General features: G+C 62.4%; 187 protein-coding genes, 15 pseudogenes and 1 riboswitch (2 of these 203 only partly in view). Of the genes and pseudogenes, 88 read left to right on the top strand and 114 right to left on the bottom strand.

Translation table 11 applies throughout. From position 1 onward, the window contains the following. The 3 genes in view from BLW71_RS35915 to cbiE are tightly spaced (each overlapping or abutting the next) and all read right to left on the bottom strand, a layout consistent with a single transcriptional unit that may run on beyond the window. Window positions 1-211, bottom strand: the 5' end (the start) of a protein-coding gene (locus BLW71_RS35915) for a cobalt-precorrin-6A reductase (RefSeq protein ID WP_091808172.1). It extends 515 nt beyond the left edge of the window; only the first 211 of its 726 coding nucleotides appear in the window; it begins with the start codon at window positions 209-211; its stop codon lies beyond the left edge, outside the window. After that, window positions 208-1,305 (bottom strand): cobalt-precorrin-5B (C(1))-methyltransferase, encoded by a 1,098-nt coding sequence (locus tag BLW71_RS35910; protein WP_091808170.1) that lies wholly within the window; start codon window positions 1,303-1,305, stop codon window positions 208-210. The genes BLW71_RS35915 and BLW71_RS35910 overlap by 4 nt, the downstream gene beginning before the upstream one ends. After that, window positions 1,305-2,549: a precorrin-6y C5,15-methyltransferase (decarboxylating) subunit CbiE gene (gene cbiE, locus BLW71_RS35905; RefSeq protein WP_091808168.1), complete on the bottom strand. Its 1,245-nt coding sequence runs from the start codon at window positions 2,547-2,549 to the stop codon at window positions 1,305-1,307. Before cbiE ends, BLW71_RS35910 begins: the two co-directional genes overlap by 1 nt. 84 nt (window positions 2,550-2,633) lie before the next feature. Next, window positions 2,634-2,812, top strand: a riboswitch (cobalamin riboswitch). A 53-nt stretch (window positions 2,813-2,865) separates the two neighbouring features. Here cbiE and cobG point away from each other — a divergent pair. From cobG to cobJ, 4 genes are read left to right on the top strand one after another with little or no spacing between them, the layout of a single operon-like run. Next, entirely contained in the window at window positions 2,866-4,377 is a 1,512-nt protein-coding gene (gene cobG / locus BLW71_RS35900; protein WP_286162238.1) for a precorrin-3B synthase, read from the top strand. Further along, window positions 4,370-4,996, top strand: coding sequence for a precorrin-8X methylmutase (locus BLW71_RS35895; RefSeq protein WP_091808165.1), 627 nt, complete (start codon window positions 4,370-4,372; stop codon window positions 4,994-4,996). Before cobG ends, BLW71_RS35895 begins: the two co-directional genes overlap by 8 nt. Then, entirely contained in the window at window positions 4,997-5,728 is a 732-nt protein-coding gene (locus tag BLW71_RS35890; protein WP_091808162.1) for a precorrin-2 C(20)-methyltransferase, read from the top strand. After that, complete coding sequence (gene cobJ / locus BLW71_RS35885; RefSeq protein ID WP_091808160.1) at window positions 5,725-7,470, top strand: precorrin-3B C(17)-methyltransferase; 1,746 nt, start codon at window positions 5,725-5,727, stop codon at window positions 7,468-7,470. The genes BLW71_RS35890 and cobJ overlap by 4 nt, the downstream gene beginning before the upstream one ends. 9 nt (window positions 7,471-7,479) lie before the next feature. Here cobJ and BLW71_RS35880 read toward each other — a convergent pair whose 3' ends face one another. The 5 genes from BLW71_RS35880 to BLW71_RS35860 form a co-directional block, all read right to left on the bottom strand. After that, on the bottom strand, window positions 7,480-7,989 hold the full coding sequence (locus BLW71_RS35880; protein WP_286162200.1) for a hypothetical protein: 510 nt from the start codon (window positions 7,987-7,989) through the stop codon (window positions 7,480-7,482). Between the two features lie 98 nt (window positions 7,990-8,087). Continuing rightward, window positions 8,088-8,567, bottom strand: coding sequence for a DUF2778 domain-containing protein (locus tag BLW71_RS35875; RefSeq protein ID WP_091808156.1), 480 nt, complete (start codon window positions 8,565-8,567; stop codon window positions 8,088-8,090). A 19-nt stretch (window positions 8,568-8,586) separates the two neighbouring features. After that, window positions 8,587-9,063 carry an Hcp family type VI secretion system effector gene (locus BLW71_RS35870; RefSeq protein ID WP_091808154.1) on the bottom strand — a complete coding sequence of 159 codons (477 nt, stop codon included), beginning with the start codon at window positions 9,061-9,063 and terminating at the stop codon, window positions 8,587-8,589. A gap of 259 nt (window positions 9,064-9,322) precedes the next feature. Next, a complete protein-coding gene (locus tag BLW71_RS35865) occupies window positions 9,323-11,947 on the bottom strand; it encodes an AAA family ATPase (RefSeq protein ID WP_091808152.1) in 2,625 nt (874 codons plus the stop codon). After that, complete coding sequence (locus BLW71_RS35860; protein ID WP_091808149.1) at window positions 11,944-13,086, bottom strand: metallophosphoesterase family protein; 1,143 nt, start codon at window positions 13,084-13,086, stop codon at window positions 11,944-11,946. The genes BLW71_RS35865 and BLW71_RS35860 overlap by 4 nt, the downstream gene beginning before the upstream one ends. 204 nt (window positions 13,087-13,290) lie before the next feature. Between BLW71_RS35860 and BLW71_RS35855 the strand changes: the two genes are divergently transcribed. Both BLW71_RS35855 and BLW71_RS35850 read left to right on the top strand, forming a co-directional pair. Beyond that, window positions 13,291-14,571: a DUF445 domain-containing protein gene (locus BLW71_RS35855; protein ID WP_091808146.1), complete on the top strand. Its 1,281-nt coding sequence runs from the start codon at window positions 13,291-13,293 to the stop codon at window positions 14,569-14,571. A gap of 137 nt (window positions 14,572-14,708) precedes the next feature. Further along, window positions 14,709-16,667 (top strand): AI-2E family transporter, encoded by a 1,959-nt coding sequence (locus tag BLW71_RS35850; protein ID WP_091809271.1) that lies wholly within the window; start codon window positions 14,709-14,711, stop codon window positions 16,665-16,667. 151 nt (window positions 16,668-16,818) lie between these two features. Here BLW71_RS35850 and BLW71_RS35845 read toward each other — a convergent pair whose 3' ends face one another. The 4 genes from BLW71_RS35845 to BLW71_RS35830 form a co-directional block, all read right to left on the bottom strand. Beyond that, window positions 16,819-18,279 (bottom strand): efflux transporter outer membrane subunit, encoded by a 1,461-nt coding sequence (locus BLW71_RS35845; protein WP_091808143.1) that lies wholly within the window; start codon window positions 18,277-18,279, stop codon window positions 16,819-16,821. Between the two features lies 1 nt (window position 18,280). Further along, window positions 18,281-21,511 (bottom strand): efflux RND transporter permease subunit, encoded by a 3,231-nt coding sequence (locus BLW71_RS35840; protein WP_091808140.1) that lies wholly within the window; start codon window positions 21,509-21,511, stop codon window positions 18,281-18,283. A gap of 49 nt (window positions 21,512-21,560) precedes the next feature. Next, the gene (locus BLW71_RS35835; protein WP_091808137.1) at window positions 21,561-22,814 is read right to left on the bottom strand and encodes an efflux RND transporter periplasmic adaptor subunit; all 1,254 of its coding nucleotides are present in this window, start codon (window positions 22,812-22,814) and stop codon (window positions 21,561-21,563) included. Between the two features lie 183 nt (window positions 22,815-22,997). Beyond that, window positions 22,998-24,161: a porin gene (locus BLW71_RS35830; RefSeq protein ID WP_091808135.1), complete on the bottom strand. Its 1,164-nt coding sequence runs from the start codon at window positions 24,159-24,161 to the stop codon at window positions 22,998-23,000. A 468-nt stretch (window positions 24,162-24,629) separates the two neighbouring features. Between BLW71_RS35830 and BLW71_RS35825 the strand changes: the two genes are divergently transcribed. From BLW71_RS35825 to BLW71_RS35815, 3 genes are all read left to right on the top strand, one after another. Then, entirely contained in the window at window positions 24,630-25,565 is a 936-nt protein-coding gene (locus tag BLW71_RS35825) for a LysR family transcriptional regulator (protein ID WP_091808132.1), read from the top strand. Between the two features lie 187 nt (window positions 25,566-25,752). Then, the gene (locus BLW71_RS35820) at window positions 25,753-27,498 is read left to right on the top strand and encodes an FAD-dependent oxidoreductase (protein WP_091808130.1); all 1,746 of its coding nucleotides are present in this window, start codon (window positions 25,753-25,755) and stop codon (window positions 27,496-27,498) included. Window positions 27,499-27,516: 18 nt separating this feature from the next. Continuing rightward, complete coding sequence (locus BLW71_RS35815) at window positions 27,517-27,708, top strand: hypothetical protein (RefSeq protein ID WP_091808128.1); 192 nt, start codon at window positions 27,517-27,519, stop codon at window positions 27,706-27,708. Window positions 27,709-27,832: 124 nt separating this feature from the next. Here the strand turns inward: BLW71_RS35815 and BLW71_RS35810 are convergent, their stop codons facing one another. From BLW71_RS35810 to BLW71_RS35800, 3 genes are read right to left on the bottom strand one after another with little or no spacing between them, the layout of a single operon-like run. Then, window positions 27,833-28,816: a 2-dehydropantoate 2-reductase gene (locus tag BLW71_RS35810; RefSeq protein WP_091808126.1), complete on the bottom strand. Its 984-nt coding sequence runs from the start codon at window positions 28,814-28,816 to the stop codon at window positions 27,833-27,835. A gap of 4 nt (window positions 28,817-28,820) precedes the next feature. Continuing rightward, window positions 28,821-29,612: a class II aldolase/adducin family protein gene (locus BLW71_RS35805; RefSeq protein ID WP_091808124.1), complete on the bottom strand. Its 792-nt coding sequence runs from the start codon at window positions 29,610-29,612 to the stop codon at window positions 28,821-28,823. A gap of 44 nt (window positions 29,613-29,656) precedes the next feature. After that, complete coding sequence (locus BLW71_RS35800) at window positions 29,657-30,856, bottom strand: amino acid aminotransferase (protein ID WP_091808121.1); 1,200 nt, start codon at window positions 30,854-30,856, stop codon at window positions 29,657-29,659. Between the two features lie 268 nt (window positions 30,857-31,124). Here BLW71_RS35800 and BLW71_RS35795 point away from each other — a divergent pair, with 268 nt between their 5' ends. Beyond that, a complete protein-coding gene (locus tag BLW71_RS35795) occupies window positions 31,125-32,066 on the top strand; it encodes a LysR family transcriptional regulator (RefSeq protein ID WP_091808118.1) in 942 nt (313 codons plus the stop codon). Between the two features lie 37 nt (window positions 32,067-32,103). Here the strand turns inward: BLW71_RS35795 and BLW71_RS35790 are convergent, their stop codons facing one another. The 5 genes from BLW71_RS35790 to BLW71_RS35770 form a co-directional block, all read right to left on the bottom strand. Then, a complete protein-coding gene (locus BLW71_RS35790) occupies window positions 32,104-32,922 on the bottom strand; it encodes a helix-turn-helix transcriptional regulator (RefSeq protein WP_091808116.1) in 819 nt (272 codons plus the stop codon). A gap of 102 nt (window positions 32,923-33,024) precedes the next feature. After that, window positions 33,025-34,152: a hybrid sensor histidine kinase/response regulator gene (locus BLW71_RS35785; RefSeq protein ID WP_091808113.1), complete on the bottom strand. Its 1,128-nt coding sequence runs from the start codon at window positions 34,150-34,152 to the stop codon at window positions 33,025-33,027. Then, complete coding sequence (locus tag BLW71_RS35780; protein ID WP_091808110.1) at window positions 34,149-34,787, bottom strand: chemotaxis protein CheB; 639 nt, start codon at window positions 34,785-34,787, stop codon at window positions 34,149-34,151. The genes BLW71_RS35785 and BLW71_RS35780 overlap by 4 nt, the downstream gene beginning before the upstream one ends. 10 nt (window positions 34,788-34,797) lie before the next feature. Next, a complete protein-coding gene (locus BLW71_RS35775) occupies window positions 34,798-35,643 on the bottom strand; it encodes a CheR family methyltransferase (RefSeq protein WP_091808107.1) in 846 nt (281 codons plus the stop codon). Window positions 35,644-35,687: 44 nt separating this feature from the next. Further along, a complete protein-coding gene (locus tag BLW71_RS35770) occupies window positions 35,688-39,272 on the bottom strand; it encodes a response regulator (protein ID WP_091808104.1) in 3,585 nt (1,194 codons plus the stop codon). 264 nt (window positions 39,273-39,536) lie between these two features. Between BLW71_RS35770 and treF the strand changes: the two genes are divergently transcribed. Further along, window positions 39,537-41,351: an alpha,alpha-trehalase TreF gene (gene treF, locus BLW71_RS35765; protein WP_091808102.1), complete on the top strand. Its 1,815-nt coding sequence runs from the start codon at window positions 39,537-39,539 to the stop codon at window positions 41,349-41,351. A gap of 59 nt (window positions 41,352-41,410) precedes the next feature. Here the strand turns inward: treF and katE are convergent, their stop codons facing one another. The 3 genes from katE to BLW71_RS35750 form a co-directional block, all read right to left on the bottom strand. Beyond that, the gene (gene katE, locus BLW71_RS35760; protein ID WP_091808099.1) at window positions 41,411-43,534 is read right to left on the bottom strand and encodes a catalase HPII; all 2,124 of its coding nucleotides are present in this window, start codon (window positions 43,532-43,534) and stop codon (window positions 41,411-41,413) included. Window positions 43,535-43,813: 279 nt separating this feature from the next. Beyond that, window positions 43,814-44,710 (bottom strand): MipA/OmpV family protein, encoded by an 897-nt coding sequence (locus tag BLW71_RS35755; protein ID WP_091808097.1) that lies wholly within the window; start codon window positions 44,708-44,710, stop codon window positions 43,814-43,816. Between the two features lie 332 nt (window positions 44,711-45,042). Then, on the bottom strand, window positions 45,043-45,573 hold the full coding sequence (locus BLW71_RS35750; protein ID WP_091808095.1) for an Lrp/AsnC family transcriptional regulator: 531 nt from the start codon (window positions 45,571-45,573) through the stop codon (window positions 45,043-45,045). A gap of 162 nt (window positions 45,574-45,735) precedes the next feature. Here BLW71_RS35750 and BLW71_RS35745 point away from each other — a divergent pair, with 162 nt between their 5' ends. Beyond that, on the top strand, window positions 45,736-46,752 hold the full coding sequence (locus BLW71_RS35745; RefSeq protein ID WP_091808093.1) for a 1-aminocyclopropane-1-carboxylate deaminase: 1,017 nt from the start codon (window positions 45,736-45,738) through the stop codon (window positions 46,750-46,752). A gap of 123 nt (window positions 46,753-46,875) precedes the next feature. Here BLW71_RS35745 and BLW71_RS35740 read toward each other — a convergent pair whose 3' ends face one another. Beyond that, the gene (locus tag BLW71_RS35740; protein WP_091808092.1) at window positions 46,876-47,766 is read right to left on the bottom strand and encodes a LysR family transcriptional regulator; all 891 of its coding nucleotides are present in this window, start codon (window positions 47,764-47,766) and stop codon (window positions 46,876-46,878) included. Between the two features lie 130 nt (window positions 47,767-47,896). Between BLW71_RS35740 and BLW71_RS35735 the strand changes: the two genes are divergently transcribed. Both BLW71_RS35735 and BLW71_RS35730 read left to right on the top strand, forming a co-directional pair. Then, window positions 47,897-48,622, top strand: a complete 726-nt coding sequence (locus BLW71_RS35735) for a pirin family protein (RefSeq protein WP_091808090.1) — start codon at window positions 47,897-47,899, stop codon at window positions 48,620-48,622. A gap of 125 nt (window positions 48,623-48,747) precedes the next feature. Beyond that, complete coding sequence (locus BLW71_RS35730; RefSeq protein WP_091808088.1) at window positions 48,748-49,161, top strand: DoxX family protein; 414 nt, start codon at window positions 48,748-48,750, stop codon at window positions 49,159-49,161. Window positions 49,162-49,245: 84 nt separating this feature from the next. Here the strand turns inward: BLW71_RS35730 and BLW71_RS35725 are convergent, their stop codons facing one another. The 4 genes from BLW71_RS35725 to prpR all read right to left on the bottom strand — a co-directional run bounded on the left by BLW71_RS35725 (window position 49,246) and on the right by prpR (window position 55,201). Then, window positions 49,246-50,400, bottom strand: coding sequence for an alkane 1-monooxygenase (locus BLW71_RS35725; RefSeq protein WP_091808085.1), 1,155 nt, complete (start codon window positions 50,398-50,400; stop codon window positions 49,246-49,248). A gap of 365 nt (window positions 50,401-50,765) precedes the next feature. Beyond that, a complete protein-coding gene (gene ahpF, locus BLW71_RS35720; protein ID WP_091808083.1) occupies window positions 50,766-52,358 on the bottom strand; it encodes an alkyl hydroperoxide reductase subunit F in 1,593 nt (530 codons plus the stop codon). Between the two features lie 152 nt (window positions 52,359-52,510). Further along, complete coding sequence (ahpC, locus tag BLW71_RS35715; protein WP_091808081.1) at window positions 52,511-53,074, bottom strand: alkyl hydroperoxide reductase subunit C; 564 nt, start codon at window positions 53,072-53,074, stop codon at window positions 52,511-52,513. Window positions 53,075-53,200: 126 nt separating this feature from the next. Next, entirely contained in the window at window positions 53,201-55,201 is a 2,001-nt protein-coding gene (gene prpR, locus BLW71_RS35710) for a propionate catabolism operon regulatory protein PrpR (protein ID WP_091809268.1), read from the bottom strand. Between the two features lie 192 nt (window positions 55,202-55,393). Here prpR and BLW71_RS35705 point away from each other — a divergent pair, with 192 nt between their 5' ends. The 3 genes from BLW71_RS35705 (at window position 55,394) to BLW71_RS35695 (ending at window position 58,544) form a co-directional block, all read left to right on the top strand. After that, the gene (locus tag BLW71_RS35705) at window positions 55,394-56,275 is read left to right on the top strand and encodes an isocitrate lyase/PEP mutase family protein (RefSeq protein ID WP_091808079.1); all 882 of its coding nucleotides are present in this window, start codon (window positions 55,394-55,396) and stop codon (window positions 56,273-56,275) included. 357 nt (window positions 56,276-56,632) lie between these two features. Continuing rightward, on the top strand, window positions 56,633-58,072 hold the full coding sequence (locus BLW71_RS35700; RefSeq protein WP_091808077.1) for an MFS transporter: 1,440 nt from the start codon (window positions 56,633-56,635) through the stop codon (window positions 58,070-58,072). 85 nt (window positions 58,073-58,157) lie between these two features. Continuing rightward, on the top strand, window positions 58,158-58,544 hold the full coding sequence (locus BLW71_RS35695) for a GNAT family N-acetyltransferase (RefSeq protein WP_502686867.1): 387 nt from the start codon (window positions 58,158-58,160) through the stop codon (window positions 58,542-58,544). 90 nt (window positions 58,545-58,634) lie between these two features. On the opposite strand, the gene BLW71_RS35690 is transcribed toward BLW71_RS35695, so the two are convergent. Continuing rightward, on the bottom strand, window positions 58,635-59,513 hold the full coding sequence (locus tag BLW71_RS35690; protein WP_091808072.1) for a 2OG-Fe(II) oxygenase: 879 nt from the start codon (window positions 59,511-59,513) through the stop codon (window positions 58,635-58,637). Window positions 59,514-59,605: 92 nt separating this feature from the next. Continuing rightward, window positions 59,606-60,085, bottom strand: a complete 480-nt coding sequence (locus tag BLW71_RS35685; RefSeq protein ID WP_091809265.1) for a nuclear transport factor 2 family protein — start codon at window positions 60,083-60,085, stop codon at window positions 59,606-59,608. Between the two features lie 401 nt (window positions 60,086-60,486). Here BLW71_RS35685 and BLW71_RS41830 point away from each other — a divergent pair, with 401 nt between their 5' ends. Further along, on the top strand, window positions 60,487-60,660 hold the full coding sequence (locus tag BLW71_RS41830; RefSeq protein WP_177205103.1) for a hypothetical protein: 174 nt from the start codon (window positions 60,487-60,489) through the stop codon (window positions 60,658-60,660). Between the two features lie 148 nt (window positions 60,661-60,808). Continuing rightward, entirely contained in the window at window positions 60,809-62,152 is a 1,344-nt protein-coding gene (locus tag BLW71_RS35680; RefSeq protein WP_091808069.1) for a DUF2325 domain-containing protein, read from the top strand. Between the two features lie 23 nt (window positions 62,153-62,175). Here BLW71_RS35680 and BLW71_RS35675 read toward each other — a convergent pair whose 3' ends face one another. Then, entirely contained in the window at window positions 62,176-62,577 is a 402-nt protein-coding gene (locus BLW71_RS35675) for a winged helix-turn-helix domain-containing protein (protein ID WP_286162198.1), read from the bottom strand. A 205-nt stretch (window positions 62,578-62,782) separates the two neighbouring features. Between BLW71_RS35675 and BLW71_RS35670 the strand changes: the two genes are divergently transcribed. Together BLW71_RS35670 and BLW71_RS35665 are read left to right on the top strand one after the other, a co-directional pair. Further along, window positions 62,783-63,673 carry an extracellular solute-binding protein gene (locus tag BLW71_RS35670; protein WP_091808067.1) on the top strand — a complete coding sequence of 297 codons (891 nt, stop codon included), beginning with the start codon at window positions 62,783-62,785 and terminating at the stop codon, window positions 63,671-63,673. A gap of 5 nt (window positions 63,674-63,678) precedes the next feature. Beyond that, on the top strand, window positions 63,679-65,538 hold the full coding sequence (locus BLW71_RS35665; protein WP_091808065.1) for an ABC transporter ATP-binding protein/permease: 1,860 nt from the start codon (window positions 63,679-63,681) through the stop codon (window positions 65,536-65,538). On the opposite strand, the gene BLW71_RS35660 is transcribed toward BLW71_RS35665, so the two are convergent. The 3 genes from BLW71_RS35660 to BLW71_RS35650 form a co-directional block, all read right to left on the bottom strand. Further along, complete coding sequence (locus BLW71_RS35660) at window positions 65,520-66,962, bottom strand: nicotinate phosphoribosyltransferase (protein ID WP_091809260.1); 1,443 nt, start codon at window positions 66,960-66,962, stop codon at window positions 65,520-65,522. The genes BLW71_RS35665 and BLW71_RS35660 overlap by 19 nt on opposite strands. A 153-nt stretch (window positions 66,963-67,115) precedes the next feature. Further along, the gene (locus BLW71_RS35655) at window positions 67,116-68,318 is read right to left on the bottom strand and encodes a CpaE/TadZ family protein (RefSeq protein ID WP_091808063.1); all 1,203 of its coding nucleotides are present in this window, start codon (window positions 68,316-68,318) and stop codon (window positions 67,116-67,118) included. A 67-nt stretch (window positions 68,319-68,385) separates the two neighbouring features. Next, on the bottom strand, window positions 68,386-68,670 hold the full coding sequence (locus tag BLW71_RS35650) for a hypothetical protein (protein WP_091808061.1): 285 nt from the start codon (window positions 68,668-68,670) through the stop codon (window positions 68,386-68,388). Window positions 68,671-70,025: 1,355 nt separating this feature from the next. Between BLW71_RS35650 and BLW71_RS35645 the strand changes: the two genes are divergently transcribed. From BLW71_RS35645 to BLW71_RS35630, 4 genes are all read left to right on the top strand, one after another. Further along, entirely contained in the window at window positions 70,026-71,462 is a 1,437-nt protein-coding gene (locus BLW71_RS35645; protein WP_091808058.1) for a sigma-54-dependent transcriptional regulator, read from the top strand. 184 nt (window positions 71,463-71,646) lie between these two features. Further along, a complete protein-coding gene (locus BLW71_RS35640) occupies window positions 71,647-73,440 on the top strand; it encodes an MFS transporter (RefSeq protein WP_502686849.1) in 1,794 nt (597 codons plus the stop codon). Window positions 73,441-73,602: 162 nt separating this feature from the next. Continuing rightward, window positions 73,603-73,956, top strand: coding sequence for an NIPSNAP family protein (locus BLW71_RS35635; RefSeq protein ID WP_091808054.1), 354 nt, complete (start codon window positions 73,603-73,605; stop codon window positions 73,954-73,956). A gap of 261 nt (window positions 73,957-74,217) precedes the next feature. After that, window positions 74,218-76,872 carry a mechanosensitive ion channel family protein gene (locus tag BLW71_RS35630; protein WP_091808052.1) on the top strand — a complete coding sequence of 885 codons (2,655 nt, stop codon included), beginning with the start codon at window positions 74,218-74,220 and terminating at the stop codon, window positions 76,870-76,872. Between the two features lie 265 nt (window positions 76,873-77,137). Here the strand turns inward: BLW71_RS35630 and BLW71_RS35625 are convergent, their stop codons facing one another. From BLW71_RS35625 to BLW71_RS35565, 13 genes are all read right to left on the bottom strand, one after another. Then, the gene (locus BLW71_RS35625) at window positions 77,138-79,402 is read right to left on the bottom strand and encodes an ATP-dependent DNA helicase (RefSeq protein ID WP_091808050.1); all 2,265 of its coding nucleotides are present in this window, start codon (window positions 79,400-79,402) and stop codon (window positions 77,138-77,140) included. After that, complete coding sequence (locus BLW71_RS35620; protein WP_286162197.1) at window positions 79,399-81,345, bottom strand: VRR-NUC domain-containing protein; 1,947 nt, start codon at window positions 81,343-81,345, stop codon at window positions 79,399-79,401. The genes BLW71_RS35625 and BLW71_RS35620 overlap by 4 nt, the downstream gene beginning before the upstream one ends. A gap of 83 nt (window positions 81,346-81,428) precedes the next feature. Then, a complete protein-coding gene (locus BLW71_RS35615; RefSeq protein WP_091808049.1) occupies window positions 81,429-82,316 on the bottom strand; it encodes an MBL fold metallo-hydrolase in 888 nt (295 codons plus the stop codon). A gap of 153 nt (window positions 82,317-82,469) precedes the next feature. Beyond that, the gene (locus BLW71_RS35610) at window positions 82,470-83,885 is read right to left on the bottom strand and encodes an MFS transporter (RefSeq protein WP_091808047.1); all 1,416 of its coding nucleotides are present in this window, start codon (window positions 83,883-83,885) and stop codon (window positions 82,470-82,472) included. A 58-nt stretch (window positions 83,886-83,943) separates the two neighbouring features. Then, window positions 83,944-84,957, bottom strand: coding sequence for a succinylglutamate desuccinylase/aspartoacylase family protein (locus tag BLW71_RS35605; protein ID WP_091808045.1), 1,014 nt, complete (start codon window positions 84,955-84,957; stop codon window positions 83,944-83,946). A gap of 155 nt (window positions 84,958-85,112) precedes the next feature. Beyond that, complete coding sequence (locus BLW71_RS35600) at window positions 85,113-85,997, bottom strand: LysR family transcriptional regulator (RefSeq protein WP_091808042.1); 885 nt, start codon at window positions 85,995-85,997, stop codon at window positions 85,113-85,115. Between the two features lie 74 nt (window positions 85,998-86,071). Next, window positions 86,072-86,659: a LutC/YkgG family protein gene (locus BLW71_RS35595; RefSeq protein WP_091808039.1), complete on the bottom strand. Its 588-nt coding sequence runs from the start codon at window positions 86,657-86,659 to the stop codon at window positions 86,072-86,074. Next, window positions 86,646-88,040 (bottom strand): lactate utilization protein B, encoded by a 1,395-nt coding sequence (locus tag BLW71_RS35590; protein WP_091808037.1) that lies wholly within the window; start codon window positions 88,038-88,040, stop codon window positions 86,646-86,648. The genes BLW71_RS35595 and BLW71_RS35590 overlap by 14 nt, the downstream gene beginning before the upstream one ends. Further along, window positions 88,037-88,780, bottom strand: a complete 744-nt coding sequence (locus tag BLW71_RS35585) for a (Fe-S)-binding protein (RefSeq protein WP_011492097.1) — start codon at window positions 88,778-88,780, stop codon at window positions 88,037-88,039. Before BLW71_RS35585 ends, BLW71_RS35590 begins: the two co-directional genes overlap by 4 nt. Window positions 88,781-89,057: 277 nt before the next feature. Next, a complete protein-coding gene (locus BLW71_RS35580) occupies window positions 89,058-89,804 on the bottom strand; it encodes a FadR/GntR family transcriptional regulator (protein WP_091809257.1) in 747 nt (248 codons plus the stop codon). Window positions 89,805-89,985: 181 nt separating this feature from the next. Further along, on the bottom strand, window positions 89,986-91,785 hold the full coding sequence (locus BLW71_RS35575; RefSeq protein ID WP_091808035.1) for a S10 family peptidase: 1,800 nt from the start codon (window positions 91,783-91,785) through the stop codon (window positions 89,986-89,988). A gap of 187 nt (window positions 91,786-91,972) precedes the next feature. Beyond that, window positions 91,973-93,151: a pyridoxal phosphate-dependent aminotransferase gene (locus tag BLW71_RS35570; RefSeq protein ID WP_091808033.1), complete on the bottom strand. Its 1,179-nt coding sequence runs from the start codon at window positions 93,149-93,151 to the stop codon at window positions 91,973-91,975. Window positions 93,152-93,285: 134 nt separating this feature from the next. Continuing rightward, window positions 93,286-94,767 carry an RNA polymerase factor sigma-54 gene (locus tag BLW71_RS35565; RefSeq protein ID WP_091808031.1) on the bottom strand — a complete coding sequence of 494 codons (1,482 nt, stop codon included), beginning with the start codon at window positions 94,765-94,767 and terminating at the stop codon, window positions 93,286-93,288. A 499-nt stretch (window positions 94,768-95,266) separates the two neighbouring features. Here BLW71_RS35565 and BLW71_RS35560 point away from each other — a divergent pair, with 499 nt between their 5' ends. Continuing rightward, window positions 95,267-95,605, top strand: a complete 339-nt coding sequence (locus BLW71_RS35560) for a BON domain-containing protein (RefSeq protein ID WP_091808029.1) — start codon at window positions 95,267-95,269, stop codon at window positions 95,603-95,605. A 238-nt stretch (window positions 95,606-95,843) separates the two neighbouring features. On the opposite strand, the gene BLW71_RS35555 is transcribed toward BLW71_RS35560, so the two are convergent. The 6 genes from BLW71_RS35555 to BLW71_RS35525 all read right to left on the bottom strand — a co-directional run bounded on the left by BLW71_RS35555 (window position 95,844) and on the right by BLW71_RS35525 (window position 99,822). Further along, entirely contained in the window at window positions 95,844-96,296 is a 453-nt protein-coding gene (locus tag BLW71_RS35555; protein WP_091808027.1) for a PA2169 family four-helix-bundle protein, read from the bottom strand. 789 nt (window positions 96,297-97,085) lie between these two features. Next, window positions 97,086-97,667 carry a glycine zipper domain-containing protein gene (locus BLW71_RS35545; protein WP_091808021.1) on the bottom strand — a complete coding sequence of 194 codons (582 nt, stop codon included), beginning with the start codon at window positions 97,665-97,667 and terminating at the stop codon, window positions 97,086-97,088. A gap of 94 nt (window positions 97,668-97,761) precedes the next feature. Beyond that, window positions 97,762-98,106: a DUF1488 family protein gene (locus BLW71_RS35540; RefSeq protein WP_091808019.1), complete on the bottom strand. Its 345-nt coding sequence runs from the start codon at window positions 98,104-98,106 to the stop codon at window positions 97,762-97,764. Beyond that, window positions 98,103-98,666 (bottom strand): DUF4142 domain-containing protein, encoded by a 564-nt coding sequence (locus BLW71_RS35535; RefSeq protein ID WP_091808017.1) that lies wholly within the window; start codon window positions 98,664-98,666, stop codon window positions 98,103-98,105. Before BLW71_RS35535 ends, BLW71_RS35540 begins: the two co-directional genes overlap by 4 nt. A 93-nt stretch (window positions 98,667-98,759) precedes the next feature. Beyond that, window positions 98,760-99,311, bottom strand: a complete 552-nt coding sequence (locus BLW71_RS35530) for a type 1 glutamine amidotransferase domain-containing protein (RefSeq protein ID WP_091808015.1) — start codon at window positions 99,309-99,311, stop codon at window positions 98,760-98,762. A 169-nt stretch (window positions 99,312-99,480) separates the two neighbouring features. Next, window positions 99,481-99,822, bottom strand: a complete 342-nt coding sequence (locus BLW71_RS35525; protein ID WP_091808013.1) for a chemotaxis protein — start codon at window positions 99,820-99,822, stop codon at window positions 99,481-99,483. A 183-nt stretch (window positions 99,823-100,005) separates the two neighbouring features. Between BLW71_RS35525 and BLW71_RS35520 the strand changes: the two genes are divergently transcribed. From BLW71_RS35520 to BLW71_RS35500, 5 genes are all read left to right on the top strand, one after another. Next, on the top strand, window positions 100,006-101,259 hold the full coding sequence (locus BLW71_RS35520; RefSeq protein ID WP_091808012.1) for a DNA topoisomerase IB-related protein: 1,254 nt from the start codon (window positions 100,006-100,008) through the stop codon (window positions 101,257-101,259). 261 nt (window positions 101,260-101,520) lie between these two features. After that, a complete protein-coding gene (locus BLW71_RS35515) occupies window positions 101,521-102,048 on the top strand; it encodes a PRC-barrel domain-containing protein (protein ID WP_091808010.1) in 528 nt (175 codons plus the stop codon). Between the two features lie 163 nt (window positions 102,049-102,211). Further along, entirely contained in the window at window positions 102,212-102,598 is a 387-nt protein-coding gene (locus BLW71_RS35510) for a DUF3175 domain-containing protein (protein WP_091808009.1), read from the top strand. Window positions 102,599-102,676: 78 nt separating this feature from the next. Continuing rightward, window positions 102,677-103,996 carry a cation:proton antiporter gene (locus BLW71_RS35505; RefSeq protein WP_091809255.1) on the top strand — a complete coding sequence of 440 codons (1,320 nt, stop codon included), beginning with the start codon at window positions 102,677-102,679 and terminating at the stop codon, window positions 103,994-103,996. A 132-nt stretch (window positions 103,997-104,128) separates the two neighbouring features. Continuing rightward, window positions 104,129-104,698, top strand: a complete 570-nt coding sequence (locus BLW71_RS35500; protein ID WP_091808008.1) for an FUSC family protein — start codon at window positions 104,129-104,131, stop codon at window positions 104,696-104,698. On the opposite strand, the gene BLW71_RS35495 is transcribed toward BLW71_RS35500, so the two are convergent. Continuing rightward, window positions 104,699-105,661 (bottom strand): AraC family transcriptional regulator, encoded by a 963-nt coding sequence (locus tag BLW71_RS35495; protein WP_091808007.1) that lies wholly within the window; start codon window positions 105,659-105,661, stop codon window positions 104,699-104,701. Between the two features lie 115 nt (window positions 105,662-105,776). On the opposite strand from BLW71_RS35495, the gene BLW71_RS35490 reads away from it, so the two are divergent. After that, window positions 105,777-106,133, top strand: coding sequence for a carboxymuconolactone decarboxylase family protein (locus BLW71_RS35490; protein ID WP_091809253.1), 357 nt, complete (start codon window positions 105,777-105,779; stop codon window positions 106,131-106,133). Window positions 106,134-106,260: 127 nt separating this feature from the next. Here the strand turns inward: BLW71_RS35490 and BLW71_RS35485 are convergent, their stop codons facing one another. After that, window positions 106,261-107,310, bottom strand: coding sequence for an aldo/keto reductase (locus tag BLW71_RS35485; RefSeq protein ID WP_091808005.1), 1,050 nt, complete (start codon window positions 107,308-107,310; stop codon window positions 106,261-106,263). Between the two features lie 309 nt (window positions 107,311-107,619). Here BLW71_RS35485 and BLW71_RS35480 point away from each other — a divergent pair, with 309 nt between their 5' ends. Both BLW71_RS35480 and pdeR read left to right on the top strand, forming a co-directional pair. Continuing rightward, window positions 107,620-112,245, top strand: coding sequence for a DEAD/DEAH box helicase (locus BLW71_RS35480; RefSeq protein WP_091808002.1), 4,626 nt, complete (start codon window positions 107,620-107,622; stop codon window positions 112,243-112,245). 206 nt (window positions 112,246-112,451) lie between these two features. After that, the gene (pdeR, locus tag BLW71_RS35475; protein ID WP_091808001.1) at window positions 112,452-114,455 is read left to right on the top strand and encodes a cyclic di-GMP phosphodiesterase; all 2,004 of its coding nucleotides are present in this window, start codon (window positions 112,452-112,454) and stop codon (window positions 114,453-114,455) included. 76 nt (window positions 114,456-114,531) lie between these two features. On the opposite strand, the gene BLW71_RS35470 is transcribed toward pdeR, so the two are convergent. Beyond that, window positions 114,532-115,419 (bottom strand): crotonase/enoyl-CoA hydratase family protein, encoded by an 888-nt coding sequence (locus tag BLW71_RS35470; protein WP_091807999.1) that lies wholly within the window; start codon window positions 115,417-115,419, stop codon window positions 114,532-114,534. Window positions 115,420-115,934: 515 nt separating this feature from the next. After that, complete coding sequence (locus tag BLW71_RS35465) at window positions 115,935-117,398, bottom strand: M20 family metallopeptidase (protein WP_091807996.1); 1,464 nt, start codon at window positions 117,396-117,398, stop codon at window positions 115,935-115,937. Window positions 117,399-117,615: 217 nt separating this feature from the next. Between BLW71_RS35465 and BLW71_RS35460 the strand changes: the two genes are divergently transcribed. Then, window positions 117,616-117,924: a superinfection immunity protein gene (locus BLW71_RS35460; RefSeq protein WP_091807994.1), complete on the top strand. Its 309-nt coding sequence runs from the start codon at window positions 117,616-117,618 to the stop codon at window positions 117,922-117,924. A gap of 99 nt (window positions 117,925-118,023) precedes the next feature. On the opposite strand, the gene BLW71_RS35455 is transcribed toward BLW71_RS35460, so the two are convergent. The 4 genes from BLW71_RS35455 to BLW71_RS35440 form a co-directional block, all read right to left on the bottom strand. Then, the gene (locus BLW71_RS35455) at window positions 118,024-118,296 is read right to left on the bottom strand and encodes a YodC family protein (protein WP_091807992.1); all 273 of its coding nucleotides are present in this window, start codon (window positions 118,294-118,296) and stop codon (window positions 118,024-118,026) included. 492 nt (window positions 118,297-118,788) lie between these two features. After that, the gene (locus BLW71_RS35450; protein ID WP_091807990.1) at window positions 118,789-120,324 is read right to left on the bottom strand and encodes an MFS transporter; all 1,536 of its coding nucleotides are present in this window, start codon (window positions 120,322-120,324) and stop codon (window positions 118,789-118,791) included. A 31-nt stretch (window positions 120,325-120,355) separates the two neighbouring features. Next, on the bottom strand, window positions 120,356-121,006 hold the full coding sequence (locus BLW71_RS35445; RefSeq protein ID WP_091807988.1) for a TetR/AcrR family transcriptional regulator: 651 nt from the start codon (window positions 121,004-121,006) through the stop codon (window positions 120,356-120,358). Between the two features lie 148 nt (window positions 121,007-121,154). Further along, on the bottom strand, window positions 121,155-121,580 hold the full coding sequence (locus tag BLW71_RS35440) for an OsmC family protein (RefSeq protein ID WP_011492126.1): 426 nt from the start codon (window positions 121,578-121,580) through the stop codon (window positions 121,155-121,157). Window positions 121,581-121,929: 349 nt separating this feature from the next. Here BLW71_RS35440 and BLW71_RS35435 point away from each other — a divergent pair, with 349 nt between their 5' ends. Continuing rightward, the gene (locus BLW71_RS35435; RefSeq protein WP_091807986.1) at window positions 121,930-122,235 is read left to right on the top strand and encodes a DUF4148 domain-containing protein; all 306 of its coding nucleotides are present in this window, start codon (window positions 121,930-121,932) and stop codon (window positions 122,233-122,235) included. 136 nt (window positions 122,236-122,371) lie between these two features. Here the strand turns inward: BLW71_RS35435 and BLW71_RS35430 are convergent, their stop codons facing one another. The 6 genes from BLW71_RS35430 to gltA all read right to left on the bottom strand — a co-directional run bounded on the left by BLW71_RS35430 (window position 122,372) and on the right by gltA (window position 130,290). Then, a complete protein-coding gene (locus tag BLW71_RS35430) occupies window positions 122,372-122,926 on the bottom strand; it encodes a carboxymuconolactone decarboxylase family protein (RefSeq protein ID WP_091809251.1) in 555 nt (184 codons plus the stop codon). A gap of 35 nt (window positions 122,927-122,961) precedes the next feature. Beyond that, window positions 122,962-124,290, bottom strand: a complete 1,329-nt coding sequence (locus BLW71_RS35425) for an aspartate aminotransferase family protein (RefSeq protein ID WP_091807983.1) — start codon at window positions 124,288-124,290, stop codon at window positions 122,962-122,964. A gap of 33 nt (window positions 124,291-124,323) precedes the next feature. Beyond that, window positions 124,324-125,391: a C45 family autoproteolytic acyltransferase/hydrolase gene (locus BLW71_RS35420; RefSeq protein ID WP_091807981.1), complete on the bottom strand. Its 1,068-nt coding sequence runs from the start codon at window positions 125,389-125,391 to the stop codon at window positions 124,324-124,326. Between the two features lie 123 nt (window positions 125,392-125,514). Then, window positions 125,515-126,369, bottom strand: a complete 855-nt coding sequence (locus tag BLW71_RS35415) for a MurR/RpiR family transcriptional regulator (RefSeq protein WP_091807979.1) — start codon at window positions 126,367-126,369, stop codon at window positions 125,515-125,517. 128 nt (window positions 126,370-126,497) lie between these two features. Continuing rightward, window positions 126,498-128,771, bottom strand: coding sequence for an amylo-alpha-1,6-glucosidase (locus BLW71_RS35410; protein ID WP_091807977.1), 2,274 nt, complete (start codon window positions 128,769-128,771; stop codon window positions 126,498-126,500). 220 nt (window positions 128,772-128,991) lie between these two features. Then, window positions 128,992-130,290, bottom strand: coding sequence for a citrate synthase (gene gltA, locus BLW71_RS35405; protein WP_091807975.1), 1,299 nt, complete (start codon window positions 130,288-130,290; stop codon window positions 128,992-128,994). A gap of 432 nt (window positions 130,291-130,722) precedes the next feature. On the opposite strand from gltA, the gene BLW71_RS35400 reads away from it, so the two are divergent. Continuing rightward, a complete protein-coding gene (locus BLW71_RS35400) occupies window positions 130,723-131,124 on the top strand; it encodes a hypothetical protein (protein ID WP_091807973.1) in 402 nt (133 codons plus the stop codon). Window positions 131,125-131,265: 141 nt separating this feature from the next. On the opposite strand, the gene BLW71_RS35395 is transcribed toward BLW71_RS35400, so the two are convergent. The 3 genes from BLW71_RS35395 to BLW71_RS35385 form a co-directional block, all read right to left on the bottom strand. After that, window positions 131,266-132,051 (bottom strand): alpha/beta fold hydrolase, encoded by a 786-nt coding sequence (locus tag BLW71_RS35395; protein WP_091809249.1) that lies wholly within the window; start codon window positions 132,049-132,051, stop codon window positions 131,266-131,268. Between the two features lie 281 nt (window positions 132,052-132,332). Next, a complete protein-coding gene (locus tag BLW71_RS35390; protein WP_091807970.1) occupies window positions 132,333-133,385 on the bottom strand; it encodes a rod shape-determining protein in 1,053 nt (350 codons plus the stop codon). Between the two features lie 218 nt (window positions 133,386-133,603). Then, window positions 133,604-134,263, bottom strand: a complete 660-nt coding sequence (locus tag BLW71_RS35385; protein ID WP_091809247.1) for an alpha/beta hydrolase — start codon at window positions 134,261-134,263, stop codon at window positions 133,604-133,606. A 325-nt stretch (window positions 134,264-134,588) separates the two neighbouring features. On the opposite strand from BLW71_RS35385, the gene BLW71_RS35380 reads away from it, so the two are divergent. Further along, window positions 134,589-136,166, top strand: coding sequence for a DHA2 family efflux MFS transporter permease subunit (locus BLW71_RS35380; protein ID WP_091807968.1), 1,578 nt, complete (start codon window positions 134,589-134,591; stop codon window positions 136,164-136,166). 22 nt (window positions 136,167-136,188) lie between these two features. On the opposite strand, the gene BLW71_RS35375 is transcribed toward BLW71_RS35380, so the two are convergent. From BLW71_RS35375 to BLW71_RS35355, 5 genes are all read right to left on the bottom strand, one after another. Next, on the bottom strand, window positions 136,189-136,941 hold the full coding sequence (locus tag BLW71_RS35375) for an AraC family transcriptional regulator (protein ID WP_091807965.1): 753 nt from the start codon (window positions 136,939-136,941) through the stop codon (window positions 136,189-136,191). 302 nt (window positions 136,942-137,243) lie between these two features. Then, window positions 137,244-138,548, bottom strand: coding sequence for an MFS transporter (locus BLW71_RS35370; RefSeq protein ID WP_091807963.1), 1,305 nt, complete (start codon window positions 138,546-138,548; stop codon window positions 137,244-137,246). Between the two features lie 84 nt (window positions 138,549-138,632). Further along, the gene (locus BLW71_RS35365) at window positions 138,633-139,502 is read right to left on the bottom strand and encodes a class II aldolase/adducin family protein (protein ID WP_091807961.1); all 870 of its coding nucleotides are present in this window, start codon (window positions 139,500-139,502) and stop codon (window positions 138,633-138,635) included. Between the two features lie 115 nt (window positions 139,503-139,617). Beyond that, window positions 139,618-140,526, bottom strand: coding sequence for a LysR family transcriptional regulator (locus BLW71_RS35360; protein ID WP_091807959.1), 909 nt, complete (start codon window positions 140,524-140,526; stop codon window positions 139,618-139,620). 153 nt (window positions 140,527-140,679) lie between these two features. Continuing rightward, window positions 140,680-140,961 carry a hypothetical protein gene (locus tag BLW71_RS35355; protein ID WP_091807957.1) on the bottom strand — a complete coding sequence of 94 codons (282 nt, stop codon included), beginning with the start codon at window positions 140,959-140,961 and terminating at the stop codon, window positions 140,680-140,682. A gap of 466 nt (window positions 140,962-141,427) precedes the next feature. On the opposite strand from BLW71_RS35355, the gene BLW71_RS41270 reads away from it, so the two are divergent. Further along, window positions 141,428-141,706 carry a hypothetical protein gene (locus tag BLW71_RS41270; RefSeq protein ID WP_143048422.1) on the top strand — a complete coding sequence of 93 codons (279 nt, stop codon included), beginning with the start codon at window positions 141,428-141,430 and terminating at the stop codon, window positions 141,704-141,706. Window positions 141,707-141,791: 85 nt separating this feature from the next. Here the strand turns inward: BLW71_RS41270 and BLW71_RS35350 are convergent, their stop codons facing one another. The 3 genes from BLW71_RS35350 to BLW71_RS35340 form a co-directional block, all read right to left on the bottom strand. After that, window positions 141,792-143,315 (bottom strand): sensor domain-containing diguanylate cyclase, encoded by a 1,524-nt coding sequence (locus BLW71_RS35350; RefSeq protein WP_502686848.1) that lies wholly within the window; start codon window positions 143,313-143,315, stop codon window positions 141,792-141,794. A 307-nt stretch (window positions 143,316-143,622) separates the two neighbouring features. Then, complete coding sequence (locus BLW71_RS35345) at window positions 143,623-144,222, bottom strand: NADPH-dependent F420 reductase (RefSeq protein ID WP_091807956.1); 600 nt, start codon at window positions 144,220-144,222, stop codon at window positions 143,623-143,625. A gap of 71 nt (window positions 144,223-144,293) precedes the next feature. After that, entirely contained in the window at window positions 144,294-145,028 is a 735-nt protein-coding gene (locus BLW71_RS35340) for an SDR family NAD(P)-dependent oxidoreductase (RefSeq protein WP_091807954.1), read from the bottom strand. Between the two features lie 128 nt (window positions 145,029-145,156). Here BLW71_RS35340 and BLW71_RS35335 point away from each other — a divergent pair, with 128 nt between their 5' ends. Then, complete coding sequence (locus tag BLW71_RS35335; RefSeq protein WP_091807952.1) at window positions 145,157-146,104, top strand: LysR family transcriptional regulator; 948 nt, start codon at window positions 145,157-145,159, stop codon at window positions 146,102-146,104. 334 nt (window positions 146,105-146,438) lie between these two features. Beyond that, complete coding sequence (locus tag BLW71_RS35330; RefSeq protein WP_091807950.1) at window positions 146,439-148,118, top strand: ABC-F family ATP-binding cassette domain-containing protein; 1,680 nt, start codon at window positions 146,439-146,441, stop codon at window positions 148,116-148,118. Window positions 148,119-148,396: 278 nt separating this feature from the next. Here the strand turns inward: BLW71_RS35330 and BLW71_RS35325 are convergent, their stop codons facing one another. Beyond that, window positions 148,397-149,254, bottom strand: a complete 858-nt coding sequence (locus BLW71_RS35325; protein ID WP_502686866.1) for a DMT family transporter — start codon at window positions 149,252-149,254, stop codon at window positions 148,397-148,399. Window positions 149,255-149,592: 338 nt separating this feature from the next. On the opposite strand from BLW71_RS35325, the gene BLW71_RS35320 reads away from it, so the two are divergent. From BLW71_RS35320 to BLW71_RS35295, 6 genes are all read left to right on the top strand, one after another. After that, on the top strand, window positions 149,593-150,564 hold the full coding sequence (locus BLW71_RS35320; protein ID WP_091807945.1) for an AraC family transcriptional regulator: 972 nt from the start codon (window positions 149,593-149,595) through the stop codon (window positions 150,562-150,564). A 445-nt stretch (window positions 150,565-151,009) separates the two neighbouring features. Next, window positions 151,010-151,798: an alpha/beta fold hydrolase gene (locus BLW71_RS35315; RefSeq protein ID WP_091807943.1), complete on the top strand. Its 789-nt coding sequence runs from the start codon at window positions 151,010-151,012 to the stop codon at window positions 151,796-151,798. 223 nt (window positions 151,799-152,021) lie between these two features. After that, the gene (locus BLW71_RS35310; RefSeq protein ID WP_286162196.1) at window positions 152,022-152,237 is read left to right on the top strand and encodes a hypothetical protein; all 216 of its coding nucleotides are present in this window, start codon (window positions 152,022-152,024) and stop codon (window positions 152,235-152,237) included. A gap of 118 nt (window positions 152,238-152,355) precedes the next feature. Next, window positions 152,356-152,811 (top strand): RidA family protein, encoded by a 456-nt coding sequence (locus BLW71_RS35305; protein WP_091807942.1) that lies wholly within the window; start codon window positions 152,356-152,358, stop codon window positions 152,809-152,811. A 375-nt stretch (window positions 152,812-153,186) separates the two neighbouring features. Continuing rightward, on the top strand, window positions 153,187-153,591 hold the full coding sequence (locus BLW71_RS35300) for a Rossmann-fold NAD(P)-binding domain-containing protein (protein ID WP_286162195.1): 405 nt from the start codon (window positions 153,187-153,189) through the stop codon (window positions 153,589-153,591). A 205-nt stretch (window positions 153,592-153,796) separates the two neighbouring features. After that, window positions 153,797-154,051 (top strand): lipase family protein, encoded by a 255-nt coding sequence (locus BLW71_RS35295; RefSeq protein WP_286162194.1) that lies wholly within the window; start codon window positions 153,797-153,799, stop codon window positions 154,049-154,051. Here the strand turns inward: BLW71_RS35295 and BLW71_RS35290 are convergent. Further along, window positions 154,014-155,156 (bottom strand): annotated as a pseudogene (locus tag BLW71_RS35290) (ISKra4-like element ISBusp5 family transposase). The gene BLW71_RS35295 and the pseudogene BLW71_RS35290 overlap by 38 nt on opposite strands. A gap of 273 nt (window positions 155,157-155,429) precedes the next feature. On the opposite strand from BLW71_RS35290, the gene BLW71_RS35285 reads away from it, so the two are divergent. From BLW71_RS35285 to BLW71_RS35250, 8 genes are all read left to right on the top strand, one after another. Next, window positions 155,430-155,675, top strand: coding sequence for an H-NS family nucleoid-associated regulatory protein (locus tag BLW71_RS35285; protein ID WP_091807938.1), 246 nt, complete (start codon window positions 155,430-155,432; stop codon window positions 155,673-155,675). 268 nt (window positions 155,676-155,943) lie between these two features. After that, window positions 155,944-157,203, top strand: a complete 1,260-nt coding sequence (locus BLW71_RS35280; RefSeq protein ID WP_177205167.1) for an MFS transporter — start codon at window positions 155,944-155,946, stop codon at window positions 157,201-157,203. 41 nt (window positions 157,204-157,244) lie between these two features. Next, window positions 157,245-157,943, top strand: coding sequence for a VOC family protein (locus BLW71_RS35275; RefSeq protein ID WP_091807933.1), 699 nt, complete (start codon window positions 157,245-157,247; stop codon window positions 157,941-157,943). A gap of 73 nt (window positions 157,944-158,016) precedes the next feature. Continuing rightward, complete coding sequence (locus BLW71_RS35270; RefSeq protein WP_091807931.1) at window positions 158,017-158,925, top strand: LysR family transcriptional regulator; 909 nt, start codon at window positions 158,017-158,019, stop codon at window positions 158,923-158,925. A gap of 469 nt (window positions 158,926-159,394) precedes the next feature. Continuing rightward, the gene (locus BLW71_RS35265; protein WP_091807930.1) at window positions 159,395-160,525 is read left to right on the top strand and encodes an NADH:flavin oxidoreductase/NADH oxidase; all 1,131 of its coding nucleotides are present in this window, start codon (window positions 159,395-159,397) and stop codon (window positions 160,523-160,525) included. Between the two features lie 134 nt (window positions 160,526-160,659). Beyond that, window positions 160,660-162,216, top strand: coding sequence for a methyl-accepting chemotaxis protein (locus BLW71_RS35260; protein ID WP_091807928.1), 1,557 nt, complete (start codon window positions 160,660-160,662; stop codon window positions 162,214-162,216). A gap of 44 nt (window positions 162,217-162,260) precedes the next feature. Then, on the top strand, window positions 162,261-163,025 hold the full coding sequence (locus BLW71_RS35255; RefSeq protein WP_091807927.1) for a LysR family transcriptional regulator: 765 nt from the start codon (window positions 162,261-162,263) through the stop codon (window positions 163,023-163,025). Window positions 163,026-163,421: 396 nt separating this feature from the next. Beyond that, on the top strand, window positions 163,422-164,537 hold the full coding sequence (locus BLW71_RS35250; protein ID WP_091807926.1) for a porin: 1,116 nt from the start codon (window positions 163,422-163,424) through the stop codon (window positions 164,535-164,537). 227 nt (window positions 164,538-164,764) lie between these two features. On the opposite strand, the pseudogene BLW71_RS42510 reads toward BLW71_RS35250, so the two are convergent. Further along, window positions 164,765-164,895, bottom strand: a pseudogene (locus BLW71_RS42510) (alpha/beta fold hydrolase); the annotation flags it as partial. Window positions 164,896-165,260: 365 nt separating this feature from the next. Between BLW71_RS42510 and BLW71_RS35245 the strand changes: the two are divergent. The 5 genes from BLW71_RS35245 to BLW71_RS35225 all read left to right on the top strand — a co-directional run bounded on the left by BLW71_RS35245 (window position 165,261) and on the right by BLW71_RS35225 (window position 174,865). Next, complete coding sequence (locus BLW71_RS35245; protein ID WP_091807925.1) at window positions 165,261-168,467, top strand: efflux RND transporter permease subunit; 3,207 nt, start codon at window positions 165,261-165,263, stop codon at window positions 168,465-168,467. 25 nt (window positions 168,468-168,492) lie between these two features. Then, window positions 168,493-169,782 carry an efflux RND transporter periplasmic adaptor subunit gene (locus BLW71_RS35240; protein ID WP_091807924.1) on the top strand — a complete coding sequence of 430 codons (1,290 nt, stop codon included), beginning with the start codon at window positions 168,493-168,495 and terminating at the stop codon, window positions 169,780-169,782. 26 nt (window positions 169,783-169,808) lie between these two features. Beyond that, a complete protein-coding gene (locus BLW71_RS35235; protein ID WP_091807923.1) occupies window positions 169,809-171,281 on the top strand; it encodes an efflux transporter outer membrane subunit in 1,473 nt (490 codons plus the stop codon). A gap of 177 nt (window positions 171,282-171,458) precedes the next feature. Further along, a complete protein-coding gene (locus BLW71_RS35230) occupies window positions 171,459-171,980 on the top strand; it encodes a general stress protein (RefSeq protein WP_091807922.1) in 522 nt (173 codons plus the stop codon). A 341-nt stretch (window positions 171,981-172,321) separates the two neighbouring features. After that, entirely contained in the window at window positions 172,322-174,865 is a 2,544-nt protein-coding gene (locus BLW71_RS35225; protein WP_218157142.1) for an ATP-dependent Clp protease ATP-binding subunit, read from the top strand. 37 nt (window positions 174,866-174,902) lie between these two features. Here the strand turns inward: BLW71_RS35225 and BLW71_RS35220 are convergent. The 3 genes and pseudogenes from BLW71_RS35220 to BLW71_RS35210 all read right to left on the bottom strand — a co-directional run. Next, window positions 174,903-175,163: pseudogene (locus BLW71_RS35220) on the bottom strand (chloride channel protein); the annotation flags it as partial. A 111-nt stretch (window positions 175,164-175,274) separates the two neighbouring features. Next, the gene (locus BLW71_RS35215; protein WP_091807921.1) at window positions 175,275-176,588 is read right to left on the bottom strand and encodes an MFS transporter; all 1,314 of its coding nucleotides are present in this window, start codon (window positions 176,586-176,588) and stop codon (window positions 175,275-175,277) included. 58 nt (window positions 176,589-176,646) lie between these two features. Next, the gene (locus BLW71_RS35210) at window positions 176,647-178,077 is read right to left on the bottom strand and encodes a sulfatase family protein (protein ID WP_091807920.1); all 1,431 of its coding nucleotides are present in this window, start codon (window positions 178,075-178,077) and stop codon (window positions 176,647-176,649) included. A gap of 130 nt (window positions 178,078-178,207) precedes the next feature. On the opposite strand from BLW71_RS35210, the gene BLW71_RS35205 reads away from it, so the two are divergent. Then, window positions 178,208-179,158 carry a LysR family transcriptional regulator gene (locus BLW71_RS35205; protein WP_091807919.1) on the top strand — a complete coding sequence of 317 codons (951 nt, stop codon included), beginning with the start codon at window positions 178,208-178,210 and terminating at the stop codon, window positions 179,156-179,158. Window positions 179,159-179,431: 273 nt separating this feature from the next. On the opposite strand, the gene BLW71_RS35200 is transcribed toward BLW71_RS35205, so the two are convergent. Beyond that, window positions 179,432-179,956 (bottom strand): P-loop nucleotide/nucleoside kinase family protein, encoded by a 525-nt coding sequence (locus BLW71_RS35200; RefSeq protein ID WP_091807918.1) that lies wholly within the window; start codon window positions 179,954-179,956, stop codon window positions 179,432-179,434. Between the two features lie 634 nt (window positions 179,957-180,590). Between BLW71_RS35200 and mdcA the strand changes: the two genes are divergently transcribed. Genes mdcA through mdcH form a run of 9 tightly spaced genes read left to right on the top strand, consistent with a single transcriptional unit; the run spans window position 180,591 to window position 187,559 of the window. Next, window positions 180,591-182,252: a malonate decarboxylase subunit alpha gene (gene mdcA, locus BLW71_RS35195; RefSeq protein WP_091807916.1), complete on the top strand. Its 1,662-nt coding sequence runs from the start codon at window positions 180,591-180,593 to the stop codon at window positions 182,250-182,252. Then, a complete protein-coding gene (locus BLW71_RS35190; protein ID WP_091807914.1) occupies window positions 182,252-183,142 on the top strand; it encodes a triphosphoribosyl-dephospho-CoA synthase in 891 nt (296 codons plus the stop codon). The genes mdcA and BLW71_RS35190 overlap by 1 nt, the downstream gene beginning before the upstream one ends. A gap of 8 nt (window positions 183,143-183,150) precedes the next feature. After that, entirely contained in the window at window positions 183,151-183,459 is a 309-nt protein-coding gene (locus tag BLW71_RS35185; RefSeq protein WP_091807913.1) for a malonate decarboxylase subunit delta, read from the top strand. A 5-nt stretch (window positions 183,460-183,464) separates the two neighbouring features. Beyond that, window positions 183,465-184,316 (top strand): biotin-independent malonate decarboxylase subunit beta, encoded by an 852-nt coding sequence (locus BLW71_RS35180; RefSeq protein WP_091809243.1) that lies wholly within the window; start codon window positions 183,465-183,467, stop codon window positions 184,314-184,316. Further along, complete coding sequence (gene mdcE / locus BLW71_RS35175) at window positions 184,313-185,128, top strand: biotin-independent malonate decarboxylase subunit gamma (RefSeq protein ID WP_091807911.1); 816 nt, start codon at window positions 184,313-184,315, stop codon at window positions 185,126-185,128. The genes BLW71_RS35180 and mdcE overlap by 4 nt, the downstream gene beginning before the upstream one ends. 60 nt (window positions 185,129-185,188) lie before the next feature. Beyond that, window positions 185,189-185,584: a malonate transporter subunit MadL gene (gene madL / locus BLW71_RS35170; protein ID WP_091807909.1), complete on the top strand. Its 396-nt coding sequence runs from the start codon at window positions 185,189-185,191 to the stop codon at window positions 185,582-185,584. A gap of 14 nt (window positions 185,585-185,598) precedes the next feature. Then, window positions 185,599-186,366, top strand: coding sequence for a malonate transporter subunit MadM (madM, locus tag BLW71_RS35165; RefSeq protein ID WP_091807907.1), 768 nt, complete (start codon window positions 185,599-185,601; stop codon window positions 186,364-186,366). A gap of 18 nt (window positions 186,367-186,384) precedes the next feature. Beyond that, complete coding sequence (locus tag BLW71_RS35160; RefSeq protein ID WP_286162193.1) at window positions 186,385-186,630, top strand: phosphoribosyl-dephospho-CoA transferase MdcG domain-containing protein; 246 nt, start codon at window positions 186,385-186,387, stop codon at window positions 186,628-186,630. Further along, a complete protein-coding gene (gene mdcH, locus BLW71_RS35155; RefSeq protein WP_091807903.1) occupies window positions 186,627-187,559 on the top strand; it encodes a malonate decarboxylase subunit epsilon in 933 nt (310 codons plus the stop codon). Before BLW71_RS35160 ends, mdcH begins: the two co-directional genes overlap by 4 nt. Window positions 187,560-187,570: 11 nt before the next feature. Here the strand turns inward: mdcH and BLW71_RS35150 are convergent, their stop codons facing one another. Both BLW71_RS35150 and BLW71_RS35145 read right to left on the bottom strand, forming a co-directional pair. Continuing rightward, window positions 187,571-188,485 (bottom strand): LysR family transcriptional regulator, encoded by a 915-nt coding sequence (locus BLW71_RS35150; protein ID WP_091807901.1) that lies wholly within the window; start codon window positions 188,483-188,485, stop codon window positions 187,571-187,573. A 206-nt stretch (window positions 188,486-188,691) separates the two neighbouring features. After that, window positions 188,692-189,150: pseudogene (locus tag BLW71_RS35145) on the bottom strand (AMP-binding enzyme); the annotation flags it as partial. 41 nt (window positions 189,151-189,191) lie between these two features. Here BLW71_RS35145 and BLW71_RS35140 point away from each other — a divergent pair. Further along, complete coding sequence (locus tag BLW71_RS35140) at window positions 189,192-189,926, top strand: IS6 family transposase (protein WP_091807899.1); 735 nt, start codon at window positions 189,192-189,194, stop codon at window positions 189,924-189,926. A gap of 336 nt (window positions 189,927-190,262) precedes the next feature. Continuing rightward, complete coding sequence (locus BLW71_RS35135; RefSeq protein WP_091807897.1) at window positions 190,263-190,961, top strand: response regulator transcription factor; 699 nt, start codon at window positions 190,263-190,265, stop codon at window positions 190,959-190,961. 69 nt (window positions 190,962-191,030) lie between these two features. On the opposite strand, the gene BLW71_RS35130 is transcribed toward BLW71_RS35135, so the two are convergent. Beyond that, the gene (locus BLW71_RS35130) at window positions 191,031-191,369 is read right to left on the bottom strand and encodes a hypothetical protein (RefSeq protein ID WP_091807895.1); all 339 of its coding nucleotides are present in this window, start codon (window positions 191,367-191,369) and stop codon (window positions 191,031-191,033) included. 122 nt (window positions 191,370-191,491) lie between these two features. Continuing rightward, window positions 191,492-191,854 carry a DUF2866 domain-containing protein gene (locus BLW71_RS42815; RefSeq protein WP_143048421.1) on the bottom strand — a complete coding sequence of 121 codons (363 nt, stop codon included), beginning with the start codon at window positions 191,852-191,854 and terminating at the stop codon, window positions 191,492-191,494. A gap of 173 nt (window positions 191,855-192,027) precedes the next feature. On the opposite strand from BLW71_RS42815, the pseudogene BLW71_RS43025 reads away from it, so the two are divergent. The 3 genes and pseudogenes from BLW71_RS43025 to BLW71_RS35115 all read left to right on the top strand — a co-directional run. After that, window positions 192,028-192,315: pseudogene (locus BLW71_RS43025) on the top strand (hypothetical protein); the annotation flags it as partial. Between the two features lie 294 nt (window positions 192,316-192,609). After that, window positions 192,610-193,776, top strand: a pseudogene (locus BLW71_RS35120) (ATP-binding protein); the annotation flags it as partial. Beyond that, window positions 193,773-194,468, top strand: coding sequence for a response regulator (locus BLW71_RS35115; protein WP_091807891.1), 696 nt, complete (start codon window positions 193,773-193,775; stop codon window positions 194,466-194,468). The pseudogene BLW71_RS35120 and the gene BLW71_RS35115, both read left to right, overlap by 4 nt. 175 nt (window positions 194,469-194,643) lie before the next feature. Here the strand turns inward: BLW71_RS35115 and BLW71_RS42500 are convergent. Beyond that, window positions 194,644-194,812: pseudogene (locus BLW71_RS42500) on the bottom strand (IS3-like element ISBvi3 family transposase); the annotation flags it as partial. A gap of 29 nt (window positions 194,813-194,841) precedes the next feature. Further along, a pseudogene (locus tag BLW71_RS35110) lies at window positions 194,842-195,048 on the bottom strand (IS3 family transposase); the annotation flags it as partial. Between the two features lie 70 nt (window positions 195,049-195,118). Here BLW71_RS35110 and BLW71_RS35105 point away from each other — a divergent pair. Further along, window positions 195,119-195,853: an IS6 family transposase gene (locus BLW71_RS35105; RefSeq protein ID WP_502686847.1), complete on the top strand. Its 735-nt coding sequence runs from the start codon at window positions 195,119-195,121 to the stop codon at window positions 195,851-195,853. Window positions 195,854-195,892: 39 nt separating this feature from the next. Here the strand turns inward: BLW71_RS35105 and BLW71_RS35100 are convergent, their stop codons facing one another. Together BLW71_RS35100 and BLW71_RS35095 are read right to left on the bottom strand one after the other, a co-directional pair. Beyond that, complete coding sequence (locus tag BLW71_RS35100) at window positions 195,893-196,159, bottom strand: diguanylate cyclase domain-containing protein (RefSeq protein ID WP_286162192.1); 267 nt, start codon at window positions 196,157-196,159, stop codon at window positions 195,893-195,895. Window positions 196,160-196,196: 37 nt separating this feature from the next. Further along, window positions 196,197-197,759: a methyl-accepting chemotaxis protein gene (locus tag BLW71_RS35095; RefSeq protein WP_502686865.1), complete on the bottom strand. Its 1,563-nt coding sequence runs from the start codon at window positions 197,757-197,759 to the stop codon at window positions 196,197-196,199. Window positions 197,760-197,994: 235 nt separating this feature from the next. On the opposite strand from BLW71_RS35095, the pseudogene BLW71_RS42495 reads away from it, so the two are divergent. Beyond that, window positions 197,995-198,710: pseudogene (locus BLW71_RS42495) on the top strand (IS6 family transposase); the annotation flags it as partial. A 314-nt stretch (window positions 198,711-199,024) separates the two neighbouring features. Here the strand turns inward: BLW71_RS42495 and BLW71_RS35085 are convergent. The 11 genes and pseudogenes from BLW71_RS35085 to BLW71_RS35040 form a co-directional block, all read right to left on the bottom strand. Beyond that, the gene (locus BLW71_RS35085) at window positions 199,025-199,309 is read right to left on the bottom strand and encodes a hypothetical protein (protein ID WP_286162236.1); all 285 of its coding nucleotides are present in this window, start codon (window positions 199,307-199,309) and stop codon (window positions 199,025-199,027) included. A gap of 410 nt (window positions 199,310-199,719) precedes the next feature. Next, a pseudogene (locus BLW71_RS42490) lies at window positions 199,720-199,849 on the bottom strand (IS6 family transposase); the annotation flags it as partial. A gap of 499 nt (window positions 199,850-200,348) precedes the next feature. Further along, window positions 200,349-201,551, bottom strand: coding sequence for an EAL and HDOD domain-containing protein (locus BLW71_RS35080; RefSeq protein ID WP_091807876.1), 1,203 nt, complete (start codon window positions 201,549-201,551; stop codon window positions 200,349-200,351). Window positions 201,552-201,963: 412 nt separating this feature from the next. Continuing rightward, window positions 201,964-203,559, bottom strand: a complete 1,596-nt coding sequence (locus BLW71_RS35075) for a methyl-accepting chemotaxis protein (RefSeq protein ID WP_091807873.1) — start codon at window positions 203,557-203,559, stop codon at window positions 201,964-201,966. Between the two features lie 436 nt (window positions 203,560-203,995). Further along, window positions 203,996-204,406 (bottom strand): annotated as a pseudogene (locus tag BLW71_RS35070) (LuxR C-terminal-related transcriptional regulator); the annotation flags it as partial. Then, the gene (locus tag BLW71_RS35065; RefSeq protein WP_502686864.1) at window positions 204,385-204,840 is read right to left on the bottom strand and encodes a sensor histidine kinase; all 456 of its coding nucleotides are present in this window, start codon (window positions 204,838-204,840) and stop codon (window positions 204,385-204,387) included. The pseudogene BLW71_RS35070 and the gene BLW71_RS35065, both read right to left, overlap by 22 nt. 58 nt (window positions 204,841-204,898) lie before the next feature. Continuing rightward, window positions 204,899-204,982, bottom strand: coding sequence for a hypothetical protein (locus BLW71_RS43020; protein WP_502686863.1), 84 nt, complete (start codon window positions 204,980-204,982; stop codon window positions 204,899-204,901). After that, complete coding sequence (locus BLW71_RS43015; protein ID WP_502686846.1) at window positions 204,949-205,215, bottom strand: FCD domain-containing protein; 267 nt, start codon at window positions 205,213-205,215, stop codon at window positions 204,949-204,951. The genes BLW71_RS43020 and BLW71_RS43015 overlap by 34 nt, the downstream gene beginning before the upstream one ends. A gap of 243 nt (window positions 205,216-205,458) precedes the next feature. Then, window positions 205,459-206,900 (bottom strand): annotated as a pseudogene (locus BLW71_RS42485) (PAS domain-containing sensor histidine kinase). 288 nt (window positions 206,901-207,188) lie between these two features. Next, window positions 207,189-207,464 (bottom strand): annotated as a pseudogene (locus BLW71_RS43010) (hybrid sensor histidine kinase/response regulator); the annotation flags it as partial. A 226-nt stretch (window positions 207,465-207,690) separates the two neighbouring features. Continuing rightward, window positions 207,691-208,626 carry a substrate-binding domain-containing protein gene (locus tag BLW71_RS35040; protein WP_091807863.1) on the bottom strand — a complete coding sequence of 312 codons (936 nt, stop codon included), beginning with the start codon at window positions 208,624-208,626 and terminating at the stop codon, window positions 207,691-207,693. 787 nt (window positions 208,627-209,413) lie between these two features. Here BLW71_RS35040 and BLW71_RS43005 point away from each other — a divergent pair. From BLW71_RS43005 to BLW71_RS35030, 3 genes and pseudogenes are all read left to right on the top strand, one after another. Then, window positions 209,414-209,512 (top strand): annotated as a pseudogene (locus BLW71_RS43005) (aldehyde dehydrogenase family protein); the annotation flags it as partial. Between the two features lie 722 nt (window positions 209,513-210,234). Further along, window positions 210,235-211,104: a PadR family transcriptional regulator gene (locus BLW71_RS35035; protein ID WP_091807861.1), complete on the top strand. Its 870-nt coding sequence runs from the start codon at window positions 210,235-210,237 to the stop codon at window positions 211,102-211,104. Window positions 211,105-211,196: 92 nt separating this feature from the next. Beyond that, window positions 211,197-212,024, top strand: coding sequence for a siderophore-interacting protein (locus tag BLW71_RS35030; RefSeq protein ID WP_502686845.1), 828 nt, complete (start codon window positions 211,197-211,199; stop codon window positions 212,022-212,024). Between the two features lie 5 nt (window positions 212,025-212,029). Here BLW71_RS35030 and BLW71_RS35025 read toward each other — a convergent pair whose 3' ends face one another. From BLW71_RS35025 to BLW71_RS35000, 6 genes are read right to left on the bottom strand one after another with little or no spacing between them, the layout of a single operon-like run. Continuing rightward, window positions 212,030-212,713: an SDR family NAD(P)-dependent oxidoreductase gene (locus BLW71_RS35025; protein WP_091807859.1), complete on the bottom strand. Its 684-nt coding sequence runs from the start codon at window positions 212,711-212,713 to the stop codon at window positions 212,030-212,032. Between the two features lie 24 nt (window positions 212,714-212,737). Beyond that, a complete protein-coding gene (locus BLW71_RS35020; protein ID WP_091807856.1) occupies window positions 212,738-214,075 on the bottom strand; it encodes an NAD(P)/FAD-dependent oxidoreductase in 1,338 nt (445 codons plus the stop codon). A 26-nt stretch (window positions 214,076-214,101) separates the two neighbouring features. Beyond that, window positions 214,102-214,908: an amino acid ABC transporter permease gene (locus BLW71_RS35015; protein WP_286162191.1), complete on the bottom strand. Its 807-nt coding sequence runs from the start codon at window positions 214,906-214,908 to the stop codon at window positions 214,102-214,104. Window positions 214,909-214,961: 53 nt separating this feature from the next. Continuing rightward, a complete protein-coding gene (locus tag BLW71_RS35010; protein WP_091807855.1) occupies window positions 214,962-215,780 on the bottom strand; it encodes a substrate-binding periplasmic protein in 819 nt (272 codons plus the stop codon). 51 nt (window positions 215,781-215,831) lie between these two features. Continuing rightward, window positions 215,832-216,557: an amino acid ABC transporter ATP-binding protein gene (locus BLW71_RS35005; RefSeq protein ID WP_091807853.1), complete on the bottom strand. Its 726-nt coding sequence runs from the start codon at window positions 216,555-216,557 to the stop codon at window positions 215,832-215,834. 56 nt (window positions 216,558-216,613) lie between these two features. Continuing rightward, window positions 216,614-217,936 carry an NAD(P)/FAD-dependent oxidoreductase gene (locus tag BLW71_RS35000; RefSeq protein WP_091807850.1) on the bottom strand — a complete coding sequence of 441 codons (1,323 nt, stop codon included), beginning with the start codon at window positions 217,934-217,936 and terminating at the stop codon, window positions 216,614-216,616. A gap of 139 nt (window positions 217,937-218,075) precedes the next feature. On the opposite strand from BLW71_RS35000, the gene BLW71_RS34995 reads away from it, so the two are divergent. Next, window positions 218,076-218,978 carry a LysR substrate-binding domain-containing protein gene (locus BLW71_RS34995; RefSeq protein WP_091807848.1) on the top strand — a complete coding sequence of 301 codons (903 nt, stop codon included), beginning with the start codon at window positions 218,076-218,078 and terminating at the stop codon, window positions 218,976-218,978. A gap of 150 nt (window positions 218,979-219,128) precedes the next feature. Here BLW71_RS34995 and BLW71_RS34990 read toward each other — a convergent pair whose 3' ends face one another. Then, on the bottom strand, window positions 219,129-220,304 hold the full coding sequence (locus tag BLW71_RS34990) for a GGDEF domain-containing protein (protein ID WP_091807846.1): 1,176 nt from the start codon (window positions 220,302-220,304) through the stop codon (window positions 219,129-219,131). 600 nt (window positions 220,305-220,904) lie between these two features. Here BLW71_RS34990 and sapR point away from each other — a divergent pair. From sapR to BLW71_RS34955, 7 genes are all read left to right on the top strand, one after another. Continuing rightward, on the top strand, window positions 220,905-221,792 hold the full coding sequence (sapR, locus tag BLW71_RS34985) for a sap1 transcriptional regulator SapR (protein WP_091807843.1): 888 nt from the start codon (window positions 220,905-220,907) through the stop codon (window positions 221,790-221,792). Between the two features lie 34 nt (window positions 221,793-221,826). Continuing rightward, window positions 221,827-222,390, top strand: a complete 564-nt coding sequence (gene ddpX, locus BLW71_RS34980) for a D-alanyl-D-alanine dipeptidase (RefSeq protein WP_091807841.1) — start codon at window positions 221,827-221,829, stop codon at window positions 222,388-222,390. Between the two features lie 62 nt (window positions 222,391-222,452). Further along, window positions 222,453-224,060: an ABC transporter substrate-binding protein gene (locus tag BLW71_RS34975; protein WP_091807839.1), complete on the top strand. Its 1,608-nt coding sequence runs from the start codon at window positions 222,453-222,455 to the stop codon at window positions 224,058-224,060. 55 nt (window positions 224,061-224,115) lie between these two features. Then, window positions 224,116-225,186, top strand: a complete 1,071-nt coding sequence (locus BLW71_RS34970) for an ABC transporter permease (RefSeq protein ID WP_091807836.1) — start codon at window positions 224,116-224,118, stop codon at window positions 225,184-225,186. 64 nt (window positions 225,187-225,250) lie between these two features. Continuing rightward, complete coding sequence (nikC, locus tag BLW71_RS34965) at window positions 225,251-226,165, top strand: nickel transporter permease (RefSeq protein WP_091807834.1); 915 nt, start codon at window positions 225,251-225,253, stop codon at window positions 226,163-226,165. Between the two features lies 1 nt (window position 226,166). After that, window positions 226,167-227,045: an ABC transporter ATP-binding protein gene (locus BLW71_RS34960; protein ID WP_091807832.1), complete on the top strand. Its 879-nt coding sequence runs from the start codon at window positions 226,167-226,169 to the stop codon at window positions 227,043-227,045. Further along, window positions 227,042-227,824: an ABC transporter ATP-binding protein gene (locus tag BLW71_RS34955; RefSeq protein ID WP_091807830.1), complete on the top strand. Its 783-nt coding sequence runs from the start codon at window positions 227,042-227,044 to the stop codon at window positions 227,822-227,824. Before BLW71_RS34960 ends, BLW71_RS34955 begins: the two co-directional genes overlap by 4 nt. Before the next feature lie 272 nt (window positions 227,825-228,096). On the opposite strand, the gene BLW71_RS34950 is transcribed toward BLW71_RS34955, so the two are convergent. The 3 genes and pseudogenes from BLW71_RS34950 to BLW71_RS34940 all read right to left on the bottom strand — a co-directional run. After that, entirely contained in the window at window positions 228,097-229,194 is a 1,098-nt protein-coding gene (locus BLW71_RS34950) for an NAD(P)H-dependent flavin oxidoreductase (protein ID WP_091807828.1), read from the bottom strand. Window positions 229,195-229,377: 183 nt separating this feature from the next. Beyond that, window positions 229,378-230,056, bottom strand: a pseudogene (locus BLW71_RS34945) (transketolase-like TK C-terminal-containing protein); the annotation flags it as partial. Window positions 230,057-230,080: 24 nt separating this feature from the next. Further along, window positions 230,081-230,686 (bottom strand): IS3 family transposase gene (locus BLW71_RS34940; RefSeq protein ID WP_286161968.1); it runs 947 nt beyond the window's last position. Within the gene, window positions 230,081-230,686 belong to an annotated coding region that runs on past the window's edge; the region does not span the whole gene.

The raw sequence follows: 230,686 nt of genomic DNA, 5'->3' as shown, positions 1-230,686 counted from the left end.
GCGTCGCGTCGATCACGAGGCCGATGCCTTCACTTTCGATGTAACGCGCCAGGCCCTCGCTGCCGCCGAAACCGCCCACGCGCACCGAGCACGAGAGATCGCCCGGCACCTTGCCAAGGCCGGCGAGACTGTACACGTGGACGGGATCGTTGAGTTCGCGAGCGATCCGCAACGCGTCGCCGGTGCCGCCGAGCAGCAGGATCCGCTTCATTGCGCGGCTCCGATCAGGTTGCCCTGGCGGTCGATCGCGAACATTTCCACGTGGACCTGCGGCGGCACGATATCGCGCGCCACGGCCAGCGCATGCCGGCAGACGATATCGCCGAGCGGCACCTGCTGCTCACGCGCCAATGCAACCGCCTGCTGGCTCGTATTGGCCGCGCGAATCGCCGCCTGAAGCGCGGCGTCGGCGCCGTGTGCGGCCGCCCACTGCGCGAGCCGTTCAAGATCGATGCTCGAATGACGGCTATGCAGATCGAGATGCCCCGCCGCCAGCTTGCTGAGTTTGCCGAAGCCGCCGCACACGCTCAGACGCTCGACCGGCGCGCGCTTCATATGCTTGAGCACCGCACCGACGAAGTCGCCCATTTCGATCAGCGCGATATCCGGCAGACCGTAGTGCGCGCGCATCGCGTCCTCGCTGGCGTTGCCGGTGCAGGCGGCAAGATGCGTGTAGCCGTTGGCGCGCGCGACATCGATGCCCTGATGAATCGACGCAATATACGCCGAGCACGAAAACGGCCGCACGATGCCGGTGGTGCCGAGGATCGACAGACCGCCGAGAATGCCGAGACGCGGGTTCATCGTTTTCAGCGCGAGCGCTTCGCCGCCTTCCACGCCGATCGTCACTTCGAAGCCGCCGCCATAGGCATGCTCCGCCGCGAGTTCGGCCAGATGCTCGGTCATCATTCTGCGTGGCACAGGGTTGATCGCCGGTTCGCCGACCTGCAGCGTCAGTCCCGCACGCGTCACCGTGCCGACGCCCGGCCCCGCGCGAAACGTCACGCCCGGCGTGGCGACGAGGCGCACGCGCGCGAATACGAGCGCACCATGCGTCACGTCGGGATCGTCGCCGGCGTCCTTGATGGTGCCGGCTTCGGCGCCGCCGGCGCCATCGTCGATCAGGCGGCAGAACACCAGCGGCATCGGCACATGCTGGCCCTTGGGCAATACGATCTCCGCGACGTCGCTGGCCACGCCCGCGAGCAGCAGACGCGCCGCCGCCAGCGACGTCGCGGTGGCGCAACTGCCGGTCGTGTAGCCGCTACGCAGCGGCGCGGGTTGTTCGGGCGTTTCTTCGCGCATCAGGGTTCTTGGGGTGAGTCGGGGTTCCTCACAGCACCTCCGGCCGGCTTGGTCACATCCAGCAGCGTGATTGGCAGCGCCTGCCGCCACGTATCGAACCCGCCGAGCGGTTGCGCGTCCGCGAGCGCGATCCGCGTCAACGTGCCGCCGTGCCGCTCGCGCCATGCCGCCAGCGCCGCTTCGCCTTGCAACGTGACCGCGTTGGCGACCAGCCGGCCGCCCTCACGCAGACCGGCCCAGCACGCTTCGAGCACACCCGGCACCGTTGCACCGCCGCCGATGAACACCGCATCCGGCGCCGGCAGCCCTTGCAACGCGGCAGGCGCGCGGCCCGCGACGAGTTGCAAAGTCGGCACGCCCAACGCATCGCGATTATGTTCGATGAAGCGCTGACGCTCCGCATGCCCTTCAATTGCGATCGCCCGGCACGTCGGATGCGCGCGCATCCATTCAATGCCGATCGAGCCGCTGCCCGCGCCCACGTCCCACAGCAATTCGCCGGGCGCCGGCGCGAGACGCGCGAGCGTGATCGCGCGCACATCGCGCTTGGTCAACTGGCCGTCGTGGCGAAAGGCGTCGTCGGGCAAACCGCAGGTCAGCGGCAAACGCGGCGCGCCCTCGGTGGCACGGCAGTCGAGTGCGATCAGATTCAGCGCGGCCACCTCGCCCGCCGGCCATTGATCCGCACGGCCGTTGATGCGCCGCTCCAACTCGCCGCCCAGGTGTTCCAGCACGCTCATACGGGTCGCACCGAAACCGCGCGCGTTGAGCAACTCCGCGAGCGCGGCGGGCGTGCGACCGTCCGCGCTCAGCACGAACACGCGCGCGCCATCGTGCAGATGCGCGTTCAACGTCGCCAGCGGTCGGCCCACCAGCGACACCGTCGCGACGTCCTGCAGGGGCCAGCCGAGCCGCGCAGCGGCCAGCGACAACGATGACGGCGCGGGCAGCACGCGCAACTCTCCTGCCGGCAACTGTCGCGCGAGCGTCGCGCCCACACCGAACAGCATCGGGTCGCCGCTCGCCAGCACGCACACTGCGCCGCCGCGCTCGGCGAGCAAAGGCGCGAGATCGAACGGACGCGGCCAGGCGGCACGGCGTGCGGCGAGCCGCGCGGGCAGCATCGCCAGATGACGTTCGCCGCCGTAGACCACCGACGCTTCCAGCAAAGCACGCCGCGCGGGCCTTCCCAAACCGGCGAAACCGTCGTCGCCTATGCCCACCACCGTCAGCCACGCCGGCATGCACCCATCCTCATTCTGTGTCTTCAAATAGTCCGCTGTACCGCGCCGATCAAAGCGCCCAGCCTCGTTGTGCTGTTCGAAAAAAGGCATAATACAGCCGCCGGTGCCCTTCGGGGCCGAAGAGGGAACACAGTGCCACTGTGGCTGCCCCCGCAACTGTATGCAGCGAGTCCGCCTGCGCTCCACGCCACTGGTTCTACCGGGAAGGCAGCGGCGGACCATGACCTGCCAGCCAGGAGACCTGCCGGCGAGACTGTTCGTGCCAGCCAACATCGGGCGGGGTGTACCGATGCCGCAGCGATGCCCGCTTCACGGCATGCTCGGGCCGTCGCGCGACGCTAAACCGGTGTCCGTCTTGAATCATGCTTCGCCTTCCACCATTGTCTCCAACGCGGCTGCGACGCCGCGGCCCTCGGCGTGTCCGGGGCTGCTGCGCATCGTGGCCGCCCGCGACGGCGGGCTTTGCCGCATCAAACTGCCTGGCGGCGAGTTGAGCGCGGCGCAGGCGCGCGCGATCGCGGCTGCCTGCGCACGCCACGCTGCCGGGGCAATCGAGCTGACCAATCGGGCGAATCTGCAGGTGCGTGGGGTGAAGCCGGGCGAGGAAGCCGCGTTGATCGCGGCGCTCGTGGCTGCCGGGCTCGGGCCCATGCCGTCGAGCGCCGCGGCGAAGGCATCGGACACATCAGCGGCAATCGCCGCCGACGACGTGCGCAACGTGATGATCAGCCCCGCTGCCGGACGCGATCCGTCAGCCCTGTTCGACACGCGCCCGCTGTGCGCCGATCTGCTTTCGATGCTGCAAAGCGAAACGCGTTTCGCGGCGCTGTCGCCGAAATTCGCGCTGCTGCTGGACGGCGGTGAACGGCTCGCGAAAGTGGATCATCCGCACGATGTCTGGCTGGCGGCGTCGCAGGAGCCGGACGGCGTGCGATTCATATTCGGGCTGGCGGGTTGTCCGCCCGCCAGCGCGTCTGCGGGCTCGCCGACGCAATACGACGATACCGGTTCGCCGGACCCGGCTGCACAACCCGGTGCGCACAGCACGGCTGCATTGGCGGCGCTTCTGCCTTCACAGGTCCCCGCTCTGGTGCGCGCGCTGCTGTTCACCTTCCTCGAACTCGCCCCCGCCGACGCCACGCGCATGCGTCACCTGCTAGCCGGCCATTGCGCCGACGCGCTCTTGCATCACGCTCAACGGTACGTCCATTTTCCGCTGACGCGAGACGCGTCGCTGGCCCACTGGCGTCGAGCCGCGCCCGCCGATGCGAGCCTGCGCCTCGGCGTCCACCCTCAACGGGGGCCCGGAGCCTCGCACGTAGGCGGCCAGCCAACGCTCGGACGCCTCGACGCCGGCACCCTGCGCGCCCTCGCCGCGCTGTCCCAGCAGCACGGTAACGGCACACTGCGTTTCACACCCTGGCAAAGCGTGCTGCTGCCCGACATCGCAACGCACGCGGTTCCCGCTGTGCTATCCGGCTTGACCACGCTCGGCCTCGCCACCGATCCCGCGCAAGCCATCACGCGCCTGATTGCCTGCGCCGGATCGAGCGGCTGTGCGAAGAGCCTCGCCGACACCAAGGCCGACGCGCTGCGCCTCGCCGCCCGCCTGCCTGACGGCGTCGACGTGCATCTGAGCGGCTGTTCCCGCTCGTGCGCCGCCGCGCATTGCGCGCCATATACGCTGCTAGCGGCGGCGCCCGGCCTCTACGACCTTTATCGACGCGACGGACGGCCCGGTTTCGGCCAGTGCGTCGCGCGCCAACTGACGATCGACCAGGCCGCCGACATGTTCGAACGCCTGGCCCGGAGTAACACCGATGCTTGATTACATTCGCGACGGTCAGGAGATCTATCGCCAATCCTTCGCGACGATCCGCGCGGAGGCCGACTTGTCGCGCATTCCCGCCGACCTCGAAAAACTCGCGGTGCGTGTGATCCACGCGTGCGGCATGGTCGATGTGATCGACGATCTGGAGTTTTCCGCAGGCGCGGGCACGGCGGGCCGTGCGGCGCTCGCGCAAGGCGCGCCGATCCTGTGCGATGCCGGCATGGTCGCGCAAGGCATCACGCGCGCGCGGTTGCCGGCGAACAACGAAGTCATCTGCACGCTCACGCACTCGGACGTGCCGTCGCTCGCACGCGAACTCGGCAATACGCGCTCCGCGGCCGCGCTCGAATTGTGGCGGCCGCATCTGGCGGGTAGCGTCGTCGTGATCGGCAATGCGCCGACCGCGCTGTTTCATCTGCTCGATATGCTCGACGCGGGCGCGCCCCGGCCTGCCCTGATCCTCGGCTTCCCGGTGGGCTTTGTCGGCGCGGCCGAATCGAAAGCCATGCTCGCGGAAAACAGCCGCGGTGTGCCCTATGTGGTCGTGCACGGCCGTCGCGGCGGCAGCGCCATGGCGGCGGCCGCCGTGAACGCGCTGGCAACGGAGGTCGAATAAATGACCGTGCAAGGACGTTTGTTCGGACTTGGCGTCGGCCCCGGCGACCCGGAACTCATCACGCTGAAAGCACTGCGTTTGCTGAAGGCGGCGCCGGTGGTCGCGTACTTCGTCGCGAAGGGGAAGAAAGGCAACGCGTTCAGCATTATCGAAGCGCATTTACACGACGCGCAGCAGCATCTGCCGCTGGTTTATCCCGTCACCACGGAAGCGCTCGAACCGCCGCTTTCCTACGAAGCGATCATCGCCGATTTCTACGACACCGCCGCCGAAATCGTCGCCGCGCATCTCGACGCGGGTCGTGACGTCGCCGTGATCTGCGAAGGCGATCCGTTCTTCTACGGCTCGTACATGTATTTGCACGACCGGCTCGCGGCGCGCTACGAGAGCGAAGTCGTGCCCGGCGTGTGCTCGATGCTCGGCGGCGCGGCGGTGCTCGGTTCGCCGCTCGTGTACCGCAATCAGAGTTTGTCGGTGCTCTCGGGCGTGCTGCCCGAAGACGAATTGCGCCGGCGTCTGGCCGATGCCGACGCCGCCGTCGTGATGAAACTCGGCCGCAACTTCGACAAGGTGCGGCGCGTGCTGGGCGAACTCGGCCTCGCGGACCGCGCGCTCTACGTCGAACGCGCGACGATGGGCAATCAACGCATCGTTGCGCTCGCCGACGTGGATCCGATGGCGTCGCCGTATTTTTCGCTGCTCGTGGTGCCGGGGGAAAAATGGCAAGGATGAACGCGCCCGCGATCGTGATTCTCGGCGCGGGCGCGTTGGCGACAGCGCGACGCATTCAGGCGCTGTATGCGGATAGCCGGGTGCACGGCTTGCGCGGACGTGTCGAGGCGGACGTGGCTTACAGCGAACTCGGCGCGCATTTGCGGGAACTGTATGCGCGCGGCACGCCGATCGTCGCGTTGTGCGCGGCGGGTATCGTGATTCGCTGCGTCGCGCCGTTGTTGGCGAACAAAGGCGTCGAGCCGCCGGTGCTGGCCGTTGCCGAAGACGGCAGCGCGGTCGTCCCACTGCTCGGCGGTCTCGCCGGCGTCAACGTGATGGCGCGCGAGATGGCCGCGATGTTGGCCGTGCCGCCTGCCATCACGACGAGCGGCGAGTTGCGTTTTGGCACCTGCGTGCTCAATCCGCCTGATGGTTATACGCTCGCCGACGTCGGGCAAGGAAAACGCTTCGTGTCGGATCTGCTGGCTGGCGAAAGCACGCGTATCGAAGGCGACGCGCCGTGGCTCGATGACGCGCAACTGCCCCGCTCCGACTCGGCGCGCCTCGCGATTCGCGTGACGCCGCGTGCGTGGGACGGGCGCGAGGATGAGTTGGTGATTCATCCGCGAAGTGTGGTCGCGGCGGTCATGGGTGCGGGTGCGGACGCGGGTGCGGGTGCGGATGCCAGTGCCAGCGCCAGTGCCGGGATTGTGGCCCGCGTGCAGGAGGCACTCGATACGCACGGTCTCGCGCCGCTGTCCCTCGCGGCGTTACTAGCCTCGTCTGAGTGCATGGGCGATCCGGCGCTGGCCGAGGCCGCGGCGAACCTGAATGTGCCGTTGCGCTTCGCGCTGACGCGTCCCGAAGATGGCGAACCGCCGGGCAACCTGCTGCATGCCGCGCTGCGCATTCCCTACGAAACGCTGCACAACGATTCGACGGCAGGCGTGGCGCTTGCGTTGGCACCGCTCGCCATCGATCCGGACACGATCGGCCGCGTGCGTGGCCGCCTGACCGTGATCGGCCTCGGCCCCGGCAGCGCCGACCTGATGGTGCCCGCCGCGCGCACGGCGCTCAATGAAGCCACCGATATCCTCGGCTACGACACTTACGTGAAAATGGCCGGCCCGTTGCGCGCCGACCAACGCGTGCATGGCACGGACAACCGCGAGGAACTGCAGCGCGCGCGACATGCCTTCGAGTTGGCGAGCGAAGGACGCGCGGTGGTGATGGTGTCCTCGGGCGACCCCGGCGTATTCGCGATGGCCGCGGCGGTGCTAGAAGTGTTAGAGGCCTCGCAGAACACGGACTGGGCGGCGGTCGAGCTATCGATCGTGCCGGGCGTATCGGCGGCGATGGCAACGGCGGCACAAGCCGGTGCGCCGTTGGGCCACGACTTCTGCATGCTGTCGCTGTCCGACAACCTGAAGCCCTGGGCGATCATCGAAAAGCGCCTTAGGCACGCGGCCGAAGCGGATCTGGTGATGGCGTTCTACAACCCGATTTCGCGCGCACGGCCCTGGCAACTGGATAAAGCGCTGGACATCGTGCGGGAATATCGGCGTGCGCAAACGCAGGTAGTGCTGGGCCGGGACATTGGTCGGCCTGGTAGCACGCTGAGGACGATCACGCTGGGCGAACTGCGTTCGTCTGATGTGGATATGCGCACGATGGTAATCGTGGGGTCGTCCACGACGCGCAGGTTCGGCAACGCGGACGAAGGCGGCGAGTGGGTTTATACGCCGCGCTGGTATGAGTGAACGTGTGCGCTATGAGGTTTTTCTGCGCATGAACCGACGTATCGCCAGACAGCAAAGAACGACCGGTACGCCGATGCACAGGGTAGCTATTGCCCAATAAAGGTCCATGACGTACAAAATCAAGTTCTCGTCGAGATCTGACCCGGCGCCTTGGCCTGTGGCTGATAGGTAGAATTTGACTACTGCCTTGACTGGAGCGGGTATATGAAGGGGGTATCTCGTAAGCGGACTCGACAGTTGCCAACCCAGAAAGCTAATAACGACAAGCACGAGTAGGGACGCAGCAAGCGTTACAGGCAAAGGCACTTTGGGAATCGTTTCAGCGCTCTTCCTCGCCATGCTGTAGCGGGAGCCCCATCGTTTGAACCCGATCAGTACTACAGCGGTCAGTAACGTGGCAATCGCCCAGTAGAGAAGCAACGCCAGCATTTCCATATCGTCAGGATTTGCCAGATCATCATTACCGGAAATTGCCAGTGAAAACCGAATGGATCTTTCGACAGAAAGCGGCATTTCCATAGGCAACAACGTGAAAAGACACGTGATATACCATCCGCCAACTACGGAGCCTAAAAGACACGCAACGATGCAAAATGCTGTCAGCGCGTATTTTCTTATCATTTCACTTCGACCGTTCCATAGGCCTTCATTGTCGTTCGAGGGACGGGCAGTGTGCGGCCGCGCGAACGAATGTACTTTTGTAGGCGGTCAAAATCGTTCGGATCCTTGACGGTGATACATCCTTCGCTCAATCGGAGTGACCCCATTGGGTGCAACCTGAAATTGCCGCGTTTAATGCCATCAATGTTAGTCGTGTCTCCAGAGACAGGATTCCATAACATGAACCAGCTCCGCCTGTCGGTGGACCCGCCATACTGATTGAATAAGTCACGCATCGGCCCGATGAATCCGCCTGATTGCCGATCGACCAAGTAATAGACACCCTTGGGTAAAGGGCCGACATTCGGCACGGCAACATCGTCAGGATTGTCCCGGCCCCGACCGTTTCCAGAAAACGCGGCTACCGACACGGTTCCGTCGCAAATGAACGAGGAAGTGACCTCCCTGTTAAGAACAAAAGTACACTTGACCGGCATTTCCTCTGCCCCTGCCCCGTCAATTTGCAGTGTTGTTCTTGATATAAAGCGTCGCGGTTACCGCACCGCCGCTTCCCCCCAGCGCGTTCTGCACGAAGTACTCATGCTTCATTGTCGAAAAGGAAAGATGAACCTCTTCGTGGCATTCGTCGCCACCGCCGATCGGTTCGACCTGGGTAATGACCACGTCGTGCATCGTGATCTTCAGGTATTCGAATGGCAGTCCCCCGGCCTTGCGCACGGTCAACCGCACCTGATTAATATGCTTGCCCGTGAAACAGAACCTGGTCAGATTCGGACTCGCGCGGTCGAGCTTGTGAGTGAACTCCAGGTCTGAAACGGTAGCCTTGCCCGCGCCGCCGCCGGAACCCGACATCATGGTCGAGGCCTGTGAAACCTTCCAGCGCCAACCGATTACGTCGATTTCGTTCAGATGCGACCCGTCCTGCGATTCGCCGTCGATGCCGTCAATCTTGATGAAGGTATCCTGCGCCATGAGCCATCCCCGTGATCCGTGCGACTGTTCAGACGGTCGTCACGCGGACATGCGCACGCATTCGGCACAAGCAGGGTTAACCAATCCTGGCGGAAGGCTCAGACCGCAGCGAAGACTCGATGTGATAGTTTCAGGGGAAACGTCTATCGATGGAGATCGGATCTTTCTGCAAATCTGCGTGAGTTTTCATCGGCCGCATGTGGCAATTCATGCGGCCTTGCGCGGTGATCGCTGACACCGTGCTTGCGTGGCCCGGCAGCTAGGCCGCCACCTTCAGATCATCAATCGCCCGCTGCCTCACGCCGAGATCGTCCCACAGCTCGGGATGACAAGTGAACACCAGAATCTGATGCCGCGTGGCCGCGTCGATCAGCGCGCGCTTGATGGCGTCGCGTCGCGCGGCGTCGGTATGCACGGCCGCGTCGTCGAGCATCAGCAAGGTCGGCCGGCCTGATGCCTTCAGCAAATCCGCATAGGCAAGCCGCGTCAGAATGCCGAGCTGTTCGCGCGTGCCGAAGCTCAGCGCATCGAGCGTGTCCGCACGGCCAAAGCGATCCAGCGTGGCGGGACTCAAATCGTCGCCGAGCGCGATCGTCGACTGCGGGAAAATCCGCTTCAGATAATGCCCGAGCCGTTCGGTCAACGGCGCGCGCAATTGCGCGACTGCGGCGTCGCGTTCGTCCACCAGCACTTCGTCGAGCAGACTCAACGCGCTCGCGCGCAAGCTGAGTTCGTCCCGGCGCCGCGTGGCCTGTTCGACTTTGGCCTTGAGCACCGCCAGACGCTCGCCAAGCCCCGACGCGCCCACGGTCTCCAGTTGGCTGCGCAAGCCCGCGATCCGCACTTGCCGCTCGTTCTGCTCGCTGCGCGCGAGTTCCGCCGACGCGCGATAGCGCTTCGCCTCCGCCGCCGGATCATCGAGGCGCGCGGCTTCCAGCTCGCGCTCACGCCCTTCGCGCTGCTTACGCAACGCCTCGACCTGCACGCGCTGTTCGACGATTTTCGTCTGCCACTGTTCGCGGTTCCGACGGAAAGTTTCGTCGCTCAATTGCGCGTCCTTCCGCTGCAACTGAGCCGCAAGTGATTCCGCATTGGCCACGCCGGTCGATCTTTTTTCGGCCGCCTGCGTCAACACTTTTCGCGCAGCCTCCAACGCGTCGCGTGCGATTTCGGCGTTGCGGCGAGCCTCGTCGAGCGGCGCCGCGGTCGAGACGTCGGGCAGACTCGCCAGCCGCTCATTGGCCGCCTGCATGCGCGCCGCAGCCGTTGCCGCCGCCGCGCGCAGTGCCTCGATGCCCTGCGGCGCGTGCACCTCAAGAATCTTCGCCTGGCTTTTCTGCTGGGCGACCAGCGCCTTCCACTGTTCATGCCGCGATTCGCCCTCGCCGAGCGACGCCACGCCGAGCGCCTGCAACAACTGCGCATGTTGCGCTTCGAGCGACGCGAGTTCGGACAATCGCGCAGGCAGATCGGAGACGCCCGGCACCACCCGCAATTCGCCGAGCGAGCCGAGGCCGATCCGCTTCTCCCCGTCCAGACGTAGCACGCCTTCACCGCTCACCGGTTTATCGTCAACGGTCATCGCGCCGTGCAGGCGGTATTCGATGCGCGTCATCGCGGCTTCGGTGCGCGCGCGCAGCACGGTCAACTCGCTGCCGAGCGCGGCGAGCCGTTTCAGTTTCGCCTCGTCGATTTCGAGCGTGGCCGCGACGCGCGCAGCTTCCAGCATTGCGTCGTTAGCTTTGGCGGCAGCGGCGATCGACGCTTCGAGCCGCTCGCTCTCGGCCCGATAGAGCTCAATCTGGCTGCGCAGATCGGCCACCGTCACTGCCGCATTGGCCAACTCGAGCGCGCGGTTCGCATCGGCAAAAGCCTGCTCGAATTGCGCCACGCTGGCTGCGGCTTGTGCGTGCTCGGCCTGCACCGCCGCCACGCTCGCCCGCAGCGCGTCGAGTTGCTGCCGCTCGCGCGCGACGGCGGCTTCCAGTTCGAGTGCGTTCTGCTCCTGTTGCAACGGCAGCGCCAGTTCGGCCTCACTCGCCTTGAGCGCTTGCGCGAGCCCTTGCAGGTTGCGTTCGAGTTCAGCCGCGGCATCGGCGCGCTGCTGCGCCTGCAAGGCTTTCTGCTCGTGAAGCTCCCAGGGGCGCTTGCGCTGCGTGTCGTCGAAGGCTTCCTGCTGCGCGGCAAGCCGCGCGATGTTCTCCTCGAACTGTTGACGCTGCTGCTCCAGTTCATCGCGCTCTTCGATCACCCGGGCGAGGGTCTGTTCGGCTTCGGCGAGCGGCCCGGTGGACTTCTGCGTGCGCGCGGTAAGCAGTTGCCGAAGCTCGCGCTGCACGGCGGCGATCAGCGCGTCCTCACCGGCGGATTCGCTGCCGCCCGAGAGTTGCGACAGCGCATCGCGCAAATACTGAGCGGCGTGACCGGTGGAATCGCGCACTTCCTGCGTGCCGCCTTGCTGCACCCACAATAAACCAGGAACGCCCGCATTCTCTGCCTTCAGCGGTCCACGCGCGGCGCGCGAAAAACCCAGCAAGGCCGCGAGCTTGTCTTCAGCTTCATCCTCGCCGAACACGCTCTGGCCGATCTTGAGTTCGCAGCGCTGCCGCGTGACGAACTGCTTCGACAGCCGGCATGCCGCGCCGTCCAGCTCGAAACTCACTTCGACCGACGGCTGTCCGCTCGCCTTGCCCCACGGCAGCAGGTCTTTCAGATGCGAGGCCTTGTAGCGCTCCAGAAACACGGCGCGTACGGCTTCGGCAATCGTGCTCTTACCGGCCTCGTTCGGGCCGACGAAAAGATTGAGACCGGGCTGCAGGTCGTCGATGACGAGCCGCCCGGTGAACTGCTTGAATTCCTGGATCGCGATACTTTGCAGCTTCATGCGGACCTCGCTTCGCGCGGCAGTTCACGTTGGAAACGCGCCAGAAGCAGCAATGCTTCCGCCGCGCGCTTGACCGCTTGCGGGTCGGACTGCGGGTCTTCCTGCAAGCCACGCAGACGCGCCACCACCTTGGCGAGATAGCCGCTTTGCGCGCCGAGTTCGGCGAGGTCGTCGGCGGTGGGCAGCACTTGCAGGCCGCTCAGATCGACGCGCAAGGCCCGCACGCGGGCGCGCGCTTCTTCCACCGCGACGTGAAGCGCTTCGGCATCGGCGAGCGCGGCCGTGCCGCCGACTGCAACGCGCAGCACGTCGTGACTGCCCAGGGTGGCGAGGCGTGCCTTTAGCGAATCCACATCGGTCGGCACGGCGATGGTTTCGTCCCAGCGATGCCATTGATATTGTCCGACCCGCACCGGCTCGACCACCGGCGACGCGCCCGGCTCAGCCAGCGTGACGTCGAGCATGAAGCCCGGATCATTGGCGCGGAAGCGGTCCTGCTCGTGTGTGCCGGCATACCACGTGCGCTCGTCGACGCGCAGATGGCCGTGCCAGTCGCCGAGCGCCAGATAGTCCAGACGGGCGCTCGCGGCACGCGTCGGCGCGATCGGATTGGACGAGTCGATGCCCTCCTGCAGAATCCCGCTCACGCTGCCGTGCGCGAGCCCGACGCGGTGATAGCCGGGTGGCGTCTGCGTGGTATCGAAGAAACCGGTGGTGTCGTCGTAGGTGATGCGTTGCGTCAGCGGCGCGCACAGCAACGCGCACCGGCAGTCGTCCAGCAACACCACGCCCGGTTCGAGCACCACGCGCACATTCGGCGCGATGCAGTTCAGGCGCTGGGCACGCGTCCATACGCTCTCGACGAGCGCGGCGTCGTGATTGCCCGGCAACATGATCCACGGTCCGGTGAAGCCTTGCAGCGCGCCGAACAGACGGCGAATCACCGTGTCCGAGACCGTTTGCAGATCGAATACGTCGCCGGCCACGAGCACGGCGTCGACTTTGCGCGCGGCGGCTTCGGCGGCGATCCTGCGCACGGTCTCGAAGCGCGCTTCGGCAAGGTGCGCCGCCTCGTCCGGCTCGAACTGGCCGAATTGCGTGCCTATCTGCCAGTCCGCGGTGTGCAGAAACCTGATCACTGTGCCTCCATTCCATTCAATTGCAATCTGCCTCGCCGGGCGAGCCCGCGCAGCCTAGCCGTAGATGTTACCGTGCCGGCGCGCTAAAGATAGTCCCAGCCGGTTGGTACATGGGCTGGCGGGCGGCGCTACACTCGCGGTTCTGGACGCGCGTGAAGCGCGCCGCGTGATTTCAATCGCCCCGAACCCGCTGCCCTGCCGCCGATGAACAAAGCCATCGAACTGAAAAAAGCCAAGCGCACACCCTTACTCCTGTTGCTCGCGGCCGCCTGCGTTTTCGTGGTCACCGCGTTCATGCCGCGCGGCGTCTGGGTGGACGGCATCAAGGCGATCGCCGAGGCCGCGATGGTCGGCGCGCTCGCCGACTGGTTCGCCGTGGCCGCCCTGTTTCGCCGCGTGCCGATCCCGCTCGTCTCCGCCCATACCGCGATCATTCCGAGGAACAAGCACAAGATCGCCGACAACCTCGCGGTCTTCGTGAAGGACAAGTTTCTGGATGTGCCTTCGCTGGTCGGCCTGATCCAGAAACACGACCCGGCGCAAAGCATTACCGGCTGGCTCACGCAGCCGGCCAACACCGCGCGGTTGGGCGACTACGTCGTCAAACTGACCAGCGGCATTCTGGAATTGACCGACGACGTGCGCATTCAGGTCTTCATCAAGGACGCGCTGCGCGACGTGCTGGCCAAGGTGGACCTGTCGCAGTCGATGGGCGCCATTCTCGACACGCTCACCAAGGACGGCCGCCATCAGGAACTGCTCGACGCCGGCATCGAACAGGTCATCGCGCTGCTGCGCGAGCCGCAGGCGCGCGAGTTCATCGCCGAGCGCATCGTCGATTGGGTGAAGAGCGAATACCCGAAGATGGAGATGATCCTGCCTTCGGCATGGCTCGGCGAGAAAGGCGCGGAAGCGCTTGCCAACGCGGTGAACCGCATGCTCGAACAGATCAGCGAAAACCCGACGCACCAGCTTCGCGAGAAGTTCGATGACGCCGCGCACAAACTGATCGACAAGCTCAAGACCGATCCCGCCTTCCTGCAAAAAGGCGAGGAACTGAAACGCTACCTGGTGGAAGGCGACGCGCTCAGTTCGTATGTAAAAGACATGTGGGGCGAATTGCGTGCGTGGCTCAAGCGCGATCTGCAAAGCAGCGACTCGGCCTTGCATGCGCGCGTGATGGCGATGGGTCAATGGGTCGGACGCGAACTCGCGCACGATCCGGCGTTGCGCCAGTCGCTCAACGACCACCTCGAAGAAGCGGCGCGCACCATGGCGCCGGACTTTGCGCAATTCCTTACGCGGCATATCAGCGATACCGTCAAAAACTGGGACTCGCGCGACATGTCACGGCAGATCGAACTGAACATCGGGAAGGATCTGCAATACATACGGATTAACGGGACGATTGTCGGCGGCTTTATCGGCCTGCTGCTGTATGGGAGCTCGCAACTGTTCGAGCTGCTGCGCCTGCACTTGCGATAGGCGATAGACCCGTGAGGCGTCAAAGCGCCTACAATCCAGGCATATGACTTGCTCCAGCGCATTGCCCGGACGCCATCAGTTTGTCCGCGAGCGATCAGCATAAGAACAACAGCGCTTCTGAATCGGAACGTGTGCTCATGAAAATCTCGTTACCGCCAAATGGGCGGCCGAACCGCGTTTACCCGCCGGGCACGCCCAGCCTGCATGGCCTCGCTTCGGTGATCACCGGCGTGGTGGTGGTGTGCGGGCTGTACTTCGGCCGCGCGGTGTTGATCCCGATTACGCTGTCTGTGCTGCTCAGCTTCTTGCTCGCGCCGCTCGTGCAAATGTTGCGGCGTCTGCACATGGGGCAATTGCCCTCCATTTTCATTGCCGTGCTATTCGCATTGGCGAGCCTGCTCGCGGTCGGCGCGCTGATCGGCGCGCAGCTGGTGCAACTCGCGGGCGACCTGCCGCAGTATCAGGTGGCGATCGAGCAGAAGATTGAAACGGTTCAGGAAAAGACCGTCGGCCGCGCCGATTCGCTGATGAGCCGCGCCGCCGTCGCACTGCAGCGTGTGGCACCTTCCAAACCGAACCCGCCGCGCCCCACCGGACGCGCGGCGCGCAACGCGCCCGCCGTGCCGCAGCCGGTGGAAGTGCATGAGCCTGCGCCCACGCCGATGCAGCTCGCGCAACGCGCGTTGTCGCCGGCCATCGCGCCGATCGAGACGACCTTCATCGTGCTGGTCGTGACGATATTTATCCTGCTGCAGCGCGAGGATCTGCGCGACCGTTTGATCAGCCTGTTCGGCTCGCGCGATCTTCACCGCACCACGACCGCGATCAACGACGCCGCCGTGCGCCTAAGCCGCTACTTCGTCGCGCAACTGGGCGTGAATCTCAGCGCGGGCGGGGTGATCGCCATTGGGCTCGCGATTATCGGCGTGCCGGGTGCGCTCCTGTTCGGTGTAATCGCAGCCTTGCTGCGCTTCGTGCCGTATATCGGCATCTGGATCGCCGCGATTCTCGCGGTCTTCCTTGCTGCCGCGATTCAGCCGCAATGGACCATGGCGGTCTATACGCTGATTCTGTTCATCGTGGTCGACCTGGTGGCCGGGCAGATCGCCGAGCCTCTGCTGTACGGCCACCGCTCCGGGCTGTCGCCGCTCGCGGTGGTGGTCGCGGCGATTTTCTGGAGCTGGCTGTGGGGGCCGATCGGCCTCGTCCTGTCGACCCCGCTCACGTTGTGCGTGGTCACGATGGGGCGCTACGCGGACCGGCTGAACTTCCTCACGGTGCTGCTCGGCGATCAGCCCGCGCTCACACCCGCGCAGAACTTCTATCAGCGTTTGCTGGCGGACGATCCGCACGAGGCCATCGTGCAGGCGGAGCGGTTGCTGCGCGAGATGTCGCTGATCGACTACTACGACACAGTCGTGCTCGAAGGCCTCAAGCTCGCCCGCAATGATGCGATGCGCGGCGTGCTGATGCCGGACCAGTTGCAGCGCGTCAACGACGCGCTGGTGGACATCGTCGAAAACCTGGAGATCGCGGACGGCTTGCCGGACCGCCTGGCGCGCACCGAAGCCGCGGACGCCGCGAGCGCGCTGCACGAGTCGGCCTCGGCTTCGGCCGATCTTTCCGAGCGGCACGGCAGCCCTGTTTCGGCCCATCCGCCAATGCCCCGCGCAGCCGAAAAAACGTCAGTGCTATGCGTGCCCGGTCGCGGTTCATTCGACGAAGTGACAACCGCGATCGCCGTGCAATTGCTCGGCCGCCAGAATCTCGCGCCGATGATGGCCACGCACTCGGGCTACCGGAGCGCGCGCGCCGACGAGCCGAGTTTCAAGGATGCGTCGATCATCTGCATCGTCTCGCTCGACGCGCCGGAATCGCCGCCGTACTTGCGCAATATGCTGCGACGCACGCGGGAATGGCGCCCTCGCGCGACGCTCGTGCTCGGCGTGGGCGGCGCACCGGAGGGCGGCCCCGAGTCGGGCGCGACCGGCGCTTCGCACGCGGCGCCCACCTTCCGCGCGATGATCGAGGAATGCCTCGCGGCGTCCACCTTGCAGCATGCGCGCCACCCTTTGCATGTGGGCGGAGCGGATTGATCGAACGTCGGCAACCACGCGCGCGACCAGCGCGGCCGCGCGGGTACGCGTGCGCGCAAGCCTTAGCTCGTGGTCTGACCGCGGACCTGCCCGGCCAGTCTGCACGTTGTACCCCGCCACCTGCTAGCCACGAACCCGAATCGCTCGACGACTATCTTGTGTCGCCTTGTAGAGCCGCTCGGTCCCGCTCCAATCCGGCAAGCGCGTCAGCGCCCCAACCGCCGCCAAGCGCCTTGTAAAGGGTAACAAGGGAGGTGTACTCATTGCTGCGGGTCTGCGCATAAGCCAGTTGCGCGCTGAACAGACTTCGCTCGGCATCGAGAACTTCCATATAGCTGGTGTAACCGCCTTCATAGCGTTGTCGCGCGAGTCTTGCATAGGCACTCAGCGCGTCCACCTGGCGAGATTGCGCGCTCAGCCTTTCACGTGACTTCTCGACGCCGAGAAGCGCGTCGCTGACCTCCTGGAATGCGGACTGAACAGCCTTCTGGTACGCATACAGCGCCTGTTGCTGACGCGCGTTGGCCTGCTCGACCTGCCCGGCAATGCTGCCGGCGGAGAAAATCGGCTGGGTCAGTGCGCCTGCAAACGCCCACGTGTTCGCCGGCCCGCTAAAGAGCCTGCTCAACTGCGTACTCGACGAGCCCAGCAGCCCGGTGAGCGAAATCTGCGGAAAATAAAGCGCGCGCGCGGCGCCGATCAACGCGTTGGCGGAAATCAGGTTCTGCTCGGCCTGCAACACGTCCGGACGGCGCTCGAGCAGCGCGGATGGCAAGCCTGCCGGCACGTTGGGAGACTGGAGTTCATCGAGCGTACGGCCGCGAAGAATCGGACCGGGGTTGCGGCCGAGCAATACCGAAAGCGCGTCTTCCTGTTGCCCGATCTGCGCCTCGATGGCGGGAATGTCCGCCAGCGACGCCTCGTATTCCGACTGACTCTGGGCCAGTTCGACCTGCGAAATCTGCCCACCGTTGAAGCGCAGTTCGAACACTTTCACCGAACTCTCGCGGCTCGCCGAGGTTGCCTTTGCAATCTCGAGTTGCCGATCCAGGCTGCGCAGATTGATGTAGGACGTGGCAACCGACGCCACCAGCGTGAGCATGGTGGCCCGTTGACCTTCCTCGCTAGCGAGCAGATCCGCGCGCGCGGCTTCGGTCTGACGCCGCACACGGCCGAAAACGTCGATCTCCCATGAGATGGGCAACGTGGCATTGAACGAGTTGTAGGCCGAGCCAAGGCCCGCCGGCAACGAGGCTTGCGCAAGCGGCGAGACATGCTGGCGACCGGCGTTGAAACCGGCGCTGATCTGCGGAAACAGTTGCGAGCGCGTGGTGACGAATTGACCGCGAAATTCGTCGACGCGGGCGGCTGCGATTTTCAGGTCCTTGTTCTGCGCGAGCGCCGTGGCAATGAGTTCGTTCAGCACTGGATCGCCGAACTGCGCCCACCACGCCGTATCGACGATTTTCGCCTGCGCGCCATCCGAAAAGCGGAAGGTGGCCGGCGTGGCGATTGACGGCCGCGCATAGTCGGGGCCCATCACGCACCCGCTCAGACACAGGCAAAGCCCGAGTGCCGATACCCAGGAAACATTTGAACCGGCTGGACGCATGTCAATTACCCCGCTTCGTGCCGGGGTCCACACCGGTCGATCTGTTAGCCAATGAGGGCGAATCGGTCAGGCTCCCTTCACCTTGCCTCTCCGGCATCGCGCCTGCGTTCTTTTTGCCGGCGCGCCGCTCGTTCACCGATTCGAGCAGGAAGAAGAACATTGGAATAAAGAACACGGCGACGCCGGTCGCCCCCAACATGCCGCCGATCACCCCGGTGCCGATGGAATGCCGGCTGTTTTGCGACGCGCCGGTCGCGATAGCAAGCGGAACGCAGCCGAGAATGAAGGCGAACGACGTCATGACGATCGGCCGCAGCCGGTCGCGGGCGGCGGTCACCGCGGCATCGAACGCCGATGCGCCTTGGGCGCGATTCAGCACTGCAAACTCAAAAATGAGGATCGCGTTTTTCGCCGCGAGTGCGACGAGCATGGTGAGACCGATCTGGAAATAGACGTCGTTGTTCAAGCCTCTTATCAGGATGGCCAGCAAAGCGCCGAACAGAGCGAACGGCACCGCCATCAGAACGCCGACGGGCAAGCTCCAGCGTTCGTATTGCGCGGCCAGAATCAGGAACACCATCACCAGACCGAACACGAAAACGAGGCCCGACGTGCTGCCTGACTGGCGGGCCTCATAGGCTTCGCCGCTCCACCCCACGCCATATCCCGCGGGCATGGTTCGCGCAAGCTCCTCCAGCACGGCGATCACCTCGCCGGAGCTGTGGCCCGGTGCTGCATTGGCGGTGATCAGCACGGCGGGGAAATCGTTGAAGCGCGTCATCAGGGACGGTCCGGTCACGTACCGATACATCACGACCGATTTGAGCGGGACCATCGTGCCCGTGGTGCTGCGCACGAATACCTGCTCGAGATCCGCGGGCTTCAACCGGTACGAGGGCTCTGCCTGGAGAATGACCTGCCACAGACGGCTCGACTGATTGAACTGCGAAACGTACAGCGAGCCGAACAGGGTCTGCATCGTGCTGTACACCTCGTCGATCGGCACGCCGAGTGTGGCCGCCCTGTCGCGATCCACATCGACACGCAACTGCTGCGATGAGGCGTTGAAGGTCGACGTGACGCCCGCCAGTTCGGGACGCGCCTTCGCCTTCGCGACAAAATCCTGCACGACCTGCGCGAGTTGCGCCGTAGTCCCGTCGCCTTTGCTCTGAATCCACATTTCGGTGCCGCCCGTCGTGCCGAGCCCGGGAATCGACGGCGGGTTGACCGGCACGACGATACCTTCCTTGATGCGCGACAGCGCCCGGTAAGCGCCGAGCAGCAACGCACGCGCATTCTGCGTGCGAATGTTCGCCCATGCATACCGCTCGTCGAAATCCTTCAGTCCGACAAAGAATGTCGATGCGTTATTCATTGTCTGATTGTCGAGCAGGCTGTAACCGTCGACCACGGTGACGCTGCCCACCCCGGGTTGCTTCGCAAAGTAGTCGGTCACGCGCGACGACACCCGCCCGGTGCGATCGAGACTCGCCGAATCGGGCATGATGACTGCGCCGAGCAGGTAGCCCTGATCTTCAGGCGGCAGGAAAGCGTGCGGAATGGAGCGCATCATCGTGACGGCGAGCAGGAGCATGCCGGCGAATAGCAGCAGCGCAACGCCAAAGCGTCTGATGGTGAGCGACACGGCGCGGCCATAGCCCGCCGTGACCTGAGCGAAGGCGATATCGAACCACCTGAAAAAACGATGTTTTGCATGCGCTTGCGGTTTCAGCAGCACCGCAGCGAGCGCTGGCGACAATGTCAGGGCCACGACGCCGGAAAGGACCACGGAAATCGCAATGGTGATGGCAAACTGCTTGTACATCTGCCCGGTAATGCCGCCCAGAAATGCAACCGGCACGAATACCGCGCACATGACCAGCACGATCGTGACGACCGGGCCCGATACTTCATCCATGGCTCGCTTGGCCGCCGCGTTCGGCGAGAGGCCGGACTTGCGCATGTTGCGCTCGACGTTCTCGATCACGACGATCGCATCGTCCACCACGATGCCGATTGCCAGCACCATGCCGAACATGGTCAGCATGTTGATCGAGAAACCCAGAGCGGCCATGCCCATGAACGTCCCGAGGATCGAGACCGGCACCGCCAGCACCGGAATCAGCGTGGCGCGAAAGCTCTGCAAGAACATGAATACGACGATCACCACCAGCACGACGGCTTCGAAGAAAGTCTTCACCACGTCCGCGATCGACGCTCGCGTGAAGTCGGTGGTATCCATTGCGATGTTGTAGTCGATACCCTCCGGGAACGACCGTTTCATCTCAGCCAGCGTTGCGCGCACCTGCTTCGATACATCCAGCGCATTGGCGCCGGGCTGTTGATAGATCGCGATCACCGTAGCGGGCTTGCCCTGGAACCGGCTGCGTATCGAATAGTCTTTCTGCCCGAGTTCGGCCCGGCCGACGTCTTTTAAACGGACGATCGCCGCGCCGTTGCTCGACGCGCGAATAATGATGTTGTCGAATTCGGCGGGGTTGGCGAGGCGCCCGCTCGTCGTCACCGCGAACGACTGTTCCACTGGCAGGCCCGTCGGCGCCTGGCCGAGACGCCCGACTGCGAACTGCTGATTCTGGTTCGCCACCGCGTTTTGCACGTCGGTAGCCGTAATACCGAGCTGCGCCATGCGATCCGGGCGCAACCAGATACGCATCGCGTAGTCGGGTGTGCCGAAGATGCTGGCCTGGTTCGCGCCCGGAATGCGCTTGAGCGCATCGAGCACGTACACGTTCGCGTAGTTGGCGACGTAAGTCGAATCGAAGCGGTTATCGGGCGAGTACACCGCGACGACCATCATGAACGCGGACGATTTCTTCTGCACCTGCACGCCCTGCGATTGCACGGACTGCGGCAATTGCGGCAACGCGAGGTTGACGCGGTTCTGCACGTCCACCTGAGCCAGATCCGGATTGGTGCCGTTGCGGAAGAACGCGTTGATCGTCAAACTGCCGGTCGACGAACTCGACGAGGTCATGTAGATCATGTTGTCCGCACCGTTGACCTGCTGCTCGATAGGCGCGGCAACGTTGTTCGCCACCACGTCGGCACTGGCGCCCGGGTAGCTGGCGGTAATCGTGATTTGCGGCGGCGTGATGTCCGGGTACTGGGCGACGGGCAAGGCAAACATGGCCAACAGGCCGCCAAGCGCGATGACGATGGAGATGACCGACGCAAAGATCGGCCTGTCGATACAGTAATGGGAGAGCTTCATCCGGTTTGCCGCCTGGAGCGCAGAGTTAGTCCGCACAGTTAACGCGGGATTAACGCGCGGAGTTTTGTTCGGATTGCTGTTGCGCAACGGGCGGCATGACTTTGGCGCGATGCTCCACGGAAGAAGCATTCCCCGTTATGCTGATCGCCGCATTGGGTGACAACCGCAGCGCCCCGTCCACAACGACTCTGTCGCCAGCGCGCAAGCCGTCGTTGATAAAGCAGTCATCGCCCTGCCATTCGCCCATCTCGACGACCCGTTGGCGAGGTTTGTTGTCTTTGTCGACCGTCCATACGAAATGGCTTTTTACGCCCTGCTGCACGGCCCGCTGGGGAAGCAGAACGGCATTCGGCCGCACGGCGCCGGACACCCTCGCGCGCACGAACTGGCCGGGACGCAACGCACCTTTTTCATTGGCGAATACGGCTCGTACGAGGAACGTGCCTGTTTGCGCACTGAACACGGGATTGGCAAAGTCGATACGCCCGCGCGCGGGAAACGTCGAACCGTCAGCCAGCAACAGCGTGATCTCGAACTGGTCGTTAGCGGGAAAGCGCAACTGGCCTTTTGAAATCTGGTCGCGATACCGCAGCATCTCGTTCTCCGAGATGCTGAATTCGACCCACATCGGATCCATCTGGTACACGTACGTCAACAGGCCAGACTGGGCCGGCGTGACATAGCTGCCTTCCTGCTGTCTTGCATAACTCGACAAGCCGGCGAGCGGCGACTTGATCGTGGTGTAGCCGAGGTTCAATCGCGCGGCCTCAACCTGCCCTTTCGCGGCAATGACCGCGGCCGCGGCCTCGCGCTCGCTGCCGGTCGCATCATCGAGATCCTTCTTGCTCAAGGCGTTCTGCGCGGCGAGAGGCACGACGCGCGCGAGATTCGCCTTCGCGACACCGAGCCGTGCCTGCTGCTGGGCCAGCGCGCCCTGTGCCGATTGCAACGCGGCCTCGAATGGCTTGGGATCCATCAGAAAGAGCGTCTGCCCCTGACGAACCATCTCGCCTTCCGTGTAGGCTCGCTTGTCGAGAAAACCATCCACGCGGGCGCGAATTTCCACGGCGCGCGAGCTTTGGGTCTGGGCAACAAACTCGAAGTCCACGGGCGTATCACGTGGCGCCACGGTCGTGACCGTTACGTCGACCGGCTGGGAGGCTTCGGGAGCGGCGGGCTTGCCGCAGGCGGTGAGTAAAGCGAACAGACCCAACATAAGCGCCGGCCGTCCCCGCGTCTCACCGAGCAGGCGTTTCGGTGCGTTCAACGAGCGAATCAGGCAGCGCAACAGCAAAACTGGCATGAACGGTCCGTGAAAAATAGTTCAACAGCCGGGCATGCGCGCCAAAGCAATTGATTGCGTGTGACCGCGCCGCAAGGCGCGGCCGTTAGTTGTGCGCGAATCAATTGCGCTGGCTGGAAACCGCTCACACCCCGAAAGACATGGTCGGTCGCATCAGCCCGGCAAACGGAAACAGCAGTCAGATCAGAACCGGTGACGGATGCCCGTGGTCACGAGGAACTGATTGCTCGCCGTGGACGGCGCCGAGGTGCCGTTGATCTGCACGGTGTTCAGGCCGCGACCGTTGTTCGCGCCAAGCTGCGTGACCGCTTCCGCATAAACGTCGGTACGCCTGGACAGCGAGTAGTCAGCCTGCAGTCCGAACTGATTCCAGTGGGCCGCGCCGGTATTCGTGTCGCTAGTGCCCGGCGCCGCGCGCAATGCCTGCGTGTAGGTGTAGGCGGCGCCCAGACCCAGTTCCGGCGTCAGGTTGTAGCGTGCATTGACCTCGTAGTTGTTATAGCGAACCGAGATATCCGAAAACTTGTCCTGGAAGCGGCTTTGCGTAAATACGGTGCCAAGAATGACCGGACCGAATGCGTAGCTTCCGCCGAGACCCCAGGTGCGTTGATTCTGAACGCCGCTGATGGCGGACGCCGCGAAGGTGCCGCCACTAACCGCGCCATTGCTCTGGTTCAGGTCCATGCCCTGGTACTGGAGATAGGCCGCACCCAGTTGCAAGCCACCGTTGCGGTAACCCGCGCCGACGCTGTACGCCCGGTTGTCGGCGAAGCCCGCATTGTTCGAGAAGCCGTACAGGCCACTCATTGAGAAGCCGCCGTAGTTCGCGCTCTGGAACTTGACCGAGTTGTTGACGCTAATCGAGGAGTTGGCGTTGTCGTTGTCGCCCGGATGCGCGAAATACGTGCCGCCCCAGCTGCCGGCCGCCGTGAGCGGTGCAAGATAGTCGACTACGGAGTCGTACTGGCGGCCGAACGAAACCGTGCCGTAATCGTTGGACAGGCCGACGTACGCCTGACGGTTGAACAGCTTGTTGGACACCGCCTGGTTGCCGTTGGCAATGTTGAAACCGCTCTCCAGGTTGAAGACCGTTTTCAGTCCGCCACCCAGATCTTCGACACCGCGCAGACCCCAGCGGCTCGGCTGGATGTTGCCGCCGGTCATGCCGAACATGGCCTTGCCATTCGTGACGCGCCCGTCGGACGTGACGGTGGAATCCTTGCTGACTTCGTTGCTCACGTACGTCAGACCGGCATCGACAATGCCGTAAAGCGTAACGCTGCTCTGGGCGTGCGCCGCGCACGCAAAAGTGGCGGATACGGCGGTCGCAGTAATGATTTTTTTCATTTGGAATACCTTGGCGTTTTATCTTAAAACTAAGTTGCCGACATAAGAACAAACCTGCCGCAACCAGGATGCACCCATCTCCAATTCATTTGAATTCGCATTGAAGACAGATTCTGCGTGCGATTTGAATTTTAGACGCCCGCCTTTGACGCAACCGCGCAAAACTATGCAAAAGTATTTTCAACTTATATTTGAGATATTCTTGCGAAGGACGGGCGAGGCCCACGCAGCGCAGGATGCGCATCGCTCATGCCCATTGCCGCTCGATACGACGCCAGGATTGACCGTTGCTGAAGACCAACAAAACAAAACCCCGTCTTTTTTTGAGAACGAAATACCGATACCGTAAATCAAAATTAATTCACATTTAACCCGCCTATAAATCGCAGGCCGGGAGACCATTGATTATCTGTTAAAAACTAATATCTCAATTTTTCCGCACCTATCCGTTACAGCGTTGGTGATATCATGAATCAGCTTCAGGCAATGCGCGTATTTATCAACATCGCAGAAACCATGTCATTCGGACAGGCCGCGGCCAATCTCGGCATTTCGAATGCCATGGCCACGCGTTACCTCGAGCAACTCGAAGCTCACCTCAACACACGACTCGTCAATCGCAATACCCGCAGCCTCTCCCTGACCGAAGAGGGAGAGATCTACTCGAAGGGCTGCCGCAACGTTCTCGATGAAATCGAGGAGATCGAAACGGTTGCGATACGCGGCACGATCGAGCCGTCCGGCACCTTGAGAATCGCTGCCGGCGCGTCGTTCTCACTGTCCAGCCTGACACCCCTGCTACAGGAGTATCTGTTGCAGTATCCGAATGTCAGACTCTCGGTCACGCTGCTGCATCAGCACGTCGATTTTGTGAAGGAGGGCTTCGACGTCGGCATCGTGCTGCCCAAGCAGATCAGCGGCACCACGTTGATTAAACGCTCGTTGCTGAGTGTCCGTCCCATTGCCGTCGCGTCCCCCAGCTATCTCGCCGTGAAAGGCGTGCCGTCGCGGCCGGCGGATCTGACCTCCCACACCTTTCTCGCCCTCAGCGCCGCCTCGCATGACGGCAACTGGATCTTCGTTTCGCCGGATCGGCGCGAGAAACGCGTCACGCTCGACGCCGCGCTCGTGGTGAACAACGCCTTGATGCTGCGGCAAGCCGCGCTTGCGGGCATGGGGATCGCGGTCTTGCCTGAGAACCATGTGCTGACCGATTTGCGCAACGGCACACTCATGCAGGTGCTGACAGACTTCCGTATCACGAATGCCGACAAGGAGTTAGCGCTGGTGTATGCGGATCGCCGTCACATTTCCGCAAAAACCCGCTCATTCGTCGACTTTTCGGTCGAGTGGTTTCGTACCAACGCGGACCATTTGACCTCCATGCCGCCCGCTACCAAGTAGTACGGCGCGCCGCCCTTCGGCCGGCCTTTCCGAGCAGGCGGCGCGGCCGCGCCATCCATGTCCGTACCCAAAATGAGGACAGCGCCGCATGCGCCCTCCTTCATACTTCGTTATCGATTCGCACCGCCTGTGAAGAGCTAACCGGCCCCGGCGGGCAATCCCGGCAGCGAAGATTCAGGAGACGCGCATGAACCGCCCCTTCAAACCCTATCCGTTTTCGCCCCGTCGTCACGAGGGCGTAGTGCCGCCGCTGGTCGACGGACGCGACCCGCTCAGGCGGCCCGTGGCAATCGTCGGCGGCGGCCCGGTCGGCATGACGCTGGCGCTCGCGCTGGCTCGCCAGGGCGTGCGCTCGGTACTGATCGAAGCCGACGACAGCGTGTGCACCGGCAGCCGCGCGATCTGCATTTCGCGGCGCAGTCTGGAAATTTTCAAGCGCCTCGGCGTCGTACAAGGCTTCCTGCAAAAAGGCTTGCCGTGGGCCGGCGGCCGCAGCTTCTATCGCGACACCGAAGTGTTTCGCTTCGCCATGCATCATGACGACGAACAATCGCTGCCGCCCATGATCAATATCGCGCAATACCAGATCGAACAGTTGTTGCTCGACGAGGTGGAGCGGCATGCCGACCTGATCGATATGCGTTGGCAGACTCGCGTGACCGGCATCGAGCAGGAACCGGCGCAAGACGGCCGCGGCGAGCCGGACCGTACGGCGGGCGCGACGCTCACGCTGCGCACCGGCGACACCGCGTGGCAGATGCACGCCGACTGGGCGGTCGCCTGCGACGGCGGCCGCAGCACGATTCGCGAGGCACTCGGCCTGAAGCTCACCGGCACCACGTACGAAGGCCGCTATGTGATCGTGGATATCGAGCTAAACAGCAAGCGCGCCACCGAGCGCCTCGCCTATTTTGATCCGCCGTCCAATCCCGGTTCGACGGTGCTGGTCCATAAGCAGCCTGACAACGTCTGGCGTATCGATTACCAGCTTCGCGACGACGCAGACCCGGAAGCCGCCGTCCTGCCCGAGAACGTCTTGCCGCGCGTGCAGAGCGTGCTCGACGCGATGGGCGAGACGGGCGAGTGGTCGCCGATCTGGATCACCGTCTACAAAGCGAACGCGTTGACGCTCGAACGCTACCGGCACGGCTCGGTGCTGTTCGCGGGCGATGCCGCCCATCTCGTACCAATTTTCGGCGTGCGCGGCGCCAATTCCGGTATCGACGACGCGGACAACCTCGGCTGGAAGCTGGCCTGCGTGGTGAACGGCGTGGCTTCGCCGCGGCTCCTCGACAGCTACAGCGCGGAGCGCGTCTTCGCGGCGCGTGAAAACCTGAGCTACGGCATGAAGAGTACGGAGTTCATGGCGCCGCCGTCATTCGCCTTCAATCTGATGCGCGAGGCCGTGCTCGGACTCGCCGAGCGGCACGCCGCCGTGCGTCCGCTGATCAATCCGCGGCAGACGCATGCCATCGCTTATACACAGTCGCCGCTCAACGAGGCCGCCGCGGACGCCGCCGGCTCGTTCAGCCGAGGCCCGGCGCCCGGCACCGTGTTGCCGGAATGCCGGCTCGAACGACTGGACGGCGGCGCGAGCGTCGATATCCATCTCACGGATCTGCTCGAGCCTTGCTTCACCGCGCTGCGCTTCGGCGCGAATGCCGATTCTGTGCAAGAGCATGCGTGGCAGGAATTGCAAGGCACGCTGGCCGAAAAAGGGATTCCGTTCAAAGCCATCACGCTGGCTAAGGACGAAACCGCACAGGCCGCCAACCCGACGATGCTCGATCACACCGGCCGCCTGCACGACATGCTCGACGCCACGCCCGGCACGGTCTATCTGATCCGGCCCGACGGCCATGTACTCGCCCGCTGGCGCAACGGCAGCGCGGCGGCCACGCAGCGCGCCATCAGCGCAGCGCTGACGATTTGATTCACGGAGACTCACATCATGACGGACAGCGACCTCGACCTGGTCTACACGACGCTGTGCAAGACCCTCACTAACGAAGGCGAAGCTCAAGCGCCGTTATATCTGGCGCGCCTCGCGATGCTGTGCCTCACCGAACTCGACGACCCGCAGCGGGCGTTGTCGTTGATCGAAGCGGCACGGCTGCCGGCTTCGACCGCGGTGACCGCATAAAGCGAAAAAAGCCGCCGCGCCCGGTATGGGCGCGGCGGCTTTCCTTCTGCTTTTTCTTCTGCTTTTCCTTCAGGCAGACATCACCGTTCGGCACAGCGCGTGCGGCTCATCCTTCATGCGGGTGTCACTGCTTCGGATACAACCCCAGCGTGCTCGCATGCAGACGCGCGAGGCCGAGCAACGCATCCGTGTACGGCGTGGCAACGCCCGTCAGTTGCCCCAGTTCACGCACCGCCGCCACCAGCGCGTCGAGTTCGACCGCTTTACCCGCCTGCACGTCCTGCAGCATCGAGGTTTTCATCGCGCCGAGTTTGAGCGTGACCTCGTGACGGTCCGCCGGCTCCTGTTCGATCGGAATACCGAAGCGCGCGCCGATCTCCTTGGCCTCCAGCATGATGCTCGTCACGAAGTTGCGCGCCAGTTCGTCGCTGAGAATCCGGTCGGTGGTCGCGCCGGTGATGGCGCTGATCGGATTCATCGTCATGTTGCCCCACAGCTTGTACCAGACGTCGCGCTGAATCTGCGCCGACATCGTCGCCTTGAAGCCGGCCGCCGCGAGCGTGGCCGTGAGCGACGCGACGCGCTCGCTCGTCTGCCCTGACGCCTCGCCGATAATCAGCCCGTTGCCCTGATGATGACGGATCACGCCCGGCACTTCGACGAGGCAACTGGCATGCACCACGCAGCCCACCGTTTGCGCGCTCGGAATCGCGGCGGCGATCGCACCGTCGGGATCGATCGACTTCAGGCGCTTGCCGGCGAAGTCGCGCCCGAGCCCGTCGCAGAACCACCACGGCACCCCGTTCATCGCGGTCAGCACAATGGTCTGCGCGCCGAGCAGCGGCCCGATCTGCCCGGCCACGGACGCCATGGCCGGTCCCTTGACGGCGACCACGACGAGATCCTGCACACCGAGATCCGCGGGATTGTCGCTCGCCTTCACCTTCACAGCATGCGTCACGCCGCCTTCGATCAGACGCAGGCCGTGCTCGCGCAGCGCGGCCAGCGTCTCGCCGCGTGCCACCACGCTCACGTCATGGCCGGCCTGCGCGAGCTTCACTCCCATCCAGCTGCCGATCGCGCCTGCGCCGTAGATAGCTACTTTCATCGTTTCAATCCTTGTAACTGGCGTCGATGCGGTCCACTCGCCGCACCAGCGCATCGAACACATCCTGCCCCGCGCCGTGACGCGGATCGAACTGCAGCGCGTCGCGCGAACAGCGAATCGCGACGTCCTCCGGCACCGGCCGCGCCCGGCCCATCGCAAACGTCGCCATCTGGATTTCGCAGGCGCGGTTCAGCGTCCACAGAATCGCGAAAGTCTGCGGCAACGTGTGGCCCCACGCAAGCAGGCCATGATTGCGCAGGATCACCGCCTGCCGGTTGCCGATATGTTCGAGCAGCCGCGGGCCTTCTTCCGCATGCACGGTGATGCCCTCGAAGTCGTGATACGCAATGCGGTCGTGCAATTGTGCGCTGTAGAAATTGGTTTGCTGCAAACCGTCTTCCAGACAGGCCACGGCGACGCCCGCCGTGGTGTGCGTATGCATTACGCAGTGCGCATCCGGCAAGCCTTCGTGAATCGCCGCATGCACGACGAACCCGGCCGGATTCACCGGATACGGCGAGTGGTCGAGCACGCGTCCGCGTGCATCGATCTTCACGAGGTTGCTTGCCGTCACTTCGCTATAGTGCAGCCCGAACGGATTGATCAGGAACTGGCGTTCGCCACCGCTCACACTGGCGGGAACGCGCAGCGTGATGTGGTTGTAGATCATCTCGGTCCAGCCGAGCAGGTCGAAAATGCGATAGCACGCGGCGAGCTGCACGCGCGCCTGCCATTCGTCCGGATGCATCGCGTGAGCCTTCGGCGCGCTCGGCGCCTGGATGTCGAGAGTGGTCATGTGCAGCTCCATTGTTATCGTTCTATTGATCGAAAGTATCGCGCTTATGCGCCCGACACCACGGCCGCGATCGACGACACCACATAATCCGCGTTGCGTGCGTTCAGTCCGGCCACGCACATGCGCCCGGAGCGCAGCACGTACACCGCGTATTCGCTGCGCAGGCGCTCCACCTGGCTTTCGCTCAAGCCGGTGTAGGTGAACATGCCGCGCTGCGCGAGGTAGCGCGCGCGCATGACTTCATCCACACGGCCGGCGAGGCCGGCGTGGATCGTGCCGCGCATGGCGAGAATCCGCTCGCGCATGGCGGCGAGTTCCGCTTCCCATGAAGCACGCAACGACGCATCGGCCAGCACGTTGGCGACGAGCCGCGCGCCGTGCGTGGGCGGATTGCTGTAGTTCGCGCGCACCGTCGACATCAATTGACCGAGCACGCGGCCCGCCTCTTCCGCGCTCTTGCAGACTACGCTCAACGCGCCGACGCGCTCGCCATACAGCGAAAAGTTCTTCGAGAACGAATTCGCGGCGATCAGCGGAACGCCCGCGTCGGCCAGCAGGCGCACGCAGGCGGCGTCTTCTTCCAGACCCGCGCCGAAACCCTGGTAAGCCATATCCACGAAGGCGATCAGCTTGCGGCGCTGCAGAACAGGCACCAGTTCCGCCCATTGCGCCGGACTCAGATCGACGCCGGTCGGGTTATGGCAGCAGGCGTGCAGCAGCACCACGCTCTGTTCCGGCAAGCGGCTGATCGTGTCGATCATGTCGGCGAAACGCAATCCGCCGGTGAGTTCGTCGTAGTACGGGTAGGTGTTGACCGTCAGCCCCGCGCCTTCGAATACCACGCGATGGTTTTCCCAGCTCGGGTCGCTGATCCAGATCTGCGAGCCCGGGAAATAGCGCTTCAGGAAATCGGCGCCGACCTTCAATGCGCCCGATCCGCCGATGGTTTGCAACGTCGCGATCCGGCCCGCCGCGCGCGCCTCGCTGTTCGCGCCGAATACCAGCGCCTGGGCCGCATCGCGATAGAGCGGCAGGCCGGCCATCGGCAGATACGAGCGCGGGCCGATCGAGTCGAGCAGCGCGGTTTCGGCCCGGCGCACGGCGTCCATGACCGGCAGCTTGCCGGCGTCGTCGAAATAGATGCCGATGCTCAGATTGACCTTGTTCGACCGGGGGTCGAGTTGAAAGTCTTCGTTCAGGCTCAGGATCGGATCGCCTGGATAAGCGGGAATATGGTCGAACATGGTGATTCCTTGAATAGGGCCTCGTGGCGGCCTCGGTTTGGCGCAGTGGCGTACCGCACTGCACTGCACGGCGCATCCCGGTTTGTGCAGCGGCTTGCGTCCCGACTTGTGCAGCGGCGTGCGCGGCGGCTTTGCTCACGACACGGCGAGACGGAAGTCTAAGCGGGTTTGGCTGAGTGCGTCGATTGGGACAAGTCTCCGCGAACCGCACGCGGTACACAATCAATCGATTTTTCACGATTCGTTAGTTTTTCTTTAGAATCGCCAGATGCCACTCACGCGCGTCACCATCCGCCAGTTCGAAGCCTTTCTCGCCATCGTCGATTTGCATAGCATCGGCGCGGCGGCGGAACGGCTCGGGCTGACTTCTTCGGCGGTCAGCCAGTTGCTGGGCGACCTCGAAACGGAACTCGGCTTCCGGCTCTTCGACCGGACCACACGGCGCGTGAATCTGTCGAGCGCGGGCCAGGATTTTCTGTCGTCGGCGGAATCGGTGTTGCGGCATGTGCGCGCCGCCGCGCAATCCGCCGACGATATCCGCAACCGCGCCGCCGGCATCGTGCGGATCGGTGCGCCCCTGGTGCTGGCGGCGACCGCGCTGCCCGCCGCCATCGCCGACTACGCACGCGACAAACCGAAGGTCGTGGTCCGCATTTGCGACACCGTGGTCGAGCAACTGGTGGAGCGCGTGGAAAGCGGCGACGTGGACCTCGCAATCGGCCCCGACCGTCAAAGCGGCGCGCGCGTGCGTTGCGATCCGGCGTTCGCGAGCCCCTGGGTGATGTGGTGCGCGCCGAGCCATCCGTTGAACGCGCGCCGCCGCGTGCAGTGGCCGCATTTGCGCGGCGTGCCGATCATCGCCACCGGCCGCGACCACGAGCGCGCAGTCGGGCAGATGCTGGCTAACCTGCCGGTGGAGGCGCGCATCATTCCCGTAGATGTCGTAGACAATGTGACCACGGCGTTCGGCCTTGCCGCGCAGGGGCTGGCCGTCACGCTCGCGCCCGCCTACGTTGCGCCATTGGCGCGCAGCTTCGGGCTGGTCATGAAGCGCATTGTCGATCCGGAAACGATCCGCGAAGTGTGCGTGTATCGTTCCACCGAGCGCGCGCTGTCGCCGCCCGCCGACGGCTTCGCGGATTTCATCATGCCGTGGTTGAAACGCTGGGATCGCGAGACACAGGCCGACGCGCGATCAAGGCGCGTATGACGCGCAGCAGCAGCGGCAGCAGCGACAGCCCGTCGGCTCAGGCCCGCTCGGGCACCATGCACAACGCGAACAGCTGGCGTTGGCTCGATATCCCGAGGCGCGCGTAGGCGCGCTTCTGGTAGGTGATCACACTGGCAGGCTTGACGCCCATGCGCTGTGCGATTTCAACGGCGCTCGCGCCTTCGAGCGTGCCGCGCAGCACGTCGAGTTCGCGCGGCGTGAGTGCGGGGCAAGCGCGCCTGACACGCGCCAGCATCGCCGCGGCCGAACCCTGCTGATGCTGCCCATTCAACGCGTAATGGCCCTTGGCCGCGTGCGCGAACAGAGGCGCGAAAGTTTCCACGCGCTCCAGTTCACCTGGCTGAAACACGCCATAGGCACGGTCGCGGTACAGGTTGATCGACAGCCAGACGCTTTCCACGGGCTGCACGAGCAACGATAACCGGTCGGACACATTCGGCTGCGCGTAGCAGGCGGCGCGATAGGCCTCGTTTTCGATCTCGTCGCTATGCTGCTGGTGCAGCACCAGCGCGTCGCGAGCCGGTTTTTCATACGACCGGCCGATGATCGCGCGGTTGCCGTCGAGTGCATAGAAATGCGTGGCATAGCGATCCGCGATGTCGCGCAGAAAACGGCCTCCGCGATGATCGGCCGCGGAAACCGTGCGCGGCCGCGCGTCGAATTCGTACGCGAAGATGGTGCACTGCGAAACCGGCAGCGTATCGCCGACCGTTTTCAGTATGCTGGCGGCCAGCGCATCGGCATCCGCATGCGAAATCGACATGACGAGTTCAGTCGCACGCGAGGTGCTGATCTGTTCGCTGCGGTGCGGTGGAGAAATGCGCCAGGAACGCATGATGGATACGGGTTGCCGTGCTGGGTTCGGTCCTGCAAGCGTAGCACAGCGCCACGCGGGAGCCGTCTTTCACTGCCGGTTCAGCACCCCGGATGAGCGCGCTCACTTGCGCGTAAACGACCCGCGTTGGAACGTGACCATTCTCGGCAACTCGATCGTGAAGACCGTGCCCGTGGCTTCGTCTGAATGCACACTGACGTTGCCGCCGTGCATGCGGGCGATCTCCTGCACGATATGAAGGCCGAGCCCCAGCCCTTCACGCGAACGTGCGCCGCTATTGTTCGGCCCGAACGCCTTGAACAGGTGCGGAAACACCTCGGGCGGAATGGTCCCGCGATTGGCGACCTTCAGGCGCACTGAATCGACCGCTTCGCCATCCACTTCGACACCGATATCGCCGCCCGGCACGCCGTGATGCAGCGCATTGCTCACCAGATTCGACACGGCCTGCCAGACGAGGTCGGTGTCCCACGCGCCCGCGGTATTGCCGCGGCTCGCGAACACGATCCGCTTGCCGTTCTCCCGCGACGCGAACTCGTCGATCACCGAGCGGCACAGCGTCGCCAACTCGATCGAGCGCGGCTGCAACGGCAGGCGCCCGCCCTGCAAACGGGCCAGATTGAGCAACTGGTCGACCATGCGCGCCATGCGCAGCGAACTGTTCTTCACGCGCGCGGCGACGGTTGCCGATTGTTCGTCGGCGGCCGTGCGCATCAGGTATTCCGCCGACGCCAGCACGGCACCGAGCGGCGTGCGCAAATCGTGACTCAGCACCGCCATCAGCATCTCGTTGGCTTCCAGCATTTGCCGCGTGGTGACGAGCTGCGCGGCCAGTTGCCGTTTCTGCTGTTCGAGTTGCACGAACACGTCGACCTTCGATTGCAGAATGCGCGGATCGAACGGCTTGTACAGGAAATCGACCGCGCCGGCCTCATAACCGCGGAAGGTGCGCGAAGCATCCTGGGCGGTCGCCGTCAGAAAGATGATCGGCACGTGCGAGGTTCGCGGGCTGCCGCGCATCAGCGCGGCCAGTTCGAAGCCGTTCATGCCGGGCATGTTGACGTCGAGAATCGCCAGCGCGACTTCGTGCTTGAGCAGCAGGTCGAGCGCCGCCGTGCCCGAATCGGCCACCAGCACGGCCAGATCCGGCCGCGCCAGCAAGGCCTCGAGCGCCGTGATGTTGTGGACGATGTCGTCGACGATGAGAATGTTCACGGGTGAATTCGTCATGGCATCGGGTCAAGAGAGGCCGGCAATGCGGCAAGCCGCCGGGCCATGGTTTCAGGAGTGTAAATAAATTGCGCCGCGCCGCGCTCAATCGCGGCACGCGGCATTTCGGGGGAGCCGGCGGTGTCCGGCGCCTGCACCCACGTGGCGCCGCCCAGCGCACGCACCCGCTTCAGGCCTTGCGCGCCGTCGTCGTTGGCGCCGGACAGCAGGATCGCCAGCAGGCGCTCGCCATACACGGCGGCGGCCGACTCGAACAGCACGTCGATCGAGGGGCGCGAAAAGCGCACGGCGGCGTCGGTGGAGAGCGCGACAGTGCGGTCCACTTCCACCAGCATGTGATAGCCAGGCGGTGCAATATGCACGCGGCCCGCCATGATGCGTTCGCCCGCATCGGGCTCGAGCACCGGCAAAGCACAGCGGTGCGCGAACGCGCCCACCAGATAGCTGGGTGAATCAGGCGGCAGGTGCGTGACGATCATGACGGCCGCGGCAAAGTCCACGGGCAGCGCGCCGAGCAGCACGTTCAGCACTTCGATGCCACCCGCCGAGGCGCCGATCACGACGAGCTCGTAGCCGCGTGCCGCTTCGGCACGCGGTTGAGGGTCGGCAGCAGGGTGAACAGATGAGCTTGGCATGGTGAGCGTGCTAGCGCTTCTGATAAATGCGTTCGCTCGGGCGGAACTCGTCGAACGCTTCGTAATGACGGGAAAAACGCAGGCTTTCCTTGCTGCCCAAACCCAGAAAACCACGCCGCACGAGCGCGTTCTCGAACAGACCCAGCGCGCGATCCTGCAAACCACGATCGAAATAGATCAACACGTTGCGGCACGATACCAGATGCGCTTCGAGGAAAACTTCGTCGGTGGAAAGGCTGTGGTCGGCGAACACCACGCGCTCTTTCAGCGAACCGGCAAAGCGCGCGCCGCCATACGCGGCGTGATAGTAGTCGGACAGCGAACGCTTGCCGCCCGCCGCCAGATAGTTCTGCGTGAAGCCCTGAATCCGGTCGAGCGCGTAGATGCCGGACTCGGCGCGCGCCAGCGCGTCCGGACTGATGTCGGTCGCGTAGAACAGTGTGCGCTCGGTCAGACCCTCCTCGTCGAAGAGGATTTTCAGCGACCAGAGTTCCTCGCCCGTGCTGCATCCCGCTACCCACACCTTGATCGACGGATAGGTGCGCAGACGCGGCAGAACATGTTCGCGCAACGCGAGGAAATACGCCGGATCGCGAAACATGTCGCTCACCTGTACCGTGAGGTACTGGAACAGCCGCGAGAACTCGTCGCCGTTGCGCATGATGCGGTCCTGCAACTGCGACAGCGTCTTGAGCCCGAACTCGTCGAGCGCCTGGGACAGGCGGCGCCGCAGCGACGACATCGCATAGTGGCGAAAGTCGTGCTGATACTTGAGATAAATCGCCTCCAGCAGCAGTTTCAACTCGATGTCGAAATCGCTGATGCGTTGCGGCGCGTCAAATTCGGACTGACTCATTGGCACTCGCTCATGCGTACTCGCTCACGTGTTCCCTTCCCCTGCTAGCGTTGCCGCAACCACACGCGGCACAGCGCGACCAGCTTGTCCACGTCGATCGGCTTGGAAACGTAGTCGTCCGCGCCGGCTTCGAGGCAGCGCGTGCGGTCGTTCGCCATCGCCTTCGCGGTCAGCGCGATGATCGGCAGATGAGCGAAACGCGGATTGCGGCGAATCTCGCCCATCGCAGTCAAACCGTCCATCTCCGGCATCATGATATCCATCAGGATCAGATGTACTTCGGGACCGTTTTCCAGCGCTTCGAGCGCTTCGCGGCCGTTGCGCGCAATCTGCAGTTTCGCACCGAGCGGCTCCAGCACATGCGAGAGCGCAAAGATATTGCGCACGTCGTCTTCGGCCAGCAGGATCGTGCGGCCCTCGAACGCATTATCGCGCTGACGTACCGTGCGCAGCATGCGCTGCTGCTCGGGCGCGAGCGACGACTCGACGCTGTGCAGGAACAGCGTGACTTCGTCGAGCAGCCGTTCGGGCGACTTCGCCCCCTTGATGATGATCGATTTCGAATAGCGGCGCAGGCGGTGCTCTTCTTCGTCGGAGAGCATCCGGCCGGTATAAACGATGACGGGCAGCGAGACATGCGCGGTGTTCGTTGCGAGCCGTTCGAGCAGGTCGTAGCCGGTGCCGTCGGGCAGCGCGAGATCGGTCACCACGCAGTCGAACGAGACCTTTGCCAGATACTCCAACGCTTCCGCCAAGGTTGCGACCGCAACGATCTCGGTGTTTTCGCTTTGCAGGAGCGCGCGGATGCTTTCGCGCATCGGCGCGTCGTCCTCGATCACGAGCACGCGTTTGAGGCGCTGCTGCAAACGCGCTTCGAGGCGGCGGATCGCGGCTTCCATCGTGCTGCGCGCGGTCGGCTTAAGCGTATAGCCGATAGCGCCGAGGTGCAGCGCCTTGTCGGCGTGATCGGTGGCGGAGACGATATGGATCGGAATGTGCCGCGTGAGCGGGTCGTTCTTCAGCCACTCCAGCACGGTCAGGCCGGAGCGGTCCGGCAGGCCGACATCGAGCAGCACGGCCGCCGGGCGCATGTCGCGCACCAGTGTGAGGCCGCTCGCGGCGTCGCTCGCGTGGACGAAATCGAAGTCGAGTTCATGCGTCAGCTCGCGCAGGATTTCGGCGAACGCGAGATCGTCTTCCACGGCCACGATCAGACGGCCCGCACGCGTGCGGTTGTCACGGTCGTCGGCAATCGGGCGAATCGGCGTTTCGAGCGTAGTGCCCGTGCCGTGACCGCCAGTGTGGACGTTCATGAGGCCATTGGCGGGCGTGATCACCGTGGGCGGACTGCCGACCGAAGACGTCCGCGCCAGCAGCGGTTCTACCGCCGATCCGGCCGCGGCCTGGGGACCGGCCGGCGCCACGGCCGGTGCAAACACCGGCGCCGGATTGTGCGCGCCTGAGTTCGTGTTCAGGGCCGCTTCCGCATCGATCGGCAGCCACAGCGTGAACACGCTGCCCTTGCCGATCTCGCTCGCAACGGTAATGCGGCCGCCCAGCAAGCGCGAAAACTCACGCGAAATCGACAGACCCAGACCGCTGCCGCCGTATTGACGGCTGGTCGAGCCGTCCGCCTGCTGGAACGCTTCGAAGATCATGTCCAGCTTGTCGGGCGCGATGCCGATGCCGGAGTCACGCACGTCGATCCGCAGCATGCCGCCTTCAGCGGGTGCAACCGAGAGCGCCACCTCGCCGCGTTCGGTGAACTTCACCGCGTTGGAGAGCAGGTTGCGCAGAATCTGCGTGACGCGCTGGCCGTCCGTGATGAACGTATCCGGCGTGCCCGGCAAGCGGTCGAAGCTGAGCTGCAAATGCTTGGCGCCGGCCATTGGCTTGAACATTTCCTCGAGCGCCTGAAGGGTCGCGTCGATCGATACCGTTTCGAGTTCGACCGTGACCTGGCCGGCTTCGACCTTGGAAAGATCCAGAATGTCGTTGATCAGCACCAGCAGGTCGCTATTGGAAGCGTGAATCGTCTCCGCGTAGCGCACCTGTTCTTCGGTCAGATTGCCGGTGCGGTTCTGCTGCAGCAGCTTGGCGAGAATCAGCGAACTGTTCAACGGCGTGCGCAGTTCGTGCGACATGTTGGCGAGGAACTCGGACTTGTAGCGGCTCGACTGTTCGAGGCGCGCCGCGTTGGCCGCGAGGTCGTCCTGCGCGCGCAGCAGATCGGACTTTTGCCGCTCGAGACGCTGCGCGTATTCTTCCAGTTGCACGTTGGTCTGTTCGAGTTCGGCCTGCTGCGCTTCCAGCCGCGTTTGCGACTCCATCAGCGCGCGGCCGCGTTCTTCGAGCCCTTCATTGGAGACGCGCAACTCTTCCTGCTGCACCTGCAACTCTTCATTCAGCTGCTGCGTTTCGGCCAGCGCGTCCTGCAACCGCTCGCGATACAGCGCCGCTTCGACGAAGTCGCCCATGCTGTTCGCGATCAGTTCCATGAACTCCTGGTCGCGCACAGTCAGCTCGCGCACAAAGCCCAGTTCGACGACGCCGTTGACATCGCCGTCGTTTTCGATCGGCATGATGAGCAGATTCTTCGGCACGCTCTTGCCGGTGGCCGACACCACTTGCACGTAATTGGCCGGCACATCGCGCAAGACCAGCGTACGGCGCGCCGAGGCCGCCTGCCCGATCAGCGTCTCGCCTTCTTCGAAATTGCGCGCCGCGGCCTGCTCGCTTTCACGGCTAAACCCATAAGTCGCGATGCGGCGCAGCGTGCCATGCCGTTTGTCGCGCACGTAGAGCGCGGCGACGACGGCGTCGAGATACTGCGCGAGGAAGTCGAGCATCGCGCGGCCCACCAGCGGCGAGGTAGTCTGGCCGACGACCTTTTCGGCAAGCAGACGCTGCCCCGAGCGCAACCACACCTGCTCCTGCAACATCTCCGTCTGGTCAGCCTGCTGCCGCAGCGCGCTGTCATAGGTGGACGACAGGCTCATCAGTTCGCGCCGCCCGATCCACGCGAGCAGACCGCTCACGCTCAGGCTGAAGAGCAGAAACACGCTCACCAGCGTGGTGGTGACGCGGCGCGTCGCTTCCGCGCGTTCCTGGCGCAGGCGCAATTCGACATCCAGAAAATCGCCGAATTCGCGGCGCGTTTCATCGAATTCGATCTTGCCACGGCCGCTCGCCACGGCACTTTCGAAATCCTGATTACGCCGGCGCGCGTCGATCATCTGTTCGGCGAAGTTACTCCAGCGTTGCTGAATCGCAGCGATCTGCTTGAGTTTTTCGACTTGGGGCGGGTTGTCGGAGACCAGCTCCTGCAGGGCCTCGATCTGAGTCTTGAATCGCGGGCCGCCTTCTTCATACGGCGTGAGGAAACTCTCGTCGCCCGTGATCAGGAAACCGCGCATGGAGGATTCGCGATCGACCGCGAGGCGCAGCATTTCATTGGCCTGCCCGATTACGCGCTCGGAGTGCTCGGCCCAGTTCATGGTCGAAACCAGATACGCGATCAGTCCGACGAAGACCGCCATGGTCACCAGGCCGACACCCAGGGGCAACGCAATATTGCGGCGAATGATGCTGCGAAAACGATTCTGGTCGACGGCCTGAGATGCGGTCATTTTTTCTGTCTTCGGCTGGGCGAATCGTGGCGATTCGGAATATTTTTCGGGTATGTCGAGTGATTCATTTTGTCGCGCTACGACGGGCGTAATCATACAGGATGGGTGTTTGTTTTGAGATGCCCGAATGCGGTTTTAGGCTTACTGGGCGGGGCTGTTGCCGGCCGACGCAACTTTGCGCGACGCACGCGGGTCAATCATGCGAGGAATGCAATTTCGCCCCGTTCGATCATTCGTTCGCCGCCCACTTTGATCTGGTAGCCGATGCCTTCTCACGCCTTCATCGCACTCTCCCGCAACCCGTTGCGCACCCTGCTCGCCGCCGCGCTCGTATGGCATGCGTCGGCGAGCGGCGTGGCGCAGGCAGCCACTGCGCCTGCTGCACACGACGGCATCGTGGCCGCCGCCGTGCACGTCGAGCCGCCCACGCAGGCGTCGCCCGTCGTGCCGATTCCACCGTCGGAGCAATACCCCACGCTCTATCGCGATGTGCAGCTCGCGCATCTGTTTCCCGACAGCAAAACTTTCGCGGACATGGTGCCGCTTGCATCGCCTGCTGAGATCGCCGCCGCATACGCCACCGCGAAGCAACAGCGCAACTTCAGCCTCGCCGATTTCGTGAAGCACAACTTCACGTTGCCCACGCGCACGGCGAAAGCGTATGTCTCCGATCCCGATCAGGACGTGGTCGGCCATATCGATACGCTCTGGAATGTGCTGCGCCGCGAGCCCGATGCGACCGCGAGCCCGTGGTCCTCGCTGCTGCCGCTGCCGTATGCGTATATCGTGCCGGGCGACCGCTTCGATGAGATCTACTACTGGGACTCGTACTTCATCATGCTCGGCCTCGAACAGAGCGGCCAGCATGCGCTGGTAGTCGACGAACTGAAGAACTTCGCGACCTTGATCGACCGCTACGGTCATATTCCGAACGGCAATCGCACCTACTATCTGAGCCGCTCGCAACCGCCGTTTTTCGCGCAGATGGTGCGCCTCGTGGCCGAAAAAGACGGCGACGCCGTCTATGCGCAATATCTGCCTGAATTGCAGCGCGAATACGCGTACTGGATGGACGGCAGCGAAGGCCTCGCCGCCGGTCACGCAAACCGGCATGTGGTGCGCCTGCCCAACGGCACGCTGCTCAACCGCTATTGGGACGAACGCGCGACGCCGCGCGACGAGTCGTATCGCGAAGACGTCCTGACCGCGCAGCAGACTCCGCAACGCGATGCCGCCGATCTGTGGCGCAATCTGCGCGCGGGCGGCGAAACCGGCTGGGATTTCAGCTCGCGCTGGTTCGCCGACGGCAAGACGCTCGCCACCGTGGACGTGACCTCTCTCGTGCCCGTCGATCTGAATTGCCTGCTCGCCGATCTCGAGCGCACGCTGGCGAAGGCCTATCGTCTGCGCGGCGACGTCACGCATGCGGAAAATATGGAGCAGCGCGCCGCCACCCGCGCCGACGCGATTCGCCGCGTGTTGTGGGACCCGCAGTTGCAGGCATTCGGCGACTACGACTTCGTGCATCACACGCTGACGCACAGGCTCACCGCCGCGACGGTGTATCCGTTATATACGGGCATAGCCAGCCGTCAGCAGGCGAAGACCGTCGCCGCCACGTTGCAGCGCGAATTGCTGCGCCCCGGCGGTCTCGCCACTACACAGGTGGCGAGCGGCCAGCAATGGGATGCGCCGAACGGCTGGGCGCCGCTGCAATATCTGGCCGTGATCGGCTTGCGGCGCTACAGCGAACCGGCGCTCGCGCAAACCATTGCGACGCGCTGGATCAGAACCAATGTGTCGTACTACCAGCACACGGGCAAGCTCGTCGAGAAATACGATATCGATGCGGCCACACCCGGCGTCTCCGCGGGCGGCGGCGAGTATCCGCTGCAGGACGGCTTCGGCTGGACCAACGGCGTGCTGCGCGCGCTGCTCGTGCTGTATCCGCAAGCGGTGCAGGGCTCGCGTCCCGGCGATATTCCCGAAGGACCGGCGGGTGTGTCGGCGGCCGCCTCTGCTGCTGCTGCCGCGCCGAAGAACACGCACCGGCTGAATGGCGCGCGAGTCGCGCCATAGCATGAAAAAAGCCCTGGCCGGTTCGCACTGGCCAGGGATTCGCACGACTCGCGAGACGCTTACGCCGGCACGGTTTCAGCCTGCTGCGCACGTGACCACACACGATGCTGGCCGGCCGCCTCGATGAAGGCCTTCAGCACGTCGGCGGCCTGTTTGTCATCGCCGGTAGCGACGCCGTCGGCATTGTCCGGCAGGTGCGCGGCGGCGAGCACATCGCGCCCCGCGCCGATCGCCGCAATCGCCTTCAGATGCTTGAACGCCTCGAGCACGAAATGCCGCGCATCGCCCGATTGCGCGAGCGTCTTCGCACCCTGGTCGCCACCTACCACGATGACCGCGTCGAACATGATCGACGGCAATCCGGCAATCGTGGCGTCCGGGGCCATGCCGTCGATCGCGGCAAGCGTGGGCGCGATCAACATGGGCGCCGCGCCCTCGCCTTGCAGCGCCTGCTGAAGCTTCCTGATGGCGGCGCCGTCGGATCCGGGCGCGGCCAGCAACGCAATCTTGCGGGTCTTGATGCCCGGCTTCACCCGGTTGAGCAGGCTCAGCGCCGGTGAGTCCTTGGGACCGGACAGCTTCGCCGTGCCCTTTTTCGGCGCCGGCAAACCCAACCCGGCGGCCACCTGCGCTGCGAGTCCCGCGTCGAAGTTGGCGAGAATTTCGTTGACCACGCGCGCGCGAATCTCGGGTTTCGTCACCTTGCCGAGTTCGAATTGATAAGCCGCGGCGATATGGTCTTTCTCCGGCTGGGACATGCTGTTGTAGAACAGCGCAGCTTGCGAAAAATGATCGGCGAACGATTCGCTGCGCACGCGAATCTTGGTGCCTTCCACGCGCTCCTGATAACTTTCGAAGCCGCCGTCCGACGGCGCCGGATCGGTTTCCTTCGGCCAACCGCCGCTCAGCGAATTCGGCTCATACGAGGCCTGACCGACATTGATCGTCTGGCGGTGCATGGCGTCACGCTGATTGTTGTTGAACGGGCACACAGGACGGTTGATCGGAATCTCATGGAAGTTCGGACCACCCAGACGGCTGATCTGCGTATCCGTGTACGAGAACAAACGCCCTTGCAAAAGCGGATCGTTCGAAAAGTCGATACCCGGCACGACATGACCCGGATGAAACGCGACCTGTTCGGTCTCGGCAAAAAAGTTGTCGGGATTGCGGTTGAGCGTCATCTTGCCGATGATCTTGACCGGCACCAGTTCTTCGGGAATCAGCTTGGTCGGATCGAGCAGGTCGAAATCGAACTTGTGTTCGTCCGCTTCTTCGATAATCTGCACGCCGAGTTCGAACTCCGGGTAGTCGCCTCGTTCGATAGACTCCCACAGATCACGCCGATGGAAATCCGGGTCCTTGCCCGCCAGCTTCTGCGCTTCGTCCCACAGCAGCGAGTACGAGCCCAGCACCGGACGCCAGTGAAATTTGACGAAGCGGCCCTTGCCTTGCGCATTCACGAAACGGAACGTGTGAATCCCGAAGCCCTCCATGGTGCGCAGGCTGCGCGGGATTGCGCGGTCCGACATGGTCCACAGCACCATGTGCGCGGATTCGGGCACCAGCGAGACGAAGTCCCAGAAGGTGTCGTGTGCGGAACCGCCAGTGGGCATTTCGTTCGGCGCTTCCGGTTTCACCGCATGCACGAAGTCGGGAAACTTGATGGCGTCCTGAATGAAGAACACCGGCATGTTGTTGCCGACCAGATCGTAATTGCCTTCCTGCGTGTAGAACTTCACGGCGAAGCCGCGCACGTCGCGCACCGTATCGGCGGAGCCGCGCGGGCCCTGTACCGTGGAAAAACGCACATAAACCGGCGTTTGTGCAGCAGGGTCCTGCAGGAACGCGGCCTTGGTGTATTCCCGCATCGACTCATAGACCTGAAATACACCGTGCGCCGCCGAGCCGCGCGCGTGCACGATACGCTCGGGAATACGCTCATGGTCGAAGTGCGTGATCTTCTCACGCATGATGAAATCTTCCAGCAGCGAAGGGCCGCGCGGTCCCGCGCGCAGGGTGTTCTGGTTGTCGGAGATTTTGACGCCCTGATTGGTTCTCAGCGCTTCGCCTTCCGGACTGACTCGAAACTGTTCGAGATCCTTCGATTTCGCATCCGATTGCGGACCATTCGCCTGCGCACTCTTCGCTGCGGGCTTCTGTGCGTTCGTTTTTCCTGCCATGAGAATCTGCTCCTTGCGTTCGGGGCGTGCCGGCGGGGGGAATCCGGTCTGACGCATTGGAGTGAGGCAGCAAGCGGTGTACCCGCGGGTAGGCACGCGGGCGGCGCGATTGTGAATGCTGATTGCTGTAGAGATTGCTGATGTCGTGGCGTTTGCCTATGCGGTGGCGATTACCTATGCCGTGGCAATTGCCTATACCGTGGCGATTGCCCATTGCCAATAGTTAGCGCTGCAGCGCGCCGCATTTGGGCGCCGCAGCTCAGCCCTGAACGCCCATTATCAGAAGCGGTAGTTGATGGAAATATCGGCTACGCCGTTGGCTTTGCGGTGCGTCACCGGACTATTGCCCGCACTGCCCACCAGTTGTTCGAATGCGCCGTCCGCAGTGGCGAACCAGTGCTTGTCGAACAGCCACACCGCGCTAATGCCGAAGCCCACCGATTTGAAACCCGCGCTCGCGTGATATTGCGAAAACTGCGAATGCGCCGCCTGACTCTGATTCACGCCGAACCAGCTATTCATGTAGGTCGAGTCCGCGAGGGTGACATTTGGACCCGCGAACCAGAAGAACTGCTTGGTGCTGCCCGGCATCGGCATATAAGCGCCGAAATCTCCGGTCCAGCCATTCGAGCCGCCGAAATAGCGTCTGACGTCGGCACGCAGCACCAGCGGGAAATCCTTCGAAACCACATATTCGCCGGCCAGTTTGATACCTGGGGCGGGATTGATGTTACCGAGGCCGTTCAGTTCCTGCGGGTCGTCATGGCCGCGCCGTCCGAGATCGTAGACGGCCGCAAGACTGGCGCGCCAGTTCGGTCCCTGCGCGAAATTCACGCCGAAACCCTCGCCGCTCGATAAGAAGAACAGATCCTTGTAGCGCACGTCGACACTTGGACCGGCCATCAGGTGATACCGGTCGGAGCCCTCGTAGCGCGGCTGGAACGACGTTGCCATGCCGAGCCGCACCTGCCAGTCCGGAATATTCGGCTGCCACATCTTCTGTAGCGGAATGCCGACCGAATATTGCCATTCGCCGAGCGGCGAAGGTGTCTGCGCTGAAACCGAACCCGGTAGCGCGGCGACACCGCCAATGGTCGCGGCGACGAGTGACGTTGCCGCAATGCCTGCCTGTTTATTGCGGAGCCTGCCGCCCCGCTTCTTATGGTTCTTAAACACCAGAGTTCTCCGATCTCGCGACTCGCGAGGATGGTTATGTTTTTGCCCACGGTCCGCAATGGATTAAAAAGCCGTGGGCGGCCGCCGCCTTGCTACGTGCGGCATGTAACTTTTTCAGCGAACGTCACCCGCTACCCGGCAAAACACACGACTCGCACGCGGCCGACACACCGTCAGTCAGGCATTTGTCTAAGCAGACCGGTCCGAAAGATTTGCCGATGGACGCACCATTGCAAAATGCGGGCCCAGCCCGTAGAAGGCGGGTTCGGATCAGGGATGACGAAGATCGGATGCGCGCGGGCAGGCGCGCGCGCCGGGGGATCGAAGCACGATCACAACGGAAATTTCGTGGTCGAGAGAATTTCCTTGAGCACCATGAACGAGCGGATTTGCCGGACTCCCGGCAGATAGAGCAACTGCTCCGCGTGCAGGCGGTTGAAGCTGTCGCTGTCACGCGTGCGGATGGTCATGAAATAGTCGAACTCGCCGGTCACGACGTGGCACTCCATGCATCCGGTCACTTTCTGCGCCGCCTTCTCGAACTCGGCAAACGAATCCGGCGTGGAGCGATCCAGCACCACGCCGATGATCACCAGCATTCCCGCCCCCACCGCCTTCGGGTCGATCAGCGCGACGACCGCGCGGATCAATCCGGATTCCTTGAGTCGCTCGACACGCCGCAAGCACGCCGGTGCGCTCAGCTTGACCTTGGCCGCCAGCGCCACGTTTGAAATCGACGCGTCGATCTGCAGTTGCCGCACGATCGCGCGATCGATGCGGTCGAGCGATTGCAGCGGATCGGCCTGAACGGCGGCAGCGGCAACGGCCCCGTCACGGGTCTTACGAAGTTTTATTGCGCTCATATGCCATTGGATACCGTTTTTGTTAATCGATTTAAGTGAATCTTGTTCTAAAAGTATGCTGTGGATAATTTTTTTGCAAGCACATTTCCAACGGTTTTACCTACCATTTCTCCAACGCGACGAGATGCTGTTCGCGTCAAACTTACCCGCCAAGGAGAGGCCATGAACCTGCAACGTTTCCCTCGTTACCCGCTCACTTTCGGGCCGACGCCGATCCAACCGCTGGCGCGTCTGAGCAAGCACCTCGGCGGCAAAGTGCATCTGTATGCGAAACGTGAAGACTGCAACAGCGGCCTCGCATTTGGTGGCAACAAGACGCGCAAGCTCGAATATCTGATCCCTGAAGCGCTTGCTCAGGGTTGCGACACGCTCGTGTCGATCGGCGGAATTCAGTCGAACCAGACGCGCCAGGTCGCGGCCGTGGCGGCGCACCTGGGCATGAAGTGCGTGCTGGTCCAGGAGAACTGGGTCAACTATTCGGACGCGGTCTACGACCGGGTCGGCAACATCCAGATGTCGCGCATTCTCGGCGCCGACGTGCGGCTCGTGCCCGATGGCTTCGACATCGGTTTTCGCAAGAGCTGGGAAGACGCACTAGAAAGCGTGCGGGCCGCCGGCGGCAAACCGTATGCGATTCCGGCCGGCTGTTCGGACCATCCGCTCGGTGGCCTCGGCTTCGTCGGCTTCGCGGAGGAGGTGCGCGAGCAGGAAGCCGAATTGGGCTTCAAGTTCGACTACATCGTAGTGTGCTCCGTGACCGGCAGCACGCAGGCCGGCATGGTCGTGGGCTTCGCCGATGACGAGCGCGCCGCTCGTGTGATCGGCATCGACGCTTCGGCAAAGCCCGCGCAAACGCGCGAGCAGATCACAAGAATCGCCAGACGGACCGCGGAAAAAGTCGGTTTGGAGCGCGATATCACGAGCGCGGACGTGGTGCTCGACGAGCGCTTCGCGGGTCCGGAATACGGGCTGCCGAATGAAGGCACGCTGGAAGCGATCCGCCTGTGTGCACGCACGGAAGGCATGCTGACCGATCCCGTCTACGAAGGCAAATCGATGCATGGCATGATCGAGATGGTGCGTAACGGCGAATTTCCGGAAGGGTCGCGCGTGCTGTACGCGCACCTGGGCGGCGTGCCGGCGTTGAACGGCTATAGCTTTATTTTCCGCGACGGTTAAACGCCGGGACGGGCGGCGGCAATGACACGCTGCGGCAGGCTCCCGTCAAGCGGGTCGCCGCGTCAATCGTCCGGCTGAACCGGATTGCCGCCCGCATGGAATCCTCGCGCGGCACACACGGCTTTACGCCATCAAACGCGCCTTCAAATGCTCCCTCAAGAATTCCGCGAACGCCCGGATCGTGAGGGAGCTTTGTCTGTGCTGCGGATAAACGGCGTAGACGCTCGTCGCGGTGGGCAGAAAATCTTCGAGCACCGGCACGAGCTGACCGCTCCTTAGCGCGTCTGCGACGATAAAGTCAGGAAGCCGAACAATCCCCAAACCCGCAACGGCCGCATCGCGCACCAGCTCGCCATTGTTGGCGCGCAATGGACCGTGCACTTCGACGCCCTTCGTCACGCCATCGACGACGAACTCCCAGCTCACCGCCCCGCCGTGGCCATACAACAGGCACGAATGACGCGTCAGATCGCCTGGCACCACAGGCGCACCCCGGCGCCGCACGTATCCGGGACTGCAGCACGCCACCACCCTGATGTCCACGAGCTTCTGCGCGATCAGCGTGGAATCGGGCAAGGTGCCGATCCGGATCGCCATGTCGAAGCCCTCGCCCACGACGTCGACGGTACGGTCGCTCAAGTCCATCTCGATGTGCACGTCGCCGTGTTCCCGCAGGAAGGTCGCGACGAGCGGCGACAGATGCGCCATGCCGAACGACATCGGCGCGCTCACGCGTAACAGCCCGCGCGGTCCGGCGCGCCGCAGCGACATGGCCTGCTCCGCGTCTTCGACCTCGCCGAGAATGCGTTTGGCGCGTTCGTAAAACTCCTGTCCCAGATCGGTCACCGCCAGCTTGCGCGTATTGCGGATCAGCAATTGCACGCCCAGCGTCTCTTCCAACCCCATTACCCGCCGGCTGACGAACTGCTTTGACAGCGACAGCCGGTTCGCGGCCGCCGTGAAGCTACGGGCGTCGACCGTGGCGACGAAAATCCGCATGTCGTCGAGCTGCATTGAATTGTCCACTCCATAGTGACAGTGTTTCCGTTTTAAGCTCGATTATAGCCATCCGGATTGACCTACACTGTCGTTCATGGATCGCGGACAAACATCTGGCCGGATCGCACAACCCAGGAGAAAAAAGATGCTTGAAATCAGACACGCCAATCAACGCGGCCGCGCGGAGCACGGCTGGCTTAGTTCGCGTCACACATTTTCCTTCGCGAACTATCATGATCCGAAGCAGAATGGCTTCTCCGACCTGCTCGTCATCAACGACGACCGTGTCGCGCCGGCACAAGGTTTCGGCAAGCATCCGCACCGCGACATGGAAATTTTCTCGTATGTGCTGGAAGGCGCCTTGGAGCACAAGGACACGATGGGCACCGGCTCGGTGATCGTGCCTGGCGACATTCAGTTGATGAGCGCAGGAACCGGCGTCGCGCACAGCGAGTACAACCATTCGAAGAGCGAGCCGGTGCACTTCCTGCAAATCTGGATCGCGCCGGGGCAAAAGGGTACGGCGCCGCGTTATCAGCAGCGCCACTTCGGTGCCGACCAGAAGCGCGGTGTCTTGCGCCTCGTGCTCTCGCCGGATGGCGCGAACGACTCGCTGGTGCTGCAACAGGACGCCCGGGTCTATGCCGGTCTCTTCGACGGCGAAGAAACTGCACGGCTCGAACTGGCCAGCAATCGTTATGCGTATGTTCACGTGGCGCGCGGCAGCGTGAGCGTGAACGGCGTCGAGTTCAAGGCAGGCGACGGTGCGCGTGTGCGCGGCGAAGAAGCGCTAACCTTCACGCAAGGGCATGACGCGGAAGTGTTGGTGTTCGACCTGCGCGACATCGAGATGTCGGAGTTGTGGGCCTAAGCGGCTTGCGTGACTTGACTGGCCTCGCGGCCTGAAGGCCTGAAGGCCCGAGGGTCCAGAATCTGGGCGGGACTCGCCGGAAAACACTGGCGGGCCCCACTCTTCCTATCCTGTGAGAGAAAATCATGCGCTATACGCTATTGGAAAATCAGAAAGACGCGGTCATTCTCGTCGCCCGCATTCTGTTGATGGTGCTGTTCATCATGTTCGGCTGGTCGAAGCTGACCGGCTTTGCCGGCACCGTCGCTTATATGACTTCGAGCGGCGCACCGGTGCCCGAGTTGTCGGCGGTGATCGCCGTGGTGATGGAGTTGGTGGTGGGCATTGCGCTGCTGGTCGGTTTCTTCACCAGGCCGCTTGCCCTGTTGCTGGCGGTGTATACGCTCGGCACCGCGATCATCGGCCACCATTACTGGAATATGACTGGTGCGATGCAGTACGACAATATGATTCACTTCTACAAGAACATCAGCATTATCGGCGGGCTGCTGTTGTTGTGCGTGACAGGCGCAGGGAAATACTCGATCGACCGCCGTTGAATCCGCACGTCGCTGCACAGCACACTGACAAAAAGCCGCCCGGTTGACCCCGGGCGGCTTTTCGTTTGTATCAACCCGTCAGCGCTAGCCCGCAAACTGCGCGAGGACGCGCTCGCGAATGGCCGGGCGGATATTCGACTGCGCCATGTCGCCTCGATAGTGCGCGACCACGCGTGGATTCATGACGCGAAACCAGAGTGGGGGCACGTAGGCGAGCATGATCATCGTGGCGTAGCCGGAAGGCAATTGCGGCGCCCCGTCGAAATGACGCAGCGCCTGAAACGACCGCGTCGGATTCGCATGATGATCGGCGTGACGTTGCAATTGATACAGAAACAGATTGGTCACGATGCGATTGCTGTTCCACGAGTGCTGCGGCTGGCAACGCTCGTAACGGCCGCTCGCAAGCTGCTTGCGGCCGAGTCCGTAGTGCTCCAGATAATTGACCACTTCGAGCAGCGACGCACCATACACCGCCTGAATCAGCAGGAACGGAAGCACCGTTTTGCCGAATAGCGCGATCATCGCCCCCCACAGCACCACGGTCATGGCCCATGAATGCAGGACCTCGTTGCGCCACGTCCACGGCGACTTGCCAAGACGCGCGAGGCGCTGTTTTTCGAGCCGCCACGCGGACGCGATGCTGCCCGACACCGTGCGCGGCAGAAAGGCCCAGAACGATTCGCCGTAGCGCGCGCTGGCGGGATCGGGCGGCGTGGCCACCCGCACATGATGCCCACGATTGTGTTCGACGAAAAAGTGTCCATAAGCGACCGGCGCCAGCGTGATTTTGGCGAGCCATCGCTCGAAGCGATCCGTCTTGTGGCCGAGTTCGTGCGCCGTGTTGATCGACACGCCGGTCGCCGCGCCGAGCGAGAGCGCGAAGCCCAGGTAGTCGTACCATTTCAGCGCATGTGTACCCACGATCCATAACGCGCCGAAAAACGACATGTACTCGATGAACGTGGCGAGATAAACGACACGGCGGTAATAACGCTCTTTTTCGAGTGTGGGGACAATCTCCTCGGGCGGATTACTGGGATCGTCGCCGATCAGATAGTCGAGTACCGGAATGATGCCGAACACGAAAATCGGCCCGAACCACCAGAAGATGTGCCAACCGGTGTGCAGCGCCAGACTTGCGGCGTGCAGCGGCAAGGTGATGGTGAGCGCGCCGAGCAGCCACCAATAGCGCTTGCCGTCGACCCACCGCGCGGACGCCGCTTGCGATGTTGCCATTGTCTCCCTCCTTGTTTTATGTCGCCCGGTGTCCACGCGTGGCGGCAAGGCGCACGCACGGGTCGGCGGGACTTTTCCCGACTCCCAGATTTATATGGCCTGGCGAGCGGGATAGCCAAGGAATTGCGCCAGGTGGGAGTCTCCAAACAGAGGGGGCGCTGAAGAGGCGTGTGGAGTGTGGTTCGAGCGGGGGAATGAAACGGGTGTTTGGCAGGCGGTTCTCCTCGCGCAAGGCGGCTTGACCGTTGTCGGGCGAATCCATATAAGGCGGCCGTTGGTTTTTTTAGGCACGCAACAGCCCTGTACGGCAACCTCAAACAAAAACGGCGGCCCGAAGGCCGCCGTCCACTTTCCCTACCACCACCTCAAGCCGCTACTTCGGCCTCAGCCTCACTAGCCACTTCCACTTCTTCGCTATTGCGGATCAGGTAATCGAATGCCGAGAGCGATGCCTTTGCGCCCTCGCCCACGGCGATCACGATCTGCTTGAACGGCACCGTGGTCACGTCGCCCGCGGCGAACACGCCCGGCACTGAGGTTGCGCCGCGTGCATCGACGACGATCTCGCCGTGCTTCGACAATTCGACCGTACCCTTGAGCCATTCGGTATTCGGCACGAGACCGATCTGTACGAACACGCCTTCCAGTTCGACCTGCTTCACTTCGCCCGAACGCAGATCCTTATAGACCAGACCGTTGACCTTCTTGCCGTCGCCGGTGATTTCCGTGGTCTGTGCCTGCGTGACAATGGTCACGTTCGCGAGACTGCGCAACTTGCGTTGCAGCACTTCGTCGGCACGCAACGTGGCGCCGAACTCGAACAGCGTCACTTCACGCACGATACCCGCGAGGTCGATTGCCGCTTCGACGCCCGAATTGCCGCCACCGATCACCGCAACACGCTTGCCCTTGAACAGCGGACCATCGCAGTGCGGGCAGTACGCCACGCCATGATTGCGGTACTCGCGCTCGCCCGGCACGTTGATTTCGCGCCAACGCGCGCCGGTTGCCAGAATGATCGTCTTCGCCTTCAGCACCGCGCCATTCGCGAGACGCACTTCGTTGATGCGGCCGGGGATCAGCGCTTCAGCGCGCTGCACGTCCATGATGTCGACTTCGTAACTCTTCACGTGCTGTTCGAGCGCCGTGGCGAACTTCGGCCCTTCGGTTTCCGTCACGGAGACGAAGTTTTCAATAGCCAGCGTATCCAGCACCTGGCCGCCGAAGCGCTCCGCCACCACGCCCGTCGCAATACCCTTGCGCGCCGAGTAGATGGCCGCAGCCGCGCCCGCGGGCCCGCCGCCGACGATCAGCGTGTCGAACACCGGCTTCTTTTCCAGTTCCTTCGCGGCACGCGCACCGGCGTTGGTGTCGAGCTTCGCGAGAATTTCCTTCACGCCGCTGCGCCCCTGGCCGAACACTTCGCCGTTCATGAACATGGTCGGTACCGCCATGATCTGGCGCGCTTCGACTTCGTTCTGGAACAGGGCGCCGTCGATCGCCACGTGGCGGATGCGCGGGTTGATCAGCGCCATCACGTTCAGTGCCTGGACGACTTCCGGGCAGTTCTGGCATGACAGCGAAAAATACGTTTCGAATTGATAGTCGCCGTCGAGATTGCGGATCTGTTCGATCACGGCGTCTTCGAGTTTGACCGGATGGCCGCCGACCTGCAACAGCGCGAGGACGAGCGACGTGAATTCATGCCCCATCGGAATACCGGCGAAACGGATGCCCGTTTCCGTGCCCGGCTCGCCGATCGAAAACGACGGCTTGCGTTCGGTGTCGCCACGACGCTCGATCACCGTGACGCGTTCCGACACCGTCGCGATATCGTTCAGCAATGCCAGCAGCTCTTGCGATTTTGCGCTGTCGTCGACCGATGCGACGATCTCGATAGGCCTGCTAACCTTTTCGAGGTACGTTTTCAACTGAGTCTTGAGATTGGCATCAAGCATGGCTATTCGATTCCGTGACGATGGGTGATGGGTTCCCGGCGCCGCACGCATCCGGATAGGACAGGTGCGGTCCCGGGACGCGCGAACCACTGTAAGAAGCGGTCCGCACGATGAGGCGCCGCGAGGCGCCCGGTAACACTGGTCCTGAGACCTTAGATCTTGCCGATCAGGTCGAGCGACGGGGTCAGCGTTTCTGCGCCCGGCGTCCACTTGGCGGGGCACACTTCACCCGGGTGAGCCGCGACGTATTGCGCAGCTTGCACCTTGCGCAGCAGTTCGCCGGCGTCACGGCCAATGCCGTTGTCGTGCACTTCGCTCAGCTTGATCTCGCCTTCCGGGTTGATCACGAACGTGCCGCGCAGTGCCAGGCCTTCTTCTTCGATCAGCACGTCGAAGTTGCGCGAAATTGCGAGCGTCGGGTCAGCCAGCATCGGGTACTTGATCTTCTGGATCGTGTCCGACGTGTCGTGCCATGCCTTGTGCGTGAAGTGCGTATCGGTCGACACGCTGTAGATTTCCACGCCGAGCTTCTGGAATTCGGCGTAGCGATCGGCCAGGTCACCCAGTTCGGTCGGGCAAACAAACGTGAAGTCGGCCGGGTAGAAAACGAAAACCGACCACTTGCCCTTCAGGCTTTCTTCAGTGACGGTCACGAAATCGCCGTTGTGATAAGCCTGTGCCTTGAACGGTTTGACTTGACTATTGATGATCGGCATTTTGCTGAGTCCTCTTTCTGAGTGGTTGGAAAGTGGAGTCAGTATGTCAGACGGCGCTTAATAGGTAAAGCGGATTGTTTTAATGATGGCGATAGTTTGACACTATTTACCATCCCTCGCGGGCTATCACGCCGTGGATTGGTCTTTCATGAGCCGCCAGAGGGTCGTGCGGCCGATTCCTAACGCCCGGCTTGCCGCTGCGCGGTTGCCGCCGGCCTTTTCGAGAGCGTCCAGAACGTCCTCTCGGGTCGGGTTCGAGCGGGCCCGGGCGGCTTCGGCGGTGGTGTTCGAGCCGTTCGGGCCGCTTATGCCTGAGACGCTGATGCTCGCCTTGCCGGCCGTCGCCTGCTCCATGCGTCCGAATTCCGGAAACACCGCCTGCCAATCCTCACCGGCTTCGCCGGCAGCGCCGCCAGGATAGATTGCGGCGCGCGTCAGCAGATTTTCCAGCTCCCGGACGTTGCCGGGCCACGCGTAGCGGGCGAACAGGGGCGCGAGAAACGCCAGCACCCGCTCCACCGCGGCCTCCGACAACCCATATTGGAGCGCGCTGCGGCTTAACAAGTGCCGCGCCAGTTGCGGGACGTCTTCACGACGTTCGCGTAGCGGCGGCAATTCTATCTGAAGCAGATTCAGACGAAAATACAAATCCGCGCGAAATCCGCCCTGCTCGACCAGCGCGTGCAGGTCACGGTGCGTGGCGGCGATGACCCGCACGTCGACCGGCGTGGCGCGTCCCGAACCGAGCTTCATCACCTCGCGCTCCTGCAGAACCCGCAGCAGACGGCTTTGCAGCGCCGCCGGCATTTCGCCGATTTCGTCGAGGAAAATCGTCCCGGTATGGGCGATTTCGAACAGGCCCGGCTTGCCGCCGCGCCGCGCGCCGGTAAACGCGCCTTCCTCATGGCCGAACAGTTCGCTCTCGATCAGCCCTTCGGGCAGCGCCGCGCAATTGAACGCGACGAACGGATTGCCGCGCCGCCGGCTCGCATTATGGATGCCCTGCGCGACCAGTTCCTTGCCGGTTCCGCTTTCGCCGGTGAGGAGCACGGTCGCGTCGTGCGCCGCGCCTGCGCGCGCGAGCCGCCGCACACGGCCGAGCGCCGCCGAGTCGCCGATCAGATCGTCCAGTTGATGCCGCGCCACCAGATGTTTCGGCCGCTGGCTGGTGCGCAGCGAGCGGTCGATCCGCTGCGCGACCAGCGCGTCCTGCAGCGTCACCACGGAACCGGAGCGCACGCCCTGTTCGACGATCGGCACGCAATTGACGATCAGCGCGCGAGCGCCGATCTGCTCGATACGCTCCTCGATGGGAAGGTCATGGTCGAGCGTCTCGCGCAACAGCGGCCCGACGGCGCGCTCCACTTGCGCGGACACGTCCCGCTCGCGGTCGATGCCGAGCAGATCGAGCATGGCCGGGTTGACGGCCTCGACCTGGCCGGCGTCGTCGAAAGCGGCGACGCCGTCGCGCAGATGCGCGACGATCGTATTCAGGCGCACGCGTTTAGATTCCTTCTGACGGCTCACGCGCGCCAGTTCCACGGAGCGCTCGAACGCTTCCTCGACCGCGCCCAGCGAATACAGGAACACGCTCGCGAGGCCGGCCTGCTGGGCTAAATCGCAGGCCATGCCGGGTCCGATGATGACGCTGCAGCCTTCGGCGGCGAGGTTGTCGACCGCGAGCCGCACTTCGTCGATCGAACGGTAGGCTCGCTGTTTCAGGCCGACTTTCAACCACGCGCTCAGGTCGGCCAGTTCGTGCGAGATCGTTTCGTGCAGGACGAGGCCGATCTGCGCGTTGGGCCAGCTGGTCGTGGCGCGGGTGATCGCGCTCAGCACGTCGAAGCCGTTCACCTTGACCATCACCACCGGCACATTCAGGTTATCGCGCAGGTACGCGCCGTTCGAGCCGGCGGCCAGCACGACGTCCACCGAACCCGCGTCCACGTAAGCCTGCAAGGCGGTGACGGCGGCGCCGTAGCCTTCCCGAACCGAAAAGAATTTCGCGCGCCCGGCATAGCGCGGCGCGACGGTCTCGCAAAGCGACTGCAACCGGCTGATACTCACCAATGCAACGCCTGGGCGGCCCGGATCGGCATTCGCGAGGGACGACGGGAAAGTGGACACAGCAGCGCTCCGTTCTTTTCTGAAACGTTCCATGAAACGTTCCACGGAACACGGGCTCCATTGTGCCACCAACCGTCACGCCTCGGCTTTCCAGCTAACCTGTTGATTGTTCGAACCAAATCGCCGAGACGACGAAATGGCACGCTTCCTGCACAACTACGCCCTGCCTTTTCCTTCTGGAGACACACTGTCATGAGCACTTCCGCTACCCGCCGCGCCGCCTTCCGCGCCAAAGTCAACCAACGCCAGGGCCTGCTCGTGCCTGGCGCCTTCAACGCGATGAGCGCGCGCGTGATCGAGGACGCCGGTTTCGAGGCGATCTACATTACGGGCGCGGGGGTCACCAATATGTCGCTCGGCCTGCCCGACCTCGGTTTCATCGGCCTTGCTGAAGTGGCCGACCACACGGCGCGAATTCGCGACGCGGTTGCGCTGCCGCTGATCGTCGACGCCGACACCGGCTTCGGCAACGCGCTGAACGTGCGCCAGACGGTGCGCGTGCTCGAGCGTAGCGGCGCCGACGTGATCCAGTTCGAAGACCAGATCATGCCGAAGAAATGCGGCCACTTCGCCGGCAAGGAAGTGGTGAGCGCAAGCGAGATGGTCGGCAAGATTCGCGCAGCCGTGGATGCCCGCGAAGACGGCAATCTGCAGATCATGGCGCGCACGGACGCGGCCGCGGTCCACGGTATCGAGGACGCAATCGAGCGCGGCCATCGTTTCATCGAAGCCGGCGCCGACATTCTGTTTATCGAAGCGACCGAATCGCTCGCCGACATCGAGCGTCTGCCGGGTCTGTTCGACAAGCCGCAACTGATCAATATCGTGATCGGCGGCAAGACGCCGGTGCAATCGCGCGAGGCGCTCGCCAAGCTCGGCTACGGCATCGTGCTGTACGCGAATGCGGCGCTGCAAGGCGCGGTGCTCGGCATGCAGCGCGCGCTCGGCACGCTGAAGAGCAATGGCCGCCTCGACGAGGACGCCACGCTCGTCGCGCCGTTTAGCGAACGTCAGCGGCTCGTCAACAAGCCGCTGTATGACAAGCTGGACCGCGAGTACGCCGCGAAAGACTGAGCGGTTTATAGAAAGCAGTGTTTCCGGTAGAGGGGCGCAGGCCGGCTTGCAGGCATGCCCCATGCGCCGCCTGCGTGATGCGCGGCGACCGTCCTCACCTTCGGTGTGGCGCCATTTATTGCGTTAGGATTCAGGGCTGGCGCTCGCGTGCCATCCAGGATGGCTGCGCGAGCGCGTCAAACGCGGCTGCGCGCGCGTCGCTCGTCCGCCTCGCGCGGATGCCGGAAACACGTTTTCGAAAGGTAGTCGCAAGAACATGAAGGCCAAACCATCGCGCCCAACGCACCGGCGCGCTCACCGCATCGACGCCCACCGGCGTTCGCACGACACGGCACGCAGCGCGGCGGAGACAGCGCAATGAGCGGCACGGATACGCGCAACGCGCATGTCGGCTGGCTGCCCTATATCGTCGCCGCCACCTTCTTCATGGAGTACCTCGACACCACCGTGATCGCCACTGCGCTGCCGCAGATGGCGCACTCGTTCGGCGTGGGTCCCAACAGTCTCAGTCTCGGCATGACCGCCTACATGCTGGCGCTGGCGATCTTCATTCCGGCAAGCGGCTGGGTCGCCGACCGCTGCGGCTCACGCACGGTGTTCTTCAGCGCGATCGGCATATTCACCGTGGCCTCCGTGTTGTGCGGTCTCTCGCAGAACGTCGTGGAGTTTACCGCCGCGCGTCTGCTGCAAGGCATGGGCGGCGCGATGATGGTGCCGGTGGGCCGCCTGATCGTGGTCCGCAGCACCGAAAAAAGCCGCATGATGCAGGCGATTTCCACCATTACATGGCCGGCAATTGCAGCTCCCGTGGTCGGGCCGCCGATTGGCGGCTTCATCACCACCTACGCGTCGTGGCGCTGGATTTTCCTGCTCAACGTGCCGTTCGGCCTCGCGGCCATGGCGATCGCGCTCGCGCTGGTGCCGAACCTGCGCGGCACCGAACGCAAGCCGCTCGACGTGGTCGGCCTGCTCCTGAGCGGCGCAACGCTGACGGCGATTCTCTATGGCGCGGAACTGGCGAGCCAGCCCGGCGAGAATCCGTGGGTCGCCGGCGCGATCATCCTCGGTGGCCTGCTGATGGGCGTGGTGGCGTTCCAGCACGCGAAACGTCATCCCCATCCGCTCGTCGATGTCTCGACGCTGAAGATCCCGACCTTCTCCGTGACCGTCGTGACGGGGTCGTTCACGCGCATCGGCATCGGCGCGGTGCCTTATCTGATGCCGCTGCTCTTCCAGGTCGGCTTTGGCTTGTCGGCGTTCAAGTCGGGGCTGTTGCTGCTCGCGAGCGCGCTCGGCAATCTCGGCATGAAGGCGCTGACCACGCGCATCCTGCAGCGTTACGGTTTCCGCATGGTGTCGATCGTCGACGTGACGGTGGCCGGTGTGTTCATCATCGCGTGCGGGTTGCTGACGCCGAACGTGCCGCTCGTGCTGGTGCTGTTCGTCGTATTCGTCTACGGCGTGGCGCGTTCGATGCAGTTCTCGACACTCGCCACGCTGGCCTACGCTGACGTCGCCCAACCGCAGATGAGCGCGGCCAGCACGCTATGGAGCGCGGCGGCGCAGATGACGATCGGCCTCGGCATCGCATTCGGCGCCGTGTCGTTGCGCGCGGCGGCCTTCTTCAACGGCGAGACCACGGGCCGCCTGTTCACACTCGACGATTTTCGCCTCGCGTTCCTGTTCGCGGGCGTGGTGACACTGGTATCCGTGACCGGTTACATGGGTCTCGCACGAAATGCCGGCCAGAGCATAGGCGGCGGGTCGCGCGGCAGCGAGGATCCGGCGAAAGGTTGACGGCGGCACGCTTCGACAAAACAGGCGGAGAGACACAGTGCACACACACGAGTCGACGATTTCGAGCAACAAGGCCGATCTCGAGATGGAAACGGTCTACACGTTCCTGTCGCAGGAAACCGCGTGGGCCAAGGGCATGCCGCGCGAAACATTCGAGCGGGCTGTCGCGGGCTCGCTATGTTTCGGCGGCTATATCGACGGCCGGCAGATCGCGTTCGCGCGCCTGATTACGGACGAAGCGACCTTCGCGTATCTGTGCGATGTCTTCGTGCTGCCGGCCTATCGCGGCAAGGGATATGCGTCCGCATTGATGAAGCACGTATTCGCGAGCCCCTCGCTCCAGGCTTTGCGGAGAATCATGCTCGTGACGACGGACGCGCATCACGTCTACGAGCCGCATGGCTTCCGGGCACCGGCGAATCCGGAGCGCTATATGGAGTTGCATAACCCCGACGTCTACAAGACAGCTTGAACACGGCGCGGGCGAACCACACCACAACGAATCAGGCCGGCGAGCAAATCCGCTAGCGCCGCTCAGGCGGCTGCGCGGAGTGCGCGTGCGCTAGCCGTAAGCACGTTCGCGCATCCACTTCGTCATGATCCATTTGTCGCCGGCGAGCACCGGCGCGCCGCCGTGCAAGGTCAACGGATCGAGTTGACGCTGGCCGTTCATATAGCGGAAATACACCGCGCCGCCCTGCTGTGCCGCGACCGACATGCCCGCTTCCGGGAAGATCGTTTCGCCGCCGTCGGGTACGTCGTTCAGATAGATCACCAGCGTGGCCACGCGCTGGCCGCCTTGCGCGGTATGCACCGCGCTGCCGGGTTGATCCGGCGGAAAGTAGTCGAAATGTGGGCGGTATTCGCCGGTCGTGCCGTAATGCAGGATCTGCAACCCTTCGCCGTTTTCGACCGGCCAGTTCATCAGACTCGAAATGCGCCGGTCCATCCGCTCGATAAACGAATCTTCGCCGCGCTGATACCAGATGCCTTCGCTGGTGCGGTTGCGGATCACGTCTTCCTTGCCGGTGTCCGGATTCACAGTGGTGGACCGTTTCAGCCGATGCCGCGAGCGTTCGATCATCTCGGCGCACTCATCCGGCGACAGCACGTCGCCGAACACGATCACCTGTGGCCGCTCGCAGCGCATCAGCACGCGCACGTCACGATCGTACGCCCGGATCACGTTGCCGCGCGCAACGGGCGGATCGTCGTACTGGTACGTTTGCGGCGCGGCCTTGGCTAGCGCCGCCTCGGTCGCGGCGGCCGCGGCAAAGGCGGAATTGGCCGGGTTCAGGCCAAAGGTTTGGTGCACGGCGAGGCGCGCGGCATCTGTGGCGAAACCGGCCTGCACCATGGCGTCGATCATCGAATCCGGACTGCAGCCGCGCGCCACGTTGCTGCTCAGCCACTCTTCCCATGCGGCATCCACTACTGGCATAACGTTCCTCGTTCGTCCGCTTGAAGAAATACAGCATCACGTGGCTGAATGATAGCAAGCGCGCCGCCCTCGGCCTGAAGGCGACGCGCGGCTCACGCGCGCCGTTGCCGCCGCCGGTAAAGGTCGAGCCCCTTTCTCGCCTGGGCGCGGATGGCGCGCTGCACGAGCGGCGACCAGCCGAGCAGCGTTCCCTTGAGGCCCAATGCCTGACGGGTCCAGCTCCACAAATCGAAGCTGTCGCGATGTTCGACGATACGGCCGTCGCGGAACACGAACCGGGCGTCGATGCGGTTGACCACCGCACGACCCGTCTGACTGAAGAGGTAACTGGCCACCCAGTGCGCGCGGCCGTGACGGTCGTCCGCTTCGACGCCTTCGAACGTCAGCGAGAAGTCTTGCGCGCGCGCCACCAGCATGCGCCACATGTCGCGCGCTTCGTCGCCGTGCAACTCGCCGAACGCCGGGTCGCTGAAGACGACGTCGTCGGCATAACAGGCCACCATGGTTTCGGCGTCGCGTTGCTGGAACGCCGTGTAGAAACGCTGGATCAGTTCGGTGTTGGGATGGCTCATTGTTTTGATGTTTTGCGTTGCCCGGTCGTGAATGCGATCCGGAAAGCGGCCCGGCGAAAATTCGGCGACGGACACGCAGCACACGATAACGGAAAACCGGGCCCACGTGGGCGGCCCGGCACGCCTATCCGTTCGACGCCACGCTGCGCGGCAGAGGGCGGTGCCGAACAGAGGGCGGCTGGCGAGAGCAGGCGGACCGGAGTTGGGGTCGCGCGACTCTCCGATCGCGATTCAACCTGGCGTAATGCATCGGGAAACGGCGTCTATTCAACACACTTTTTGCTTTTCGTTATATCCTGCCGAATATCACGGTAAGCTTCGTGGGGCGTGGCGGCGTGTCTTTCATCGCGCCTCCCCGCCGCGCGCGACGAAGCAAAACAAGCAAGCAGGAGCCAGTAGCGGTGCGCAGCCGATCCATTTCATCCGCTCCGGCAGGACGCCTCGGGCGCTTGCCGAACGAGCTTTCGTCGACCATCGTGGCGGTGAAGTCGGCGTCCGAGCGCGGTCGCGCCGAGTCGATCCGCGATGTCGTCGACGCTTCCGCCGAACCCGCCCTCGCCCGCTCGAACGACTGATTCGCCACTGCCACAGATGAACGCTTTCTCTCGTCCACCGCTATATCTTTCTGAATATATCGGTACCCACGCTCGCGCAGCGAAAGTGCGCGACGCGCTCTGCACGCACTTTCAATCCGCCTGACACCAAACCGGATTCGAGATTCCCATGCACACGCCCCCGTTTCGCCTCGCCCAGCCCACGCGTCTGAAACTCTCCGGCGACGAGCTTGCCGTGACCGGCATGCGCGGCACCGATCCGTGCTGCACGCCCGGCAAGGTGTCGCTCCCGAATACCAAACGGCGCGCGCGCCTCGGCGAACTCGACAGCCATCTGCATTGCTCGATCATCGGCACGTGTCTCGGCACGCACGAATTGCGCAAGCTGGTGCCCAAATTCACGGGACTCGATCGCCACGACGCGAGCGATCTGGAGATTCATCACGCGGCGGTCGAACTCGCGATCGAAGGCGGTGCGGCCGCCAAAGCGCTCCACAAGCTGCTCGACGACCACTATGCCGGCGCGATCCGCCGCTTCGACAAGGCCACGAACGACGCGGACCTGCTCGATCGCTGGGATGAAGCGCTGAAAAGCGGCGACATCCCACCGGCCTATTGGGCGTTGATGACGCATCCCCATGCAACCATGCCCGTGCGCCAGAAGGCGTTCGGCGACTTGCACATGCTGTCGCATCTGGTGGGCGCCGCCAATCGCGCGGACATTCGCAGGCTGGTCGCGCTCGAAGAGGAAAACGCCGCCTTGAGAGACAAAATCGAACGGCAGCAGCGCCGCATGCAGGAACTCAGCCTGCAACACGACGCGTCGCTTGCCGCGCTCCATGAGCAGATCGCCCGGCTCACAGCACGGACACCCCGTCAGTTACCAGCCGACACCGCCGGTCTCGAAGCCGAGATACACCGGCTACGCGACAAACTGGCCGATGCCGATCAGCGTGTCGCGCTGCATACGAACCGTCGCGAGGCCGCGGAGCAACGGGTGCTCCAGGAACAGGACGCGGCGCTCGCGCTACGCAAACGCTATGATCAAACGCTGACGCTGCTCAAGCTGGTCCAGAGCGAATGCGACGCCCTCGAGCACGCGACCGCCGACGCAGCGAGCGGACCGGGCGCGCGCGAGGCGAGCCTCGACAGCGTACGCGGCAAACGGATCGTGTATGTGGGCGGAAGGCCAGGCTCCAACGCCGCGCTCAAGCGGCTGGTGGAAGCGGCCGGCGGCGATCTGGTCGTGCACGACGGCGGCGTGGAAGACCGCAAAGGCCTGCTTGCCGCGGCATTGCCGGGAGCGGATCTTGTGGTGTTTCCGGTTGACTGCGTCGATCATGATTCGATGAATACGCTCAAGCGCGTGTGCGAGCGCCACCAGATCGACTATCGCCCGCTACGTACGGCGAGCGTGGCGAGCTTTGTCGAATTGATGGGCCGCCTGAACCCCGAGAATCTCGCGCGACTCGCCAATCCGCCGTCTTCGGCTTTTTGCCTGCGACACGGCTAGCAACGCCTGAAAGACTCAACCGTTCAGGAGCGGATCAACCGGGTCAGCTCGGCAATCTGTTTCGCGCAACTTCGCTGCGCCTCGACTTCGACGTCGCGATACAGGCGAATGATGGTTTCGCCAACGGAAGTCAGCGTGCAGCCGCCGCCGCTTTGCCCGCCCTGCTCCGAATGCGTGGCAGGCGACTTGAGCGAACGGTTCAGCTCGTCGATCAGGAGCCACGCGCGCCGGTACGACATACCGAGACTGCGCGCCGCCGCCGAGATCGAGCCGAATTCGCGCACGGCTTCGAGCAGGTCGACTTTGCCCGGCCCGAGAGCGACCGCGTCTGCGCTGCGAATGCGCATTCTGAAGCGCACTTCGGGGCGCGCCTTCGCGGCTTTTTTTGCCGCGGGTGCGGATTTGGTTTTGGGGGTGTCGGCCATGCGCGAAAGCATACACGAACCGCCTGGTGCTGCCACCTGGCCGGATAGCCGTCAGCGGAGGCCTGGGAAACAGTGTCCGTAGTCTTCACAACCCGGACAACCCGGCGGCGATGCCGCTCAAACCAGGCAATCAGTGGGGGCTGCAAGCCATGCAACGCGCCGACGTCGTAATATAGCGCTCTTTATAACGTTTCGGGGTCGTCGCATGATTCGCAAGCTGTTCGCTTCTCTCGTTGCCCCACTCGTGGCTGTCACCGGCATCGTGGCCGCGACGCCCGCGTTGGCGCAGGACAACACGGTCAACGTGCTGTACGCCGGCTCGCTCGTCAATCTGATGGAGCGCAGCATCGGCCCGGCATTCGAGAAGGCCACCGGCCAGCATTTCCGCGGCTACGCAGCGGGCTCGAACAAGATCGCCAACGAGATCAAGGGCAAGCTGCGTCGCGGCGACGTGTTTATCAGCGCGAGCCCCAAGGTGAATGACAGTCTGATGGGCGCGGCGAATGGCGATCACGTTACGTGGTATGTGAACTTCGCCGAATCGCCGTTGATGATCGGCTATAACCCGCAGAGCCGGTTCGCCGCGCAGTTCAAGACCAAACGCTGGGACCAGGTGCTGCAGGAGCCGGGCATCCGCATCGGCCGGACCGATCCGAAGCTCGACCCCAAAGGCGCATTCACCGTCGAGATGATGAACAGGGCGGCCGAGCTCTACCATCAGCCGGACCTCGTGCAAAAGACGCTGGGCGCAGCGGAGAACCCGGAGCAGGTCTTGCCTGAGGAAACGCTGGTTGGCCGCCTGCAATCCGGCCAGCTCGACACCGGCTTTTTCTATTCCACCGAAACATCCGACCTGAAGATTCCGGCGCTCCGACCGGCGCCCGAATTGCAGGCCAAGGCCAGCTATACGTTGACGATTCTCAGCGACGCGCCGAACCGTGAAGGCGCGAGCAGCTTCGCCGACTTCCTGTTGAGCGCAACAGGACGCGAGTTGCTGAAGCAGCATGGCGTGGACGTCATCAAACCGACCGTGAGCGGCAACCTGCAGGCCATGCCGCCCTCGCTGCAAGCCGTGATCGACGCCGCCACGCGGTAAGCGCGGTGAAACGCACCGCTGCGCGTCCGTTACTATGGCTGGCCGCGCTGCTGGCCATCTATCTGTGCGCTCCGTTTATCGCGAGTGTGCCGCAGCTCGGCGCGGGGGATTGGGCAAACGTCGACTGGCGCGCCACGTGGTCCGCAGTCGGTGTTTCGGCCGCGAGCGCGAGCGTGGCCTCGCTCGCGATTTTGCTCGGCGGCGTGCCGCTCGGCTATTTTCTGGCGCGCTCGAATTCGCGCAAGGTGGCGCTGCTCGGTTTTTTCGTGCAGTTGCCGCTGGCGTTGCCGCCGCTCACCAGCGGCGTGCTGCTGCTGTTTCTGCTCGGCCCGTATAGCTGGGTCGGTCAATTGACTCACGGCATGCTGACCGATTCGTTCGCAGGCATCGTGCTCGCAGAAATTTTCGTCGCCGCGCCGTTCCTGATCATCGCCGCCAAATCCGCGTTCGCCGGCGTCGATCCGGTACTCGACGACGTGGCCGCGACACTTGGCCATCACGCCGCCAGCCGCTTTTTCCGGGTCATGTTGCCGGTGGCCTGGCCGGCGATTCGCGCGGGACTCGCGCTCGCGTGGCTGCGCGCGTTCGGCGAATTCGGCGCGACCGTGATGGTCGCCTATCACCCGTATTCGTTGCCGGTCTATACATATGTCGTATTCGGCGGCCAGGGCCTTCCGGCGATGATGCCCTTGCTGCTGCCCACGCTTGGCATCGCGATCGTCTGCGCGGCATTGTCGATTTACAGCCTTCGGCAGAAGCGCGCACTCCCACAGACCGAAAATGGCGACGACGCGCTCGAACCCGGCACGGACCTGACCGCGAGCCGCGACACCACGGACCTGCGCCTCGCCTTCCATTTGCGGCGCCGCCTCGGCGCGTTCGATCTCGACATTGCATGGACGCCGCTCACGCGGCGTCTCGCGATCATCGGGCCGTCCGGCTCTGGCAAGTCATTGGCGCTGCGGCTGATTGCGGGGCTCGAGTCCAACGCGTCGAGCAATGTGATGCTCGGCACGACGCAATTGGACACGCTGCCGCCCGAGCGTCGGCAGATCGGTTATATGCCGCAAGACTACGGCCTGTTTCCGCATATGACGGTAGCGCGGCAACTGGCCTTCCCCGTCGATGCCGATCCCGCCAGCGCGCGTTACTGGCTCGATCATCTGGGACTCGCGCAACTGGTCGCGCGCCTGCCGCATCAATTGTCGTTCGGCCAGCGGCAGCGGGTCGCGCTTGCGCGCGCGCTGACCCGGCATAGCGAACTGCTGCTGTTCGACGAGCCGTTCGCCGCGCTGGATACGCCTCGGCGGCGCCGCTTGCAGCAGTCGTTGCGCGCCTTGCAGCGCGAGATCGCGGCGGTGACGATCATCGTCACGCACGATCCGGATGAAGCCGCTTTGCTGGCTGACGAAGTGCTGGTCGTCGAACAGGGCCGCGTGTTACAAGCGGGTCCGATCGACGCCGTGTTCGAGCGGCCGGCGTCGATGCGGGTGGCCGCCCTGCTCGGCTTGCACAACGTCGGCGAAGGGGTGATGAGCGCATCGGCACACGTGGAGATCGCTCCGGGCTTCGTGATCGGCACGGGTGACAGCGGGCTCGCGCTCGACGCCGGCGAGCGGGTCATGTGGCGCGTGTCGTCGCACGCCATTCACGTGACGGACGCCGGCATGCATGCCGGCGTGATCGACGCGGTCGAATTGCGGCGCGGTGAGCGTTATGTCCGCGTGAATATTGCCGGTGTCCGGTTCGACATGGCCAATGAAGATACCCGCCTGCGCGAAGGCGCGCCATGCAGGGTGGACTTCCGCGCTTCAGGCGTTGCAGTCTGGCAAGCGAGCGGCTCGCGTCAGGCTTCGTGCGCGTGAGCCCGGCTCCTGATCTCGGCCAGCGACATGTCGATCAGCAACTTGCCGGAATCGAAGACCGTCACCAGCGCCTCTTCCCAATCGCCCTCGACAGTGCCTTCGTTCCACTCAATGGGTAGCGTCGCGGTTCGATACTCGCCGGTATGGCGATTCACCAGCAGGGTGAGCCGCCCTTTCATCGAACGCTTTCCAGCGTCCGTGACTGGGTCCTTGAGCACGTCGTGCCACTCATCGCCTAAACGGATCGCGGAGCATTTCATCGCGAAGCGCTGCGTGTCGCGGTTGATCTGCTGCAACAGCGCGCCGCCCATGCCGAACACGATGTTGTCCGCCGCGAAACCGGCTTCGTCGATGGCGGCGAGGATCGCTTCGATCGAGTCGGGATTCACGCCGTCGCCTTGAATCACGCGCACGTTGTCGAGCACGCGCCGGCCTTTGCCGTTCACCGACGAACCGAACGACGCCTCCAGGGCCTGCATGGTTTGCAGGACGATCGTGCGCGGATCGCCGGAGTCGGGCCGGATCACGAGGATGCCACCGGAGTCGAGCACCGTCTGCTTCAATTCCGTACCCCAGGCATGCAGCGCGGCGAACAGATCGTAGGAATCGGACACCACCGAAACGATCGCGCCTGGCTTGCCGAACTGCGCGATCATGTTGCGAAACGCATCGGTCTCCCGTTCGCGTCCCCATGAGGTGATCGTGCTGTGCTCCGCCGCCGGCACGGAAAACGCCGCCATCGCCTCGTTGTAGTAGTGGTTCGCCGCGACCACGCCGAGCACGGTATCCGAGCCCATGAAACTGACGAGGTGCGCCGCGCCGCCAATCGCCGCCGACTCCGCGCTCGACACGCCGCGCGCACCGAAGTCGTGCAGCTTGAACGGCAATTGCGTGAGGTCGTCACTGCTCCTGAGCAGATAGTCGCGGATTGTCTTACGTAGATGCCAGCTTTGCGTCGCCACCGTAATCGGATACCACACGCGCAGCAGCATGGTTTCCAGATACGAAGCCAGCCAGAACACTTGCGGATCGTCGCACTCGACCGTGACGAGCACGTTGTGCGTCGGCACGACCGAGCCTTCCGGCACCGCGCGAATGCGCACCGGCAGATAGCCGCCGTAGTGTTCGACGATGTGGCGCCAGCCGGCTTCGTTGAACGGCTCGCCGTGCGTCGTGAAGAATGCCTTGGCCTGATCGATCATGGCCGGCGTGACCGGGCGGCACAAGTACTCCTTGATCAGCATCTGCAGGCCGAAGAACAGCGTGCGGTCGTAGCGCCCGCCGCGCGATTCGATGTACGAGAACATCGCCGACGCTTCGGGCGGATATTGCAGGTAATGCGACGCCTTGTACGAATCCGTGTTGAGAATCGGATTGGACAGGATCGACGCGATATCGTTGAGACCGTTGAACTCGTTTTGCATGGTCGATGCGGCGCTCACGGTGGCGCTCTCGAGAGTGATCGGGCGGATCGGGCGGGCCGGACTTTCACCCGGTGCGTCCTTCCACTCAGGATCATGCCACGCGCGTGCGAATTCCCTGCTAACACGTAGCAGATCGCGCTTGACCCGTGGAGTTCAATGCCCCGGCTTGAGCTGCGGCGGCGTATTCGGCCGCGACGCGAACAGCCGGCCGAGCACGCCTTTGCGGCGCTCGGCGCTGGACGGCCAGAGCATGTCCGCCAGCAGGCTGATGCCTTGCGCGAGCGTACTGTCTTTAGCCGACGTCACCAGCGGCACGCCGCGGCTGAGCGCCTCGTTGGCCTGTTTTTCGTCGCGCGGAAGCTGATGCGCCACCTTCGCGCCGAGCGTCTGTTCGAGCTTCGGCAGGTTGATCTGGGCGTTCTTGTCGTATTGATTCACCACGACCCGCACCTTGCTCGCCGGATAACCCAGTTCCCTGAAAATATCGAGCATGCGGCGCCCGCCGTGCAGGTACAGCAGGTTCTGGCGCACCACCATGCAGATCACATCGCTGTGGTCGAGCGCATGGATCGTGAGCGGATTGAGGCTCTGGCCAATGTCGATCAACACCGCGTCGTAACGCTCGCGCACCAGTGCGAGAATCCGCGCCAACTGGGCCGGCAGCAGTTCGGCGGCCTTGAGCGGATCGCCTGCGCCCGCCAGCACATCGAGATTTGCGTGGACATGCATCACGCAAGATTCGAGCAGCGCGGCGTCGAGGCGCTCCACCTGGGAGCAGAGATCGGCAAGCGTGGTGGGCGGCGGTTTGTCGGCCATGAGCAGGCTGGCGTCGCCGAATTGCTGGCTCAGGTCGATCAGCAGCACACGCCGGTTGCTCAGCGCGGCGAGCGAATAGGCGAGATTCACGGCAATCAGCGTCGTGCCGCTGCCGCCTTTGCTCGAAGCCAGCGAGACGACACGTCCGGCGCGCCGTCCGCTCGCGTTTTTTCGCGCCTCGACCTGAATCAGGATGGTGGTGAGCTCGTCGGCGTCGAGCGGCCACGACAGGACGTGCCGCACGCCGACACGCATCGCCACGCCCAGTAATGCCGTGGATGGCGCCGGCGTCATCAGCACGCAATGCAGCGCCGGCGTGCAGGCAAGCGCCTCCTCGATGCCGTCCAGGTCACGCGCGCTCAGATCGACATCGTCGACGATCAGCAGCTCGGCGCTGCGGACCGCACGGGCGTGCGCGCGCACCTGCCGGGCCGAACCGTGAGCGGTGCGCAGCCGGTAGGCCACGCCGCTTGCCTCGAGACGCGCGACGATTTGCGGCGCGCGCTCCATGCTGGATGAAATCAGGAAGATGTCGATCATGCCGGCTCTCCGCCGCTCAGCCGCCGTCCGGTTGCCGTGGCCACCGCGACAACGGTCTATGTTCTGATTATTCGTCGGAATCGGAGGGGCGAATGTCCGCCCCGCGATCGTGGTATCGGTCCGGAGATGCCGGCATCTCATACATCGCGTCGCGCAACGCCTCGCGCTGGATCTCCGCCTGCGCCTTACGCTTGATTGCTTCGGCAATGACCAGCGTCAGCAGATCGGCCGGCGGCGCGGCGAACATGGCGCGCGGCGCGGCCAGGTGGCGTTGATAAACGGCGCCGGCCGAACGCGCGGTGCCTTCATGCGCCGGTTGTGCCGCGCCGGCGCGCTTGAAATGTATGGTCATGACAACCCCCGAAAAATATGTCTTATTTCAAGGCCGTGTCCAGGTGAGCCGTGTCCGCGAACTCGCGGACACGGCGCCCGGTCCACCTCGTAACCTGCGCCTCTCTATGGAGACTCTGGCCGTTCCTCCCCGCCTCGTCGCGCCCGGTTGGTCCTTGACCGCGCGCTGCCCCGTCGCTGCTCTTTCTCTTTTGTGGGCGCTTGTTTTGTGGGCTGTTTTATTGCCCGCCAACCCCTTCCTCACTTGCGCACCGCTCTTAGGCGGAATCTTTTGTTTTTGCGAAGTCGACGTTTTTGCTTCCTCCGCTGGTGGATAACCGGTCAGGTGTACCGATCATTCACCCCGCTCCTGTTTCGACATCTGCTTTTTTTAGTGGCCCCGTCGCACCTTGTAAGACGCATTGGCTTCCCCGGCCGCGCCCACGAAGGCTCTGTATTTGCCGCCGGTCTTTCTTTTTCTTATTTGGCTTCTTATCTGGCTTCCCCGTCGTGCGAACCGGGCGGCAATGCATTCGCTGTGAAGTGCTAATTGCAACGGCTGTGCCAAGCACCTTCAAACCCTTATGCCACCGAGCTTCATGCTGCGGCGCACCCTTGCCGGACACCCTTCATCTCACGCATTGATTCGATTCCGACACGTGTTTATCGGCGCTGCCCGCGCGCTTCGGCAAATCTGAGCCGGCTGATTCTTTGCCAGGCAAACGCGCGTGCCGCATGGGCGGTGGGGTCGCCTCGCATTCCGGTCAAATATGCCGACCGTTCGGAACCCTACCGGTATGCAAAGCAGGCTGCCCGATGTGTCGCAAGCGTGAGACACGCCCAATCCCGAACGACAGTGCGATTTCCCGTCCGTCGCAAAGCGAATTGCAACGCTGTGTTGGACTCCGCGCATAGGAACACTTGACCACCGGTTTTTGAACAGTCAGGACGAGTGACATGATGCAAAAAACCTTCCTTAATCCAGACTTGTTTGTATGGCGTTAGAAAGCGGTTTCGCTTATCGTTAAGCCCATGCGCCGCTAGAGCGCTTGTACCAGGCCAACGAGCTAAGAAATAGCTGGTGTAATTCGGGGAAGAGATCGTCTGGCGGTTACAACGGTGAACACTGTTGCGCCACCCGTCCGATGTGTAGCACCTCGCGGCTCGCGCCGCCTGCTCCATGCCCCCCGAGATTGCCGCTACCGTGAATCCGTCACCGCCCGGCTGCGAACAGCAGAATCCCTCGGCGGCGGCGCAATCCCTAACCGGACCCGTGCAAATGGACCGGTTAGCTCAGTTGGCCGGAAGCCGGCATCGAGCCGGTCTGTCGAGTACGTCGCAGAGCAGTCCTGAGAGCAGCATCAAACCGGGGGTACCATGAATACGACTTGCACGCCTGTCGACACGGAACGCACCGTTCTTTACGTGTCGAATTCGCCGGACCAGAAACTCGCCGCTTTCCTGGCGGCTTCCGGCTGGCAAGCGGTGCATGCCAAGAGCACGGCCGTCGCCGAACGCATGATCGAGCGCGGCAATATCAAAGTCGGCCTCGTCGAACTGCCCGGCGACTGCACATCCCAACATCTGTCCGCGCTCGCGTCCTGCATGCGGCGCGTCGAAACCAACTGGGTCGCCCAGATCGCGCCGGGGCAAGCGGCGAACGAACTGGTCAGCCGTTTCATCCTCGACTATTGCTTCGATTTCGTGACCCGCCCGTGGCTGAACGAGCGGCTCGTGTTCGCGCTAGGCCACGCGCATGGCCTGTCGAGCCTGCGGCATGTGGAAGTCGCGCCGGAGCCGTCGCTCGGCCGCCACGGCATGGTAGGACAATGCGAGGCCATGCAGCAGTTGTACCGGCGCATCGACAAATGCGGCGTGACCGACGCGCCGGTGTTCGTCGCCGGCGAGTCGGGCACCGGCAAGGAGCTGACCGCCCGCGCGATTCATGAACGCTCGCCGCGCGCCGGCCGCACCTTCGTCGCGATCAATTGCGCGGCGATTCCGCCGAGCCTGCTGCAAGCCGAATTGTTCGGCCACGAACGCGGCGCCTTTACCGGCGCGCTCCAGCGCAAGATCGGCCGGATCGAGAGCGCTCATGAAGGCACCCTCTTTCTCGATGAAATCGGCGATATGCCGCATGAATGCCAGGCGGTCCTGTTGCGTTTCCTGCAGGAAGGCACGATCGAACGGCTGGGCGGCAATGGCCCGATCAACGTCGATGTCCGGGTCATTTCGGCGACCCACGTCGATCTGGACAAAGCAGTCGAAGACGGCCGCTTCCGCTCCGACCTGTATCACCGCCTGTGCGTGCTGCGGCTCGTCGAACCGCCGTTGCGCGAGCGCGGCGGCGACATCAAGCTGCTCGCCAACTATGCGCTCAGCATGTACAAGCAGGACGGCGCGCGCAAACTGCGCGGGCTGTCGAGCGACGCGATCGTCGCCATGTCGAACTATCCGTGGCCGGGCAATGTGCGCGAACTGATCAATTGCGTGCGCCGCGCCGTGGTGATGAGCGAGGGCCGCTTCATCACGGCCAGCGATCTGGGCTTGCCGGAAGCCGAAAACGGCCCGGCCGTGACGCTGGCGGAGATCCGCAGCAAGGCCGAGAAAGACGCCATCGAGCACGCTCTGCAACGGCATGGCTACAAGCTGTCCGAAGCCGCGGCCGAACTCGGCATTTCACGGGCCACGTTGTACCGGCTGATGCACGCCAACCGGTTGCATCAGGACGTGGCGGCCGGGCGCGCCGCGAATGCGGGCGGCGGCGCGGATGCCGACGGCGAGGCGGAGCGGAGGGCGCCTTCGCTGGTGTGAGCGTGTGAGATCCGGCCGCCTGGCTTCTGCGCTGGGCGTGCTTCGCTCTGTTCTGCGGGACCGAGTGGCGCCCTCGCCGCGCGCCATGACCCGATCGGCGTGAAATCGCACGGCAGCCTCCGCTCCTTTCGCCGACACGCCGGCGTTGCTATGCTGAATGCCGTTCATCCATCCGGGAGCGGACTTGGCCGACCAGCACGCACCGGCGCTCGAGCGCCGAACCTCGTCCGTCCTGCCGGCTCAGGCCAGCCCGTGCGATGCGCTCGTCATCCGCACACAACCGCTTAGTCTCGTGCACCCTTGCCGGCGGAAAAAACTCGCGCTGGCCGCGACCATTCTCGGCTCGAGCATGGCCTTCATCGACGGTTCCGTGGTCAATGTCGCGTTGCCGTCCATCCAGACCGAACTGCACGCCAGCGTGGCGGCGATCCAGTGGGTCGTGGACGCCTATCTGCTGTTTCTCGGCGCGCTGGTACTGGTAGGTGGTTCGCTCGGCGACAAGCTCGGACGGCGCACCGTGTTCATCGCGGGAATCGGCCTCTTCACGCTGGCGTCGATCGGCTGCGGCCTCGCGCCAAGCGCCGCCGCCCTGATCGCCGCGCGCGCCGTGCAGGGTGTGGGCGCGGCGCTGCTGGTGCCGAGCAGCCTCGCCATCATCGGCGCGGTGTTCGACGACAAGGCGCGCGGCCAGGCGATCGGCACCTGGGCCGGCGTCGGCGCCATCACCTCGGCGCTCGGACCGGTGGCGGGCGGCTGGCTCGTGGATGCGTTTTCGTGGCGGGCCATTTTCTTCCTGAATGTGCCCATTGCCTGCGCGACCGTCGTGCTGGCGGTCATCGCCGTGCCGAACAGCCGGCAAGACGATGAAGATCCGCCCGTACGCGCGTCCGCCGATGCCGCCTCCCTCCCCCATCCCACCTCCAGCCGCGCCGAACACGTATCGGCCCGGCTCGACTGGTCGGGCGCGGCTACGGCCACCGCCGGGCTCGCCGCCTTGACCTACGGCCTGACCCTCGCTTCGGCGCGCGGCTTTGGCGACCGCTGGGTGCTGGCGTCGATACTCGGCGGCCTGCTGGTGCTGATCGCTTTCGTCGCGCTCGAAGCGAGAAGCCGCAATCCGATGGTGCCGCTCGACGTGTTTCGTTCGCGCGACTTCGTCGGCGCTAATCTCGTCACGCTGCTGGTCTACTTCGGATTGGGCGGCGCGCTGTTCTTCCTGCCGTTCACGCTGATCCGCGCCTATGGTTACAGCGCGACCCAGGCGGGCGCAGCGCTGTTGCCAGTGCCGGTGACCATTGGCTTGCTGTCGCGGTTTACCGGCGGCCTGACGAGCCGCTTTGGCGCGCGGGCATTGCTGAGCGCTGGACCGGCCGTCGCCGCCACCGGCTTCGCGATGCTCGCGTTGCCGTGGGTGCGCGGCGAGTACTGGCGCGGCTTTCTTCCCGCGCTGGCCGTGCTTGGGCTCGGCATGACCATCACCGTCGCGCCGCTCACGACAACGGTGATGACCTCGGTGTCCGCCGCGCGCACGGGCGTGGCGTCGGGCATCAACAACGCGGTGGCGCGGGTGGCGAGCCTGCTGGCGATCGCGGTGCTGGGCATCGTGTTCGTGTGGTCGCACGATGCGGCGCTCGAGGCGCAACTCGACGCACTGCATGTGCCGCAGGCGGCGCGCGCGGCAGCAAGCCTGGCGCGAGTGGGGATGGGTGCGGACGCTGCGCCGCCGGCCGCTGGGACCGGTACGCCGGACGGAAAGTCGGACGGGGCACGGGCAGTTGGGACACAGAAGCAAGCCGAAGCCGCTCGCGATGCGGCCCAAAGCCAGCAGGAAGCGGCACGAGTTCAACCGGATCTGGCTCGTGCCCAGGCAGACGCGCTCGGCGCGGCATTACGCGCGGTGGCACTGGTGTCGGCGTTGTGCGCGCTGGCCGGCGCGGCGCTCGCGGCTTTGACGATCAGCCCGCAACGACGGCTTTAGAGGTGCCGCGCCTGATCCACGGCGCATACAAGGCACACGCACGCCACACGCACGGCCAGCCATCCATCGTTCAGCCCGCACTGAAACATCGCTGCACGGCGGCCTCCATACTGCGGTCATGGTGCTTCAAACCACGATCCTCGACCAACCGGGAGCTTGCACATGGCGATAACCTGCTTCATCCGTTATCAGATCGATCCGTTCCAGCGCGATGCCTTCGACGAATACGCCCGCAACTGGGGCCGCATTATTCCGCGTTGCGGCGGCCATCTGGTCGGCTACTTCCTGCCGCACGAAGGCACCAACGACATTGCCTGGGGTTTGATCGCATTCGAGAGCCTCGCGGCCTACGAAGCGTATCGGGCGAGATTGCGCGCCGATGCCGAGGCACGCGAGAATTTCAGGCTGGCCCAAACGAAGCGCTTTATCCTGCGCGAAGAGCGGACTTTTACTGAAGTCGTGGCGGGCACCTTGGGCGTGCCGCCGGTCTACACGGCGGCGGTTGACGCTGCGTGATTGCAGTCACGCAGCGCTTCGCGGCGAGGCGGGAATGCCCGAGCTCCGCGGCCGGGATGCGAGAGGTCGGCGCGGCCTGACAGGCCGGTTTTTTGCTAGCCCAAGGTGCCATCGCGACGGCCTTTCGGAATTTCCTGCATCCTATGCGACGGCTGTCCGAGGAACTTGTAAGACCGGACCCATGTCGGTTCTTGGTCACGCAGCCGATCCCATCCGTCGATATCGGCACAGCCATCCGCATCCGTCCCCCGCTTTCACCTTATGCGCAAACTACTCCAAGCCTGGTTTTTCGTTCTTCTCACGCTCGGCGCTTCACCGGTCTTTGCCGCGGCAGCCTCCGCCGCACCCGCCTCGTCAGCGTCCAGTCCTGGGGTGACGCTGACGCCCGAACAGGCTCGTCAGGCGCTCGCCGTCCTCAATGACCCCAAGCGCCGCGCGCAGGTCGCCGATACGTTGCAGGCGATCGCCGCCGCCGGCGCGTTGAGCGCGCCGCCCGCTTCGGCACCTACGGCCGCGTCGGCACCCGCTGCGGCAAGCGGCGCCGCCGCCCTCGTGCCGGCGGCATTCAAGTCGAACGGACTTGCCTCGCAACTGGCTCGTCAGGGCGCGCATTGGGCCGTCCGCTTCGGCACGTCGGTACGCAGTTCGGTCGGCGCGCTGCTCGATGTCGCCTCGGTGCGTGCGTGGTGGCAGTGGCAATCGACCAACCCGCACGCACGCGCCGTCCTGGGCCAGGTCGCGTGGTCGCTGCTGGCCGCGCTGATCCCCGCGCTCGGACTCGAATGGCTCGCGCGCCGCCTGTTGCGCCGCGCTTACAAGGCGCTGGCGGCGCGCCGTGAACTGGGCGACGCAGACGACGCTCCGCAAGCCGACCTGCCGGTGGACGTTGCGCCCCAACCCGCCGACGCGCCGAACGCCGCGCCGCCGCTGCCCGTTTCGCCGCCCTCGCCGGTGACGGCAGCGCAAGCGAAAGCGGCCGCCGTGCCGGCTGGCACATCCGCGGCCACCGCGGCCAACGGCAAGCTCACGGAAGCCAAAGGCAAGCAGAACGCCAAACATCACTGGACGCTGCTGCAACGCCTGCCGCGCGCGCTCCTCACTCTGGCGCTGCGGCTGTTGCCGCTCGTGGTGTTCGTCAGCGCGGCAAGCGCGCTGATGTCGATCTTCGCCGATGACGGCTCGCCGCAAGACCGCGCCCTCGATTCGTTGATCGATATCTACGTGCTGTGCCGCGTGATCGTGATCGTCGGCGGGTTCTTCCTGCAACCGGCCGCGCCGCGTCTGCGCCTGCTGCGTATGAGTGATGCGTGGGCCGACTTCGTGCAGCGCTGGATCGTGCGGATCGTCAGCGTGGTGGGCGCCGGTTCGGCAATCGCGGAGATTGCCGTGTCGCTCGGTCTGAACGACGCGGCGCATCTCGCGCTGATGAAAGTGGTCGCGCTCGCCGGCCACATCATGGTCTCGATCCTGCTCCTGCAATGCGCGGCGCCGGTCGGCGAACTGATCCGCAAGGGCGTTGCCGCACGCAAATCGCTGGAGATGGCCGGCAACGTCTTCGCCGAAGTCTGGGCCTGGTTCGCGGTATTCGTCGTGATGGCGCTGTGGTTCATCTGGGCACTCGACGTGCAGAACGGCTATCAGACGCTGCTCCATCTCGGCGGCATTTCGCTGGCGGTGCTGGTGGGCGCGCGGGTCGTGTCGATCGTGCTGTTCGGCGCGCTGGCCCGGCTCTTCCATGTGCAGGACGACACGGCCAGGTCGCTCGTGCATCAGCATGCGTACCGCTATTACCCGCTGGTGCGCCGCCTGGTGGCGTGGATCATCGGCATCGTGACCGCGCTTGCGCTGTTGCAGGTGTGGGGCGTGCACGTGGGCGAGCTGTTTCGCGCCGGCACGATCGGGCACCGGCTCGCGTCGGCGATTATCACGATCGGCGTGGCGGCCGTCGTCGCGCTGTTGGTGTGGGAAAGCGTGAACGTGTCGGTCGAACAGCGGCTGGACCGCTGGACCACGAGCGGCGATCTCGTGCGCGCCGCACGCTTGCGCACCCTGCTGCCGATGCTGCGCAGCGCGCTCTTCTGCGCCATCGCGCTGGTGGTGGTGCTCACCGGCCTGAGCGAACTCGGCGTGAATATCGGGCCGCTGCTGGCCGGCGCCAGCATCTTCGGCGTGGCGCTCGGATTCGGCTCGCAGAAGCTGGTGCAGGATTTCATCACGGGCATTTTCCTGTTGATGGAAAACGCGATGCAGGTGGGCGACTGGGTCACGCTCGCGGGCGTGTCGGGCACCGTCGAATATCTGTCGATCCGCACGGTGCGGCTGCGCGGCGGCGACGGCTCGCTCTACACCGTGCCGTTCAGTTCGGTGTCGACGGTGAACAACACCAACCGGGGTATCGGCAACGCCGCGGTGAAGGTCAATATCGTGTTCGGCCAGGATGTGGATCTCGCCATTGGCACGCTGAAGGAAATCGGCGCCGCCTTGCGCGAGGACGACAATTTCAAGGACGGCATCCTGTCGGACTTCAGCTTCTGGGGCGTCGATGCGCTGGACGGCTCGGCCATTACGCTAGCCGGCCAGATTCAGTGCCGCGACAGCGCGCGCTGGGGCGTGCAGCGCGAATTCAACCGCCGCATTCTCGACCAGTTCCGCGAACGCGGCATCGCGATCGCGAACCCGCAGCGCAATCTGTTGACGTGGGATCCGGAAAGCGTGCCGGCGAAGATCGACGCTGACGAAACGCTCGACACGGCACGCAGCGAAGTCGCCAGGGACGAACCGCGCGCCGACGCGCCGTCTTCGGCCGCGGCCCAGCAAGCCGACGCGCCGGTGGAGGACCAGTTGCCCGTCGACCCTAAGCCGGCCGGCGGCCCAGGGACGCCAGCCAATCCTGATTCAAGCTCTCCGCATGAGTGAAGTGGAGGCCGTGGCCGGCGGCTTCGTAGGCACGTAGCGAAGGGCCGGGTATCAGCGGTGCGGTGAGCCGGCCGTTGAGTTCGAGGGGCGCTGCGGTGAGCCGACCGTTAAGTTCGACCGGCGCCGATGCATCACAGTCCCCACGCCACATCGTTGCTGCCACAAGCGTGAATCGTGACGCCATGCCGCCACGGCGCCGGCGGCGCTACGCAGGCCGATTGCCAGGAGGCAAAAAGGCGCACCCAAAAAACTGCCATCTCGGGCGCTATTGCACGTCCCACCAGCGCGGCAGCAACCGCCTCACTTCAGGCCGCCGATACCGGTCGTCGATCAGATGCACCACACCCTGGTCCTGCTCCGTGCGAATCACGCGCCCGGCCGCCTGCACCACCTTCTGCAACCCGGGGTACAGATACATGTAGTCGTATCCGTTGCCGAACTTCGCTTCCATCGTGCGGCGCATCTGCTCGTTGATCTCGTTCATCTGCGGCAAACCGAGGGTGGCGATGAACGCGCCGATCAACTGCTCCCCGACCAGATCGACGCCTTCCGAAAACGCGCCGCCAAGCACCGCGAAGCCCACGCCTTCGTTCATGGTCCGAAAGCGCGCCAGAAATGCGTCGCGCGCCGCTTCGTCCATACCGGGTTCCTGCGCCCACACCGGCAAGCCGGGATGCCGCTCGCGCATCAACGCGACCACGCGCTGCAAATACTCGAAGCTGCTCAGAAAGCCCAGATAATTGCCCGGCTGCGCCGCATATTGCTTTGCAATCAGATCGACGATCGGGATGAGTGAGCGCTCGCGGTCGCGCCAGCGCGTCGACACGTTGCCGGCCACGCGCACCCGCAACTGCTCCGCGCGAAACGGCCCTTCGACATCGAGCCATTGGGTCGCTTCGGGCAGCCCCAGCGTGTCGCGATAAAAATGATGCGGATTGAGCGTGCCGGAAAACATCACCGTACTGCGCGCGGCCGCGTAGCGCGGCGCGAGAAACGGCGCCGGGATCACGTTGCGCACGCAAAGCGTGGCACTGGTCTTGTCGCGCGGCGCGTAACGATCCGTGGCGAGCGTGATGTCGAAAATCGAATGCTCGCCGAACTGCTCGGCGAGCGCGACGAAATGCATGGCGTCGAAGAAAAACCGCAGCGATGCTTCGTCGATGGAAAGCGGCGCTTCCGCCAGTTGATCCGTGACGGCGCCGATCAGATTTTGCGCGGCGCAGAGCAGTTTGCCAGGGACTTCCGTGTAGACCTGATAGCTCGCACTCTGCGCGCGCTTGACGGCGTTCCATTCACGCTGCAGCCGTTCAAGCGGCTTGCGCAATGTGGACGGCGCGGTTTTGCGCGCGAGCCGGAATGCCGCCTGATCGAGCGACGCGGTGTACATGCGGCGGGCACGGTCGAGCAAATTGTGCGCCTCGTCCACCAGCACGCCCACGCGCCACTGGTTGATCTGCGTGAGCGCGTACAGCATGGCGCTGCTGTCGTAGTAGTAGTTGTAGTCGCCGACCACCACGTCGGCCCAGCGCGCGAGTTCCTGCGCCAGATAGTACGGACAGATTTCGTGCGCGAGTGCCGCATCGCGCACCGCCGCGCGCGTGAGGCGCAAGCCTGCCAGCGCCGTGCTGCGGGCCGCGTCGAGCCGGTCGTAGAAGCCGCGCGCGAGCGGACACGAATCGCCGTTGCAGGCTTTGTCGGGATGCTCGCAGACCTTGTCGCGCGCGACGAGTTCGAGGGTTCTCAACGGCAAGTGCCCGGCGCCGCGATGGAGCGTTTCGATCGCGTCCAGCGCGAGCGCGCGGCCTGGCGTCTTGGCGGTCAGAAAAAATACCCGGTCGATCCGGTCCGACGCGCACGCCTTGAGTAGCGGAAATATCGTCGCAAGCGTCTTGCCGATGCCGGTGGGCGCCTGCGCCATCAAAGGCTTGCCGTCGCGTGCCGAGCGATAGACCGACACCGCCAGCTCGCGCTGGCCGCTGCGAAACTGACCGTGCGGAAACTGCAACGCATTGAGCGCGGCATTGCGTGCGGCCCGATGCGCCTCTTCCTGCACGGCCCAATCGAGAAAACGCTCGCATTGCTCGACGAAGAAAATCTCCAGGTCGCGCGCGGTATGCGTTTGCGTCAGCAGCACCTCCTTCTGAGTGCCGATGTCGAAGTACACCAGCGCCACCGTCAGCCCGGCGAGCCCGCGCGCGCGGCATAGCAAATGACCGTAGACGAGCGCCTGCGCCCAATGCAGGGTGCGGTGATTGGCGGGCATGCGTTCGAGGTCGCCGCGATGCGTCTTGATCTCTTCCAGCCGGTTCGCCGCCGGGTCGTAGCCGTCGGCGCGTCCGCGCACGGTCAGGCCGCGATGCGTGGCGGTCAGCGTGATTTCGGTTTCGTAGCCGCTTGCGCGCCGCCCGGCAACCGTCACGTGGCCCGCCATTCCTTCGAGCGAGGTCGGCGCCGGTGTAAAGCGCAGGTCCAGATCGCCGCGCCTCGCGGTGAACTCGCACATTGCCCGCACGGCGACGATGTACGTCATGCGGCGGCCTCGGTTTTGGTGTGGCAGATGGCTTCGGCGTTGACGGTGGTGCTGGCGTTGCCGGTGATCTCGGCGGTGGCCTCGGTGCAGACCGCGGCGGCCACTGCGGCGGTGATCTCGGCGGTGACCGCAGTGGAAACTCCGGTGGCGATCTCCGTGGCGGCCTCGCGATTGACCTCGGCCGCGACCTCTGCGGCCACCCCCGCAGTGCCTGCAGCCGCGTCAGTCTGTACTGCGACGACTTCATCGGCCCAGCGCACGTCGAGCACGCGCACCGGCATGCCGTGCTGCGCGCAGTACGCGAGCCAGCGGATCTGGTTGTCCTGCAAGCGGTCGCCGGGGCCCTTCACTTCGATCAACTCGTAGCGTCGCTCGTCCGGCCAGAAGCGGATCAGATCAGGCAACCCGGAACGATTGCCGCGAATATCTCCCAGCAAGCGCTCGAACCACAGTTTCAGATGCGCGGCGGGCAGACAATCGAGCGCCAGCGCGACGAGTTCCGGCGAGAGCAGCCCCCAGAACACGAACGGCGATTGCAGCCCCGCCTTGCTGTGCAGATGCCGCCAGATCGTCTCGCGATAAACGCCGCTGTCGAGTTGCGCGAGACACGCGGCGAACTGTTCCGCGCGGCGCGCATGGAAATCCGGCGCGTGCAGATCGGCCGGACCGCGCTGGAACGGATGAAAGAACGCGCCAGGGAGCGCCGCAAAGACCGGCTCCCAACACAGCAACCCGAACAGCGAATTGATCAGGGCGTTCTCGACGTAGTGGACCGGCGCGGCCTCGCACGTCAAATGATCGCGGACGACATATTCGACCGCCATTGGCGCCGCGGGCTGCGGCAGCACCAGCGTGCCGCGCTCGACCGGACGCGCCGCGCTCGTGCGCGCAACCGGCACGCCGCGCTTGCGCTGCAAACGCGGCAGCATGCGCGCAATGCGTTGCGCTTCTTCTTCGCTCTCGGGTGCCTGGGCGGCTTGCGAGACCAACGCGTAGGCATCGTCGAAACGCTCGCTGCGTTCGAGCACGCGCATGCGCCGATGGCGCGCGCCGGGCCAGCCGCAACGCTCATAAACGGCGAGCGCGGCCGTCCAGTTCTGCCGACGCTCGCACAGGTGGCCAATGCGGAACAGCAGTTTCGCGCGCCGCGTTTCAAGCCAGGGATTCGAGGTTTCAATTTCGCCGACGGCCGCGACGAGTTCTTCGATAACGGCTGCATCCGCGTCGCCGCCCGGCAGGCATTCGAGCGCTTCGCGGCAGGCGTGCAAGGCGAGATAGACGTCGACGTCCGCGCGCTGCTGGAACGCACGCGACGAAGGCGCGAACGCCACCTTCTCGTACTGGAACACACCGAGGTCGGCCAGCACGAACTCCGACCACTCCTGCTGCAAATTGCCGAAGAACATCAAACGCAGACGTTCGCAAAGCGGCGCGATTGCAACGTGAAGTACGCAATCCGCAGCTTGAGCGTGCCATGCCGCGAGCGGGCGTGCCGCAGCGCTTTCCTCGTCGCGCTCGCCACGATAAAACGGCCGCAGGGTTTCCAGCAGTTCCGGTTTGCGCAAGCTCCTTGCGCCAGGAATCAACGCAATGGTGTCCGCGAAAATCTCCATTAGCCCGGCACGCGTGGTGAGCGCGAACAGATCGTCGAGCGTCAGGCCCGGCTCGGTGTCGACCCAGCCGAGCGCGGCGATCGGCGCCGCTGCCTGCAATGGGCAACCGATCTCTTCGTAAGACAGGCGGCTCGCGCGGAACAGCGTGCCTTTACGCATCAGCATGCGAACCAGCAGCGCGCGCGAAGTCTGCGGCAACGCCGCGAACTCACGCAGAAACGCGTGTTCCTGCGCGTCGAACAGGTCGTCGTAGCGCTGCGCGAGCCACGCGAGGGCGCGCTCGAAGTTCAGCAGATAGTAGAGAGCGTAGGGAGAGGCAGGTGTTGCCACGGGACTTTCACGAAACCTGTATGTTTATACAGTGATGATAGCAAAATCCGTGAAGGCGCCGTCCGGATTGGCTCAATACAACGTCAGGATGCGGCGTGAATGTACTGCCATTCGAATCCGTCCCTGCCCCTTCTCACGCGCCCCACCGATGTCTGCGGAAAATGCGCGGTGAAGAGCATCGCATCGTGATCGGCCGCATAGTTGAGCAGCCAGTGCCGCGAGTTTCGCGCCGACGCCGCATCGAGGCAGAAGGTCGAGTTCCATTCGGGACGGTAGACCTGGACGGGGTTGTGCATCACATCGCCGGTGAAGATCGCTTCCTCGCCGCGCGAGCGGATCGAAATCGACATATGACCGGCGCTATGCCCGGGCGTCGGATGAAACACAATGCCCTCGCGCCACGCACCGCCCTCGGCGGGAATCGTCGCGGCCTGCCCGGATTCGATCACCGGCACGACGCTGTCCTCGAAAACCATGCGGCGGCTATCCCCCGCTGGAGTCGCGAAGAAATCCTGCTCCGCTTGCGGGAACACGTATGTCGCATTCGGGAAGGTCGGCTGCCACCGGCCGTCGATCCACTGCGTATTCCAGCCGACGTGGTCCGCATGCAAATGCGTGAGCAGCACCTCGTCCACCTGCGCCGGCAAGACGCCCACCTCGGCGAGGCGCTCCAGATACGGGTTGTTCAGTCGATGAAACAGCTTGCTGAACGGCCGCTCCTTGAAATTGCCGATACCGGTGTCGATCAGCACGGTCAGGCCGTCCATCTGCACGACCCAGGTGTGCACGCTCAGTTTCACCTCGTTGCGTTCGAGGTCGAGACTCTCCGCCGACACACGCCGGCTCAATTCTTCCGCCGCGGAGGATGCCCAGTCTGGATAAAGCACCGCCGGCGCTAACGGAAAACAGGTTTCGCTGACGCGGGTAATGCGCGCATCCCCTACGCGGTGCGAATGAACCTCAGTTGGCATGGTGTGACTCCGTGAAAGTGCGGCGGCAGCGACCTGAGCGCTTATGTAGCGCCGCCGTGGCCAATGGCTTCACTATCGCAAATCTATCGCATGCCGACCAATGCCGTTTTCTGCGCTTGGCGATGCTTTGCAGGCATCGCCATGAAAACAACGTCACGAGAACGTTTTCGCCGGCGTGCGGCGTGCCGCCACGCCGTACAGCAGCGCGCTGAACGCGGCCGCCATGCCGCCCACGCAAGCCAGCGCCACACCCAAACCCGCGCTGTGCCCGCCAAGCCGCTCGTTGATGAAGCCGACCGCGAACGGTCCCAGCCCGCCGCTGATCGCATTGGTAAGAAACACCAGCAACGCGATCGAGCGTCCGCGCATGCGATTCGGAATCGCGATCTGGATCGGCACAGGCGCCAACGCCATCGCCACACTCGCCGCGAACGCGCACGCGCCATACAGCACCACGGCGACGTGCACGTCGCCAACGAGCGGCATCGCAATAGCGGCCGGCACCAGCAACGCAGCCGCCAACCCGGACAACGCCAGCACTTTGCGCACCGCCGCGGCATCGCTGACGCGGCCGGCGAGCAAACCCGCACTCACCACCCCGAGGATGCCGCCGAACATGTAGGCCGGCGCCGCCATCTGTCCGACGGCACGCGGCGTCAGATGAAAATGACGGATCAGCAGCGTCGGAAACCATGCCGCATGCGAGTAAAACAGCGTGATCAGCGCGACGTACGCGCCGAAGTACGGCAAGCAGAAGCGGTTCTTCACGAACAACTCGCGCAGCACGTCTTTCAGCGGCGGCGTACTGTCGTGAGCGGCTTTGTCCGCGAAGACTTGCGTCGAAGCCTTTGCAGTCGAAACGACGTCGTGCGTGGCCGACCCTTCGGCCGTTGTACGAAGCGTGGAGAACAAGCCGCGCCGTTGTGGTTCCCGCACCGATAACGCGACGATTGCCGCCAGTGCCAGCCCCGGCAAGCCGACCGCGACGAACACCGCCTGCCAACCGTTCAAACCGATACCCGCGAGCCACGCGGCGCCCGCGCCATGTTCGAGCGCACCGAGCAGCATGCCGCCGCCGAACAAGGCCACGCCTCCGCCGATATACGGTCCCAGCATGAACACGCTGCTTGCCCGCGTGACTTTGCGCGGCGGATACAGATCGCTGAAGATCGACAGCGCCGCCGGACTCAAGCCCGCTTCCGCAATCGCCGTCCCCGCACGCGCGGCCAGCAGTTCGGCAAAGTTGTGCGCGAAACCGCACAACGCGGTGGAGACGGCCCAGATCGCCACGCAAACCGCGATCAGACGCACGCGATTGGAACGGTCGATCAGCCGCGCAATGAACACGCCCGCCGTCGCGTAACACAGCGTGAACGAAAACCCTTGCAACAAGCCGATTTGCGTATCGGTGAGCGCCAGCGTTTCCTTGATCGGTTGCACGAGAATGCTCACGATCTGGCGGTCGAGATACGAAAACGCAAAGCAGACAAAGAACAGAACGACGACGTAAGTGTGCCCACGACGCGTGTCGGCGTCGTTCGAATCGGACACGGTGGTGACTGCATTCATGGCGAATCTCCGGCTGGGCACTGCGAAGAAATGGCTTGCTTCCCTTCGACGAAGCGCGTCACTGCCAATGCGCATCCGCAGCCAGCACGGCGAGACAGTCGCCCGCTTCGACGCGCGCAAACGAACGCTTGCATACCACCACGCCGTTGCCGGCAAAGCGGAGTTCCTGTGGTGCGCTCCACGGCGCATACGGATCGAATACCCGCGCGGCCAACTGGTCCTTCTCGACCCGGTCGCCGAGCGCGAACACGGGTTCGGCCACGCCCGCCCGCGAGGCGAACACATAGTGCCGCGCGCCATCCACTTTCAACCAGCGCGTGTCGTGTCGCGGCGCGGGAGGATTATCGTCAGGCGTGACACCGAGCGTGTGCAGCACGCGCCGCAAACCATCCTCGACGATCGCTACGCCATCGGCATTACAGGCCGCATAGCCACCGAATTCACCGCACAGGAACAGCTTGCCGTGCCGCTCGACGGCCGCGCCATACGTGCGGTCCTCGCCGAGCAGATCCATGAGCATGGTGTGCGGCGCGGCGAATGCCTGGACGAGCCGGCGGTATTCGGCGCGACGCGACGGGTCCCCGGGCGGCGCCGCGAGCAACGCCGGCAGATGATCGAACGAAGCACCGCCCGCGTGCAGATCGATCACCACGTCGGCACGCGGAAATAGTTCGGTATCCGCATAATGCGCGATCATCTCGGTGAGGTTGCCGTTGCGTGCGCCCGGAAAAACGCGGTTCAGATTGCCGCGATCGATCGGCGAGGTGCGCGAGCCGTTGATGAACGCCGGGAAATTCAGCGCTGGCACGACGATCAGACGGCCCTTGATCGCCATCGACGGCATGCGCTGAACCAGCTTCATCAGTGCGACGGGACCTTCGTATTCATCGCCGTGATTGCCGCCGGTCAGCAGCACCGTGGGACCGTCACCGCCGTTGAGCACGGTAATCGGCACCGGAATGTGGCCGTATGCGGAGCGGTCGTGCGAATACGGCACGCGTAACGTGCCGTTCTGCAGGCCGGGCCGTTCGTAGTCGATGTCGGTGGAAATCAGCGATGGTGTGGACGGCATGGTTGTCTCCCGATAAGAAAGTAAGCCGGAATACCGTCGTTGGACGACGGCGCGAGGCCATGCAATCAATATCGTCGAGGCAAAAAACCAGCGCCAATGCCGATTTTTAGGGAAGCCGATGCTTTAAAGGCATCGGGGTACGGCGAGTCCGGACGTTACCGTTGCGCCTTGAGCAAGGCGATGAATTGCGCGAGCGCGGGATTGCGGTGCTGCTCGTGATACGCGAAATGCAGCGGCAGCGCGATCGACAGATCGGCCAGGTTGAGGAATTGCACCAGCGCCGGCGGCCGGTCGCGATTGGCCGAGTTGACGATCGCCGCGCCCACGCCGGCGGACACCAGCGAGAGAATCGCGGCTTCCGTCGAAACTTCCTGCACGACGTCGAGCGTCAAACCGGCGCGCTCGCATGCGCCGATCAAGCGGTCGTAGTAAGCGGGATAAACATGCCGTGGAAACGTGATGAAGGGTTTGCCGGCCAGCTGCGCCGCGCGCACCGACTTGCGGCGGCCGAACGACCACGCGGCCGGCGCCGCCAGCACCACGCCGTTTTCGAGCAACGGCAAACTGGTGATCTGCTCGGGCAACGCGCCGAAGTGATAGACGAAACCGCCGTCGAGCGTGCCCTGAGTGATCGCGTCCAGTTGCTCCGGCGTGTTCATCGGCGTGAGTTCGATGCCGACTTGCGGCGCCGCCTGCTGGAACGCTTGCAGCGCGTTCGGCACAAGCCCGCCCCAAACCGCGTTTTCAACGAAGCCGATCCGCACGTGTCCGGACACGCCCGCCGCGATTCGTTGCGCGGCACGCGCCGCCGACTCGACCTGCTGCAGAATGCCGCGCGCTTCACGCAGATAGGCTTCGCCTGCCAGCGTCAGCTTCAGGCCGCGCGGCGTGCGCTCGAACAGCGCGACACCCAACGTTTCTTCGAGATCCTGGATTTGCCGGGAAATCGCCGGCTGGGTGACGTGGAGCTGCTCGGATGCGCCGCGCACGCTCGCGTGCTCGGCAACGGCGACGAAGTATCGGAGATGCCGGAGTTCCATGTCAGCAGAATAGGTGGCTTATCGAATGGGATGCCGGCATTGTGCCATTCGATCACGCCGTGGCGATGGCGTTTTTACCCCGCCGCCAGCCACACCACCGTCAGCGAACGCACGCCTTGCGCGCCGCGAATCAGCACGCCTTCGATATCCGCCGTCGCCGAAGGTCCGGTGACGAGCGCCGCATAACGGGCAGCGCGGAAATCATCGCGCCGGTATACGTCCTGCAAGCCGTCGAGCAATTGCGCCGGGTCGAGCAGCACGACCAGATGCTGCACGATGTAGCCGAGCGCGTTGACCACATACTCGCGTTCGCTAAACCATACCGAGCCGGTTTCGGCGACGCCGAAGCGAGCCCGCACCACGCCAACGTCGATGTCCTGCAGCGAAGCAGGTTCCGTGTCGGCGGTGAGCGTGCGCGTGCCCTGCACTTCCTGGGTTGCCGAGGCGATGGATGCCTCGGCACCGAACCGCTCGCGAATCAGCCCGCCCACGTCGCTCGCCGTCGTGCCGTCGACGCACACGCCGCCCATGGCCTGCAGCGCCGCCGTAAAGCGCGCGCGCAGATCGCCACCCACGGGGTTGAACAGCGGCACGTCGGGCCGCGGCCGCGCCCCCGGCTGCGCCTGCCGCACCTTTGCCAGAAAAGCGTCACGCGTTGTCATGGTCAGCTCCACGATTCTTCTTGTACCAGGCGTGGAAGGTCAGCTTCGGCGCCTCCGGCAACTCGCGTTGCTTGCCCCAGATATTGAGCGGGTTGTACAACACGAAATTCGGCAAGCGCCGCAGCGCGCTGCTCATCGACGACACCGTCGCGCGATACAAGGTCGGACTCGCGAGCAGCCGCCCTGCCATCTTCAACACTTCCTGCTTCACGAACGGCACTTCGTGATGCTCGGCGATCACCGTGCGCCATTTGTAGATCTGCTCGTGAATATTGATCTTCACCGGGCACACGTTGGTGCAACTGCCATTGAGCGTCGAGGCGAACGGCAAGGCGCTGTAACGCTTCAGATCGAAAGTCGGATTGATGATCGCGCCGATCGGCCCCGAGTACGTGCCGCCATACGACAGCCCGCCGCTGCGCCGGTAAACCGGACACGTATTCATGCAGGCGCCGCAGCGAATGCATTTGAGCGAATACCAGAAGTCTTCCATCGCGAGCCGCTCCGAGCGGCCGTGATCGACGAGGATGAAATGCATCTCCGTGCCCGGACGCGGCGCGCGGAAATGCGATGTGTACTGCGTGATCGGCGAGCCGAGCGCGCTGCGCGACAGCATGCGGACAAACACGCCGAGGTCCGACACCTTCGGAATCAGCTTCTCGATACCGATCGACGCGATATGCAACGACGGCACGTTTGCAGAGAGGTCCGCATTGCCTTCGTTCGTGCACACCACCACCGTGCCGGTCTCCGCCACCGCGAAATTGCAGCCGGTCATGCCGGCCGTTTTCTCGCGCACGAAGTACGGCCGCGTGTTCATCCGCTGGCTTTCGGCGAGATAGTGGATATCGCTGTTCTTCGGATCGGTGCCGATGGTGCGGCCGAACAGCTCGGCCACGTCGGCGCGCAATTTGTGGACCGCCGGCACCACCATATGGCTCGGATCCTGATGATCGAGCTGCTGGATCCGTTCGCCCAGATCCGTTTCCATCACCGTGATGCCGCGCGGCTCCAGGTACTCGCGCATCTTGCATTCGTCGGTGAGCATCGACTTGCTTTTAACGAGCGTGGTCATGCCACGCTCCGACATGATCCGGTGCACGAGCGCGTTGTGCTCTTCTGCGGTAGAGGCCCAATGCACTGTTACGCCGTTCGCCTCGGCGGCCGCCGCGAACTGTTCGAGATACGTGGACAGATTGGAGAGCGTGTGTTCCTTGATACCCGATGCCAGTTCGCGCATCGTCTCCCACTCGGCAATGCCGTGCGCCTGCGCATCGCGCTTCTCGCGCAAATCCCACAGGCGTTTGTCGTGAAACGCAACGTGCTCTGTCTTGCTGATGAAAGCGCCCGCCGCTTTCGCGTGATCGATGCGGTTGCTCATGCGCGTGCTCCGTTGAGGACCTGCGCGATATGAATGAAGCGCGCGTCGGCTTTCATGCGTTCCGCGCAGCCTTGCTGGTGCATCAGGCACGACATGTCGCCCGAGACGATGTACTCGGCGCCCGCGTTCAGATGATCGCGCACCTTGTCCTGTCCCATGCGTACCGACACCGGCTCTTCCGTGACGGAGAAGGTGCCACCGAAACCGCAGCATTCGTCTGGCCGCGCCGGCTTGACGAACTCGATGCCCTTCACGCCTTCGAGCAGGGTGCGCGGCTTCGAAAACGGCGTGCCCGCCACTTCCGAAATCGATGCTTCCTTCAGATGCCGCAAGGCACTGCAGCTATTGTGCAGACCCACGCGATGCGGAAACTCGGCCCACGGAAATTCACGTGCGCCGACCACATCGTGCAGAAACTCGACGAGTTCGTAGGCGTTCGCGCGGACCTTTTTCACTTCGTCGGTCTGCTCGAGCGCGGTGAGATGCTCGCGCACGTGATGGATGCAACTCGCCGACGGCCCGACGATGTAGTCGTAGCCGGCGAAGTTGCGCGCGAACACACGCTCGGCGCCGGCTGCCTCGGCATGCGCGCCGCTGTTGGCCATCGGCTGGCCGCAGCAGGTCTGCTCCTGCGGATAGTCGACCTCGATACCGAAACGTTCGAGCAGTTCGAGCGTGGCGATCCCCACTTCGGGATAGAACGCGTCGATGAAGCAGGGGATAAACAGGGCGACTTTCATAAGCTCATTGAAAAGAAAAGCGGCAGCCGGCGAGTTATCTACTCTACTGCGGAATCGTGGCGGCGCACGAGTAAGTCGTCGCGACAGTTTGCGCGGCAAGGAGGCCGACCAGCGGAGATTACGGCGCTTTTGTAAGACTGGTATGGTTGGTCTGACCAAGAATATAAGGAAGTTGACCGAGGGTGTCAATCGCAGGACAAAGGAGGCGCACGCTGCGGCCCGGTCGGGCTCGCCGCGCGGGGCATTCAGGCACTCAGGCACTCAGGCACTCAGGCAATCACGCAACCGTACTCGACGAAGGCTTGGCCGCGTCTTCCTTGTACATCTCGCGCACATAGGCCAGATGACGCTCAGCCGCCTTGCGGGCCTTCTGCGCGTCGCGCGACATGACGGCGTCGTAGATGGCCTGGTGCTGGCTCATCAACTGTTTTTCCATCGCATCGTCGTAATCGATCAGCCGATGGTATTGGCGCATGCCCTCGCGAATCAGCGTATGGATGCCGTGCATCACATGCGCGAGCGCGATGTTGTGCGTGGAGTCGGCAATCGCGAGGTGAAACGCTGCGTCGAGTTCGGCGAGGTTCACACGGTCCTGCGACAGCGAGCCGGCCTTCAATGCCTCGAACGCCGCGCTGATCTTTTTCAGGTCGGCGGCCGTGGCGCGCTGCGCGGCATACACCGTCGAAATCGATTCGAGCCCCTGGCGCAGCTCCAGAATATCGGCACTGGTGCGCGGATTTTGCAGCAGCAACTCGGCAAGCGGCTTGGAGATGATCGGCGCCGTCACGTCGACCACCGTAAAACCGCCCCGCCCCGAGGTTTCGATGTAGCCGTCCGCTTCCAGCCTGATCAGCGCTTCCCGCAACGAAGGCCGCGACACGCCGAGCTGCGTGGCGAGGTCGCGTTCGGCCGGCAGCCGGTCGCCGGGCATTAGCGTGCCGTCCGAAATCAGTTGCTTGATCTGGTCGGACACCACGTCGGATAGCCGTTTGCGCGTGAAGGACTGGATCGGGAGGAATGGCATGGGCAGCGATGAGTGAAGCCGGTTGATCAGGCGGATTTTCAGGCAGTGGACAACCGCCTGGGCGCGGTTCGATGCAAGCATGGAAGCACCGCGCGGCGTCGAACGGATTATACCGTTCAACGCCGCGGGCCAATCGCGGGCGAAAGACGCGCCGGCCGCGTCCCGAGGGTTGCCGCGAAACTCAGCGCGCTCCCGCCGCATAGAAACTCGCCAGATCACGTTTGAGCGTATGCAACGCCGCGTCGTCGAGGTAGATCATGTGGCCGGTCGGATAGTAAGCGATTCGCACGTTGGCGCGCAGCGGCCCGTCCACGCCCAGATGCGCGAGCGCGTATTCGGTTGCGTAAAACGGTGTGGCCAGATCGAAATAGCCGTTCAGCGACATCACGCGCAACTGGGGATTTTGCCGCATCGCTTCGGCCAGATCGCCCGCCGCATAGGGCACCGGCAAATGTTCACCCCACCATTCGCGATGCTTCCAGTCCCATTGCGTCAGCGCTTCGTCGTTGAAGACGCGGTAACGGTCGGCCGGCGTAAAGTGCAGGTCCTGAGCGAAATGCTGGTGCAGGGCCGCGTCGAAGGCACTCGACACGCTGCTCACCGAAGCATCGTAATCGGGACGCTCGGACACGCTGTCGAAGTCGATTCCTTCGAAGCGCGCGTCGTACCGGCCGACGCTGCGCGCCTCGTCGCGCAGCAGTTCAGTGCGATAACGCGACGGATAAAGACGCAGGCGGCTACGCTTCACATAGGCGGCGTCGAGCCCCGTGAACTGCGCGACGCGCGCGGCGATCGCATCGCGCTCGGCGTCGGGCAGCGCGTCGCCTTGCGCGAGCGCTTGCGCATACGGCCCACGCGCGAACGTGCGGGCTTCGTCGAGAAAGGCCGGCAGACTGGCCGGCTTCGGCACGATCTTGTCGTGATACCAGGCAATGGCCGCGAAGCTCGGCAGATAGCTTTCGCTCCTGAAGTCGGCGCCCGCCGAGAATGCGGCGGAATCGAGCACGGACGACATCAGGATCACGCCATTGAGCGCGATATTGTCCTGCCCCAACTGATACGCCAGCATCGCGGCGCGCGCGGTGCCATACGATTCGCCCAGCAGATATTTCGGCGAATTCCAGCGCTGGTTTACCGTCAGGTATCGGTCGATGAATTGCGAAAACGCGTCCAGGTCTTTATCCACGCCCCAGAAGTCTTTGCCCGTGCCGTGGCCGACCACCCTCGACAGACCGGCGCCGACCGCATCGATAAATACCAGGTCGGTGGTGTCGAGCAGGCTGTCGGGATTGTCGGCGAGCGTGTACGGCGCGGGTGGCGTGATGGCGGGACTCGCGGTACGCGCGCGCTTCGGCCCGAACGAGCCGATCATCAGAAATACGCTGCCGGCGCCCGGTCCACCGTTGAAGAGAAACGTGACCGGCCGCGTTGCCGGTGTTTTGCCGGCGACGGTGTAGGCGACATAGAACACGCTCGCATTGGCCTGCCCGGTCTTGTCGCGCAGCAACAGATTGCCGGCGGCGGCCGTGTAGTCGATCTTGCGGCCGTCGAGCCGGATGGAATGCTGCGTCACCGACGCGGTTTCCGGCGGCACCGGAATCGGCGCCGACTCCGCTTTCGCATTGCGCTGCGCCGTGCTGCCAGACGCGTCGCTCTGAGTCGGTTCAGGCGCGCGTGGCTGGCGAGTGCCGCGCACCGCGCCCGCATGCGGATCGCCGAGCGGTTGGGCGTTCGCCTCGCCGCGTTGAGTCGGCTTGCCGCTCACAACGCGCGGCGAATCCGGCGAGTCCTGTGCGCCTCGCGCGGACGCCGCGGTTTCCGCGCTCGCGGCGGCATCCGGTGATGCGTCCGGTTCAGCCGCCGCACACACCGTGCTGAATGCGGCGAGCATGACGAGCACGAGCGCCATCGCCACGAGAGCGGCTGCCATCGACCCTGCCATGAGGGATCGGCGTAACGAGAGGGTGAAGCGAAGGCCCATGGGGTTCCCGACAGTGAGTCGATATGCGCCGGCGTCCGGAATGTCCTAGCTTAAGACGAAGTCGGCGCTCGATTTTTGACGCGGCCTTTGGCGGCGTCAATCGAAAACTGCCGAGGACACCCATTGCTCCCAAGACGCATCGCTTCGTTACGTGATTCGAAAAGCAACCGACACGTTATAGAAAGGCTCAACGAACCGGCAATGCACGGACGAAAGCGGCAATCCGCTCGCAGGCATCGATCAGGCACGCTTCGTCGACAACGAAACCCAGCCGCACGAAACCATTCGCGGTCTCTCCGAAGGCGCTCGCGTCGAGCACCGACACGCCTTGTGCGCGAAACAGCTGCCAGGTGAAGTCGACCGTATCGAGGCCGGTGCCGCTCACGTCGACCATCATGAACATGCCGGCTTCGGGCAACACGCAGCGCAAACCCGGTACGCGCTGTAAACGCTCGAACACCACGTCGCGCCGGCGGCGATAAATCTCCCGCATCTCGGCGGCGATCCGCGCTTTGTCCTGCAAGGCCGTCAACGCCGCCTGCTGGATGAATCCGGGCAAGCCATACAGCATGGCGAGGGCGAGCCGCCCCATATGCTCGATCAGCTCCGCCGGACCGATCGCCCAGCCTACGCGCCAGCCGGCCATGGCATGCGATTTCGACAGACTGCCGAGCGTCACGGTGCGCTCCGCCATGCCGGGCAGCGCCGCAATACTCACGTGTTCCCGCTCGAAAGTCAGCTCGGCGTAGACCTCGTCGGACAGCACCCACAGATCATGCCGGCACGCGAGCCGCGCGATCCGTTCGAGATCGGCGCGCGGCATGACCACGCCGGTCGGATTGCACGGCGTGGCGAAGAAGATGGCTTTGGTGCGCGACGTGACGGCCGCCTCGAGCGCATCGCAATCGACATGAAAGGCCCGCGCCCGATCGACCGGGACCGTGACGAGCGTGGCGCCGGCCGCGCGCACGCAGGCCTCGTAGGTCAGATACATGGGCTCGGGGACGATCACCTCGTCGCCCGCTTCCAGCAGGCACAGCGATGCCGCGAACACGCCGTTCTGCGCACCCGCGGTCAGGATCACATTGGCGGCGCTCACGGCGCAGCCGGTCGTGCGCGCGTGTTCTTCGGCAATCGCCGCGCGAACCGGTTCGCGGCCGGAGACAGCGCTGTAGTGCGTATCGCCGCCGCGCAAGGCCTCGACCGCGCGCTCGACGATCGGCGCCGGCGTCGCGAAATCCGGGTCGCCAACGCTCAGGACGATAACGTCCTCACCATTGGCCGCTGCCTGTTGTGCGACCCGGTGAATTTCCCACGCGGACGTGCGCCTGCCCTGCAAACGCTCGACCAGATTCGAGTACTTCATTACCCTGCCCCGTTGCCCATGGACTCGCCAATGTAAAGGGGCACGCATGAAACGTCCAGATACGAAAAAACGCCACGCGAAGCCTTGGCCTCGCGTGGCGCTTCAACCCAACCCCTTACGGCGGGGCGTGGCGCTCAAACCTGGCGGCGCAATTCCGCCGGAGGCACCTTCATCAGATGCCGGTATTTGGCCACCGTGCGGCGCGCCACCAGCACGCCCTGATCCGCGAGCATCTTGGCGAGCGTCACGTCCGAAAGCGGATCACGGGTATTTTCCGCGGCGATCATTTCCTTGAGCAACGCACGCACGGCGGCGGCGGAACAGGTGCCACCGCTTTCGGTGCCGAGTTCGCGCGGGAAGAAATGCTTGAACTCGAAAATGCCGCGCGGCGTGGCCATATATTTGTTGCCCGTGGCCCGCGAGATGGTGGATTCGTGCAGTCCGAGTTCATCGGCGACATCGCGCAAAACCATGGGCTTGAGTGCGATTTCGCCGTACTGGAAGAAGGCCTTCTGATGCGCGACGATGCATTCCGCCACGCGTTGAATCGTATCGAACCGTTGTTGGGCGTTGCGGATCAGCCAGCGCGCTTCCTGTAATTGCTGTGCGAGCGGCGAGCGGCTTGCACCGGCCGATTGCGCGAACAGCTCCGCGTACATGCGATGGATCCGCGCGCGCGGCTGCACGGCCGGATTGATCGCCACGACCCATTTGTTGCGCACCTGGCGCACGATCACATCCGGCACCACGTAGTTGTCTTCGGTGCGGCCGTAGGAGTTGCCCGGCTTCGGATCGAGCTTGCGCACCAGAGCGCAGGCAATCCGCAGTTCTTCCGCGCTGCAGCCGATCTGCTTCTGCAGTTCAGCCTGTTCGCGGCGTGCGAGCCGTTCCAGATGATGCTCGACGATTTGCCGAGCCACTTCGCGCCCCGGCGTATCGGCCGGCAACGCATTCACCTGCAGCGACAGGCATTCCGACAGGGTGCGTGCGCCGAGGCCAGGACGGTCGAGCGATTGCACGAGACGCAGCGCTACCAGCAACTCGTCTTCGGTCAATTCAGGTTCGAGATCGACGCTGTCGGCGAGATCGGAGAGTTCCTGGCGCAGATAGCCGTCGTCGTCGAGCGCCTCGATAATGAAGCGAGCCACGGCGCGGTCACGGTCGTCGAGCCGATAGAGGCGCAGCGAGTCGTGCAACTGCTCGCGCAAGGTCGGCTGGGACCGGGCCCACTCCGCCGGATCGCTGCTGTCTGAATCGCCGTTCTGGCGCGTCGAACTGCGGCTGCTGTAATCGCCCGAAAAGTCGCCGGGCATGTCGTCCTGGCCCGCACTTTCCAGCGTGTCGTTGCCACCTGACTCGGACGGCAGAGAATCCGGCTCGGCGCTGGCTACGGTATCCGTGGCAGGCAGCGCGCCCGAGTCTTCGCCTGACGCGGTCGTGGCGAGCGCAACGTCTTCGGTATCCGACGAGTCGTATTCGAGGAACGGGTTCGTGTCGAGCGCCGTGCGCAACTCCTGCTGGAATTCCAGAGACGACAACTGCAACAGACGCACCGATTGCTGAAGACGCGGCGTGAGTGCGAGAGACTGCCTTGTGCGTAGTTCAATTGAAGGCATTGTAGTGAGGTCCCGTTAATAGCCGAAAATGGTCAGTAGCCTCCTTAGAGCAACTGTCGTACCAGCTCGCGCAACATCCTGTTTTTTCAACGCTTTGCATTTTCAGGCCCGCCAATTGCGCAGGCGGCCGGACGCCATTTTTACAAGCCCCCGGCAAATTCGGGTTCCTGCTTGCGCACCGCGTTCAAGGCCGCTCCAGCCCTTAATTGCGCCCTATTCTTCAGCCTAAAGCCGCGTGCCATAACGGATTTCCTTCACTGCCCGCCTTCGCTCAGGCTGCCGGGCACAACGCTTGCGAATGAGCACTATGTGGACGGACGACGGTCTGTGCACGCGAACGCGGCAGCGAATTCGCATGCACAGACTGTCGCCCAGTGTCGATAACGGGCCCTGACGGAACCGTAGCGGCAACGACCCCACGCGTGTCATCGGCGGTTTCGGCCGCGATCGACCGCAGGCAACAAGACCGCAATTTTCATCAACACCCGAAGGAGAAACCATGAAGACGATCCAATTTCTGAAGACCGCAGGTAGCATTGCTTGTATCGCATTCGCACTGAACGCTACGGCGCAGACCAGCGCGTCGGCTCCGTCGGCTTCGTCCGAAACCATCGGCGAACACGTCGACGACGGCACCATCACCACCAAAGCCAAGGCTGACCTGCTGGCCGCGAAGAACGTCAAGTCGACACACATTCACGTGAAGACGCGCAAGGGCGTGGTGTGGCTCACGGGTTCGGTGCCTTCGTCTGACGACAAGGCGGCAGCCGAGGAAGTCGTCAAGGCCGTGAAGGGTGTGTCGAGCGTGAAGAACCATCTGAAGATCGCCGCTGAGTAAGAGCGAACGATCTGAACGGGAAGCGCTGGCTTCGGTTAGCGCTTCCCGTTGCTCAAGCAGAAGGAAAGACAAAAGCCGTCCGATAATGCGACGGCTTTTTTGCGGGCAGACGGTTCTTGTTGCGAGCCGAACTTTTACGGCGACCGGCGGCGGCTCAACCTCACCTGCCGAACTATTGAGCTACTGAGCCGCCGCAAAAAACCAGCGCCGTTTCCAGCGCCAGTTCGTTCACCCAGATTTAACGCCGTGCAGCTGCGTATTGATCGCGCAGATCACGCACGCGATCATGGTTCTGCAATACGCCCTGATACTGCCGCTCGACCAGCGCACGCACATCCGCCGGCAATTCCTTTTCCAGCGCGTCGTGGTAGCGCTTCTTCGCGACGTCCTCGCCCTTCTCACATTCGGCCAGAATGTCGTGATCGCTGCGATCGGTCACTGCCGACTTCACGTCGACCCAGCCGCGATGCAGCGCGCCGCTCATGCTGCCGCCCGTTTCGGGTTTGCCGCCGAGCGCCTGAACCGCATCCTGCAACTCACGCGCGCCACGCGTGCAGTCTTCGGCGCGCGAAAGAAACAGCGTTTTCAGTTGAGCATCGTGAGCGTCTTCTGCTGCTTTGCGAAAGCCCTTCTCGCCATCCTTCGACGTTTCGACCAGATCGTTCAGCACGGAAACAACGTTCGTAGCCATTCAATACCTCCAAGGGTTTCGTTAGTCATGAATCCGCCACCGGACACGTCACGCTATTACCAGCGCTCGCAATCCAGCTGCGGGGTTCGTTGATCTATCCGCATGATGCGTGCCCGGCGCACATCGCAGCGGATGGCCCTGGCAACACGTTGGCTAACACTTCCAATCTTGCCAATCCGCGTAGATTATTCCCGCCCCACTACTACGCGGAGCACCGCAAAGCCGCGCCCGGCGTGCTTTCGGCCAATGGCACGGTGGTTGCTTAATAAGCTCGCCCGCAGCATGCCGTGCAGTGCAATGACCCACTGCAAGACGTGCCGATGAATTGAAAACAATGGGCAGGCAACAACGACAGGGAGCATCCACCATGAAGATCAGGAGCACGGAATGTCTGGTCGCCGTCGCGATCATCACCTCGGCGACCGTGATGCAGATTCGCGAACATATGCAACCGCGTGAAGCGGCATCCCCGAGCGCGCAAGTCGCGTCGCCCTCGTGCGGGGCGACGCACGATGGCCCCGTGCCAGCCGCTTGCGAGCCGACGAGGAATGACCACCAAACGGACCGCACAACCCGGCGCCCACGCAGCGCTCCGCAAATCTGGGTCTGAGCGGATCTTTGCAGGACGGCTCCGGCCGTCTACGTGCCTGATGGAGTGAACACGACGCCCACAAGAAAACGGTCCGACCTGAGAGTCGGACCGTTTGGCTAAACACCCTGGCTGAGCACCGCGTCAAACCTCACGTCGGCGAGCCAGTCGAAGAGAAGCGTGAACTCAAGCCTCTTTACCTACGCGTGATTTTCCCGAAACTCGTTGAGCGGCACAGGTTTCTTCAAAGGATCGAAGTCCGCCCAACGCCCTTGCTGCCAGCGTCCGCTCGCCCGCTCGATCGCAACGCCGCCAGCTTCGCGCAGCACGCGCGCGGCGTCGAACTGGTTGTCCGGCGACACATGCACCGCGACCAGCACGCCGGAATCACGCGTTTCCTCGTGAAATGGCGATCGGTGGCCAGCCTGGCCGCCCTCGCGCGTGCGTGCCATCGCCCCGACCAGCGAGCCCACGTAAGCGCCGACGCCCGCCGCGATCAACGACACGATGACCGGCGCCGAAAACGCCGCGAAGATCGCCACTCCAACCACGGCGCCGGCTACCGCGCCGATGGTGACACCCAGGCCGGCGCCTTTGGGCGCACCTTTCGCGCCGGCGTCCGTACCGGTATCGCCGCCAATCGGATAACGCGCATGCTGTCCGCGCGGATTCACGAAAAACAGCGTGACATCTTCTTCGACGAACCCTGCATTGAAGAGCTTTTGCGCCGCATCTTCAGCGGCGGGAAACGTCGTGAAACGTGCTGCGACGATGAGTGACATGAGGCCTCCTTGCATCGTTGAATGGCGATTGCGGACTCAGCCGCCGCGGCTCGCTGCGCCATTCGGCGCGCTCGAGCGGCGACATGCGCGGGCACTATGCCGCGGTGCCGCGATCCGGTTCCATGCCTTCCACTCTGAACAGTCCACTATGCAACACTACGCCTTCTCCGTTGTTCTGGTCGAGCGCTTCCGCGCAGACCGAACGGATGCGGTGACGGCCTTTGTCGAAGGCCGACATGAGCGTTGCTTCGAGCGCGGAATCGGCGCCGAAATGGTCCTCGAGCGCTTCCGCGGTAATCGCGCACACAACCGCTTCGCCGTCCACCCGCGCCAGAAAACGCACGGTCAGATTCGCTCCGTCGAAGTCCGGCTTGTCGTCGGAAAAAGTGATCTGCATAAGGGAATCCTCATAGGCCGGCCGAGGCAGGATCGCGTTCATGACGAACCCTTCATTGCGCCGGCGAGTTGCTGCGCCATCGCGAGATGATGTTGGATGGTCGGCAACGCGTGCATTGCCGCTGCCTTGAGCTGTGAGTCGGTGCCGCTCGTGCTTTCCTGCTGGAACAGGTCGACCGCGCGCTGATGCGCTTCCACGCCAATCTGCTCGACGTACGCCTGATCGAACTCCTTGCCCTTGAGCGTCTGCAATTTGCCCACCAGCGCGGAATCCGCTGAAGGCGTCGCAGTAAAGCCCTTTTTCGACACGAGCGCCGCCATGCCATGCGAGAGTTTTGTGTGATCCGCAATCATCTGCTGGGCGAACTTCTTCACGTGCGGGTCGCTGGAGTTTTTCAGCGCGATCCTGCTGGCAGCGATTTCGGTGGCGTCGGACTTCGAGGCATCCTGAACGAATTGCTGGTCCGCAGGCGAGAGCTTCGTGCCGCTGACGGGCGCCGCACTGGCCGGCGCGTCGCTGGCTTGCGCATAGACCGCGCCGATGGACGCCGCGCTCAAACTTAGCGCGACCGTCATCGCTTGTAGGGGATACCGGAATTTCATGCATTTTCTCCCTGTTCGACGGATACCGCGAAGCGGACCCGGCGGGACGAAGCGCGCCACTCGCTCGATCGGCACGCCTGGCTCGCCACCCGCCTATGCCGCCTTGCGCGCGGACAGCTGCCCAATCAGCGCCCGGTTGAAAGCCGGCAGATCATCAGGCTTGCGGCTGCTGATCAGATTGCCGTCCTCGACCACTTCCTTGTCCACCCACGTACCGCCCGCGTTGCGAATGTCGTCCTGCAGGCTCGGCCAGCTCGTGAGCGTACGTCCCTTGATGATTCCCGCCGACACCGGCAGCCACCCGCCATGGCAGATCACCGCGATCGGTTTCTTCGCGCTGTCGGCTGCCTTGACGAAGGCCTGCGCTTGCGGCAGCACACGGATTGCATCCCCGTTCACCACGCCGCCGGGTAACACCACGGCGTCGTAGTCGTCAGCGCTTGCCTTGTCGAAAGTCAGATCGACCTCGACGGCATCACCCTTGTCCACGTGCTTGAAACCTTGAATCTTGCCGGGCTTGGCGGAAATGACGTGCACCGTCGCACCCGCTTCCGCGAGCGCTCGTTGCGGCTCGGTCAATTCGGCCTGTTCGAAACCATCTACCGCGAGTACCGCCACCTTGTAGCCATTCAGCTTGCCAGCCATGCGTGCTCTCCTTCATTCAGTGCCGGGGCCGCGTCTCGCGCGGCTTGTCCGCTTTATGAGTAGTCAATCAGCAATAGACGTGCCTGTGCGGCGGGCCGCCGCAGGCGCCTTCATGCCAATGCCTTGTCTGTTCAATCCCTGCGTTATCCAACCTTGCCTGCCGATGCCGTTAAAGACCGTGGGGATCGTCGTCGAGGCCATCATCGTCGTTGGCGAGCGGATCGATGATCCGGTCGGGTTCGATATCGCTATCCGGCACGAGCGTCGAATCACCGTCCGCCGCGGCACGCTCGCCCGTGCCGGCGCGATCCGTGTCGCTGCCGAGTTCCGAGTCGCCGGTTTCGAGTGCGTGGTTGTCCAGTTCCGAATCCACGTCGAATTCATGACGCTTCGCGCCGGCGACATCGCTGCCGCTATCGGACGAATCACTCGGACCGAGCGCACCTGTCGTGGCGGAGGTTTGTTTGACGACCTGTTGCGGCTCGTCATCAGGATTAAGTGTGCTGCTCATGGCGCTCTCCTTCGTTCGGTTAATCGGTACCCGTATCGAGTGGGCGCAAGGACCGTTCCGCTGTTTCACGAAGCAACCGCGACCCGGCACGCAAAAGCCCACGCCGCGCGTTAGGCACTGCCTTTGCTTGACGCAGTCATCGGCGCGAAACGCGCCTCCTGCTTGAAACTTCTACCTGCGACGATGGCTGCCACGACCACCCCGATTCAAAGCCGCGCTGAACGTACAGACCGCATGGACGACGAGCGCGCAAAACCACCCGCTGCTGCCGACATGCCGCCGGGCTTGCGCCATGCCGACGACGCGAAACCCGGCATCACGCGCAAGCGCGAGAACGGCGGATTCGCGTACTTCGACGTGGCGGGCAAACGCATCGACGACGAGGACGAAATCAAACGCATCAACGCGCTCGCGATTCCGCCCGCTTATGAAAATGTCTGGATCTGCCCGGACGCGCGTGGGCACATTCAGGCAACCGGCCGCGATGCGCGCGGCCGCAAGCAGTACCGCTATCACCCGCGCTGGCGTGAAACGCGCGACGCCGACAAATATGAACGTATGGCCGAGTTCGGCCGCGCGTTGCCGAAGATTCGCGCGCGAGTCGCGCGCGATCTGAATCTGCCGGGCATGCCGCGCGACAAGGTCATCGCCGCGATCGTGCAATTGCTCGACACGACGCTGATCCGGATCGGCAGTGTCGAATATGCGCGGGACAATCAGTCATACGGATTGACGACGCTGCGCAAGAAACACGTGAAGATCGAGGCCGGCCGGTTGCGTTTCAAGTTCCGGGGCAAGAGCGGCATTGAACACGACGTGACGGTCAACAATCCACGTATCAAGCGCATCGTGCGGCGTTGCGCTGAATTGCCGGGCCACGACCTGTTTCAGTATCTCGACGACGATGGCGCCCGCCGCACCGTCGGCTCCGCCGACATCAACGATTACTTACGCCGTGCGAGCGGCGCGGACTTCACCGCCAAGGACTACCGCACGTGGGCCGGCAGCGTCTACGCGTTAGCCGCGCTGCGGCGGCTCATCTGCAGCAGCGCGGCGGAAGCGCGCCGGCACGTCGTGGCGACCGTCAAGGACGTGGCCACGCTACTGCGCAATACGCCGGCCGTGTGCAAGCGCTGCTACATCCACCCCGCGGTGATCAGCGCATTCGAAGCAGACGAATTGCAAAATCTCGCGCCGGGTCAAACGCGGCGTGGGCTGAAAGTCGACGAGGTGGCGTTTGCCGCGCTCCTCGCGCACGCCGAAAAACGAGCGGCGAAGCTCGCGCGCCAGGCGGGCGCGAAAGGTCGCAGGGCGCGGGAGTCGGTGGTGACGGAGAGCATCGACACGTCGCTCACGAGTTTGCTGAAAAAATCGCGAAAGGTGCGCAAGGCAGCGGCAGCGAAGACCGATGCGAAGGCCGGCGTGCAAGCGGCCTGAAGAGCAAGTGCGACGAAGTCTGGCGGCATCGCCGCCTTCGAATGCGCATCCGTGCGCGCGCTTCGCCAATCCGGACGAAATAATTTCAAACAAGTCAGCACGCTTTACGCGGTGTTCGAAACGCTCGCAGATGGTTTGCGCAATGCAGACACGCTCTCGAACACAACACGTCTCTGCTGCGCCGCATGTGCCTCTCTCGAAGATCGAAGGAACGCCCGTTGCTCAAGCTTCAACATACCCACCTTGTAGAGGAGTCACATCATGATCAACCAGACACAAACGCAAGCAGGGCTGCGTCAGGGCGAAGGCGCCCGAATCGTCGGCAAAGGCAGCGCGACTGCGGACGGTCCCGGGCCGGACGTAATGGCCGCCGCCACGCTCGATGGCAATAAGGTGCTCAGCAGCGACGGCGAGGATATCGGCAAAATCAAGGACATCATGCTCGACGTCAATTCGGGGCGCGTCGCGTATGCGGTGCTTTCGAGTGGCGGCTTTCTCGGCATTGGCGACAAGCTGCTCGCCATTCCATGGCATGCATTGACGCTGGATACCGAGCAAAAATGCTTCGTGCTGAACATGACCGCCGAACGCGTGAAAAACGCACCTGGCTTCGACAAGGACCACTGGCCGGCGATGGCGGATCAGACATGGGCCACGTCCGTGCATCAGTACTACGGCAGTGAACCCTACTGGGGCCGCGACCGTTACGATCGCCGCGACGACTACGGTGTCGACGACATTCCGCCCGCGTCGTCCGATGCGCCGGAAGCAGGCGGCCTGAAGTTGTAAAGCACGCTCACGGCGGCGCATGCGTCTATCCAGTCGCGGCGCCCGCGCCGATGCGCCGGCATGCCGCCTTTGCGGCAGCCGGCGCATTTCACTTTGAGCGGGCCGTTGCGAGCCACCAAAGCCGCGCAGAAGCGCGCGCACATGCCGATAAGGAGCCTCTGCCATGGTCACCCGAAAAACCACGAGCAAATCGAAACGCCCCGTCGCGCGCGGCAAGTCAGGACGGCCACCACGCCAGCGGCACGCCCAGGCCCACGCTGCGCATCGCGCGAAAAGCCCCCAGAAGTGGTCGCATCATGTGATGGAAACCAGTGACGCAATGGACATCCAGCACGACATTTTCAAAACCGGCAGCGCGGAGTCGATCGCGCAATCGCTCAAGCAGTCGTCCACGCGAAGCCGGCGCCGCAAGGGCACACCGTTCCAGTCGGCCATGTCGATGCTGAACTTCTATATCAATCGCGCGGGCAGGAACCTGCCGAAAGCGCGCCGTGATACCTTGCAACAGGCCAAGCGCAAGCTGCGCGAAGCATTCGGACGCGCGCCATGAAAAAGACGCGTCGGCGCGCGTTTCTTCATAAACCGGTCAAGCATGCAGCACCTGCATGCGAGCCCTCACCGGATGCTCATGCACGAAACTTTGTGGTTTCTGATCGTTGGCGGCGTGCTCGTTTTCATGGGTCTCGCGGCAACGACACTCCGGCGGCTGCCCATCAGCGCCGCCATGTTTTACCTCGCGATCGGCTACGTCCTCGGGCCGCCCGGTATCGGGCTATTGCGTCTGGACATGATCGCGGACGCGCATCTGCTGCGCATTTTCACTGAAGTCGCGCTACTGGTCTCCCTGTTTGCCATTGGCCTGCGCTTGCGTCTAGGCATGCTGGAAAAGCTCTGGACCGTGCCGCTGCGGCTCGGCTTCCTTGCCATGCTGGCGACCATTCCGCTGCTGACGCTCTTCGGCGTGTACGTGCTGCATCTGGGTTGGGGGCCGGCCTTGCTGCTCGCGGCGATACTCGCGCCAACCGACCCGGTGCTCGCCCACGATGTGCAAGTGCACAATCCAGGCGACCTCGATTTGCTGCGCTTCGCGCTCTCGGGCGAAGGCGGTCTGAACGACGGCATCGCACTGCCCTTCGCGCTGCTCGGTCTGGCGCTGTGCGCCGCGCCCTCCGCTGAAGCGGGTGACCTGCTGAACCTGAAGCTCGCGGGCAGCGTTGTGTGGGGCGTGGCGGGGGCGCTCGCCATTGGCGGCGTGCTCGGCTGGGCCACGACGCACGCGGTGGCGTGGCTGCGCACGCGCCACGCGCAAGCGCTCGGGCTCGAAGGTTTCTTCGCGCTCGGCCTGATCGAACTGTGTTTCGGCGTCGCGCAACTCGCGCAAACCTATGGTTTTCTGGCCGTGTTCGCGGCCGGCGTCGCGATGCGCCGCGTCGAACACCGCGCGAGCGGCGGCATGTCGGCTCGCAAGGCAATCGGCACCGTCGATTCCGAAGACGTCGAAGCGACCGCGGCGAATCCAAGCAAAGCGCATGCGTTCATGACGGAGTCGGTGCTCGGTTTCACGATCGAACTCGAGCGCATCGCCGAAGTCGCCGTCATGGCAATGGTCGGCAACGTACTCGCCACGATGACCGCACCGCTCTTCACCTGGCAAACCGTGTCGCTCACCGTTGCGCTATTCGTGCTGGTGCGGCCGGTGTCGGTGGAATTGTCTCTGCTGGGCTCGAGTGCAACGCCGACCCAACGGCGGCTGATGAGCTGGTTCGGCATACGCGGCATCGGCTCGTTTTACTACCTCGCGTACGCGCTTGAAAACGGCAGCGCGGCCAACGTCGCGCCGCTCGTGCCGCTCACGCTCGCCGTGATCGCGGCATCTGTCGTCGTCCATGGCGTCTCGGCGACACCGTTGATGAACTGGTATCACCGGCTGCGCAGTCGTGAAGGCTAGCCACGATCATTGAACTGCGTGAATTCCCGATGCTTTCCATTGGCATGCGCGGGCGCGCCTGTCTTCACGCGAAGCTAAATTGAATCGCTAGAATACGGGACCTTCATGCCGCAACAAGGCCTCTTACCTTCAATGACCTCACGCGACGATTCAGAACGTACGGCACGGGCGAGCGCCGCCAACTCGCTGTTTGCATTTCTCAAGGCATTACCGCCCCGCGAGCGTTTAATGGAAGGCAGCTTCATGGCCGTGCAGGCCGTCGCGGGTGCGAGCCTCGCGTTCGCCATCGGCCGCGCGCTGCATACCGAGCAGGCCTTCTGGGCGTGCATCACGGCGATTGCGGTCAGCCAGCATAGCTATATCGACACCCGCAACCTGTCGCGCGATCAATTCATCGGCGCGATGGTCGGCGGCTTGTGCGGACTCGTGGGCGCGACGCTCGGCGCCGGTTATTTCGCGGCCTACGCGGCCACGGTCGGCGTGGCGATCATCATGTGCTGGATCCTGAACGTGGGTAGCGCGGCGCGTCTGGGCGGCATTACCGCAACGATCATGCTGCTGGTGCCGGGCATCGGCCCGGCGTGGGACAAAGCCTTGATGCGCCTCGGCGAGGTGACGCTCGGCACGGTCTGCGCATTACTGGTGGCGTTTCTCATGACGTGGATCGAGCAGCGCTGGTTCGGCAAACCGAACAAGGCCTAGCTAGCCCGGCGTCACATCGTTGTCGTGCGGAGCACGCCGGTAACGTCCGGGCGTCACCCCCACGCTTTGCTGAAACGCCTTGCCGAAGGCTGCCTCCGACTGATAGCCCACCGCCTCGCCGATCTCGGCCGCGCTACGCTGCGTGCGTCGCAGCAGATCGCACGCAATGGTCATACGGATCTGCGTGAGAAAGTCCATCACGGTCATGCCCGCGCGCTCATTGAAGTGGCGTGCGTAAGTCGCGCGCGACATGGCCGCGAGTTCGCCGAGTTCGGCAATGGTCCACGCCCGCTCGGGAGCGCCCAGCATGCCCTGCACAGAAGCACCGAGACGCGCGTCGGCGAGCAGCGCGAGCAAGCCTGAGGCCGACGCGTTGCGCTCGCCGTGCGCGCGCAACGCCATCGCGAAGAGCGCCTGGCTCAATGCGGTGACGATCGCAAGGGCGCCCGCCTCGCGTCGTTCGGCCTCGGTGCGCATCAGCGCAATCAGCGTTTGCAGCGAGCCCAGCGTTTGCATGCCGCCTAGCGAGACGTGAAACGGATCGGGCAATGCGTTCAGCAACAACGCCGACGACCCCGGCGCGTAAACGAAGCGGCCACACAGCAGATCGATGTCGGCAGGCACCTGCGCGTCATTGCTGCCATCGTTGCGGCCGTCGTTGCGCCGCACGGGCAACATGCCGTCATGGCCGAGCGTCAATGGCGCGGTGGCCGCCAGCCGCTTCACGTCGCGCACACGATGCGCCGCGCCACGCGGAAACAGCATGAAGTCGCCCGCGCTCAGCGCGTGCTGCACGCCGTCGGCGGTTTCGACAATACACGCGCCGTCCAGCACGAGGTGAAACGGCGCAATGCCCGCTTCCATCGGATCGTGATCAATGTCGAAGGCGCCCAAGAGCTGGCAACGCAGATCGAGACTGGCTTGGGGCCGCGCCAGGTCGATCAGTCGGCTAAGCGTATCCATGAGACGATCGCGCTAAAAGTTGAGCGAATCGAGTATTCAGGATATCGCGGCGCAGCGCAATACTTGTCTCACGACGCCGGCACCCGCCGACGCGCAGCAGACAAGGAGCATTGCCATGTTGAACTGGATCGAATACCGCAAAGAACTGTTCGGCCGCATCGGCGAAATCGCCAAACTGTCGCCGGATACCGTCAGGGCGTATCAGGCGATGTCGAGCGCCGGCCAGAAGAAAGACCTCCTCGGCGCCAAGACGCGCGAACTGATTTCGCTCGCCGTGGCGGTGAGCCTGCGCTGTGACGGTTGTATCACCGTGCACACCGCCGAAGCGCTCAAGCTTGGCGCGACGCGCGACGAAATCGCCGAAGCGCTGGGCGTCGCGGTCGCCATCAATGCGGGCGCCGCGATGGTGTATTCGGCTCGCACGATGGACGCCGCCGCGGCCTATGCGGCGCAAGCAGCGGACGCGGCCTGAGCCGATGCGAGGAGCAGGCGGCGCTCGGCGACTGGGCCGCCACACGAACTGAGCGGCCGCGCGCGGACCACCTGATTTGTCTCGCAACATACGACCCACGCGCGGCCCGCTCCACTTCGGTCCACTGCTACTCCGGATGCCGCGCCTCTTCCAACTGCTTGCGGCGCGGCTCGCCCTGACGTTCCAGCATCCAGCCCGGATATTCTGCGGGCAGCGAGCTAACCTGATCGAGCCTGGCGAGTTCGTCCGCCGTGAGCGAAACGCCGGTCGCCGCAATGTTATCGTCGAGTTGCTCGACCTTTTTCGCGCCGACGATCACCGATGTCACCACGCGCTGATGCAGCAGCCACGCGAGCGCGATCTGCGCGACCGACACCTGCTTCGTCCCGGCGATCTCACGCATCACGTCGATACAGTCGTAGGCGCGCTCGCGGTTGACCGGCGGAAAATCGAAGGTCGTGCGACGGCTACCCGCTTCGCCCTGCTGCTCGCGTCCGTATTTGCCGCTCAGCAAGCCGCCCGCGAGCGGACTCCACACCATCAGCCCGAGGCCCTCGCTGCGCAACATCGGCACGAGTTCACGTTCGAGATCGCGGCCCGCGAGCGTGTAATACGCCTGCAGCGTCTCGAAGCGCGCAAGCCCAAGTCGCTCCGAGATGCCAAGCGCTTTCACGATCTGCCACGCGGCCCAGTTCGATACGCCGACATAGCGCACGTGGCCATGCTGCACCAGCGTGTCGAGCGCGCGCACGGTTTCTTCGATCGGCGTGGCCGGGTCGAAGCCGTGGATCTGATACAGGTCGACGTGATCGAGCTGCAAACGCTTCAAGCTCGCCTTCACGCCGTCGATGATGTGGTAGCGCGACGCGCCGCGCGCGTTCGGGAACTCGCCCGTCTGACCGAACACCTTGGTGGCCACCACCACTTTGTCGCGCGGCACCTTGAGGTTCTTTAGCGCCTGGCCCGTGATCTGTTCGGACAGACCTTCTGCGTAGACGTCGGCTGTGTCGATGAAGTTGATGCCCGCATCGAGCGCCCGGCCAACCAGCCGCTCCGCGTCGCCCTGCTGCAGATCGCCGATCTGCTTCCACATGCCCTCGCCACCGCCGAAGGTCATCGTGCCCAGACATAGCTCTGAAACAAACACACCGGTACGGCCTAACTGTTTGTATCGCATCGTTGAGACTCCATCATGGATTGGTGGATCGGTGAGGCGTAGAGAGTACTGCAATTAGCAAAATCCGGCAGAGCGTGAAAACGCGTGCGAAGGCAGTCGAAAGCGGGCATGCATTTGTTTCAAACTCCTTACGATCTGAATGACTGTGCTCCGGGCGTGCCGCTTTACCCGGACGGCAAAAATTGCCGCCGTACCAGCGCTTTAGCGGCAACCTGCGTGGCCGGCAAACAGGGTTGGGCAAAACTCGCGCAAACCTGCCAGACTGGCTGCTGATCCACACACGCGGCGCGCTCCCGCCGCCCTCTGGATATGGCACGCCTCGCCCCCATCTATGCCAGCATGACCTCGGCCACCACCACCTCTGCCGCTGCCCTGGATGCGGCTCCCGGCACCGCATCGGGTTCCATCGCGACGCCCGCCGTGGAGCGTTCGACGGCCGATGCGCTGGCCGATTTCCATCCCGCGGTCGCGAGCTGGTTCCTCAAGCGCTTTCCCGCCCCGACCGAAGCCCAGGCCGCTGCGTGGCCGCAGATTCGCCGTGGCCGCTCAACGCTGGTGGCCGCGCCGACCGGTTCGGGCAAGACTCTCACCGCCTTCCTGTCCGCGCTCGACGATCTTGTCCAGCAGGGGCTCGCCAACGGCGGCGTACTTCCCGACGAAACGCTGGTGGTGTACGTTTCGCCGCTCAAGGCGCTATCCAACGACATCCGCCTCAATCTGCAATTGCCGTTGCAAGGCATCGCCGCGGAACTCGAAGCGCGCGGACTGCCGGCGCTGGACATTCGTACCGCCGTGCGCACCGGCGACACCACGCAGCAGGAACGCAACGCGTTGAAAAAACGCGCGCCGCATATCCTCGTCACCACGCCTGAATCGCTTTACGTGCTGCTCGGTTCGGATTCGGGACGCCGCATGCTCGCAACCGTGCGCACGGTGATCGTCGATGAAATTCACGCGCTTGCCGGCGGCAAGCGCGGCAGCCATCTTTCGCTCAGCCTGGAGCGCCTCGACGCGCTGTGCAGGCGGCGATTGCCCCGCATCGGGCTGTCAGCGACGCAAAAGCCGGTAAGCGCGGTCGCGCGCTTTCTGGTGGGCGGCGGGAATATCGACAGCGGCATTCCCGCCGATTGCGCGATCGTCGACGTGGGTCATGTCCGGGCGCGCGACCTCGCGCTCGAGATCCCGCCGGTGCCGCTCGAAGCGGTGATGCCCAACGAAGTGTGGGAGCGCGTCTACGACCGTCTCGCCGAACTGGTGGCGATGCACCGCACCACGCTGATCTTCGTCAACACGCGGCGCATGGCCGAGCGCGCCGCGCGTCATCTGACCGAGCGGCTCGGCAAGGACGTGGTCGCCGCGCACCACGGCAGCCTTGCCAAGGAACATCGGTTCGACGCCGAACAGCGCCTGAAACGCGGCGAACTGCGCGTGCTGATCGCCACCGCTTCGCTGGAGCTCGGCATCGATATCGGCGATGTCGATCTGGTCTGCCAGATGGGTTCGCCGCGCGCGATCGCACCGTTCCTGCAACGCGTCGGACGCTCGGGTCATCATGTCGGCGGGATGCCCAAAGGCCGGCTTTTTCCGGCGTCGCGCGACGATCTGATCGAATGCGCCGCGCTGCTCGATTGCGTGCGGCGCGGCGAACTCGACGCGCTCCGTATTCCGCGCGCGCCGCTCGACGTGCTCGCCCAGCAGATCGTCGCGGAAGTGTCGAGCGCCGAATGGAACGAAGACGCGCTGTTCGACATGATGCGGCGCGCCGCACCGTACGCGGATCTGACGCGTGAACAGTACGACGCCGTGCTGCGCATGCTCGTGGAAGGCTATACGAGCCGCAATGGTCCGCGCGGCGCGTACATCCATCGCGACGTGGTGAGCGGCACGCTGCGCGGCCGGCGCGGCGGCAAGCTCGTCGCCGTCACTTCGGGCGGCACGATTCCCGAGAATGCCGACTATGCCGTGGTGCTCGAACCGCAGGCGATCAATATCGGCACCGTGAACGAGGATTTCGCCGTCGAAAGCCTGGCCGGCGACGTGTTTCAGCTCGGCAACGCGTCATACCGGATTCTGCGGATCGAAAGCGGGCGCGTGCGGGTCGAGGACGCGCAGGGACAGCCGCCGAATATTCCTTTCTGGCTCGGCGAAGCGCCGGGGCGCAGCGACGAACTGTCGTTCGGCGTCGCGCGTTTGCGCGAGCAGATCGGGCGTCTTCTCGAAGGGGAGGATCCGGTGATGCCGGCCCTCGCCGCGAATGAGGGCATGGCCGAGGTTGAAGCCGAAGCCGAGGTTGAAGCCGAAGCCGAGGTTGTAGCCGAAGCCGAAGCCGAAGCCGAGGTCGAAGCCGAGGTCGAAGCCGAAGCCGAAGTCGAAGCCGCAACGCTACCCGCCCGCCTCGACCACGCGACCGACTGGCTCATCCACAACCTCGGTCTCGACGAACCCGCCGCACGCCAGATCGTCGACTATCTCGCCCGCGCGCGCGCCGCGCTCTGCGTGCTGCCCACGCAGAACACGCTGGTCATGGAGCGTTTTTTCGACGAATCCGGCGGCACCCAACTCGTGATCCACGCACCGTTCGGCAGCCGCGTGAACCGCGCGTGGGGTCTCGCGCTGCGCAAGCGGTTTTGCCGGACCTTCAACTTCGAACTGCAAGCCGCCGCCACCGAAGACGCGATCGTCCTCTCGCTGACCGGCAGTCATTCCTTCGTGCTCGACGACGTGTGGCGCTATCTGCATTCGAACAGCGCGGAGCATCTGCTGATTCAGGCGCTGCTCGACGCGCCGCTGTTCGGCGTGCGCTGGCGCTGGAACGCGACCACCGCGCTCGGCTTGCCGCGTTACACCGGCGGGCGCAAAACCGCGCCGCAATTGCAACGCATGCGCAGCGAAGATTTACTGGCGAACGTGTTCCCCGAGCAGGCCGCGTGTCTGGAGAACGTAGTGGGTGAACGCGAACTGCCGAGTCATCCGTTAGTGGACCAAACCGTCGACGACTGTCTGCACGAAGCAATGGACAGCGAACGCTGGCTCGCGCTGCTGCGCCGTATCGAACAGGGCGACATGCGACTGGTTGCGCGCGACTTGCCAGCGCCCTCGCCGCTCGCGGCCGAAATCCTCAATGCAAAGCCCTACGCGTACCTCGACGACGCACCCATCGAGGAACGCCGCACGCAAGCCGTGCTGAGCCGCCGCTGGAGGGACCCGTCGAGTGCCGACGATCTCGGCGCGCTGGATGCGGGCGCTATCGAAAGCGTGCGCGACGAAGCATGGCCGCAGGCACGCAATGCCGACGAGATGCATGAGGCGTTGACGGGCCTCGCCTGCATCACCGAGGCCGAAGCGCGTCGTCACGATGGCTGGCCGGCGTGGCTCGCGGCGCTGGCCGAATCCGGCCGCGCCACCCGGTTGCGGATAGCCGACGGCGACGCTGTGTGGCTGCCGGTCGAGCGCCTCACCTGTTTCGAGTCGCTCTATCCGGGCGCCAGCTTTGCGCCCCTGCTCGCCGCGCCGAAAGGCTATAGCGAGAGCTGGAGCGCCGAGGACGCCCTGCTCGACGTGCTCCGCGCGCGTCTGACGGGCTTCGGGCCGCTGCCGGTCAGCGCGATTGCCGGGGCGCTGCACTTGCCGGCGGCATCGGTCGAGCAGAGCCTGATGCGCCTCGAAGCCGAAGGCTACGTGATGCGCGGGCGCTTCACGCCGCAAGCGGGCGAAGAAGAATGGTGCGAACGTCACCTCCTTGCGCGCATACACCGTTACACGGTGAAGCGCCTGCGCCGTGAAATCGAGCCGGTGGAACGGCACGACTTCATGCGCTTTCTGTTCGAGTGGCAACACTTGACGCCGGACACGCGCAGCGAAGGACGCGACGCCCTCGCGGCTGTGCTCGACCAACTCGAAGGCTTCCAGGCGGCGGCGGGCGCCTGGGAGGAAGACATTCTGCCCGCACGCGTGAAGGCGTATGCGAATACTTCGCTCGACGAACTATGCCGCGCCGGCAAGATAGTCTGGACCCGACTGACGGAGCGCGCACGCGGCGCCGCCGGGCCGGTCCGCAGCACGCCCATCGTGTTGCTGCCACGCGTGCAAGTGCGCGTGTGGAGCGCGTTGCTCGATCCGTCGAAGCAACCGGAGTTATCGGCCCGCGCGCAAAGCGTGTACGACGCGCTCGTGCAACACGGCGCGATGTTCTTCGACGAACTGCTGGCGGAGGTTCGCGTATTGCGTATGGAACTGGAGAGCGCACTGGGCGAACTGGTGGCCGCGGGTCTCGTGAATTCAGACAGTTTCGCGGGCCTGCGTGCACTGCTCAAGCCGGTGGCCAAACGCAATGCGTTTTCCAGCAACCGGCGCGCGCGCTCGAGCGCGCTGATCGGCGGTATGGACGACGCGGGCCGCTGGGCACTCGTTACCCGTCCCACCGCTGCTGTGGCGTCCGCGACCGCGCCGGAGCAGCGTCGCCGGCAATTGCCGCCGGAAGTCCTGGAGCATGTCGCAATGACGCTATTGCGACGTTACGGCGTGGTGTTCTGGCGACTGCTCGAACGCGAGGCGGATTGGCTGCCGCCATGGCGAGATCTTTTGCGCGTGTTCCAGCGGCTCGAAGCGCGTGGTGTGATTCGCGGCGGGCGTTTTGTGAATGGGCTCGCGGGCGAACAATTTGCCCTGCCTGAAGCGATTCCGGTACTGCGAGAAGTGCGACGGCATGCGAACGATAGTGCTTTTGTGTGCGTCGCAGGCACGGACCCCTTGAATCTCGCGGGCACTTTGCTTGTTGGCGAACGCGTCCCCGCGGTAGCGGGCAACCGGATTCTGTATCGCGACGGTGTCGTGGTAGCCACGCTGGTGGCAGGGGCTTTCTGGTTCGATCCCTTGCTGGAAACGGTTCCCTCCGAGAGGGAACAGGCTCGTGCATGGCTCGCGCGGCGTTTTTGACCGCTGGGCGCGCGTATCGGCGGTCACAATTTCACGACTAATTCAGCGTAAATCAACCCTAAAGACAGCAGGTTTACCAACCGTTAATCTTTCTAAGCCCGAACGCCAGCCGCTTCGCTACAATGGGGACAGTCTTAAGTATGATGAAGACTGTTTGCCGACTCCGCCTTCAAGACGGCCAACGGCACACACCGCCCGGGGATCTCATGAACGACGACCAACACGACCAGGTGCTTTTTGCCCAGTTCGGCACAAGCAGCCCATGCTGGCGTCTGTCGAACGACAGCAACGCGCTCGAACTCACGCCCGTCACCGGAGATGTGCCTGCCAATGTCGCCATTCCTCTGAATCCTCAGCAGGCCTCGCAAATCCGTTGCCTGACCGGCGTGACCTCGCATCTCGTCCTCGACGTTCGGCTGTTCGGCGAGCCGTTGCGCCTGCATCTGGTCGGCAAGAAGCTCACCAGTAACTCCTGGGCCGGCACCGCCTCCGCTTATGACGACACCGAGTCCGTCGCGCGCGATCTGGTCCACGGCCTCTCGTTCGCCGAGCAGGTCGTGTCCGAAGTGAATTCGGTCGTCGTGATCGTCGACCGGCACGGCCGGATACAACGCTTCAACCGGCTCGCGGAGGAGCTCACGGGCGTCAAGGAGGAAAACATCATTGGCCGCAACGTGTGGGCGCTGTTCATGTCCACCGAAGACGGCGCGGCCTCCAGTCAGAACATTGCGGGCTTCTTCAATCGCGGCGTGTCGTACGAAGTCGAGCGGCGCGTCAAAACGGTGCATGGCGAACGGCTCTTCCTGTTCCGCAACAAGTTCGTTCACAGCGGCAGCGGCGTCGAAGAACAATTCCTGATCTGCTCGGGCACCGACATCACCGAGGAACGGCTCGCGCAGGAACGCCTCACCGAACTGGCGAATACCGACTCGCTCACCGGCCTCGCGAACCGCAACGCGATCCAGGACAAAATCCGCACCGCCATTGAAGACGCCGCGCCGGGCGAAGAAGTCGGCGTGCTGTTTCTCGACCTCGACAACTTCAAGAAGGTCAACGATCACTACGGCCACGTGTTCGGCGACCGTCTGATTCGCGACGTATCGACCGCCATCGGCCTCTGCCTGAACGAAGGCGATACGCTTGCGCGCCTGGGTGGCGACGAATTCATCGTGCTCGCGGCCAAGGGCAAGGCGCGCGAACTCGAAGCCACCGCGCAGCGCGTGCTCGAACGCATGCGCACGCCGTTCAGCCTCGGGCTCGTGGAGGTCTACACGGGCTGCTCGATCGGCATCGCGTTGTATCCGGAACACGGCGACAGCCTCGAATCGCTGATCCGTTCCGCCGACACCGCCATGTACGTCGCCAAAGACGAAGGCAAACGCACGCACCGCGTGTTCTCACCGGAAATGAACCGCAAGGTCGCCGAGTATATGTGGCTCGACACCAACTTGCGGCGCGGTCTCGAAGAGGGCCAACTGACTCTGCATTACCAGCCGAAACTGTCGCTCACCACCGGCGTGGTCCAGGGCGCCGAAGCGCTGGTGCGCTGGAATTCTCCCGAGCGTGGGCAGATCATGCCGGCCGAGTTCATCCGTTATGCGGAAGAGTCCGGCTTGATCGGCGTGCTCGGCCGCTGGGTCATGGAAACGGCCGCGAAACAGGCCGCCAAATGGAAAGCCGACGGCTACAACCTGCGTATCGCGATCAACGTGTCGGCGCGGCAACTCGTCGATACGGCGGTGGTCCGCCATTTCACGGAGGCGCTGCAGAACGCGAATCTCGACCCCTGCCTGATCGATCTCGAACTGACCGAAAGCTGCCTGATCGAAGACGAAACGGCTGCGATCGACCTGATCAAGCAGTTCCGCCAACTCGGCGCGCAGGTTCATCTGGACGATTTCGGCACGGGCTATTCGTCGCTGTCGCAGCTCGGCCGTATTCCGCTCGACGTCATCAAGCTCGACCGCAGCTTCGTGCGTTCGATCAACGCCGACACCAAGGCGCAAGCGCTGGTGCGCTCCATGGTGGTCGTCGCGCAGGAGCTGAATTTCAAGGTGGTCGCCGAAGGGATCGAGACCGAGTCGGAAGAATTGTTCATGAAGGGCTTGGGCGTCGACTACGTGCAGGGCTTCCTGTACGGCCAGGCCATGCCGGCGCCTGAATTCGAACGCTGGTTGCAGGATAGACAGAAGCTCAGACTGATCGCCTGAGCCTCCGTGCGCCCCATGGGAACTTCCCTGGGGGAGCCGCCCCCCTGCGGCTTATCGTGTTTGGCCCCAGGCTCTTTCAGGCGAAATTGGCCGTACTGACCGCCGTCTGGCGCAGGTTCGAGGTCCGCCGGTTCTGCAGCATCACCAGCCGTTCCATGAAGGCCAGATCCTTCTCTTCGATCGTGAAGGCCGCTTCCACCCAATCCTCCGTGATTTCCATCAATTCGGCGCGCGAGAGTTGCAGCACGCGCTGGCGAGCCCGCAGCATTGCCCGGATGCCGTTCATTTTGGGCTTGAGCGTGTCGATGAAGGTACGGGTCGCCATATAGGCTTCGCCCGGCTCGAACAGTTGATCGACCAGACCTTTGCCGTAATGCCATTCTGCCGTATGCGATTCTCCGACGCCGATCAGTTCCTCCGCGAGCCGCATGCCGACTTTGCGCGCCACCAGTGAGTAGCCGCCCATGCCCGGGAACAGATTGAACGCGATCTCCGGGAAGCCCATGCGCGCGTCGGTCTGCGCGAGCAGGAAATGATGCGCGAGCGCGGCCTCGAAGCCCCCACCGAGTGCCGTGCCCTCCACCATCGCAATCGAAATCGCGCCCGTGTCGAACCCCCGCGACGCCGCATGCACGCAATCGACACACGCCCGCGCATACGCCATCAGTGCCTGACGCTTGCCGGTGCGGATCGCGTCCGCGAAGAAGTCCAGATCGCCGCCGACGTTGTACATGGTCGGAATCAACGAGCCGGTGACCCAGAAGTCGATCGGCAATCCCGAGTCCCGTGCCGCCTGCGCGAGTTCCAGAATGTCATGCACCAGGTCGAGATTGAAACAGGGACGCGGCTGCGCCCGCAACATCATCCACATGATGTTGCGGCCTTCTTCGTAGTAAGCGGAAATTTGCGAAAGATTGCCGGCCTCGAGGAACGGACGGCAGGCGTGGTGGTTATGGAGATTCATTTTGAACGGTCCTTTTAAGGTTAAACACTGGTATTGCAATGCGAGCCTAAAGCAGACCGGAATCGGATGGGAGCGGGGTAACCAACAGATGAATGCAAGCCGCGAGCAAAGCCCCGCCAGACGGTGCTCTGCGGGAGGGTGAGGGTTGGGTGGCGGGTTCCGTGAACGCAAACGCTTGCGCACCGATGATGGGCGAAAATGACCCACAAATAGGCGCACGCCGGCTGTCAATTTACCTACAGTCAGGGATTGAATTTCTTGCCGGAGCGGAAAGAAAAAGAAATAGTCTTCGATTAGAAAATGCAATCGAAAATATGACTGGCGAATGCGTGTTTTTTTGGTTTGTGCGCTAACAGACTGAGTATCTGTTTCGCATATTTAAACGCATGCGGCCGCGAGCCCCGCGCAATCCACGAAGTATCTATCGTGGATGCGCGGACCGGCGGCCGTCTTCTTGCGCTCACATCCGGTTGATGATGGCGCGGGTCTTACCCAGGCGCGATGCCTGGCAATGCTCAAGGCGCGGCTGCAATGACCTCGGCGACCGCGGCCGTGAGCTTCTTGCCATAAGGCACGTGCAGGAATTCATTCGGTCCGTGCGCGTTCGACTTTGGTCCGAGCACGCCGCACACCATGAACTGCGACTTCGGGAAGCCCGCCTTCAGCACGTTCATGAGCGGAATGGTGCCGCCCTGCCCCATGTAGGCGACATCGGCGCCGTAGTGCTGGCGCGACGCGTCGTTGAGCGCCGTGGCAAGCCACGGGGCGAGATCGGGTGCGCTCCAGCCGCTCGCCGCGCCTGCGTCCGGCTTGAAGGTCACCTTGGCGTTGTAGGGCGGATCGAGTTCGAGCAGCGCCTTCAGTTCGGCGACCGCCTTCTCTGCCTCGATCAGCGGCGGCAGGCGCAACGACAGCTTGAATGCCGTGCGCGGACGCAGCACGTTGCCGGCATCGGCAAGCGCGGGCAGGCCCGCCGCGCCGGTCACGGATAGCGACGGACGCCATGTCGAATTGAGCAAGGCCTCTTGCGGATTGGTTGTGGTGGGGAGCACCTGACGGCCGTCCTGACCGCACGCCCACGGCAGCTTCTTCCAGACGTCGTCGCCGAGAATCTGCGCGGTGGCTTCCGCCTCACGCAGACGGTCCGCCGGAATCTCGACATGAAAGCCCTTCGGCAGCAGCGTGCCGTTAGCGGAGTCTTCCAGACGGTCGAACAGTTGCCGCATGATGCGGAAGCTCGACGGCGCGATCCCGCCATAACCGCCCGAGTGAATCCCTTCGTCGAGCACCTGTACTTCGAGATCGCCGGCAACCAGTCCGCGCAACGACGTGGTGAGCCACAGCTGATCGTAATTGCCCGCGCCCGAATCCAGACACACCACGAGCCCGACCTTGCCGAGCCGCTCGCGCAACGCGTCCACATACGGCAACAGATCGTAGCTACCGGACTCCTCGCAGGTTTCAATGAGACCGACGCAGCGCGGACGCTCGACGCCTTGCGCGTCCAGCGCCGCGAGCGCGGTGATGCTTGCGTAGATCGCATAGCCGTCGTCGGCGCCGCCGCGGCCGTAGAGCTTGTCGTTCTCGAGTTTGGGTGTCCACGGTCCGAGGTCGTTGCGCCAGCCGTCGAACTCGGGCTGCTTGTCGAGGTGGCCATACAGCACGATGGTTTCTTCACTGCCGGAACGGGTGGCCGGCGTTTCGAAGAAAATCACCGGCGTGCGGCCGGCCAAGCGGATCACTTCGAGCTTCAGGCCGCGCACGGCCTGCTGTTCGGCCCATTGCGCGGCGTCGGTGATCACGCGCTCCAGATAGCCGTGCTTGACCCAGTCGGGATCGAACGCCGGACTCTTGGCCGGCACCGCGATGTAGTCCGTCAATGCGGGCACGATCTCGTCGTTCCACTTGCGGTCCACGAATTCACGTAGCGTGTCCGGGTTGATGCGTTGAGTTTGTTGGGTCGTGTCGTCGGAGATCATGATGGCGGTCCGTGGCAGGTCTGTTCAGTCGAAACGATCATGATAGTCCTGATGCGGGATCGGCTGAACCCCTCGCCGCGCATCGCGCCCGGTGCATGGCTACAGGCGTCGCTCACGCCGGCTCTTTTACGCGTGAAGCAAGGCGATTGTCGCGGCCTTACGCGAACCATGCAATCGCGCGACAATCGGGCATACGTCGCATGTGGGGAGGCTGTCCATGAGTGGCAATCTCGTCGTCCAGACCATCGCCGCGGTGCTGGCGTTGGCGCTCTACTTTTTGCCTGCCGTGCTGGCGGACCGGCGCAAGCGCCACGACGTGCTGACGCTGGCGCTCTTCAATGCGTGCCTCGGCTGGACTGTGTTCGGCTGGCTGCTTGCGCTGTATTGGTCATTGCAACCGAACCCGCCGAAGAACATCGCAGGCGAAGTGGTGGAGACGCGCAAACTCGTGAGGATGCGAGCTTTTTCGTCCGCGCTGCTGGTGCGCGTGCAACGGCGCAGCATGCGGGACCGCTCTGAGAACTAGATCAGGCGAGGCTGGGCAAGGTGGGAAAGGTCGGCCGAAGCTTCGGCCGACCCGGTCGCGTGATTGGACAACGCGTCAGGCGGCGCATCAGACAGCGCGTCAGGCGGCGCGGCCCACGCGGCTCCACAGAACGGAGCCGGCGGGAATGGAGCGCGGCTCTGCACGCACGCTCGCGGGTGCAAACATCTCCCGGCGCAGTTCGCCGTGTTCGTCGAACCACTCGCAGATCAGCCAGTTGCCCGGATTGAGCGCTACTGGCCCTGCGTATGTCACCGTCATGCGCGAGCCCCCTTCCTTCAACGTGACGACGTCGCCGACATTGAACTGGGCGGCTGGCGGAGTCTGGAATGCGTCAATGGTGGCGGTTAGCATATTTACCCCCTACGGAACCGTTGAGCGACATTAAATCGTTGCGCCGGATTTCTCGACATTAGGCCTGCTGAAGTAAAACTCTAAAAAGTTTGCCAAGATTAACAATCGAAATTAATCACTGCAAGCGCTTTTTATTGATACCGTTTTCATCGGGAGTGGAATGGCTTCCACTACGGTTCGCCCTTGGGTAAAACCGGGAAAACCCTTCAATGCACCGCCTGGCCGCCCGTAGATGCGGCACTGCACGATCGCAACTGTTACTGCCGCGTAACGGCGCGGGCAGCAGAAAATGCCCGGACCTTTTGTCATATCTAATGCAGTGGCCAGGAATATTCAGGGTTTATTCTGATCCAGCGCAAACGGAATTACCTGTGAACGACTCAGTTACCGGTAAATGCGGGATGCTTAAAATCGTCGTTGATTAAAAAATTACCTAATAAATTCTGGCAGCCTCTGTTGAAAACGGTTTCAGCCGGCGGATTTTCAAATCCGCTACGCTACTCGCCGCAGTGCGAGCTGCTGATGCCGCACCAACAACACGCTCAATCCGATGCACGCACACATCAGCAACGCGTTGATCGCCAGGCTGATCTGGAACGCATGCGCATAGGCACCCGGCGCCGCGCGGCCGCCGAGCGCGCCGAAGAACGCGCCGCTGATGGCCGCCGTCCCGAACGCCGAGCCGATCTGCAACGTCGACGAGACCACGCCCGAAGCCAGTCCGGCTTTCTCCGGCACGACTTCCAGCAACACGATCCGCATGATCGACGGCAGCAACAAGCCATGACCGACACCCGCGCACACCAGCCCGCAATAGAACAGCAGATCCGGCGTGGCCGACTGGGTGGCGGACCAACCCGTGACCGTGAAGCCGAGCGTCATCATCGAAAAACCGAGAGTCAGCACATGGCCGCCAATGCGTTTGACCACGGCCGGCGAAGTCAGCGGCCCGACCACGAAACCGATCGCAAACGGCATGATCGCGATGCCCGACGCGAGCGGCGTCCAGTGCAAACCGGTTTGCAGGAAAATCCCGTAGGTCAGGAAGAACGCGCTGTTGCAGTAGAACAGGAACGCGAGCACGAGCCCTAGCGCAAAGGCCCGGTTACGGAACAACTGCAGATCCACCAACGGATGGCCACCGCCGCGCTCGACGCGCCGCTCTGCCACCACGAAGAGCGCGAAGGCGGGCACGGCAAGCGCGAACATCACGAAGGTCCACGCCGGCCAGCCCGCTTCGCGGCCGTGCGTCATCGGGTAAATGATCAGCAGCAGCACGGCGGAGAGCAGCGCTACGCCCTTCACGTCGATGCCGGTGCGCGTGGCCGGCTGGTTCTCCGGCACGAACTTCCAGGTGCCGATAAACGCCGCGATGCCGATCGGGATGTTGATCAGAAAGATGATGCGCCAGTCGAGTCCGAACGGGTGATACGTGATCAACGCGCCGCCACCCAACTGGCCGACGATCGACGACAGCCCGAACACGAAACCGTACAGGCTCATCACCTTGGTCTGCTGATGCAGCGGCACGACCGCGCGAATGGTCGCGAGCACTTGCGGCGCCATCACGGCGGCGGCGACGCCTTGGACGATCCGCGAAATCACCAGCATATGCCCGCTGGTCGCGAAGCCGCACAACGCCGAAGCGACCACGAACGCAGCCATGCCGGTCATGAACATGCGGCGGCGGCCGAACAGGTCGCCGAGCCGCCCGCCCGTGATCAACAGCACCGCGTACGCCGACGCGTAGGCGGAGACGACGAGCTGCAATTGCGCGTCGCTCGCGTTCAGGCCGGTGCGAATCGAGGGCAACGCGAGATTGACGATGAAATAATCGAGCGGCGCGAGGAAGGCGCCGACGAACAGCACGGCAAGCGCCAGCCCCTGCCGTTCGAAACGCGGCTCTGCCTTCCCGGCCGATGCCGCCACGCTCGCGGCCACGGTGCCCGGACAGGTCACCGCAGCGGCTGCCGTACCGCCGGATCCGGCCAATGCCGCAGGAGCGGACTTGATGGCTTCGCTATTCATGACTTAACGTTCAAAAAATAGGTAAAAAAATTTAGACGAGCGCGCGCATGGCGACGTCCACTATGCCTGTCAGCGCGTCTTCCTGATGAGCGACCCGCCCGAGCACGCGCAGACCTTGCATCACGCAGAGCAGGAAATCGCCGACGGCTTTTTCGTCCAGCGTGGAGTTGAATGCGCCGCTCGCCTGACCGCGAATCACCGACGCCGCCAGCAGCGTCGCCATGCGGCGCTGAATCGCGGCGACGCGCACGCGCAACTCCTCGTCGCCCGGCTGCATTTCCAGCGTGGTGTTGGTGATGAAGCAGCTGCGCTCGCCGGTCAGCGCGCACGCGACCCGCGCGTAGTGCAGCAAGGCGTTGCGCAGCGCCTCTTCCGGCGGCACCGGCGCGTTGAGCCGCTCGGCGAGTCGCGCGACCGAACCTTCCGCGTAGTGATCCAGCGCGGCCAGCATGATGCCGTGCTTGTCGCCGAACACGCCGTACAGACTGCCGCGCAACAGGCCGGTGGCCTTGCACAGATCGTCGATCGAGGTGGCGTGGTAGCCGTGATTCCAGAACACCTGACTCGCGCTCGCGAGGACCGTGTCCGTGTCGAACTCGCGCGGCCGGCCCCGAGGACAGACCTCGCCCGCTTTTTTCGCGGACTGCTTTGCGGATTTTTTCGGATCGCCAGTTAGCTTCATGCAACGGATATTATGACCAACCGTTCAAGAAAGCAAGACGAGTTTCCGTAGGTGCGTACGAGCCAGCGCCGGTACAAACAAAAAGCCGGCGCCGGGTTTGACCCGAGCGCCGGCTTCATCGCTTGAACGGGTGGGGAAAGGCGCGACCTCAGGTTTCGAGTTTCGCGTCCATCGTGATCGTGGCGTTCAGGACTTTGGACACCGGACAACCGGCTTTGGCGTCGGCCGTTGCCTTCTCAAAGGCGGCTTTATCGCCGCCGGGGATTTTCACGGCCACATCCAGATGAACCGCGGTGATCGCGAAACCGCCGCCGTCCTTGTCGAGCGTAACGGTTGCCGTGGTGCCGATGCGCTCAGGCGTGATGCCGGCCTTGCCCAGTTCAGCGGACAGCGCCATCGAGAAACATCCCGCATGCGCAGCCGCAATCAGTTCCTCCGGATTCGTGCCGATGCCGTCCGCGAAACGGGTCGAAAACGAGTATTGGGTCTCCTTGAGGACGCCGCTATCGGTGGAAATCGAGCCCTTGCCGTCTTGCAGGCCGCCTTGCCAGACTGCTGATGCCTTGCGCTTCATCGCTCTCTCCTGTTTGTGCCCTGCTTCGCGCGCTCCACGACCGAATCTGATGCCCGCCGCACGGGTCCCGCCCGGATGTTCTGCGGTTTCGGCATCGGTCGCGAGTGCCGCGCGGCGCTGCAGGCGCGGGCGGGACCGAACCTCATCATAGGCGCTTCCGTGTGCCAGTGTCGTGACGATGCCGGCAATGGCTCAAAACGGAAGCCGCCCACCAACTATTTCAAAAATCGTAACAATATTTCTTCCGGGGGCCGCTTTTTCACCGACCTTGCAAGAATTAGACTGGTTTCAACGGATCGGCGCACGGCATTCAACCGATCTCATCAACAATCGAATCTTGGAGGTCATCATGAAATCGCTTATTTCCGCAGTGGTCATCGCATCCGCGCTCGTCGTTCCGGCTGTTTCCTTCGCCCAGCAGGCGGATGGTCTGACCCGCGCACAAGTGCGCGCTGAACTGGTGACGGAGCAAAAAGCGGGCCTCCTGAATCAGAACGACGTCAACTATCCGAAGACCGTGCCGCAAAGCGGTACGGCAGTGGCTACGGTTGCGCGAGGTTCGCACGACGTCGGCGGCGTGAAGGCGGTGTCGTCGGATGCGGGCACGCGTGATTCCTTGCAGCAAGGTCTGTTCGCGACGTATCGCGGCCAGTAAGCGGTAAGCCGCGCGGTGCAGCCGCTGGCGGTGGTGTCAGGGTGTGGCAGGTGACAAGCGTGGTTGCAGTCAAGAAGCGCCCCGGTTGCAAAGTTTGCAAGCGGGGCGCTTTGCTTTGCGCAGACCTCTCCCGGGCCTACTCGGCGAACGGCAAACTCTCCTGCCCCACCGCGCGCATGCCGAACACGTTGAGCGTCATCGCCACCAATGCGTAGTAGCCGAGCAGGCCCACCAGGTTGATCACCACCTGATGCCCGAAACGCTCGACCGCCTTCGCATAGGTCGCGTCGCAAACGCGCTTCGTGTCGTACAGTTCGCTCGCGAAGTCGTGAATCAACGCGTCGTCGGGCTGGGCGAAATCCGGGCGCCGGCTCTCGCGAATCGCCTCGGCGTCCGTTGCGGACACGCCCGCCTCCAGCGCGATCGGATAGTGGATGTACCACTCCGCCTGCGCTTGCCAGCGCGCTGCGGTCACCAGAATCGCCAGCTCCGAGAGGCGCAACGGCAAACCGGTCCGGTAGCGGCAGAACGCGCCCAGACGCTGAGCCTGCTGGGCCAGCTCCGGGCTATGAATCCAGCCAAGAAACGGTCCGTTCAGATTGCCGCGCGGGCCCGACAGAATTTCATCGAGCACCGCTTTCTGTTCGGGCGTGGCATCGGACGGGTCGAAGTGAGGCAAACGCTCGGTCATCATCGTTCTCGCAAGTCGTGGTGGTGTCGAAGGTCTCAGACAGCGGCCAGCGCGCCGCTAATGGCATCGGCGAGGCGGCTGACGATTTCGTCGATGTCGCGCGCGGTGCAGATAAACGGCGGCGCCAGCAGCACATGATCGCCGATCTTGCCGTCGACCGTGCCGCCCATCGGATACACCATCAGACCGCGCGCAAAGGCTTCGCGCCGGATTGCCGCGTGCAGCTTCAGGCCGGCGTCGAACGGCGTTTTGCTGGCGCGGTCCTTGACCAGTTCCACGCCGACAAACAGCCCTCGTCCGCGCACGTCGCCGATATGCGGATGCTGCGCGTAGTGCTCGCGCAGCCGGCCGCGCAACTGCTCGCCGCGCGCCAGCACGTTGGGCAGCAGCTTGTCCTCCTCGATCACACGTTGCACTTCGAGCGCGGCGGCGCAAGCGGTGGCATGACCGATGTAGGTATGGCCATGCTGAAAGAATCCCGAGCCGCCGACGATCGTCTGGTAAATCCGGTCGCTCACGAGCGTCGCGCCGATCGGCTGATAGCCCGCGCCGAGCCCTTTGGCGATGGTTAGAATGTCGGGCGCCACGCCGTCTTCTTCACAGGCGTACAGATAACCGGTGCGGCCCATGCCGGACATGATCTCGTCGAGAATCAGCAGCACGCCGTAGCGATCGCACACCGCGCGAATCTTGCGGAAATATTCGCGCACCGGTGGCACGGCGCCGGCCGTCGCGCCAACTACCGTTTCCGCGACGAAGGCGGCGACCGTGTCTGCGCCCAACGCCAGAATCTTCTGCTCGAGTTCGTCCGCGAGACGTTGCGCGAAGGCCTCCTCGGTTTCGTCGGCGCGTTGCTCGCGATATGCGTAACACGGACTCACGTGATGCGCTTCGATCAGAATCGGCAGGAACGGCTCACGGCGCCAAGCATTGCCGCCGATCGCCAGTGCGCCCAACGTATTGCCGTGATAGCTCTGCCGACGCGCGATGAAATGGCGCCGCTGCGGTTCACCCCTCTCCACGAAATACTGACGCGCGAGTTTCAGCGCAGCCTCGATCGCCTCCGAACCGCCCGACACGAAGTACACATGTTCGAGCCCTTGCGGCGCGCTTGCCACCAGGCGGTCGGCGAGCGCTTCAGCAGGCTCGGTGGTGAAGAACGACGTGTGCGCATACGGCAATTGCTGCGACTGCCGCTTGATCGCATCGATCACGCGCTGGTTGCTGTGACCGAGACACGACACGGCGGCGCCGCCGGATGCGTCGATATAGCGCTTGCCCGTGGAATCGATGATCTCGATCCCCACGCCCGCGACGGCGACCGGCAGCGACTGCTTCGGAGAACGATGAAACACGGTGGACATGGTTTTCGGTTTCCTGTTGGTTGCGGCAGCCGGTTAAGCGCCGGCCCGTCCGCACGTCGTGCGGGCGATGAAGCTGTCGAACGCGCACTGCCCTTGCCGGAAAACTTTCATCGACACACCCGCACTGCCGATTTCGAAGAGCGCGGTGGCGAGCGTGTTTTCCCCATCGGGATCGCACGGGTCGTCACGATAGATCGGCAGGCCAAAGGGCGCGCGATCGTGCAATACGTCGAGCAATGCGGCCGGTTGTAACGGGCGCGTGATCGTAGGCAACAACGCATCCACGCGCAGCTGACGTTCGCGCGAAGAATCCGTCACGATCTGCGCTTCGGCGTCGCAACCCGCATGAATCATGTGGTTTGCATGGCCATAAAGACTCGGCACTATCTGGACGGAACAGCGCCGCGCGCTGGCTTCGACGCTCACAAGGCGCGCATCTCCCGCGCAGCCGAGCGTGTGATGAAAGCCGCTCGCGGCCGGCGTGTCGCGCAGCAGGTCGAGCGCTTCGTCGAGCGAGGTGGAATCGAGCACCGCTCGCGCAAGAATCATTCGCGGCACGCCGGCAACGAGGACGCGGATGCGAAGATTGTTGATCGCCTGCACGACACCGGCACGGCTCACGGCGAAGGTGTGTCCCGGCAGCGATCCAGGGTAGTAGAAACTCACGAAGCCCGGCTTGCCGGCCGGACGAACCTCGACCAGCGCGCAACGCTCGCGCAGAAACGGATCGCCGTCTTCGTTGTGCGCAATGAAGCGCGTCTCGCCAACGCGCGCCGCCAACGTGGTGCAACCGTCTGGCGCGTTGTGAATCAGTTCGCCGCGGCAGTTCCAGAGGAACACGTCTTCCGCCGACCAACCGAGCCCGGCCGCCATACCTTCCAACTCCGCCAGCAACGCCGGGAATTGGGCGCGCGCCGCTTCGCGCAGTGCCTGCACGAACGGAGCGCCGCGCCAGCGCCGAACTGCCTGCCATGCGCCACTCTGATCCATGTAGTCGGCGAACACCGGGCGCGCGAGTTCGCCCAACCGGTAGCCGATGTCATACGGCTCGCCGCTCACCTGAAAAAGATCCAATCCCCGCGTCGACGCCACCACTCGCATCCATTCAACAATCGGTACGTATTTATACTTCTAAACAACAATTGTTGTCAAACAGATCGGCGCCGATCTGAATGGAGCGATTCTGCTGCGCGCAAAATCTCAACTCGATTCAGACGGAAATGGTCACGGCACGTACGCGCCTTTCGCGTGCAACGACTGCTCGGCGATGGCAAGTTGCTCGACCGCGCCGGCCCCCTCGAGCGCAAGCAGATGCGCGACCAGCGATTCGGCGATGGCGGTCGCCGCTACCAGCGAAGGAAAAAACGAAGGACTTTCGTGCGAGAAGATCAGCACCTTGTCGGCGTTCAGCGCGATCGGCGACACCGCGCTATCGGTAATGGCAATCAGCTTGCTGCCCTTTTCCAGCGCGGCTTCGGCGACGCGCGCGGCTTCCACCGAATACGGCGCGAAACTGATCACGATGGTCGCGCTATCACGCTCGACCGTGCGCAACTGCATTTCCAGCGTGCCGGCCTCGCCGTTGAGCAAGGACACCGAGGAACGGAACAGCCGGTATCCGTAGACGAGACCGAACGCTACCGCATAGCACGAGCGGAAACCGGCCACATGCACGTGCGGCGCGCGCCGCAGCAGGCGCGCCGCTTCCACGATCACGCGGCCATTGTGCGCGGCGGTGACTTCGAGGTTGTGTTGTTGCGCGACCAGCAGGTCGCCCGCCAGCGCGTCTTTCGATTTGACGAGCGAACGCGCGCGGCTCGTGAGCGGTTCGGGCCGCGTGCGCACGCGTGCGACGAACAGGTTGCGCAGTTCGTTCCAGCCGGGGAAACCGAGTTGCTGCGACAGACGCACCAGTGAGGCCGGTTGCACCTGCGCCCTTTCGGCCACTTTGCGCATGGACGAGACCGCGACCTCGTCGGGATGGTCGAGCAGGAAACCCGCTCCCATCTGGAACTGCGGACTCAGTTCGGAGAAGCGCGCCCGGATCAGGGCGGCAAGCTGGTCGAAACTGTCTGGCATGCGGATGTACCGGGCGAGCGGTCGATGAGGATGACAACAAATGTTACCACCCGGCACATGGCGGTCAACGAGAGTTGATGGCGCTCAACTCACGCCCAACCCACGCTGAACCCACGCCGAACCCACACTCAAAGCAACGCCACCACCCGCACGTCACCCTGCTCCGCTGACGCCACCACCTTCTCGCCAATCCGGCGGAACGTGATCGACACCGAAGCATCGCCTACCCGCATGTCGCTCACTTCGAGCCAGTCGATGCCTTCGGGCAGCATCGGCTGTTCGATCAGCACTTCGCGCCGCTCTGCGTCGATGGTGATACCGAGACACGCTTCGAGCATCATGAACGGCGAACCCGCCGCCCACGCTTGCGGCAGACAGGCGACCGGATAGGCGGTGGGCGGCTCGCCGCGCCGCCGTGGGAAGCCGCAGAAAAGCTCGGGCAAACGCATGTCGAAGTTGACCGCGGCCTGGAACAGCGCCTGCAGCAGCCGTACCGCCGCCGCCTTGCCGCCGTAGCGCGACAGGCCGCGCGCGCACAGCGCGTTGTCGTGCGGCCAGACCGAGCCGTTGTGATATGCCATGGGATTGAAGCGCGCCTGGCTCGCCGCCAGCGTGCGCACGCCCCAGCCGGTGTGGAACAACGTGGAGTCGAGCGCGCGCACCACCGATTCACCGCGCTGCCGCGACGGCAACCCGAAGGCCAGCAGGTGGCCGGCATTCGAGGCCATGACACGGCACAGTTCGCCGTGGCCATCGAGCGCAATGCCGTAGAAACCGGCCTCTTCCATCCAGTACTTCTCTTCGACGCACTGACGGATCTTCTTCGCCCGCTCGCCGTAACGCTCCGCCGCATCGTGCAGTCCGCGCGCCTTCGCGAAGCGCGCCATGACGTCGAAGGCGGCGCTCGCATACGCCTGCACCTCGACGAGCGCGATCGGGCCGTCGGGGAAACGGCCGTCGGCGTGAAAGACAGAATCGTGGCTGTCCTTCCAGCCTTGATTCGCCAGACCGCCATCCGACTCGCGCTGATAATCCAGCAGGCCGTAACGGTTCTTGTCGCACACGCCCGCGACCCACTGCGCCGCGCGCTCGAGCGCCGGCCACAATTCGTCGATCAACGCGACGTCGCCGGTGCGCGCAGCATAGGCGCCGGCCAGCACGATGAACAACGGCGTGGTGTCGACGCCCCCGTAGTAGAGCGCGAACGGCACTTCACCGGTGGCGGCCATTTCGCCTTTGCGCATCTCATGCATGATCTTGCCGGGCGCGGCGTCGCGAAACGGCGAGTTCTCACGCGCCTGATGTTCGGCCAGAAAACGCAATACGCCGGCAGCCAACTGCGGCTGCAACCAGAGCGTCTGCAGCGACGTAATGACCGCGTCGCGGCCGAACGGCGTCGAGAACCATGGAATGCCCGCGTACGGATACGGGCCGGTCACGAGGTCCGTGGTCAGCAGGCCGAGATCGGCGAGCGAGCGGTCGATCCATGCATTGAAAAGCGGATTGCTCGAACGCACGCGTGCGGTGGCGCGGCGGCGCTCACGCATGACGAGGTGCGCGTCGACGAGCGCGGCGCGCACGGCAGCGCGGCCGACGCGCGGACGCTCCGCGTCGATTTGCGACAGGTGCGCTTCGCTCAACGCATGGGTGGGCTGCGAGACGCCCGCGCCCGGATTGTCCGCGCGCGCGACCACCTGCACCGCCACCGACAGATAAATCGACACGCACGCCTGCGCCGGCAGCTTGACGGTGTAGTCCGCACGGTCGGCGAAAAGTTTGTCCGGCTCCGGCGAAAAGGCGATCTGCACGTTGCGCGCCACGTCGTCGAGGCCCACGTAGCCGAGCAGCACTTCGCGATTTTCGACGCGCGCCGGTTCGACACGGCCCTGCTTGTCGCGCTTCAGGCCGCGCACTTCGAACATGTCGCGGAAGTCGCTGGCGAACGAGATCGAGAGCGGCACCACGGCGTCGCTCGTGCCGTAGTTGGTGAGTTCGATGGCTTCGTTGAGCACGGTGCCCGACAGCACGCGCACGCGCTCGACGTGGATCACGCCTTCGGGCGTGCTGTCGCCGCCGAGCGGCGGCAGCGGACGGTTGGTCAGATGCGCGGTGAACGAGGTGTTGTCGCTGCTGACGCTGCCCGATAGCAGCGACGGCGCGCGTCCGCCGAAAGTGAGGCGCAGTTGCGAGAGAACACGGGTGTCGTTGACGAACAGGCCGTCGTCATGGCCGGTGATATCGCCGAGCGGATCGTTGACGATGAAGGTGTCGCCCGACTTCAGCACGTGCTGGGTCGCGCTCGCGACGTTGAGGTTTTCCGTGGGGATGAATACGCCGTCCGGCTCGGGCTCGCGGTGGTCGATTCCGCCCGAAAGACCGCCGAGGGCTTCTGGCTGCTGCATCAGTGTCACTCCTATGGGTTCGCTTCTGCGTTCAGTGTCACATTCGGTTGCCACGGGCGCTGCCCGGTCGCTTCCGATTGTAGAGGGTCTGTCCGCGTCAGACGAACTTATCACATGGGAGTTTCAGTTTTTTCAGTGGCACAGGACGTGCAGAGGAAATGGCGCGGCGCTCCTCGTGGGAGCGCCGCGCGAGCGTCAGGCGGGCGGCCGCCGCGACGCTTTAGCGCTTGGCCAGCGGCGTGGCTTCGCGGTTCGTCTCGCCCACGAAGAGCTGACGCGGACGGCCAATCTTCTGTTCAGGATCGGCGATCATTTCGTTCCACTGCGCAATCCAGCCGACCGTACGTGCCATCGCGAAGATACACGTGAACATGGCCGTCGGAATGCCCAGCGCGCGCTGCACGATGCCCGAGTAAAAGTCGACGTTCGGGTACAGCTTGCGCGATACGAAGTATTCGTCTTCCAGTGCGATCTTTTCCAGCGCCATTGCCAGCTTGAACAGCGGGTCGTCGTGCAGGCCCAGCTCTTCCAGCACTTCGTGGCAGGTTTCGCGCATCAGCTTCGCACGCGGATCGTAGTTCTTGTAGACGCGGTGACCGAAGCCCATCAGCTTCACGCCCGAGTTCTTGTCCTTCACCTGCTTGATGAACTCAGGAATGTTGTCGACCGAGCCGATTTCTTCCAGCATGTTCAGCGCGGCTTCGTTTGCACCACCGTGCGCCGGGCCCCATAGACACGCGATACCGGCGGCGATACACGCGAACGGATTCGCACCCGACGAACCGGCCAGACGCACGGTCGAGGTCGATGCATTCTGCTCGTGGTCCGCGTGCAGGATCAGGATACGGTCCAGTGCGCGCACCAGCACGTCGTTGACCTTGTACTCTTCGGCCGGATTGGCGAACATCATGCGCATGAAATTCGCGCTGTACGACAGATCGTTCTTCGGATAAACGAACGGCTGGCCCACGGTGTACTTGTACGCCATGGCCACCAGCGTCGGCAGCTTCGCGATCATGCGGATCGCGGAAATTTCACGGTGCTCCGGGTTATTGATGTCGAGCGAGTCGTGATAGAACGCCGACAGCGCGCCGACGGCGGCCACCAGAATCGCCATCGGGTGCGCGTCGCGACGGAAGCCACGGAAGAAGAAGTGCATCTGGTCGTGCACCATGGTGTGCTGCGTGACCGTTTTGACGAACTCTTCCTTCTGCTGCGCGTTCGGCAGTTCGCCCTTGAGCAGCAGGTAGCAGGTTTCGAGGAAGTCGGCATTCTGCGCGAGGTTGTCGATCGGATACCCGCGATACAGCAACTCGCCCTTATCGCCGTCGATATAGGTGATCGCGGAATTGCATGCCGCCGTGGACATGAAGCCCGGGTCGTACGTGAACTTGCCGGTCTGGCCGTACAGCTTGCGGATGTCGATCACATCCGGTCCAAGCGTGCCCTGATAAATCGGCAGATCAATAGTCTTGTCGCTGTCGGAAAAGCTCAGCGTTGCGTGTGTCTTCGAGTCCATCTACATGTTCCTTTTACTTTCACATCGCACACGTGCCGGCATGTCCGGTCGTCATTGAACGTCTCGGCATGCTCAGGCTCCGGCACACATTTTAAAGTCCGCAGGGCTCCGAATTGCGACGATTGACTGCAACAATCCATCTCGACCGACGCAACATTCGTTGCCTTTTTTCCGTGGAACGCGCTGCAATTTGCCGCGAAACGCGCACCAACGTCGCACGCGTCGACGCGCCGCGCCCGCTTGCGGACTGCCAGTAAAATGAAAGCTGGAACACTTATTGCAACAATGTTTTGCGGCAGCCGGACTGCGAAGGCATGGGTGCATCTGCGATACTGAATCCGTGTTTTGCTTCCCCTGCGAACACATCGCTGTCTTTGGCCCGCCGTTTCATGGCGGGCCTTTTTAATCAGCCAGAAGAACAGGAAGGACCCGATGAACGCATCTCTCGAAACGCTATTTCCGGATCATGTGCACAGCGACGAAAACATCGTCACCGCGCTGAACCACCAGGATATCGTCGTCGCATTGTCCGCGGCGCTGAAAACGCAAGACGTAGCGGTCTTGCATATGCTCTACCCGCGTACCGACGCGCGCACGCACCGCAGCCTCGATACGCTCGTGAACGTGTTGCACGGTCACGGTCTGCATGAAGTCGCGGATCTGATCTCGGAGGAAGCGCACTATCTGCTGTTCAAGGACCCCGTGAAAGCGTGGAAAGCCTTCCACGAAATTCGCAACGATTCGCTCGCGATCGGCGTGCATCTGTACTACCACGGCCTCGTCGGCGAAGCGGCGGAACGTGCGCTCGACAAAGACGCGCATCGCAAGCCGTGATATCGGGCGTTTGAATCGCTGCCGGTGCCGTGCCGGTGCGCTGAGTTCGCTGCAAACGCGAAAGCCAGACACCGGGGTCGGCCTCCTTCGTGCAGTCATTGCACGATCTTTACGCGGCCGTAATGCGCGCGGTACGCCGCGTTACACGCTCACGGAGCGAATGAACTCGTCGACGTAGCGATTGAACGCCGCCGGATGCGCGAGGTTCATCCCATGCGACGCGCCGCGCACGGTTTCGCGGCGCGCATCCGGCAACCAGATTTGCAGCGCGGCCACGGTCCGGCGGAACATATCGGGACTTTTTTCGCCGTCGATCAGCAGAACTGGGCAACGCACCTCGGCGGCTTCCTCCGGAACATACGCAGGCAGTGGATCGCGAAACTGACGGGCGAGCGTATGCGCGTTGTCGGTCGCCATCCTGCGAAAGCCCGGTGTGCTCATTGCCCAGAAGCCCGGCCGGCTGACCGAGTCGACAAACAGTTGCAGACCGGCCTCCACCTCGCCGCTTTCGATCAGTTGCGCCGCTTTCGCGCGCAACGTATTGGCCGTCTCCGGCAGACTCGCGGGCGGCCGGCCGGCAATCTGCAACGGGCCGCCCGGATCGGCGAGCGTCAGCGTACGCACGTGCCGGGCATGACGCCGCGCAAAGTGAAAAGCCACGCAACCGCCGCGCGAATGCCCCACCACATGTGCCGGCCCCGCCCCGAGTCGATCGATGAATTCAGCCACTTCGTCCGCATGCTCGCTCCAGCTGAACGGCAAGCCGGACTCCGTATCCGCCGCCGGCCAGTAGTGCGTGAGACTGACCGCGACACAACGGTAATGCTTCGACAGGCCCGCGAGTTGCGGTTGCCAATAGCGGTAGTCGCACAGCGAGCCATGCACGAACAGCAGCAGTTCGCCCTCACCGGCTTCCACGTAAGGCATGTGCAAACCGCTTCGCAATTCGATGAAACGCGATGATGACGACGGCGACGAAACGGCAACGGATTGATTCACGGCTGATTCACGGACAGCGCGGCAACGCCTGACCAAGCTGTGCCGGCTCGAAATGGAATGGGGAGAAGAAACGCGTATGCATCCCTGAAATTGGGATGCGAAGCGTATTGTCACACAGCCGGTCGCTCGATGTGGCCACCCGATTCAGCGGATGCACTGGGGCGATGCCGAAGCAGCCGCGCGACGGATCCCGCGAGGGACCCGGGAAATCATTCGTAAGCGAGTTCGTCCAGCAGACCGGCAGCGGCCGCCGTGCCTGCGCCACGCACGGCGCACGTCAGCGGTTCATCGGCGACGCGCACCTCGAGGCCGATCTCGCTCGTCAGGCGGCGGCTCAGGTTGCCGAGCAGCGCACCGCCGCCTGTCAGCACAATGCCGTTATTGGCAATGTCGGTCACGAGTTCCGCCGGCGCCGTTTCGAGCCCGCGTTTCACCGCGCCGATGACCTGGCGCAGCGGCCCTTCGATCGCATCGGCGATATCGTGGTTGCTCAGTTGAACCGTGCGTGGCAAACCGTCGTCGACGCTGCGTCCGGTCGCGTTCATATGCTCACGCGGCACGTCGCGCACGGCCGAGCCGATGTTCTTCTTGACGTGTTCAGCGGTCTGCTCGCCGAGCAGCACGCCGTATAGATTACGCACATAGCTCACGATCGCCATGTCGAAGCTGTCGCCGCCCACGCGAATCGAACCGCTGTAGGCCATGCCGCCGAGCGCGATCACGCCGACCTCCGTCGTGCCTCCACCGATATCGACTACCATCGAACCGGTCGCCTCGGACACCGGCAGACCGGCGCCGACCGCCGACGCCAGCGATTCGCCGATCAGACTCACCTTCCACGCGCCGGCCGCCACGGCCGCCTCCTTGATCGCGCGACGTTCGACCTGGGTCGCGCCCGCCGGCACGCACAGCGTGAACGCGGCGCGGCGGCTGAACAGCGGCCGCGGGCGCGCCATGTCGACGAATTGCCGGATCATGTGCTCGGCCGCGGAAAAGTTGGCGATCACGCCGTGGCGCATCGGCCGCACGGCTTCGAGATTGGCCGGCTCGCGGCCGAGAAGCTGGCGCGCCTGGGTGCCCACGGCCGCGACGCGTTTCGGCCGGTCCGAGGCCTCTTTCTGGAAGCACACCACGGACGGCTGGTTCAGCACAATGCCGCCGTCGTCGGTGTAGATCAGGGTATTGGCCGTGCCGAGGTCCACCGTCACGGAATGACGGAACAAGCGATCGAAAAGCGGGTAATGCGGCGTCGGTCTGGCCATAGGAAGGCTCTGATGTGTCGTTATCCGCCCGTACCGGGCAGTCTGGAAAATGCGCCCCCGGTCACCCGAGCCGCTCGGCACACCCGCAGGAAGTCCCGGTGAGAGGACGTCCTGCCTGGCGTTGCGCGGTCCGCGCGGCGGGGGTGATTTTCATGCTTATGAGCCATTAACGGCAAGCAGATTGGATTCTTTAGAGCCGTTTTTCAATCAGGGCCGTGTCAGCCGCGCGACAAAGCGCCCAGCGCGTGTTCCAGCGCCTCCTGGCCGAGCGCGACGCCGTCGGCGTTAATCGTGTGGCCAATGCCCGGCAACGCATAGGCGTCCACCGTATAGCCGGCGTTGTTGAAGGTGTCGGCAGCGTATTCGAGTTCCCGTACGGGAATCACCTCGTCGTCTTCGCCGTGGATCAGGGTGAGCGGCGTGCCGTTCTGCGCGACGATCACCGAGGCAAGCCGCCCCGAGTACGCGACCACGCCGGCCGCGCCTTCCGCACTCGTCGCCACGTGATGCATCGCCATGATCGACCCTTGCGAGAAACCGACCAGTGCAAGGCGTCCGAAAGGTAACTGCCAGTGCGCAAGCTCGGTTTCGAGCATGCGCCGCAGCGCCGGATAGGCTGCGGCGACGCGCGCCTCGCGATTGCCCTCGTTGACGTCGCGCAGGCTGAACCACTGACGTCCGCCGAAACCGCCTTCGAAGGCGTCGGTGCCGTCGAGCGAAGTGAACGCCACGTCCGGCAGGCTGTCGCTCCAGATGTCCGCAAGCGGCATCAGGTCGCGAGCATTGCTACCGACGCCATGCATCAGCACCACCAGCCCCCTGGCAGGTGCAGTCACCGGCGCTCGCCGCCAGCCGTGTTCGAATTGCTCCCAGGTCATATCGTTTCCTTTTCTCTGTTGATTCGTCGTGGATATTTCCGCATGCGCGTTGCACGGCGCGGCTATCGACGTGCGCAAACGCGCCGCCGACATGCCACACGCTCACACGCCGCCTCAGCCGCGAGCATACGCCGCCGGATTTGTTTCCGCCCTCCGCCTTGCATGCGCCGACGACGTCCCGACGTGAATACAGGTATGCTTTTGCGAGCATTCCGCGCACCAGCGGCCGCCCGCACTGCGCGGGCGCGCAATAGAAAACTCACACAGAACATTCAAGCAGAACACTCTCGCAGCACGTTCGCAGCACACCGATCCGGAGAACCGTTTGAGCCAGCCCACTTCCGCGCCTGCCTCGGCGCCGCCCGCACCTCCACCGCCGCTGCAGGGTGGCCAGCTGGTGCTGGCCACGATTGCCGTCGCGCTCGCCACGTTCATGAACGTGCTCGACACGTCGATCGCGAACGTTGCGATCCCAACCATTTCCGGCAACCTCGGCGTTTCGGTCGACGAAGGCACGTGGGTTATCACCGTTTTCGCCGCGGCCAACGCCGTGTCCATTCCGCTCACCGGCTGGCTCACGCAACGCATCGGCCAGGTGAAGCTGTTTGTCGGCGCGATTCTGATGTTCGTACTGGCTTCGTGGTTGTGCGGAATCGCGCCGACGCTGCCGATCCTGCTGCTCGCGCGGATCTTCCAGGGCGCCGTGGCCGGTCCGCTGATTCCGCTGTCGCAAGCCATACTGCTCGGCTCGTATCCGAAGGAGAAATCCTCGACCGCGCTCGCCTTATGGGCAATGACCGCGACCGTCGGCCCGATTGCGGGCCCGGCGCTCGGCGGCTGGATCACTGACAGTTACAGCTGGTCGTGGATCTTCTACATCAACATTCCGGTCGGCATTTTCGCGGCGGGCGTTACGTGGATGATCTACCGCACCCGCGAGTCGCCGACGCGCAAGCCGCCTATCGACGTGGTCGGGCTCGGTCTCTTGATCACATGGGTCGCCTCGCTGCAGATCATGCTCGACAAAGGCAAGGACCTCGACTGGTTTTCGTCGCCGGTAATCGTGATTCTCGGCATCACCGCGCTCATCAGCTTCGCGTTCTTTCTCGTGTGGGAATTGACCGAGGAAAATCCGATCGTCGATTTACGGCTCTTCCAGCAACGCAACTTTCTTGGCGGCACGATTGCCATTTCGGTCGCGTACGGCGTGTTCTTCGGCAACCTCGTGCTGCTGCCGCAATGGATGCAGGAGTACCTGAACTACCGTTCCGTCGATGCCGGTCTCGTGACCGCGCCGCTCGGCGTCTTCGCGGTGTTGCTCGCGCCGGTAATGGGCCGCGTCCTGCCGCGCTCGGACGCGCGCGTGATCGCCACGCTGGCGTTCATCGGCTTCGCAATCGTGTTTTATATGCGCTCGAAATACGTGATCGAAATCGATACGTGGCATCTGGTGATACCCACGCTGCTGCAAGGCATTCCGATGGCGCTGTTCTTCGTGCCGCTGACTTCGATCATTCTGTCAGGCCAGCCGCCGAGCAAGATTCCCGCGGCGGCCGGCCTGTCGAATTTCGCGCGCGTGTTTTGCGGCGCGGTGGGCACCTCGATCGCCGGCAACGAGTGGAACAACCGCACGGTGCTGCATCACGAACGACTCACGGAACAGGCCTCCGTCAACAATCCGGTGTTCAATCAGCAGATCGATTCGACCCAATCGCTGCTGCATCTGAATCCGCAATCCGCCCATGCATTGTTCGATTTCACCGTGAACACGCAGGCGGCCATGATGGGCCTGAACGATATCTTTTTCGTCTCGGCGGTCATCTTCATTCTGATCATTCCGCTGATCTGGATCACGCGGCCGGCCAAGGGCGGCGGCGGACCGGATGCGGCGGGCGCGCACTGACAGCGCTCGCAAGCGCGCTGCGTCAGCGGAAATAACGTGCGGGCGTGTCGCCGAATGCGTCCCGAAACATCGCGATAAAGGATGACACGTCGCTATATCCCACCTCGAGCGCCACCTGCGTGACACTCGCGCCGGCGCCGAGGTGCTCCAACGCGACCAGCAGGCGAAGCTGCTGGCGCCACTGCCCGAAGGTTTGCCCCGTTTCCTTGACGAACAGGCGCGCCGCCGTGCGCGCCGTCACACCCGCCGCCGTAGCCAGTTCCTCCAGGACTGCGGGGTCCGCGGGATTGGCGCTCAGCGCATCGGCGATGCTTTGGGCACGCAGATCGCGCGGCCAGTTCAGCCCAAGCGGCGCGGCGGGCAGACCCGGCAAGCGGTCCAGCAGGACTTGCACGAGTCGCGCGGCGGGTTCGTCGAATGGGGTGTCGTGCGGCAGATCAGCCGCGGCGTTCAGTAAAGCCGCGACCAGTTGATCGGGCACGATGGCGACGGCGTGCTGCGGCGGGAGCGGCATGGCATCCATGCCGGCATAGAGCGAATAGAACCGGACGGGACCGGTTGCGGACAGCCGGTGCAGCACGCCCGCAGGCATCCACACCGCGTGCCCCGGCGGCACGACCCAGAGCTCGGTCTGCGTGCGCACGATCAGCACCCCGGCGCTCACGTGCATCAGCCGCGCGCGACGAGAGGCGCTCAACGGCTCGTCCAGTTTCTCGTAGTGCTCGCCGATCACGAACGCCGGTTGCTCGACGCCGTCTGGATCAAGAATCTCCATGGTGGCGTCCGTTTTGCCCGGTTACTGCCGGAAAGGCAGCAAGATTAGCATAGCCGGGCCGCGGCGCGACGTGAGTGCCGCTTGCGGCGGCTCACGTGGACATTCGAATCAGGTTTCAACGAGAGGCTGGCATTCGGAGCTAAGGAGGCAGACCGCGCACTTGCGCTCTCCTCCTTCTGTGCCAATGACAGGCGCCCGAGAACAGGTGCTTCAAAAGTCAATCGGCGGCCACCAACTGCAACGAAGCGGGTGGCCGCCGGTACATCCGACATCTCGGGTAATGCTGCCGCGAAGCCGTTTCCCTAGCGATTGACCACGCTTTTGGGCATTGTCAACACAATGGCCGCCGCCACGAGCAACGAAGCTGCCACGCAGTACAGGCCCACGTCGGTGCTGTGCGTCATATCCTTGATCCAGCCGACCAGATAGGGGCTGACAAAGCCTGCCAGGTTGCCCACCGAATTGATCAACGCAATGCCCGCGGCCGCTGCCACGCCACCCAGGAAGGCAGGCGGAATCGACCAGAACTGGCACAACGCGCCGAGAATGCCGATCGTGGCAAAGGTCAGCGACCCCACAGCCAACGCGACGTTATGGGCCACCAGCGTGCTCGCCACGAGGCCGATCGCGCCGATCACAGCCGGCAGCGCCACGTGCCAGCGCCGTTCCTTGCTCCGGTCCGAACTGCGTCCCAGCAGCACCATGGCGATCGCCGCGGCGCCGTAAGGGATCATCGTCAGCAGGCCGACGTTGAACGCGTCGCTGACGCCCGAGGCCTTGATGAGCGTGGGCAGCCAGAAACTGATGCCGTAGAGGCCCATGATGATGCCGAAGTAGCACAGGCACAGCACCCACACGCGCTTGTTGGTGAATGCGCCGCTCGCACTATGCACCTCGATGTGCCCAGACTCGTTCGCGAGGCCCGTCTCGAGCAGCGACTTTTCTTCGGCGGTGAGCCATTTTGCCGCGCTGATTCTGTCGTCGAGGTAAAGCAGCACGGCAATGCCGCCGATGATCGAAGGCAGCGCTTCGAGCAGGAACAGCCAGCGCCAGCCCGCCATGCCGTGCACGCCGCTGAAGCTGTTCAGGATCCAGCCCGACAGCGGCCCGCCAATCACGCCCGCGATCGGAATTCCGGTCATGAACATCGCGGTGATCTTTCCGCGGCGTGAGGACGGATACCAGTAGGTCAGGTAAAGGATGATGCCCGGAAAGAAGCCGGCTTCAGCGACGCCAAGCAGAAAGCGCAGCACGTAGAAGGCGGTGGGCGTCGTCACGAAAATCATCGCACCGGACAGCACTCCCCAGCTGAGCATGATGCGGGCGATCCATTTCCGCGCGCCGAAACGATGCAGTGCGATATTGCTCGGCACTTCGAAAATGAAATAGCCGATAAAGAAAATTCCCGCGCCCAGACCGTAGATCGTTTCGCTGAACTTGAGGTCGGTCAGCATCTGCAGCTTGGCAAAGCCTACGTTGACGCGGTCCAGGTACGCGAAGACGTAGCAGAGGAAGAGGAACGGAACCAGCCGCCATGTCACCTTGGCATAGGTCCGGTCCTCGGAGTTGGCTGGCGTGACGACATCGCCGTAAGCGGTTTTCAACATCGTTGTCTCCTTGAATCACGGCCGGCGCGCTTCGTGGTCGCGCCAGCGCGGCTTGTTGTGTATGTGACGGCCTATGCTGGCCGTTCAGTCGAACATGTCAGGGCTGGTCTGCACGAGCTGCTCATAAATGGGCTGGAAATGCAGCCAGCCGATGTATTCGCTGCCGACGTGTTCGCGGCTGTAGCGCGAACTGTGCTGCGGCACCATGACCGGCTTGATGCCGGTGGCCTCGACCAGCAACTGCTGCTGACAGCAGCGCTCCAGCGCGATAAACCAGAACGCGGCGGCTTCGATGCTGTGGCGGCTCACCGTCAGCAGGCCGTGATTCTGATGAATGGCCGCCTTGACGTTCTTGAAGTAGTCGGCAACCGACAGTCCGGCCTGTTCCTCGACCGCGACCGCGCCGGCCTCGTCCTTGATCACGACATGGTCTTCATAGAAGGCCGCGGCATCCTGGGTGATCGGGTCCAGCGGACGTCCGAGCGCCGCGAACGCGGTGCCGTAGACCGTGTGCGCATGGCACATCGCCACAATGTCGGGATTGGCTTCATGCACCGCGGCATGCAGCACGAAGCCGGCGCGGTTGAGCGCGTATTCGCCTTCCACGACCTTGCCGGTATGGTCGGCGAGAATCAGGTTGGAGAGCTTCACCTGGGAGAAATGCACGGCCATCGGATTGGTCCAGTACAGATCCGGGAACTCGGGATCACGCACGGTGAGGTGGCCGGCGAAACCGTAGTCGAGATTGTGCAGCGCAAAGGCGCGGCATGCGGCGACAAGGCGTTCCTTGCGGTGCTGGCGCTCCTGGGCAAAGGACGAAAAGTCGGGCAGCTCGGGAAACTTCAATCCAGCCTGCTTCGGCCGGTAGATGGAGTTGTTCGAAGGATGGGAAATCGTGCGGCGCAGTTCGGCCTGCTGCGCGCTGATATCGATTTTTCCAGTGCCGGTGCTCATGGTGTCTCCTGTGTCAGCAGTGATTGCATGTCGCTAACGATAAGGAAACACCGGTCGCCGATCTACGCGCGCCGGACAATAGGATTTATTACGCCGCCATATAAATCCCCGGCTTCTAGAGTTTCTGCCAGGGCGGCTCGCGGAAAACTTCGACGAAGTAGTCGATAAAGGCGCGGATGCGCGGCACCAGCTGGCGCTCGGGCAGATAGACGACGTGGATCGCGGTGTCATCCTTGGCCTGGTACTCCGATAGCAGCGGCACCAGTTCGCCCCGGCGGATCGCGGGCAATGCCAGGTGTTCCGCGAGGCGCATGATGCCCACGCCCGCCACGCACAGCTGAAACAGCGTCGTGCCGTCGGTGCTGCGGAAACTGCCCTGCACGGTGACCCGTTCGAGCCTGCCGTTGATCATGAACGGCCACTGGTTCAGATGCTCGCGCGGTGACTCCCAGGTCAGGCAGGCGTGCCTCGTCAAGCCGAGCGGAGTGACGGGCGTGCCGTGCGCGGCGAGATAACCCGGCGAAGCCACGACGATTCGTTGCAGGTCACAGAGCTTCCGGCTGCGCAATGAGGAGTCTTGCAGCCGGCCCATGCGAACCGCGACATCGAAGTTGTCCTCGATCAGATTGACGTTGGAATCCGACAGGGAAAAATGCACGCCCAGCTTCGTGTAGGACGAGAGAAACCCGGGCAACGCGGCGACCAGTTGATCCATGCCGAACGCGTGAGGCGCGCTGACGCGCAGATTGCCGGTCGGCTCGCTGGATCGGACCTGCGCCTCCGCTTCCTCCAGGCTATCGAGAATGTCGTTGCAGGACGAGAGAAAGCGCTCGCCCTCATGAGTCAGCCGCTGCGTGCGCGTCGAACGATGCAGCAGTTGCACGCCGAGCCTGCGCTCCAGACTGGTGACGCTTTGGCTGACGAAGGGCTGGCTCACGCCAAGCATATTCGCCGCGGCGGTGAAGCCCCCGGCTTCGACGACCGCTTTGAAGACGCGCATTTCCAGCAATCTTTCGTCTTTCATTTTTCGAATCCCCGTGCACCGGGCCGCCTGATCGACCCGTTTGAGGACGATATGACGAAAACGATTTCCGCCGCAATATTCCGCGCTTTACACCCTGCCGGTTCAGGGCAATCGATTGCCGTGCGCGAACGGGATCGTTGCCCGCGGCTGATTTCATGCGCCGGTCAAAAGTGACCTGGCCTGTTCAAGAAGAGCGTGCGACGCGGCAAATTCATTGCGCCCCGCCATGGTTAGGGCGGCGGCGCCGGTGCTTGCAAACAGCTCGTCGTTAGATGTCGCAACCACATCCGAAGAGGTGCCAGTCTCATCGCTGCGGCGAAAGAGTTCGAGCATTCGGAGTGCATCTGCCCGCCGGTCCTGCGGACCGGTTGTGGCCAGAATTTGCGCCGCCGCTGCTAGTTGTCGCGAAGCCAGCAGGAATTGAGAACGGTCCATGGCGGTTACCTCATGAGATGCAGTCGTAGGCTCTCCGAAGCGTTTGACAACAGGTTACGCATTCCGGACATGCCGAACATGTGATGCCGGATTGAGCTTCCGCGTGCGCGCCTGTACGGAAGCGTCTGCAAGGCATGCACGCCGAACCAAAGACTACAGGACGGCAACGGAGCAATCGATTCGCAATCCTCATGCAGCCAATCGATGTTCGTAATAAGGACGATCCCTATCACCGGTTCTTCACTGCACCGCTCACAGTGAATTTCACGTTGCCTTTCGTGGCCGGAATCTCGAAGAGATGTACCGTTGCAAACGTGGCACATGACTATCGAACTCGATGATCGAGTTCAGAAAAAGGCGAACTGCGCCGTCTTGCTGATATTGGCACGTCATCGACGCACGCCGGACAAACACCACGAAAAGCTCCGACGTACGCCGTCAATGCATCGGAAACGTGGAGTTCGTCATGAGCGCAATGAATACCGCTGTCGGCCTGCTGGTCGCTAGCGCCGCTATATGGGTTTCGTCTGGCGAGGCAGCCCCCTGCAAGAAAGCTGCACCGTTCTGCCACCACACCAAGGGTGCATTGGCGAAGCCCGTCGTCAGCAAATCGCCCTCTCCGCATGAACGAGGGATTGTGAGAGTGGACAATCCCATGCAAGGTCGCGAGCCGAAGCCGGCGCAGCCGCCGGTTAACCATGACCCTGCTGGAGAAAGCATCGACGCGCAGTTCCGTGGTGGTTGAGAACAACCCTTAAACGGCCGGTCGCATTCTTCCACGACCGGCCGCTGCGACGTCAGCATGAGACAGCCACAATCAAGAAGTGTCATCAGCCCTGCGGCTGAGCCGGCGCAATAATATCGCCTGCAGAGACGACGGCGTTCCTTCCATTCTTTTTTGCCGCGTACAGAGCCAGATCAGCTGAATTCGTCAATTCATCTAGTGACGATGGACATGAGCGTCGACCTGTCGCGCACCCAATGCTCACCGTGAAATGTGGGAGTGCCCCGGATGATACTGCCGGCCGAGCACGCTCAACTTCCTGACGTATAGCTTCAGCGATCTGAGCCGCTCCCGTTTTGTCCGTATTGGGCAGCACGACCACAAACTCTTCGCCGCCATATCGCGCGGCGAGATCGCCACGACGACGCACGTGTCGATTGATACATTCCGCGAGATGTTTCAGTGCAATATCACCTTGAGCGTGACCGTGCGTGTCATTGTATTGTTTGAAGTTATCCGCATCGACGAACAGCAGCGACAAGGAACCATCGCTGCGCTGCAGTCTTCCCCACTCGTTTTCGAGGACATGGTCGAGAGCACGGCGGTTCTTGAGCCCTGTCAGCGGGTCGGTTTGCGTTAGTTCTCTAAGCAGTTCCTGAGCCTTTGCGTGGTCTCGCAATGCAAAGGCAAGGAGCCAGACCACCGTGCAGAACGCAAGGCTAACGGACGACGCTGAGATGCCGACTATCCATGACAGTCGTTTCCAGGAAGCCAGTACGTCGTTCTCCGCAGGCGCGATAACGGCGATGAGCGGCGTCCCGGGAACACGCTGAAATGTATAGAGGCGCATGACCCCGTCCGAGATCGAGGGAGCCGCATAGAACCCGGAATCATGGTTCACCATACGCGGAAATGTCGGTGAATTACCCAGATTGACCAGTCTGTCATGACTGATTGGGGGATTTCTGGCCACCAGCGTGCCGTCCGTGCGAACGATCGCAGTGACACCGTTTGGCCCCACGTCGAGCTTTGCAAGCAGTTGCTTGAAGTATTCGACGTCAATGGCAACAATCGCTACGCCGCCGAATGACCCGTCGGGCCGGCTTATCCTTCTCGTCATCGCAATCGACTGCGCGCCAGGCCGTGACCGTGCCCGGTAGACCGATGACACATATAGCCCGACATTCGCCGACTGGCGATGTGCAATGAAATAGTCACGATCGCTGAAATCCCAGGTATGGGCGCTCGAGCAGCAGCCGTCGATCAGACGCCCCCGATCATCTGTGACCCCCATGCCGGTGACGTACTCGGCAGCAGTCCGATCAAAGAGCAATTCGTGACGCAGGCCTGGATCCATAGTTTGGATGGCAGGCTTGTTCTGCGATGCGACCAGAGCGCGAAGGGAATTGTCTGACGTTTCAATAGTCCGGGCGATGTTGCTGACCAGGACTGCGGTGACGTTTCGCGACGTTTCATGAGCATGGTCGACCGTTGCGTCACGCGAGGCGAGAAGCGTGATCAGGCTGATTGCCATCACGACTATTGCCATCAGGCTACCTAGCACGCCGACAATCAAGGGATGTCGGCCTGCGAGAACGGCCAGTTTTCCGGTGGTAATAGAAACAGACACTTTTAATGTTGTGTTGAGTACACTCGGTGCAAACGTCGTCGTCCCGCGGTCGTGGCGAGATTATCGATTCGGTTTAGCAGGTCCTGCGGCAAAGGAATGCCCGAGTGTCTTGGCTAGCCGATGACCGGGTTTACGGCAAAGACCGTAAAAAGTAGAGGCCCCTGCGCTTCCGGCTAGCAATTTTCTACCGCGGCCGTTGACCTTGGTTATGGGCAGTTGAGTAACTGGACATCTGCCCCGGCAGGCTTGACCCTTAGCCCTTTGCCTACGAGGCAGGATCGCATCGAAAAATTGCGACCACGGCTCATCAGTCGAATTTGATCAGGTCCTTAAAGATCAGTTGCCCCCAGCTATTTCCACGCGCCTGCACAAGCAGTCCTCCTTCCGAAAGCGCACCCAGTTTGATCGGCGAGAAACCGAGATTTTCCGCAAGCGCACCAATCTCCGTTGCGGCGCCGTCATCGTCGCTCGCCAGGAACACGACTCTCTTGCCACCATGTACTGCCGGATCCTGTTCCAGGACGGCAGCGCCCAAATGATTGAATCCCTTAACCAGTCTTCCACCAGTGAAGGCCTGCCCGACGGCCCTGGAAGAAGGTTGCCCACCCAGTTCCTCAGGTGGCACGCCGTAGGCATTGGTGACATCGACGATGATCTTGCCCTTCCAGGCAGGCAGCGCCTTCGCGACATCCCGGTACGACTCGAAACGGACAGCCAGAAAAACGATGTCCGCCTTGACCGCTTCCGCCAGTTTTTTGGGAATGATCGTGGATCCGATCGCGGCCGCAGCGGATGCAAAGCTTTCCGGGTCGCGAGTGGTTGCAACGGATACTTCGATGCCGCATCGGGCAAACGCCCTGGCAAGCGCCTGGCCGATCTTGCCGAAGCCAATAATTGCGTAGGTCATAGGTTTTCCTTTGGTGTGCGACACCCTACGGGCTCCGAATATCGAATGGAGTGACCGGCGGGCGTAGCGTGTCAGAGTTGCGCAAGGCCGCCGTCGACGGCAACCTCGCTGGCGGTCATAAAGCTGCTGTCCGGCGACGCGAGAAAGGCGGCCGCCGCTGCGATCTCGGCAGGATCGGCCATGCGCTGGAGCGGAGTCAGCGAGGCGAAGACCTTCTGGCCTTCCTCGCCTAGCGCTTCCTTCGCGAGTTCGGTCGCCGTCGCCCCGGGTGACAGCACGTTGACCCGGATGCCGGTGCCCTTCAGGTCCTCCGCCCAGCTCCGTGCGAGGTTGCGGACTGCCGCCTTGCTTGCGCTGTAGGCGCTCATTGCCGGGGCGCCCGTGGTACCGGCGCTCGATCCGGTCAGGATTATCGAACCGCCCTTGCCCATCAGCGGCAGCGCCTTCTGTACCGTAAAGATCGTACCTTTTACGTTGGTGTCGAAAGTTTCGTCGATGTGCTCGGCGGTGATCTTGCCTAGCGCAAGCTGGCCTCCCGCCCCGGCATTGGCGAAAACGATGTCGAGGATTCCGCGCTCGGCCTTTACCGCCGCGTAAAGTCGGTCGAGGTCGGCCAGATCGGAGACCGAGCCCTTCACCGCGCGGGCATTGGGCCCGAGGTCGGCAACAGCGGCGTCGAGGGCTTCCTGCCGCCGGCCGAAGATGAAGACGAAGGCGCCTTCTTCGATGAAGCGCTTTGCTGCGGCGCGGCCGATGCCGGTAGCGCCACCGGTGATCACGGCAGTCTTTCCATTCAGTCTGTTCATGTCATGCATCCTTCGTTGAAGTTGTTCTGGAGCGCCGAAACAAAAGCGACAAGCTCGATTCTGGAGGTCTTGATGCATGAAGCCAATTGACTAAATATCTATAATTGCCATCTACTCTTTGGATACCTATGCTCGACAACGTCACGATCAATCAACTTCGGGCCTTCGTTGCCGTGTGTGACCACGGAAGCTTTTCCGGGGCTGCACGGGAGCTAAGGCGTGCACAGTCAGCGATCAGTCACGCGATCAACGCGCTCGAGAGTGCCTTCGATGTGTTGCTGTTCGAACGCAACGCGCGCAAAGCGACGCTCACGGCAGCGGGCCGTAGCCTTCTACCTGATGCTCGTGGGGTGATTTCACGCACCGAGGAAATGAAGATGCGCGCGGTTGCCATTGCTGAAGCCGGGGTGCCACAGGTATCTATTGCAGTGGACACCTATTTTCCGCGCGCGCACCTGATTGAATGCCTGCGCAGGCTGCAGTCGGACTTTCCAACCGTCGCAATCAATCTGCGCATGACGACCATGCAAGGCGGCGAGCGCCTGGTTCTCGAAGGAACGTGCGCATTGGCGGTGACGATCACCGACGTGCCGGAACTGAGCCCGGGTACCATAGAAAGGCAGCATCTATGTGAAGCGCAAATGGTGACCGTCTGTGCGCCATCGCATCCGCTGGCCGCAATCGCGGGGCCGATCCCGCGGGAGGAATTTGGCCGGCACATCCAGCTCGTCGTAACCGACAATCAGCCCGATGCGGAAAAGACCCAACACGGGGTCGCCGGTGAACGCCAGTGGCTGGTGAATGACCTCGGTGCGAAGCACGATCTGCTCAGGGGCAGTTTATGCTGGGGGCACATGCCGCATCATCTGGTTGCAGAAGACCTCGTGAACGGAACACTTGTCGAACTCCAACGGCGCGCATGGCACATGCGCGCCCTCACGTTCATGATCTCGCAGCGGCGCGGATACTCGTTTTCCGACTGCGAGATGCGGCTGGTTGCGCTCCTGGGCAATCGTCATCGCGTTTCAAAGGGTGCCAGCAAACGCTCCGTCTCACGCGCGGGAAAAAAAGCGTGAAGGGCCGCTACGCCTGAGCAACCGCCAGCAAGGGCTGCTGCTCCACGACGGATGCCCGCAAGGTAAATAAACGGCTCGCGCGTTCTGAAATCTTCAACGGCTGCAACGGGTCGCGAAGACTCATTCACGCTTGTCGGACGCCGAGGTTCACCACCACCGGGGCGCCAATGACTGCAAAGGGACGAGCAGGCGCCGCCCGCCGCGCCAGTGCCCGCCGCGCTTTGTGGCCTCGGCGCCGCAAAGCGAAGGCCGCTCTCCACCCGCGCGGCCAGAAAAGAAACAGCCCTGTCCGTCCGGTGGGCTATCATGCCTATCCTCTTCGAAGTAGCTCCTTATGATTTCCGTCCGTAATGTCACCCTGCGCCGCGGCGTCAATGTCGTACTCGACCGCGCGTCCGTCACTTTCACCCCCGGCGAAAAGATTGGCCTTGTCGGCCGCAATGGCGCCGGCAAGTCATCCTTCTTCGGCCTTCTCAACGGCACGCTGCACGAAGACGGCGGCGAATTCTCGATTCCCGCTGCATGGAAGATGGGCCAGGTCGCGCAGGAGATGCCGGAGACCGAGCAAAGTGCGACCGACTTCGTGATCGAGGGTGACACCTTACTGCTGGCCGCGCAGGCCGAAGTCGCCGCCGCCGAGGCCAGCGACGACGGCATGCGCATGGCGCACGCCTACATGGCACTGCACGACGCCGGTGCACATGATGCTCCCGCGCGTGCCCAGGCGCTGATCCTGGGCCTTGGCTTCAGTGCCGCGCAGCTTAGCCAGCCGGTCAACAGTTTCTCCGGCGGCTGGCGCATGCGACTGCAACTGGCGCGCGCGCTCATGTGCCCGTCCGACTTGCTGTTGCTCGACGAGCCGACCAATCACCTCGACCTCGACGCGCTGGTCTGGCTGGAAGCGTGGCTCAAGCGCTATCCAGGAACTTTGGTCGTGATCAGCCACGACCGCGAATTCCTCGACGCGGTGACACAGGTGACGGTGCACGTCGACAACGCCAAGCTCGTTCGCTATGGCGGCAACTACAGCAAGTTCGAAGAGATGCGCGCTGAGCAACTGCTGTTGCAGCAGGCCGCGATGGCCCGGCAGGCGGACAAGATCGCCCACCTGCAGAAATTCATCGACCGCTTCAAGGCCAAGGCCTCGAAGGCGAAGCAGGCGCAGAGCCGGGTCAAGGCGCTCGAACGCATGGAGAAGATCGCACCTGTGCTTGCCGACGCCGAGTTCACCTTCGAGTTCAAGGAGCCGCTCAACGTCCCGAACCCGCTGTTGTCGATGCTGGACGCGAGCTTCGGCTACCCGGCGCCGACCGAAGCGCCTCCGGGCACGCCGCCGACGGTTATCGTGCGGGGCATCAACCGGTCCGTGCTGGCTGGGCAGCGCATTGGCATTCTCGGTGCCAACGGCCAAGGCAAGTCCACGCTGGTGAAGACGGTGGCGCACGAGCTGGCGCCGATTACCGGCGAAATCAGCGAAGGCAAAGGCCTGAACATCGGCTACTTCGCACAGCAGGAACTCGACGTGCTGCGTCCTCTCGACACGCCGCTGGAACACATGATCCGTCTTGCCAAGGACACGCCAGCGCACATGCGCGCCCCCGGCCAGAGCGGCACCGAACAATCGCTTCGCACCTTCCTCGGCACCTTCAGTTTCAGTGGCGACATGGTCCATCAGGCGGTCGGCACGATGAGCGGCGGCGAAAAGGCGCGGCTCGTGTTGTGCATGATCGTGTGGCAGCGCCCCAACCTGCTGCTGCTCGACGAGCCGACCAACCACCTCGACCTGGCTACACGCGAAGCGCTAGGCATGGCACTCAACGAATTCGAAGGCACAGTGATGCTGGTCAGTCACGACCGGTCCCTGCTGCGCGCGGTATGTGACGAGTTCTGGCTCGTCACCAAGGGTGGCGTCGAGCCATTCGACGGCGATCTGGACGATTACCAGGAGTTCCTGCGCGACGAAGCCCGTCGCATGCGCGAGCAGGCTGCCGGAGAGCAGAAGGTCATCGCCTGAGGTAACTGCCTGCGGTAACTATCGGTAGTTCCATTCTGGAAGCTGCCGTAGCGCTCGCATCGAGTCGAAGAGGCCTTAAGGCCGAACAATACGCATTCTTCGATGCCACAGCGGTCGTTCGTGATTTTAGTTTTCGAACGACCGCTGTGCTGCAGCGAGCGCGACTTTGTTGTCTGCCCATACTACGTATGGAGAAACATCAAAGTCCGCGGGGGAGAGCGTGGAAAGAGGCAAGCGCGATCGTCAGTCCCGATAAATCCGCGTCGCCCACCGCCCTCTTACGGCCGCCTGTCGTGCCGGGTTCCCCGACGCACCACAACCAGGGCAATACCTCCGAGAATCGCCGCCGAGGCCAACACGATTCGGATGGTCACGCTTTCTCCAAGAAATGCGGCTGCGCCAAGCGTCGCGATGACCGGCACGCTCAACTGCACCGTGGCCGCGTTGCCCGCTTTCAGACCGGGCAACGCCGCGTACCAGATGGCGTAGCCAATGCCGGAGGCCGCTGCGCCGGAACCCGTTGCGTACCAGAAACCGGCGTAATCAATCGAAGCGTGGGCGCACATGGCGGCGCTGAGCGCCGCGGCAAGTGGGACTGCGCGCAGGAAGTTACCGGCCGTCACCGCGGTGGGATTTCCCGCGCCCTTGCCGCGCAACGAATAGATGCCCCAAGCGACGCCGGCGCCGAGCATAAGGACAGCGCCTCCGGGAGGTGGCGCGGAGAGACCGGGAAGCAGCAGCCCCGCAAGGCCTGCCAACGCGCATGTCAATCCGATCCATTGTCGCCAATGGAACCGTTCGCCCTTTCGGATGCCGTAGCCGATCATTGTCGTCTGCACGGCGCCGAACAGAAGCAGGGCCCCAGTGGACGCCGGCAGGCTCAGGTAGGCAAACGAGAATGCGGCCGCATAGGCGAACAGCGCCAGCGCCGACAGCCAGTTTCCGGCGCCGCCCAGCCTGCCGCCCCGGAGCCGCACTATCATCGAGAGCACGAGGGCGCCCGACGCGATACGGATCGACGTAAAACTCGCTGCATCGATGCCGGTGCCTTTAAGGGCCAGCCGGCATAGCAACGAGTTCGCTGCAAACGCGACCATTGCAAGCAGCGTCAGCACAGTGACACGCACGGGCGACACAGACATCCCCCCAAAACCCCCGAATCTTCCGCCAGTATCCGGCCATTGCGCTGCCCGTACGAGCGTCGGTGACCGGTCGTCTCTGCCCGAACGCGGCCTTTTGCAATCGGCTCATGTCGAGCCGTTGCAGTGCTTCGCCCCCCGAGACCTGAACGACTGCTTCCAAGGCAGGATCGGACAACCCGCCCGGCGTGGCGGTCGTTCCGCCGAAGATATGTTCGCATAGCGAAAGGGGCGTGTCCGGTGCGCCGCTGGCCCTAAAGTAGCAGATAGTCTCTTGACCTTGCACACATCGTTGATGGGCGCGGTCTTGTGAATATGCCCTAAAGGAGTAACTCATGCCGTCCGAGCACGCCGATGTCCTGTCCCAGGTACTCAAGCTGATTCGCCTTCGCGGGGATCACGTTTTCCACGGCGAACTGGGCAGTTCCACCGAAGTGATTTTTCCGCCCGGACCGGCGGCTTTTTTGCATCTGCGTACCGGCGAACTGTCTGTGTCTCAATGCAATGGACCCTCCGTGACGCTGCGGTCAGGCGACTTCGTTCTTTTGCCGCATGCGGATGGACACACGATTCGAAGCGAGCCGGGCGGAAAAGCACATCAACGCTTCGAGGCGGCGGTGGACTTTACCCTCAGCAGAGATGTTCAGACGTTCAAATGGGCGGCTGATGATCGAATGGCAGGATCCTTTCTTGCGGGATCATTCTATTTTGACGGGGCGCCGTTGCGCTCTTTGCTCACCGGGCTTCCCGGGCTGATTCATCTGACATGCGACAAAGTCAGCGAACCCCCTTGGCTTGCCTCCATCTCGCATTTTCTCGACGTGGAATCGCGTAGCGCGGGCCTAGGGTCGTCGCTGATGATCTCGCGGCTTATTGATTTGCTAGTTATCCGCACCTTGCGGATGTGGGTCAGCCGGCAAGGCGATCGGGTCGGCTGGCTGTCCGGACTGAGCGACGAACGCGTCGGTCGTGCGTTGAACGCAATGCATCTGGAACCTAACCGTGCATGGACGGTGTCGGCGCTCGCCGAGACGGCGATGATGTCGCGATCGATGTTTTCGGATCGTTTTACGGCGGTGGTGGGGCTTCCACCGTTGCGTTATCTGACACGGTGGAGATTGACGATCGCGGCAGACTTGCTACGCGGAGGAACCTTGAAGGTGACCGAAGTGGCCCACGTTGCCGGCTATGGTTCGGAGGCTGCCTTCAGTCGCGCCTTCAAGGAGGAGTTCGGCTATCCACCGCGCGACGCACATCGAATCGAACAGACAGGCGCCTTTGTCGCACGAAGTTCGGAACTCCTTTGACAGCCCTTGTCACGCCGTTGGCTCGCTTCGTCAGTTGAAGCTGTCAGTGCGGTAGTTTCGTTTCAATGGCATGGCATCGCGTCGATCCCCAAGCGACTCGATCTGCTCAGCTTGCCCGGGTGCGTTGATCGGACGATAGATCATGCAAATCAGACGCCGGGATATGGTCAGTCCTGGATACGTTCTTTAGAGTGGATAGCCAAGGTCCTCCCGTATCCGCAACGGAGGAAGGCTCTCACGCACTATGGTTCGGATCTCTCATGCTCAAGCAGATCAGACAGTTTGCGATAACACTTCTCGTTGCAACACCCACGCTTGCGTCATGTGTCTGGATCAGAAGCGCGAGTGCGGTCGCCAGCGTCACCGTCGTATAGCACGGATCTTTTCAAAGCCAAGTTCCAATTCACGACATCGGCACCGATGTCTCGTCAAGGAAGCAATATAGATGAAACTCCTGCTCGCTGCTCTTGCCATTTCAGCATTCGCGTTCGATACCAGTGCGATGGCTGCGCAAAAGCCCCCGATCGTTCTGGTCCACGGCGCTTTCGAAGACGCCCAGGTCTGGGGGCATGTCACATCCAGGCTTCAAACCGATGGCTATAAGGTTGTGGCGGTTGAACTGCCAGGTCGTCCGGCCGCGCCCGCCTCGCCGGACAAGGTGAGCCTCGACCTCTATCGCGACACCGTGGTCGCAGCGCTGAACGAATTCCATCGCCCAGCAGTCGTGGTCGGTCACAGCTTCGGCGGCATCGTCATCGCCGACGCCGCGGAAACGGCACCGAAGAAGATCAAAACTTTGATCTTCGTTGCGGCCTACCTGCCGCAAGACGGCGATTCGCTCGTGTCGATGGCCAACAAGGATGCCGACGCCAGGATCGGCCCGCACCTGCAGATCGACAAGGAAAAGGGCATTGCCTCCATCGAATATTCGGCACGCGCCGATCTGTTTGCCAATGGAGGTCCTGACGAACTGCGCAAGGCAATCCCGAATCTGATTCTGGATGAACCCGTGAGCCCGCTAGCTACGCCCGTGCACGTGACTTCCACCAACTTTGGTCAGATCGACAAGGTCTATATCCACACAGCCATGGACCAGGTCATCAGCCCGTCGTTCCAGGCGAAGATGGTTGCGGCAACCCCCGTGAGAGCAGAGTACACCCTGCAGACCGGTCATACGCCGTTCCTCACCGATCCCGACGGCCTGGCAAAGGCGATCGAGGCTGCTGCGAAATAGCCGGTTCGCGGTTGGTCCAGGAAACGAAGGCGCTGCGGCTTCGTCGTCCCGCGCTTTGCCTTCAAGTGTATTGCTCCGGGCGGGGGGGCTCGCTATATCCGGGCTTCCGCGCACCGTCCTGCGGACCGCTCTTCGATGGTCTGCACCGGCATGCTCTTTCAGAAAGAAGCATACGCATCGGTTGTTTACGACAGTTTCTCTTGTTTCCAAAGGCAGAACCGATATGTCCCGTCTTCAGATACCCGCCACGATCGCAGATGCACTCGCTGCTTCCCAGCCCTTCCTGGAAGCCATCAACAAGAAACTGGGTGTCACGCCGAATCTGTTTGGTCTGATGGCCAACCGCCCTGCGGCGCTCGAGGGCTACCTCGGTCTGGCCGGAGCCTTGGCGACCATCCGCAAGAACAGCGCCAATGCGCGAGTCAGTGATTCATTTTGATACGCGGAATCAAGCCGCAACCGACGACTGTCGTTCGCTGTATCGGATGATTGAGTTCACTGCGTCGCGATAAGTCCAGGCCAAATCTATTTCTATTCACCTAACGTTAAGACCGAACATGAACGTATTCGACCGGCTCGCGCAAGCGAGCCTAAATTTGCCAGCGCCCATCAACCCGCTTGGCTCCTATCGAACGGTTTCCGTTTCGGGAAGCCAACTATATGTATCCGGTCTCGGCCCTTTCCAAGATGGCAAGCCAATCGTCGGAATGGTGGGCCGCGATATTTCACTTGAAGAAGCTCAAGACGCGGCGCGCCTAACGATGCTCATGATCTTGGCCTGTGTCGATGAGGCATGCGGACTCGACAACGTCAAGCGATGCAGCCGGCTAACAGTCTACGTGCGTGCAGAACAGTCGTTCGCCCAGCATCCGCAAGTGGCCAATGGCGCCAGTGACCTCTTGCTGACGCTGTTTGGGCAAGACAATCTGCCGGCTCGAAGCGCACTGGGCGTGCATTCGTTGCCGATGGGCATCCCGGTTGAGATTGACAGCATTTTTGAGTTGAAGGGGTGATGGACATGGCTCGACCGCACGACGACGTTCAGTTGATGCGAGCCGATCGGCCGGCCAAACCTGATTCTGAACCCGCCGCACAACGAGCGCCCATCGCGCTGTCTGGAGGGGAATACTGCCGTCCTGCTTTCGAGAACAATCAATCCGTGCTCGTTCGGACGCCGCAAGCATTGCGATGCGGCCGCCACACGATTGCCCAACATTGAAACGAACCATCTATTTTTCCGTCGGACTCTGATCATGCGTCAAATGATATTGACCGTTGTCGTCACACTGACTGTCTCTACGGGATGTCTCGCGAGCACTTCTACCATCTACAAGGAACCCCTGGACGCGAAGACTCTGAACACACTTCGATCGGATTTTAGCCATCTCATGCAACTAGCCAACCGCCACGACTTCAAAGCGCTCCATGAGATGTTCTGGCAATCTCCCTCGGCCCTTCTCGTCGCCAAAAGTGCGATCCCCACGGAAGGGAACTGGGCTGGCTTCTGGGGTAATGAGGCGATCGATCAGAAGCTGCGCGATATCGGCACCTCCGGCCCTGTCGTGCTGCGGCCGGATTATTCGAAATTCAAGGTCGTCGGCTTGACGAAGGACATAGCGCAATCCTATGCGCCAGTGAATATCACGGTCTCCTATGCGGGTCAGGACGGAACCCCCAAGCCGTTTCTATTGCTAATCAACTGGATAAAAATCGGCAAGGACTGGAAGGTGGCTTCGGAGATCATCCTACCCGTACCGCCGGCGCCTGAAGCAAAAAGCGAAGTACCTGGATAGTCGTGACAAAAGTGTCCAGATCCCTTGCTACAGACACACCAGCAGAGTTCAACGTGCGATCGGCAACGTATCACCGACACCACGGATGTTGGTCTTTAGCCTGCCTAACGAAAAAGTGATGCCCACAGGAAAGCGAGTTGACGCGGATATTCAAATGCGGCGCCTGACACATTTCACCAGGCAGACAACTTTAAGAAGACGGGTCATGACGATCAACAGACGTAACTTCTCGGCCGCCCTCGTCGCCGGCGCTGCCGCGTCGCTTATTTCTGCTCGCAGCGTAGCAGCAACGCCTGCTTCGGGGAAGGCGCGCAATATCGTCCTCGTGCATGGGTTGTTCGCTGATGGGTCGTGCTGGACGGAAGTGATATCGCGATTGCAGGCAGCGGGGCTCAATGCCACGGCTGTCCAAAACGAAGCCGTTAAGAAGACTGGGAAGTTCGTTGCCAAGGCCACGTAACACGTCGCTGTCCAATCCACGGAAACTGTCGTCGCGCGAGTTCGTGGAATTCCTGGTTCAACAACGCGACGCGCAATTGCACGACACTGTGTGCCCCCACGCGACTCCAGCGCATATGCTGGCTCTTGCACATTCGACGGCCAACGATTCGATTAATTGACGATTCGACGAAGCCGGTGGAGATTCGTCCTCCCGCACGTCGCCATATGCGATAGTCGATCAGCGACTCGGCGTTGCTGTCGAGATACGTGACCACATTCGAGAGGCTATTGCTCGCTTTCCTGACGTGGCTGCTCACTGCTGGATCTCGTGTCTCACGTAGATCAAGCAAGTGAGCAAGTCTAGCTGAAAACTGCTGCCAGGCGGCTGTACGTCCGACCCAAACGTAGTGGCGGAAGCGGACAAACAGATCCGACAGTTCAAACGCTGATCCACTGTCCGTAAGTCGCCCATATGCCAGAGGCGCGATAGCCTGCTCAACGCGTCGCAACATGCGCCCGATGTGTGCCCAATCGAGAATCCACTTGTTATCGTATGGGAGATCATTAGCGACGCCGGCCTAGTCCCGAGCTCCATCAGTCAGGACAACGACTTCATTAGGATCCCCGTATCCGCTGTCCTCGAGGAATCGTGTCATTTCTTGATTCAGTCGCCTGGTGCGCGGCATGGCGGAAGCCCACACTCGTGGCTGCTTACCGGCTTTGCCCAAAGCAGCAACGACGACTGCGATCGACGATCGGCCGGTTCCCGGCTTCTGCACGATTTTCCTTGCCGGAACTCTTGCGATTGCAGGCCTTCCGTCGTTCGCGGCAATAGTAAACCTTTCCTGGCGCGGTCTTCAGCTCCGAGCAATGACTATCATGCAGACGACGCTGGACGCCGCAATCCACACAGGATCTATGCGAGGCGCAAAAAAAAAACGTTCGATCTGCTCGACAACGAACTCCTGCTGCACACAATTGAGCAAGGACTTGCCTTCACTGAGTGACAATCCCACGTCTCCTGGCGTCTGGTCGTCGATGGGCCTGTGCAACCGCATGACCTCAACCCGCTTTACCACACTCCCGTCGCCGTTATCGAACTCAAGAGCGATCGTGCATCGCATGGTGGCTCCTGGGTCTCGTCGTTAGGGATACGATACCCCGCGGCGCGCTCGTCTCCCAGCCTTTTTAACGGCTTCTTGCTCGAGCCCGCCATTCCAGGCTGCTTCGCCTCAGAGCGTCAGGCCGTTATCTGACACTGGCGGATAGGTCGCAGTTCTCTGCTTGCAAGTTCGATAATCACCGTGCGTTTGCGAAACAACGGCGGGAGTCCCCATGGTCAAATTGGCGCCACGCCTGCCCAGATGGATTCCCTCGACCTCACTACGCCAACGATCATGTCTACCCTCATCGCCCGACCCGATGCGCAAACGCGAGAACGCCTGATTCTGTGGATCAGGAGACGCATGGACGAATGCGGCATTACCGAGTCGGCATTGCAAGCGGCACTGGAAAACGATCAGCGCCAATTGCGCTACCAGGACGCGTTCGGCAACGTCTGGAGCGGCGACGGCGAACTGCCCGCATGGCTGAAACGCGCGGTGGCCGCCGGCCAGAGTATCGAGCACTTCCGCTGCAACTAGGGTCCGAGAAAGCCGCCTGCGCGAACTCTGCGTAGCAGTCAATGCAATGCTGCGTTGCTTTTGCACCCGGTTTATCAATCATTTTGGCTTGAATAAGCTGTGTCTCGAGTTCACAGCGAAGGCCTCCCCGCCGCCCACGGCGCAGGTCAGCGCCGAATTCACGGCAACTCGAGCACCATTTGCCCCTCCCGATTGCGGATATCGAAACACGATTTCGCCCTTATATTAATCGATGGATAATTTATCCTCCGCTTCCATGACATCTTCGATGAACAAACTAGCTGAATTTAGACGCGGATGGGTGCAACTGATCGGCTCGACGCTGGGCCTCGGCATTGGCGTGATCGGGCTGGGCTCTTACAACCTCGGACTCTTTGCCAAGGACCTGCAGGGCGCCGTCGGTCTCACGAAAACGCAATACGGGGCCGGTTACCTCGCTTTCACGCTGGGACTCGCACTCGGTCTGCAAATGTGGGGGCGCCTGCTGTCACGCTTCGGCGCGGCGCGCACGGCGGCGGGCAGCGCGCTCGCGCTCGCCGCGTGTTTCGTGGCGATGGCGGAACTGATCTCGACACCGACCGCCTACATCGTGCTGGTCGGTCTGGCCGGCTTTTTCGGCGGCGGCACGAGCGGTCTCACGTTTACACGCATCGTCAGCGGATGGTTCGATCGCGGCCGCGGCTTCGCGCTCGGCCTCACTCAGGTCGGGCTGGGATTGTGCGGCGCGATCCTGCCGCCGATCATCGCGGCCACGATCGTCAAAAGCGGCTGGCATTCCGGTTATCTGATGCTGGCTGCCATCGCCGCAGCGGGCGCGCCGATCGCGCTGTTGATCCTGCGCGACAGTCAATCCAGCGCCATGGAGCAGTCCGCCCCGGCCGATGCCCCCGATCTGAGCGAGCTCGCCACAGAATTCGCGGCGGTCAAACGGACCAGCACGTTCTGGATCATGTTCCTCGCCTTCACGCTGTCGACGCTCTTCGTGGCGGGCAGCGCTCAACACATGGCGCCGATGCTGCGCGAACTCGGCGCGAACGCCGCCTCGGCGGCCAGATACATGAGCCTGCTCGGCATCGGCACGGTCTGCGTGCGCCTGATCGTGGGCTGGCTATCCGACTATGTGCATGCGCCGCGGCTGATGGCCTTTTCCTGTCTGGTCGGCATGGCCGGCGTGCTGACGCTCAAGCTCGGCGGCATCGGCTACGCGCCCTTGTATGCGTTCACGGTGGGTTGGACCTTCGGCGGCGAGATCGATCTGGTCGCGCTGATGTGCACCCGCTACTTCGGTCTCAGGATGTTTCCGCGTGCCTACGCGTTTCAGTACGGCGCACTGTGCATCGCCGCGGGCGTAGGTCCGCTGGGGATTGGCTGGCTGGCCGACAGGTTGGGCAGCTACCAGCCGGGCCTCGTGCTGAGCGCGGTACTCGCGGCCGCCGCGGCGTTCGTGTTCCTTCTGCTGCCCCGCTACGACGGCCGTGCCGGCGAACCGGGCGAGGCCGGCCGCCTCGGACTGAACAGCATCGATTAATGCGTTTTACCCAGTAGTTCACCGCTATCAGGAATGTCTCAATGATCCACTTTGACCACGTCTGTCTTGCAGCACAAAACGTCTACGAAGCCACGTTCCGGCTGAGCCGCGAAACTGGCTTCGGCAACTACGACGGCGGCTTCTTCCCGCTCTACGGCATCGGCCACAAGGTCGTGCCGCTGGCGCCGGACATCTACATCGAAGTCGAAGGCATTGTCGATCATACGGTCCTCAAGCGAGGCCAACCGCTGGCCAGTTTTTTCGAGCAACAGACGCGTGAAGGCGATTGCTTCGTGGGCTGGTGCCTGCGCACCGACTCGCTGGACGAACTGAAGGCTTTCGCCAGACATCACAACACGGTCGTCGACGAAAGCACCACCGGCAAGGACGCCGGCCGTCAGATGATGAACGGCAAGCGCGGCTTTGCGTTGCAGACGCCGAGCGCGCTGACGGCATGGCCAATCGGCAAGCCCAACCTGTACTTCAAGCCGGGTAACGGACCGCACACCGCGAGCCTGCCGACAGAGCCGGGCACGGGATCGGTACAGGGCCAGGGGCTCAACTGGATCGAGATCGGCGAAGACGAAGCCGCGCTCGCGGCATGGCTCGGCGAGATCGGCCGGCCGTCGGACTTTCCGTTCGAGATTCGCTACAACCGGAAGACCTCCGGACTGTACGCGATGGGCGTGAAAACGAGCGAGGGCGAACGGGTGATTCGCCGCGCCGCGGTCAAGCTCTGACGCTTCGCGGGCGCGTCGGAAAGCTCTAATAGATTCAAGCAGGCGGGCCTGATGCCGTGACGTGGGAGAAAGTATGGACAAGCTGCTAGCGTTGCGAACGCTGCTCGCCGTTGCGGAATCAGGGGGCTTTACGGCCGCCGCTCACGAGCTCGGCAAGACCACCTCATCGGTCATGCGTCTGATGGATGGCCTGGAAGCGTCGCTAGGTACCTCGCTATTGACGCGCACCACACGCAACGTTTCGCTCACCGACGCCGGCGTGACCTACGTCGAACAGGTTCGTCAGGTGCTGACCGATCTGGCGGGCGCCGACGACAGCGTGATCGACAGCGGAATCGATCCGATGGGACCGTTGCGAGTGAGCGTGTCCGCCACCTACAGTCGTTTGCATATCGCCCCGCATATCGCCACGTTTCTGAAGAAGAATCCGCGCGTCAACCTCGAGCTGGTAGTGTCGGACAACCATCTCGACCTGGTCAGCGAACGTCTGGATCTGGCTGTGCGGGTCGGCGTCCCCACCGCGGACGATCGTCTGATCGTGAAGCGGCTGCGCCAGAGCGAAAGATTCGTGGTTGCCAGCCCGGACTATCTGCAAAGAAAAGGCGCCCCGCAGGCGCCGTCCGAACTGATTCGCCACGAGTGCCTGCGCTTCGTCTACAAGCCCGGCAATCGGCAACGATGGGTCTTCCGCTATCCGGGCAGGTCCGAAACCGTCGACGTGAATGGACAGCTGCTGACCAATAACCTGGACATGCTGGCCGGCGCCGCGCTGGGCGGTCACGGTATCGCCCTCCTCCCGCAATGGCTGGTGGGCGCCGACGTGGCGGCGGGCAGATTGACGGCGCTTTTCACCGACGCCCAGGCGACGCCCGAAGGCGGCGATGCCTTCGTCTACGCAACCTATTTGCCGAATCGCCGACATTCGAGAAAGGTTCATGCGTTCATCGATTTCGCGGAACACGCGATTGCCGTCCCCACCTGAGCGCCGTGCGAACCTGCCGGCCGGCATCGAAATAATCTCGTGCGCATTTGAAAAGCCGTGCGTTGCACGCAATCGACGCGCGCCGAATAAGCGGAAGCTGACTCCAACCCATCACGAAGAAGGCGCATGTCGACTGAAACGAAATGCCCGTTCATGCATGGGGCCGGCGACGGTGCGTCGGTTCCGCGCGATGTGGGTCGCGACGTCGGTGCGCTGGCGTTGCGCCACGCCCACGCTCCGTGAGGCGAAGTTCTTTTTTTATCATTTGATCATTTATACTTCGATCCGATCCGGACAGCGGGGTGTGCGCGAAGTCCGCGGACAACCGCCTCACCTGAAACATCTGACGATTCGATTAGTTTTCCTATTGCTAGCGAGCATCGACAGTTCGACGTTCCCCACCTTTTCCGGAAAGTCAGTACTTCGTCCATGTCAGCGATATCAACTTGCAACTTGCTGGAGATGAAGCATGACATCCACCCTGTTTTCCCTCACCACCGTCGGGCCCGTCACACTGCCGAACCGGATCGTCGTCTCGCCGATGTGCCAATACAGCGCTGACGACGGATGCGCGAACGACTGGCACCTGATGCATCTGATGCAGCTCGCCATTTCCGGCGCAGGGCTGATCGTTCTCGAAGCCACGGCGGTCGAGCGTCAGGCCCGGATCACGCACGGCTGCCTCGGCCTCTACAGCGACGCGAACGAGGCCGCCCTCGCGCGCGTGATGGACGCGGCGCGGCGCGTGGCGCCGCCACAGACGCGTTGGGGCATTCAGATCAACCACGCGGGACGCAAAGCATCGGCCCAACGCCCGTGGGAAGGCCGCGCGGCCTTGGGCCCGCTTGAAGATCCGTGGCCCACGGAAGGTCCTTCCGCAATCGCGGCCGGCGAGCATTGGCCTACCCCGAAGGAAATGACGCACGCCGACATGACGCGGGTCCGCGACAGTTTCGTCGCGGCGACCCGCCGTGCGCTGCGCCTCGGCTTCGACGTGATCGAGATTCACGCGGCGCACGGCTACCTCATGCATCAGTTCCTGTCGCCGCTGGCCAATCAACGCACCGATCAGTACGGCGGCTCGCTCGACAATCGCATGCGCTTTCCACTGGAAGTGGCGACGGCGGTTCGCGAGGTCATTCCGGCCAAGGTGTGCCTCGGCCTGCGCATCACCGGCTCGGACTGGACACCTGGCGGCATTGAAGTGGTCGAGACCATCGCGTTCGCCAATGCGCTGAAAGCGCGTGGCGCCGATTATGTGTGCGTCACCACGGGCGGCGTCGTCAACGCCCGCATCCCCGTGCAACCGGGTTACCAGGTCCCGTTCGCCGCCGAAGTGAAGGCGAATGCCGGGCTCCACACGCGCGCGGTCGGCATGATCGCCGATGCGCAACAAGCCGAGGCGATCATCGCCTCGGGGCAGGCGGACACTGTGGCGCTCGGCCGTGCCTTTCTGGATGATCCGCGCTGGGTGTGGCACGCGGCTCACACCCTCGGCGTCGCGGATTCGATCAGCTACCCGCCGCAATACGAACGCAGCAAGCCGGCTTTGTGGGCCGGGGCTCAACTCGCCCGCCCCGGGACAGCCAACGTTTCTTGAGCCGAACCCGCCAACGCGGACTCGCGTTCCAGCACCGTCAATCGGGCGCCCGTGCATGACTCAAGCGGGCGCCCGTGTCTTTCTCCTCTTGCCGACGCGGCTGTGCCCGCGTCCACTTAACTTTCGTCCATACCGTGTTCAAGAATATCAGTATCCGCGCGCGCCTCGCGCTCACCGTGAGTTTTCTGGGCCTGCTGCTGGTGATCGGCGGCGCCATGGGCATTGCCGGCGTGTCGATGAGTAATAGCGACGTCGAGCAACTCTATTCAAATCAGCTCGCCTCTTCCACCGCGCTCAGCGAGGCCAGCGTCTCGCTATCGAGAATGCGTCTGTGGCTCTATCGCATCGCGCTCGACCCAACGAGTCCCAGCGTCCCGCAAAACGTGCAGAACGCCCAAAAACTGCTGAGCGCTTCGCGCAATTCGTGGGCGGCTTATCGCGCGTTGCCAGCAGATGGTCCTGAAGAAAGCCGCCTCACCGAACTCACTAACGCGAAGCTCGACGCCCTGATTGCCAACGGCATTCAACCGATGTTCGACGCGCTGGCCGCCCACGACTCGGCAAAGCTCGTCGATGCCGCCCTGCATACCCCACCGTCGCTTTTCATCGACGTGACGGAAGCCATGGACACGCTCGGCAAGTATCAGGTGTCCTCCGCGCGCGCCACTTATGCGGCGGCACAGGCGCGCTTTCGCCGCTTCGTCGAACTCGCGCTAGCCGGCATTCTGATTGCCCTGACCGCAGCCGCCTTCTCCTGGTGGTCGCTGCAACGCGCGATCAGCGGCCCGCTCGATCAGGCACTCCGCCATTTCAAAGCGATTGCCGACGGTGACCTCACGACGCAGATCGAGGTGCTTAGTCGCGACGAGATGGGCCAGTTGATGGACGGCCTGCAAGCCATGCAAAGCAAACTGGTCAGCACGATCGGCGCGGTGCGGGACGGCGCAACGTCGATCGACACGGCGGCGCGTGAAATCGCGGTCGGCAACGTGGATCTTTCGCAGCGCACCGAAGAGCAGGCCGCGTCGCTGGAAGAGACCAGTTCGTCGATGGAGCAGTTGACGTCGACCGTACGGCAGAACGCCGCGCACGCGAAGCAGGCCAAACAGCTGGTGACGAGCACCGCCATGCTGACCGATCAGGGCAATCAGGCGTCGCTGAAGGTGGTCGAGACCATGAAGGAACTGTCCAGCTCTTCGCACAAAATTGCCGAGATCACGAGCGTGATAGAAGGCATTGCGTTTCAGACCAACATTCTGTCGCTGAACGCGGCGGTCGAAGCGGCCCGCGCTGGCGACCAGGGGCGCGGCTTTGCCGTGGTGGCGGGCGACGTCCGCCTACTGGCGCTGCGTAGCGCGACGGCCGCCAAAGAGATCAAGGAATTGACGGGCAGTTCGCTGTCCCGCGTCTCGGCGGGCGCGCAGCAGGTGGACGACGCGAGTCAGACGATGACGCAAATTCTGGATTCGGTGCGCAAGGTCAGCGATCTGATGAGCGAAATTGCTTCGGCATCCGAAGAGCAGTCGATCGGAATCGAGCAGATCAATCGCGCGGTTGCCCAGATGGATCAGGTGACCCAGCAGAACGCGGCGTTAGTGGAGCAGGCCTCCGCGGCGGCGTTGTCGCTTGAAGCGCAGGCCGGCGATCTGGAAACCGCCGTTTCGGTGTTCCGCGTACCGGCAAGGCGCTAGCGATACGCGCGTAACACCCAAACCGTGAGAAAGGGAGACCTTGAATGGACACGCTTTACGCAATGAGAGTGTTCGTCCGGATCGTCGAGGCGGGAAGCCTGACGAAGGCGGCCGACTCCTTCGGCTCGACCGCGCCGAAGGTCTCCAGGCTTCTGCAAGGGCTGGAGCATCGCCTGGGTTGCAGGCTGCTGCAAAGAACGACTCGCAAAGTGTCGCTTACCGAAGACGGGCGCATGTACTACGAGCGCTGCGTCAGCGTCCTCAACGAGATCGATGATATGGAAGGCTCGCTCTCGCATGCCAAGGTCTCGCCGCAAGGGCGCGTGAAAGTCAACCTGCCAATGGCGATGGCCAAGCATATCGTCATCCCCGCGCTACCGGCCTTTGTCGCGCAGTATCCTGACATCGACCTTGAGCTCGGGCTGACGGATCGTCACGTGGACGTGGTCGGTGAAGGCGTCGACTGCGTCGTGCGAGTGGGTACGCTGGACGATTCGGGTCTGGTCGCGAAGCGTATCGGGATGATGCAAACCTGCACGTGCGCGTCGCCCGATTATCTCGCGCTGCATGGCATGCCCGAAACGATCGACGACCTCGATCGCCACCTCGGCGTGAACTACGTATCGGCGGATACCGGGCGTGCGCGCAACTGGGATTTCATGGTCGACGCAGAAGCGAGGGTGGTGCAGATGAGAGGCTCGGTGCTGTACGTGCCGAACCGGCACCTTCCAAAAAAACTCAAGGTATTCATTGAATTCCTCAGCACCATGTACGCAGCGAACCCTGTATTGCAAGGCGACGCGCTGTGACGTGAGTGTGTGACCTGAACGACACGGACATTCCTGAGTAAGCGCATGTTCATGTGCATGCTGGCCTATGTTCGCGCGTCGCCTCCCGATACGATGCCCCGCGCCTGCATCGCAGACAACGCAATGCTGCGTTGCATTTTCACCCCATATATCTATTTTTTTGGAGTGAATAACCTGCGAACTGGCTCAGCGAACTCTCACCCGAGGCTGCGCCACTAGAAGTCTCAGCCGGCCCGGAGGCGTCGTCGACCTTGCGCAGTCCGCGCGCGTTCACCCGTACCGACGAGCCAAACCATCGCATTATTTATCGATCGATAGCCTCAATCAGGTCAGAAAAATCCGGCTGCTCACGCAAGCTCAAGCTTCTGTTCAGATATTTATATTTTAGGTAAAGAGATGAAAATCAGAGTATCGCTCATTGCGTGCGGCTTCGGCGTGGCGACGATCTGTTCGAGTGCTTTCGCGCAGAGCAGTGTCACGCTTTACGGGCTTATTTCCGGTGGCTGGGCTTTTTCGACCAATCAGGGCGGCCACCACACCTATCAGGCTGTCAGCGGCACGAACCAGTCGCCGCGATGGGGGCTGCGCGGCAAGGAAGATATCGGCGGCGGCACCAGCGTCATCTTCACGCTGGAGAACGGCTTCAATATCTATAACGGCAATGCTTCATTTAATGCCCGCTTATTCGGCCGTCAATCGTATATCGGCGTGACCAATACGAAGTGGGGCACGCTCACGTTCGGGCGGCAATACGACACCGTGGAAGACCTGCTCGGCCTGAACACCGCGTACAACTGGAATGGCACGATTGGCGACAACGACAACACGTACGCCAACCTGCACGTCAACAACTCGATCAAGTACACATCGCAGAAGATCGCAGGTTTCCAGGCCACTGCGCAGTACGGCTTCAGTAACTCGACAACCGGTTTCAACGACAACCGCAGCTTCGGCGCGGGCGCGAGCTACAACTATGGCAGCCTGAACTGGAACGTCGCGTACACGGAGTTCGATTCGCCGTATAGTGCGACCAACCCGACCGGCGCCATCGATACCGATTATTCGCCCACCTACCTGACGTTCGACCGCAGCGCTTTGGGCACCCACGCCTACGCGAAGAAACAGCGAATCTTCGGCACGGGTGGTTTTTACAGCTTTGGCTTGCTGAAGCTCGGCGCGCTTTATACCGACGTCAACTTCAACTATCTCGACGGTCAGCACCTGAACATACAGAACTTCAGCCTGAGCGCGAATTACTATGTCCGCCCTGATTTCCTGCTTGGCGCGGCGTACGTTTATACGACCGGTGACTACACCATTACGGGCAAGAAACCGAAGTGGAACGAGCTCAACCTCGTCGCCGACTACTACCTGTCCAAGCGAACCGACATTGCGCTGATGGTCTACCTGCAGCAAGCCGGCGGGGGCGCGCTGGCGGATATTCAGGGCTACACCTCGTCGTCAACGAATCGGCAGATGGTGACGACGCTCGGGATGCGGCACACGTTCTAGCGGTTGCTGCAAGGTGCCGCTTCACTGTTCAGTCTCGCGCAACACTGTGTTGCCGGATCCCTCGCTGCATTTTTCGTGAGCGAGGTTTACACTTCTTTCGTCTCCTCTATGTCTCCTCCTGATGTGGATTCGGCCCGCCATGCGGGCCTTTTTTCTTTCTGCCGCGTTGCTTCCGCCGGCCTGTCGTTCGATCCTCGCAAGCTGGCCAAACCTGCCATGCAAATCGGCGCGAGGAACATCATCTGCGCGTCCCATGCGTCCGCGTCAAGCGGCCAGCCGTGGGAGAACGTAATCGTTTGGCCTGTACCCAATCCTTTTAATAGATTTCCGTGCCGTCTCTGGTAGTGAAATATGCCATTGCTATTGCTCCTTTCGAGGTGATTGACCGGTGTCTGCCGGTGTGCCGAACGTCAGAGCAGTATTGGCGATAGCCGGCGAGCGCGATCTTTCTGATCGCCCGTAATTGTCGTATTCGCACGGCTATACCGACTGCTCGCCTGCGGTCTCACCGTTGGCGCTCTGTTTTTTTTGCGCCGCCGCATCGTTCGCGTACAGCCGTCGTGCGAATTCGCAAAGTCAGTGCCTCGCAGCGAATCCTCGCAGTTCGAAAGACGCTAATCTCCTGCCATAACCAGTGACCGCTCCGGCTCACTCGACAACACTATCCGTCCCCTGTGCAACATCCGCCTGAACTCATCAGGCTTCCGTCATCAGGAATCCGTCATGTGGATCGTCAGACTTGCCTTGCAACGACCGTATACGTTCATCGTGCTGGCCGTGCTGCTATTCATCCTCGGCCCGCTGGCGATCATCCGCACTCCGACGGACATCTTTCCGAATATCAACATTCCGGTGGTCAGCATTGTCTGGTCGTACAACGGCTTTTCCGCCGAAGATATGGCGCATCGGATCACATCGAACTACGAACGCGCGCTGACCACCGACGTGGACGATATCGAACATATCGAATCGCAATCGCTCAACGGCGTGTCGGTGGTGAAGATCTTTTTCCACCCCGGCGCCGACATCAACCGCGCCATCGCCGAAGCCGCCTCGAACTCTGCGTCGATTCTGCGCGTGCTGCCGCCGGGCACGCTGCCGCCGAACATCATCACCTACAACGCCTCCACGGTACCGGTACTTCAGCTCGGCCTATCGAGCAATACGCTTCCCGAACAGACGCTGTACGACCTCGGCAACAGCTTCATCCGAACCCAGCTCGCCACCGTGCAAGGCGCGGCCGTGCCGCTGCCGTTCGGCGGCAAGATCCGCCAGATCATGGTCGAACTCAATCCGCAGGCATTGCAGGCAAAAGGCCTCGCGCCGGCTGACGTGGTCAACGCCGTGAATGCGCAGAACCTCATCTTGCCGGGTGGCACCGCGAAGATCGGCACCCGCGAATACAACGTGCAAATGAACGGCAGCACCAACACGGTCGCCGCGCTGAACGATCTGCCGATCAAGACGATCAACGGCGCGGTGGTGTACGTGCGTGACGTGGCGCACGTGATCGACGGCTATGCGCCGCAAACCAATATCGTGCGCAGCGACGGCAAGCGAGCGGCGTTGCTGCAAGTGGAAAAAACCGGCAGCGCCTCGACGCTCACGATCATTCAGCAAGTCAAGGACATGCTGCCGAAGATCGCCGCAGGTTTGCCGAAGGCACTGGTCATCACGCCGCTTTCGGATCAGTCGCTATTCGTGAAGTCGGCGATCACCGGCGTGGTGCGTGAAGCGTTGATCGCGGCCTGCCTGACTGCCGTGATGATCCTGCTGTTTCTCGGCAGTTGGCGCGCCACGCTGATCATTGCCGTATCAATACCTCTCGCTGTGCTGACATCGCTGATCGCGCTGTCCGCTCTTGGCGAGACCATCAACATCATGACGCTGGGTGGACTCGCCCTGGCAGTCGGAATTCTGGTCGACGACGCCACCGTCGCGATCGAGAACATCACGCATCATCTGGAAACCGGCGAGCCCTTACACGATGCGATCCTGAACGGCTCGGGCGAGATTGCCGTGCCGACCTTCGTGTCCACGCTGTCGATCTGCATCGTGTTCGTGCCGATGTTCCTACTCTCGGGTGTGGCGCGCTATCTGTTCGTGCCACTCGCGGAAGCCGTGGTGTTTGCCATGTGCGCGTCGTATTTCTTCTCGCGCACGTTGATTCCGACACTCGCGATGTATTTGATGCGCGCGCCTTCGAAAGACGGTAAAGCCGCACAAGGACGGTTCGGCGCGCTGGTCCGGTTTCAGGCGCGTTTCGAACACCGCTTCGAGGCATTTCGCGGCGGCTATCGCAACGTTCTGCAAGGCGCGATTGCTCATCGTGGCCGCTTCATTCCGATCTTCCTCGTGCTGTGTTTCAGTTCGTTCGCGCTGATTCCGTTCGCGGGGCGCGACTTCTTCCCCGCCGTCGATACCGGAGAAATCCGTCTGCATCTGCGCGCGCCCACCGGAACCCGAATCGAACAGACCGCCCGCATCACCGACGAAGTCGAAGCGAAAATCAGCAGCGTAATTCCCAAACAGGATCAGGCGGCTGTGCTCGACAATATCGGCGTGCCCGTCAGCGGTATCAACCTGACCTACGACTCTTCCGATCCGGTCGGCCCGGAAGATGCCGACATCATGCTGACGCTCAAGCCCGGCGCCGGCTCGACCGCGGGCTATGTGGCGAAGCTGCGCAACGTGCTGAACGCGTCGTTTCCCGGCGTGACATTTTCGTTCCTGCCGGCCGATATCGTCAGCCAGATTCTCAACTTCGGCCTGCCCGCGCCGATCGATATCCAGATCGTCGGCAACAAGCTCGAAGAAAATCGCGTCGTGGCGGATCGCCTGCTGGCAAAACTGCGCGGCGTGCGCGGTCTCGTCGATGCCCGCATCCAGCAACCGGGCGACGAACCCGCCATCGACGTGGACGTGGATCGCACCAAGGCCATTCAGGCCGGCCTCACGCAACGCGACGTCGCGCAGAACCTGCTGATCGCCCTGTCCGGCAGCTCGCAAACCACACCGAACTTCTGGCTCGATCCGAAGAACGGCGTGAGCTATCCATTGATGGCGGAAGTGCCACAGTACGACATTCACTCGCTGCAAACGCTCGCGAACATTCCAATCACGACCTTCGGCCTCACCACCGGTCCACAGAATCTGCTCGGCACACTCGGTACGATGTCGCGCAGCACGCAGCAAGCGGTCGTCTCGCACTACAACGTGCAGCCGGTGCTCGACATTTTCGCGTCGACGCAAGGGCGCGATCTGGGCGGCGTCGCCACGGACGTATCGCATCTCGTCGATGCGGCGCGCGCCGAGTTGCCGCCGGGTTCGTCGATCGTGATCCGCGGCCAGGTTCAATCGATGAACGAATCGTTCGGCGGCCTCGAAACCGGCCTGATCTTCGCAATCGCGCTTGTCTATCTGCTGATGGTGGTGAACTTCCAGTCGTGGCTCGATCCGCTCATCATCGTGAGCGGCTTGCCCGGCTCGCTCGCGGGTATCTCGTGGATGTTGTTCACCACTCACACCACGCTCAGCGTGCCTGCCTTGACCGGCACGATTCTCTGCATCGGCATCGCCACGGCGAACAGCATTCTGGTGATCAACACTGCGCGCGAGTTGTTGCAGCAAGGCGCCGATCCGCTCGTCGCCGCACTCGAGGCCGGCTTCAGCCGCTTCCGTCCCGTCCTGATGACGGCGCTCGCCATGCTGATCGGCATGATGCCGATGGCACTCGGTCTCGGCGATGGCGGCGAACAGAACGCACCGCTCGGCCGCGCCGTGATCGGCGGCCTCGGCATCGGCACGATTTCCACGCTGCTGTTCGTGCCGGTGGTGTTCGCGCTGGTTCACAGCCTGCTCGCGAAGCGCCGCGCCCGCCAGGCCGCTACCACGGCTACCACCGCTACCACCGCTAGCCAGGCTCAATAACCAATGCCCACGATAGGACTCCATCATGAACACGCCTGATGCCACTCCGGAACACGACGGCGCCGTCACCAGCGCAGGTCTGCCTACCCTGCGCCCGGCGCCGCCACGCGAGACCGTCCGCGCCGGCGCACTGCGCCGCTACCGTCTGCCGCTGATTCTCGCGGGCGTCGCCGCTGTGCTGCTGATCATCGGCATCGTGCCGCGCTTGCGGGCCAGTTCGGCGCTGGACCAACAGGTTGCCGCGCAAACCGCGCTGACGGTCAAGGTCGTCTCGCCCGGCCACGCGCCGGCTTCGCAAGAATTGCTGCTGCCGGGCGCCGTCATGCCCTATGCGGATGCCTCGGTGTATGCGCGAACCAGCGGCTACATCCAGCACTGGACCAGCGATATCGGCGCCAAGGTGAAAGCCGGCCAGTTGCTCGCCACCATCGAAACGCCGGAACTCGACGCGCAATTGCAGCAGGCGCGCGCCGATGCGGCCACTGCGCAAGCCAACTACAACTACGCCAATACCACCGCGCAACGCTGGCAGCAGATGCTGCAAACGCAGTCCGTCTCGCAGCAGGACGCGGACAGCAAAACGGCCGACATGCAGGCCAAACACGCGACGCTGGCGTCGGCGCAGGCAAATGTCGCGCGCCTCACGGAGATGGTGTCGTACGAGAAAGTCACCGCGCCGTTCGATGGCGTGATCACGGTGCGCAACGTGGATGTGGGAGCGCTGGTCACGGCGGGCGGCACGCCCGGGCTCGCCGCGCCCGCCAACGAGTTGTTCCACATCGCGCAGACGGATGTGTTGCGTACTTTCACCGACATTCCGCAAAACGACGCGAGCTTCGTCAGCGTGGGAACGCAGGTTTATCTGACGACCCAGCAGTATCCCGGCCGCCAGTTCCCGGCGCGGGTCGCGCGCAGTTCCGACGTGATCGACCCATCGAGCCGCACGATGCGCGTGGAAGTCGACGTGGACAACAAGGACGGCGCGTTGCGTCCCGGCGCTTATGTGCAGGTCCATCTTGCCCTCGACACCGAGCATCCCGCACTCGAGCTGCCGGTAAGTGCCTTGCTGTTCCGTCCGACCGGCGTGACCGTGGCCGTGGTCGGCGATAACAACCTGGTCGCGCTGAAGACCGTGACGATCGGCCGCGATTTCGGCACCTACGTCGAGATCGCCACCGGTCTCACCGCGACCGATCGCGTGATCGACAACCCTGGCGATGCGATCACCGCAGGCGAGGCCGTGCAGGTGATGGCGCCCGCTGCCGCTGCCGATGTCACTAAGGCCGCCTCCGCCGCGTCGGCTGCACACGGCTAATGCCGTTCATCCCAAGGAAGCCGACCATGCGCGCCCTGCCCCTGACATTCCTACGCAAGACCTTGGCGACCGTTGTGGCATGCGCGCTGACGGCATGCTCCACCTTGCCCGCCTATAAGGTGCCCGAGACGGCCGTGCCGGATCGCTACGCGGCGCCCACCCGCCCCGCGCAGGCGGCATCCGGCTGGGCCGTTGCAACACCAGTCGATACGCAGCCACGCGGCGACTGGTGGACGGTCTTCAACGATCCTGAACTGAATCAGCTCGAAGATCAGCTGCCGGTGTCGAATCAGAGCGTGCAAAAAGCCGTCGCGCAATTGCAGCAGGCACGCGCGCTGATCGATTACCAGCACTCCGGCTTTCTGCCGACCGTGACGGCCGGCGCCGCACAATCGCGTACACGTCTCTCGCAAAACGTGGAGGGCCATTCCCTCGCCGGCAAGACCGTGCCCGATTATTCGATGGGTGTAGCCGCCTCGTGGGAACCGGACCTGTTCGGACGCGTACGCGACGCCGTGACAAACGCGCGCGATTCCGCCCAGGCCAGCGAAGCCGATCTCGAGGCAGTCCGACTTTCGATGAGCACCGATCTCGCGCGCGACTACTTCGCGCTGCGTGCGCTCAACATCCAGAAGAAGCTACTCGACGACAGCGTGAGCGCCTACGCTGCGGCGCTGAATATTCTCAGGCAGCAACTGGCCGACGGCGCCATCGACGCCTCCGCTACCGCGCAAGCCGAAGCGCAACTGGAAAGCACCCGCTCGCAAGCCACCGATATCGAGGTGCAACGCGCCCAGCTGACGCATGCCATCGCGACGCTGATCGGCGTGCCTGCGTCGTCCTTCTCGCTGCCGCCGAATATCGAAGCCATTCCCGTGCCGCAGATTCCGGCGGGCGTGCCGTCACAATTGCTGGAACGCCGCCCGGACATCGCGGCGGCGGAGCGGCGCGTGGCTGCGGCCAACGCGCAGATCGGTCAGGCGAAGGCGGCGTTCTATCCGGACCTCACGCTTAGCGCGAGCGTCGGGCTCGAGAGCACCTTCTTCTCTCCATGGCTAACCGCGCCGAGTCTGTTCTGGTCGATCGGTCCGCAACTGGTGGGCACGCTGTTCGACGGCGGCAAGCGCACAGCGGCGCTAAAGGGCGCCACGGCGCAGTACGACGGCTCGGTGGCCGACTATAGGCAAACCGTGTTGGTCGCTTTCCAGCAGGTCGAGGACCAGCTTTCGGCGCTCGACTCGCTCGCGAGCGAAGCGCAAAGCCAACGGCGCGCCACGGCCGCCGCGGAACTCTCGCTCAAGCTCACCCAGAACCGCTATCAGGCCGGCGCCGTCAGTTATCTCGACGTCGTCACCGAGCAAACCATTGCGCTGACCAACCAGCGCACCGAAGCGCAGGTTCAGGCAAGACGTGTGGAAGCAAGCGTGCAGTTGCTGAAAGCACTTGGCGGCGGGTGGGATCGCACGGCACTGGCGGTGTCATCGCAAGGCACAGAGTAATGCTCGTATGGCAATCACCGTGCGAATCGAAAAGAGAAACCGAAGCGCTTTTGCGACACTCGGCTTACGCGAACGCGACTTGAATCCCGCGACGCGGCCAGCGATGACAACGTCTTTCGTGGCCGCGCCGTATCCCACGCAACGACCTCATCGTGATGGTGTACCAGGAGCTGAACAATGAATCAGGACAACGCCGTCGTTTCAGTATTTTCGAGCCACGACGCCGCTGACGAAGCCGTCAAGGAATTGAGCCAGAACGGCTTCGACATGACCAGGCTGTCTATCGTCGGCAAGGGCTATCACTCCGAGGAACACGCCGTCGGCTTTTATACCGCAGGCGACCGTATCAAATCGTGGGGTGCAACCGGTGCGTTCTGGGGCGGCATCTGGGGCCTCTTGTTGACGCCGGCGCTGTTCCTGGTACCGGGCCTCGGCGTGGTCGGCCTCGCCGGTCCGATCGTGACGGCTGTCGTGTCCGCGCTCGAGGGTGCCGTGCTCGGCGGCGGCGTGACGGCGATCGGTGCGGCACTGGCGGAACTCGGCGTGCCGAAGAACGACGCTGTGAAATACGAAACGGCGGTCAAAGCTAATGGCTTCCTGTTGATCGTTCATGGCACGACGGAGGAAGTCGAGCAGGCGCGCGCCATCCTCAGCAAGCTTGGGCTCTTCACCGTAGCGGGAAGCGAAACCAGCTCGTAAGGGTATTGCCTTGCGAAGGTCACTCGCGGCAGGCGTCACCCACCAGGCAGCGCCGGCCGTTTCCATTTGCGGATCCTCACCCGGAGGATTCAACGGATTCACCCGATCAAAAGGACTATCGAGATGCCTCAGGCTCTGTGTGACATCTGCGGCGCACGGCCCGCTTCGGTGCGCGTCACCGTACTGCAGGACGGCGAGCGGCGCGACCTCGATGTTTGCGACTTTCACTATGTCCAGCTGACGCGCCATCAACGTTACATCTCGCCACTGGAATCGCTATCGGCAGCGGACTCTTCGACCAACCCGGCACGACGACGACGCCCACACCCCGCCGCGGGCAAATGTCGTCCGCGCACGACCGCAACCGTATCGAACAGCATTTCAGCGACCAGGCAAGAGAGATTCTGCAGCGCTCAGCCAAGCGCGCAGTGCTGTTCGGCAGCCGTGAAGTCGATACGGAACATCTTCTCTACGAATTGCCGGAAAGCGACGTCGTCCAGACCCTGCTCAAACAGCACAAGGTTTCCGCCGACGACATCCGCGCTTATATCGACGCCAACGCGACGCGCCGCCATGGCGCGCCCGTAACCACCAGGGTCCAGCTCGGCGTCTCGCCACGCGTGAAGAGCGCGCTCGATCGCGCCTTTATGATCTCACGCGAAATGGGTCATAGCTACGTCGGCCCCGAGCATATTCTGCTGGGACTCGCGGACGTGCCCGATAGCTTCGCCGGTGTGCTGCTCGCGAAACTCGGTCTCACGTCGCAATCGCTGTTGCAGCACTCGCTGCGGGTGGTCGGCAAGGGCGCGGAGCATGGCCGGATCGATACGCCTTCGAAAACGCCCAAACTCGACGAACACGGACGCGACCTGACGCGGCTGGCCCAGGAAGGCAAGCTCGATCCGGTGATCGGACGGTCACGCGAAATCGAAACCACGATCGAAGTGCTGGCGCGCCGCAAGAAAAACAATCCAGTACTGATCGGCGAGCCCGCTGTCGGCAAGACGGCGATTCTCGAAGGCCTCGCGCAGCGCATCGTGAACGGCGACGTGCCCGAGGTGTTGCGCGACAAACGCCTGATCGAGCTGAACGTCAACTCGCTGGTCGCCGGCGCGAAGTATCGCGGCGAATTCGAGGAACGCGTGAAGCAGATCATGGAGGAGATCGTCGCCGGCCGGCACGAGGTTCTCATTTTCATCGATGAAGTACACACGATCGTCGGCGCAGGCCAGGGTGGCGAAGGCGGGCTCGATATCGCGAACACGTTCAAGCCGGCCATGGCGCGCGGCGAACTGAACCTGATCGGTGCGACCACGCTGTCGGAATATCAGAAATACATCGAGAAAGACGCGGCACTTGAACGGCGCTTTCAGCCCGTGATCGTGGCTGAGCCTTCGGTCGAGCAAACGGTCAATATCCTGCGCGGTCTGCGCGACCGGCTCGAAGCGCATCACAAGGTGACGATTCAGGATCAGGCGCTGGTGGCGGCCGCCGAACTCTCCGAGCGCTATATTTCCGGCCGCTTCCTGCCGGATAAAGCGATCGATCTGATCGACCAGGCCGCGGCGCGCGTTCATCTTTCGCAAACCTCGCGGCCGATCGACATCCACGAAGGCGAAGCGGAAATCGCCCAACTCAAGCGCGAGCAGAGCTACGCGACCAGCCGCAAACAGTACGATCGCGCGAAGGAACTCGAAACCACCATCGACGAACGGCAGACCACGCTGCACGAAGCAACCGAGGGCTGGAAGCAGAAGATCGGCTCGAACACGGCGGAGGTAACCGCGCATCACGTCGCGGAAATCGTGTCGAAAATCAGCGGCGTTCCGGTGACGCAACTTACTGAAGCCGAGAAGGCCAAGCTGCTGCAACTCGAAGAGCGGCTGCATCAACGGGTGATCGGCCAGGAAGAAGCGATCCGGGCGGTCAGCGACGCCGTGCGGCTGTCGCGCTCGGGTTTGCAGCAAGGTCATCGGCCGATTGCCAATTTCCTGTTCCTCGGCCCTTCGGGCGTGGGCAAAACGGAACTGGCCAAAGCGCTTGCCGAGCAGGTATTCGGCGATGAAAACGCGATTGTGCGGATCGACATGAGCGAGTACATGGAACGCCATGCCGTCTCACGGCTGATTGGCGCGCCGCCCGGTTATGTCGGCCACGACGAAGCCGGCCAGTTGACCGAGCGTGTGCGCCGGCAAGCCTATAGCGTGATCCTGCTCGACGAGATCGAAAAAGCGCATCCCGACGTCTACAACATCCTGCTACAAGTATTGGATGACGGACGGCTGACAGATAGCAAAGGGCGCACGGTCGATTTCAGCAATACGCTGATCATCGCCACCAGCAACCTTGCGAGCGACATCATCCTGGGTGCGAAGAAATCGCCGCTGGGCTTTTCCGCCACCGAGGCCAGCGACGCCGCCGATGGTAAGCGCGACGCCATCATGGGCGTGCTGCAGCAGCATTTCAGGCCGGAATTCCTGAACCGTCTGGATGAGATCATCATCTTCGAGTCGCTCGCGCCCGAGCAGATTCGCGAGATCGTTCGGCAGCAACTCGAACGTGTGCGGCGCGCCGCGCATGGCCAGGACGTGACCCTTTCGTTCGACGAGAGTCTGGTCGATAAACTCGCTGCAACGGGCTACGACCCACGATATGGTGCGCGTGAACTCAAGAGGAAGATTCGTCAGAGTCTCGAAACCGAACTGGCGAAGCAGATGCTCGGCGGCTTGATCAAGGAAGGCGATGAAGTACGATGCGCTCACGACGCTCAGGCGGACAAGGTCACGCTCACGGTGGTTTCGTCCACGGAAGATAGAGCGATGGAAGCCCATCTCGACGAAGCGCTTGCGGAGTCTTTCCCGGCTAGCGACGTGCCGGCTGTGTGATGATCGTGTGCGGCCCATGATGCGTGGGCCGCGCGTATCACGCATTGGTTTGCCCTGCCCCGGCTTGCACCACGCGGCGGCTTGCGGATGCAGCCATAGCGCTGCGCACATACTCGGCCGTGAGAACGGAACCGGCCACGGCAATCAGCATCGGAATCAGGAACTCCTGTGACGGATGCGTGAACTCGAAGATCAGCGCAAGCGCCGTCAACGGCACACGCATCGACGAAGCCAGAAAAGCGGCCGCGCCGATCACCGCGAACGCGCCCAATGGCGTGCCCGGTTGCGCGTCGCTCCAGTCACTGGCGTGCGCATCCAGCACGCCTTCATCGATAGACACGCACTGCGCGCCCAGTTGTTCACGGAGTGTCCGCTGCAAGTCCGTCATATCGTGTGCCTGCGTTGTCATTTATCGTTCAACCGTTTTCGACGACGCGCCGATCTGCCCGCCGAAGCGTTTCAACCCCAAGCCGGCCACCAGCGCAATTACCGCAACGCCGGCCAGAAAAAGTCCCGGAGCCGCGGCCGAGCCCGTCTTGTGCAACAACTGCGTCACGACCAGCGGTGTGATGCCAGTGAAGATCACAGTGGCAAGATTGAGCGATAAAGCGATGCCGCTAAAGCGCACGCTGGTCGGAAAAAGATCGGCCAGGAGATAAGCATACGACCCGTTGACCAGGCCGCCGACCAACCCGATCACCACGAATGCAACGATCGGATCGATTTCATGCGCGGCGATCAGCCGGTAGAACGGGTAGCTACCGAGCAACATAAGAACCGAGCCAAGGCGATGCCAATGGCGCGAAGCCACGCGATCGCCAATCCACGCGAAAAACAGCAGCGAAACCGACATGGTGCCAATGCCGACGTTTTGACCGGCGCTCGCGAGCCCAGGCGAAATGTGCAGCACTGTCGTCATGTACGACGGCAACACCACGAACAGCAAACTGTTCGACGCATTCACAATGCCTGCCACGCCGACGCCGAGCGCCACCTGCCTCGGATAGGCGGTTAGCACGATACGGAACGGCCGCTTGGCCTTGTGGCTGCGCAAGCGCTGAAACTCCGTCGATTCCTCGAGCGAGGTACGCAGCCAGTACGACACGAGCCCGATCACGCCGCCGAAAATAAACGCGATTCGCCAACCGTACGAGAGCACCGCCTCGGCGCTTAACCCTGCATGGAGCGCGAGGCTGATCAGAGTGGCGGTCAGCACGCCGGAGTTCAGGCAGAAAATGACAAGGCCGCTCACAAGGCTCGCGCGTCGAGGAATTTCCTCGACCACGTACGTAATGGAGCAAGGTAATTCGCCCGCGAGGAAAAAACCCTGGGCGAGGCGCAGCAGAATCAGCAGCACCGGCGCCATGACACCGATGGCCGCGTATCCGGGAATCAGGCCGATGCCAATAGTCGCGGCCGACATCGCAAGCACGGAGACGAGAAACACCAGCCGTCGCCCGAAGCGGTCACCGAGACTGCTGAGCACGATGCCGCCGAGCGGCCGCGACACGTAACCAATCGCGAACACACCGAACGTGCTGATCAGCGATGCAATCGGATCCGCGGCCGGGAAGAACTGTCGTGCGATCTCACGGGCGAACACGCCGTAAATGATGAAGTCGTAAATTTCCAGCGAGCCGCCGAGACTCGCGAGAATGACGGTCTTCCATCGGGTTTGGCGCGCAGGCTCGTGCGCCGCCGCTGCCAGATCTGCTGAAGCCATTGCGTTGTCTCCGTCGAATTATTGGATTTGCTTGGGTCACCGGCTGTCGAACCCCGGTCTATTCGACCGGCACCGGCGTCGCCGCCGGCGTGCCGGCGCGCAGCGCCGCTTCCCGTCCGCCGAACGCCTCGATCAAGCGTTCCTGATCCGCCTTCGCGAGCCGGTCGATGCCTTCTGGATCGAGCAGTTCACGCAGACGCCGCTCGAACAGGTCCACGACGCCCGCGTAGTCCGGCAATGCCGCAAGATCATGCAGCTCTTGCGGATCGTGGCGCATATCGAACAGTTCCGGCGGCAGGCCGACGTAATGGTGGTATTTGAAGTCAGCGTCCGCGAGCATATAGGCTGCGGTCTCCGAACCCACCGCATGGTATTCGCTGAACGCGAGACGCTCGCGCTGATCCGGCTCGTTGGCCAGTTTCGCCAGCGACTCGCCGGGGCTCGCGTTGGTAGGCGCCGCGCAACCGGTACATGCCAGAATCGTATTCTGGATGTCGATCAGCGAGACAGGCGTTTCACATACCTTGCCTTTGGAAATGCCTGGACCCGATACGATCATCGGCACGCCGGTCGACTCGCGGTACATCAGGCATTTGTTCCACATCCCGCGTTTGCCAAGGTTGTCGCCGTGATCGCTGCTGTAGATGATCGTGGTCGTTTCGTCGAGACCATTGGCCTCGAGCGCCGCGAGAATCTTGCCGACCTGCGCGTCGAGGAACGTGACCAGCGCGAAATAGCAGGCTATCGCAAGGCGGCGTCGCTCGTCGCTGCCGATGGCGGCGTCGTGATCCATATGGACGGCCTGCCGTTCGACCCACGGGTGCCTCACATACCCGCTCGACGGATGTAGCAGCGGCAACTCGATGGTGTCGGGATCGTAGAGATCGAGATATTCCTGCGGCGCCACCAACGGAAAATGTGGTGCGACCAGTCCGGCGAACAACACCCACGGCTTCGTGTCGTCACCTCGCTGACCGAGCCATTCGACCGCCGTATCCGCGACGCGCATGTCGAAGCGGTTGTAGTTCGACAGACCCGCGCCAATCTTGTCGTAGAGCGGCGAACGCCCCATGGTAGGCGGCAGCGGATTGCGCACCGAACCCCACACCTGGCCGATCCCATCGAGGATATGCACCGCGTGCTGTTGACGGCGCAAGCCCACTGGCGCGGACTCGTTCTTGTAATGCAGCTTGCCAATCGAATCCGCGATCATGCTGTCGCGCGACAGATAGTGCGCCCACCCCTCTGTGCTGCCATCGTAAGCAATGGCATTGTCCCAGCAGCGGATGTCGTGGACATAGCGCCCTGTCGCGAGACTCGCGCGCGCCGGCACGCAGATCGGCGACGGCGTATAGGCATTACGAAAGCGCGTGCCGCGAGCAGCGAGTGCATCCAGATTAGGTGTGTGAATGAACGGGTGACCGGCGCAGCCCATCAGGTCGTGCTGATGTTCGTCCGACAGAATGAACAATACGTTGGTGGCTTGCATGGTGAGTGTGTTCGAGCTCGCTATGAATGCGGCTGTCTCCTGAGACTAATCATGGTCCGTGAGCGCATGACAGGCAATTGACATTTTGTCGAAAGCGCATAACCATAGGTTATTCGCTTGGAGGAGTACCGTGGATCCGATCGAACGGTTTTTTCAGGCTGGACTGAAGCTGAACCATCTCAAGCTGCTGACCCTGTTCGACAGTCTCGGGCAAATTCGGCTAGTCGCCGAAAAGCTGAATGTGACGCAGCCCGCCGTATCGAAGCAACTCGCCGAACTCGAAGCGGGACTTGGCACGTCGGTCATGACACGAGTCGGCAACCGGCTTCAGTTAACCGCTGTCGGCGAGACGCTCACGAGGCACGCGCGAGAAGTGTTCCACCAGCTCGAACAGGCGCGCTACGAAGTGGACGCGCTCACTAGCGGCCTGTCCGGCAAAATTTCCGTGGGCGCGGTCGCCACCGTGCTGCCGGTCTTTGCACCTGAGTTGATCCTCGAACTGAAGCGGCGAGCACCGCACGTCAACGTCGCGTTGCAAGAGGCGACCAGCGACCGGCTGTTTCCCTTGCTCGCGAATGGCTCACTCGATTTCGTCCTGAGCCGGACTGAGCCAGTCGGATTCGGCAAGAGCGAATTCGCTTCGCGCCCGATCATGGAGGACCCGATCGTCGTGGTGTGCGGGCGCGATCATCCGCTGGCGAGCCGAAGAAACGTTGTCGCATCCGACCTGGCCGGTTCGCCCTGGATCTTGCCGCCAAAGGAAGCGCCGACCTACCTCGCGTTGCACAGCTGGCTGGAGAAAGCGGGCGGTACGTTTCCGGACGGCTGCGTGCAGTCCATTTCACTGGCCACCAACGAAGCCATGCTGGCGAACTACCCGTTTCTCGCGCTGATGCCACTCGCCGTTGCGCGCCAACGAGCGGGCCGAACCGGTCTCGTAATCCTCGCGTTGCCTGGTGCAAGTTTTCTCGAAACAGTGCAATTGTTCTATAGCGCTTCGTCCGTGAATCCTGTCTTGGCGGCGGCGCTAGAATGCGTCGCCACGGTTCAGAATCGGCTACGCCGACTGATAGCGGATTGATCGAATCCGGTCCCAACGGATCGAGCGAACGACGGTTTGCGAGTTGAACCCGGCCGCACGCAAATCAGGCGCAAACGGCCGCTCCTGGCCGAGGCCGTGTCAAAACGTACGTCGCGATCAAGCGCTTTAGAAATCGGCTTGCAAGAACTACCTACAACGGCTTTGACGCGCCTCGGCAATGGTAAAGCGCCCCCTCAAAACCTTTAGATTTGGTATCTCGACACGGCCTCGGCCGAACGTCGCCTCATATCAGCATGTTCGGCGTGCTTTGCGCTAAACGATTCGATTCCCAGGAGGGGCCAACGGCAGTCGTTGCATGATTCCTTCGACGGCCTGCTCAACCGAAAACTTTGCGGTGTCGACGACGAGGTGCGTGGATTCCCATGGGTCGTATTGACGTTCAAGCACGCTCTGCCATGTCGGCAACTGAAAATCGGGGATATCGGCCTTTCGCTCCTCGACCCTATGCCGGTGCATTGCAGCATCCGAACAAACCAACTCGATCTCGAAAATCTGCACACCTGCCTCGAACGCCACATTTCTCCACGCGCTACGCGTAATTTGCAACGAATTGACCGAGTCCGCGACAACACTCGACCCGAGCCGTAAGTTATCGCCGGCAACCGCATATGCGGCCAGATAGCCGGCAGCCCCGATATCCGCCTGGCCGCTTTTGCACGCCTTGATTGCCTGTTCCAATCTATCTATGCGCAGATAAACGGCGGCGAGCTTGCGTGCGAGCGTTCGCGCTACCGTTGTCTTCCCGGTGCCCGGTAATCCGCCGAAGGCGATCAACACTTTCGATGCTCCCTGATCAGTAGACGCAGACAGATTTGTTATCGATCTACGTCTCGAGGTCGACTGTCTCCATGTGGCCGCGCACTGCCTCATGCAAACTGCATCGACGACTCGACCTCCGTTGGCGTCGAGCAACACGACGCGACCCATTGCGGTCCTGCAAGGCTTACTCTGCCAACGGCTCCTCATCAACGTATTGCGGACATTTACGTGAGTGCGACCATTTCGCGCTCGGCGAGCTTCAGCCGAAGATGCTATCGCAACGACATCTAGCCAAACCGCCTTCCAGATCGAAACACCGAACCGGCAGCGGTGCGTATAACACACTGTTGGTTTATCCGTATTTCTTTCAACCAGTCGACGGGGGAAACCCTCGCCGAGGTTCAGTAACCCGGGCCTGCTTTGCAATTCCTCGCGCATCAACCAAGGGATGTCCATCGCGCGATCGAGCATCCGTCAGCGAAACCGGGAAAACCCCTAGGCAACGCGGTTAAGCCTCCTGCCCAGTTCTGTCGCGGTTTTAGCGTTCACGTCGAATGATCATTACCCTTGGGATAACAGACGCGTCCCAAGCGTCATTGAACCGGTGCACCTCGCTCCCTAGACTTGCCTCATGTCCTGAGCGAGAGTCCACATGTCCAGTCAGAGTCAGACCCAATCCCGCTGGGCCACGCGCCGTGCGGAAAAACATCGCCGCCTCGCGCGGGTTGCATCGATCGCGGATGGCATGGTGCTACCCACTGAGGGCATCGTCGAGGTCCTGCAGGCGCTCGTCGCCCCGGGCGACCGCGTGGTCGTCGAGGGCAACAACCAGAAGCAGGCGGATTTCCTGTCGCGTTCCCTCGCGAAAGTCGATCCGGAAGTCGTCCACGACCTGCATCTCATCATTCCGAGCGTGAGCCGCGCCGAGCATCTCGATCTCTTCGAGCGCGGCATCGCCAGAAAGCTCGACTTCGCGTATGCCGGCGCGCAGAGCCTGCGCATCTCGCAGTTCCTGCAGGACGGCATCCTCGAAATCGGCGCGATCCACACTTACATCGAACTCTACGCGCGGCTCTACGTGGACCTCACGCCGAACGTCGTGCTGTGCGCTGGCTACAAGGCGGATCGCGAAGGCAATCTCTACACGGGTCCGAGCACCGAAGACACGCCGTCGCTCGTCGAAGCCGCCGCGTTTCGCGACGGCATCGTGATCGCGCAGGTCAACGAGATCGTCGACGATCCGAAGGACCTGCCGCGCGTCGATATCCCCGGCTCGTGGATCGATTTCGTGGTGCAGGCCGACAAGCCGTTCTTCATCGAGCCGCTCTTCACGCGCGATCCGCGCCTCATCACGCCGATCCAGGTGCTGATGGCGATGATGGCGATTCGCGGCATCTATGAGAAGCATCAGGTGCAGTCGCTCAATCACGGCATCGGCTTCAACACGGCCGCGATCGAACTGATTCTGCCAACCTACGGCGAAAAGCTCGGCCTCAAGGGCAAGATCTGCCGCCACTGGACCCTCAACCCGCATCCGACGCTGATCCCCGCGATCGAAACCGGCTGGGTCGACAGCGTGCACTGCTTCGGCGGCGAACTCGGCATGGAAGCCTACGTCGCGCAACGGCCCGACATCTTCTTCACCGGGCACGACGGCTCGATGCGCTCCAATCGCACGATGTGCCAGCTCGCAGGACAATACGCGGTGGACATGTTCATCGGCTCCACGCTGCAGATGGATGGAGAAGGCAACTCGTCGACGGTGACGCACGGGCGGCTCACCGGCTTCGGCGGCGCGCCCAACATGGGCCACGATCCGCACGGCCGGCGCCACGCGACGCCCGCGTGGCTCGATCTGCTGCAGACGGACAGCCCGCTGGAGCGCGGCCGCAAGCTCGTCGTGCAGATGGTCGAGACGTTCCAGGCGGGCGGCCAGCCGACCATCGTCGAATCGATCGATGCCGTCGAGGTCGGCCGCGAATCCGGCATGCCGCTCGCGCCCGTGATGATCTACGGCGACGACGTCACGCACGTGCTGACCGAGGAAGGCATCGCGTATCTCTACAAGGCGCGCTCGCTCGAACATCGCAAGGAGATGATCGCGGCCGTCTCGGGCGTCACGCCGATCGGTCTCAAGAGCGACGCAGGCAAGCTCGCGGCACTGCGTCGCGATGGCTTCGTCGCGCGGCCCGAGGACCTCGGCATCCATCGCAGCGAAGCGAGCCGGTCGTTGCTCGCCGCGAAGAGCATGGGGGATATCGTCGACTGGTCGGACGGGCTGTACGAGCCGCCCGCACGCTTTCGGAGCTGGTAATGCGCGAGAACCTCGCAATGAACGCGGCGCAGCCGCTGCGCCAGGCGCCGGAACTGGCCGACCGCTTTGGCGCGCACGTGGTGCAAGCGCTAATCGACGAAGTCACGCTCGCGCCAAAGCCCGGCCTCGTCGACATGCGCAGCCGCGGCGCGCATCACGATCTCGACTGGAAACTGATGTGCGTCTCGGCGCTCGCGCTGCAGCCGACCTTTGTCGAACTGGCGCGCGCGGGCATCGAAACGCAACAGCTGCTCGCGCTGCGTGAACGCATCGGCGCAATCGGGCGCGACGGCGAAGCACGCATGCTCGATGCGACCGGCGGCGTGAACACGCATCGCGGCGCGATCTGGGCGCTCGGACTGCTCGTGACCGCCGCGGCGCGCCAACCGTCGGATCTCGCGCCGCAAGCCATTGCCGCGCGCGCCGGATCGATTGCGGGAGTGCAGGATCGCCACGCGCCTGCGACCACCGGCAACAAGGGCGAGCAGGCGTGCCTCGACTACAACGTCGGCGGCGCGCGCGGACAAGCGCAGGCCGGCTTTCCGCACGTCGTGGATGTCGCGCTGCCGGAACTCGGGCGTTCGCGCATGCGCGGCGACAGCGAAACGGGCGCGCGCCTGAATGCGCTGCTCGCCGTGATGGCGAGCCTCGACGACACCTGCGTGCTCGCGCGTGGCGGACCCGACGCGCTCGCCGAGATGCAGGACGGCGCGCGGAGCGTGCTCGAACAAGGCGGTGCCGCCGCGCTCGCGGGGCGCCGTCAACTGAAGGCATTGGACCGGCGCCTCGTCGAATTGCACGTATCGCCCGGTGGCGCCGCCGACCTACTCGCCGCAGCCCTCTTTCTCGACCGGCTTCGTAGCGAAGCCCCTCAAACGTCGAACGCCTAGGAACACACATGGAAACCATCGTCCTCGAATTTCCGGCGGGGCAGCCCGCGCAAGGCCGCGCGCTCGCAGGCGTGGTCGCCTCGGGAGACCTCGAAGTGCTGCTCGAAGCGAACGCGGCGTACCGCACCGTCGTGAATGTCACGACTTCCGTCGACGGCAAGGGCCACCTCTGGCAGGCCGTGCTCGAACGCATCTTCGGCGACGGGTCGCTCCCCGCCGCGAAGCTCGAAATCAACGATTCGGGCGCGACGCCGGGCGTCGTGCAGATGCGCATCGGACAGGTCTTCGAACAACTGAAATCAACCGGCGGAGCGTGACGATCATGGATGCACAGCAACTCCTCGAACGCCAGAGCTTCATCGAACTCGATGCGCGCAGCCGTGCGAAGAAGCTGCTCGATGAAGGCACCTTCAGCGAACTGATCGATCCGTTCCAGCGCATCACGTCGCCGTGGCTCATGCGCCAAGGCATCGTGACGCAGGCCGACGACGGCATGGTGGTCGCGAAGGGAACCATCGACGGGCAGCCAGCCGTCGTGCTTGGCATCGATGGCGGATTCCAGGGTGGCAGCATGGGCGAAGTATCGGCGGCGAAGATCGCGGGCAGCCTCGAACTCGCCGCCGAGGACAACCGCAAAGGTATCCGGACGCGCGCCGTCATCCTCTTCGAAACGGGCGGCGTGCGCTTGCAGGAAGCCAATCTCGGGCTTGCGGCGATCGCTGAAATTCACGCGGGCATCGTCGACTTGCGGCGCTACCAGCCGGTGATCGGCATAACGGCCGGGCCGATCGGCTGCTATGGAGGCATGTCGATCGCGGCGGGACTGTGCAGCTATCTGATCGGCACCCGCGAAGCGCGCCTGGGCCTCAACGGTCCGGCGGTCATCGAACAGGAAGCGGGCATCGCCGAATTCGATTCGCGCGATCGTCCGATGATCTGGAGCTTCACCGGCTGCGAGCAGCGGCATCGCACGGGACTCGTCGACGACTATGTCGCCGACGACGCCGACGCGATCCGCGCGGCTGTCATCGAACGCTTTCGCGCGGGGCGGCCCGAGGCATGCCGCAGCGAGCGTGTCGCGGGTTTTCTGACGCGGCTTTCCGAGGTCGATGCAGGCGTGCAGGCCACGCCGGAACAGGCGGCTGGCATATACGGCAAGGGGTTTCAGTTATGAGCACACAAGAGCTTTCGAAGCGCGGCGCAGTCTGGCTCGACGCGCTCACTTACAGCGCGCCGTTGCAGGTCGGTTATCCGCGTTCGGTGCGGGTCGCGGATGCGCGGTTGGGCGACCATCCCGCGCGCTTCATCGCCGTGGTGCCCGATCCGGACAATCCGTTCCCGCGGGCTCGCGGCGGCGAGGTCGGTCTCGTCGAAGGATGGGAAGTGGCGCGCGCGGTGCGTGAGGTCGTCGATGCGGACAGCAAGCGTGAGGAGAAGCGCGCGATCGTCGCAGTGATCGACGTGGCGAGCCAGGCGTACGGCCGGCGCGAGGAAGCGTACGGCATCCACCAGGCGCTCGCCGCCGCCGCCGATGCCTACGCCAGCGCGCGTCTCGCGGGCCATCCGGTGATTGGGCTGATCGTCGGGCGCGCGATGTCGGGTGCGTTTCTCGCACACGGCTATCAGGCCAACCGCCTCATCGCACTCGCCGATCCGAAGGTCATGGTCCACGCGATGGGCAAGGAATCGGCGGCGCGGGTCACGCTCCGCTCGGTCGCCGATCTCGAAGCGTTCACGGGGCGCGTTCCGCCGATGGCCTACGATATCGACAACTACGCATCGCTCGGGCTGCTCTGGAAACTCCTGAGCGTAACCAACGCCGATGCGCCGACCGGCGCCGATCAGACCACCGTCGAGAAGGCGCTGCAGGTCGCTTTCGACGACATCCGCAACGACCCGTCGCGCGGTCTGGAAAGCCGGCTCGGCAGCGTGCACCGCGCGGCCTCCGCGACGGTTCGCCGCAAGCTGCGGGAGCAATGGCGGTAGAGCCTCAGTTCTCGCACTGCCTCATACAGAATCCAATAAAGGTATTACAGGAGACATGAAATGATCATCTATGGAACTGCACTTCTCGCGTTCTGCCATCTCGCAGGACTCTTTCTCGGCGACCTGCTCGGCGTCGCGATCGGCGTGAAGACGAACGTTGGCGGCGTCGGCATCGCGATGCTACTGCTGATTTTCCTGAAGCTCTATCTGAACAGGAAGGGACTGCTGCCGAAGGAAACCGAATTCGGCGTCGGCTTCTGGGGCGCGATGTACATCCCCGTCGTCGTCGCGATGGCGGCTAACCAAAACGTAGTCGCTGCGCTCAAGGGCGGCCCCGTCGCGCTGCTTTCGGCAATGGGCGCTGCGGCCGTGTGCGCATGCTGCATTGCCGTTCTTTCCCGCACCGGTCGCGACAGCACGTCGTTCGTGAACGCTCCGCATCTTGAAGAAATCTGAAGCAGGAGTCAGTCATGTTGCAAATTCTCGATAAAAATCTGATTCAGAACGGGCTCGTCACTGCGTTCGCGCTGGTGGGCCTCATCATGTGGGTGTCGTCGCTGATTTCGCGCAAGCTGACCTTCGGGCGCGTGCACGGCTCGGCAATCGCGATCGTGATCGGCCTCGCGCTCGCTTATGTCGGCGGCGCATTCACCGGCGGACAAAAGGGTATCGCCGACCTGCCGCTCTTTACCGGCATCGGTCTGATGGGCGGCGCGATGCTGCGTGATTTCGCCATCGTCGCGACCGCGTTCGAGGTGCAGGCGACCGAGGCGCGCAAGGCGGGAATGATCGGCGTGGTGTCGCTGCTGCTCGGCACCGTGCTGCCGTTCATCGTCGGCGCGAGCATTGCTTACGCGTTCGGCTATACCGATCCCGTCAGCATGACGACCATCGGCGCGGGCGCGGTCACGTATATCGTGGGACCGGTGACGGGCGCGGCGATCGGCGCGAGCTCGGATGTGATCGCGCTCAGCATCGCGACGGGCCTCATCAAGGCGATCATCGTGATGATCGGCACGCCGCTCGCGGCCGGATTCATGGGACTGAAGACGCCGCGGTCCGCGATGATCTTCGGCGGCCTGGCGGGCACGGTGAGCGGTGTGAGCGCGGGGCTCGCCGCGACCGATCGTCGGCTCGTGCCTTACGGGGCGCTGATCGCGACGTTTCATACGGGCGTCGGCTGCCTACTCGGACCTTCGCTGTTGTTCTTTGCGACGAAGGCTTTGATGGGTGCTTGATGCGCGTGGAGAATCCGCTTGTCTACCGCTCACGAACCGCTTCGCCCGCACGATCTGCGCGCATCGAAGCGGCTGCCGCGCGACGCAGCCCGCTCGCTTCTCGCGTTGCTGCAAGCGTCGCCCGCGCGCATTGACAGGCAGGTCGACACGGGCCACGGCGGGTTCGCGCTCGCGAAGTGGGCCGGCCACGCGGATCCCGGTCTGCTGAAGACGGGGCGTGGCCCCTTGCTCGTACCGGATCCCTGGGTTGACGACGCATCATGAGCGTACTGTTCACATTCCCCGGTCAGGGCTCGCAGCGCCCGGGCATGTTGCATGCGCTCCCGTCGCACGCCGAAGCCGCTCGAACACTGCAGGAAGCCGGCGACACGTTGGGCTACGACGTCACATCGCTCGACGATACCGATTCGCTGCGCTCGACCGTCGCGGTGCAACTTTGCGTCCTGATCGCGGGTGTCGCTCAGGCGCGCGTGATGAGCGCCCGCGGCTATGAACCCGACATGGTGGCGGGGCTTTCGATCGGCGCCTATCCGGCCGCCGTGATCGCGGGCGCGCTTCAATACGCCGACGCCGTGAAGCTCGTCGAGCTGCGCGGCCAGTTGATGGAACGCGCCTACCCGAGCGGCTACGGCATGACTGCGATCATCGGTATGACGCAGCGGGCGCTTGAACGACTGATCGCGCAAGTGAACAGCGAGGCCGCGCCCGTGTTCCTTGCGAACATTAACGCAGAAACGCAGATGGTCGTTGCAGGAAGCGATGCTGCCATGCACCGCCTTACGGCGCTTGCGATCGATCACGGGGCGCAACGCAGCGAGCGTCTCGACGTGGCGGTTCCGTCGCATTGCGCTTTGCTCGACGCACCCGCGGTGGCGCTCGCCGATGCCTTTGGCCAGATCAGCGTGCGCGCGCCTCGTATCGTGTATCTGAGCAGCAACCTTGCGCGCCCGCTTTTTGACGGCCCGCGCATCGCGGCCGATCTTGCTGGCAACATGGCGCGGCAGGTGCGCTGGCATGACACCGTGAGGCTTGCGTGGGAACGCGGCGCACGCCTCGCCGTCGAGATGCCGCCGGCCAATGCGCTGACCCGGTTGACCAGCGCGAGTTTCACAGAGGGGATTGCGGTGAGTTGCAGCGAGACGGCGCTGCCTGACCTTGGCGCGCTGATCGAGCGGGAACGGATGCGCGAGTGAAGGCTGAAACCTCAGCCAGCCCTTCTCGTGCAAAGACGGCAGACGGCCATCAGCGCCAACAGGTTCGGGTCGCGCTCGCGTGCGTGCAGAAAGCTGACACCGATTGACTGGCGCATCAGATATTGCGGCTTGAGAGGAATGAACTGCACCTTGTCGCCGAACACGCCGCGCACGCGGCCTGGTAATAGCGTATACCCGACCCCGCCGCTCACAAGGTTCATCAGCGAAAAAATATCGCCGACCTTCATGGTCACATTCGGCGTGAAGTCCGCGACGCGAAACGCCTCCATAAAGCCTCGATACGTCACGAACCCCTCGCCGAGGGAGACGAAGGTCTCGTCGCGGCAATCCCGCAAATCGACCGCCTGCTGGTTCGCGTAGGGTGAATCGGCAGGCGCCGCGAAAAAGATGTCGTCTTCGAAAAGAGGGATGAATTCGACTTCGGGCTCGCCGTCCGGCAATGCCATCAGGGCCGCATCGACGGTGCCCTGCTTCAGCTTGTCGAGCAGTTCCGCATTCGAACCGAGCACGAGTTCGACCTGGAGCGTCGGCCGCCGTACCTTGATGTCGACGACGATGTCAGGCACGGTCCTGATGGTCAGCGAGTACAGCGATCCGATCTTCAGCCGATCCGACGAATACCCCGCCGCCTCACGGGTCGCGTGAATGCCGGCGGACATCAGAGTGAGCACCTCTTGCGCCACCTCGGCTAGCATTTGCGCAGCTTCCGTCGACTTGAGATTGCGGCCTTCATGCCGGAACAGCGCACATCGTACGCCTTGTTCGAGCGAGTGCAGCGCTCGATGCACGCTGACCGTGCTCACGTTCAGCGCTTCGGCCGCCTTCGACAGGTTTCCGGTCTTCATGAATGCGAGCAGGAATTCCAGCTTGCGAAAGGTGATCTCATCGTCGATTCGGTCGCGCATTTCGATGCAGGGAATGGTCGAAATTGACGATTATCGGCGCATGAGACCGCTGGACAAGTAGCGATAACCCCGCATTCTTCGCGACAAGCGGGCGGCGATCGTTCGATCGTCCCGCTCGTCACGAAGAGGCGGAGGTCATTGGCCTGGCGCAAAGACTGTGCGAACAGCTTCGTGGGATGGACACCACTCTCCTTCCCAGGATGGCGCTAGAACGCCTCGCCCAGTTGGTTGAAGACTGGTGGATTTTCGAGGGTCGAGACATCCTGTGTGACCGGTTCGCCTTTAGCGAGGGAACGCAATAGTCGCCGCATGATCTTCCCCGAACGTCTCTTCGGCAAGTTGTCGCCGAACCGGATGTCCCTGGGTTTGGCAATGGGTCCGATCTGCTCGCCAACCCATTTACGCAGTTCCGCAGCGAGTTGCCGGGCTTTCTCGCCCGATGGGCACTCGCGCTTGAGGACCACGAAGGCGCAGATCGCCTCTCCGGTCACTTCGTCGGCGCGTCCCACCACGGCCGCCTCGGCCACCAGTGGGTGAGCGACCAATGCAGACTCGATTTCCATCGTCCCCATCCGGTGCCCGGAAACATTGAGCACGTCGTCGATCCGACCGGTGATCGTGAAGTAACCGCTGTCCTTATTGCGGATCGCGCCATCGCCGGCAAGGGCATTGTCACGTTGCCGAATGGGTCGGGTAACATCTGGCGATGCAGAACACAAAATCACTTTACCGCGGCCATCGCTTTCCCGCGATCGTCATCAGTTGCGCCGTGCGCTGGTACTATCGGTTTCAGCTGAGCCTGCGCGACATCGAGGAGCTGCTATTCGAACGCCGTGTCGTCGTCAGCTACGAAACGATTCGACGCTGGTGCGACAAATTTGGCGCGGGCTTTGCACGACGGGTCAAAGCGGCTCGCCCCACACCCGGCACCACATGGCATCTGGACGAGGTGTTTGTGACGTTGTGCGGTGAGCCTTACCTGCTATGGCGTGCCGTTGATGAACATGGGGCCGAACTCGACATCCTGCTGCAGAAACGGCGGGACAAAGCGGCCGCCAAACGGTTCTTCAGGCACGTGCTTCGTTCTTGCCGCGTGCCGCGCAAGATTGTCACCGATCAGCTTCGTAGCTACCCGGCAGCCAAGGCCGACATCCCCGACCTGGCGAACGTCAAACATGTGTTCGTCAAGGCTGCGGCCCGGGTGAACAATCGCGCGGAGAATAGCCATCAGCCTACGCGTGAACGTGAGCGGCGCATGCGCGGATTTCGTGACCCGAAGCGCACGCAGGCTTTTCTCTCGAGCTTCGGACTGATCCGGCAGCACTTCGCGCTCAAGCGGCACTTGCTGCGCGCCTCGCTCCATCGCGAACAACTCGCTTCTCGATTCGCTGCGTGGCACGGATTCACAGCCGTAGCCCAAAATCCGTCGACCGCCTCCTGAGCGATTGACTCTTCGCCGGAGTCCGTGCCGCTGCCGACAAGTTGACAGTGCCCTCCAGGGGTACTCACGCTACCAACGATTAGTCGCGCCGGTGCGACAGCGCCTGCCAACGGCCTCCATCTGCGTCCTCCGGCTCCAATTTCACAAAGTCTCCTTAATTTCACCATCGTTGCTCCAACGTTGATATCTATCATTCGCTCATCATCAGCGGGACCGGCTCCGGTTCCCTTTCTGAGTTAGATAGGTCGGTCCGAACCAGCAGATCGTTGAAATGGCTGAGCGTGGACGTCACATGGGCTGCAACCGTCGATTCCGGTTGGGAGATAAGGCAGATTTATGACGATCAACCTTCTTGTTGTCGAACCCACCCAATCGATTCGGGATCAGTTGCGTTTTCACCTTCACAAGAGCCAGATCGCACTCTCGGTCCTGTACAGTGCCGCTCAGCTTCTCAGCCGGGTGGAACTGGAGTGTCCGTCTGCGATTTTGTTGCGCGCCGAGTCGCCGATGAACCAGGCGCGAGAGGCGCTCCGGCAACTGCGGCTTGCCGGCTACGACATGCCCATCTTCGTACAAAGCACCTCAGATGAGATCGTCGACAAAATCGTCGCCTTCGAATTGGGTGCGGACGACTATATCGTCGACCCTGTCGATCCATACGAATTAACTGCCAGAATCAAGCGCGCCGTGCAACGCGGCAACCGATCGCTTTGCGACGCGCCAGAAATTCGTGAGAAGGTGTTGTTCGGCAACTACCAGATAGACTTCGCTACGCGGCGTCTGCTCAAGGACGGCTGCGAAATTCCACTGCGCTCCGGCCAGTTTGCGCTGCTCAAGCTGTTCGCAAGCAATCCGATGCGAATCTTGACCCGCTCGATGGTCCATAGCCAGCTCGGAAGAGCGGAGAGCCAGCATGCCAGTCTGGATGTTGCAGTCTGCCGGTTGCGGCGCGTGATAGAGGCAGATCCGACCAATCCCAAGTTCATTCAGACCTTGCGTGGACGAGGCTATATGTTCGTACCGTCGCTCGAATAACACCTGTTCTCTGAGCGGGCGAAAGCGAACGGAATAGCACGATCGTTGCGTGCTTGCCGCCATACCGCACTATTCTTGACCTTCTTCCAAGGCTAGCTGCATGATAGGCCCCGTCATCGCGGCGTCGATCACGTCAATGATGTCGATATAGTCGACATAGTCGGAATACAGGTCACCGGTCGCGGCCAGCAGGCCACCGAATCCGTAATGGAAATCTGCCGAAACGATTGGCCTGAACCCTGAGGCATAGTGTGTCCGCGCCGCGCAGCTGTTCAGATCGTCGACGACGCCAGCAGACACGCTGTGATTCCCAAGTGCGAAAGCATTGATGCTCTCCCGGCGCAAACCATGGCGGATCGCAGGGCAGCAGATCGATGCCACGACCAGGACGACAATAAGGATGCGCATAGTGGAAGTGTTCAAAGTTGATCTTGAAAATCAGATAGCCATAGGACACCGAATTTTTTTGACTCGATTACAATCCCTTTCGGCTGGACTGGCCCACATGCGGCAACGAGGTCCTGCAGCGCTCAACCGCGCCGCAGACGCCCGCGGCCCGCAGGCGTAGAGGGGTCGTCCGCCAGAGTGTGGCGCTGACCGTTGCGATGCGTCCGCACGCGTTCACGAATCTCGGCCACAGTCGCCGCGCCCGGCACGGCAACGCAAGAGTACTCGCCGTTGCGGTTGATCCATTCGACGATCCGGCAGCACTCGCCCCACGGCTGCATGACCGGTGCGGACACACGGCAGCCGCGTATCTTTACGACGTCGGTGGCGAGGGTTGCGCTAACGCCGTTTTTAGCCGTGCCGCGAGTCGCAGCCGCGGCGACTGTCTTCCGGCCGGGCCGGGAACCGCGCGACTCGGCGCGATTCACAGGTGAGGAGACTTGCATGAGATTGCTCCACTGACGGATCTGATCACCGGGCATGGCCTCTTTGAGACCACGGTGAAAGTGCCATACCATCATATTCAGAGAACACGCAGACACAACGAAGAAAGGATGGAGAAGTTGTGAAGATTCGTCACCAAGTGTGGATTGACGTGGCATTCATCTAAAATTCGGATATGCAAAGTGAAACTATCCGAATTCGCCCAAGCCGCCCTTTAGGGACCCTTCTCTCGCGCGCGCGGCAGCAGCGAACGAAGATGCGCTTTGGCATTACCTGGAAAATGTTTCTCGCCGTTTTAATCGCCTGTCTGGCGATTTCCCTGACGATGGGCTACGCCTTGCGCGTGAGCTTCGAAAACGGCTTCCTGCACTATGTTCGGGAACGCAACGCCGGGCGCATCAAAGCCGTCATGGCGAAGGTGACGAGCGAATATGCCGCTCACGGCAACTGGAGCTTCCTGCGGGAGCATCCCGAAGCATGGCTCGCGCTGCTGGACGAGGCCGCACACGACGCTCTGCGCGAAGAACTCGCCACGGCACAGACAGGCAAGCTGCCGGGCTGGAGAACCTTTCCCGGGAGCGGCAGCGTGCAGCAGTTGCTTGGGCCGCTCTCCGGCCCGTCTGAAGGACCGCACTGGGGCATGCGCCTGCCACCAGCGCCGCCGTCCGGCCCGGACATCGCAATGGAGCGAGACCGTGTGTCGGCAAGCGGTGTCGCGGGCGGCGACAGTCGCTATGACCGGCCGCCTCCTTCAGCCCCTTTGGCGTCGTCTCCTGTCTCGCCGCCGTCGCATGACGGCATGACCCGAGACACGCCGCCCGAAGGGCCACCCGTCACACTCTACGACGCCCGCCATGAACTAGTAGCGAGCACCGGCGAGCCGCCGCCGCCGCCCGGCAGCACGATGCGGCCCGTCGTCTACGCGGGCAAGGTGGTCGGTTGGCTTGCCGTGAACGGGCCCGACACCCTTTCGGACGCTGCCGACATAGCCTTTCAGGCGCAGCAGAAGCGCGCGACCTGGGAGATCGCAGGCGTGGCCATCGTGCTCGCGGCGCTAGTCGCGCTGGTCCTTGCGCGCATCGTGCTCGCCCCGGTCAAGCGCTTGATGAACGCGACCCACCGCCTGGCCGGCGGGGACTACACGGCCCGGGTGCCGGCCGGCAGACGTGACGAGCTGGGCCGACTTGCGGGCGACTTCAACGTGTTGGCCGACTCGCTGCAAAAAGCCGAACGCTCCCGGCGCGATTTCATTGCAGATATTTCACACGAGCTGCGCACGCCACTCGCCGTGCTCCGCGGCGAGCTGGAAGCCATCGAAGACGGCGTGCATGTGTTCAACCGCGATTCGCTCACTTCGCTGCAAACCGAAGTGAATATGCTCAACAAGCTCATCGAAGATCTCTACGAGCTTTCGCTGAGCGATGTCGGCGCCCTCAGCTATCGCAAGACGCCAACCCAAGTCGGGCGACTGGCGCGGGCGTCGATCGAAGCCATGCGGGAGTCGTTCAAGGCGAAACGGATCGAGCTCGACCTGACCTGCATGCAGGACATTGCGGACACGACCTTCGCAGTCGATCCCGCGCGTTTCGTGCAACTGCTGAAAAACCTGTTGCAGAATTCGTTACGTTATACCGATCCGGATGGCCACGTGCGTGTGTCGCTTTCGCAGAGCGCGGTAGGCTGGCAGCTCGACGTGCAGGACTCCCTGCCCGGGGTGCCCGAGGTCGCGCTCGCACAGCTGTTCGACCGCTTCTATCGCGTGGACGAATCCCGCAGTCGTCAGAACGGAGGCGCGGGATTGGGGCTCGCGCTGTGCCACGCTATTGTGACCGCGCATGGCGGCACGATCAGAGCCAAGGCGTCGCCTATGGGCGGCGTCTGGATCACCGCCAGCTTTCCATCGGAAGGAGACGTGACAACATGACCGAAGGGCGCCCTTTGCACATCCTGATCGTCGAGGATGAACCCAAGCTCGCCGCCGTACTCGAAGCCTATTTGCAGTTCGAAAGCTTCGTCACCACGACCCTGGACGACGGCCATCAAGTGATACCCTTCATCCGCTCAACGCCGCCGGCGCTAGTGCTGCTCGACCTCATGTTGCCCGGGCGCAGCGGCATGGACATCTGCCGGGAGCTGCGGCAATTTTCGGCATTGCCCGTCATTATCCTGACCGCGCGTATCGACGAAATCGATCGTCTGCTGGGTCTCGAGATTGGTGCCGACGACTATGTCTGCAAACCATTCAGTCCGCGCGAAGTGGTGGCCCGCGTCAAAGCAATCCTGCGCCGTGCTACACCTGCGGCGGCTGCGGACGGATCGCCACAGGGGCAACACGGTCTGCAGGTCGACGAGCGGATTCATCATGCCTTGCTCGACGGCAAGGAACTCAAGCTCACTCCGCTTGAATTGCGACTCCTCGCACTACTCATGAAATCGCCAGGACGCATTTTCTCTCGCGACTATCTGCTGAGTCATCTCTACGCGGATCATCGGGTAGTCACCGACCGCACCATTGACAGTCATATCAAGAATCTGCGCCGTAAGCTACAGGGCGCACGGCCAGACAGCGAGCCTATCGCGTCCGTTTACGGCGTAGGTTACCGGTTGGAAATTTGATCGATATGATCAAATGCCTCCATGCGGTCATCATCTAGCGGCTCGCGGCCTTACAATTCAGTTCGCTGTTTCCGTCGCCGTTGCATCGGCCGGCGGACTCCATTGCGCGAAATCCTCGTTCAGAAGATCTGACGCATACCCGCACTGACCATGCCTGGTTTCCACGTACAGCAAGTCATGCAGCGATTAACCGGACCTCATAGGCGACTGGCGTGAGGCAATGGATAGAGGTAGGTCGACTTTTTCGATCGTAATAGCCCTCGATTCAGTCGACGATGTCCAGACAGGCGTGAGCGCGTTTAGTAGTGAACCCGGTAGATTCTTTCGACCTTAAGGGTCTTGAGGTCGGCCGTCAACGGTGGAGAGCAATGGGTTAAGCCGCGAGTTGCATTTCATAAAATCGCTGCGTGAAGGCAGCGGGCGATAGATAGCCGAGACGTGCTTGCCTGCGTTGCCGGTTGTAAGCCATCTCCATATTATCGGTGATGGCCTGTCGGGCGTCGGCGCGTGTCGCGAACACGAGTTCGTTCTTCAGCGAGCCCCAGAAGCTTTCCATCGACGCGCTATCGTGGCAATCGCCCTCGTGACGGATTGTCAAGTTACCGAGAGGGCACTGTCACGTTGCTGAGATGGTCGAGTAAGATCGCGAGATGATGAATGCAAAATCGCTTTACCACGGTCATCGCTTTCCGGCGGCGGTCATCAGTTGCGCTGTGCGGTGGTATTTCAGGTTTCAGCTCAGCCTGCGTGATATCGAAGAGCTGCTGTTCGAGCGTGGGGTTATCGTCAGCTACGAAACGGTTCGACGCTGGTGCGATAAATTCGGTGCGTGTTTCGCATACCGTGTGAAAGCCGCACGTCGCAAGCCTGGCACCACCGGGCATCTTGACGAAGTATTTGTGTCGTTGCGCGGCGAGCCTTATCTATTGTGGCGCGCCGTCGATCAGCACAGGGCTGAACTGGATATCCTGCTACAGAAACGCCGTGACAAGGCTGCAGCGAATCGGTTTTTCAAGCGCGTGCTTGCCTCATGTGCGGAAGCACCGTACAAGATCGTAACCGACCAACTGCGCAGCTATCCGGAGGCGAAGGCCGAGATTCCCGAGCTGGCTCACGTCAGGCATGTCTTCGTCAAAGCCAGCGCGCGGGCCAATAACCGGGCTGAGAACAGTCATCAGCCCACGCGCGAACGCGAGCGACGCATGCGTGGGTTCCGCGATCCCGAGCGCACGCAACCCTTCTTATCGAGTTTCGGATTCATCCGGCAGCACTTCGCGCTCAAGCGTCACCTGCTACGCGCCTCGCTCTATCGCAAACAGCTCGCCACGCGCTTCGTCGCCTGGCATCGTTTCACTGAGAACGTCCAAAATCCGTCCGCTTTCTGAACAAGCGTGTGTCCTCTCCACTATTGCGTCGCGGACGATTTAACGTGACAGCGCCCTGTCGTTGTACCGTTTGAAGTTGTCCACATCGACAAACAGCAGCGACTGGAATCCATCACTGCGTTGAAGCCTTCTCCACTGGTTTTCGAGCACTTCATCGAGCGCCCGGCGGTTTTGTGAGGGCCCGCCGAATTGCCAACACTCGGTGCCGGCATATTGACCACCTGATGCGCACCCCGCGACGACGGCCGTTCGTGCTGCGAAAGCGGAGCAAAGTGTCTCAAAAATGCGCTGACGCTCCCCAGACAACTGTGGTCCGTCAAGACCACAGTCCTGCAGTCCCTATTTACGCGCTCACCTCACTGTTTCCAATCCTGAACACCGTGACAGCAGCACGCAGTGTCGTTGCCTGCTCGGCCATGGCCTGCGCCGCCGCCGTGGCCTGTTCGACCAGTGCCGCATTCTGCTGCGTAACTTCGTCCATCTGGCTGACGGCTACGTTCACCTGCTCGATGCCCGTACCCTGTTCCCCCGACGCTGTAGCAATTTCGCCCATGATGGTGGTCACCTGCCGGACGGAAGCCACGATGTCGTCCATCGTCGAACCAGCTCGACCGACCTGTTCGGATCCTTCAGCAACCCGCTCGACCGAGCGCGTGATCAGATCCTTGATTTCCCTGGCCGCGCTCGCACTGCGCTGCGCCAACGTACGGACCTCACCCGCCACCACCGCAAACCCTCTGCCCTGGTCTCCCGCACGGGCAGCCTCCACTGCGGCGTTCAGCGCCAGGATATTGGTCTGAAAGGCGATACCCTCGATAACAGAAATGATCTCGGCGACCTTATCCGAGTTCTGCGAAATCGACTGCATTGTTTCTACCACCTGATGCACGACTTCCCCACCACGTATGGCAACTTCGCATGCGCTGCCGGCCAGAGCATTCGCCTGCCTTGCGTTCTCTGTATTCTGGCGAACCGTTGCAGTCAGCTCTTCCATACTCGCAGCCGTTTCTTCAAGCGATGCTGCCTGCTCTTCCGTGCGTTGCGACAGATCGACGTTACCCTGTGCAATCTCGCTAGCGGAAATCCTGATCGATTCCGCAGACAGCTGGATGCCCGCAACGATGGATTTTAGTTGCTGCCGCATCGATTCGAGCGAGGCCATCAGGCTGACACGATCATCCTGTGGGACGGGCACCGCAACTGACAGGTCACCTTCAGCGATGCGTCCCGCCACAGCCGCAGCGTCGGCCGGCTCGCCGCCAAGCGAACGCATGATCCCTTTAGTAATCACAGTGCCCAACACTATCGCCAGGAGAATCGTGAAGATCCCGGCGGTTGCAAGGGTTAGCTTGGTCTGCGAGGCCAGCGCGGCGACCTCTTCCGTGCGGCTGTCAAGCAGCGTCTGTTCCGCTCCGCTGAACTCGGCGGCCACTGACCGATAGCGGTCCATGAATTGTTTGTCATTGCCCTGTCTGAAATAATCGGTCAGCGCACTTTCCGGCTGCCTGCCGGCACTGACGTCCCGTCGAAGTGCAAGCAGGTTCTCGTCGACCTCCTGCACCTTTCCCTGCATCTCGGCCAGTGTCTGAAGCCGCTGCTGCTGGGCGGGGTTGTCCGCTGTGAGCGAACGCGCCAGATCCAGCGACTTGCCGAATTGCGTCCTGCCTGCGTTATACGGTTCAAGAAAGTTCGCGTCCCCGGAAGCCACAAACCCACGCACACCCGTTTCCATATTGACCATGCTGGTCAGCATGTCGTCGCTCGTTCGCTGCACCTGATAGCTGTGAACATTCCAGCCATTGGCCTGGTTCAGTCGAAGGAAGTTGATGATCGATATAGTGCTGCCAAGCAATGAAACCACCACGACGGCGCCAAACGATGCGGCCAGCTTCCTGCCTACGGTCATGCCCATAATGTCTATCCAAGGAGTGGTTGTGATAATTAGGATAACGGCAAAAATATGATTTAAGTTGAATCCGGACAGCAAAACGACTAAGCAGATCGACCTCTTTTCGGAAGTCAATACGGTGCAAATCACCTGATTCAAAAAAGGGCTACCAGATCTGTCCGGGCGCAATCGCCTCACGAGGAAAACATTGCCTGATTGCGGCGTTGTCAGGTTGCGCGACGCATCGGATACGATGGCGCTTCGAAGAAATCAAAAAACGCTTTATTACGCTCAACATTTCTCGTCTACTGTCATCAATAGTGCTGCTCGATGGTATCTTCACTTCCAGTTGAGCCTACGCGACACCGAGGAACTGCTTTTCGAGCGCGGCGTCATCGTGACGCACGAGTCGATCCGATGCTGCTGCGACAAGTTTGGTCAGGGCTTTGCTCTCGAGTGACAGCGGGGCGATGCAAGCCGGCTAGTACATGGCTCCTTGACGATATGTTCATCACGCTTCGTGGCGAACCGTACCTGTTATGGCGGCAGTTGACGAGCACGGCGCCGAGCTTGACATTCTGCTGCAGACGCGGTGCGACAAAGCCACAGCCAAACGTTTCTCCAAACGTGCGCCATGTTCGAGTCCGGTACCGCACAGGATCGTCACGGATCAACTGCTCAGCAATCCGGAGACAAAGGGCGAGATTCCAGAACTTGCGAACGTGAAGCACATGTTCTTCAAAGCGGCAGCGCGGAGAATAGCCACCAACCAACACGCGAGCGCGAGCAGCAAGTGCGTGGCCTTCGCAAGCCTAAACGCACACAGATATGCCTCTCCTGCTTCGGGCCATGCGACAACATTTCGTGCTCTAGCGGCATCTGTTACGCACTTCACTCTATCCAAAACATCTCGCGGCGCGATTCGTCACTTGGCGTGAAATCGCGGAACTCGCCCAAAGTCCGACAACTGGTTTCTGGACGATCGTCACCCCTGCCGGCGTTTCGCCTCATTCTCGGCACGTTGAAACGCCATCGGGCAAGTTGTCGGCGATGAACGCAGCAAAGTGCGTAGGTCGACGGACCACGGTTGCGCGGGTTGATTGTCGACTGCAACAGCATCGCCGCGCATGCATTACGTCGCCTTTTTGTGTTTCGAAATAATCGAATATCTCCCCCGAGAAAAAACACCAACCTGCGCGTGTCCGCTTACGCGGAGGCAAGTCCACTCTGCTCACCTCATCTGCCAATGCGAGGGGGATGGCATTCGACAGGCTAATGCCTGGTCAGCCCTCCGCTGGGCGTTGCTGTGACCTTTCGCCACCGATCTTCTTGTCCGTCTCACGGAGCGCCGCATTGGCCATAACCAACAATGTGGCATCGTGGTTACGCAGCACTGCGTCGACGGCGTCAAAAGCCTTCCGAAGTTCCTTCTGTCCTAGCCTCGTCGCATTGCGGCCTTGCGAAATGGCATCAGCTTCCCTCTTAAGTCGCTTGACGAGCTTCGCAGCAAACCGGCTATCCAAGGCCACGCTCTGGACGAACCTCGTGATCTGTATCGTCAATACCACCAACGCCTGTTCGGTTGTCTCACTCGAGCAACTAGTATCCTTACAAGTCGGCTTCCTATTCAAAAAAATTCTCCGGAATGTGGTTGCTCTCTGCGAAAAAGAATGAATTGAAGGCGTAATGTCTCGAATCGGAATGACCGAGAACTTCAACGTCGTGAATTCGTACGATCATCGCTTATGCTTGTATCCTGGGCGTCCTTTGGCAAACACAGAAATGTGAAGATCACCAATTGCACTCGCCCACGTATCTACCCAGTGAGTAGCGAGAGCTTTTTCAACGACCGAATCCGCAACCATGAGGCGGTAGGTCGTAATACGCCTGCGATCTCGACGGGAACACTCGCGTACGTTTTGGAACACGAAAGTCACGCAAGCATCGCTCGCGTTCACGTGTAGGTTGATGGCTGTTCCCCGCGTTCAAAGGGCAACCCTCCAATGTCGCGCAAGCTCAACTGACAGCGGAAATACCAGCGTACAGAGCGTGACGATTACGGTAGTCGGAAAACGGTGGCCGTGACAAGGCGACTTGGCAGTCTTCATCACGTGAGCTTACGCGACAGATTCGACAATGTGACAAGGCCAATGTGTGGGCCTTTGGGACTTTGGCATATCGAGACTGGCGGCGAGAAACCGGGAGAGATTCAAGAATGTGGCATTTGCAATCACGAACCGAGTAACACAACAAAACTCTAGACCCACGAATTAAACTCGTCATTCAGATAGTGCTGAAATTAGCCTAGGTTACTACCGATTTTCGTGTAGGGATTTCCTTAATCAAAACGTCAATCCGCGCTCAGGCGATGGCGAATCACATAACGGACGAGTTATCTGTTATTGATGCCCCCAGGTTGTTGCAGTATGCACATCTTGGGTGTGCTGATGGTCTTCAGGCTGAGAGAAGGATTTGGCGAAATCCGCGTAGGGCACGCGTCATCGTTCGGTCTGGAAAACCTGATGAGTCAGATCGGTAGCTTAACTTTCCGCACCTTCCGACCTGAACTGCGTGAAGACTGTCTGAACGAACGGCCCCCCTCTGCATTTATAAAGTCAGACCTGGGAGCGTGGCGACAAGGCCTGGATGGGATGCCTTAGCCAAGACAGAGGCCATTGCGAAGTCCCCTCGCTCAAGACATTCTGCGATTCGTAGCAGAGCTCCCAGTTCGCCGTAATATGCAATGATTGCGTGCCGAATCGATGCACTGACAGGCAGATCACTGATAAAGGCGTCTACGCTCATGCCATGTGGAACATGTGCTAGCGAAAGCAGCCCCGTAAGCCACGCCGCCTGACAAAAACTCTCATCGCCAGGATTCAGTTGCATGGCCGCCCGCTCCATGAAGCCTGCCCGCCGTTCAACAAGTTGAACGAGCGGGTCCACTAACTGCAACGAGCCCGACGAATTGCCGTACAAAAGCAGACTGCACCAGAGCAACAGCTGACGTGTCCCGACAACCGCGAGCGCCTGCCTGATAGAGACGATGAAGCCGTCGCTTGACGTAAAGCAGCTGGCACTGTTTGAAAGTCGAAGTAACTGGACGACCAGAGCGGGCGAACTTTTCAAGGCGTGCTCCAGATGCGCACTCCCTGCACCGTCCATCAGCAGCTGAATCATCCGAAATACGACCCCGACCGAAGGCGTAATCCTTCTAGCCGCGAGTACCTGCGGCCTGCAGAAGTAGAAGCCTTGAAACAAATCACACCCGGACAACATGGCAGCAGTTTGCTCGTCGCGCTCCTCGACCTTCTCCGCAAGAACGTGTTTCCCCGCTCGTCTGAATGAGGCCACCATATCGTCACGACGCTTAGCCGCAATATACGGCCAGTCAAGTTTGACGATATCGACGTGACAAAGGAAGCGTTCGAGAGAAGGTGTCAGTGAACGCACATCGTCCATCGCAACACGAAAGCCGGCATCTCGTAAGGTATCACATCTTGCACCAAGCTCCGGCGTAAGCTCCGTGTTCTCCAGAAGCTCCAATACAAAGCGGGAAGCAGGAAGCACGTCGGTCAGGCCGGACCACAGGAACTGATCAGTGCAGTTCAGGAAACCGTCGCAGGAGTCGAGTATCTGCTCCAATCCAAAAGTTCCTAACACTCGCTCAACAACCGCAGCAGTGCTCGAAAACCCGTCGCTGATTCTCGCCGCTTCCGTGCGGGCATCGCGGAACAAGAGTTCCTGCCCGACCGTCATGCCGCGTCGGTTCATGATAGGTTGCCTGGCAACAAAAACTTCAGTTTGCATAAGCGCTCACGCAAGCAATTGACAAGATCATCCTAACGCAGCAACCGCGTCGAGCGCCTTAGGGATTCTTTGCTATAGCCATCGACGCGGCTGCCTCAGTTTGTCCCTGATGCCGCCAAACTTGCGTCGATCTGGACACAGTCTACCGGTCGGATAGCCGCGGGTGAGTACGGGCTTGGGTGCCGTCATCGCAGTGGTTAAAGTCTGGGTCAATCGCCCAAGTTGCTTTAGGACTGCCCACTGGTCGGGTTTGCGAATGTCTATTCGAACCCACCTCAACAACACAGCATCCAGCTTCGGCACTCATGCCTGGATGCTCAACGCAATGCAGATTCGCATCTCTGCTCTTACCAAACTGGATGGCGAGCGTTTCCTTTTGAATCGTCCCGTCGGATTTTGAGGATCCAGCGGGTTAGCCGACTTGGCTCGGAACGGTGGCGGAATCAAAGTGAAAGAACGCGATCGCTTGATTCAAACGTCGCCCTTGATCTTCGAGCGATTGCGACGCCGCCGCTGCTTGCTCGACCAGTGCCGCATTCTGCTGCGTGACAGAATCCATTTGCGTGATGGCCAGATTGACCTGCTCGATGCCACGACTCTGTTCACCTGAAGCGACCGCAATCTCGCTCATAATATTGGTGACATGTGCCACCGCTTGCGTCACTTCCGACATGGCCGCCCCCGCTGCAGTGGCAAGCGATTGGCCAATCTGGATCTTCTGAACAGATTCACTGATCAGATCCTTGATTTCCTTGGCCGCTCCCGAGGAACGTTGCGCGAGGTTGCGCACCTCGCTTGCGACCACTGCAAACCCGCGGCCCTGTTCACCGGCTCGCGCGGCTTCCACTGCTGCATTCAGAGCAAGAATGTTGGTCTGGAAAGCGATGCCTTCGATGATGCCGGTAATGTCAGCGATTCTCGTCGAACTGGCGCTGATGTCGCTCATGGTGCCCACCACTTGCCCGACTACCAGGCTGCCCTTCACCGCGACTTCCGATGCATTGGCCGACAGAACGCTGGCCTGCTGCGAGTTTTCCGCATTCTGTTTCACGGTCGAAGTTAGTTCCTCCATGCTAGACGCCGTTTCCTGCAACGAGGAAGCCTGCTGTTCAGTGCGCGACGACAGATCAATGTTACCCGATGCGATCTGGCTAGAACCCGTCGCGATGCTGTCGGCAGTCGATCGCACGCGGCCAATCAATTCGACGAGGCTCGTCTGCATCTGCGCCATCGACGCAAGCACGCTGCCAGCGGGCGCAGAAGACGCACTTGGCACATTGCTCAAGTTTCCGGCGGCGACGCGGCGTGCCACGGCATTCAGATCGTCCGGCTCGGCACCAAGCGAGCGCAGGAGCCCGCGCGTGATGAGCAGACCTGCAACCACCGATAGCGCCACCGCCATAATACAGATGGTCATCAAAAGAATGCGCTGTGCCGCGTAGTGGTCCGCCGATTGCCGAACGAGGGCATTGGCGCGCTCGCGAGTGTAGACCTCGTAATCGTTGGTAGCCTTCACCAACGACGCCAGCAACGGCCGGCATTCCCGGTTGATCTTTGCGACGGCCTGATCGCGTTTACCAGCCACTGCCAGCTCAACAATCGCCCGAGCGACAGGACTATACGCAGCCTCAATCCGGTCGATCTCCTGCACTAAAGCGCCAGCTTTTTCGTCGCTATCCGTAGCGACAGAGATCATCGCGTTGAGTTTTGCCAGGTTTGACTGGACGTCCTGCTGGGCTCGCGCCTCAGCGTCTCTTTCAAGTCCAAAGTCGCCAGGTTGGGTGACGAGCGCCATATTGCGCGCTGCAATTGCCCGTCGATCGACAGCCGTGCGAACTTGTTGGGCGACTTCGGCTCGTGCACTGATCCCGGAAACAAAGCCGGCAAAGCGCGCGTTGGCACTCCCGAGCATGAAGAACGACATGCCCGACACTAGAATGACTATGACCGCAAGTGCGGAAAATGCGCCATAGAGCTTCACCTTGACAGACACATGCCTATTATTCATACCATAAACTTCCGTTATCGTATCCGGGAAATCACAGAGTGCTTTTTCCAATGCTGACGGCCTCGTCTGTCGGTCACGCAATGACTGGCATCCAACCAGAATAACGACGTGCCTTGTACGAACTTTAATCGCGCAAAGGTTTGCACGTGAATGTCATTTTTCATTCAATCAGACCTTCCGGATTCGGAAAATGTTTCTATTTATTTCCGGCAAAATCGACCTATAAAAAAGGCCGGCACAGATGTGTCGGCCTTCAAGACCCTGGCTATCGAGCGTGTCCGCCAGAACCTGAGAGAGATTGAACAATGGGGCGCTTGGAGAGTCAGAAAATGTAAGACAATCCTAAACTTGCGAATAGAAATTCGTCATTCGGATAGTGCTTAATTTCCCCTAGGCTACGACTGATATTTGTGTAGGAATTTCCTTAGTCTGGACGTCAATCGGCGCTGAGGCGATGGCGAATCGCATAGCGAATGAGTTCTGAATTATTGCTGACCCTCAGTTTTTTCATCAGGCGCATTTTGTGTGTACTGATGGTCTTCGCGCTGAGCGCAAAGGATTCAGCAATATCGTTGATGCTTTTTCCGGCAATCAGTGCTTGCAGCACCTGGAATTCGCGATCGGAGAGACTGTCGTGTGGCGCGGCTTCTTCTGGATGCTTGCCGAAAATAATTGAGTCGACCAAGTTCGAATCGATGAATCTTCGCCCCTCCGCCAGCTTGCGGATTGCCGTGAGCAGGACTTCCGGGTTGCTATCTTTGGTGAGATAGCCGGTCGCGCTCGCACGCAGCGCGCGCGACACCACCTGGGGCTCATTGTGAATGCTCAGGACCAGCACCGGCAAGCCGGTGTGAATGGGATGCGGACCGACACGAGTGTGCCCGTTCCCGGCGCGCTCTCAATCTGTAACGTGCCGCCGATCAGCCGGGCGCGTTCGCTCATGCCGAGCAATCCATACGAATATTGCCTGCGTGCTTTGCGCAGATCGAAGCCACAGCCGTCGTCGCTTATGTGAAGAGCCAACGAACCGGTACGCGACGTGAGGGTAACGTCTACTCGCGACGCTTGAGCATGGCGCGCAACGTTGGTCAACGAGGCCTGCGCGATACGGAATATAGCTGTGGCCTGTGCGTCCAGCAGGGCCGGTTCGCTGCCATGGATCAACAATTCGCAAGGCAGTCGACTACGCCGGACAAAATCGTCTACGGGCCATTCGAGTGCCGAGACGATCCCAAAGCTTAGCGCAGTCGGTCGCAGATGACTGGCGACATTCCGAACCATCCAGATAGTTTTCTCCACCAGATCCCGCATGTCCTCGGTTTTTCTAGCGGCCTCCGAGTCACTGTCGAGCCGCATGCGTAACAGCGACACATCCATTTTCAATGGCTGTCAGCAACTGTCCCAGTTCGTCGTGGACTTCCATGGCAATGTGCTTTCTTTCTTCCTCGCGAACCGCTTCCATATACGCGGATAGTTCTCGCGCAATTGCCGAACGAGTTCGGGCGTCGATTGCTCGGCGCACGCGCGCGCGGCATTGGCTTCGAGCAGTCCGCGCAGTTCGTAGATTTCGCCCACCTGTTCAGGGGTGGACCCATTTGGTCGTTGGAACCCGCGATGTTCTGCGAGTCGAAGTAGCCGTCCAATGATGTCGACCATCCCGGGAAGGACTGCCCCCAGAAGTCGGACACTTCTGCAGGGTGTTTTGTGTGCAAATACACGGAAGAGACAAAGCTCGCACTCGCCGAGGATTGGCAAGCGTAATTCCGGCTGGCTCAACCGGTTCCGGCGACTGGCGCGAGACTACGCGCGTCTGCCGGAAACGTTAGCAGGCCCTCACTTTGCGTTCCCCATGCTCATTCTTGTACAAGTTGCGCCGGCGGTCCGAGTGCCTCAGACCCTCTAGAGCCGAATGTGAATGGAGACCGATGTACCCACACCGGGTGTGCTATCAATATGCAGGGAACGATCAGCCGCGCACGCTCGCGCATGCCAAGCAATCCATATGAATACCCCTTTTTTATCGCTTCCTGATTGAAACCGCGGCCATCGTCGCTGATGTGCAGGTCGAGCGCCGATGCAGAGCGAGTCAGCGTTACATCTACCCTCGTCGCATCCGCATGGCGTGCGACATTCGTCAGCGACGCCTGCACAATCCGAAACACAACCGTCGCTTGCGTATCCGACAAGACGGGTTCAGGGCCATTAATCCGCAATCTGCAGGGAATGCCATTGCGTTGAGAGAAGTCTTTAGCCAGCCATTCGAGCGCGGACACGATCCCGAAGTTCAGCGCGGCTGGCCGCAGATGGTTCGCCACATTGCGCACCATCCAGATGGTTTTCTCAACCAGCTCACGCATGTCGTCGGCTTTTTTCGCAGCCTCCATGTCGCCGGAAAGCCGCATTTTGAGCAATGACACATCCATTTTCAATGCGGTGAGCAACTGGCCCAGCTCGTCATGGATTTCCATGGCGATGCGCTTTCTCTCCTGTTCCCTTATCTCCTCCATATAGCCAGACACCTCGCGCAACTGCTCACGCGACTCGAATAGCTCCAACTCGATGCGTTTGCGCTCCGTGATGTCGTTCAGGCCTATATAGATTGCTGGTGCGTCCTCGTATGTAGCGACGCGCGCCGCCACCATTGCCCAGAATGTGCTGCCATCCGGTCTGCGGAAGTGGACCACCGTGTCACGAAAGCTCGCTTCTTGCCGCAAATGCTCTACCAGCCTGTCGCGCTCGGCGGTGTCCACGTAGAGTTCGGCGATATTGCGGATCATGCCGTCGCGCGCATTGAGCCCGAACAGTGCGCGCAACGGCTCGCTCGTATAAAGGATCTCGCCCTGCGGCATCGAGACAATGCACAGGGGTACCGGGCTTGTCTCGACAATGGCGCGAAAACGCGCCTCGCTAGCCTGCAATCGCACTTCGACCGTTGTTCGTCGCTCGATCTCGGAGCGTAAGCCCGCAATCGCCCGCGCGAGGTCCTCTTCCACCTTCTTGCGTTCGGTGACGTCCCGGGCAATGCCAACGGTACCTGCCAGTAGCCCATGTCCGTCTGCGAAAGATGTCTTGATCGTATCTACCCAGCTCCAGTGACCGCCTGCCTGAACATGGGCCTCTTCGATCCGTTTGCGTTGCCCGGAGACCATCACCTCGACATCGTCCGCGCGGTATGCCTTTGCATGCTCAAGCGGATGCAGATCGAAGTCCGTCCTACCGATCACGTCAGACGGTTCGGCGTAGCCTAAGGTGCGCGCAAGTGCCCGGTTGACCGCCACGTATCGACCGTGCGTGTCCTTCACCCAGGCGAGGTCCGGAATGTTGTCGAGGATCGCAGCCATTTGCGCGTTCGCGTTACGGAGCTGAGTCGAATGCTGTTCGAGTCCCTCGAACATGACGTTCAGGGCATTGACCAGTTGATCCAGTTCGTCGGATTTCTCCTGTATCCGGCGCAATCGCAGCGGCGCCATTGCGACGCCCGGTGCGCGTCCCCGAAGCGTCGCAGCGATATCGACGAGATGGCGAGTCGCGAGCCTATGAACCATAAACAAAATGAACAACGCGACCAGAAACGTCTTTGCTGCGTTGCTCACGAGGATTACCAACGCCTCGCGCAGCAGATCCCGATAGATGTCCGTCAGGCTCCCCTCAATATGCAGTACCCCGATCTGATGCCGGTCGTTTTCACAGCAATAAATCGGAAACTCCCTGACAACCGCGTCTTTGACCTGTATGGAGCCTCGGTAAACCTTCAACGGGTTAGGAATCTGCGTCTCGCGGACTTCGACATAGCGTATCAGTGGCAGATGCAGCATTCCATCGAGCTGATCCTGCAACTGTCTGCTATCGAGAGCCCAAAGCGCATTGCCGAGCCCCGACGCATAGCCTTGCTCAATTTCGTTGAAACGGTTTTTGCAATCCCGAGACCTCCGCTTGGAAACTTAGCAAAAGCTGAACAACTGTCAGCACCAGCGTAACTGTCGTACTGAACAGCAAGACTCGGCTAAGTAAGGCGACAGCAATTCCACCGTGTTGCGTCTTGAACGTATTGGAAAGCAAGCCAGAATGCGTAGGCGGCAAGATCCCCTCCCGGGTAAGGTGGCCGTCGTTGGAAACGCTGTACTGGAGCGCTTAGTGAGCGTAGTTCGCCAGCAACGAACGGATTGCGGCGTCATTCATGTTGTTCGGCGTCACCGTGACCACGTCAACAAATATCTGAGGGCGCGGCGGATGGCCCTGCAACGCCGAGACCAACCCTTCCAACGCAAGATAACCCATGCGGTAAGGGTCCTGCAATACATCGGCATATATGACGCCACGCCTGAGTCCGTCCATGAATTCCGGACGCCAGTCGAATACGACCAGGCGCGGGCGATCGGCGATCGCCTTTGCGTCAATGATCCGCAGGGCGCCGTAGGCGATCGGTTCGGCCGGCGCGAAAACGGCATCGAGGTGGCCCGGATAGCCGCTCAAGGCCTCCGTGATCAAACGCTCGGCATCACGGGGCCGGTACCCCACGTAAGTATCAATAACCACATCCCAACCCTTCTCCCGTGCGACGCTCAGAAACCCGTTTTCGCGCGCGGTCGTAGAGCTGATGTTCGTTGCAAGCCGTAACACGGCTACCTTGGCACCCTTTTGCAGGGCCGGTACCAGGCTGAGCGCGGCCTTTCTGCCTGCACCAAAATTGTCTGTATACACGGTCGAGATGCCCCTGTAATCAGGGCTGTCCCGATCAACGAGGATCACTGGGACTCGGATCGAAACCTGCGTTTTGCTCTGCAGGGGTTCCGGCGCTAACACAACGCCGGCCACCCCCTGCTGCACCAGGTAGTCGATCATGCGCAACTGGAGATTCGACGTGTCCAGCGACGCCCCATCCGAAGGATTGCGTATCAGGAGATGCACATGCCGATCCTCAGCCGCCTGTTCAATGCCTTTGATCATTGCCTGGTAGAAGACAAGCGATGATCCGGGTAGGACGACACCGATTGTGGTCGCTCTCGCGGTCGATACGGTTGCGGTCAAGGCGGAAAGAAGCAAGAAGAACGAAAGAGTCTTGCGCATAGTGACTGACCTTCGTTATCGAGATCGCTCGAAATAGATCCCCGCTCACGGAGCAGGATTCCTTCAGACGATTACCTTATTCGGGGAGAACCGCTAAAACCAAGCTTCCACTCCACTATACGGCACGGCACGACTTCCGAACCGTGAGGAAGATTTCGCAACCGCTTTCACTGTTTCGTCGCGCTGCGTTCGCCCTCTGTTCCTCGCTACCCTTCAGTCAATCGACGCTCGTGCCGATTCTGTCGCATTGTGTTGGTGTTCAGAATTGGCGCTAGCCAGCGTGCACAGCACCGCTAGCATGTCCAGTAATTGCGCTAGCGTGCCTTGCATGTGCTGTTAATCAATTCGTGCATCGCACTTTACCTCGAAGCCGCAGCACCGCTTTTCGCACAGGAGACGTCTCGCGGATTATGGCCGCAGCCGAACACTACCACGCGTGCTAATCAAAATAGCTCTTTGCACAAGAGCTAAAGTTATCTTTCCTTAAACCAGATAACAAAACACAGAAGCGCTTTCTGACTGCATGCGGCCGGTAACGATCCTGAACTCCACCCAAAAAAAGTGTCCCTCGGATCGCATCGTCCGTAAGACTTGATATCCAGCACCGATGCCACGCTAGCAGAGTTACCGAACAAGCATCATCACGATTGTTGTACCGTCGCGACAGGCGTGATCGCACGCAACGCGTTACGCAGCAAGCCATCCCGGCGTTTTGGCCGCTAGCATTCCTGTGAACATGGCTAGTGGCAATTGTGAGCACCAACAGAATTAACGGACACCAACAGCTATTGCAGCACAGGCCCGCGGAGCACTCAAGAAGTCAGTCCTGGAACTCGGAGGCTCAGATCCTTTCATCGTTCTGGCTGACGCGGATCTCGAAGGTGCATCTGAAGCTCCAACCGGGCACATCAGCACTGGCATATTGCCAGGCAGACCGATAGCCTGGTTAGGCCTGGACTCGAAAGATTGGAGAGGCTCCAACCGTCCAATCGCGATGAAACTGGGATTCATGTCGAATACTTCGATGCCATTCATTGTGTTAGCTATCGTGTTTGATTGACTCTGGCACCTGCTTCGTGCCTCCACTGCATATCTCTGCCGAGGGCTGGGTCTCTCGGACACGCCGCTTCGACAAGTGACTGCTAATTCGTATAGCTCCAAAGAGCCTTAATGAAAGGGCTCGAAACATCCTTTGGATGTGGGACTTTTCGAATCGCCCTGAAATCGCCGCCTAATTAACGGCGCTTTGGTGTGCGCTCGACTACATCGTTCGCGATACGCGCTCGGCCACCTCTGCCCAATGCTCGACTCGACGAACGAATCCGCGATGTCGAGGCAAGTTCGCATGTTGCTATTTTTCTAAGCTTCGTTATTGGACGGCTCACATCTTGTGTGTCAGCAGCGCGCATCCGAAGCAGTCAGTCCTCAAAATTTGTGCACCGCACAACGAAATTTCGAAATGCCGCAGACTTTTTTGTCTCTGGACGGCCGTTTTCAGCTTCCCGCACACTTTGTTGTCTCCCGATACTTCGCAAAAAGAAATTTGACAAACTATCTTTAGATATATATCTTACGACACATCTTAAGACACAAACGGGAGTACCCAAGATGCGTCATCACCATCGATTTTCCCGTCCGCACAAAGCGGACGACAGTCCGTACACCGGCCGCGAAGCGGCGTCGCTTCATGCACTCTGGCATGCGTTCGCGCGCCACCACGAATCTCGTCGCGCACCAGGCGAACGAGGCGAACACGATGCCCGCCGTGACGCTCGTGGCCACGACGGCCACGACGGCCGCGGCTTCGACCGCTTTTCGCCGCACGCCCTGTGGCACGCCATCGGCCGCCATCATGAGCAGCGCGGCGGCGGTCGCGGCGGGCGCTTCGGCGGCGGCCCAGGCGGCTTCGGCGGCGACGGCGACGGTTTTCCGCGCGGCCGCAAATTCAGTTCCGACGACCTGCAACTGCTGCTGCTCTCGCTCATCGGCACGCAGCCGAGCCACGGCTACGAACTGATCAAAGCGCTCGAAACCCGTTCGAACGGCTTTTACAGCCCGAGCCCGGGCATGGTCTATCCGGCGCTCACGTATCTGGAAGAACTCGGCTATGTGACCGTGCAACTCGAAGGCAACCGCAAGCGCTACGAACTGTCGGAAACGGGCCGTGACTACCTGGCCGCCAACCGCGAGCGCGTCGAGTTGATGCTCGCCAGGCTGAGCCATATCGCGCGCAAGATGGATTCGGTGCGCCGCGCGTTTGCCGGGGAAGAGCCGGCCGACATCAGCGAAGGCGGCTGGCTGCCCGAGCTGAACGAAGCGCGCCGTGCGCTCAAGCGTGCGCTGCTGCTGCGCGACAACGCGCCAGCGGCCGAGCAGCGCCGCATCGCCGACATTCTGATGCGCGCGGCCAAAGAAATTGAAAGCCAGGTCAAGCCGGACAGCAGCGAAACCGGCAACGGCGGCGCAACGGCCGTTTGACATCGAGCGGCCCGCACCGCGCGCGGACTTGCGCGCCGGCAGCGCCCCCAGCGCGTGAACGCGCCTATCGAACCAACAGGAGTAGCACTCTCATGCTGATGAAACACCAACCAACCGATCTGGCCGTTCAACGCGTGCGGCATCCGCTGAAATTCCGTCTGCTGCAGGTCAAGCAGGTGCGCGCGCTGACGCCTCATCTGATCCGCGTCACCTTCACGGGTGAAGACCTGCACGACTTCGTCTCCACTTCCTTCGACGACCACATCAAAGTGTTCTTCCCCGAACCCGGCGCGGACAAGCCGGTGCTGCCGGAAGCAGGCCCGAACGGCCCGGTGTTTCCCGCCGGCCAGCCGCGGCCGGTCGCGCGCGACTTCACGCCGCGCCACTTCGATCGCGAGGCGCGCGAACTCGACATCGAATTCGCCATGCACGACGCGGGTCCCGCCGCTACGTGGGCGGCGCAAGCCAAGGTGGGCCAGTACCTCGGTATCGGCGGCCCGCGCGGTTCACTCGTGATCCCCACGGGCTTCGACTGGCATCTGCTGATCGGCGACGATACCGCGTTGCCCGCCATCGCCCGCCGCCTCGAAGAACTACCGGCCGGCACGCGCGTCGCCGCGGTAATCGAAGTCGCCGACGCGTCGGCGCAGATCGAATTCACGACGCAGGCCGAGTTGCATCTCGTCTGGTGCCATCGCAACGATGTGAGCGTACGCGGCGAAGCTTTGTTGCGGGCGGTCCGCGAAATCTACCTGCCTGAAAACGGCGAAGGGTACGTGTGGGCGGCCGGCGAAGCCGCCACCATGCGCGCGGTGCGCTATCACCTGTGCACGGAGCGCGGCGTCGACAAATCGCGTATTCGCGCGGCCAGCTACTGGAAACAGGGTGCCGAAGCGGTGCACGAAACGCTCGACGACTGAGCCTGCTAAAACAGATCCTCATGCCGGCAATTGACGAGAATTTCCGCGACGCTCGCGGAGTTCGGCATCTCGATTGTGTTGGCGACCAATCGTGCGATGTCCTCGGGTTGTGTCATGGCTTCCGGCTCGAGATCCGCGATGCCGGCGGCCATTTCCGTGTTGACGAATCCGGGGCATATCGCCGTCGCACGCAAGCCATCGTCCCAGCCTGCGCGACGTACGGCATGAGTCAACGCTATCGCGGCATACTTCGACATCTGATAGCCCGCGTTGAGGTTCTTCACGCGCTTGCCGGATAGCGACGCGATCTGCACGACACGAGCATCGCCCGCGCGGCGCAAATGCGGCAACGCAGCCTGGATCAGCCGGAACGGCGCTTTCACGTTGATGTCGAGCGTTTCTTCGAGCAGTTCGTCGGTGCCCTCTTCCAGCCCGATGTGCTTGCAGATACCCGCATTGCTGATCAGCACGTCGATACGGTCGAAGCGTTCGACCGTTGCCTCGACCCAGCGGCGGCCCGCGTTTGTGTCGCGCGCTTCGTATGGAAACGCGAGCGCATCGAAACGACCGGCGAGCGCCGACGGATCGCGCACGCCCAGCGACAGCCTATAGCCGCGTCGCGACAACTCGGTCGCGATTGCCAGCCCGATGCCGCGACTCGCGCCGGAAATCATGGCTACTTTTTGCATGACTCTCTCCGTGAAAGCATTACCTTAAAAGCCCGCATCGATGACGATTTTCGTACCGTCGCTGAACCGGTTGAGGCGAAACGCGTGCGGATCGACGAGCGGCGTGTCGTTCGTCACCAGATCCGCCATCAGCTTGCCGGCCGCCGGCCCGATGCCGAACCCGTGCCCCGAAAAGCCGGTGCCGATGAAGAGGCCCGGCACCGTATCGACACCGGAAATCACCGGAATCGCGTCAGGCGTCACATCCATGTAGCCCGCCCAGCGCTGCGCGATTCGCGCGTGCGCCAGATGCGGGAAGACCTTGATGAACTCGCGCAAGCCGGCGTCGGTGTATCGGGTGATCGGCTCAGGATCGAGCGTGCGGATCTCTTCGAACGCTGTGGGACGGTCGAGCACCCAGTGTCGTGGACGGCGCAATTCATCGAAGAAACGAGCGCCAATGCCAATGCGCAACGAGCCCAACTGGCTCTTCAGTGCTTCGACGTACTTGAAGAACAGGCGAAATGAATCGGGCGTGAGATCGCTATAAGTGCGGAAGCCAAAAGCGATCGTGTAGCCGCCGTCGGCGCGCTTGCGAAACGCGAATTTCTTGTTGCTCGCGCTACAGGCCGGGCCGCCGTCGAGCGGCTCAGTGCGAAGCACCGAGGCTTTTACCAGCAGTTGAGGTACATCGACACCCAGGTTCCCGCAGAACAACCGCGACCATGCGCCGCCCGCGACGACGACGCTATTGCAGCGGATCGTACCGTGCTCGGTGACCACCGCACTGACGCGCCCCGCGCTCGTTTCGATGCCACGCGCGGCACACGGCGTCAGAATCTTGACACTGCGTTTGCGTAACGCATTCGCGATCGCCGGTGCGGCTTTTTGCGGTTCGGCGCGGCCGTCGCCTGGTGTGTAGAGTCCGCCTTTGAACGCTTTCGTGGCGCCAGGCAGCAGTGCGCCAACGGTACTTCCGTCGACCAGACGTGTATCGAACGCGTCACCCGCTACGTTGCGCGCCTTGTCGAGCCATACGTGGTGACTGTCCATCACGGCGTCTTCGTCCGTCATATAGAGGATGCCGCATTGATTGAAGCCGGTGTCGATACCCAACGTCGCATCCAGTTTCCGCCACAGCTTCAGGCTCTCGATGCTCAACGCGAACTCGCGCATGTCGCGATGCGTGACGCGAACCCAGCCCCAGTTGCGGCTCGATTGCTCACCCGCGATATGGCCTTTCTCACATAGCGCGACCTGCAAGCCTTTCTCGCTGAGATAAAGGGCCGTGCTCACGCCGATAATGCCGCCGCCGATCACGACGACATCGACTTTGGCTGGCAAGGTGGTGTCGTCGGCGACTGTTTCTACTTTCGGTCCCATCGTGGCTGATATCCTGCCTGTGAAGGCTAGTTATGTTGATCGGCGACGCCAGCCCTGACCGCGACGGTCGAATTGGCCGAAGCCTGCGCCTTGCGCTGCCTGCGTGACGATCCCGTTCTGGAATGACCGCGCGACGGATTCGAATGACGGTTGGTCCAACGGTCAATGTGGTTAATCGCGTGCGTGAGCGGCACGGTCACGAGCAGATACACCACGCCCGCGGCCACCAGCGGCGACAGGTTCGCGGTATTCACCGACGTGTTCTGGCCGATCGTGAACAGATCGCGCTGCGAAGTCAGCAGGCCGAGAAAATAGACCAGGCTCGAATCCTTGACGATCGAAATGAACTGATTCGCAAGCGCCGGCAAGATGCGCCGCACGCCCTGCGGCACGATCACATAGCGCATGCTGCTCCAGTACGTCATGCCGAGCGCCTGACATGCGGACAGTTGTCCGCGCCCCACGCTTTGAATGCCGGAGCGAAAAATCTCCGCGATATACGCGGACGAAATCAGCCCAAGCGCGACGATCGCGAGCGGGTACGGATTGGGCCCAAAGATCGCCAGTCCCACGGGCGCGAGGCCTTGCCCGACCAGCAGGATCACGAGCGCTGCCGGCAGGCCGCGAAACACGTCGACGAACACCTGCGCGGGCAGCATCAACCAGCGCGTGTGCGACACGGCCATCAACGCGAGCACCATGCCCGCGACGATACCCAGCACGGTTGAAAACACCGACAGCACCAGCGTATTGACGAGACCCGTGCAAAGCAAAGACGGCATCGACGAGACCAGCAGCGGCCAGTCGAGAAAGTTCTGCAAGAAAGCATTCATGGTGCGCTCCTTGTTGAGCGCCGGCGGCGGGTTGAGCCGCCGGCCGGGCCTGATCAGCTACCGGTCTTCATCGCGTAGGGCGGCAGATTCGCGGGCTTCGGATAACCGGGGTGGAACTGCATGTACAGCTTGACCCACGTACCGTCCGCAACCAGTTGGTCGATGGTCTTGTTCAGCGCCGCCTCGAGCTTCGCGTTGCCCTTGTGCACCGGGAAGCCGGCAGGAAGGTTGACGGCCGAGATATCGAGCTTGTCCGCGATATTCAGTTGCGGGTACTTGCTCTGCAAACCCTCGACGAGCGTTTTGTCCACGAAATAGCCGTCGATGTATTTCGAGCGCATCGACAGGAAGCCCGCATTCAGATTCGGAAAGCGCACGATCTGCGCACCCGGCAGATAGCTGTCCGAATAGGTGTCCTCGATGGTGCCCTGCACGACGCCGATCCGTTTGCCCTTCACCGATGCTGGATCGCTCGTAATCGTGCTGTCGGGCAAGGTCGCAACGCTCAGCAGGCCGGTCAGGTAGCCCTCTGAGAAATCGACCATCTTCAGACGGTCTTTCGTGATCGAAATCGAGCCGGCGGCCAGATCGAGCTGCTGGTTCGCAACGCCCGGCAGCAATCCACTGAAATCCTGCGCGCGAAACTCGGCGCTCAGGCCGAGTTTCGCCGCGACCGCTCGCAGCAATTCGACGTCGAAGCCCGTCATCTTGCCGTTGTCGATATACGAATACGGCTTGTTGTTCGCATCGACACCGGCGACCAGCTTGCCGGGAGTCAGCGTGCCGAGATCGTCGGCGCGTGCGTTACCTGTCAAGGTGAACGATAGCGGCACGACAACCGCAATGAGGCTGAGAAGATGGCGAAAACGCATGATGTTTGCTCCGTCGAAAAGACCTGCGATGGAAAGAAAATCAAGTGGACATCACTGCAATATCCTGGAGAGAAAGTCGCGGCCACGAGCCGAGCGCGGACGCTCGAAAAAAGCGTCCTTCGTGTCGTCCTCGACGATGGCGCCCTGGTCCATGAACACGACCCGGTCCGCGACACGGCGCGCAAAGCCCATTTCGTGCGTGACGCATAACATCGTCATGCCGTCCTGCGCGAGTTCGGTCATCACGTCCAGAACCTCATTGACCATCTCGGGATCGAGTGCGGAGGTCGGTTCGTCGAACAGCATTGCAACGGGATCCATCGACAACGCCCGCGCGATCGCCACCCGTTGCTGCTGGCCGCCCGACAACTGCGATGGAAACCTGTCCTCATGCGCGCGCAAGCCTACGCGCTGCAGCAGCATGCGCGCCTTGTCGGCGGCTTCGTCGCGGCTGCGCCGCAATACGTTGACCTGAGCGAGAATCGGGTTCTGCCGAATGTTCAGATGCGGAAATAGTTCGAAATGCTGAAACACCATGCCGACCCGCGCGCGCAGCGTTTGCAGATTGGCTCCGCGTGCCGAGACCAGCGTGCCGTCAACGACGATCTCACCTTGCTGCACCGGTTCGAGTCCATTGACGGACTTGATCAGCGTCGATTTTCCGGAACCGGACGGCCCGCAGATCACGACCACCTCGCCCCGGCCGATGTCGGCGGAACAATCGGTCAGCACGCGCTGCTCGCCGTACCACTTCGAAACGTTACGCAGAGAAATCATCTGCAACTCCTCAAGCCTGAAGCGCATCGGCTTCGGTGTCAGTGTCGACGTCGATATCAGGAAAGGGTGGCACGCACCCGGCCGCTCCAGAGATCGTCGAATGTGTAGAGCGCCGTGCCGACCGGCACGCTCAGGCGGCTCGCCATGCCGGCCGGACTGATCGGAAACGCGCCTTCGCCGAATGCGCCCGACTTTGCGTCGAATCCGAGCAGGTGTTTCGCGATCCGCGCGCCTAGATAGCTCATTAGCGCCACGCCATTGCCGTTGCAACCGAGCGCGTAATGAATGCCGTCGTGTTGGCCGATATGCGCGAGCCTGTCGCCCGTCATCGCGACATAACCCTTCCACGCGTGCGTGATGCGCACGTCGCGCAAGGCGGGCCACAACTCGATCATCTTCGCGTGCAGCATTCTCGCCGCCACGCGCTCGCTCACCTCGCGGATCGCCGGGCGCGAGCCGAACAGCATCCGCGTGCCGTCGGGCGACGGCCTCGTGTAGAACAGATTGCGCTTCGAATCGCTGATCATGCGTCGCCCCGGATTCAGCACGGCCATCAGTCCAGGCGGCAGCGGTTCCGTCGCAATCTGGTAGCTCGCCACCGGCAGCACGCGCCGCGAGAAGAACGGCAGCAGCGGTCCCGTATAGCCGTTGGTCGCGACGAGCACATGTTTCGCGTCGATCTTTCCCCGCGTTGCATGAACCCTGAAACCCGCGCCATTGCGTTCGATCCGCTCCACGCCCGCATGCGAATGCAAAGTCGCGCCGCAGCGCCGTGCGAGATCGCGTAGCGCGCGATGATATTTGGCGGTATGCAGACCGCCGTATTCGTCGACGAGAATCCCACCGTAGTAGTAGTCCGAGCCGATCAACGCATGCTGATCCGCGCGCGGCACGACGTGCACCGTGACGCCGGTTTTGTCGCGCAACAGATCGCCTTGGCGCCGCAAGACATCGAAGTGACGTGGCGTGAATGCGCCGAAGAAGCGACCGGTGATCTGCAAATCGGCGTCGAGCCGCTCGTCGGCGACAAGGCGTTTCAGATAGTCGAAGCTCGCCATGGACTCGCTCATCAGCCGTCCCAGCCGTTCTGCCGAGACCCCGCGAATCGCATTGGTCAGCGCAAGCTTCTGTCCGCTCGACACCATGCCGCCGCTGCGCGTGCTGCCGCCCGCGCCGATTTCGGCGGCGTCGAGCACGGCGACGCGCGTGCCGAGTCGCGCAGCTTCGGCTGCCGCCGCCAAGCCGCAATACCCGCTGCCGATAATCACCACGTCAACCCCGGACGGCAACGCGTCGCGGACCGTCTCCGGCGGTGCGGCGTCCCACCAGTAAGGGGTCAGGCGAAAGTCGTCATGAAACAGCAAGGCTTCGGAACGCATCGTGGATCGCCAGTGACAAGGTTCCAGCCAGTCTAGGTTTCGCTCATCCATCCGGTCAAATACGATCAAAAACGGCTGCCATTCAATTTTGATATGGCAAGCTGAGGACCGAATCAACGAAATCAGGTGAGCCGGGCAGATGAACCAACGACAAATCGAAGCGTTCAGGCTAGTCATGTTGCGCGGCTCGATGACCGCCGCCGCCGAGGAGCTCGGCACGTCGCAGCCGAGCATCAGCCGGTTGATTGCGGAGCTGGAGACGTCGACGGGTCTGGCGCTCTTCACGCGCAACGGCGGCCGTATTCAGGCCACGGATGCGGGCAGCGCGTTCTATCGCGAGGTGGACCGAAGCTTCGTGGGCCTCGAAAAACTCGCGCATTCCGCGCGTGAGATCCGCCAGTTCGGCAGCGGCCGGTTGCGGCTCGTCGCGGCGCCGGTGCTGGCATTGTCATTCGTGCCGATGGTGATCGAGCGTTTTCTTGCCGTGTATCCGCGCATCGCGATATCGCTGGAAATGCGCAGCGAAGGCACGATCCAGCGCTGGGCTTCGTCGGCCTATTGCGATATCGGATTCGCCACGACGACGCCCGATGCGTTCGGTGTGACGAGCGCCGAGTTATACCGGTTGCCGGGTGTATGTGCGCTGCCGGCCGGGCACCCGCTGGCTGCGCGCAAGCGTATCCACGCGCGGGATCTACGCGGTGAAAAGCTGATCCTGCCTTCGTATGCCGACGACACGCGTTCGTCGCTGGATCGCGTGTTGCGTCAGGCGGAAGTCAATCAGGTGCCAACCATTGAAACACCGTACGGTGCGACGATTTGCGCGATGGTGTCGCGCGGTTTGGGAATCGGCATCGTGAATCCGCTTACAACGGTTGACGCCAATACCGCGAAGATCCAGTTCCGGCCGTTTTCACCGGACATCGTGTTCCGTGGTTTCACGGTGTGCCCCCAGCTTCAATCCACCAATCCGATCGTCGACAGTTTTCTGAAGATCGCCAACGAGACAATGAGGCTTCAGGCAAAACACTCGAAAGCGTAATGTGACGGACAGGTCTCGATATTGGATTGGCGAAACCAATACAAACCCGGTCACGCGTTTATAGCGGCGGCTAAGTGAAATCAATCCTTTTGAATCGCACTGCGTTTTGCCAGGCACGCCATGTTAATCCTTTGCCGGCATCGTTGATCGTCAGGCAGCCTCGGGGCGCGAGGCAGGCTGCGCCGTGACGAGCCGATTGCCGCCGAGCGACTTCGCGTTGTATAACGCCGCGTCGGCCGCCGCCAGCAGGTCGGCAAGCGTGGGCGCATCGGTTCCGAGCTGTGCGAGCCCAATGCTGACCGTTGCGTGTATCGCGACGCCGTCAATGCGGTGAGGGATCGCCTCGGCGAAACGTTTAGCGATGAATTCGCCCACTTCTTTGGCGCGAAGGCTGTCATGGTGGGGAAGTAGCGCGGCGAACTCTTCTCCGCCGATGCGCGCGAGAATCGCATCGGGCCTCACCCCGCTCCGAGCGATGTCGCTAAATGCCTTCAGCACCTCGTCGCCCGTTTTATGACCGTAGCGATCATTGATTGCCTTGAAGAGATCGAGATCGAATGCAAGGAGGGAAATCGGCTGGCATGACTCTGCGTCGCGGATCACCCGTTCGCCCTCTTCAAAAAACCATCTGCGATTGCCAAGACGGGTCAGGTAATCCGTTTGCGAATCTCGCAGAAGCTCGCCATGAGTCTCTTCGCGGATCAGCCTCAGCAAGGTCATTGGCAGAACAACCGAGTACAGCACACCTTCGTACATCGTAATGTTGCTGGCGACCAGCACCACGTGCTGCCCGTACCGTGACGCCAACAAAGGCAGGATGGATGCTCTGGCCGCATACAGGAGCGCATGAATGCCCGTCACCCATACTGCGATGCGCCGCGATTGCATCGCTTTCATGCTGTCGCATCGCAGCAGTTCGAAAGACGTCACGCCGCTTGCCAACGCGATCGGAATGGCACTCGCGTAGTACCACACCGAATCCTCCCAGCGCGCACCGGCCACGGCCCATGTGAGCGCCAGCAGGATGAGCATTGCAATAGAGCCGGTACGGTATTGCCGGCCGCTCAAGGACGCGGCGCCGTGCAGAAGCAATAGATAGCCAGTGACGATAACGAGGTTGCTCAAGGCGGAGCCCGTCGCACCGGGCAGCTTGTGACGAACCGTTGCCGCCGCACATCCGATCGCAAGCGTGGCGTACCCCGCTGACAGTATTTTCAATTCCCCGCTGCGTCTGGGATGTGTTCGATGTTCCCAGAGCGTCATCACGGAACTGGCGAACAGCGTCCCGACGATGAGGAAATAAAGGGTGAGAAGATCGACGTGCATCGTTGAGGAGAGAATCCTGCGCCAGCGTACCGGGGCGGCAATTCTACGCAAAAAAATCGATAGTTGGATGATAGTCGAGGTGGGGTCCCGGATACATTCGGAGGCCGCTCGCCTTTAAGCGTGTCTGCATTACCGTCGCACTAAACTTATGTCGAAGGAGGAAGTGAACGGTCCGCTCGCGGCAACAGATAGAGTCTCTGGCAAGACCGCTGTCGTTGTAGACAATGCACGCCGACGTTTCCATTCTGACGCGCGGGTGAGGCCCGGAAGTCTGGATTTGAAACCGAGGAATGAACTGAGCCGCCTCTAATCTGGCAGGGACCAAGACGCACCTGCAACCCGACGAGGGAGAAAAACGCAATACGAAGACCCAGCCTGATCTAACGGCAAATGTGGACGGAACTTTAGAGCCATCAACTGAAAGCCTTAAATGAAGCTTGCGGAGCAGCGTGAACGGAAGCGTGACCGGACGCCAGGTCAAAAACTATCAGACAACCACATCCAATTGATTTTTTAAGCTGGCGCTGAGTTTATTGGCTTTGTTAGATACATGTCACCGATCAAAGAAATGACAAGCAACTAACCAACCCATGCGCTGACATGCCGACCGCTTTCGCACAAACCGTCGAAGCCCACTTTGCCGACCTCACCCCCACGTCCAAGCGCATTGCCAGTTATATGCTGGCGAATCTCGAACGACTCGGACTGGAAACGGCTGATCAGATTGCGCAGCAGACGGCCACAACCGGTATTTCCGTGGGCCGGTTTCTGCGCAGCGTCGGCTATCGCAATCTCGACGACCTCAAGCGCGAGCTGCGCGGCGCACAAGCGCGCCCGTGGATGATTACCGACCGGCTCGACGAATACCGGCGTGTGTCCGGACAGTTCGGCAACGCGGCGCATAACGGCGAGAGCGGAGAAAACGGGGCCCTGGCCCACTCATTAGAACTCGAAATCGACGCGATCCAGCATGTGTACCAGTTGGCGCAATCGCCCATGTTCGCCCGTATCGCGGAGCGCATTTCCAATGCGGACGCCGTGTATATCCTCGGCATCCAGTCGACGCGCGGCATCAGCAACGCGTTCTACAGCTACCTCGAATATATCCGTGCGCGTGTGTTCTACTCCGACGGCATGTCGGGCTCATACGTCGATTCGCTGAACTCGGAGTTTGCCTCACCGTACCTCGTCATTACCGATACGCGCGCCTACTCGATGATCGCGCGCCGCTACTGTGAAGCCGCGACACGTCGTGGCGTGCCGTTCGCGCTGGTCACCGACATCTATTGCCCCTGGGCTCGCGAATTCGCCTGCGACCTGTTGCAGGTCAAAACCGATGTCGGCCAGTTCTGGGACTCTCTGGCGCCGCTCACCTGCCTGTTCAACCTGCTGATTAGCGCGATCGTCGCGCAACTGGGGTCCGCCATCGACGAACGCGTCGCACGCAATCGCGAGTTGCAAGGCGAATTCAACCAGTTCGATCTCTGAACCCTCTCACAACTGGCATCCCACCGCGTCCTCCATGACAAAACCGCGACTCATCGAAATCACCGCCGCCACGCATGGCGTGGACATCGACCTCGTCTATGCCACCGAGCGCAACCTGACCGGCAAGCCGATCTACAAGGAAGCTCACTGCCTGCTGCTCGAACCCGCCGAAGCCGGTTTGCGCAAGGCCGTTGAAATTGCCCGCGACGCCGGCCTGACCGTGCGGATTTTCGACGCGTACCGTCCGCCGCAGGCGCAACAGGTGCTGTGGGATTTCCTGCCCGATCCCACCTACATCGCAGAGCTTGGCCGTGGGTCGAACCATAGCCGCGGTACGGCGATCGACCTGACGCTGCTCGATGCCGGCGGCAATGAACTCGACATGGGCACGGGCTTCGACGCCATGACGATCGAGTCCGAACACTTCCATACCGGCCTGCCCGCGCACGTGCAGCGCAACCGCCTGTTATTGCTCGGCATCATGCACGCCGCCGGCTTCGCCCACATCAAGAGCGAATGGTGGCATTACGAGCTGCCTGGCTCCCGTGCGCTGCCGGTAATCGACAACAGCGAAAGCGGTCCGCTGCGTCTCATGTAGTGCCCTCGATTTCTCCATCCGTTGTTCCCTGACAGGCTCTACCCCATTCTTATGGAGCGGCAATGAAACTGGTATTGCGCAATGCTTTGACGGCGGCAGCGATCGCCTCCGCCTTGACCTTGTCGTTCGCAGCGGTCAGCCCCGCTACCGCGGCGACGCCGAAAGACATGTTCGTCATGGCGACGTTCCTCGACGAATTCACCACGCTCGATCCAGGCGAAATCTACGAGCTGGTGCCGGAAGAATATGTGGCGAATACGTATGACCGGCTGGTGCGGGTCGATCTGAAAGACCCGTCGAAGTTCAACGGCGATGTCGCGCAATCATGGACCGTGAGCCCCGACGGCCTGACCTTCACGTTCAAGATCCGTTCAGGTCTCAAGTTCCACTCGGGCAATCCGCTGAGCGCCGACGACGTGGCGTGGTCGATCCAGCGCACCGTGCTGCTCGACAAAGGCGCGGCGGCCGTGCTGCAAGGCATTGGCCTGACGAAAGACAATGTGCTCAACAACGTGAAGAAGGTTGACGATACAACCGTCAGTGTGACGACGGACCAGAAATACGCGCCGACGTTCGTGCTGAACGTACTCGGTGCGTGGCCCGCATCGGTGGTGGACAAGCAGTTGCTGCTCACGCACCAGAAAGGCAATGACCTCGGCAACGACTGGCTGCGCACGAACGAGGCCGGCTCCGGCGCCTACAAGCTCGTCAAATGGACCGCTAACGACAGCATCGTCCTGCAGCGCTTCGACGGCTATCGCGTACCGCTCGCCATGAAGCGTATCGTGTTGCGTCACGTGCCGGAAGCATCGAGCCAGCGCCTGCTGATCGAGAACGGCGACGTCGATGTGGCGCGCAACCTGAGTCCGGACGATCTCGTCGCCCTGACGAAATCCGGCAAGGCGCATGTGAGCGCAGTGCCGCAAGCCACGTTGCTGTACCTCGGCCTGAACGTCAAGAATCCGAACCTGGCCAAACCGGAAGTCCAGGAAGCGATGAAGTGGTTGATCGACTACAACGGCATTCAGAGCAACGTCGCGAAAACCACCTACAAGGTGCACGAAACGTTCCTCCCGGAAGGCTTTCTCGGCGCGCTGAACACCAACCCGTACCAGCAGAACGTCGCGAAGGCCAAGGCGCTGCTGGCAAAGGCTGGCCTCTCGAATGGCTTTTCCGTGACGATGGACGTGCGTAACGGCTACCCGTACAGCGAAATCGCCGAAGCCGTGCAGGCCAATCTCGCCCAGGGCGGCATCAAGGTTCAGATCATCCCCGGCGACAACAAGCAGACGCTCGCCAAGTACCGCTCGCGCTCGCACGACATCTACATTGGTGAATGGTCGGCGGACTACATCGACCCGCACAGCAATGCCCAGGGCTTTACCTGGAATCCCGACAATTCCGACAAGTCGGCCTATAAGATGCTCGCATGGCGCAACTCGTGGGACATTCCCGGCCTGACGAAGGAAGCCAACGCGGCGCTCGCCGAATCGTCGACAGCAAAGCGCGCCGAGTTGTACCAGACCATGCAGAAGCAGGTGCTCGCGAACTCACCCTTCGTGATCATGTTCCAGCAGGTCTCGCAGGTCGCGGCGCGACCGGGTGTGACGGGACTCGAGGTGGGTCCGATCAACGACCTCGTGTCGTATCGTGATCTGAAGAAGCAGTAACGTTGGCGGCGAAGGCGATACTGTCCAGGCTTCGCCTTCGACCCAGGAACTCATCATGTCGACTCCCCTCACGACTTTCGAGCGCATGCGCGCGCTTTCGGCTGAAAGCGCCAGCGTGCGCTGGACCTTGCGCCTCGTGCGCTGGCTCATCACGCTCGTGATCACCTTCACCGGGTTGCTGGCGGTCACGTTCGTGATCGGCCGCAAAATACCGATCGATCCGGTGCTGGCTATTCTCGGCGATCGCGCGTCGGCGACGGCCTACGCGACGGCGCGTCTGCAGCTCGGGCTCGACAAGCCGCTCGCCGTGCAGTTCCTGATCTATGTGCGCGATGTGCTGCATGGCAACTTCGGCATGTCGCTGCTAACCGCGCACCCTGTTATCGAAGACATCCAGCGTGTGTTTCCCGCGACGCTCGAACTCGCGACGCTGTCCACCATCATCGGCGTGCTGATCGGTGTGCCGCTGGGCGTGATCGCCGCCGTGCGCCACAATCGCTGGATCGATCACGTGGCGCGCTTCGTCGGCCTCGTCGGCAGTTCGGTTCCGGTGTTCTGGCTCGGGCTGATGGGCCTGCTGCTGTTCTATGCGAAGCTGCACTGGGTAGCGGGTCCGGGACGCGTCGATCCGGTATTCGACGGGATGGTCGATACGCACACGGGCAGCCTGCTCATCGATTCGCTCATGGCGGGCGAATGGGACGTGTTTTTCAATGCGTTCTCGCATATCGCGCTGCCTGCTGCCATTCTCGGCTACTACTCGGTCGCCTATCTGAGCCGCATGACGCGTTCGTTCATGCTCGAACAACTCAGCCAGGAGTACATCACCACGGCACGCGCGAAAGGCTTGCCCGAGCGCCGGGTGATCTGGCGCCACGCGTTCGGCAATATCGCCGTGCCGCTGCTGACCGTGATCGCCCTCACATACAGCTATCTGCTCGAAGGCTCGGTGCTCACCGAAATCGTCTTCGCGTGGCCGGGAATCGGATCGTATCTGACCGGCGCCCTGCTGAACGCCGATATGAACGCGGTGCTCGGCAGCACGCTCGTAATCGGCGTCACGTTCATCGCGCTCAACCTGCTGACCGACGCGCTTTATCGCGTGTTCGATCCGCGCGCCCGCTGATGTTCCGGAGGTCTCTTTCGTGCTTCCCCCAACCGATCAATCTACGCAACCGCAGGACTGGCCGATGAATGCCGCGCCCCGACGATGGAAAGACTGGCTGCTGAGCGACACACCCGCGTCGCGCAAGCAGGCCGCGCTCGGCCTCGCTTACCGGCGCTGGCGGCGCTTCGCGGGCAATCCGCTGTCGGTCTTCGGGCTGGTGATTCTGGCCTTGCTGATCGTCATCGCGGCAATCGGGCCGCTGATCGCGCCGCACGATCCGTTGCAACAAGTGCTCTCCGACCGCCTGCTGCCGCCCGGTTCGCCGTCTCACTGGTTCGGCACCGACCAGCTTGGCCGCGACATCCTCTCACGTCTTGTGTACGGCTCGCGCCTCACGCTGTCGATTGCGATTCTCGTTGTGGTGATCGTGGTTCCGGTGGGTCTGCTGATTGGCACCACGGCGGGCTTCTTTGGCGGCTGGGTCGACAACGTGCTGATGCGGATCACCGACGTAGCGCTAGCGTTTCCGAAGATCGTGCTCGCGCTCGCTTTCGCGGCCGCGCTGGGACCCGGTGTGATCAACGCGGTGATCGCCATTTCGATTACGGCCTGGCCGGCCTATGCACGCCTCGCGCGAGCGGAAACGCTCCGGCTCGTGCAGGCCGATTTCATTCACGTCGCGCGCTTGCAGGGCGCCTCGCGGATGCGCATCCTCCTGCGCTATATCATGCCGCTCTGCTCGTCGTCGGTGATCGTGCGCGCGACGCTCGATATGGCCGGCATCATTCTCACTGTCGCGGGTCTTGGATTCCTCGGCCTCGGCGCGCAACCGCCGAGCCCTGAATGGGGTTTCATGGTCGCGTCGGGCCGCAACGTGCTGCTCGATTCGTGGTGGGTGGCTACCATTCCAGGCTTTGCCATTCTGCTGGTGAGCCTCGCCTTCAACCTGCTCGGCGACGGTCTGCGAGACGTCTTCGATCCGCGCCATGGAGGCTGACATGCCAGCCGCGACGACCCAACCCCTGTGTGAAATCGACGACCTGCGAATCGGCTTTCGCGGTCACGACGGTGAATTGACCGAAGCAGTACGAGGCCTTTCGCTCACGCTGCAGCGCGGCGAGCGCCTTGGCATCGTCGGTGAATCCGGTTCGGGCAAATCGCTCACCGGGCGGGCGCTGCTCGGCCTGCTGCCGACCGCGGCGCAATGCCATGCGAAGGCGATGAAGTTCGACGGTCAGGATCTGCTAGCGATGTCGGTGCGCAAGCGCCGGCAACTATGCGGCCAGCAGATGGGCATGATCCTGCAAGATCCGAAATTCTCACTGAACCCGGTGATGACGGTCGCGCAACAGATGCGCGAAGCGTTCGAACTGCACGGTCCGAAGTTCAGCCGGCGCGAGATGCGCGAGAAGATTATCGAGGCGCTGGCCGCGGTGCATATCCGCCATCCGGAGCGTGTCGCGGACTCTTACCCGCACGAGTTGTCGGGTGGCATGGGGCAGCGTGTAATGATCGCCATGATGGTGTCGTCCGGACCGCGTCTGCTCATTGCCGACGAGCCGACCAGCGCGCTCGACGTGCTCGTCTCGATGCAGGTACTCGGAATTCTCGACGAGATGATCGATAAGCACGATACTGGCCTCATTTTTATCAGCCACGACCTGCCCCTCGTCATGTCGTTCTGCGACCGCGTCGTCGTAATGTTTGCGGGGCGTGTGGTGGAAACCTGCGCGGCGCGCGATCTCATCCACGCCCAGCATCCCTATACGCGCGCCCTCCTCGCGGCGAATCCACCGCTCGTCAATCCGCCCGATGAACTGCCCGTGCTGAAGCGGGACGCGGCATGGCTCACGCAACCGGCAGGAGAATCAGCATGATCGATGTCAACGCCCTGACGGTCCGCTTCAGGACCAAAACCGGTGATTTCGACGCAGTTCGCGAGGCGAGCTTTCATGTCGGCGAAGGAGAAGTGTTCGGGCTGGTCGGCGAATCGGGCTCCGGCAAGTCGACGATCCTGCGCGCGCTAACCGGCCTCGCGCCGGTCGCCGCCGGCCATATGAAAATCGGCTCACACGTGCTCGGCGAGAAAATCGACCGTTCCTTTCGACGCGACGTACAGATGGTCTTTCAGGATCCGTACGGCTCACTGCATCCGCGTTTCACGGTCGATCAGACCTTGCGCGAGCCGCTGACCATCAACGGCATCGACCGGCAGGAACAGCGCATTGTCGATGCGCTGCGCGAAGTCGGTTTGGGTCCGGCGTATCGTTTCCGCTATCCGCATCAATTGTCGGGAGGACAGCGGCAGCGCGTCGCGATTGCGCGGGCGCTGATTGTCGAACCGCGCGTGCTGCTGCTCGATGAACCGACATCCGCGCTCGACGTTTCCGTGCAAGCCGAAATCCTCAACTTGCTGCGACGGCTTCATCGCGAACGCAATCTGACCATGATTCTCGTGAGCCACAACCTCGCGGTGGTCGGCTTTCTCTGCTCGCGCGTCGCGGTCATGCGTAATGGCGAGATCGTCGAGCAGCGCGACATCGCCGCCATTCGCGCGCAGCAGGTCGAGCATGAGTACACGCGCAGCCTGCTGCTCGCGACGACGGGCTACCGGCGCGAGTCGGTTCGGGCTGCTGGGGCGGACACGCTGTTGTAAAAGTCAGCAGCGACGAGGAAGGGAGCATCTGAGGTTTTTTGTGCGCTTGTATATCAAAGTTGCTTTCGTGCGACGCACCGTGTGCGTGCAATGGCTCGTCTAACGGCCTGGCGATTCGGCTCCCAGCCTCATCCGCTACGGCGGTGTTGTAGGCGAGCGCATGAGGCGGAGCCATTACACGCGTCCCACTCAACCTGTGCAAGGCCCCACGACTCATGGCACCAGGTCCCTATGCCCGCCAGGATCAGTCCTCTTCTGACCACCGAGAAACGTCACGCTGCAACCGAACCGCGCAAGATTCTTTCGAGAAGACGCGGGGTATCGCGAATCAGATCGGCCATCAATTCGCTCGCCTTTTTGTGACGGATGAGTGATGCCGTCTGGCCTGCCGAGAATGACAGGTACTCATACCGCTTCTGCTCTAAAGCAGCTGCCTGAAGCTGTTTGATAAACCACGCTTCCACTGGATACGGCGGGATATTCAATCCGTTAACATGGATCTCGTCGATGAAATCACTCTGAATGTTTCTCGCGAGCCGCCCCGTAATTGCCCTCGACAGTTTTGTATTTTTCGCATGCGCAGAAAATAACGCTGCGCGATGCAGGTCACTCGCGTTCGACTCGTTACAAGCCAGGAATGCAGTTCCGATCTGGACACCTTGGGCACCGAGCGCGAACGCTGCTGCGATACCTCGAGCGTCTGCAATTCCGCCGGCGGCGACAACTGGTAGCTTTACATTGTCCACAACCTGCGGGATCAGAGACATGGCTCCCGAAAGCGAGTCTTCTGCAGACGTGCTGAACGAGCCACGATGACCGCCGGCCTCAAACGATGAAGCGATAATGCAGTCAACGTTAGCCGACTCAAGTGCCATCGCCTCCTCGATCGTGGTCGCAGTACCCATCATGGTGATCCCCCGCAAACGACATTGCTCCACCACCCATTCAGGCGGAACACCATACACGAAGCTGACCACCGGAGGGCACGCATCGAGCATTGCTTCCATTTGCTGGTCAGAATCGGGAATAAGCCTCTCCGCAAGCGCGGGCACTTCAAGTCCAAGATATTCGAAGTGCGGCGCAAGGATGTCGCGGACCTTTACGGCCATTACATCATCGAGTTCCGGAATGCTTCCGGGCGTTGAAACCCAGAGGTTGACTGAGAAAGGACGTTCAGTCACTTTCCGGATATGTCCGACGATTGTGCCAATCTCGTCGGCTTCTACGCTTTGCAAGCCGAAAGAACCAAGGCCGCCGGCGTTCGAAACCGCCGCCACGAGATCAACGGATGATCCGCCACCACCAAATGGCCCTTGAATAATTGGATATTCAATGTTCAAACGCTGGGAGATAGCTGTTGCGTTCCACATCCACGCTTCCCCTCATAGAAGAGTACGCACTCAGGCGCACAACAAAATCATGACCCGCAGAGATCGGATCTAACTCTTAAGGCGCGCCCCCTTGGGGCAATCGAGGTTCATCAATCGCCCATGGAAACACCGTCGCCAGCCTTGACCTCAATTGCGCGAACGCCAGGCGCTCTGTGCGCACGTTTAGACGGTCATCGGATTGGGCGTGCACGGATCGAGCCGGTACTTCCTCAGAGCGTCCGCCACGACCTTGCTTTCAATCGCTCTCTCATCGGCAAGCGCCTTCAAGGCCGCAACAGCGATCCAATACCGATCCAATTCGAAAAAATGGCGAAGTTTCTCTCGTGTATCGGAACCGCCGAAACCGTCAGCGCCAAGAACGACGAAGCGTTGTGGGATAAACGCCCGAATTTGCTCGGTCAGTGCCCGAATGTAGTCGGTAGACGCAATAACAGGCCCTTTGGAGTTCTTCAGCAACTTCTCGACGTGCGAAACCTTCTGCTCTTCGATCGGATGCAACAGATTCCAACGCTGCACTTTCACGCCCTTCACGCGCCAGCTCTGTAATGCCTGGTGCGCTCCACAGGTCAGCGACGACGCCCCAATCATTCTTCAACAGATCCGCTGCCGCGATCACTTCATTGAAAATCGTGCCTGCACCTATCAGTTGTACGCGCGGCGCGCTCTCGTCGGCTTCCGCCTTCCTGAACGAGTACATCCCCTTGATGATGTCGGCTACGACGCTGTCACCGGATGGAATGGCCGGATGCTCATAATTTTCGTTCATCACGGTGACGTAATAGAACACGTCTTCCTGCTCCGTTATCATTCGTCGCAAACCATCTTGCATGATGACGGCGGTTGTCAACGTACTTGTCGCGTCACTTCATGCGGACTGCTTTAGTTCTTCCGGCTGCATGCGCTCCGGATTGAGCCAGACTTCATCCTTCAATTTCCAGTTGCGCGTCGATCGGGACCAACGCCGTGGATTGCGCTGCCTGGCCTGTGCATAAACGGCCTCACGTTGCGCAAGCACTGCAGTCGCCACGCCGTTATGGCGCTGCACCGGCGTGACGAATTTCAGGCCGCTGTGTTTGTGCTCATGGTTGTACCAGCGCACAAACTGCTGCGTCCAGGCCCGTGCCTCATCCACGTTGCCGAACGGCTTGCGTGGGTAGTCGGGCCGGTACTTGCAGGTCCGGAACAGCGACTCCGCGTACGGGTTGTCGTTACTCACACGCGGCCGGCTAAACGAGGCCACGACCCCCAGGTTTTCCAGGGTGGCGAGCATCGTCGCACCCTTCATCGGGCTGCCGTTATCCGAGTGCAGCACCAGAGGACGTCCTGCCAGGCCCTCGGCCAGACTGGCACGCCGCATCAGCAACGCGGCCAGTTCCGCCGATTCGGCTTCATGCACTTCGTGAGCAACAATCTTGCGGCTGAACACGTCCAGCATCATGTACCAGTAGTAGTACTGGCCCTTGACCGCCGC

Source organism: Burkholderia sp. WP9, from assembly GCF_900104795.1.
Taxonomy (GTDB): domain Bacteria; phylum Pseudomonadota; class Gammaproteobacteria; order Burkholderiales; family Burkholderiaceae; genus Paraburkholderia.
Note: the sequence above shows the minus strand (reverse complement) of the source record. Positions and strands in the feature narration are given on the sequence as shown.

Excerpts from the sequence above, each read along its gene's own strand:
- BLW71_RS35910 (WP_091808170.1), bottom strand. The coding sequence starts at position 1,305 with ATGCGCGAAGAAACGCCCGAACAACCCGCGCCGCTGCGTAGCGGCTAC.
- cbiE (WP_091808168.1), bottom strand. The coding sequence starts at position 2,549 with ATGCCGGCGTGGCTGACGGTGGTGGGCATAGGCGACGACGGTTTCGCC.
- cobG (WP_286162238.1), top strand. The coding sequence starts at position 2,866 with ATGCTCGGGCCGTCGCGCGACGCTAAACCGGTGTCCGTCTTGAATCAT.
- BLW71_RS35895 (WP_091808165.1), top strand. The coding sequence starts at position 4,370 with ATGCTTGATTACATTCGCGACGGTCAGGAGATCTATCGCCAATCCTTC.
- BLW71_RS35890 (WP_091808162.1), top strand. The coding sequence starts at position 4,997 with ATGACCGTGCAAGGACGTTTGTTCGGACTTGGCGTCGGCCCCGGCGAC.
- cobJ (WP_091808160.1), top strand. The coding sequence starts at position 5,725 with ATGAACGCGCCCGCGATCGTGATTCTCGGCGCGGGCGCGTTGGCGACA.
- BLW71_RS35880 (WP_286162200.1), bottom strand. The coding sequence starts at position 7,989 with ATGGAAATGCCGCTTTCTGTCGAAAGATCCATTCGGTTTTCACTGGCA.
- BLW71_RS35875 (WP_091808156.1), bottom strand. The coding sequence starts at position 8,567 with ATGCCGGTCAAGTGTACTTTTGTTCTTAACAGGGAGGTCACTTCCTCG.
- BLW71_RS35870 (WP_091808154.1), bottom strand. The coding sequence starts at position 9,063 with ATGGCGCAGGATACCTTCATCAAGATTGACGGCATCGACGGCGAATCG.
- BLW71_RS35865 (WP_091808152.1), bottom strand. The coding sequence starts at position 11,947 with ATGAAGCTGCAAAGTATCGCGATCCAGGAATTCAAGCAGTTCACCGGG.
- BLW71_RS35855 (WP_091808146.1), top strand. The coding sequence starts at position 13,291 with ATGAACAAAGCCATCGAACTGAAAAAAGCCAAGCGCACACCCTTACTC.
- BLW71_RS35850 (WP_091809271.1), top strand. The coding sequence starts at position 14,709 with ATGAAAATCTCGTTACCGCCAAATGGGCGGCCGAACCGCGTTTACCCG.
- BLW71_RS35845 (WP_091808143.1), bottom strand. The coding sequence starts at position 18,279 with ATGCGTCCAGCCGGTTCAAATGTTTCCTGGGTATCGGCACTCGGGCTT.
- BLW71_RS35840 (WP_091808140.1), bottom strand. The coding sequence starts at position 21,511 with ATGAAGCTCTCCCATTACTGTATCGACAGGCCGATCTTTGCGTCGGTC.
- BLW71_RS35835 (WP_091808137.1), bottom strand. The coding sequence starts at position 22,814 with ATGCCAGTTTTGCTGTTGCGCTGCCTGATTCGCTCGTTGAACGCACCG.
- BLW71_RS35830 (WP_091808135.1), bottom strand. The coding sequence starts at position 24,161 with ATGAAAAAAATCATTACTGCGACCGCCGTATCCGCCACTTTTGCGTGC.
- BLW71_RS35825 (WP_091808132.1), top strand. The coding sequence starts at position 24,630 with ATGAATCAGCTTCAGGCAATGCGCGTATTTATCAACATCGCAGAAACC.
- BLW71_RS35820 (WP_091808130.1), top strand. The coding sequence starts at position 25,753 with ATGAACCGCCCCTTCAAACCCTATCCGTTTTCGCCCCGTCGTCACGAG.
- BLW71_RS35815 (WP_091808128.1), top strand. The coding sequence starts at position 27,517 with ATGACGGACAGCGACCTCGACCTGGTCTACACGACGCTGTGCAAGACC.
- BLW71_RS35810 (WP_091808126.1), bottom strand. The coding sequence starts at position 28,816 with ATGAAAGTAGCTATCTACGGCGCAGGCGCGATCGGCAGCTGGATGGGA.
- BLW71_RS35805 (WP_091808124.1), bottom strand. The coding sequence starts at position 29,612 with ATGACCACTCTCGACATCCAGGCGCCGAGCGCGCCGAAGGCTCACGCG.
- BLW71_RS35800 (WP_091808121.1), bottom strand. The coding sequence starts at position 30,856 with ATGTTCGACCATATTCCCGCTTATCCAGGCGATCCGATCCTGAGCCTG.
- BLW71_RS35795 (WP_091808118.1), top strand. The coding sequence starts at position 31,125 with ATGCCACTCACGCGCGTCACCATCCGCCAGTTCGAAGCCTTTCTCGCC.
- BLW71_RS35790 (WP_091808116.1), bottom strand. The coding sequence starts at position 32,922 with ATGCGTTCCTGGCGCATTTCTCCACCGCACCGCAGCGAACAGATCAGC.
- BLW71_RS35785 (WP_091808113.1), bottom strand. The coding sequence starts at position 34,152 with ATGACGAATTCACCCGTGAACATTCTCATCGTCGACGACATCGTCCAC.
- BLW71_RS35780 (WP_091808110.1), bottom strand. The coding sequence starts at position 34,787 with ATGCCAAGCTCATCTGTTCACCCTGCTGCCGACCCTCAACCGCGTGCC.
- BLW71_RS35775 (WP_091808107.1), bottom strand. The coding sequence starts at position 35,643 with ATGAGTCAGTCCGAATTTGACGCGCCGCAACGCATCAGCGATTTCGAC.
- BLW71_RS35770 (WP_091808104.1), bottom strand. The coding sequence starts at position 39,272 with ATGACCGCATCTCAGGCCGTCGACCAGAATCGTTTTCGCAGCATCATT.
- treF (WP_091808102.1), top strand. The coding sequence starts at position 39,537 with ATGCCTTCTCACGCCTTCATCGCACTCTCCCGCAACCCGTTGCGCACC.
- katE (WP_091808099.1), bottom strand. The coding sequence starts at position 43,534 with ATGGCAGGAAAAACGAACGCACAGAAGCCCGCAGCGAAGAGTGCGCAG.
- BLW71_RS35750 (WP_091808095.1), bottom strand. The coding sequence starts at position 45,573 with ATGAGCGCAATAAAACTTCGTAAGACCCGTGACGGGGCCGTTGCCGCT.
- BLW71_RS35745 (WP_091808093.1), top strand. The coding sequence starts at position 45,736 with ATGAACCTGCAACGTTTCCCTCGTTACCCGCTCACTTTCGGGCCGACG.
- BLW71_RS35740 (WP_091808092.1), bottom strand. The coding sequence starts at position 47,766 with ATGCAGCTCGACGACATGCGGATTTTCGTCGCCACGGTCGACGCCCGT.
- BLW71_RS35735 (WP_091808090.1), top strand. The coding sequence starts at position 47,897 with ATGCTTGAAATCAGACACGCCAATCAACGCGGCCGCGCGGAGCACGGC.
- BLW71_RS35730 (WP_091808088.1), top strand. The coding sequence starts at position 48,748 with ATGCGCTATACGCTATTGGAAAATCAGAAAGACGCGGTCATTCTCGTC.
- BLW71_RS35725 (WP_091808085.1), bottom strand. The coding sequence starts at position 50,400 with ATGGCAACATCGCAAGCGGCGTCCGCGCGGTGGGTCGACGGCAAGCGC.
- ahpF (WP_091808083.1), bottom strand. The coding sequence starts at position 52,358 with ATGCTTGATGCCAATCTCAAGACTCAGTTGAAAACGTACCTCGAAAAG.
- ahpC (WP_091808081.1), bottom strand. The coding sequence starts at position 53,074 with ATGCCGATCATCAATAGTCAAGTCAAACCGTTCAAGGCACAGGCTTAT.
- BLW71_RS35705 (WP_091808079.1), top strand. The coding sequence starts at position 55,394 with ATGAGCACTTCCGCTACCCGCCGCGCCGCCTTCCGCGCCAAAGTCAAC.
- BLW71_RS35700 (WP_091808077.1), top strand. The coding sequence starts at position 56,633 with ATGAGCGGCACGGATACGCGCAACGCGCATGTCGGCTGGCTGCCCTAT.
- BLW71_RS35695 (WP_502686867.1), top strand. The coding sequence starts at position 58,158 with ATGGAAACGGTCTACACGTTCCTGTCGCAGGAAACCGCGTGGGCCAAG.
- BLW71_RS35690 (WP_091808072.1), bottom strand. The coding sequence starts at position 59,513 with ATGCCAGTAGTGGATGCCGCATGGGAAGAGTGGCTGAGCAGCAACGTG.
- BLW71_RS35685 (WP_091809265.1), bottom strand. The coding sequence starts at position 60,085 with ATGAGCCATCCCAACACCGAACTGATCCAGCGTTTCTACACGGCGTTC.
- BLW71_RS35680 (WP_091808069.1), top strand. The coding sequence starts at position 60,809 with ATGCACACGCCCCCGTTTCGCCTCGCCCAGCCCACGCGTCTGAAACTC.
- BLW71_RS35675 (WP_286162198.1), bottom strand. The coding sequence starts at position 62,577 with ATGGCCGACACCCCCAAAACCAAATCCGCACCCGCGGCAAAAAAAGCC.
- BLW71_RS35670 (WP_091808067.1), top strand. The coding sequence starts at position 62,783 with ATGATTCGCAAGCTGTTCGCTTCTCTCGTTGCCCCACTCGTGGCTGTC.
- BLW71_RS35660 (WP_091809260.1), bottom strand. The coding sequence starts at position 66,962 with ATGCAAAACGAGTTCAACGGTCTCAACGATATCGCGTCGATCCTGTCC.
- BLW71_RS35655 (WP_091808063.1), bottom strand. The coding sequence starts at position 68,318 with ATGATCGACATCTTCCTGATTTCATCCAGCATGGAGCGCGCGCCGCAA.
- BLW71_RS35650 (WP_091808061.1), bottom strand. The coding sequence starts at position 68,670 with ATGACCATACATTTCAAGCGCGCCGGCGCGGCACAACCGGCGCATGAA.
- BLW71_RS35645 (WP_091808058.1), top strand. The coding sequence starts at position 70,026 with ATGAATACGACTTGCACGCCTGTCGACACGGAACGCACCGTTCTTTAC.
- BLW71_RS35635 (WP_091808054.1), top strand. The coding sequence starts at position 73,603 with ATGGCGATAACCTGCTTCATCCGTTATCAGATCGATCCGTTCCAGCGC.
- BLW71_RS35630 (WP_091808052.1), top strand. The coding sequence starts at position 74,218 with ATGCGCAAACTACTCCAAGCCTGGTTTTTCGTTCTTCTCACGCTCGGC.
- BLW71_RS35625 (WP_091808050.1), bottom strand. The coding sequence starts at position 79,402 with ATGACGTACATCGTCGCCGTGCGGGCAATGTGCGAGTTCACCGCGAGG.
- BLW71_RS35615 (WP_091808049.1), bottom strand. The coding sequence starts at position 82,316 with ATGCCAACTGAGGTTCATTCGCACCGCGTAGGGGATGCGCGCATTACC.
- BLW71_RS35610 (WP_091808047.1), bottom strand. The coding sequence starts at position 83,885 with ATGAATGCAGTCACCACCGTGTCCGATTCGAACGACGCCGACACGCGT.
- BLW71_RS35605 (WP_091808045.1), bottom strand. The coding sequence starts at position 84,957 with ATGCCGTCCACACCATCGCTGATTTCCACCGACATCGACTACGAACGG.
- BLW71_RS35600 (WP_091808042.1), bottom strand. The coding sequence starts at position 85,997 with ATGGAACTCCGGCATCTCCGATACTTCGTCGCCGTTGCCGAGCACGCG.
- BLW71_RS35595 (WP_091808039.1), bottom strand. The coding sequence starts at position 86,659 with ATGACAACGCGTGACGCTTTTCTGGCAAAGGTGCGGCAGGCGCAGCCG.
- BLW71_RS35590 (WP_091808037.1), bottom strand. The coding sequence starts at position 88,040 with ATGAGCAACCGCATCGATCACGCGAAAGCGGCGGGCGCTTTCATCAGC.
- BLW71_RS35585 (WP_011492097.1), bottom strand. The coding sequence starts at position 88,780 with ATGAAAGTCGCCCTGTTTATCCCCTGCTTCATCGACGCGTTCTATCCC.
- BLW71_RS35580 (WP_091809257.1), bottom strand. The coding sequence starts at position 89,804 with ATGCCATTCCTCCCGATCCAGTCCTTCACGCGCAAACGGCTATCCGAC.
- BLW71_RS35575 (WP_091808035.1), bottom strand. The coding sequence starts at position 91,785 with ATGGGCCTTCGCTTCACCCTCTCGTTACGCCGATCCCTCATGGCAGGG.
- BLW71_RS35570 (WP_091808033.1), bottom strand. The coding sequence starts at position 93,151 with ATGAAGTACTCGAATCTGGTCGAGCGTTTGCAGGGCAGGCGCACGTCC.
- BLW71_RS35565 (WP_091808031.1), bottom strand. The coding sequence starts at position 94,767 with ATGCCTTCAATTGAACTACGCACAAGGCAGTCTCTCGCACTCACGCCG.
- BLW71_RS35560 (WP_091808029.1), top strand. The coding sequence starts at position 95,267 with ATGAAGACGATCCAATTTCTGAAGACCGCAGGTAGCATTGCTTGTATC.
- BLW71_RS35555 (WP_091808027.1), bottom strand. The coding sequence starts at position 96,296 with ATGGCTACGAACGTTGTTTCCGTGCTGAACGATCTGGTCGAAACGTCG.
- BLW71_RS35545 (WP_091808021.1), bottom strand. The coding sequence starts at position 97,667 with ATGTCACTCATCGTCGCAGCACGTTTCACGACGTTTCCCGCCGCTGAA.
- BLW71_RS35540 (WP_091808019.1), bottom strand. The coding sequence starts at position 98,106 with ATGAACGCGATCCTGCCTCGGCCGGCCTATGAGGATTCCCTTATGCAG.
- BLW71_RS35535 (WP_091808017.1), bottom strand. The coding sequence starts at position 98,666 with ATGAAATTCCGGTATCCCCTACAAGCGATGACGGTCGCGCTAAGTTTG.
- BLW71_RS35530 (WP_091808015.1), bottom strand. The coding sequence starts at position 99,311 with ATGGCTGGCAAGCTGAATGGCTACAAGGTGGCGGTACTCGCGGTAGAT.
- BLW71_RS35525 (WP_091808013.1), bottom strand. The coding sequence starts at position 99,822 with ATGAGCAGCACACTTAATCCTGATGACGAGCCGCAACAGGTCGTCAAA.
- BLW71_RS35520 (WP_091808012.1), top strand. The coding sequence starts at position 100,006 with ATGGCTGCCACGACCACCCCGATTCAAAGCCGCGCTGAACGTACAGAC.
- BLW71_RS35515 (WP_091808010.1), top strand. The coding sequence starts at position 101,521 with ATGATCAACCAGACACAAACGCAAGCAGGGCTGCGTCAGGGCGAAGGC.
- BLW71_RS35510 (WP_091808009.1), top strand. The coding sequence starts at position 102,212 with ATGGTCACCCGAAAAACCACGAGCAAATCGAAACGCCCCGTCGCGCGC.
- BLW71_RS35505 (WP_091809255.1), top strand. The coding sequence starts at position 102,677 with ATGCACGAAACTTTGTGGTTTCTGATCGTTGGCGGCGTGCTCGTTTTC.
- BLW71_RS35500 (WP_091808008.1), top strand. The coding sequence starts at position 104,129 with ATGACCTCACGCGACGATTCAGAACGTACGGCACGGGCGAGCGCCGCC.
- BLW71_RS35495 (WP_091808007.1), bottom strand. The coding sequence starts at position 105,661 with ATGGATACGCTTAGCCGACTGATCGACCTGGCGCGGCCCCAAGCCAGT.
- BLW71_RS35490 (WP_091809253.1), top strand. The coding sequence starts at position 105,777 with ATGTTGAACTGGATCGAATACCGCAAAGAACTGTTCGGCCGCATCGGC.
- BLW71_RS35485 (WP_091808005.1), bottom strand. The coding sequence starts at position 107,310 with ATGCGATACAAACAGTTAGGCCGTACCGGTGTGTTTGTTTCAGAGCTA.
- BLW71_RS35480 (WP_091808002.1), top strand. The coding sequence starts at position 107,620 with ATGGCACGCCTCGCCCCCATCTATGCCAGCATGACCTCGGCCACCACC.
- pdeR (WP_091808001.1), top strand. The coding sequence starts at position 112,452 with ATGAACGACGACCAACACGACCAGGTGCTTTTTGCCCAGTTCGGCACA.
- BLW71_RS35470 (WP_091807999.1), bottom strand. The coding sequence starts at position 115,419 with ATGAATCTCCATAACCACCACGCCTGCCGTCCGTTCCTCGAGGCCGGC.
- BLW71_RS35465 (WP_091807996.1), bottom strand. The coding sequence starts at position 117,398 with ATGATCTCCGACGACACGACCCAACAAACTCAACGCATCAACCCGGAC.
- BLW71_RS35460 (WP_091807994.1), top strand. The coding sequence starts at position 117,616 with ATGAGTGGCAATCTCGTCGTCCAGACCATCGCCGCGGTGCTGGCGTTG.
- BLW71_RS35455 (WP_091807992.1), bottom strand. The coding sequence starts at position 118,296 with ATGCTAACCGCCACCATTGACGCATTCCAGACTCCGCCAGCCGCCCAG.
- BLW71_RS35450 (WP_091807990.1), bottom strand. The coding sequence starts at position 120,324 with ATGAATAGCGAAGCCATCAAGTCCGCTCCTGCGGCATTGGCCGGATCC.
- BLW71_RS35445 (WP_091807988.1), bottom strand. The coding sequence starts at position 121,006 with ATGAAGCTAACTGGCGATCCGAAAAAATCCGCAAAGCAGTCCGCGAAA.
- BLW71_RS35440 (WP_011492126.1), bottom strand. The coding sequence starts at position 121,580 with ATGAAGCGCAAGGCATCAGCAGTCTGGCAAGGCGGCCTGCAAGACGGC.
- BLW71_RS35435 (WP_091807986.1), top strand. The coding sequence starts at position 121,930 with ATGAAATCGCTTATTTCCGCAGTGGTCATCGCATCCGCGCTCGTCGTT.
- BLW71_RS35430 (WP_091809251.1), bottom strand. The coding sequence starts at position 122,926 with ATGACCGAGCGTTTGCCTCACTTCGACCCGTCCGATGCCACGCCCGAA.
- BLW71_RS35425 (WP_091807983.1), bottom strand. The coding sequence starts at position 124,290 with ATGTCCACCGTGTTTCATCGTTCTCCGAAGCAGTCGCTGCCGGTCGCC.
- BLW71_RS35420 (WP_091807981.1), bottom strand. The coding sequence starts at position 125,391 with ATGCGAGTGGTGGCGTCGACGCGGGGATTGGATCTTTTTCAGGTGAGC.
- BLW71_RS35415 (WP_091807979.1), bottom strand. The coding sequence starts at position 126,369 with ATGCCAGACAGTTTCGACCAGCTTGCCGCCCTGATCCGGGCGCGCTTC.
- BLW71_RS35410 (WP_091807977.1), bottom strand. The coding sequence starts at position 128,771 with ATGCAGCAGCCAGAAGCCCTCGGCGGTCTTTCGGGCGGAATCGACCAC.
- gltA (WP_091807975.1), bottom strand. The coding sequence starts at position 130,290 with ATGGACTCGAAGACACACGCAACGCTGAGCTTTTCCGACAGCGACAAG.
- BLW71_RS35400 (WP_091807973.1), top strand. The coding sequence starts at position 130,723 with ATGAACGCATCTCTCGAAACGCTATTTCCGGATCATGTGCACAGCGAC.
- BLW71_RS35395 (WP_091809249.1), bottom strand. The coding sequence starts at position 132,051 with ATGCCTTACGTGGAAGCCGGTGAGGGCGAACTGCTGCTGTTCGTGCAT.
- BLW71_RS35390 (WP_091807970.1), bottom strand. The coding sequence starts at position 133,385 with ATGGCCAGACCGACGCCGCATTACCCGCTTTTCGATCGCTTGTTCCGT.
- BLW71_RS35385 (WP_091809247.1), bottom strand. The coding sequence starts at position 134,263 with ATGACCTGGGAGCAATTCGAACACGGCTGGCGGCGAGCGCCGGTGACT.
- BLW71_RS35375 (WP_091807965.1), bottom strand. The coding sequence starts at position 136,941 with ATGGAGATTCTTGATCCAGACGGCGTCGAGCAACCGGCGTTCGTGATC.
- BLW71_RS35370 (WP_091807963.1), bottom strand. The coding sequence starts at position 138,548 with ATGTTGAAAACCGCTTACGGCGATGTCGTCACGCCAGCCAACTCCGAG.
- BLW71_RS35365 (WP_091807961.1), bottom strand. The coding sequence starts at position 139,502 with ATGAGCACCGGCACTGGAAAAATCGATATCAGCGCGCAGCAGGCCGAA.
- BLW71_RS35360 (WP_091807959.1), bottom strand. The coding sequence starts at position 140,526 with ATGAAAGACGAAAGATTGCTGGAAATGCGCGTCTTCAAAGCGGTCGTC.
- BLW71_RS35355 (WP_091807957.1), bottom strand. The coding sequence starts at position 140,961 with ATGGACCGTTCTCAATTCCTGCTGGCTTCGCGACAACTAGCAGCGGCG.
- BLW71_RS41270 (WP_143048422.1), top strand. The coding sequence starts at position 141,428 with ATGAGCGCAATGAATACCGCTGTCGGCCTGCTGGTCGCTAGCGCCGCT.
- BLW71_RS35345 (WP_091807956.1), bottom strand. The coding sequence starts at position 144,222 with ATGACCTACGCAATTATTGGCTTCGGCAAGATCGGCCAGGCGCTTGCC.
- BLW71_RS35340 (WP_091807954.1), bottom strand. The coding sequence starts at position 145,028 with ATGAACAGACTGAATGGAAAGACTGCCGTGATCACCGGTGGCGCTACC.
- BLW71_RS35335 (WP_091807952.1), top strand. The coding sequence starts at position 145,157 with ATGCTCGACAACGTCACGATCAATCAACTTCGGGCCTTCGTTGCCGTG.
- BLW71_RS35330 (WP_091807950.1), top strand. The coding sequence starts at position 146,439 with ATGATTTCCGTCCGTAATGTCACCCTGCGCCGCGGCGTCAATGTCGTA.
- BLW71_RS35320 (WP_091807945.1), top strand. The coding sequence starts at position 149,593 with ATGCCGTCCGAGCACGCCGATGTCCTGTCCCAGGTACTCAAGCTGATT.
- BLW71_RS35315 (WP_091807943.1), top strand. The coding sequence starts at position 151,010 with ATGAAACTCCTGCTCGCTGCTCTTGCCATTTCAGCATTCGCGTTCGAT.
- BLW71_RS35310 (WP_286162196.1), top strand. The coding sequence starts at position 152,022 with ATGTCCCGTCTTCAGATACCCGCCACGATCGCAGATGCACTCGCTGCT.
- BLW71_RS35305 (WP_091807942.1), top strand. The coding sequence starts at position 152,356 with ATGAACGTATTCGACCGGCTCGCGCAAGCGAGCCTAAATTTGCCAGCG.
- BLW71_RS35300 (WP_286162195.1), top strand. The coding sequence starts at position 153,187 with ATGCAACTAGCCAACCGCCACGACTTCAAAGCGCTCCATGAGATGTTC.
- BLW71_RS35295 (WP_286162194.1), top strand. The coding sequence starts at position 153,797 with ATGACGATCAACAGACGTAACTTCTCGGCCGCCCTCGTCGCCGGCGCT.
- BLW71_RS35285 (WP_091807938.1), top strand. The coding sequence starts at position 155,430 with ATGTCTACCCTCATCGCCCGACCCGATGCGCAAACGCGAGAACGCCTG.
- BLW71_RS35280 (WP_177205167.1), top strand. The coding sequence starts at position 155,944 with ATGAACAAACTAGCTGAATTTAGACGCGGATGGGTGCAACTGATCGGC.
- BLW71_RS35275 (WP_091807933.1), top strand. The coding sequence starts at position 157,245 with ATGATCCACTTTGACCACGTCTGTCTTGCAGCACAAAACGTCTACGAA.
- BLW71_RS35270 (WP_091807931.1), top strand. The coding sequence starts at position 158,017 with ATGGACAAGCTGCTAGCGTTGCGAACGCTGCTCGCCGTTGCGGAATCA.
- BLW71_RS35265 (WP_091807930.1), top strand. The coding sequence starts at position 159,395 with ATGACATCCACCCTGTTTTCCCTCACCACCGTCGGGCCCGTCACACTG.
- BLW71_RS35255 (WP_091807927.1), top strand. The coding sequence starts at position 162,261 with ATGGACACGCTTTACGCAATGAGAGTGTTCGTCCGGATCGTCGAGGCG.
- BLW71_RS35250 (WP_091807926.1), top strand. The coding sequence starts at position 163,422 with ATGAAAATCAGAGTATCGCTCATTGCGTGCGGCTTCGGCGTGGCGACG.
- BLW71_RS35245 (WP_091807925.1), top strand. The coding sequence starts at position 165,261 with ATGTGGATCGTCAGACTTGCCTTGCAACGACCGTATACGTTCATCGTG.
- BLW71_RS35240 (WP_091807924.1), top strand. The coding sequence starts at position 168,493 with ATGAACACGCCTGATGCCACTCCGGAACACGACGGCGCCGTCACCAGC.
- BLW71_RS35235 (WP_091807923.1), top strand. The coding sequence starts at position 169,809 with ATGCGCGCCCTGCCCCTGACATTCCTACGCAAGACCTTGGCGACCGTT.
- BLW71_RS35230 (WP_091807922.1), top strand. The coding sequence starts at position 171,459 with ATGAATCAGGACAACGCCGTCGTTTCAGTATTTTCGAGCCACGACGCC.
- BLW71_RS35225 (WP_218157142.1), top strand. The coding sequence starts at position 172,322 with ATGTCGTCCGCGCACGACCGCAACCGTATCGAACAGCATTTCAGCGAC.
- BLW71_RS35215 (WP_091807921.1), bottom strand. The coding sequence starts at position 176,588 with ATGGCTTCAGCAGATCTGGCAGCGGCGGCGCACGAGCCTGCGCGCCAA.
- BLW71_RS35210 (WP_091807920.1), bottom strand. The coding sequence starts at position 178,077 with ATGCAAGCCACCAACGTATTGTTCATTCTGTCGGACGAACATCAGCAC.
- mdcA (WP_091807916.1), top strand. The coding sequence starts at position 180,591 with ATGTCCAGTCAGAGTCAGACCCAATCCCGCTGGGCCACGCGCCGTGCG.
- BLW71_RS35190 (WP_091807914.1), top strand. The coding sequence starts at position 182,252 with ATGCGCGAGAACCTCGCAATGAACGCGGCGCAGCCGCTGCGCCAGGCG.
- BLW71_RS35185 (WP_091807913.1), top strand. The coding sequence starts at position 183,151 with ATGGAAACCATCGTCCTCGAATTTCCGGCGGGGCAGCCCGCGCAAGGC.
- BLW71_RS35180 (WP_091809243.1), top strand. The coding sequence starts at position 183,465 with ATGGATGCACAGCAACTCCTCGAACGCCAGAGCTTCATCGAACTCGAT.
- mdcE (WP_091807911.1), top strand. The coding sequence starts at position 184,313 with ATGAGCACACAAGAGCTTTCGAAGCGCGGCGCAGTCTGGCTCGACGCG.
- madL (WP_091807909.1), top strand. The coding sequence starts at position 185,189 with ATGATCATCTATGGAACTGCACTTCTCGCGTTCTGCCATCTCGCAGGA.
- madM (WP_091807907.1), top strand. The coding sequence starts at position 185,599 with ATGTTGCAAATTCTCGATAAAAATCTGATTCAGAACGGGCTCGTCACT.
- mdcH (WP_091807903.1), top strand. The coding sequence starts at position 186,627 with ATGAGCGTACTGTTCACATTCCCCGGTCAGGGCTCGCAGCGCCCGGGC.
- BLW71_RS35150 (WP_091807901.1), bottom strand. The coding sequence starts at position 188,485 with ATGCGCGACCGAATCGACGATGAGATCACCTTTCGCAAGCTGGAATTC.
- BLW71_RS35140 (WP_091807899.1), top strand. The coding sequence starts at position 189,192 with ATGCAGAACACAAAATCACTTTACCGCGGCCATCGCTTTCCCGCGATC.
- BLW71_RS35135 (WP_091807897.1), top strand. The coding sequence starts at position 190,263 with ATGACGATCAACCTTCTTGTTGTCGAACCCACCCAATCGATTCGGGAT.
- BLW71_RS35130 (WP_091807895.1), bottom strand. The coding sequence starts at position 191,369 with ATGCGCATCCTTATTGTCGTCCTGGTCGTGGCATCGATCTGCTGCCCT.
- BLW71_RS42815 (WP_143048421.1), bottom strand. The coding sequence starts at position 191,854 with ATGCAAGTCTCCTCACCTGTGAATCGCGCCGAGTCGCGCGGTTCCCGG.
- BLW71_RS35115 (WP_091807891.1), top strand. The coding sequence starts at position 193,773 with ATGACCGAAGGGCGCCCTTTGCACATCCTGATCGTCGAGGATGAACCC.
- BLW71_RS35105 (WP_502686847.1), top strand. The coding sequence starts at position 195,119 with ATGATGAATGCAAAATCGCTTTACCACGGTCATCGCTTTCCGGCGGCG.
- BLW71_RS35095 (WP_502686865.1), bottom strand. The coding sequence starts at position 197,759 with ATGACCGTAGGCAGGAAGCTGGCCGCATCGTTTGGCGCCGTCGTGGTG.
- BLW71_RS35080 (WP_091807876.1), bottom strand. The coding sequence starts at position 201,551 with ATGCAAACTGAAGTTTTTGTTGCCAGGCAACCTATCATGAACCGACGC.
- BLW71_RS35075 (WP_091807873.1), bottom strand. The coding sequence starts at position 203,559 with ATGAATAATAGGCATGTGTCTGTCAAGGTGAAGCTCTATGGCGCATTT.
- BLW71_RS35065 (WP_502686864.1), bottom strand. The coding sequence starts at position 204,840 with ATGGTTCGGAATGTCGCCAGTCATCTGCGACCGACTGCGCTAAGCTTT.
- BLW71_RS43020 (WP_502686863.1), bottom strand. The coding sequence starts at position 204,982 with ATGGAAGTCCACGACGAACTGGGACAGTTGCTGACAGCCATTGAAAAT.
- BLW71_RS43015 (WP_502686846.1), bottom strand. The coding sequence starts at position 205,215 with ATGGTCGACATCATTGGACGGCTACTTCGACTCGCAGAACATCGCGGG.
- BLW71_RS35040 (WP_091807863.1), bottom strand. The coding sequence starts at position 208,626 with ATGCGCAAGACTCTTTCGTTCTTCTTGCTTCTTTCCGCCTTGACCGCA.
- BLW71_RS35035 (WP_091807861.1), top strand. The coding sequence starts at position 210,235 with ATGCGTCATCACCATCGATTTTCCCGTCCGCACAAAGCGGACGACAGT.
- BLW71_RS35030 (WP_502686845.1), top strand. The coding sequence starts at position 211,197 with ATGCTGATGAAACACCAACCAACCGATCTGGCCGTTCAACGCGTGCGG.
- BLW71_RS35025 (WP_091807859.1), bottom strand. The coding sequence starts at position 212,713 with ATGCAAAAAGTAGCCATGATTTCCGGCGCGAGTCGCGGCATCGGGCTG.
- BLW71_RS35020 (WP_091807856.1), bottom strand. The coding sequence starts at position 214,075 with ATGGGACCGAAAGTAGAAACAGTCGCCGACGACACCACCTTGCCAGCC.
- BLW71_RS35015 (WP_286162191.1), bottom strand. The coding sequence starts at position 214,908 with ATGAATGCTTTCTTGCAGAACTTTCTCGACTGGCCGCTGCTGGTCTCG.
- BLW71_RS35010 (WP_091807855.1), bottom strand. The coding sequence starts at position 215,780 with ATGCGTTTTCGCCATCTTCTCAGCCTCATTGCGGTTGTCGTGCCGCTA.
- BLW71_RS35005 (WP_091807853.1), bottom strand. The coding sequence starts at position 216,557 with ATGATTTCTCTGCGTAACGTTTCGAAGTGGTACGGCGAGCAGCGCGTG.
- BLW71_RS35000 (WP_091807850.1), bottom strand. The coding sequence starts at position 217,936 with ATGCGTTCCGAAGCCTTGCTGTTTCATGACGACTTTCGCCTGACCCCT.
- BLW71_RS34995 (WP_091807848.1), top strand. The coding sequence starts at position 218,076 with ATGAACCAACGACAAATCGAAGCGTTCAGGCTAGTCATGTTGCGCGGC.
- BLW71_RS34990 (WP_091807846.1), bottom strand. The coding sequence starts at position 220,304 with ATGCACGTCGATCTTCTCACCCTTTATTTCCTCATCGTCGGGACGCTG.
- sapR (WP_091807843.1), top strand. The coding sequence starts at position 220,905 with ATGCCGACCGCTTTCGCACAAACCGTCGAAGCCCACTTTGCCGACCTC.
- ddpX (WP_091807841.1), top strand. The coding sequence starts at position 221,827 with ATGACAAAACCGCGACTCATCGAAATCACCGCCGCCACGCATGGCGTG.
- BLW71_RS34975 (WP_091807839.1), top strand. The coding sequence starts at position 222,453 with ATGAAACTGGTATTGCGCAATGCTTTGACGGCGGCAGCGATCGCCTCC.
- BLW71_RS34970 (WP_091807836.1), top strand. The coding sequence starts at position 224,116 with ATGTCGACTCCCCTCACGACTTTCGAGCGCATGCGCGCGCTTTCGGCT.
- nikC (WP_091807834.1), top strand. The coding sequence starts at position 225,251 with ATGAATGCCGCGCCCCGACGATGGAAAGACTGGCTGCTGAGCGACACA.
- BLW71_RS34960 (WP_091807832.1), top strand. The coding sequence starts at position 226,167 with ATGCCAGCCGCGACGACCCAACCCCTGTGTGAAATCGACGACCTGCGA.
- BLW71_RS34955 (WP_091807830.1), top strand. The coding sequence starts at position 227,042 with ATGATCGATGTCAACGCCCTGACGGTCCGCTTCAGGACCAAAACCGGT.
- BLW71_RS34950 (WP_091807828.1), bottom strand. The coding sequence starts at position 229,194 with ATGTGGAACGCAACAGCTATCTCCCAGCGTTTGAACATTGAATATCCA.